This is a genomic window from Pseudomonas sp. E45-MNA-CIBAN-0222, assembly GCF_040310405.1.
Lineage (GTDB): Bacteria > Pseudomonadota > Gammaproteobacteria > Pseudomonadales > Pseudomonadaceae > Stutzerimonas > Stutzerimonas stutzeri_AC.
The window spans coordinates 172,683-403,368 of record NZ_JBEOPU010000001.1 but is presented as its reverse complement, the minus strand read 5'-3'; the positions used below and the strand labels follow the sequence as shown (position 1 = coordinate 403,368).

Annotated in this window: 202 protein-coding genes, 5 tRNA genes, 6 pseudogenes and 2 riboswitches (1 of these 215 running past the window's edge); of the genes and pseudogenes, 113 read left to right on the top strand and 100 right to left on the bottom strand. The window is 61.5% G+C overall.

Features of this window, described 5'->3' with window-relative positions; translation table 11 throughout:
- The 26 genes and pseudogenes from ltrA to AAEZ08_RS01675 form a co-directional block, all read left to right on the top strand.
- Positions 1-760 carry the 3' portion of a group II intron reverse transcriptase/maturase gene (ltrA, locus tag AAEZ08_RS01800; RefSeq protein ID WP_033955702.1) on the top strand. Its footprint begins 959 nt before the window's first position, so only the last 760 of its 1,719 coding nucleotides appear in the window; its start codon lies off the left edge, out of view; the stop codon is at positions 758-760.
- An 82-nt stretch (positions 761-842) separates the two neighbouring features.
- Positions 843-2,087: pseudogene (locus tag AAEZ08_RS01795) on the top strand (helicase-related protein); the annotation flags it as partial.
- A 112-nt stretch (positions 2,088-2,199) separates the two neighbouring features.
- Complete coding sequence (locus AAEZ08_RS01790; RefSeq protein WP_023093446.1) at positions 2,200-2,682, top strand: hypothetical protein; 483 nt, start codon at positions 2,200-2,202, stop codon at positions 2,680-2,682.
- A gap of 160 nt (positions 2,683-2,842) precedes the next feature.
- Entirely contained in the window at positions 2,843-3,442 is a 600-nt protein-coding gene (pilL2, locus tag AAEZ08_RS01785; RefSeq protein WP_023093445.1) for a PFGI-1 class ICE element type IV pilus protein PilL2, read from the top strand.
- Positions 3,439-4,080 carry a hypothetical protein gene (locus tag AAEZ08_RS01780; RefSeq protein WP_023093444.1) on the top strand — a complete coding sequence of 214 codons (642 nt, stop codon included), beginning with the start codon at positions 3,439-3,441 and terminating at the stop codon, positions 4,078-4,080. Before pilL2 ends, AAEZ08_RS01780 begins: the two co-directional genes overlap by 4 nt.
- 14 nt (positions 4,081-4,094) lie before the next feature.
- On the top strand, positions 4,095-4,820 hold the full coding sequence (locus tag AAEZ08_RS01775; protein WP_023093443.1) for a TIGR03759 family integrating conjugative element protein: 726 nt from the start codon (positions 4,095-4,097) through the stop codon (positions 4,818-4,820).
- Positions 4,802-5,407 carry a transglycosylase SLT domain-containing protein gene (locus AAEZ08_RS01770; protein ID WP_023093442.1) on the top strand — a complete coding sequence of 202 codons (606 nt, stop codon included), beginning with the start codon at positions 4,802-4,804 and terminating at the stop codon, positions 5,405-5,407. The genes AAEZ08_RS01775 and AAEZ08_RS01770 overlap by 19 nt, the downstream gene beginning before the upstream one ends.
- Positions 5,404-5,943 carry an integrating conjugative element protein gene (locus tag AAEZ08_RS01765; protein ID WP_023093441.1) on the top strand — a complete coding sequence of 180 codons (540 nt, stop codon included), beginning with the start codon at positions 5,404-5,406 and terminating at the stop codon, positions 5,941-5,943. Before AAEZ08_RS01770 ends, AAEZ08_RS01765 begins: the two co-directional genes overlap by 4 nt.
- Before the next feature lie 4 nt (positions 5,944-5,947).
- Positions 5,948-8,137: a type IV conjugative transfer system coupling protein TraD gene (traD, locus tag AAEZ08_RS01760; protein WP_023093440.1), complete on the top strand. Its 2,190-nt coding sequence runs from the start codon at positions 5,948-5,950 to the stop codon at positions 8,135-8,137.
- Entirely contained in the window at positions 8,134-8,883 is a 750-nt protein-coding gene (locus tag AAEZ08_RS01755) for a TIGR03747 family integrating conjugative element membrane protein (RefSeq protein WP_023093439.1), read from the top strand. The genes traD and AAEZ08_RS01755 overlap by 4 nt, the downstream gene beginning before the upstream one ends.
- Before the next feature lie 98 nt (positions 8,884-8,981).
- Complete coding sequence (locus AAEZ08_RS01750; protein WP_023093438.1) at positions 8,982-9,365, top strand: integrative conjugative element protein, RAQPRD family; 384 nt, start codon at positions 8,982-8,984, stop codon at positions 9,363-9,365.
- On the top strand, positions 9,362-9,595 hold the full coding sequence (locus AAEZ08_RS01745; protein WP_009459672.1) for a TIGR03758 family integrating conjugative element protein: 234 nt from the start codon (positions 9,362-9,364) through the stop codon (positions 9,593-9,595). Before AAEZ08_RS01750 ends, AAEZ08_RS01745 begins: the two co-directional genes overlap by 4 nt.
- Positions 9,596-9,611: 16 nt before the next feature.
- Positions 9,612-9,971, top strand: coding sequence for a TIGR03745 family integrating conjugative element membrane protein (locus AAEZ08_RS01740; protein ID WP_023093437.1), 360 nt, complete (start codon positions 9,612-9,614; stop codon positions 9,969-9,971).
- Positions 9,972-9,982: 11 nt separating this feature from the next.
- The gene (locus AAEZ08_RS01735) at positions 9,983-10,381 is read left to right on the top strand and encodes a TIGR03750 family conjugal transfer protein (RefSeq protein ID WP_023093436.1); all 399 of its coding nucleotides are present in this window, start codon (positions 9,983-9,985) and stop codon (positions 10,379-10,381) included.
- Positions 10,378-11,067: a PFL_4703 family integrating conjugative element protein gene (locus AAEZ08_RS01730; protein ID WP_023093435.1), complete on the top strand. Its 690-nt coding sequence runs from the start codon at positions 10,378-10,380 to the stop codon at positions 11,065-11,067. The genes AAEZ08_RS01735 and AAEZ08_RS01730 overlap by 4 nt, the downstream gene beginning before the upstream one ends.
- Positions 11,064-11,990, top strand: coding sequence for a TIGR03749 family integrating conjugative element protein (locus tag AAEZ08_RS01725; RefSeq protein WP_023093434.1), 927 nt, complete (start codon positions 11,064-11,066; stop codon positions 11,988-11,990). The genes AAEZ08_RS01730 and AAEZ08_RS01725 overlap by 4 nt, the downstream gene beginning before the upstream one ends.
- A complete protein-coding gene (locus tag AAEZ08_RS01720; RefSeq protein WP_023657222.1) occupies positions 11,980-13,410 on the top strand; it encodes a TIGR03752 family integrating conjugative element protein in 1,431 nt (476 codons plus the stop codon). The genes AAEZ08_RS01725 and AAEZ08_RS01720 overlap by 11 nt, the downstream gene beginning before the upstream one ends.
- The gene (locus AAEZ08_RS01715; protein WP_009459662.1) at positions 13,391-13,831 is read left to right on the top strand and encodes a TIGR03751 family conjugal transfer lipoprotein; all 441 of its coding nucleotides are present in this window, start codon (positions 13,391-13,393) and stop codon (positions 13,829-13,831) included. The genes AAEZ08_RS01720 and AAEZ08_RS01715 overlap by 20 nt, the downstream gene beginning before the upstream one ends.
- Positions 13,831-16,698 carry a conjugative transfer ATPase gene (locus tag AAEZ08_RS01710; RefSeq protein WP_023093432.1) on the top strand — a complete coding sequence of 956 codons (2,868 nt, stop codon included), beginning with the start codon at positions 13,831-13,833 and terminating at the stop codon, positions 16,696-16,698. The genes AAEZ08_RS01715 and AAEZ08_RS01710 overlap by 1 nt, the downstream gene beginning before the upstream one ends.
- A 13-nt stretch (positions 16,699-16,711) precedes the next feature.
- Positions 16,712-17,476, top strand: coding sequence for a DsbA family protein (locus tag AAEZ08_RS01705; protein WP_023093431.1), 765 nt, complete (start codon positions 16,712-16,714; stop codon positions 17,474-17,476).
- A 175-nt stretch (positions 17,477-17,651) separates the two neighbouring features.
- The gene (locus AAEZ08_RS01700; RefSeq protein ID WP_023093430.1) at positions 17,652-18,146 is read left to right on the top strand and encodes a JAB domain-containing protein; all 495 of its coding nucleotides are present in this window, start codon (positions 17,652-17,654) and stop codon (positions 18,144-18,146) included.
- Positions 18,147-18,308: 162 nt separating this feature from the next.
- Positions 18,309-18,755: a TIGR03757 family integrating conjugative element protein gene (locus AAEZ08_RS01695; RefSeq protein WP_023093429.1), complete on the top strand. Its 447-nt coding sequence runs from the start codon at positions 18,309-18,311 to the stop codon at positions 18,753-18,755.
- Positions 18,752-19,699 carry a TIGR03756 family integrating conjugative element protein gene (locus AAEZ08_RS01690; protein ID WP_023093428.1) on the top strand — a complete coding sequence of 316 codons (948 nt, stop codon included), beginning with the start codon at positions 18,752-18,754 and terminating at the stop codon, positions 19,697-19,699. Before AAEZ08_RS01695 ends, AAEZ08_RS01690 begins: the two co-directional genes overlap by 4 nt.
- 9 nt (positions 19,700-19,708) lie before the next feature.
- Positions 19,709-21,103, top strand: a complete 1,395-nt coding sequence (locus AAEZ08_RS01685; protein WP_023093427.1) for an integrating conjugative element protein — start codon at positions 19,709-19,711, stop codon at positions 21,101-21,103.
- Positions 21,100-21,456, top strand: a complete 357-nt coding sequence (locus AAEZ08_RS01680; protein WP_023093426.1) for a hypothetical protein — start codon at positions 21,100-21,102, stop codon at positions 21,454-21,456. The genes AAEZ08_RS01685 and AAEZ08_RS01680 overlap by 4 nt, the downstream gene beginning before the upstream one ends.
- Before the next feature lie 15 nt (positions 21,457-21,471).
- A complete protein-coding gene (locus tag AAEZ08_RS01675) occupies positions 21,472-22,992 on the top strand; it encodes a conjugal transfer protein TraG N-terminal domain-containing protein (protein ID WP_023093425.1) in 1,521 nt (506 codons plus the stop codon).
- Positions 22,993-23,003: 11 nt separating this feature from the next.
- On the opposite strand, the gene AAEZ08_RS01670 is transcribed toward AAEZ08_RS01675, so the two are convergent.
- From AAEZ08_RS01670 to AAEZ08_RS01660, 3 genes are all read right to left on the bottom strand, one after another.
- Entirely contained in the window at positions 23,004-23,369 is a 366-nt protein-coding gene (locus AAEZ08_RS01670; RefSeq protein WP_023093424.1) for a DUF3742 family protein, read from the bottom strand.
- A gap of 85 nt (positions 23,370-23,454) precedes the next feature.
- Positions 23,455-24,087 (bottom strand): RES family NAD+ phosphorylase, encoded by a 633-nt coding sequence (locus tag AAEZ08_RS01665; protein ID WP_023093423.1) that lies wholly within the window; start codon positions 24,085-24,087, stop codon positions 23,455-23,457.
- Positions 24,088-24,099: 12 nt separating this feature from the next.
- The gene (locus AAEZ08_RS01660) at positions 24,100-24,726 is read right to left on the bottom strand and encodes a hypothetical protein (RefSeq protein WP_023093422.1); all 627 of its coding nucleotides are present in this window, start codon (positions 24,724-24,726) and stop codon (positions 24,100-24,102) included.
- Between the two features lie 317 nt (positions 24,727-25,043).
- On the opposite strand from AAEZ08_RS01660, the gene mobH reads away from it, so the two are divergent.
- Positions 25,044-26,882, top strand: a complete 1,839-nt coding sequence (gene mobH / locus AAEZ08_RS01655; protein ID WP_023093421.1) for a MobH family relaxase — start codon at positions 25,044-25,046, stop codon at positions 26,880-26,882.
- Between the two features lie 80 nt (positions 26,883-26,962).
- Here the strand turns inward: mobH and AAEZ08_RS01650 are convergent, their stop codons facing one another.
- From AAEZ08_RS01650 to AAEZ08_RS01595, 12 genes are all read right to left on the bottom strand, one after another.
- Positions 26,963-29,614, bottom strand: coding sequence for an excinuclease ABC subunit UvrA (locus tag AAEZ08_RS01650; RefSeq protein WP_023093420.1), 2,652 nt, complete (start codon positions 29,612-29,614; stop codon positions 26,963-26,965).
- 25 nt (positions 29,615-29,639) lie between these two features.
- Positions 29,640-31,505, bottom strand: coding sequence for a Na+/H+ antiporter NhaA (gene nhaA, locus AAEZ08_RS01645; protein ID WP_023093419.1), 1,866 nt, complete (start codon positions 31,503-31,505; stop codon positions 29,640-29,642).
- A gap of 60 nt (positions 31,506-31,565) precedes the next feature.
- On the bottom strand, positions 31,566-32,879 hold the full coding sequence (locus tag AAEZ08_RS01640) for a replication-associated recombination protein A (protein WP_023093418.1): 1,314 nt from the start codon (positions 32,877-32,879) through the stop codon (positions 31,566-31,568).
- 51 nt (positions 32,880-32,930) lie between these two features.
- Positions 32,931-34,238 carry an NAD(P)/FAD-dependent oxidoreductase gene (locus AAEZ08_RS01635; protein ID WP_023093417.1) on the bottom strand — a complete coding sequence of 436 codons (1,308 nt, stop codon included), beginning with the start codon at positions 34,236-34,238 and terminating at the stop codon, positions 32,931-32,933.
- Between the two features lie 18 nt (positions 34,239-34,256).
- Positions 34,257-35,087, bottom strand: a complete 831-nt coding sequence (gene fghA / locus AAEZ08_RS01630) for an S-formylglutathione hydrolase (RefSeq protein WP_023093416.1) — start codon at positions 35,085-35,087, stop codon at positions 34,257-34,259.
- A gap of 58 nt (positions 35,088-35,145) precedes the next feature.
- Entirely contained in the window at positions 35,146-36,480 is a 1,335-nt protein-coding gene (locus AAEZ08_RS01625) for a DUF3422 family protein (RefSeq protein WP_023093415.1), read from the bottom strand.
- Between the two features lie 182 nt (positions 36,481-36,662).
- Positions 36,663-37,061, bottom strand: coding sequence for a VOC family protein (locus AAEZ08_RS01620; protein WP_023093414.1), 399 nt, complete (start codon positions 37,059-37,061; stop codon positions 36,663-36,665).
- 43 nt (positions 37,062-37,104) lie between these two features.
- A complete protein-coding gene (locus AAEZ08_RS01615) occupies positions 37,105-38,214 on the bottom strand; it encodes an S-(hydroxymethyl)glutathione dehydrogenase/class III alcohol dehydrogenase (protein ID WP_011871467.1) in 1,110 nt (369 codons plus the stop codon).
- A gap of 59 nt (positions 38,215-38,273) precedes the next feature.
- Entirely contained in the window at positions 38,274-38,549 is a 276-nt protein-coding gene (gene frmR / locus AAEZ08_RS01610) for a formaldehyde-responsive transcriptional repressor FrmR (RefSeq protein WP_023093413.1), read from the bottom strand.
- Between the two features lie 282 nt (positions 38,550-38,831).
- Positions 38,832-39,722 carry a carbon-nitrogen hydrolase family protein gene (locus tag AAEZ08_RS01605; protein WP_023093412.1) on the bottom strand — a complete coding sequence of 297 codons (891 nt, stop codon included), beginning with the start codon at positions 39,720-39,722 and terminating at the stop codon, positions 38,832-38,834.
- On the bottom strand, positions 39,719-40,327 hold the full coding sequence (locus AAEZ08_RS01600) for a GNAT family N-acetyltransferase (RefSeq protein WP_023093411.1): 609 nt from the start codon (positions 40,325-40,327) through the stop codon (positions 39,719-39,721). Before AAEZ08_RS01600 ends, AAEZ08_RS01605 begins: the two co-directional genes overlap by 4 nt.
- A 1-nt stretch (position 40,328) precedes the next feature.
- On the bottom strand, positions 40,329-40,736 hold the full coding sequence (locus AAEZ08_RS01595) for a ketosteroid isomerase-related protein (protein WP_017514126.1): 408 nt from the start codon (positions 40,734-40,736) through the stop codon (positions 40,329-40,331).
- Positions 40,737-40,890: 154 nt separating this feature from the next.
- On the opposite strand from AAEZ08_RS01595, the gene AAEZ08_RS01590 reads away from it, so the two are divergent.
- A complete protein-coding gene (locus AAEZ08_RS01590; RefSeq protein ID WP_023093410.1) occupies positions 40,891-41,796 on the top strand; it encodes a LysR family transcriptional regulator in 906 nt (301 codons plus the stop codon).
- 150 nt (positions 41,797-41,946) lie between these two features.
- On the opposite strand, the gene uvrB is transcribed toward AAEZ08_RS01590, so the two are convergent.
- Positions 41,947-43,923, bottom strand: a complete 1,977-nt coding sequence (uvrB, locus tag AAEZ08_RS01585; RefSeq protein ID WP_020924944.1) for an excinuclease ABC subunit UvrB — start codon at positions 43,921-43,923, stop codon at positions 41,947-41,949.
- A 493-nt stretch (positions 43,924-44,416) separates the two neighbouring features.
- Here uvrB and AAEZ08_RS01580 point away from each other — a divergent pair, with 493 nt between their 5' ends.
- Entirely contained in the window at positions 44,417-45,688 is a 1,272-nt protein-coding gene (locus tag AAEZ08_RS01580) for an IS4-like element ISPa45 family transposase (RefSeq protein ID WP_020924943.1), read from the top strand.
- A 257-nt stretch (positions 45,689-45,945) separates the two neighbouring features.
- Here the strand turns inward: AAEZ08_RS01580 and AAEZ08_RS01575 are convergent, their stop codons facing one another.
- The gene (locus AAEZ08_RS01575) at positions 45,946-46,377 is read right to left on the bottom strand and encodes a DUF488 domain-containing protein (RefSeq protein ID WP_023835768.1); all 432 of its coding nucleotides are present in this window, start codon (positions 46,375-46,377) and stop codon (positions 45,946-45,948) included.
- 484 nt (positions 46,378-46,861) lie between these two features.
- Between AAEZ08_RS01575 and AAEZ08_RS01570 the strand changes: the two genes are divergently transcribed.
- The 3 genes from AAEZ08_RS01570 to AAEZ08_RS01560 all read left to right on the top strand — a co-directional run bounded on the left by AAEZ08_RS01570 (position 46,862) and on the right by AAEZ08_RS01560 (position 50,858).
- Positions 46,862-47,803: a LysR family transcriptional regulator gene (locus AAEZ08_RS01570; RefSeq protein WP_060765353.1), complete on the top strand. Its 942-nt coding sequence runs from the start codon at positions 46,862-46,864 to the stop codon at positions 47,801-47,803.
- A 466-nt stretch (positions 47,804-48,269) separates the two neighbouring features.
- Positions 48,270-49,484 (top strand): glutathione-independent formaldehyde dehydrogenase, encoded by a 1,215-nt coding sequence (locus AAEZ08_RS01565; protein WP_023093406.1) that lies wholly within the window; start codon positions 48,270-48,272, stop codon positions 49,482-49,484.
- 483 nt (positions 49,485-49,967) lie between these two features.
- Positions 49,968-50,858, top strand: coding sequence for a LysR family transcriptional regulator (locus AAEZ08_RS01560; RefSeq protein WP_023103878.1), 891 nt, complete (start codon positions 49,968-49,970; stop codon positions 50,856-50,858).
- Positions 50,859-50,880: 22 nt separating this feature from the next.
- On the opposite strand, the gene AAEZ08_RS01555 is transcribed toward AAEZ08_RS01560, so the two are convergent.
- The gene (locus AAEZ08_RS01555) at positions 50,881-51,174 is read right to left on the bottom strand and encodes a helix-turn-helix domain-containing protein (protein ID WP_009459591.1); all 294 of its coding nucleotides are present in this window, start codon (positions 51,172-51,174) and stop codon (positions 50,881-50,883) included.
- Between AAEZ08_RS01555 and AAEZ08_RS01550 the strand changes: the two genes are divergently transcribed.
- Together AAEZ08_RS01550 and AAEZ08_RS01545 are read left to right on the top strand one after the other, a co-directional pair.
- Entirely contained in the window at positions 51,132-51,947 is an 816-nt protein-coding gene (locus AAEZ08_RS01550) for a substrate-binding domain-containing protein (protein WP_017514781.1), read from the top strand. The two genes, AAEZ08_RS01555 and AAEZ08_RS01550, sit on opposite strands and share 43 nt — an antisense overlap.
- A 118-nt stretch (positions 51,948-52,065) precedes the next feature.
- Positions 52,066-53,034, top strand: a complete 969-nt coding sequence (locus AAEZ08_RS01545; protein WP_020924940.1) for a Dyp-type peroxidase — start codon at positions 52,066-52,068, stop codon at positions 53,032-53,034.
- A gap of 37 nt (positions 53,035-53,071) precedes the next feature.
- On the opposite strand, the gene AAEZ08_RS01540 is transcribed toward AAEZ08_RS01545, so the two are convergent.
- The 5 genes from AAEZ08_RS01540 to gacA form a co-directional block, all read right to left on the bottom strand.
- On the bottom strand, positions 53,072-55,015 hold the full coding sequence (locus AAEZ08_RS01540; protein WP_009876631.1) for a tyrosine-type recombinase/integrase: 1,944 nt from the start codon (positions 55,013-55,015) through the stop codon (positions 53,072-53,074).
- A 226-nt stretch (positions 55,016-55,241) separates the two neighbouring features.
- A tRNA-Gly gene (locus tag AAEZ08_RS01535) sits at positions 55,242-55,317 on the bottom strand.
- A gap of 68 nt (positions 55,318-55,385) precedes the next feature.
- Positions 55,386-55,943: a CDP-diacylglycerol--glycerol-3-phosphate 3-phosphatidyltransferase gene (gene pgsA / locus AAEZ08_RS01530; RefSeq protein WP_003284952.1), complete on the bottom strand. Its 558-nt coding sequence runs from the start codon at positions 55,941-55,943 to the stop codon at positions 55,386-55,388.
- Positions 55,944-55,976: 33 nt separating this feature from the next.
- On the bottom strand, positions 55,977-57,800 hold the full coding sequence (uvrC, locus tag AAEZ08_RS01525; RefSeq protein WP_427701943.1) for an excinuclease ABC subunit UvrC: 1,824 nt from the start codon (positions 57,798-57,800) through the stop codon (positions 55,977-55,979).
- The gene (gene gacA / locus AAEZ08_RS01520; protein WP_003284948.1) at positions 57,800-58,444 is read right to left on the bottom strand and encodes a response regulator transcription factor GacA; all 645 of its coding nucleotides are present in this window, start codon (positions 58,442-58,444) and stop codon (positions 57,800-57,802) included. The genes uvrC and gacA overlap by 1 nt, the downstream gene beginning before the upstream one ends.
- Positions 58,445-58,651: 207 nt before the next feature.
- Between gacA and AAEZ08_RS01515 the strand changes: the two genes are divergently transcribed.
- On the top strand, positions 58,652-59,368 hold the full coding sequence (locus AAEZ08_RS01515; protein WP_058065883.1) for a hypothetical protein: 717 nt from the start codon (positions 58,652-58,654) through the stop codon (positions 59,366-59,368).
- An 18-nt stretch (positions 59,369-59,386) separates the two neighbouring features.
- Here AAEZ08_RS01515 and AAEZ08_RS01510 read toward each other — a convergent pair whose 3' ends face one another.
- From AAEZ08_RS01510 to exaC (AAEZ08_RS01445), 14 genes are all read right to left on the bottom strand, one after another.
- Positions 59,387-62,509 (bottom strand): efflux RND transporter permease subunit, encoded by a 3,123-nt coding sequence (locus AAEZ08_RS01510; RefSeq protein WP_500123596.1) that lies wholly within the window; start codon positions 62,507-62,509, stop codon positions 59,387-59,389.
- Positions 62,506-63,993: an efflux RND transporter periplasmic adaptor subunit gene (locus AAEZ08_RS01505; RefSeq protein ID WP_500123595.1), complete on the bottom strand. Its 1,488-nt coding sequence runs from the start codon at positions 63,991-63,993 to the stop codon at positions 62,506-62,508. Before AAEZ08_RS01505 ends, AAEZ08_RS01510 begins: the two co-directional genes overlap by 4 nt.
- The gene (locus tag AAEZ08_RS01500; protein WP_500123594.1) at positions 63,990-65,243 is read right to left on the bottom strand and encodes a TolC family protein; all 1,254 of its coding nucleotides are present in this window, start codon (positions 65,241-65,243) and stop codon (positions 63,990-63,992) included. Before AAEZ08_RS01500 ends, AAEZ08_RS01505 begins: the two co-directional genes overlap by 4 nt.
- Before the next feature lie 90 nt (positions 65,244-65,333).
- Positions 65,334-65,678, bottom strand: coding sequence for a hypothetical protein (locus tag AAEZ08_RS01495; RefSeq protein ID WP_500123593.1), 345 nt, complete (start codon positions 65,676-65,678; stop codon positions 65,334-65,336).
- Between the two features lie 50 nt (positions 65,679-65,728).
- Positions 65,729-67,429, bottom strand: coding sequence for a PAS domain-containing hybrid sensor histidine kinase/response regulator (locus AAEZ08_RS01490; RefSeq protein WP_427701938.1), 1,701 nt, complete (start codon positions 67,427-67,429; stop codon positions 65,729-65,731).
- On the bottom strand, positions 67,413-68,576 hold the full coding sequence (ercA, locus tag AAEZ08_RS01485) for an alcohol dehydrogenase-like regulatory protein ErcA (protein WP_500123592.1): 1,164 nt from the start codon (positions 68,574-68,576) through the stop codon (positions 67,413-67,415). Before ercA ends, AAEZ08_RS01490 begins: the two co-directional genes overlap by 17 nt.
- Positions 68,577-68,690: 114 nt before the next feature.
- Entirely contained in the window at positions 68,691-70,634 is a 1,944-nt protein-coding gene (locus tag AAEZ08_RS01480; RefSeq protein ID WP_500123591.1) for an alpha/beta hydrolase family protein, read from the bottom strand.
- A complete protein-coding gene (gene pqqE, locus AAEZ08_RS01475; RefSeq protein ID WP_500123590.1) occupies positions 70,631-71,785 on the bottom strand; it encodes a pyrroloquinoline quinone biosynthesis protein PqqE in 1,155 nt (384 codons plus the stop codon). The genes AAEZ08_RS01480 and pqqE (AAEZ08_RS01475) overlap by 4 nt, the downstream gene beginning before the upstream one ends.
- The gene (gene pqqD / locus AAEZ08_RS01470; RefSeq protein ID WP_036992061.1) at positions 71,757-72,035 is read right to left on the bottom strand and encodes a pyrroloquinoline quinone biosynthesis peptide chaperone PqqD; all 279 of its coding nucleotides are present in this window, start codon (positions 72,033-72,035) and stop codon (positions 71,757-71,759) included. Before pqqD (AAEZ08_RS01470) ends, pqqE (AAEZ08_RS01475) begins: the two co-directional genes overlap by 29 nt.
- A 92-nt stretch (positions 72,036-72,127) precedes the next feature.
- Positions 72,128-72,880: a pyrroloquinoline-quinone synthase PqqC gene (gene pqqC, locus AAEZ08_RS01465; RefSeq protein WP_003284933.1), complete on the bottom strand. Its 753-nt coding sequence runs from the start codon at positions 72,878-72,880 to the stop codon at positions 72,128-72,130.
- Between the two features lie 87 nt (positions 72,881-72,967).
- Entirely contained in the window at positions 72,968-73,879 is a 912-nt protein-coding gene (gene pqqB / locus AAEZ08_RS01460; protein ID WP_058065892.1) for a pyrroloquinoline quinone biosynthesis protein PqqB, read from the bottom strand.
- A 47-nt stretch (positions 73,880-73,926) separates the two neighbouring features.
- Entirely contained in the window at positions 73,927-73,998 is a 72-nt protein-coding gene (pqqA, locus tag AAEZ08_RS01455) for a pyrroloquinoline quinone precursor peptide PqqA (protein ID WP_003284930.1), read from the bottom strand.
- A 179-nt stretch (positions 73,999-74,177) separates the two neighbouring features.
- Positions 74,178-75,296 carry an oxidoreductase gene (locus AAEZ08_RS01450; RefSeq protein ID WP_003284928.1) on the bottom strand — a complete coding sequence of 373 codons (1,119 nt, stop codon included), beginning with the start codon at positions 75,294-75,296 and terminating at the stop codon, positions 74,178-74,180.
- Between the two features lie 242 nt (positions 75,297-75,538).
- A complete protein-coding gene (exaC, locus tag AAEZ08_RS01445) occupies positions 75,539-77,059 on the bottom strand; it encodes an acetaldehyde dehydrogenase ExaC (RefSeq protein WP_181066530.1) in 1,521 nt (506 codons plus the stop codon).
- A gap of 412 nt (positions 77,060-77,471) precedes the next feature.
- On the opposite strand from exaC (AAEZ08_RS01445), the gene pqqA (AAEZ08_RS01440) reads away from it, so the two are divergent.
- The 6 genes from pqqA (AAEZ08_RS01440) to AAEZ08_RS01415 all read left to right on the top strand — a co-directional run bounded on the left by pqqA (AAEZ08_RS01440) (position 77,472) and on the right by AAEZ08_RS01415 (position 81,510).
- The gene (gene pqqA, locus AAEZ08_RS01440) at positions 77,472-77,546 is read left to right on the top strand and encodes a pyrroloquinoline quinone precursor peptide PqqA (protein ID WP_003282509.1); all 75 of its coding nucleotides are present in this window, start codon (positions 77,472-77,474) and stop codon (positions 77,544-77,546) included.
- A gap of 56 nt (positions 77,547-77,602) precedes the next feature.
- Positions 77,603-77,899, top strand: a complete 297-nt coding sequence (gene pqqD, locus AAEZ08_RS01435) for a pyrroloquinoline quinone biosynthesis peptide chaperone PqqD (RefSeq protein WP_181066412.1) — start codon at positions 77,603-77,605, stop codon at positions 77,897-77,899.
- Positions 77,868-79,013, top strand: a complete 1,146-nt coding sequence (gene pqqE, locus AAEZ08_RS01430; protein ID WP_500123589.1) for a pyrroloquinoline quinone biosynthesis protein PqqE — start codon at positions 77,868-77,870, stop codon at positions 79,011-79,013. Before pqqD (AAEZ08_RS01435) ends, pqqE (AAEZ08_RS01430) begins: the two co-directional genes overlap by 32 nt.
- Before the next feature lie 81 nt (positions 79,014-79,094).
- The gene (locus AAEZ08_RS01425) at positions 79,095-79,592 is read left to right on the top strand and encodes a urate hydroxylase PuuD (protein WP_181066414.1); all 498 of its coding nucleotides are present in this window, start codon (positions 79,095-79,097) and stop codon (positions 79,590-79,592) included.
- Entirely contained in the window at positions 79,573-80,673 is a 1,101-nt protein-coding gene (gene serC, locus AAEZ08_RS01420) for a 3-phosphoserine/phosphohydroxythreonine transaminase (protein ID WP_058064492.1), read from the top strand. The genes AAEZ08_RS01425 and serC overlap by 20 nt, the downstream gene beginning before the upstream one ends.
- Before the next feature lie 183 nt (positions 80,674-80,856).
- The gene (locus AAEZ08_RS01415) at positions 80,857-81,510 is read left to right on the top strand and encodes a beta/alpha barrel domain-containing protein (protein ID WP_500123588.1); all 654 of its coding nucleotides are present in this window, start codon (positions 80,857-80,859) and stop codon (positions 81,508-81,510) included.
- Positions 81,511-81,612: 102 nt separating this feature from the next.
- On the opposite strand, the gene AAEZ08_RS01410 is transcribed toward AAEZ08_RS01415, so the two are convergent.
- The 15 genes from AAEZ08_RS01410 to nirK form a co-directional block, all read right to left on the bottom strand.
- Positions 81,613-83,469 carry a SurA N-terminal domain-containing protein gene (locus AAEZ08_RS01410; RefSeq protein ID WP_500123587.1) on the bottom strand — a complete coding sequence of 619 codons (1,857 nt, stop codon included), beginning with the start codon at positions 83,467-83,469 and terminating at the stop codon, positions 81,613-81,615.
- Positions 83,470-83,674: 205 nt separating this feature from the next.
- On the bottom strand, positions 83,675-83,947 hold the full coding sequence (hupB, locus tag AAEZ08_RS01405; RefSeq protein ID WP_003282502.1) for a nucleoid-associated protein HU-beta: 273 nt from the start codon (positions 83,945-83,947) through the stop codon (positions 83,675-83,677).
- Between the two features lie 130 nt (positions 83,948-84,077).
- Positions 84,078-86,474, bottom strand: a complete 2,397-nt coding sequence (lon, locus tag AAEZ08_RS01400; RefSeq protein WP_003282501.1) for an endopeptidase La — start codon at positions 86,472-86,474, stop codon at positions 84,078-84,080.
- Positions 86,475-86,606: 132 nt separating this feature from the next.
- Positions 86,607-87,887 (bottom strand): ATP-dependent Clp protease ATP-binding subunit ClpX, encoded by a 1,281-nt coding sequence (clpX, locus tag AAEZ08_RS01395; RefSeq protein WP_003282500.1) that lies wholly within the window; start codon positions 87,885-87,887, stop codon positions 86,607-86,609.
- 97 nt (positions 87,888-87,984) lie between these two features.
- Positions 87,985-88,623 (bottom strand): ATP-dependent Clp endopeptidase proteolytic subunit ClpP, encoded by a 639-nt coding sequence (clpP, locus tag AAEZ08_RS01390; protein ID WP_003282499.1) that lies wholly within the window; start codon positions 88,621-88,623, stop codon positions 87,985-87,987.
- A gap of 89 nt (positions 88,624-88,712) precedes the next feature.
- Entirely contained in the window at positions 88,713-90,023 is a 1,311-nt protein-coding gene (gene tig, locus AAEZ08_RS01385; RefSeq protein WP_103454742.1) for a trigger factor, read from the bottom strand.
- A 130-nt stretch (positions 90,024-90,153) separates the two neighbouring features.
- Entirely contained in the window at positions 90,154-93,231 is a 3,078-nt protein-coding gene (locus AAEZ08_RS01380) for an error-prone DNA polymerase (RefSeq protein ID WP_500123585.1), read from the bottom strand.
- A complete protein-coding gene (locus tag AAEZ08_RS01375) occupies positions 93,228-94,640 on the bottom strand; it encodes a Y-family DNA polymerase (protein WP_500123584.1) in 1,413 nt (470 codons plus the stop codon). Before AAEZ08_RS01375 ends, AAEZ08_RS01380 begins: the two co-directional genes overlap by 4 nt.
- 4 nt (positions 94,641-94,644) lie before the next feature.
- Entirely contained in the window at positions 94,645-95,262 is a 618-nt protein-coding gene (gene imuA / locus AAEZ08_RS01370; RefSeq protein WP_003282495.1) for a translesion DNA synthesis-associated protein ImuA, read from the bottom strand.
- Positions 95,263-95,418: 156 nt separating this feature from the next.
- Positions 95,419-97,440 carry a nitric oxide reductase activation protein NorD gene (locus tag AAEZ08_RS01365; protein ID WP_500123583.1) on the bottom strand — a complete coding sequence of 674 codons (2,022 nt, stop codon included), beginning with the start codon at positions 97,438-97,440 and terminating at the stop codon, positions 95,419-95,421.
- A 3-nt stretch (positions 97,441-97,443) separates the two neighbouring features.
- Entirely contained in the window at positions 97,444-98,259 is an 816-nt protein-coding gene (locus AAEZ08_RS01360) for a CbbQ/NirQ/NorQ/GpvN family protein (protein ID WP_058064499.1), read from the bottom strand.
- On the bottom strand, positions 98,256-99,623 hold the full coding sequence (locus AAEZ08_RS01355) for a cbb3-type cytochrome c oxidase subunit I (RefSeq protein ID WP_003282492.1): 1,368 nt from the start codon (positions 99,621-99,623) through the stop codon (positions 98,256-98,258). The genes AAEZ08_RS01360 and AAEZ08_RS01355 overlap by 4 nt, the downstream gene beginning before the upstream one ends.
- A 59-nt stretch (positions 99,624-99,682) precedes the next feature.
- Complete coding sequence (locus AAEZ08_RS01350) at positions 99,683-100,525, bottom strand: c-type cytochrome (protein WP_003282491.1); 843 nt, start codon at positions 100,523-100,525, stop codon at positions 99,683-99,685.
- Between the two features lie 9 nt (positions 100,526-100,534).
- Positions 100,535-100,660, bottom strand: coding sequence for a hypothetical protein (locus tag AAEZ08_RS01345; protein WP_015277086.1), 126 nt, complete (start codon positions 100,658-100,660; stop codon positions 100,535-100,537).
- A 43-nt stretch (positions 100,661-100,703) separates the two neighbouring features.
- Positions 100,704-101,903 (bottom strand): copper-containing nitrite reductase, encoded by a 1,200-nt coding sequence (gene nirK, locus AAEZ08_RS01340; RefSeq protein WP_500123582.1) that lies wholly within the window; start codon positions 101,901-101,903, stop codon positions 100,704-100,706.
- A gap of 818 nt (positions 101,904-102,721) precedes the next feature.
- Between nirK and AAEZ08_RS01335 the strand changes: the two genes are divergently transcribed.
- The 7 genes from AAEZ08_RS01335 to AAEZ08_RS01305 all read left to right on the top strand — a co-directional run bounded on the left by AAEZ08_RS01335 (position 102,722) and on the right by AAEZ08_RS01305 (position 111,179).
- The gene (locus AAEZ08_RS01335; RefSeq protein WP_102819858.1) at positions 102,722-103,171 is read left to right on the top strand and encodes a MarR family winged helix-turn-helix transcriptional regulator; all 450 of its coding nucleotides are present in this window, start codon (positions 102,722-102,724) and stop codon (positions 103,169-103,171) included.
- Positions 103,172-103,310: 139 nt separating this feature from the next.
- Complete coding sequence (locus AAEZ08_RS01330) at positions 103,311-103,736, top strand: organic hydroperoxide resistance protein (RefSeq protein WP_058064502.1); 426 nt, start codon at positions 103,311-103,313, stop codon at positions 103,734-103,736.
- A 450-nt stretch (positions 103,737-104,186) separates the two neighbouring features.
- Entirely contained in the window at positions 104,187-104,444 is a 258-nt protein-coding gene (locus AAEZ08_RS01325) for a type B 50S ribosomal protein L31 (protein ID WP_058064503.1), read from the top strand.
- Between the two features lie 76 nt (positions 104,445-104,520).
- Positions 104,521-106,482 (top strand): TonB-dependent receptor domain-containing protein, encoded by a 1,962-nt coding sequence (locus AAEZ08_RS01320; protein WP_500123581.1) that lies wholly within the window; start codon positions 104,521-104,523, stop codon positions 106,480-106,482.
- Position 106,483: 1 nt separating this feature from the next.
- Positions 106,484-110,386, top strand: a complete 3,903-nt coding sequence (gene cobN, locus AAEZ08_RS01315) for a cobaltochelatase subunit CobN (RefSeq protein WP_500123580.1) — start codon at positions 106,484-106,486, stop codon at positions 110,384-110,386.
- On the top strand, positions 110,383-110,859 hold the full coding sequence (locus AAEZ08_RS01310; protein ID WP_058064506.1) for a MotA/TolQ/ExbB proton channel family protein: 477 nt from the start codon (positions 110,383-110,385) through the stop codon (positions 110,857-110,859). The genes cobN and AAEZ08_RS01310 overlap by 4 nt, the downstream gene beginning before the upstream one ends.
- Positions 110,859-111,179 carry a DUF2149 domain-containing protein gene (locus AAEZ08_RS01305; protein ID WP_003284317.1) on the top strand — a complete coding sequence of 107 codons (321 nt, stop codon included), beginning with the start codon at positions 110,859-110,861 and terminating at the stop codon, positions 111,177-111,179. The genes AAEZ08_RS01310 and AAEZ08_RS01305 overlap by 1 nt, the downstream gene beginning before the upstream one ends.
- 212 nt (positions 111,180-111,391) lie before the next feature.
- On the opposite strand, the gene AAEZ08_RS01300 is transcribed toward AAEZ08_RS01305, so the two are convergent.
- The 3 genes from AAEZ08_RS01300 to AAEZ08_RS01290 all read right to left on the bottom strand — a co-directional run bounded on the left by AAEZ08_RS01300 (position 111,392) and on the right by AAEZ08_RS01290 (position 115,465).
- Positions 111,392-113,347, bottom strand: coding sequence for a TonB-dependent receptor domain-containing protein (locus tag AAEZ08_RS01300; RefSeq protein WP_500123579.1), 1,956 nt, complete (start codon positions 113,345-113,347; stop codon positions 111,392-111,394).
- Positions 113,348-113,432: 85 nt separating this feature from the next.
- Positions 113,433-114,773 (bottom strand): sensor histidine kinase, encoded by a 1,341-nt coding sequence (locus AAEZ08_RS01295; protein WP_058064508.1) that lies wholly within the window; start codon positions 114,771-114,773, stop codon positions 113,433-113,435.
- Positions 114,770-115,465 carry a response regulator transcription factor gene (locus tag AAEZ08_RS01290; protein ID WP_003284314.1) on the bottom strand — a complete coding sequence of 232 codons (696 nt, stop codon included), beginning with the start codon at positions 115,463-115,465 and terminating at the stop codon, positions 114,770-114,772. The genes AAEZ08_RS01295 and AAEZ08_RS01290 overlap by 4 nt, the downstream gene beginning before the upstream one ends.
- A 248-nt stretch (positions 115,466-115,713) precedes the next feature.
- Between AAEZ08_RS01290 and AAEZ08_RS01285 the strand changes: the two genes are divergently transcribed.
- From AAEZ08_RS01285 to AAEZ08_RS01260, 6 genes and pseudogenes are all read left to right on the top strand, one after another.
- On the top strand, positions 115,714-117,522 hold the full coding sequence (locus tag AAEZ08_RS01285; RefSeq protein WP_500123578.1) for an MHYT domain-containing protein: 1,809 nt from the start codon (positions 115,714-115,716) through the stop codon (positions 117,520-117,522).
- 42 nt (positions 117,523-117,564) lie between these two features.
- Positions 117,565-118,002, top strand: a complete 438-nt coding sequence (locus AAEZ08_RS01280; RefSeq protein WP_256054160.1) for a response regulator — start codon at positions 117,565-117,567, stop codon at positions 118,000-118,002.
- Between the two features lie 68 nt (positions 118,003-118,070).
- Positions 118,071-119,318, top strand: a pseudogene (locus AAEZ08_RS01275) (cache domain-containing protein); the annotation flags it as partial.
- A gap of 15 nt (positions 119,319-119,333) precedes the next feature.
- Positions 119,334-120,179, top strand: coding sequence for a methyl-accepting chemotaxis protein (locus tag AAEZ08_RS01270; protein WP_500123686.1), 846 nt, complete (start codon positions 119,334-119,336; stop codon positions 120,177-120,179).
- A 456-nt stretch (positions 120,180-120,635) separates the two neighbouring features.
- The gene (locus AAEZ08_RS01265; RefSeq protein ID WP_102819676.1) at positions 120,636-122,042 is read left to right on the top strand and encodes a hypothetical protein; all 1,407 of its coding nucleotides are present in this window, start codon (positions 120,636-120,638) and stop codon (positions 122,040-122,042) included.
- Positions 122,043-122,384: 342 nt separating this feature from the next.
- Positions 122,385-122,543: pseudogene (locus AAEZ08_RS01260) on the top strand (DUF736 domain-containing protein); the annotation flags it as partial.
- A 190-nt stretch (positions 122,544-122,733) separates the two neighbouring features.
- Here the strand turns inward: AAEZ08_RS01260 and AAEZ08_RS01255 are convergent.
- Complete coding sequence (locus AAEZ08_RS01255) at positions 122,734-123,336, bottom strand: hypothetical protein (protein ID WP_500123577.1); 603 nt, start codon at positions 123,334-123,336, stop codon at positions 122,734-122,736.
- Between the two features lie 380 nt (positions 123,337-123,716).
- Between AAEZ08_RS01255 and AAEZ08_RS01250 the strand changes: the two are divergent.
- Positions 123,717-124,458 (top strand): annotated as a pseudogene (locus AAEZ08_RS01250) (JAB domain-containing protein).
- 259 nt (positions 124,459-124,717) lie between these two features.
- Here the strand turns inward: AAEZ08_RS01250 and eutC are convergent.
- The 4 genes from eutC to exaC (AAEZ08_RS01230) all read right to left on the bottom strand — a co-directional run bounded on the left by eutC (position 124,718) and on the right by exaC (AAEZ08_RS01230) (position 129,995).
- Positions 124,718-125,527 (bottom strand): ethanolamine ammonia-lyase subunit EutC, encoded by an 810-nt coding sequence (eutC, locus tag AAEZ08_RS01245; protein WP_500123576.1) that lies wholly within the window; start codon positions 125,525-125,527, stop codon positions 124,718-124,720.
- 26 nt (positions 125,528-125,553) lie between these two features.
- Complete coding sequence (locus AAEZ08_RS01240; RefSeq protein WP_058064518.1) at positions 125,554-126,948, bottom strand: ethanolamine ammonia-lyase subunit EutB; 1,395 nt, start codon at positions 126,946-126,948, stop codon at positions 125,554-125,556.
- A gap of 107 nt (positions 126,949-127,055) precedes the next feature.
- Positions 127,056-128,339 carry an ethanolamine utilization protein EutH gene (gene eutH, locus AAEZ08_RS01235; RefSeq protein ID WP_003284298.1) on the bottom strand — a complete coding sequence of 428 codons (1,284 nt, stop codon included), beginning with the start codon at positions 128,337-128,339 and terminating at the stop codon, positions 127,056-127,058.
- Between the two features lie 135 nt (positions 128,340-128,474).
- The gene (gene exaC / locus AAEZ08_RS01230; RefSeq protein ID WP_102819658.1) at positions 128,475-129,995 is read right to left on the bottom strand and encodes an acetaldehyde dehydrogenase ExaC; all 1,521 of its coding nucleotides are present in this window, start codon (positions 129,993-129,995) and stop codon (positions 128,475-128,477) included.
- A 290-nt stretch (positions 129,996-130,285) separates the two neighbouring features.
- On the opposite strand from exaC (AAEZ08_RS01230), the gene qhpR reads away from it, so the two are divergent.
- Positions 130,286-131,374, top strand: coding sequence for an AraC-like transcriptional regulator QhpR (qhpR, locus tag AAEZ08_RS01225; protein WP_500123575.1), 1,089 nt, complete (start codon positions 130,286-130,288; stop codon positions 131,372-131,374).
- An 89-nt stretch (positions 131,375-131,463) separates the two neighbouring features.
- On the opposite strand, the gene AAEZ08_RS01220 is transcribed toward qhpR, so the two are convergent.
- Positions 131,464-131,895, bottom strand: a complete 432-nt coding sequence (locus AAEZ08_RS01220; protein WP_500123574.1) for a hypothetical protein — start codon at positions 131,893-131,895, stop codon at positions 131,464-131,466.
- Between the two features lie 107 nt (positions 131,896-132,002).
- Between AAEZ08_RS01220 and AAEZ08_RS01215 the strand changes: the two genes are divergently transcribed.
- Positions 132,003-132,176, top strand: a complete 174-nt coding sequence (locus tag AAEZ08_RS01215; RefSeq protein WP_157999789.1) for a hypothetical protein — start codon at positions 132,003-132,005, stop codon at positions 132,174-132,176.
- A 502-nt stretch (positions 132,177-132,678) separates the two neighbouring features.
- On the opposite strand, the gene AAEZ08_RS01210 is transcribed toward AAEZ08_RS01215, so the two are convergent.
- From AAEZ08_RS01210 to AAEZ08_RS01200, 3 genes are all read right to left on the bottom strand, one after another.
- Positions 132,679-132,763: transfer RNA gene (locus AAEZ08_RS01210), tRNA-Leu, on the bottom strand.
- Between the two features lie 51 nt (positions 132,764-132,814).
- Positions 132,815-132,890, bottom strand: a tRNA-His gene (locus tag AAEZ08_RS01205).
- A gap of 32 nt (positions 132,891-132,922) precedes the next feature.
- Positions 132,923-132,999 (bottom strand) — tRNA-Arg (locus AAEZ08_RS01200).
- Between the two features lie 276 nt (positions 133,000-133,275).
- Here AAEZ08_RS01200 and folD point away from each other — a divergent pair.
- Positions 133,276-134,130 carry a bifunctional methylenetetrahydrofolate dehydrogenase/methenyltetrahydrofolate cyclohydrolase FolD gene (folD, locus tag AAEZ08_RS01195; protein WP_003280799.1) on the top strand — a complete coding sequence of 285 codons (855 nt, stop codon included), beginning with the start codon at positions 133,276-133,278 and terminating at the stop codon, positions 134,128-134,130.
- Positions 134,131-134,182: 52 nt separating this feature from the next.
- On the opposite strand, the gene cysS is transcribed toward folD, so the two are convergent.
- Positions 134,183-135,568: a cysteine--tRNA ligase gene (cysS, locus tag AAEZ08_RS01190; RefSeq protein WP_003280798.1), complete on the bottom strand. Its 1,386-nt coding sequence runs from the start codon at positions 135,566-135,568 to the stop codon at positions 134,183-134,185.
- Positions 135,568-137,235 carry a glutamine--tRNA ligase/YqeY domain fusion protein gene (locus tag AAEZ08_RS01185; RefSeq protein ID WP_500123573.1) on the bottom strand — a complete coding sequence of 556 codons (1,668 nt, stop codon included), beginning with the start codon at positions 137,233-137,235 and terminating at the stop codon, positions 135,568-135,570. Before AAEZ08_RS01185 ends, cysS begins: the two co-directional genes overlap by 1 nt.
- A 191-nt stretch (positions 137,236-137,426) precedes the next feature.
- Here AAEZ08_RS01185 and AAEZ08_RS01180 point away from each other — a divergent pair, with 191 nt between their 5' ends.
- Complete coding sequence (locus AAEZ08_RS01180) at positions 137,427-137,921, top strand: peptidylprolyl isomerase (RefSeq protein ID WP_500123572.1); 495 nt, start codon at positions 137,427-137,429, stop codon at positions 137,919-137,921.
- A 6-nt stretch (positions 137,922-137,927) separates the two neighbouring features.
- Positions 137,928-138,650: a UDP-2,3-diacylglucosamine diphosphatase gene (lpxH, locus tag AAEZ08_RS01175; protein ID WP_500123571.1), complete on the top strand. Its 723-nt coding sequence runs from the start codon at positions 137,928-137,930 to the stop codon at positions 138,648-138,650.
- On the opposite strand, the gene AAEZ08_RS01170 is transcribed toward lpxH, so the two are convergent.
- The gene (locus AAEZ08_RS01170) at positions 138,647-139,252 is read right to left on the bottom strand and encodes a MiaE family protein (RefSeq protein ID WP_102819678.1); all 606 of its coding nucleotides are present in this window, start codon (positions 139,250-139,252) and stop codon (positions 138,647-138,649) included. The two genes, lpxH and AAEZ08_RS01170, sit on opposite strands and share 4 nt — an antisense overlap.
- A gap of 178 nt (positions 139,253-139,430) precedes the next feature.
- Here AAEZ08_RS01170 and uspL point away from each other — a divergent pair, with 178 nt between their 5' ends.
- On the top strand, positions 139,431-140,291 hold the full coding sequence (gene uspL / locus AAEZ08_RS01165; RefSeq protein ID WP_003284274.1) for a universal stress protein UspL: 861 nt from the start codon (positions 139,431-139,433) through the stop codon (positions 140,289-140,291).
- A 37-nt stretch (positions 140,292-140,328) separates the two neighbouring features.
- On the opposite strand, the gene AAEZ08_RS01160 is transcribed toward uspL, so the two are convergent.
- Positions 140,329-140,805 (bottom strand): DUF1289 domain-containing protein, encoded by a 477-nt coding sequence (locus tag AAEZ08_RS01160; protein ID WP_036991830.1) that lies wholly within the window; start codon positions 140,803-140,805, stop codon positions 140,329-140,331.
- 407 nt (positions 140,806-141,212) lie between these two features.
- Here AAEZ08_RS01160 and acnB point away from each other — a divergent pair, with 407 nt between their 5' ends.
- The gene (gene acnB / locus AAEZ08_RS01155; protein ID WP_058064569.1) at positions 141,213-143,822 is read left to right on the top strand and encodes a bifunctional aconitate hydratase 2/2-methylisocitrate dehydratase; all 2,610 of its coding nucleotides are present in this window, start codon (positions 141,213-141,215) and stop codon (positions 143,820-143,822) included.
- A 263-nt stretch (positions 143,823-144,085) separates the two neighbouring features.
- Here acnB and AAEZ08_RS01150 read toward each other — a convergent pair whose 3' ends face one another.
- The 7 genes from AAEZ08_RS01150 to ppsA form a co-directional block, all read right to left on the bottom strand.
- Positions 144,086-145,075: an OmpA family protein gene (locus AAEZ08_RS01150; protein ID WP_058064568.1), complete on the bottom strand. Its 990-nt coding sequence runs from the start codon at positions 145,073-145,075 to the stop codon at positions 144,086-144,088.
- A gap of 99 nt (positions 145,076-145,174) precedes the next feature.
- Positions 145,175-145,765 carry an RNA polymerase sigma factor SigX gene (gene sigX, locus AAEZ08_RS01145; protein ID WP_102819679.1) on the bottom strand — a complete coding sequence of 197 codons (591 nt, stop codon included), beginning with the start codon at positions 145,763-145,765 and terminating at the stop codon, positions 145,175-145,177.
- 84 nt (positions 145,766-145,849) lie between these two features.
- Positions 145,850-146,674, bottom strand: a complete 825-nt coding sequence (locus AAEZ08_RS01140) for a mechanosensitive ion channel family protein (RefSeq protein WP_003284595.1) — start codon at positions 146,672-146,674, stop codon at positions 145,850-145,852.
- 2 nt (positions 146,675-146,676) lie between these two features.
- Positions 146,677-146,919 carry a hypothetical protein gene (locus tag AAEZ08_RS01135; protein ID WP_003284594.1) on the bottom strand — a complete coding sequence of 81 codons (243 nt, stop codon included), beginning with the start codon at positions 146,917-146,919 and terminating at the stop codon, positions 146,677-146,679.
- Between the two features lie 56 nt (positions 146,920-146,975).
- Complete coding sequence (gene cmaX / locus AAEZ08_RS01130; RefSeq protein ID WP_500123570.1) at positions 146,976-147,971, bottom strand: divalent cation transporter CmaX; 996 nt, start codon at positions 147,969-147,971, stop codon at positions 146,976-146,978.
- A gap of 84 nt (positions 147,972-148,055) precedes the next feature.
- The gene (gene rraA / locus AAEZ08_RS01125; RefSeq protein ID WP_003284590.1) at positions 148,056-148,544 is read right to left on the bottom strand and encodes a ribonuclease E activity regulator RraA; all 489 of its coding nucleotides are present in this window, start codon (positions 148,542-148,544) and stop codon (positions 148,056-148,058) included.
- A 168-nt stretch (positions 148,545-148,712) separates the two neighbouring features.
- On the bottom strand, positions 148,713-151,082 hold the full coding sequence (ppsA, locus tag AAEZ08_RS01120; protein ID WP_003284588.1) for a phosphoenolpyruvate synthase: 2,370 nt from the start codon (positions 151,080-151,082) through the stop codon (positions 148,713-148,715).
- Between the two features lie 154 nt (positions 151,083-151,236).
- On the opposite strand from ppsA, the gene ppsR reads away from it, so the two are divergent.
- Entirely contained in the window at positions 151,237-152,055 is an 819-nt protein-coding gene (gene ppsR, locus AAEZ08_RS01115; RefSeq protein ID WP_003284586.1) for a posphoenolpyruvate synthetase regulatory kinase/phosphorylase PpsR, read from the top strand.
- A 92-nt stretch (positions 152,056-152,147) separates the two neighbouring features.
- Here the strand turns inward: ppsR and prpF are convergent, their stop codons facing one another.
- The 5 genes from prpF to AAEZ08_RS01090 all read right to left on the bottom strand — a co-directional run bounded on the left by prpF (position 152,148) and on the right by AAEZ08_RS01090 (position 158,965).
- Positions 152,148-153,335 (bottom strand): 2-methylaconitate cis-trans isomerase PrpF, encoded by a 1,188-nt coding sequence (gene prpF, locus AAEZ08_RS01110; protein WP_102819682.1) that lies wholly within the window; start codon positions 153,333-153,335, stop codon positions 152,148-152,150.
- A gap of 118 nt (positions 153,336-153,453) precedes the next feature.
- Positions 153,454-156,057 carry a Fe/S-dependent 2-methylisocitrate dehydratase AcnD gene (acnD, locus tag AAEZ08_RS01105; RefSeq protein ID WP_500123569.1) on the bottom strand — a complete coding sequence of 868 codons (2,604 nt, stop codon included), beginning with the start codon at positions 156,055-156,057 and terminating at the stop codon, positions 153,454-153,456.
- A 75-nt stretch (positions 156,058-156,132) separates the two neighbouring features.
- Positions 156,133-157,260, bottom strand: a complete 1,128-nt coding sequence (gene prpC, locus AAEZ08_RS01100) for a bifunctional 2-methylcitrate synthase/citrate synthase (RefSeq protein ID WP_500123568.1) — start codon at positions 157,258-157,260, stop codon at positions 156,133-156,135.
- A gap of 95 nt (positions 157,261-157,355) precedes the next feature.
- Positions 157,356-158,243: a methylisocitrate lyase gene (gene prpB / locus AAEZ08_RS01095; protein WP_003284581.1), complete on the bottom strand. Its 888-nt coding sequence runs from the start codon at positions 158,241-158,243 to the stop codon at positions 157,356-157,358.
- Positions 158,240-158,965: a GntR family transcriptional regulator gene (locus tag AAEZ08_RS01090; protein WP_181066438.1), complete on the bottom strand. Its 726-nt coding sequence runs from the start codon at positions 158,963-158,965 to the stop codon at positions 158,240-158,242. Before AAEZ08_RS01090 ends, prpB begins: the two co-directional genes overlap by 4 nt.
- A 274-nt stretch (positions 158,966-159,239) precedes the next feature.
- Between AAEZ08_RS01090 and rloA the strand changes: the two genes are divergently transcribed.
- Genes rloA through pabB form a run of 4 tightly spaced genes read left to right on the top strand, consistent with a single transcriptional unit; the run spans position 159,240 to position 163,731 of the window.
- On the top strand, positions 159,240-159,776 hold the full coding sequence (gene rloA / locus AAEZ08_RS01085; RefSeq protein ID WP_003284578.1) for a retropepsin-like aspartic peptidase RloA: 537 nt from the start codon (positions 159,240-159,242) through the stop codon (positions 159,774-159,776).
- A gap of 5 nt (positions 159,777-159,781) precedes the next feature.
- A complete protein-coding gene (gene rloB, locus AAEZ08_RS01080) occupies positions 159,782-161,308 on the top strand; it encodes an osmotic stress tolerance membrane protein RloB (RefSeq protein WP_058064562.1) in 1,527 nt (508 codons plus the stop codon).
- Positions 161,309-161,311: 3 nt separating this feature from the next.
- A complete protein-coding gene (locus AAEZ08_RS01075; protein ID WP_058064561.1) occupies positions 161,312-162,295 on the top strand; it encodes an alpha-L-glutamate ligase-like protein in 984 nt (327 codons plus the stop codon).
- 59 nt (positions 162,296-162,354) lie between these two features.
- Positions 162,355-163,731 carry an aminodeoxychorismate synthase component I gene (gene pabB, locus AAEZ08_RS01070; protein ID WP_500123567.1) on the top strand — a complete coding sequence of 459 codons (1,377 nt, stop codon included), beginning with the start codon at positions 162,355-162,357 and terminating at the stop codon, positions 163,729-163,731.
- Between the two features lie 133 nt (positions 163,732-163,864).
- On the opposite strand, the gene thrH is transcribed toward pabB, so the two are convergent.
- A complete protein-coding gene (gene thrH / locus AAEZ08_RS01065) occupies positions 163,865-164,482 on the bottom strand; it encodes a bifunctional phosphoserine phosphatase/homoserine phosphotransferase ThrH (protein ID WP_003284573.1) in 618 nt (205 codons plus the stop codon).
- A gap of 191 nt (positions 164,483-164,673) precedes the next feature.
- On the opposite strand from thrH, the gene AAEZ08_RS01060 reads away from it, so the two are divergent.
- The gene (locus tag AAEZ08_RS01060) at positions 164,674-165,408 is read left to right on the top strand and encodes a phosphoadenylyl-sulfate reductase (protein WP_181066440.1); all 735 of its coding nucleotides are present in this window, start codon (positions 164,674-164,676) and stop codon (positions 165,406-165,408) included.
- Positions 165,409-165,496: 88 nt separating this feature from the next.
- On the opposite strand, the gene cysB is transcribed toward AAEZ08_RS01060, so the two are convergent.
- Both cysB and AAEZ08_RS01050 read right to left on the bottom strand, forming a co-directional pair.
- A complete protein-coding gene (cysB, locus tag AAEZ08_RS01055) occupies positions 165,497-166,471 on the bottom strand; it encodes an HTH-type transcriptional regulator CysB (protein WP_003284571.1) in 975 nt (324 codons plus the stop codon).
- Between the two features lie 177 nt (positions 166,472-166,648).
- Positions 166,649-167,605: a putative 2-dehydropantoate 2-reductase gene (locus AAEZ08_RS01050; protein WP_003284570.1), complete on the bottom strand. Its 957-nt coding sequence runs from the start codon at positions 167,603-167,605 to the stop codon at positions 166,649-166,651.
- A 265-nt stretch (positions 167,606-167,870) separates the two neighbouring features.
- Between AAEZ08_RS01050 and AAEZ08_RS01045 the strand changes: the two genes are divergently transcribed.
- The gene (locus AAEZ08_RS01045) at positions 167,871-168,947 is read left to right on the top strand and encodes a 3-deoxy-7-phosphoheptulonate synthase (RefSeq protein WP_003284568.1); all 1,077 of its coding nucleotides are present in this window, start codon (positions 167,871-167,873) and stop codon (positions 168,945-168,947) included.
- A gap of 30 nt (positions 168,948-168,977) precedes the next feature.
- Here AAEZ08_RS01045 and AAEZ08_RS01040 read toward each other — a convergent pair whose 3' ends face one another.
- Positions 168,978-169,271, bottom strand: coding sequence for a GNAT family N-acetyltransferase (locus tag AAEZ08_RS01040; protein ID WP_003284567.1), 294 nt, complete (start codon positions 169,269-169,271; stop codon positions 168,978-168,980).
- A gap of 390 nt (positions 169,272-169,661) precedes the next feature.
- On the opposite strand from AAEZ08_RS01040, the gene AAEZ08_RS01035 reads away from it, so the two are divergent.
- Positions 169,662-169,916 (top strand): Lpp/OprI family alanine-zipper lipoprotein, encoded by a 255-nt coding sequence (locus tag AAEZ08_RS01035; RefSeq protein WP_003284566.1) that lies wholly within the window; start codon positions 169,662-169,664, stop codon positions 169,914-169,916.
- Between the two features lie 62 nt (positions 169,917-169,978).
- On the opposite strand, the gene AAEZ08_RS01030 is transcribed toward AAEZ08_RS01035, so the two are convergent.
- The 3 genes from AAEZ08_RS01030 to AAEZ08_RS01020 form a co-directional block, all read right to left on the bottom strand.
- Positions 169,979-170,944, bottom strand: a complete 966-nt coding sequence (locus AAEZ08_RS01030; protein WP_003284565.1) for a L,D-transpeptidase family protein — start codon at positions 170,942-170,944, stop codon at positions 169,979-169,981.
- Positions 170,945-171,011: 67 nt separating this feature from the next.
- Positions 171,012-171,293, bottom strand: coding sequence for a hypothetical protein (locus AAEZ08_RS01025; RefSeq protein ID WP_003284563.1), 282 nt, complete (start codon positions 171,291-171,293; stop codon positions 171,012-171,014).
- Between the two features lie 43 nt (positions 171,294-171,336).
- Positions 171,337-171,942 carry an arylesterase gene (locus tag AAEZ08_RS01020; protein ID WP_003284562.1) on the bottom strand — a complete coding sequence of 202 codons (606 nt, stop codon included), beginning with the start codon at positions 171,940-171,942 and terminating at the stop codon, positions 171,337-171,339.
- A gap of 11 nt (positions 171,943-171,953) precedes the next feature.
- Here AAEZ08_RS01020 and AAEZ08_RS01015 point away from each other — a divergent pair, with 11 nt between their 5' ends.
- From AAEZ08_RS01015 to AAEZ08_RS00995, 5 genes are all read left to right on the top strand, one after another.
- On the top strand, positions 171,954-172,640 hold the full coding sequence (locus tag AAEZ08_RS01015) for an ABC transporter ATP-binding protein (protein ID WP_003284560.1): 687 nt from the start codon (positions 171,954-171,956) through the stop codon (positions 172,638-172,640).
- Positions 172,637-175,141 carry an ABC transporter permease gene (locus tag AAEZ08_RS01010; RefSeq protein ID WP_003284559.1) on the top strand — a complete coding sequence of 835 codons (2,505 nt, stop codon included), beginning with the start codon at positions 172,637-172,639 and terminating at the stop codon, positions 175,139-175,141. The genes AAEZ08_RS01015 and AAEZ08_RS01010 overlap by 4 nt, the downstream gene beginning before the upstream one ends.
- Before the next feature lie 39 nt (positions 175,142-175,180).
- On the top strand, positions 175,181-175,678 hold the full coding sequence (greB, locus tag AAEZ08_RS01005; protein ID WP_003284558.1) for a transcription elongation factor GreB: 498 nt from the start codon (positions 175,181-175,183) through the stop codon (positions 175,676-175,678).
- Between the two features lie 309 nt (positions 175,679-175,987).
- Positions 175,988-176,923: a triacylglycerol lipase gene (locus AAEZ08_RS01000; RefSeq protein WP_102819689.1), complete on the top strand. Its 936-nt coding sequence runs from the start codon at positions 175,988-175,990 to the stop codon at positions 176,921-176,923.
- Positions 176,924-177,004: 81 nt separating this feature from the next.
- Positions 177,005-178,021: a lipase secretion chaperone gene (locus tag AAEZ08_RS00995; protein WP_003284556.1), complete on the top strand. Its 1,017-nt coding sequence runs from the start codon at positions 177,005-177,007 to the stop codon at positions 178,019-178,021.
- Positions 178,022-178,027: 6 nt separating this feature from the next.
- Here the strand turns inward: AAEZ08_RS00995 and AAEZ08_RS00990 are convergent, their stop codons facing one another.
- Positions 178,028-179,443, bottom strand: coding sequence for an MltF family protein (locus tag AAEZ08_RS00990; RefSeq protein WP_003284554.1), 1,416 nt, complete (start codon positions 179,441-179,443; stop codon positions 178,028-178,030).
- Positions 179,444-179,612: 169 nt separating this feature from the next.
- Between AAEZ08_RS00990 and AAEZ08_RS00985 the strand changes: the two genes are divergently transcribed.
- The 8 genes from AAEZ08_RS00985 (at position 179,613) to atzF (ending at position 191,887) form a co-directional block, all read left to right on the top strand.
- Positions 179,613-180,419 carry a TatD family hydrolase gene (locus AAEZ08_RS00985; protein ID WP_003284553.1) on the top strand — a complete coding sequence of 269 codons (807 nt, stop codon included), beginning with the start codon at positions 179,613-179,615 and terminating at the stop codon, positions 180,417-180,419.
- A gap of 106 nt (positions 180,420-180,525) precedes the next feature.
- Positions 180,526-181,995, top strand: coding sequence for a methyl-accepting chemotaxis protein (locus AAEZ08_RS00980; RefSeq protein WP_003284552.1), 1,470 nt, complete (start codon positions 180,526-180,528; stop codon positions 181,993-181,995).
- Between the two features lie 202 nt (positions 181,996-182,197).
- Positions 182,198-182,298: riboswitch (guanidine-I (ykkC/yxkD leader) on the top strand.
- Between the two features lie 167 nt (positions 182,299-182,465).
- The gene (locus tag AAEZ08_RS00975) at positions 182,466-183,281 is read left to right on the top strand and encodes an ABC transporter permease (RefSeq protein ID WP_003284550.1); all 816 of its coding nucleotides are present in this window, start codon (positions 182,466-182,468) and stop codon (positions 183,279-183,281) included.
- Positions 183,278-184,126 carry an ABC transporter ATP-binding protein gene (locus AAEZ08_RS00970; protein ID WP_003284549.1) on the top strand — a complete coding sequence of 283 codons (849 nt, stop codon included), beginning with the start codon at positions 183,278-183,280 and terminating at the stop codon, positions 184,124-184,126. Before AAEZ08_RS00975 ends, AAEZ08_RS00970 begins: the two co-directional genes overlap by 4 nt.
- Position 184,127: 1 nt before the next feature.
- Positions 184,128-184,856: an urea amidolyase associated protein UAAP1 gene (locus AAEZ08_RS00965; protein ID WP_500123566.1), complete on the top strand. Its 729-nt coding sequence runs from the start codon at positions 184,128-184,130 to the stop codon at positions 184,854-184,856.
- Between the two features lie 13 nt (positions 184,857-184,869).
- On the top strand, positions 184,870-185,505 hold the full coding sequence (locus tag AAEZ08_RS00960) for an urea amidolyase associated protein UAAP2 (RefSeq protein WP_313240189.1): 636 nt from the start codon (positions 184,870-184,872) through the stop codon (positions 185,503-185,505).
- A gap of 158 nt (positions 185,506-185,663) precedes the next feature.
- Positions 185,664-189,368, top strand: coding sequence for an urea carboxylase (gene uca, locus AAEZ08_RS00955; RefSeq protein WP_500123565.1), 3,705 nt, complete (start codon positions 185,664-185,666; stop codon positions 189,366-189,368).
- A 701-nt stretch (positions 189,369-190,069) separates the two neighbouring features.
- Positions 190,070-191,887 carry an allophanate hydrolase gene (gene atzF, locus AAEZ08_RS00950; protein ID WP_500123564.1) on the top strand — a complete coding sequence of 606 codons (1,818 nt, stop codon included), beginning with the start codon at positions 190,070-190,072 and terminating at the stop codon, positions 191,885-191,887.
- Between the two features lie 156 nt (positions 191,888-192,043).
- Here the strand turns inward: atzF and AAEZ08_RS00945 are convergent, their stop codons facing one another.
- Positions 192,044-193,372 carry a mechanosensitive ion channel family protein gene (locus AAEZ08_RS00945; RefSeq protein WP_500123563.1) on the bottom strand — a complete coding sequence of 443 codons (1,329 nt, stop codon included), beginning with the start codon at positions 193,370-193,372 and terminating at the stop codon, positions 192,044-192,046.
- Between the two features lie 103 nt (positions 193,373-193,475).
- Positions 193,476-193,562 carry a small membrane protein YohP gene (locus AAEZ08_RS00940; RefSeq protein WP_473243001.1) on the bottom strand — a complete coding sequence of 29 codons (87 nt, stop codon included), beginning with the start codon at positions 193,560-193,562 and terminating at the stop codon, positions 193,476-193,478.
- 341 nt (positions 193,563-193,903) lie between these two features.
- Positions 193,904-194,006: riboswitch (guanidine-I (ykkC/yxkD leader) on the top strand.
- 48 nt (positions 194,007-194,054) lie between these two features.
- Here AAEZ08_RS00940 and AAEZ08_RS00935 point away from each other — a divergent pair.
- The 10 genes from AAEZ08_RS00935 to AAEZ08_RS00890 are packed head-to-tail and all read left to right on the top strand — an operon-like array spanning position 194,055 to position 202,548.
- Positions 194,055-195,056 carry an ABC transporter substrate-binding protein gene (locus AAEZ08_RS00935; RefSeq protein ID WP_500123562.1) on the top strand — a complete coding sequence of 334 codons (1,002 nt, stop codon included), beginning with the start codon at positions 194,055-194,057 and terminating at the stop codon, positions 195,054-195,056.
- 44 nt (positions 195,057-195,100) lie between these two features.
- On the top strand, positions 195,101-196,123 hold the full coding sequence (locus AAEZ08_RS00930) for a fatty acid desaturase family protein (protein WP_500123561.1): 1,023 nt from the start codon (positions 195,101-195,103) through the stop codon (positions 196,121-196,123).
- Position 196,124: 1 nt separating this feature from the next.
- Positions 196,125-196,919, top strand: coding sequence for an SDR family NAD(P)-dependent oxidoreductase (locus tag AAEZ08_RS00925; protein WP_500123560.1), 795 nt, complete (start codon positions 196,125-196,127; stop codon positions 196,917-196,919).
- Entirely contained in the window at positions 196,919-197,674 is a 756-nt protein-coding gene (locus AAEZ08_RS00920) for an SDR family NAD(P)-dependent oxidoreductase (protein WP_500123559.1), read from the top strand. The genes AAEZ08_RS00925 and AAEZ08_RS00920 overlap by 1 nt, the downstream gene beginning before the upstream one ends.
- Complete coding sequence (locus tag AAEZ08_RS00915; protein WP_500123558.1) at positions 197,671-198,555, top strand: DMT family transporter; 885 nt, start codon at positions 197,671-197,673, stop codon at positions 198,553-198,555. The genes AAEZ08_RS00920 and AAEZ08_RS00915 overlap by 4 nt, the downstream gene beginning before the upstream one ends.
- Positions 198,552-199,313 (top strand): creatininase, encoded by a 762-nt coding sequence (locus AAEZ08_RS00910; protein ID WP_500123557.1) that lies wholly within the window; start codon positions 198,552-198,554, stop codon positions 199,311-199,313. The genes AAEZ08_RS00915 and AAEZ08_RS00910 overlap by 4 nt, the downstream gene beginning before the upstream one ends.
- On the top strand, positions 199,310-199,969 hold the full coding sequence (locus tag AAEZ08_RS00905; RefSeq protein WP_500123556.1) for a cysteine hydrolase family protein: 660 nt from the start codon (positions 199,310-199,312) through the stop codon (positions 199,967-199,969). The genes AAEZ08_RS00910 and AAEZ08_RS00905 overlap by 4 nt, the downstream gene beginning before the upstream one ends.
- 49 nt (positions 199,970-200,018) lie before the next feature.
- Entirely contained in the window at positions 200,019-200,828 is an 810-nt protein-coding gene (locus AAEZ08_RS00900; RefSeq protein WP_500123555.1) for a hypothetical protein, read from the top strand.
- On the top strand, positions 200,825-201,706 hold the full coding sequence (locus AAEZ08_RS00895) for an ABC transporter permease (protein ID WP_500123554.1): 882 nt from the start codon (positions 200,825-200,827) through the stop codon (positions 201,704-201,706). The genes AAEZ08_RS00900 and AAEZ08_RS00895 overlap by 4 nt, the downstream gene beginning before the upstream one ends.
- 2 nt (positions 201,707-201,708) lie before the next feature.
- A complete protein-coding gene (locus tag AAEZ08_RS00890; protein WP_014820355.1) occupies positions 201,709-202,548 on the top strand; it encodes an ABC transporter ATP-binding protein in 840 nt (279 codons plus the stop codon).
- Between the two features lie 3 nt (positions 202,549-202,551).
- Here the strand turns inward: AAEZ08_RS00890 and AAEZ08_RS00885 are convergent, their stop codons facing one another.
- On the bottom strand, positions 202,552-203,574 hold the full coding sequence (locus tag AAEZ08_RS00885; RefSeq protein ID WP_500123553.1) for an alpha/beta fold hydrolase: 1,023 nt from the start codon (positions 203,572-203,574) through the stop codon (positions 202,552-202,554).
- Between the two features lie 145 nt (positions 203,575-203,719).
- On the opposite strand from AAEZ08_RS00885, the gene glnT reads away from it, so the two are divergent.
- From glnT to AAEZ08_RS00870, 3 genes are all read left to right on the top strand, one after another.
- Positions 203,720-205,084 carry a type III glutamate--ammonia ligase gene (glnT, locus tag AAEZ08_RS00880; protein ID WP_003284502.1) on the top strand — a complete coding sequence of 455 codons (1,365 nt, stop codon included), beginning with the start codon at positions 203,720-203,722 and terminating at the stop codon, positions 205,082-205,084.
- Positions 205,085-205,099: 15 nt separating this feature from the next.
- Positions 205,100-206,164, top strand: a complete 1,065-nt coding sequence (locus AAEZ08_RS00875) for a putative urea ABC transporter substrate-binding protein (protein ID WP_500123552.1) — start codon at positions 205,100-205,102, stop codon at positions 206,162-206,164.
- A gap of 64 nt (positions 206,165-206,228) precedes the next feature.
- Positions 206,229-206,885, top strand: a complete 657-nt coding sequence (locus tag AAEZ08_RS00870; RefSeq protein ID WP_181066457.1) for a TetR family transcriptional regulator — start codon at positions 206,229-206,231, stop codon at positions 206,883-206,885.
- Here the strand turns inward: AAEZ08_RS00870 and AAEZ08_RS00865 are convergent.
- Positions 206,860-207,132, bottom strand: a complete 273-nt coding sequence (locus tag AAEZ08_RS00865) for a DUF1652 domain-containing protein (RefSeq protein ID WP_500123551.1) — start codon at positions 207,130-207,132, stop codon at positions 206,860-206,862. The two genes, AAEZ08_RS00870 and AAEZ08_RS00865, sit on opposite strands and share 26 nt — an antisense overlap.
- Before the next feature lie 332 nt (positions 207,133-207,464).
- Positions 207,465-207,554 (bottom strand) — tRNA-Ser (locus tag AAEZ08_RS00860).
- Between the two features lie 128 nt (positions 207,555-207,682).
- Between AAEZ08_RS00860 and AAEZ08_RS00855 the strand changes: the two genes are divergently transcribed.
- From AAEZ08_RS00855 to AAEZ08_RS00825, 7 genes are all read left to right on the top strand, one after another.
- Complete coding sequence (locus tag AAEZ08_RS00855) at positions 207,683-208,351, top strand: Bax inhibitor-1/YccA family protein (RefSeq protein WP_015277156.1); 669 nt, start codon at positions 207,683-207,685, stop codon at positions 208,349-208,351.
- A 90-nt stretch (positions 208,352-208,441) separates the two neighbouring features.
- Positions 208,442-208,834, top strand: a complete 393-nt coding sequence (gene tusD, locus AAEZ08_RS00850) for a sulfurtransferase complex subunit TusD (RefSeq protein WP_312442569.1) — start codon at positions 208,442-208,444, stop codon at positions 208,832-208,834.
- Positions 208,834-209,193: a sulfurtransferase complex subunit TusC gene (gene tusC, locus AAEZ08_RS00845; protein WP_482693079.1), complete on the top strand. Its 360-nt coding sequence runs from the start codon at positions 208,834-208,836 to the stop codon at positions 209,191-209,193. Before tusD ends, tusC begins: the two co-directional genes overlap by 1 nt.
- Positions 209,193-209,495, top strand: a complete 303-nt coding sequence (gene tusB / locus AAEZ08_RS00840; RefSeq protein ID WP_500123550.1) for a sulfurtransferase complex subunit TusB — start codon at positions 209,193-209,195, stop codon at positions 209,493-209,495. Before tusC ends, tusB begins: the two co-directional genes overlap by 1 nt.
- Positions 209,492-209,824 (top strand): TusE/DsrC/DsvC family sulfur relay protein, encoded by a 333-nt coding sequence (locus tag AAEZ08_RS00835; protein ID WP_500123549.1) that lies wholly within the window; start codon positions 209,492-209,494, stop codon positions 209,822-209,824. The genes tusB and AAEZ08_RS00835 overlap by 4 nt, the downstream gene beginning before the upstream one ends.
- Positions 209,821-210,804 carry a glycosyl transferase family protein gene (locus AAEZ08_RS00830; RefSeq protein ID WP_482693082.1) on the top strand — a complete coding sequence of 328 codons (984 nt, stop codon included), beginning with the start codon at positions 209,821-209,823 and terminating at the stop codon, positions 210,802-210,804. Before AAEZ08_RS00835 ends, AAEZ08_RS00830 begins: the two co-directional genes overlap by 4 nt.
- A gap of 84 nt (positions 210,805-210,888) precedes the next feature.
- A complete protein-coding gene (locus AAEZ08_RS00825) occupies positions 210,889-211,896 on the top strand; it encodes a glutathione S-transferase family protein (RefSeq protein ID WP_500123548.1) in 1,008 nt (335 codons plus the stop codon).
- Between the two features lie 115 nt (positions 211,897-212,011).
- Here the strand turns inward: AAEZ08_RS00825 and nahK are convergent, their stop codons facing one another.
- The 5 genes from nahK to AAEZ08_RS00800 form a co-directional block, all read right to left on the bottom strand.
- On the bottom strand, positions 212,012-214,651 hold the full coding sequence (nahK, locus tag AAEZ08_RS00820) for a hybrid sensor histidine kinase/response regulator NahK/ErcS' (RefSeq protein ID WP_500123547.1): 2,640 nt from the start codon (positions 214,649-214,651) through the stop codon (positions 212,012-212,014).
- A complete protein-coding gene (gene nosP / locus AAEZ08_RS00815; protein ID WP_500123546.1) occupies positions 214,581-215,744 on the bottom strand; it encodes a nitric oxide-sensing protein NosP in 1,164 nt (387 codons plus the stop codon). Before nosP ends, nahK begins: the two co-directional genes overlap by 71 nt.
- 327 nt (positions 215,745-216,071) lie before the next feature.
- On the bottom strand, positions 216,072-217,259 hold the full coding sequence (locus AAEZ08_RS00810) for a porin (protein ID WP_003284517.1): 1,188 nt from the start codon (positions 217,257-217,259) through the stop codon (positions 216,072-216,074).
- Positions 217,260-217,552: 293 nt separating this feature from the next.
- On the bottom strand, positions 217,553-220,084 hold the full coding sequence (pqqF, locus tag AAEZ08_RS00805) for a pyrroloquinoline quinone biosynthesis protein PqqF (RefSeq protein ID WP_500123545.1): 2,532 nt from the start codon (positions 220,082-220,084) through the stop codon (positions 217,553-217,555).
- Positions 220,085-220,122: 38 nt separating this feature from the next.
- The gene (locus AAEZ08_RS00800; RefSeq protein WP_003284519.1) at positions 220,123-221,070 is read right to left on the bottom strand and encodes a MerR family transcriptional regulator; all 948 of its coding nucleotides are present in this window, start codon (positions 221,068-221,070) and stop codon (positions 220,123-220,125) included.
- 93 nt (positions 221,071-221,163) lie between these two features.
- Between AAEZ08_RS00800 and AAEZ08_RS00795 the strand changes: the two genes are divergently transcribed.
- Positions 221,164-221,610, top strand: a complete 447-nt coding sequence (locus tag AAEZ08_RS00795) for a thiol-disulfide oxidoreductase DCC family protein (protein ID WP_500123544.1) — start codon at positions 221,164-221,166, stop codon at positions 221,608-221,610.
- Here the strand turns inward: AAEZ08_RS00795 and AAEZ08_RS00790 are convergent.
- Positions 221,607-221,921, bottom strand: coding sequence for a DUF6482 family protein (locus tag AAEZ08_RS00790; protein WP_500123543.1), 315 nt, complete (start codon positions 221,919-221,921; stop codon positions 221,607-221,609). The genes AAEZ08_RS00795 and AAEZ08_RS00790 overlap by 4 nt on opposite strands.
- Before the next feature lie 207 nt (positions 221,922-222,128).
- On the opposite strand from AAEZ08_RS00790, the gene folE reads away from it, so the two are divergent.
- From folE to AAEZ08_RS00745, 9 genes and pseudogenes are all read left to right on the top strand, one after another.
- Positions 222,129-222,686, top strand: a complete 558-nt coding sequence (gene folE, locus AAEZ08_RS00785; RefSeq protein ID WP_003284523.1) for a GTP cyclohydrolase I FolE — start codon at positions 222,129-222,131, stop codon at positions 222,684-222,686.
- Positions 222,686-223,057, top strand: a complete 372-nt coding sequence (gene folX / locus AAEZ08_RS00780; protein WP_003284525.1) for a dihydroneopterin triphosphate 2'-epimerase — start codon at positions 222,686-222,688, stop codon at positions 223,055-223,057. Before folE ends, folX begins: the two co-directional genes overlap by 1 nt.
- 10 nt (positions 223,058-223,067) lie before the next feature.
- Positions 223,068-223,586, top strand: coding sequence for a chalcone isomerase family protein (locus AAEZ08_RS00775; protein ID WP_500123542.1), 519 nt, complete (start codon positions 223,068-223,070; stop codon positions 223,584-223,586).
- A pseudogene (locus AAEZ08_RS00770) lies at positions 223,583-224,353 on the top strand (MFS transporter); the annotation flags it as partial. The gene AAEZ08_RS00775 and the pseudogene AAEZ08_RS00770, both read left to right, overlap by 4 nt.
- A 59-nt stretch (positions 224,354-224,412) precedes the next feature.
- Positions 224,413-225,224, top strand: a protein-coding gene (locus AAEZ08_RS00765) for an IS5 family transposase (protein WP_500123541.1) whose coding sequence is annotated in 2 segments (ribosomal slippage) — positions 224,413-224,755 and positions 224,755-225,224 — 813 coding nt in all. Because the reading frame shifts where the segments join, the coding sequence is not laid out codon by codon here.
- Positions 225,221-225,691 (top strand): annotated as a pseudogene (locus AAEZ08_RS00760) (MFS transporter); the annotation flags it as partial. The gene AAEZ08_RS00765 and the pseudogene AAEZ08_RS00760, both read left to right, overlap by 4 nt.
- Positions 225,688-226,215 carry a DUF3833 domain-containing protein gene (locus AAEZ08_RS00755; protein WP_003284529.1) on the top strand — a complete coding sequence of 176 codons (528 nt, stop codon included), beginning with the start codon at positions 225,688-225,690 and terminating at the stop codon, positions 226,213-226,215. The pseudogene AAEZ08_RS00760 and the gene AAEZ08_RS00755, both read left to right, overlap by 4 nt.
- Positions 226,216-226,292: 77 nt before the next feature.
- Positions 226,293-226,739: a PAS sensor domain-containing protein gene (locus tag AAEZ08_RS00750; protein ID WP_003284530.1), complete on the top strand. Its 447-nt coding sequence runs from the start codon at positions 226,293-226,295 to the stop codon at positions 226,737-226,739.
- Positions 226,740-226,917: 178 nt separating this feature from the next.
- Positions 226,918-229,575 (top strand): EAL domain-containing protein, encoded by a 2,658-nt coding sequence (locus tag AAEZ08_RS00745; RefSeq protein WP_500123540.1) that lies wholly within the window; start codon positions 226,918-226,920, stop codon positions 229,573-229,575.
- Positions 229,576-229,615: 40 nt separating this feature from the next.
- Here AAEZ08_RS00745 and hemH read toward each other — a convergent pair whose 3' ends face one another.
- Positions 229,616-230,641, bottom strand: a complete 1,026-nt coding sequence (gene hemH, locus AAEZ08_RS00740) for a ferrochelatase (protein ID WP_102819718.1) — start codon at positions 230,639-230,641, stop codon at positions 229,616-229,618.
- Between the last annotated feature and the right edge of the window lie 45 nt (positions 230,642-230,686).

Below are 230,686 nucleotides of genomic sequence, written 5' to 3'. Positions count from 1 at the left end.
GCACATCGACGAGGGCTTCGATTTCCTCGGGCAAAACGTGCGCAAGTACAACGGCAAGCTGTTGATCAAGCCGTCGAAAGCGAACGTGGCGACCTTTTTGGAGAAAGTGCGCTCGGCGGTCAAAGGCAATAAGGCGCTGGATCAGCCTCGGCTGATTCGGATGCTCAACCCAATGATCCAAGGCTGGGCGAATTATCACCAGCACGTCGTGTCCAAAGCGACGTTCGCGCGTGTCGATCATGAGATTTGGCGTGTGTTGTGGCAGTGGGCCGTTCGTCGGCATCCGCAGAAAAGCAGCGTCTGGATCAAGCAGCGCTACTTCCACTCCGTAGGCACCCGTAACTGGGTGTTTGCGGCGGCGACGGGTGAAAGGTTCCCTGATGGGAACCCCATCCTGTCGTCACTGCGGAAGGCAACGGATACGCCCATTCGGCGACACCGGCCAATCAAGTTGGAAGCCAATCCATTCGACCCGACGTGGGAGACGTACTTTGAGGAGCGTGTAAGCCTCAAGATGCAGAACTCACTGCGGGGCAGGAAGAAGCTCATCAACCTCTGGTTGGCACAGGATCGTCGTTGTCCGATCTGCCAAGAGTTGATCACGCAGGAGACGGGGTGGCATGTCCACCACATCATTCGGCGGGTCGATGGCGGAAAGGATGGGAACACCAATCTCATCATGGTGCATCCAAACTGTCATAACCAGATTCACGTCAATGGTCTCAAGGTGGTGAAGCCGGTCCGCGAAAGCGGGCTTTGAAAGGCTTGAGCCGTATGAGGGGAAACTCTCACGTACGGTTCTTAGGGGGGGATGGGCCAGCAATGGCCTGTCCCTACCCGACTACCTGCCGCAAGGCACGTTCGACCTGCTCATCGCCGACGAGGCGCACGAGTACAAGAACGGCGGCAGTGCCCAAGGCCAGGCCATGGGTGTGCTGGCAGCGAAGGCTCGCAAGACCTTGCTGCTGACTGGCACGCTGATGGGCGGCTACGGGGACGACCTGTTCTACCTGCTGTTCCGAGCCCTTCCGGGGCGGATGATCGAAGACGGCTACCGCCCGACCACGAGCGGCAGCATGACCTCGGCCGCGATGGCGTTCATGCGCGATCACGGGGTCTTGAAGGACATCTACTCCGAGAGCACCGGCACGGCGCACAAGACGGCCAAGGGCACCAAGGTATCGGTGCGCACGGTCAAGGCCCCGGGCTTCGGCCCCAAGGGCGTCTTGCGCTGCATCCTGCCGTTCACGATCTTCCTCAAGCTCAAGGACATCGGCGGCAACGTCCTGCCGCCGTATGACGAGGAGTTCCGAGAAGTCGCGATGGACACGGCGCAAGCCGCGGCCTACCGCGATCTGGCGGGTCGGCTGACCGCGGAGCTGAAACAGGCTCTTGCACGACGCGATACGACTTTGCTGGGTGTGGTGCTCAACGTGCTGCTGGCCTGGCCAGATTGCTGCTTCCGGTCGGAAACCGTGGTGCATCCGCGCACGCGCAACACCTTGGCGTTCGTCCCGGCTCAGTTCAACGAGTTCGAGTTGACGCCGAAAGAGCGCGAGCTGATCGACATCTGCAAAGAGGAGAAGGCGCAGGGGCGCAAGGTCCTGGCCTACACGGTCTATACCGGCACACGCGACACGACCAGCCGGTTGAAGGTGCTGCTAGAGCAAGAAGGTTTTCGGGTGGCGGTGCTGCGCGCAAGCGTGGATGCCAGCCGTCGCGAGGACTGGATCGCCGAGCAACTGGACCGTGGCATCGATGTGCTCATCACCAACCCCGAGCTGGTTAAAACGGGACTGGACCTGTTGGAGTTTCCGACGATCGTGTTCATGCAGTCGGGCTACAACGTGTACTCGCTGCAGCAGGCGGCACGCCGCTCCTGGCGCATCGGGCAGAAGCTGTCCGTGCGCGTGATCTACCTCGGCTACGCCGGTTCCTCGCAGATGACCTGCCTAGAGCTGATGGCCAAGAAGATCATGGTCTCGCAGTCCACCTCGGGCGACGTGCCCGAATCGGGGCTGGATGTGCTCAACCAGGACGGTGATTCCGTCGAGGTCGCACTGGCCCGGCAATTGGTCGCCGCCTGACCCCCACGCCATCGCCGGCCTAGTGCCGCCGGCTTTCTGTTGTTCCTACCTCGTAGCCATGCCCGTGTTCTTCGCGGGCATGGCTACGCATTTTCATTTCAAGGAGATTTCCATGAACACCAACACCCCTTCGATCGAACCCGCAGACGGCGGCGAGATCGAGATGCAAGTCGCTGTTGCCTGCGTCGATGTTTCCGGCACCCCCGACATGCCGGTCTTCAAGGTCAGAACCACCCAGGAGGAATACGATCAGGGTGCCCACTACTACAAAGCCAAGGATCTGGCCGAAGAAGCCCGGTACGAAGGGCCGTTCGTCTGCTTCGACGCTGCCGAATATGGCCCCATCCTGTCGGCCGCCCGCGAACTGGGCCTTGCCCCGCAGGTCGTCGTGGTCGATATGACCGACGGCCAGATCCACTCCATCCGCTGCGACACCGGCGAGATCAAGGTCGTCTGCTACGACACCAGCGACACCGACGAGTACTCGGCGGCGGTGGCGGACCGGCCGCTCGGCGAGAACGGCCAGCTCGTGCGCTGCTGGGCGCATGCCCAACTGGCACAGGTCGATCCCGGCTTGAAGCTGGCTCGGGATTGATTCGGCAGAGTCCGATCTGCGCTTTCACTGGCCCCTTCGGGGGCCTTTTTCTTTGGAGTGAGGCTGTCGGGAAATCGGGCGCTGCCTGGTTCGCATTGTTTGCTGCTGCTCGTGACCCGAGCGGCGATGGTGAGGGCTCGATGTTTCAGGACGACGCGCCATGTGCCCCTCTCCACCGTGGTTTCACCATCCCGAACGCCGCCTGCTGGCGGGATTTCTCGGCCTGCTTTGGTTGGTACTGGCTGGCGGCTGCGCGACAACGACTGCACCGCACGCACCCGATGCCTTCGAGGAAGTCTCGACCGCGCCCGAACCCGAAGCACCCGAGTACATCCCCGTTGTGCGCTACGGGCGCTACACGTTGGTCGAGCTGGCCCCCACGGCGGCGCAGCGCGACCTGCTGTTGCAGACCATCGATGTTTCGATGCCGGCGGATGCCCGCGTCACGGTCGGCGATGGGCTGCGGCATGTGCTCAAACGCAGCGGCTACAGCCTGTGTCAAACAGCACATGCCGTGATCGAGTTGTATGCACTGCCGCTGCCGGCGGCGCACCTGCATCTCGGTCCCATGACTTTGCGCGACGCGCTGCTCACCCTGGCTGGTCCGGCCTGGGAACTGCACGCGGATGACCGCGCACGACAGATTTGCTTCGAGCGGCCCGGCGACAGCGTGGCCATCGAACCAATGCCCGAACCGGCCGCCGCCGATGCGGTGCAGACCTTCCCACTGATGCCCTCCATTCCAGGCGGCCAGCCATGAACACTCCCCAATCTTCGCGGCGCCCGGCTGTCGCCGTGGTGATGCAAAGCCTGCTCTGGCTCTGGCTGCTCGGTCTCAGCGTCATCGTGGCCCTCGGCTACCAGGCGATGAGCGACCAGGCCGACGAGAAACGGCTCGACTCCCGTTTGCAACGCCTCGAAGCGCAGACGGTGGCCCTGGCTGAGACCATCGGAACCATCCAGCAGCGTCCGCCTGTCGCAACGGCGGCGGACCTCAAAGAAACCCGCCAAATCCTGGAAGCACGCGCTTCCCAGGTTGAGAAAACATTGAGCAGCTACGCAGCCGCCGACGACCTTCAGGCGCTGCGCGCGGAGATCGAGCAGATCAAGACGCGCCAGACCGCCGCGCGTGCAGCAACACCCACCCAGCCGCGCACATCGAGCAAGCCCGCCGCCAAGCCTGAACCGCCGCCACTGCCGTTCCGCATCGTCGGCGCCGAACTGCGCGCCGGCCAGCTCAGCGTGTCCGTCGTGCCGAGCAGTGGAAACTCTACGCCCGACCAGCTACAGGTGCTGCTGCCCGGTGATGCGGTCGGTCCATGGCGCTTGCAGGCAATCGATGGCAGCGCCGCGGTGTTCCAAGCCGGCGACCAGACCCGTCGCGTGGCGATTCCCTGATCGGAGCACACGACATGAAGCCGTCGATCATCCTTTCCGCACTCCTGCTGGCTTCAGTCCAGTGGCCCGCGTGGGCGCAGCAGCCAGCCACAGCTCCCGCCCGCAATGCGCAGAGCCAGGAGCGCCCGCTGGCCGCCCGCGTCCTGGACGACCGAGTAGCAAGCAACTGGGGCCTCCAACCCCAGGAATGGGCGCGCTACCGCGAGCTGATGGATGGGCCGCTGGGCATCTACTCGCCCAACCTGGACCCGCTGTCTGCCCTAGGCATCGAGGCACGCACCGACGAAGAACGGCGGCGCTATGCAGAGCTGCAGGTGCAAGTCGAGGCACGCCGCGTCGAGAAGCTGCTCGCCTACCAACGTGCCTACGACGAAGCCTGGCAGCGCCTGAACCCCGGCATGCAGCGCGTGAACCTGCCCGACGACGGGCCGGGCACCGGCACCGCGCGCGGCAGCGGTCGCATGGCGGTGTTCGTCAAGGACGGCTGCGCGGTCTGTGGGCAGCTCGTGCAGCGGCTGCAATCCTCGGGTGCCGAGTTCGACCTGTATATGGTGGGCAGCCGCCAGGACGACGCACGCATCCGCGACTGGGCCAAGCGCGCGCAGATCGACCCGGCACGCGTGCGCAGCGGCAGCATTACCCTCAACCACGACGGTGGCCGCTGGCTGTCGCTGGGCCTGCCCGGTGACTTGCCCGCGACTGTGCGCGAGGTGAACGGCCAATGGCAGCGCCAGCCGTAGCGGCCACCTCCGTCTCGCAGCTCTTGCGCGCACTGGTGCTCGCTACCGGCCTGTGCGCCTGCGCCGCCCATGCCCAGGAGATTCCGCCACCCGCCTACCAGCTCGCCGCCCAGCGGGCGGGCATCCCCTCGACCGTGCTCTACGCCGTGGCCTTGCAGGAGAGCGGAGTTCGACGCAACGGGCGCATCGTCCCGTGGCCGTGGTCCCTCAATGTCGCCGGCCAGTCGCGCCGCTTTGCCACGCGCGCCGATGCCTGCTCGGGCTTGCAACAGGCAATGCGCGCCACGCCTCACACGCGCATCGATGCAGGCCTGGGCCAGATCAACCTCGGCTACCACAAGCACCGCTTCACCAGCGCGTGTGACCTGCTGGACCCGTATCGCAACCTCGCCATCGCCGCTGAAATCCTGAACGAGCAGCACACGTCCGGCGAAGACTGGCTGCTCGCGATCGGCCGCTACCACCGTCCTGCGGGCGGCGAACCCGCCGCCCGCTACCGGCGCAGCGTGTCGCGCCATCTCGCGCGTGTGCAGGGCGCACGTCCAAACGCGGCGGTGCTCGCCGCGCGCCAGGAGACTTCCCCATGACGAAATCCCATCTGGCCCTGCGGGGCCTGCTTGTGCTGCTGGCAGGACTGCCGCTGGCATCGCGTGCCGGCGATCCGCTGATCGTGGTCGAAGATCGCGGTGGCACGTCGGCGCTGCCGTACTACGAGGCCCTCAACCTCCAGCCGCGCGCCGATGTCCCGGCCCGTCCCCCCATTCCGACGCCACAGGTTCCCGCCACACCCGCGGACGAGACAGCGATGCTGCCGGTGCGCAGCGCCAAGCTCACGCCCGGCACCGTCGCGCGGCGCGTGATCGAAGCGCCCGGCCTGCGGCCGTTCGTGGTCATCGGCGACGACGACGCCTCCCGGGCCTGGTTGCAGCGCCGCAGCGTTGCTTTGCGCGAACGCGGCGCGGTCGGCTTGGTGGTCAATGTCGAGACCGCGCAGGGCCTGGCACGGCTGCGTGCCCTGGTGCCGGGCGTGCCGCTTGCGCCCGTAGCCGGAGACGACCTGGCCGATCGCCTGGGCCTGCGGCACTACCCGGCGCTGATCACGGCCACCGGCATCGAGCAATGAAGCCATGTCGGGGAAACAGCCGGTCGAGGTTCTGCTACGCCCAGCGGTGGAGCTATACACCGTCGCAGCGTGTGCAGGCGCCGCGTTTCTGTCCCTGGTGGCCCCATGGTCGCTCGCGCTGAGCCCGGCCATGGGCGTCGGCAGCGCCTTGGCGTTCGGCGCCTATGGCGCGATCCGCTACCGCGATGCCCGCGTGATCCTGCGCTACCGGCGCAACATCCGCCGCCTGTCGCGCTACGTGATGACGAGCAAGGACGTGCCCGTCAGCCAGCAGCGGCTTTTCATCGGGCGCGGGTTCCTGTGGGAACAAAAACACACCCATAGGCTGATGCAGACGTACCGGCCGGAGTTCCGCCGATACGTCGAGCCGACGCCTGCCTACCGGCTGGCACGGCGACTGGAGGAGCGGCTGGAGTTCGCGCCGTTCCCGCTATCCCGGCTGTCCGCGCTCACGGGCTGGGATGTGCCTTTCAACCCGGTGCGTCCGCTGCCGCCTGTGGGCGGCCTGCCACGCCTGCACGGCATCGAACCGGACGAGGTGGACGTCAGCCTACCGCTCGGCGAGCGTGTCGGGCACTCGCTGGTGCTGGGCACCACGCGCGTGGGCAAGACGCGACTGGCCGAGTTGTTCGTGACCCAGGACATCCGCCGCAAGAGCGCTGCCGGCGAACACGAAGTCGTGATCGTCATCGACCCCAAAGGGGATGCGGACCTCTTGAAGCGCATGTATGTCGAGGCCAAGCGCGCGGGCCGTGAAGGCGAGTTTTACATCTTCCACTTGGGCTGGCCGGAGATTAGCGCCCGCTACAACGCGGTGGGCCGATTCGGTCGCATCTCGGAAGTCGCCACCCGTATCGCAGGGCAACTCTCCGGTGAAGGCAATAGCGCGGCCTTCAGGGAGTTCGCGTGGCGCTTCGTCAACATCATTGCCCGTGCCCTAGTGGAACTGGGACAGCGCCCGGACTACATGCTGATCCAGCGGCACGTCATCAACATCGACGCGCTGTTTATCGAGTACGCCCAGCACTACTTCGCCAAGACCGAGCCCAAGGCCTGGGAGGTGATCGTCCAGATCGAGGCCAAGCTCAACGAGAAGAACATTCCGCGCAACATGATCGGGCGCGAGAAGCGCGTGGTTGCGCTGGAGCAGTATCTCTCCCAGGCGCGCAACTACGACCCGGTGCTCGACGGACTGCGCTCGGCAGTTCGGTACGACAAGACCTACTTCGACAAGATCGTCGCGTCATTGCTGCCGTTGTTGGAAAAGCTCACGAGCGGCAAGATCGCGCAGCTCCTGGCACCGAACTATTCCGACCTGGCCGACCCGCGCCCGATCTTCGATTGGATGCAAGTCATCAGGAAGCGCGCCATCGTCTATGTGGGACTGGACGCGCTGTCCGACGCCGAGGTTGCCGCAGCGGTCGGGAACTCCATGTTCTCCGACCTGGTTTCGGTGGCGGGCCATATCTACAAGCACGGGATCGACGATGGCCTGCCGGACGCCTCTGCTGGCGCGCGCGTGCCGATCAACGTCCATGCGGACGAATTCAATGAACTCATGGGTGACGAATTCGTGCCGCTTATCAACAAAGGCGGCGGCGCCGGGCTGCAAGTCACCGCGTACACGCAGACCCTCTCGGACATCGAGGCCCGCATCGGCAACCGCGCGAAAGCTGGCCAGGTGATCGGCAACTTCAACAACCTGTTCATGCTGCGCGTGCGCGAGACGGCCACCGCCGAACTGCTGACGCGGCAGTTGCCGAAGGTCGAGGTCTATACCACTACCATCGTCTCAGGGGCAACCGACAGTTCGGACATCCGCGGCGCGACGGATTTCACGTCGAACACCCAGGACCGCATCAGCATGTCCAGCGTGCCGATGATCGAGCCATCGCACGTAGTCGGCCTGCCCAAAGGCCAGTGCTTCGCGCTGCTGCAGGGCGGCCAGCTTTGGAAGGTTCGCATGCCGCTGCCGATACCAGACCCGGATGAAGTGATGCCGGCGGACCTGCAACAACTGGCGGGGTACATGCGCCAGAGCTACAGCGAGGCTACGCAGTGGTGGGAGTTCACCAGTTCCCCGACCTTGCAGAATGCGGCCTTGCCCGATGACCTGCTGGATGATGCGGCTCCAGCCGAGTCTGCTGCGGTGGCCACCGCCACCGACCACAATGCCGACGAGGCCGCGCCATGAAGGACGCCGCATCGACCGCGCAGCGGGAGCAGAACCAGCGCCAGGGCCTGATCGTCGGCACCGTCACCTTGCCGTTTCGCTTGCTTGGAGTGCTGATCGGCTCGCTGCTGTTCTCGATCGTGGTGGAGTGCGTCGGCATGCACCTGTTCTGGAAGGACCAGGGCTGGCGCCATTCCCAGCAGATGTTGCAGTACGAGCTTGGACACCTGTCCAGCCACTTCACGCGCAGCGTGGTCGTGCAGGAGCCGGGGCGCACAGCGCACGAGTTGGTGGATACAGGCTACGAATGGGTGTTTGTTCGCTCCGGGCTGCTGGCGCGCATGAGCCAGACCGCCGAGCGCGTCCGCGCACCCAGCCACGAGCAGGCGCGCAACTTCCGCTACTACATCAGCCAAGTCTATGTCTGGGCCGAGAGCTACCTGATCGCCGCGGCCTTCACGACGCTGACCTTCCTAGTGCGCCTGCTGGTCCTGGTGCTCACGCTGCCGCTGATCTTCACGGCCGCTTTCGTCGGTCTGATTGATGGTCTGGTACGACGCGACGTGCGCAGGTTCGGCGCGGGCCGCGAATCCGGGTTCATCTACCACCGCGCGAAAGCCAGCCTTATGCCCCTGGCCGTGCTGCCGTGGATCACGTACCTGGCACTGCCGATCTCGGTGCATCCATTGCTGATCCTGTTGCCGAGCGCCGCCTTGCTGGGACTGGCCGTGAGCCTGACTGCGGGCAGCTTCAAGAAGTACCTCTAGCCGATCAATCCGGTCATCCGCAGGTTCCTATTGTTTGCGGCCTGAAACAGCCCTGATCTCCACGATCTAGCCATTGCTGATCACACAGGAATGGCGCGATGTTGGCTCCGATCTGGCTGCGCGCCGCGCATCGCGGCGTGCCCACTTTTCTCGTGACGGTCCTTGTGTTGGGCCAGTCCTCGATGGCGTTGGCCGAGTCCCCAGCGCAGCGTCAGGAGCTGGTCGCAGCGCTGCGCCAACTCGACGCGCTGGAGCACACGGTCACCGACAGCGCCGCGCATGCCCCCATCCAGCCGGGCGAGCGCTACCACTTCGACTACCCGAGGCTGCTGGCTGACCTGGCGCGCGTGCGCGCCGGCATCCAGGCCCATCTCACACCGTCGCGCGCCCAGCCGCGCGACCCGTCCGAATTGACCGGCGACTACCGCACGGAGCGGGTCGTCCCGCCATCACCGCCGACGACCGCGGAGGGCAAGCCATGAACGGCGCCCAGGTCTCGGCATTTCAAGCCAACAGCGGCATCGCACCTTCAGCGATGGCGACCGTCCTGGTCGGCGTCGTGTTCGCGGTCCTGCTCGTCTGGGGCGTTTGGGCCATGCGAACGGCCTACGTGGGGTGGTCCGAGAGCCGCCTCAACCAACGCCAGTTCCTCGGCGTCTGCATCCGATTCGTCGCGATGTACCTCGTCCTGACTTTCTTCCTCCTCTCCTGACCTGAAAGGCATGACCATGCACAACCGCATCCTCACTTCCCGTCTTGCCCAGCGCGCCGCCGTGGCCTTGGGCGCCGCTGCGCTGCCCGCGCTGTCGTTCGCGCAGGGTCTGCCGCAGTTGGAGAACCCGACCCGCGGCACGGGCAACGGCATCATGGAAACGATCCGTAACTACGGCTACGACATCATCATGCTCGTGGCCCTCCTGGTCGTGGCGTCGATGTTCATCGGCGTCTGCTACCACGCCTACGGGACCTACGCGGAAATCCACACCGGCCGCAAGACGTGGGGCCAGTTCGGCCTCACGGTCGCCATCGGCGCCGTCCTGCTCGTGATCGGCATCTGGCTGCTCACCGAAGCCACCGGCATCCTGTAAGCGAGGCTGGTATGTCCGAGCAGCAGCACGTCCGTGCGGATGGGACCGTGACGTTCCTTCCGCACCGGCTCAACCGCCATCCCGTTGTCGTGCGCGGCCTCACCGCCGACGAGCTGTGGATCTGCTGCGGCTTGTCCGGCGGCGCCGGCCTGCTGGTCGGCGCGCCGCTGTCGTGGGTGTTCCGCACGATCGCGCTAGCTCCCACGTTCGTCGTCCTGGGCGTGGCCTTGGGCGTGTTTATCGGCGGCGGCATTCTCCGCCGCCTCAAGCGCGGGCGTCCCGACACCTGGCTGTATCGGCAACTGCAATGGCGCATTGCGACACGTCATCCACTGATGGCGGGTTGGGTGGGCGGCCATGTGCTGATCTCACGTTCCGGCTTCTGGACCACCCGAAGGAGCGCGCGATGAGCCGCTTCAAGAACGAGATCACCCACCTGCAGGCGCACATCAAGACGCTTCGCCTGGGGACTGGTGCCCTGATCATCGTCGCCCTGGTCATGGGTGGCGGCTGGTGGAGCGCTCCGCGCGATCTGACCATCCACGTTCCGCCTGACCTGCGCTCCGGCAGTACCAGGAAGTGGTGGGAAGTGCCGCCCGAATCGGTCTATGCGTTCACGTTCTACGTGTTCCAGACGCTCAACCGCTGGCCGACGAATGGCGAAGAGGACTACGCGCGCAACCTCCACACGCTCTCGCCGTACCTCACCCCGTCCTGCCAGGCCTTCCTGCGCGCGGACTACGACTACCGCCGCAGCACGGGCGAGCTGCGCCAGCGCGTGCGCGGTATCTACGAAATCCCCGGCCGCGGCTACGGCGACGACCCCACGGCCCGCGTGCGCGTGGTTTCCGACCGCGACTGGGTAGTGACGCTGGACATCACCGCCGACGAGTACTACGGCGCCGAGCAAGTCAAGCGCGCTCTGGTGCGCTATCCCGTGAAGGTCACGCGGGTGGACGTCGATCCTGCCCGCAACCCGTTCGGCCTGGCGCTCGACTGCTATGAGGGCGCGCCCCAGCGCATCAGCACGCCGGAGCCGACGCGCCCGGCGTCTGGCGGCCTGTCTCCGCAAGCGCCTCAAGGAGAAATCCCATGAAGCATCCTGTACTCACGTTGCTGGGGCTGTTGGCAGTGGCCGCGGCTCCCGCTGTCCAGGCGGTGGAGATCCTGCGCTGGGAACGCATGCCGCTGGCGTTGCCGCTGAAGGTCGGCCAGGAGCGCGTCGTGTTTATCGACCGCAACGTCCGCGTGGGCGTGCCCGCGGGCGTCGGCGAGCGCCTGCGGGTGCAGAGCGCGGGCGGTGCGGTGTACCTGCGCGCCAGCGAGCCGATCGAACCCACGCGGCTGCAATTGCAGGACGCCGACACGGGCGCGCTGATCCTGCTGGACATTGCGGCGGAGCCAGCCAAGGACGGGGAAGCCGAGCTGGAACCAGTGCGCATCGTCGAGGGCAACAGCACCCCGGCGCGCTATGGCGATCAGCCCGGCGATGACAACGAAGCTCCGGCGCGCGCCCAGGACCAGGCCGGCGCGCGAGCGGCGCGACGCGAGACCCCGGTGCCGGTTGTCCTGACGCGCTTCGCCGCACAGAACCTCTACGCGCCGCTACGCACCGTGGAGCCGCTGCCGAGCGTCATGCGGGTGAACCTGCGCCGTGACCTCGACCTCGGCACGCTGATGCCGACGCTGCCCGTGCGCGCGGTCGCGCTCGCGTCGTGGCGTCTGGAAGACCAGTGGGTGACCGCCGTGCGCCTGACCAACAGCAGCAGCGGCTGGATCACCCTGGACCCGCGCGTGCTGCAAGGCGATTTCCTCACCGCCACCTTCCAACACGAGGCGCTTGGTCCCCGCGGGACGCCCGAGGACACGACCGTCCTGTACCTGGTGACGCGCGGGCGTGGCCTGGCGCAATCGCTGCTACCAGCGGTCAACCGCTTCGACCCGGCCGTGCATCTCCCACAACCGGAAGCCAGTTCCCAGGATGGCACCGACCGCAAGGAGGTCCGCCATGCGCAGTAATGGACTCCTGAAGTGGCTGATGATCCCGGTTGCCGTGCTGGTGCTGTTCGTCGCCATCCGGCTGTTCTCGGGTGGCAGCACTTCGGCACCACCGACCGCGGATGCCGGCGCCAAGCTCACTCCAGCGGAAATGAAGGCGCTGGGCATCGAGGGCGATACCCCGCGCGACACCGTGGCGACGCTCGTTGCTCAAGTGAAGCAGTTGCGCACCGAGCTTCAGACCGCGCTCTCGGACAACAAATCCCAGCGCGAAGAAAACCAGCGACTGCGCCAGCGCGAGAACTCCATTGACCAGCGCATCAATTCGGCCCTCGACTCCGAGCGCACTAACCTACGTCGCGACCAAGAGCAGGCAGCCAGCGCGCGCCAGCAGACCGAAGGGCTGCTTGCCGACCTGCAACGGCGCCTGGACAGTATCGGGGGACGTGGCGGCGGCCATGCCGACCTGCCGGTGGGTCTGGGGCTGCGTGACGGCGACGAGGCCGGCATGGAAGGCGGCGTGCGCTGGGTCGAACCCGACGATGCGAGGAAAGTCGAGGGGCGCAACAGCAGTCGTGGCACGGGTAGCGGCATGAGCTTCCCGACGAGCTTCGGCCCCGCACAGAGCACGTTGGAAACCACGGCGGAAACCGTGGCGAACGCAGGCGCACGCGCCGCAGGCGTGAAGAGCGCCAAGGCGGTCTATACCGTACCGACCAATTCGACGCTGATGGGGTCGGTGGCGATGACGGCGCTGATCGGCCGCGTGCCGATCGACGGAACCGTCAACGATCCGTACCCCTTCAAGGTGTTGGTCGGATCGGACAACCTGACCGCCAATGGCATCGACATTCCCGACGTGGCCGGTGCCGTGTTCAGCGGCACCGCATCGGGCGACTGGACGCTCTCGTGCGTGCGCGGCCAGGTACGCAGCATCACCTTCGTCTTCCACGACGGCACGATCCGCACCATCCCCGAAGACCGCGACGGCAACCAGCAGAACAACCAGCAGCAGAACTCTCAAAGTGGAGGCCTGGGCTGGATCAGCGACCCATACGGCATTCCCTGCGTCAGCGGGGAGCGTCGCAGCAACGCCCAGCAGTACCTTGGCTCGCAAGCCCTGATTACCGCCGCCGGTGCCGGCGTCGCCTCGCTGATCGACAGCGACAGCGGCCAGATGTCCTACGTCGGCGCCGACGGCTCCATCGGCAGCGTCGGCATCTCGGGCAATGAAGCCGTGGGCCGCATCCTGGCCGGTGGCGTGCGCGACATGGCCGACTGGGTGAACAAGCTATACGGCCAGGCCTTCGCCGCCGTCTATGTCCAGCCCGGCGCGAAGGTCGCCGTCCACCTCGAAAAGCCGCTTGCCATCGACTTCGATCCCGAAGGCCGCAAGGTCGATCACCGCGCAGGAGAAAGCCATGCTCTCGAACTTGAATAAGGGCCTGGCGCTGGCCCTCGCCGTCGCGGTGCTCGGCGGCTGTGCCACCAGCAAGGAAAAGCTGCTCCCGCACGGCGATAGCACGATGATGGACATCTGGCAGCAGAACGCCGGCGACGGCAGCGGTGGCGCCGGCCAGGTGGCGCGCAGGCAATTGCTCGATGCACGCCAGAGCCTGCGCCGGCCGCTGACCGAGGCCGACGTGGAGGCCGCACCCGCCGAACAGATGCGCTACACGCGCACGGCGCGAAACGAGGTCTATCGCCAGTTCCACCGCCTGCCGAACCCCGACCTTGTCATGTATGTGTACCCGCACCTGGCGGGTACCGACCCCGTGCCGGTTCCGGGCTACACGACAGTCTTCCCCCTGTACCAGCGCGTGCAGTACGCCATGCCGGGCGAGCGCGTGGAGGACTACTGATGCGCTGGAAACTCCCTTGGCCGAAGCTGGCTGCATCCGATGGTGGCAATGACGAGCAGCCGGACGGCTGGCAGCGCCACGTCGAGGCGTTGCGCCAGGCCGGCATCGCCGAACCCGGAGCGACGATCCAGGGCCGCAAGCCGGCGACCGTGGCGGACGAGCAGGCGCTGTACGACGTCGCGCAGTCGTTCGCGGAGCTGCTGCCGTGGGTGGAGTTCCTGCCGCCGTCGAAGTCCATGCTGCTGGAGGACGGGCAATCGGTCGCAGCCTTCTACGAGCTGGTCCCGCTGGGCACCGAAGGTCGGGAGCCTGGCTGGCTCGCGCATGCCCGCGACGCGCTCGAAAACGCGCTCCAGGATTCGTTCGATGAGCTGGACGAGAACCCCTGGGTGCTCCAGCTCTACGCCCAGGACGAACCCAGCTTCGACCAGTACATGCAGACCCTGCGCAACTACGTGCAGCCGCGCGCTCGCGGCACGGCCTTCACCGAGTTCTATCTTCGCTTCTTCGGCCACCACCTGCGCGCGGTGGCCAAGCCCGGCGGCCTGTTCGAGGACACGGTGGTCACGCGGTTGCGCTGGCGCGGCCAGACGCGGCGCGTGCGCATGGTGGTCTATCGCCGGGCCACCGGTCAGGCGAACCGCCGTGGCCAGACACCCGAGCAAATGCTGAACATCGTCTGCGATCGCCTTTGCGGCGGCCTGGCGAACGCCGGCATCCAAGCCCGGCGCATGGTCGCGGCCGATGTTCACGACTGGTTGCTGCGGTGGTTCAACCCACGCCCCACGATGCTCGGGCCAAGCGCTGAGGATCGAGAGCGCTTCTATGCGCTGGCCCGCTATCCCGACGAGGTGGAGGAAGGCGAGATCGAGCTGGCGAGTGGTCGGGATTTCAGCCAACGGCTGTTCTTCGGTCAGCCTCGCTCCGATGCCGGGCACGGCACCTGGTACTTCGACGGCATGCCGCACCGTGTGCTGGTCACCGACCGACTACGCATGCCGCCCGGTACGGGACACCTGACTGGCGAAACCCGCAAGGGGGATGCGATCAACACGCTTTTCGATCAGATGCCCGAAGACACCACGATGTGTCTGACCATGGTGGCGACGCCCCAGGACATCCTCGAATCGCACCTGAATCACCTGGCTAAGAAGGCTGTCGGCGAAACACTGGCATCGGAGCAGACGCTCAAGGATGTGCAGGAGGCGCGCTCGCTCATCGGCAGCGCGCACAAGCTCTACCGCGGCACGCTGGCCTTCTATCTGCGCGGACGCGACGAAGCCGAGCTTGACAGGCGCGGCCTGGACCTCGCCAACGTGATGCTCAACGCGGGGTTGCAGCCCGTGCGCGAGGACGATGAAGTCGCGCCGCTCAACAGCTACCTGCGCTGGCTACCGTGCTGCTACAACCCTGCGCAGGATCGGCGGAACTGGTTCACCCAACTGATGTTCGCCCAGCATGTGGCGAATCTCTCGCCGGCGTGGGGTCGCAGCCAGGGTACGGGCCATCCGGGCAACACGTTCTTCAACCGCGGTGGCGGGCCGATCACGTTTGATCCGCTGAACCGCTTGGACAGGCAGATGAACGCCCATCTGTTCCTATTCGGCCCCACCGGCTCGGGCAAGAGCGCAACGCTCAACAACCTCTTGAATCAGGTCACGGCCATCTACCGGCCGCGGCTGTTCATCGTGGAAGCCGGCAACAGCTTCGGTTTGTTCAGCGACTTCGCCAAGCGCCTGGGTCTGACCGTAAACCGAGTCAAGCTGGCTCCTGGCTCAGGCATCAGCCTGGCGCCGTTCGCCGACGCTCGCCGGCTGATCGAAACGCCCAGCAACGTGCAGACGCTTGATGCCGATGCACTGGATGAAGAATTGCCAGCCGATTCCTCGGTCATGGAGGAGGACGAGCAGCGCGACGTGCTGGGTGAACTGGAGATCACGGCACGGCTGATGATCACAGGCGGCGAGGACAAGGAAGAAGCTCGGATGACGCGGGCCGATCGCTCGCTGATCCGCCAGTGCATCCTCGATGCCGCCGAGCACTGCGTGGCCGAGAAACGCACGGTGCTCACGCGCGACGTGCGCAACGCGCTGCGCACGCGCGGCCAGGACCCGACGCTGCCCGAGATGCGGCGCGTGCGGCTGCTGGAGATGGCGGACGCGATGGACATGTTCTGCCAAGGCACGGACGGCGAGATGTTCGATCGCGATGGCACGCCGTGGCCCGAGGCCGACATCACGCTGGTGGATCTCGCGACCTATGCTCGGGAGGGCTACAACGCGCAGCTCTCCATCGCCTACATCAGCCTGATCAGCACGGTGAACAACATCGCCGAGCGCGACCAGTACCTGGGCCGTCCGATCATCAATGTGACCGACGAAGGCCACATCATCACGAAGAACCCGCTACTCGCGCCCTACGTCGTAAAAATTACAAAAATGTGGCGCAAGCTAGGGGCCTGGTTCTGGCTGGCTACACAAAATATCGACGATCTGCCGCGTGCCGCGGAGCCCATGCTCAACATGATTGAGTGGTGGATCTGCCTGTCGATGCCGCCCGATGAGGTCGAGAAGATCGCACGCTTCCGCGAACTCTCACCCGCGCAGAAAGCGCTGATGCTTTCTGCGCGCAAGGAGGCGGGGAAATTCACCGAGGGCGTCATCCTCTCCAAGAGCATGGAAGTGCTGTTCCGCGCCGTGCCGCCCAGCCTGTACTTGGCGTTGGCGCAGACCGAACCCGAAGAGAAGGCCGAGCGCTACCAGCTCATGCAGCACTACGGCTGCACCGAACTGGAAGCGGCCTTCAAGGTGGCCGAGAAGATCGACCAGGCGCGCGGCATCGAGTCGCCGGCCCTGGAACTGTCGTAAGACGGAGAACGCCATGGAACAGAAACGTCCTTCCATTCCGATGCAGGTCCAGGCGTTCCGCCGCCGCAACGGGCGGCCCCGCTGGCCCTGGGCATTGGCTGCTGTGCTGGTCGCGCTGCTGCTGATCTGGCTTGTGTCGAGGTCGCCCGGCGAATCCCCGCCGCAGCCGCCCACGCCGGTCAGCATGGCACCGGTGGCCGGGCCGCCCTGGCTAATGGGCAACCCCAAAGGCCGTTTCACGCTGACGCTCTATGCTGACCTGGAGTGCCCGTTCTGCCGGGAGTATTTCCCGCAGCTCAAGCGGTGGGTGGGCACCAACGCCGACGTGGCGCTGCAATGGCACCACCAGCCGCTGGCCGCGCACGAGCCGGCTGCGTCGGCCGAGGCACGTCTGGCCGAATGCGCAGCCGAATCTGGCGGGCATGCCGCGTTCTGGCAGGCGGTCGAATGGGTCTATGCCCACACGCGCAGCGACGGCCAGGGCTTGCCGGATGGCTTGCGCTACCCCGAATCGACGCCAGCCATCGAGCAGTGCATGTCAAGCGAAAGACCCAGTGCGGCTATCCGCGCCCAGGCTGCGGAAGCCACCAAGAGCGGCGTAACCGCCACTCCATCACTGCGCCTGCTCGATCGCCAGACGGGCCAGGCCATCCTGCTGCAGGGACCGATCGAGGGCGACGCCTTGTTGTCTGCCATGGACATGCTGGCGGCTGATGGTCCGACCGGCACACCCCCATCCGAAATGCCTGCCGACGTCGTCGGCGACATGCCCAGGTAGCCCCGGTCTTCATGGCTACGGCGCAGTCCGCTGCGCTGACCGCAACCCGTTCGCCTCGCATCCTGGTCGCGAACGATCACCGCTGCCGCGGTGATGGATGCACCTTGTTCGTTCCCCAGGAGGGCTTGCCCTCCCAGGGCGCGCGCCCTCCGATCTCACCGTCTGGAGGTTCGCCATGTCTTTCGTCGTCAACGACTCCTGCCTGGAGTCGCTTTCCGCCACCGCTGCCCAACACGAGGACTGGATCATCCAGCAAGCCATCGTGCTGCTGGAGAGGCGGGTTTTCAAAGCTGGACCGTGCCTCAGCCGACCGGCCGCTGTGCGGGACTACCTGCGCCTGAAACTGGTCGCTGAGCCCAACGAGATATTCGCCGCTGTGTTCCTGAACAGCATGAACCAGGTGCTGGCCTACGAGCCGCTGTTCAAGGGCACGATCAACGCGACTTCGGTCTATCCACGTGTCGTCGTACAGCGTGTGCTGGAGCTGAATGCCGCCGCGGTGGTCTTCGCCCACCAGCACCCCTCGGGCATCTCCGAACCGTCGAGCGCGGATCGCATGCTGACCCAGCAACTGCAGGCCGCGCTGGCGCTCATCGATGTGCGGGTACTGGACCACATCATCGTCGGCCAGGGTTCCCCGTTCTCCTTTGCGGAGTCCGGCCTGCTGTAACGGTCGCATTGCTTCATTGATCCTCGCGGAGGCTTCGGCCTCCGTTTTTTTATTGGCGCGGGACAAGCAGGTATGCGGGCAGCCCGCGATGCGCATTGTTTGTTGGGGTGGCATGAGGTTCGCGTTTGACTATGGCCCTGATCAACTTTCGGGGCACGCGACATGCCGGCATCCTTTTCCACGTTCGCGTCGGGCTGGCGAACCCTTGGCCTGGTTGTGGCGCTGCCGGCGTCCCTGGCCGTGTTCAGCCCCGTCATCTTCGCGGCCGACGTATTGGTCGTCACCGACAGCCACCACCCGGTCAAGACCATGGGCGGCGAGCGGCTGATCGAGCTGGACGAAGCCCGCCGGATTGAAGCGGAGCTTTCTGCTGAACTGCCCGCCGCCCCCGAACAGGCGGCGGCCACCGTCAAGCGTCGGCTGAACCAAGGCGGCGCCGACCTACAGCGCCGCATCGCTTCCGCATACCAAGGCGTCACCGACGCATGGAGCCTGGGCATCACCAGCATCCCGGCTGTCGTGGTGGATCAGCGCTACGTGGTCTATGGCGAGCCGGATGTGGCGCGCGCCGTCGCGCGCATTGAGCAGCGTCGGAGGGCCCAGCCATGAAGCGGCCATTCGACCTTATGCGCCGCATGCGGGCTGGCGTGGCTTCCTTGCTGCTGCTCAGCGCCACGGGTAGCTACGCCTTGAACACCACCGCCATCGTTGCCTCGGTGGCCTCGCCCGATTGCTTGGAGTACCGGGTGGTGGGTATCTGCTACTGGCTCTACTGCACCTGGGGAGGCTGCACGGTGCGCACCTCTGTCAAGGTGCGCCACTACATTCCCGATGCGGTCGTCTCCAGCTACAGCAACACGGGCGAGAACCCGTGGGTCGAAGTCCGGGCGATGAGTACGGCCAACCCGTCCGCCCAAGCGGGCGGCGATGGAACGACGAACGAGGATCACGAAAACAATCTCGCGAAATTCAAGAACGCCGACGTGATCGGCCATCCCGGCGTCGAGGTGTTCAACCAGTTTGTTTCGTCCTCGGGCTACTTCTGCGAGGGCGCGGGAACGGCATTCATGCCGTATCTGCTCAGCACCTTGGACACGCTTGCCTGGCGCTACAACGTGCCCGAGATGGCCTACCCGGAGGCATTGATTCCCGGCATGCGCGAGGTCGGCGCACGCACCACGATGAACCTTTGGGGCAACGTGTATCCCCGCGGCGGCTTCCTACACCAGACCGACGACCACAAATCGGGAGCCGTGGTGGCCCAGCGTGCGGGCGATGTCGTCACGCGCCGCGGGCAGTTGCACGTGTACCAGCCGCTGCTTGCCAATGCCCGCGATGGCTACTGGCCCGCCGGCGCGCTGATGGAGGGTGATGCCTCGACTGGCAAGTGGCAGGAACTCACGCCCGTCCTGTCCTCGTCCTGCACGGTTTTCCCACGCACCGGCTTCCTGACCCAGGCCCAGCAAGGCGACTACGCCTGGGCGCTGTGGCGGCCGTATGCCTGCTGCGAACGCCGTGGACAGGTGTTCCTTGGCAGCGTTGATTTCCTTTGAGGTGTCGCGATGAAGCGTTCCGAATCTATGCAGTTCTCCCCACCGGCTCGTGGCAAGAGGATCTGTTTGGCGCTTACCGGCGCGTTGGTTCTGGCAAGCGGCGTGGCCTGGGGCCAACTGGGCTACCAGACCAGCGGCAACGTCATCGGCGATGACGTCATGTATTCCATCGGCGGCGGCAGCGCCGTTTCGATGGGTCGCGCAGCCGGCATGCGCTCGCTCGGCGTGGGTGTCGGCTGGAACAGCAATCTGATCTGCGGCGACATGAGCATCCAGACCACGTTGAAGAATCAACTCAACGGTGTCACCAATGGCTTTCAGCAGATCATGTCCTCGGTGATCCAGAGTGCTACGAGTGCTGTGGCGTCCCTGCCGGCGTTGATCATCCAGCGGGCAGATCCAGGCCTCTACAACCTGCTCACCAACGGCGTTCTGCAAGCGCGGCTGGATTTCGACCGCTCGAAGCTGACGTGCCGCGCCATGGCCGAAAAGATGGCCGAAACGGCGGGCGGCCAACTCGGCTGGAGCCAGATGGCCGAAGGCATGGCGTTGCGTGATGCAGTGTCGAGCACGGATGCCGTCTCGGCCATCGAGCAGGCCGAGACGCGCCGTGGCAACGATGGCGTGCCCTGGGTCGGGGGAAGCAATGCCGGCGGCTCCGGTCAGCCCGCGATCAAGGTGGTCGGTGACGTCACCCGCGCGGGCTACAACCTGGTCAATGGCCGCGGGGTGACCGACACGTCGGCAATCGCTCCGGCCAGTTGCACGAGCCTGTCGTGCCAAACCTGGACCACGCCGCAGGCGGCCATCGAGTGGGCAACACGGGTGCTCGGCGAGAAGGAGCAGCGCACCTGCGACGCCTGCACCAAGACGGAGACGGTGCCCGGCGTCGGGCTGACGCCCCTGATCCAGGAGGAGTACGACGCCAAGCTGCAGGCGCTCCAAGACCTGGTATCCAAGGCGAAGAACACGACGCCCGAAAACCTGCGGGAGGCCGGCAGTGCGTCGCTGCCCATCACGCGCGGCGTGGTCGAGGCACTGCGCGACGAGCCGGATCAGCACCTCCTGTCGCAGCGCCTGGCGTCCGAGGTTGCGCTGGCGTCGGTGCTGGAGAAGGCGCTACTGCTGCAACGCACTCTGCTGACCGGCAAGAAGGAACCCAACGTGGCGGCCAACCAGCTCGCCGTGGAGGCGGTGAACCACGAGAGCGACACGCTCGATCGCGAGATTCGCAACCTCAAGACCGAGCTGGAGCTGCGCCGGGAGCTGGCGAACAACTCGCCCATGGCGATCATCCAGCGCCACGGCACGCGCGCGGCGGGCTCGCGTGGCATCTACGAAGGCGATCCAGTGCCTGACCGCCTCGATCAGTTGCAGAAGGGCAATCCGGGAGGCCGGCCATGAGCCTGATGCGTGCGACCTGGCTGCGCCCGCGCTGGCTGTTCAGCCGGCGCGCAGCGAAGGCGCTGCTGTGGACGGTGGTACTCGCGGCCGTCGCCGTGAGCGCCAACATCGTTGGCATCTACCTCGTCGGAAGCGTCGCGGGCTGGGAGCGTTGGCTGGCGGCAGCAGCGGGCTACTTCCTGGTCTGGCGGCTGTGCCTGTATGGCGCGACGGCCTACGGCTGGGTCTGGATGCGTCGCCGGCTGCTTGCGCGTGAGGACGACGCGCAAGCGCGGCGCCGCCTGGTGCGCAGCGAGATCGCCGGCGTCGTTGCCATCGTGGCGCTTGAAGCCAGCCTGTTGATGCAGGGTTGAGGGGAGGGCCGAGCCATGACGCTTTTCACGACCGACTACCTGGAGTACTACCTGACCCTGGTGTCCTGGATCGTCAACAACGGCATCTGGGCGGTACTGGTATCCAGCGGGGTATTCGCACTGCCCTTCGTGACGATCATCGTGCAGGAATGGCTCAAGGCCCGTGCGGAGGGTGCCGACGAAGGCAACAAGGGCGTGCTCTCGGCCGCACGCATCGAGAACCGGGTGTTCGTCGCCATCGTAGTGGTGATGTTCGCCGGCATCCCCTTCATCGACGTGGATCTCAACACCATTCAGTACGACAGCTCGCGCTCGGCCCAGTGCCAGGTCAACGTGCCGCAGCCCACGGATACCGGCTGGTCCCAGTCCTTCAGCACCATCAACAACCAGAGTGCCAAGGTGCCGGTCTGGTGGGCCTTCATGCACGCGCTCTCGCGCGCCGTCACCAGCGCCTCGGTGGCGGCAATTCCGTGCGGGACAGACCTACGACAGATGCGCATGGAGATCGACGCTACCCGCATCAACGACCCAGTTCTGGCTCAGGAAGTGGCCGATTTCACACACGACTGCTACGGACCTGCACGCGCTAAATTGTTCATGGCGCGGCCGGAGCTGGACGAAGCTCAAATGAACGACGTGACCTGGATCGGTTCGAGGTTTTTCACGGATACCGGCGGCTACTACGACAGCTACCGTTCCAGCACGGCGCGCGAGTCATGGCCCTATGACGACACCCGCGACGCAGGGCTTGCGCAGGTGGCCAGTGGCGGCGGTTACCCGACCTGCAGGCAGTGGTGGGCCGATGGCAGCAACGGCCTGCGGGCACGGCTGCTGAGCCAGGTGGACCCCAGCCTGTTGAATCGCTTGGCGGGCTGGGCCGGGTTCCTGAGCCGTACCGAGGTGGACGATTCGGTGGTCCGTACCATCGCGTCACCGCGACAGCAGAAGCTCAACCAGGGTTCGGTCTATACCGACTACGGCGGCCAGATCGACAAGACCCTGCCGAACATCGTGACGCGGGCCACGGGGGATGTAGGAATGGCGGTCGGGGCACTTGCCGCATTTCCCGCCATGGACGTGGTGCGCCAGGCGCTGCCCATGGTGCTTGCCTTGCTCAAGATGGCACTGGTCATCTGCATCCCGCTCGTACTGGTCGTCGGAACCTATGACCTGAAGACGGTCGTCACCGTCAGCGTCGTGCAGTTCGCGCTGTTCTTCACCGATTTCTGGTTCCAACTCGCACGCTGGATCGACAGCACCATCCTCGATGCGCTCTATGGGTGGGGCTTCGGCTGGAACCGGCCACACACTAACTTCGATCCACTGGTGGGGCTGAATAATGCCTTTGGCGACCTGCTCCTGATGTTCGTCATGGGCACGATGTTCCTGGTCTTGCCGGGCTTTTGGCTTGCGAGCCTTACCTGGGTTGGGATTCGGGCCGGGCACGTCATCCAGGGGCTTTCAGATGGCAGCAAGAGCGCCGGCCAAGCAGGCGGTAAGGGCGCTGGGGCCCTTACCGGAGGTAAGCTGAAGTAGCGCGGTGCCGATCAGTCGTCGGTGTACAACTCGTGCGACGTATCGTTGTACAGATTGGGATCGTAGCCGGGTGTCTTGCGCAGTTCGGTGAGGTCGGTGAACGGCCACTCGTCTTCTTCCGAGGTATTGGCAGCCGCCGCCCATCCCGCCACCACGACTCCCAGCAACACGAGTGCGAACCAGAAGGCGGCGTAGAGCAGCGCGCCCAGCACAGCCAGCTTGACCGCCCACAGCAGCACTGTGACACCAACCGAAGGCACCCCTGTGGCCACCAACCAATTCGATACCCGCCGTTCGCCACGCGCATAGGCACGCCATCCACGGCCAAAGGCGCGGCCGATACGTTCTGCGGTGCTGGTGCGGGTTGTGGTGTTCATGGTCGTCTCCTGCTACTGAGGAATGCCTATTCCAGTGTGCTCCACTTCATTCCGTTTCGGGCTTCCAATGTGTCTTCTCGCTGCTTCAGGACGCTTCGTCATCCGGTTCTATCGGGCCGGGGTCGGGTTCCACGCCGATGCGGTAGGTGGCAACGAAACGCGGCCAGTCCACATGGTCAACCAGATCGATGTCCTCGATGACGCTGACCTTCGTTTCCGCACGCTCGAACAGGGCGATGCTCTTGGCGGGATAGTTGTTGCGCGACGGATAGAGTACCCCGTCAAACAGAGGTTGGCCGTCGTCGCCGACCATCGCATGCACATGAGCGGACACCTGCTGCGTGTGCGTGTAGCCACGGCTGGCCAACTGCTCCAGGTTCAGGCCAAAGTAGCCCGCCATGACGCCTGGTGCCGTGAGATCGGCCAGAAGCACGTCGGCCATCACCCCTACGGCGCGCACCATCCTGCCCTGGACTTCTTTCAATGCGATCGAGCGCTTCGCGTCATCAAGCCACTGATGCTTGTGAAACACCGACTCCATCAGCGCCGTGGGCAGGTCGCGCCCCAGGTAGAGCACGCCGTAGGTTCGGGCAGGGTCGTCGTAGCGATTGGTGCTGCTGCGACCATAGTACAGCGGGCTGCCCCGATAGACGACGCGGCTCACATGCTGGAGCAGTTCACCGGCATCGATCAGGAACGAAGGCAGCTCGTGGCTCATGGCAGTCTCGCTTCAATGCACCTGAACGCCCAGCACGTTGAACACGGCCTCGGCCACGTCGTCGATCGTGCCATGCGTCACCGCATCCACCGGCGAGCGACCGCCCAAGCCTTCGAGCGGTTCGGACAGTGCGCGGTAGATCGTCCAGTGATCGATACCCTCGACCTCCTGAAGCACGGTTTGGGTCAACTGCTGTTTCACCGGGTCGAGCTGCCAGTCGGGCAGCTTCTGACCGCGTGGCCCCACGTTCAGCGCCAGCAGCCGACGCGCGAGGATGTCCTTGTAGATCTGCTGGCGCGACTTGTCCGCCAGCTTGGCGAACTCCGCGGGCGGCAGGTTGTGCGGCTGGTTGAAGGTTTCCAGCAGCACGGCACGGCCTCGCTGGACGTCGGTTTCATTCGGTGCCCAGCGCGTGTCGGCGCGCAGCGCGGCCGCCTTGCGTGCAAGGGCCTGCCCAACGGTCTCCCCCTGCAAGTTGGCGGGCAGTGTCACCGCTTCCACGCGCTCGTGGACGAACGCCTGCAACTCGGCCGCGAAAGCCGTGGCATCCCGGATTTCGACGGTATCCGCGAAGCGGCGTACATCTTCCACCGTGACGCGCGGCAGACGGTCGGCAATGAATTCAATGGCAGTGGGCATGGTCATCTCCCGAGTAGGTTTGAGACAGGCTTCACTCTAGTCGCCTTTGTCGCGTTTGTCAACTTTGACGCCTAGAGAGCAACGTACCCGGCGGAAGCAGCGCCTTCGCAGCATAGACCGAGGCCAGCGCCTGGTCGCCGTCCAATGCATTCGAGCGGGTTCCACATTGACGGTGGAGCCGCGGTCCAGGCCCCGCTATACCGAAACGGTTAAAGGCCAAAGGGTCGAAATGGCAAGGGAATGGGGTGCAAGGGGAAAGGCCCTACCTCGAAAAGGCCAAAAGGCCTCCCGGTCGGCCCGTCATTAGGACACCTCACATGCTCTCCCTGTTCCAGCGAAAACGGCCCCCGGTCGCTGCCGCACCGACGCCACCACCCGTCACCGACCTCCCGAAAGGGCTGCTGCGTCCTGAGTCGGCCGCATCGCTGCTGGCCACCCCACGCCGGCAGAAGCTGCTGGAGCACATCTGGCAGCGCACGTCGCTCTCACACCGGCAATTCGCCACCCTGTACCGCACGCCCCTGGAACGCTACGCCGAACTGGTCCAAGCCTTTCCGGCCTCCGAGGCGCATCACCATGCCTATCCGGGCGGCATGCTCGACCACGGCCTGGAGATCGTGGCCTACAGCCTGAAACTGCGGCAGTCCCATCTGCTGCCCATCGGTGCCAGTCCCGAAGACCAGGCGGCGCAGTCCGAAGCCTGGACCGCCGCCGTCGCCTATGCTGCGCTGCTCCACGATATTGGCAAGATCGCCGTCGATCTACACGTCGAACTGGCCGACGGCAGTACTTGGCATCCGTGGCATGGCCCGCTGCACCAGGCGTACCGATTTCGCTACCGTGACGACCGCGAATACCGCCTGCACAGCGCTGCAACAGGCTTGCTCTATCGCCAACTGCTCGACCGCCACGTCCTGGACTGGCTCAGCGACTATCCGGCTCTCTGGGCACCGCTGCTCTATGTGCTGGCCGGTCAGTACGAACATGCCGGTGTACTAGGGGAACTCGTCGTGCAAGCAGACCGGGCGTCGGTGGCCCAGGAGCTGGGCGGCGATCCGGCGCGCGCCATGGCCGCGCCCAAGCACGCACTGCAACGCAAGCTGCTGGACGGGTTGCGCTACCTGCTCAAGGAACAGTTGAAGCTGAACCAGCCGGAAGCCTCCGATGGCTGGCTCACCGAGGATGGTTTGTGGCTGGTGAGCAAGACGGTCTCGGACAAACTGCGCGCACACCTCCTGTCTCAGGGGATCGATGGCATTCCTGCGAACAACACCGCCGTGTTCAACGTACTGCAGGACCACGGCATGCTCCAGCCCACCTCGGACGGCAAAGCGGTCTGGCGCGCGACCGTCACCAGCACGACCGGCTGGTCCCATTCGTTCACCCTGTTGCGTCTCGCTCCCGCGCTGATCTGGGAGTCTGGCGAGCGACCAGCACCTTTCGCAGGCACGGTAGAGATCGACGCGACGCCCGCGGAAAACGACGCCAGCATGTCGGCTCCCGCGCCAACCGTCTCGGTGAACCCAGCGCAGGGAGGTCAAGAGCCTCCAATTTGGGAGGACGACAGCACCACCATCGTTTCACCGCCCGCGGCCCAGCCCGTGCCCGACGTCATGGAGGACTTGCTCGCGATGGTGGGCTTGGGTGAGTCGGCCGGCGTTGGTCAGGATGCCGAAGAGTTCCTCCACCCTCCCGCGCCAGCAACAGCCGCGACGTCCATTCCATCACCTGTACCCGCGCCTACGCCTGGGTCATCGGCAACGAAGCCATCCGCGGAACAGTTCATGGTTTGGCTGAAGCAGGGAATCACCTCACGACGGCTCATCATCAATGACGCGAAGGCGCTCGTGCATACGGTGAATGACACGGCCTACCTGGTCAGCCCGGGTGTGTTCCAACGCTATGCGCAGGAGCATCCCGAAGTGGCCGCGCTCGCCAAGCAGGAGAATCAACAGGATTGGCAGTGGGTGCAGAAGCGCTTCGAGAAGCTGCAGCTACATCGCAAGCACCCCAATGGCCTGAACATTTGGACCTGTGAGGTCACGGGCCCGAGGAAGTCCCGCCGACTGCATGGCTACCTCCTTGAAGATGGGTCCTTGGCATTCCCCGAAATACCGCCCAACAATCCCTATCTTGCTCTGACTCAGGAAGGATGACGCGATTCGGGCATTGATCGCCACCGTCGTTTGGCGACGATCAATACCCCGCGAAAGCTGGCAACATTTGGCGAACTGAGCTACTCGGCCCGCGCCAACTCCTGCGCAAGGAACGGAGCGGTTCGGCTGCCAGACGTTCGGGCCACCTGCTGAGGGGAGCCCGCCACCACGATGCTGCCGCCGGCAGCGCCTGCACCAGGCCCCACGTCGATCACCCAATCGGCCTGAGCCACCGCGCGCATATCGTGCTCGATCATCACCACGGTGTTGCCGGCATCGACCAGGCGCTGCAACTGCACCAGCAGCCGGTCGGCATCCGATGCATGCAGCCCGGTGGTTGGCTCGTCGAGCACGTACAGGCTTCGGCCGCGCTGGCTGCGCTGAAGCTCGGTCGCCAGCTTGATGCGCTGCGCCTCGCCACCGGAAAGTTCCGTGGCCGGTTGCCCCAGGCGCAGATAGCCCAATCCGATATCGCGCAGCAATTGCAGGGGCCGGGCCACGGCGTCTTCACCCGCAAAGAATTCGCTGGCTTCGTCCACGGTCATCTGCAGCACCTCGGCGATGTTGCGCCCGTTCCATCGCACCTTCAGCGTGGCCTCGTTGTAGCGTGCGCCATGGCACGTCGGACACGGGGCGTACACGCTGGGCATGAACAGCAACTCCACACTGACGAAGCCCTCGCCCTCGCAGGTCTCGCAACGCCCCTTAGCCACGTTGAACGAGAAGCGCCCGGCGTCATAGCGGCGGCGTCGCGCATCGGGCGTGGCGGCGAACAGCTTGCGCACGTGGTCGAACAGGCCGGTGTAGGTGGCCAGGTTGGACCGGGGCGTGCGCCCGATCGGCTTCTGGTCCACCTGCACCAGGCGCTGTATGGCGTCCACGTCGCCCGCCAGATGACCGCCAGTCGCTTCGATCACTGCCGGCCCTTCGCTGGTGGCGCTTTCGGCCGCGTCGTCCTCGGGCTCGTGGCCCAAGTGCAGTAGCACCAGCTCCGGCAGCGCCTGCGCGACGAGGCTGGACTTGCCCGAGCCGGAGATGCCGGTGACGGCCGTCAGCACGCCCAGCGGAATGCGTGCGTCCACGCCATGCAGGTTGTGACGATGAATGCCCTGAAGCTCCAGCCAGCCGGTCGCTTCGCGTGCCCGGCTTCCCGGCGCGGCGATTTCGTCGAACAGATAGCGGGCGGTGCGCGATTCGGCAATCTTGCGCAGGCCGTCCGGCTCGCCGCTGTAGAGCACGCGGCCGCCACGCTCCCCGGCATCCGGCCCCACATCCACCAGCCATTGCGCGCGGCGCATCAGGTCCAGGTCGTGCTCGACCACGAACACCGAGTTGCCGGCGTCACGCAGCCGGTCGAGCGCGTCGTACAGCGCCTGGCTGTCGGAGGGGTGCAACCCCGCCGAGGGCTCGTCGAGCACGTACACAACACCGAACAGCAGGGAACTCAATTGCGTGGCCAGCCGCAGGCGCTGCAACTCGCCGGCCGAAAGCGTCGGCGTGGCCCGGTCCAGCGTCAGGTAACCCAGGCCCAGCCCACGCAGTTGACGCAGGCGCGCCATCACACCGCCGGCCAGGCGCTGCGCGGCGAGGCGCTTTTCTTCCGACAGCGCGGAGGTGCGGCGCACGTCGGGCGATACCGCATGGACGGCACGGCCGGAGGCCGCGCGTTCGGCACGGTCGCGTCGGGTCGCTTCCTTGTCCGTAGCCTCCCCCGCTGCATGGGCGCGGAAATCGCCCTGGGCAATGGGTTCGAGCAAGGCAGCCAACTGGTCCAGCGGCATCTGCATGAACGCGCCGATGTCCACGCCGGCGAAAGTGACCGACAGCGCCTCGGGCTTGAGCCGCTTGCCGTGGCAGGTGGGGCACGGCTTGCCCTCCATGAACCGGGACACGCGCTTTCTCATCAGTGCGCTTTGGGTATTGGCAAAGGTGTGCAGCACATACCGCCGGGCGCCGGTGAAGGTGCCCATGTAGCTCGGCTCCATCTTGCGCTTGAGCGCGACGCGAGTTTCGGCGGGCGTGAAGCCGGCGTACACCGGCACTGTCGGTGTTTCCTCGGTGAACAGAATCCAGTCGCGATCCTTCTTCGGCAGGTCCTTCCACGGTCGGTCAACGTCGTAGCCCATGCTGACCAGGATGTCGCGCAGGTTCTGGCCTTGCCAGGCGGGGGGCCAGGAGGCGATCGCCCGCTCGCGGATGCTCAGGGAGGGATCGGGCACCATGATGGCCTCGGTCACCTCGTACACATGGCCCAGGCCGTGGCAGGTCGGGCACGCTCCCTGCGGCGTGTTGGGCGAAAAATCCTCGGCGTACAGCATCGGCTGGTTGGCTGGGTAGGCGCCGGCGCGCGAATACATCATCCGCACCAGGCTGGACAGGGTGGTCACACTGCCCACGGAGGAACGCGCGTTGCTGGAGCCCCGCTGCTGTTGCAACGCCACCGCCGGCGGCAGGCCGTCGATCGCATCGACGTCCGGCACGCCGGCCTGGTCGATCAGGCGCCGCGCATAGGGGGCCACCGACTCGAAGTAGCGCCGCTGCGCCTCGGCGTAGATGGTGCCGAAGGCCAGCGAGGACTTGCCGGAGCCGGAAACGCCGGAGAACACCACCAGCGCGTTACGCGGGATGGAAACGTCCACCTCTTTGAGGTTGTTCTCGCGCGCGCCGCGCACTTCCACCATGCCGCTGGCCGCAGCCGTACAAGAGGATTCACCGAAAGAATTGTTTGGCATGTTTTTATCCTGTAGTTCGTCCCGCTCAGGACGGGACTTCCTGAGTTCGGGGGCCGCGGCGACTGGCTTCGAGCGCCGCGGTGACAGTGCGGGCGTCGTAGCTGCCGCGCAGACGACGACCCTCGACGAAGAACGTCGGCGTGGCGTGCGCACCGCTGGCGACCGCACTGGCGAGGTCGCGCTCGACACGCTCGATCACCGCGGTGCTGTCGAGATCCGCGATGAACCGTTCGACGTCGAGCCCAAGCTCGGCGGCGTAGCCGATCAGATGCTCGCGCTCCAGCGCATGCTGACGGGTGAACACGAAGTCCAGCCACGGCCAGAACATCCCCTGGTTCGCCGCTGCCTCGGACGCCCGCGCGGCAATCGGCCCGTGCGGGTGGTGCGGCAGATGGCGCACCACATACCGCAGGTCGTCCCCGAAGTGGGCGCGCAGATCGTCCCACGAACCGGTGGCGTGCGCACAGTACGCGCACTCGAAGTCCACGTACTCGACGAGTGTGAGCTGGGCGTCCTCCGGCCCGCGGATGTGATCGATCTCCGGATCGACCGGTGGCTCAAGCACCATCGGCAGGTCAGCGGTCTTCTCACCCCACCGCTGGGCGGCGACCTTGAAGATCAGCCACCCGAGCAACGTGGCGAACACCATCGACACGAGCACGCCGACCGTCGCCTGGCGGCCCAGGTCGGAGGTCGTGCCGAACGCGAGCCCGATGATCAGCAGCGACACGGTGAACCCGATCCCGGACAGTGCCGCACCACCGAACACGCTCCCCACCCCGACGCCCTCGGGCAGCCGGCCCAGGCCGAGACGGACGGCGACGAGAGTGATGAGCCCGATGCCCAGGAGCTTGCCGAGCACGAGCCCTGCGATGACGCCCCACGTGACTGGCGAGCCGAAGGCCTCGGCGAGCAGCCCGCCACGCACGTCCACTCCGGCGTTCGCCAAGGCGAACACCGGCACGATCAGCAGCGCCGTCGGCAGCCGCAGGAACTCGTGCAATCGCTCGTTCACCGAGATACCCCGGGACAGCCCGCAGTCCACCGCGCGGGCCGATGCGGCACTCGGAGACTGCCAGAAGTCGCGGAACAGTTGTTTTGCCGCGACGACCTTGTGACGTTGCGTCGCGTAGGCGGGGATCAGCAGCCCCGCGGCCATCCCGGCGAGAGAGGCATGGATGCCGGAGTACACGGTTGCGAGCCACAGCACGATCACGATCAGCACATACGGCATTGCCCGCCACTGGCGGGTGCGCCCTAGCCACCACAACGCAACGAGACTGGCGAGGGCGATCAACAACGGGACGATCCGAATCTCCTCGCTATAGACGATGCCGATGATGGACACGGCGAGGAAGTCATCGACCACGGTCAGGGTGAGCAGGAACACGCGCAACTGACCGGATAGCCGCGGGCCGACGATCGCCAGGGTGCCCAGCATGAATGCCGTATCGGTGCCGACCACCGCCCCCCACCCGTGCAGGCCCTCACTTCCGGCCAGCCCCACGATCAGGACATACACCAGCGCGGGAAGCACGACACCTGCGACACCCGCGATCAGAGCGAGACGGGCACGGCTGCGGTCCCTGAGCGATCCGTGGGCAAACTCCTGACGCACCTCCAGGCCGATCAGGAAGAAGAAGACCACCATCAGGCCGTCGTTGACCCAGTGATGCAGATCCATGTGCAGGCCCAGCGGCCCGAAGTCAAACCCGACGTCCAGGTGCCACAACGCGAAATAGGCATCGGATAGCGGCGAGTTCGCCCACGCCAGCGCCACGACCGTGACGATCACCAGCAGCACCGCAGCACCAGACTCCGTGCGCAGATAGCGGGCAACGCGTCCCCGGCTGATATTCGCCGAGGATGCACCGAAAGAAGTGGCTGACATGTTCTTATCCTGTTCCTGTAGTTCGTGAAGTCGCGATGAGCCGGTTTCGGAGGCGACCGGTCAGGCGTCCGCCTCTGGCAGCGTCCCATCATCCAGCGAGCGCAGCCAAGTAAGCCTTTCTCCCAGCCTGCGCTCAACACCTCTGTCCGTTGGCTGATACCAGCCCGGCCGCGCCACGCCCTCGGGAAAGTAGCTTTGCCCAGCGGCATAGCCGTTGGGCTCGTCATGGGCGTAGCGGTAGCCTTCGTGATACCCCATCTGCTGCATCAGCTTCGTCGGCGCATTGCGAAGATGGAGAGGCACAGGCAGGGAGCCGCTGTTCTTGACGAAGGCCTTCGCCTTGTTCCAGGCGGCATAGGCAGCGTTCGACTTGGGGGCGGCAGCAAGGTAGGTCGCTGCGTGGGCAATCGGTATTTCGCCTTCGGGGGAACCCAGCCTCTCATAAGCCAGCGCGGCATTGAGCGCCAGTTGCAGCGCCTGCGGGTCGGCATTGCCGATGTCTTCGCTGGCCACTACCACCATGCGGCGGGTCACCTGGCTGACGTCGCCGCTACCGTCGAGGATGCGGGCCAGCCAATACAGGGCCGCATCAGGGTCGGAGCCCCGTAGCGACTTGTGGAAGGCTGAGAGCTGCCAGTAGAACTCGTCGCCGCCCTTGTCGAACCTGCGCAGCGATGGACTGGTGGACAGCCTGGCGAACTCGCCATCGACCACGGTCTTGCCAGCGCCCGACGCAGCATTCGTCACCTGCTCAAGCAGATTGAGGAAGCGCCTGCCATCGCCATCGGCAAAGCCCTTGAGCAGATCCAGCGCGTCCGCGTCCAACGTGACGCCCTGGAGATGCGGCAGTGCGCGTTCGTAGAGCTGGTTCAGTTCGTCGCCGGACAGCGGTTCGAGGGTATAGACCTGCGCGCGCGAGAGCAGAGCGGAATTGACCGCCAGCCCCGGATGCTCGGTCGTCCCCCCCACCAGGGTCAGGAGCCCCGACTCGACATGGGGCAGTAGGGCATCCTGCTGCGCCTTGTTGAAGCGGTGGATCTCATCGACGAAAAGCACCGTCGATCGACCATGGTTGTCCAGTTCTGCCTGGGCCTCGTCGATGGCTTGCCGGATGTCCTTCACCCCGGCAAGCACGGCCGAGATGGCGATGAATCGGCTGTCGGTCGCACTGGCGGCCAGGCGCCCCAAGGTGGTCTTGCCCACGCCTGGCGGCCCCCAGAGGATGAACGAGTGCAACTTGCCCGCCTCGAACGCGAGACGAAGCGGCTTGCCGGGGCCGAGCAAGTGCCGTTGCCCGACGAATTCATCCAGCGTCTTGGGCCGCAGGAGTTCGGCCAAGGGAGGCTTGGGCTTTGTCGTGAATAGATCGGTCAAGTTCCTCTCCCTGGCATTTCTAATAGTTGACGTTCCGATAAGGTGGGCACCTCAATCCAGAGAGCCGGATTTATCCAACGCCGTGGGCTCTTTGTCGCTAATCGCATGCATGATGATGCGAGAGCCGCGGTAGCCGATGCTATGGTTCCATACCCAGCTCAACGCGACGCTGAGACGATTTCGCGTACCGATCAGAAAGTAGATATGCGCGAGCTTCCAGATCCACCACGCAAAGGCTCCACGCAGCTTAACCCGCCCCATGTCAATTACGGCCAGGCTGCGGCCGATGGTGGCCAGGTTCCCCTGATGCCGGTATTTGAAAGGCCCGTCAGCGAGCTTGCCTTTCAAACGCCGTCCAATGAGGTTGGCGACGTACTTGCCTTGCTGTTTGGCGGCGGGGGCGATGCCCGGTACGGACTTCCCATCGGCCATGGTGCACGAGGCGGTATCGCCGATGGCGAAGACCTCCGGGCGGCCGGCCACCGTCAGGTCGGGACCAACGACCACTCGACCCGCACGATCAGACGCAGCACCCAGCCAGCGGGCCGCGGGAGACGCCTGGACCCCGGCGGCCCAGACGATGGTCTTGGCCGAAAGGGGCTTGCCGCCATACACCACGCCGTCGGCCGAGCATTCGGTGACCGGCGTACCCAGCACGACCTCGACCCCGAGCTTTTCGAGTGCTTGGCGCGTATAGGCCGACAGATCCTCTGGAAAGACGGACAACAGACGCGGGCCCGCCTCGATCAGTACAACCCGCGACGTGCTCGGGTCAATCGAGCGGAAGTCACGCGCCAGCGTGTCTCGCGCCAGCTCGGCGATGGTTCCGGCCAATTCAACCCCGGTGGGACCACCACCGATGATGACGAACGTCTGCAGCGCGGCACGCTGCTGAGGATCGCTCGTGCGCTCGGCCTCCTCGAAGGCCGCGAGAATTCGGCCTCGAATGGTCGTGGCATCTTCCAGCGTCTTCAACCCCGGCGCGAAAGCCCCCCATTCGTCGTGTCCGAAATAGGCATGGGTAGCACCTGTCGCGAGTACGAGCGTGTCGTAGGTTTGGCGCGAGCCATTGTTGAGAATGACCTGACGCGCGTCCTGGTCGATACCTTCCACTTCCGCCATCAAGGTGTTCACTTCCGGGCGATTGCGGAAGAGATAGCGAATAGGCCAGGCGATCTCGGATGTCGAAAGTGACGCCCCTGCAACCTGGTAAAGCAAGGGTTGGAACAGGTGATGATTGCGCCGATCGATGATCGTCACATCGACCTCGGCACCAGCAAGCTGGTTGGCAACCTCGATCCCGCCGAAGCCCGCTCCGATAATGACGACGTGATGTCGATTTTTGGAGGTCTTTGTCATGACCTGATCTCCTCTCTCTCAGCGTTTCAGCGCCGATGCGTGGTGTGCCATATGCTCGCCAATGAAACTGGCAATGAAGTAGTAGCTGTGGTCGTAGCCCGGGCGCAGATTCAACGTGAGCGGGTGTCCCGTCTCGTCGCAGGCTTTGCGCAGCAGATCGGGCTGAAGCTGACTCTCCAGGAACTCGTCGCCCAAGCCCTGATCCACCAGCAGCGGCAGACGCTCCTGCACGGTGCGAATCAGCTCCACGGTGTCGTACTGCTTCCACGCCTCCCGGTCGCTACCCAGATACGCCTCGAAGGCCTTGTGTCCCCAGGGAACCTGGGTGGGAGCGACGATGGGCGAGAAGGCCGAGACGCTGCGATAACGGCCCGGGTTTCGCAGGGCGATGACCAAAGCACCGTGTCCCCCCATGGAGTGGCCGCTGATGCTCCGCTCCGCTGTCACGGGAAAGTGGGCCTCGATCAGCGCCGGTAGTTCCTGCACGACGTAGTCATACATCCGATGATTCGCAGCCCAGGGTTCCTGTGTGGCGTTGACGTAGAAACCCGCCCCCTGTCCGAGGTCATAGGCGGGATCGTCGGCAACGCTTTCGCCGCGAGCGCTGCTATCGGGCGCGACGACGGCAATGCCATGTTCGGCTGCGTAGCGCTGGACGGCGGACTTGGTGATGAAGTTCTGCTCGGTGCAGGTGAGGCCTGAAAGCCAGTACAGCACCGGCACCTTGCCGTGCTGTGCCTGCGGAGGCAGATAGACGCCGACTTTCATCGTGCAACCGAGCGTCGTGGATTCATGCTGATAAACGTCCTGCCAACCATCAAAGCTGGCGTGATGTTCGATGCGTTCCATGGTGTTCTCCTATGTTCAAAGGAACGGCGCAGCTCTCGCGCGCCAGGACGGCAGCTCGTCAGGAAGATTTCTCTTCCGCTGCCGTGTCGCCGTGGGCGTGTCTGATCCTGCGCACGATCCACCAGATCGTCAGCATCACCGCAGGCACCAGAACCGCCATCACCGGCGCCACGCTGTCGTGAACCATCGGAATGCCCTTGAGCAAGTAGCCGAGAAGACTCACGACGTAATAAGAAATTGCCGCGACCGAGAGGCCTTCGACGGTTTGCTGAAGGCGCAATTGCATCTTGGCCCGGTTGTTCATCGAAGCCAGCAGATCGCGGTTCTGGCGTTCAAGCTCGACGTCGATCCAGGAACGCAGCAACGCGATGGCCCGGGTCAGCTTGTCGGAGAGCTTGGTCTGGCGCTCCTTTACGGATTGGCATGTCCGCATGGCGGGAGCGATGCGACGCTGCAGGAAATCCGCCCAGGTGCAGTACCCGGATACGGCCTCTTCCGCAAGCGCTGCCAGCCTTTCCTCGACGATCTCGTAGTAGGCACGGCTGGCGCCGAAGCGATAGAGATTCGCCGCAACGCCAGCTTCCAGCTCGGCAGCCAGGCCGGTCAATTCGGACAGCAGCACGTCGCTGTCGCGCCGTTCCACCAAGCTCGTACACATCTCGTCGGTGATCGCCGCAAGGCGCGACTCCATGCGTCGCAGTTCCGACGTCATCGATCGTGTCAACGGCAGGGACAGCAACGCCAAGGTGCGGTAAGTCTCGATCTCCAGCAGACGTTGAGCCAGCGCACCCGCCCGCGCCGGGGTCAAATCGCGGGCCAGGACGAGGATCTGCGTCAGGCCATCCGCATCCTGTCGGAAATCGGTCAGGATGGCGGCAGAGCCGTTCTCCACCAGCGAGTAGCACAGGCTGGCAGGATCGAAGCGATCGACCTCCTTCTCCGTTTCCGGCGTCCACGGAAGAAGTCTCAAACGGATGCCGGATACGACCGGGCCGGGAGGAACAAATCCATGCTTGAACGGATTTTCGCCGCACGGCTCTCCCGTCTCGGAATCTAGGGAAGCGCACCAGAGATACGTCGAGAACTCGGTGTGCTTTTCGCAGTGCAGGTCTCCTTCATCCCATGTCACACCGTGGAGCGGCGTAGCATGGTCGGGCTCGGCAACGCCGAAGCGATGAGACAACTCGCTCATCGCCATCTGATCCCTGGCCTGGTCGCCTTCGGTCATGAAAGCGAGCTGCAATATGCCGCGAGGGGCCTGAATCAAGAGATGCGGGCGCGCATGCACTTCCCCCACGGCGGCAGCACGATCGGTGTAGGCCGGCATGCCGTACACGGTGGCGGTCGGGGCAGGTTGTACGGTCGTCGTATTGATGTTGGCCGGCTCTTTCATAACGACCTCATTTCTTCTTGGTTGAAAAACACGCTTCAAAGCAAATGCCCGCAGCCATGCGTTTCGCACATGGCTGCGGGCCGATCTTCATGAGTAGGCACCGCTCTACACGGTCCGTCTAATAGGCTCGCCGTGTAGAGGCTTGTGCTGACCCTTTCAGAACGCCCTCAGCTTCCTAGCTTTCAGACGAAGGTGTACGAGCAGACCTTGTTGCCCGCCGGATCACGCAGGTAGGCCGCATAGGCACCCGGCAGGTGACCACGTGCGCCAGGCTGGCCCTCGTCGGTGCCGCCTGCGGCAAGGCCGGCGGCGTGGAAGGCATCCACTTCGGCGGGAGTGGCGGCAGCAAAGCCGATCGTCACGCCGTTGCTGGAAGGCGCTTCACCATTGCCCGGACGGGCGATGATGAAAGCCGGCTTTTCGCGACCGAAAAGCACCCATCCGTTGCCGAAAGGACCGAGGTTCTTGATGCCGAGAGCACCCAGAGCGGCGTCATAGAACGCGGCCGACTTCTGGACGTCGGCGGCGCCGATGAAGACGTGCGAGAAGATGCCGTCGCCGGAAATGACAGGATTGGACATGGTTAATTTCCTTGGTGGTTGGTTTTGAATGGAGAGTGGGCGATCAGTAGTGGATCACCGTGCGAATCGACTTGCCTTCATGCATCAGGTCGAAGGCGTGGTTGATCTCGTCGAGACCCATGGTGTGGGTGACGAACGGGGCGAGATCGATCTCGCCTTTCATTGCGTCTTCCACCATGCCCGGAAGTTGGGTACGCCCCTTGACCCCGCCGAAAGCAGAGCCCTTCCAGGTCCGGCCGGTGACCAACTGGAACGGACGGGTCGAGATTTCCTTGCCGGCACCGGCGACGCCGATGACGATCGACTGGCCCCAGCCACGGTGGGCAGCTTCCAGAGCCGAACGCATGACGTTGACGTTGCCGATGCACTCGAAGGTGTGATCGACACCCCAGCCGGTCATCTCGATCAGAACCTCGTGAATCGGCTTGTCGAAGTCCTTCGGGTTGAGGCATTCGGTCGCGCCGAAGGTACGAGCCAGCTCGAACTTCGCCGGATTGGTATCGATGGCGATGATGCGGCCCGCTTTGGCCTGGCGCGCACCCTGAATCGCAGCGAGACCGATGCCGCCGAGGCCGAAGATGGCCACCGAGTCGCCGGGCTGTACCTTGGCCGTGTTGTGCACGGCGCCGATGCCGGTGGTCACACCGCAGCCCAGCAGGCAGACGTGCTCGGGATTGGCGTCCGGGTTGATCTTGGCCAGCGAGACTTCGGCGACGACCGTGTATTCGCTGAAGGTCGAGCAACCCATGTAGTGGTAAAGCGGCTGACCGTTGTACGAGAAGCGAGTCGTACCATCGGGCATCAGCCCCTTACCCTGGGTTGCGCGAACCGCGACACACAGGTTGGTCTTGCCGGACTTGCAGAACAGGCACTCGCCGCACTCGGCGGTGTAGAGCGGAATGACGTGATCGCCAGGCTTCACGCTGGTCACACCTTCACCCACCTCCACGACGATACCCGCACCTTCATGACCCAGCACGACCGGGAAGAGACCTTCCGGATCGTCGCCCGACAGGGTGAAGGCGTCGGTATGGCAAACGCCGGTGTTCGTGATCTTGATGAGCACCTCGCCCTTGCGCGGCGGCTCGACGTCGATCTCGACGATTTCCAGCGGCTTTCCTGGCCCGAAGGCAACTGCTGCACGTGATTTCATGATGTCGCTTCCTTTACTAGCTAACTAAATTTGCCCTCACCGAGGGCACCCTGGTGCCTCTACCGCAGATAGGAGCGGACGATAGAGATGGTCTCGTCAATGGACTTGTTCTGCGAATCGCTCCTGATGTCACTACGGGGAAACTCTTCCCGCAGATAGCTCTCCAGAACGGTCGCCATCAATCCGTTGACTGCCCCACGAACGGCCGCAAGCTGCTGAAGAATTGCAGGGCATTCCGCACCTGCATCGAGCGCTTGCTCAAGAGTCGCGACCTGACCTTTGATGCGCCGGATGCGCGTCAGGGCTTGCTTCTTTTCTTCCGGGCTATGTGGCATCGAACACCTCTCAACTTGGGTACACCGCCGCATTATACAATACTCCCCCATAGTATATGCGGCCGAACTTCGCCACAAATTCTGTGCTCTTCGAGCACTCTTACAGGCTAGTACAGGTTTGTTCCCAAGAAGCGCAAAATATTCAAATCAATGAATATTTCTTGCATGTACCGACAGCATCGGGGCAAGTTCAAAACTGGTCAAACTGGAAAAATCTATGCGCAGATAGACATGATCTATCTAAGCCGACTCATCGAGCTGAAGCTATCAAGATGAGACCGGCTAGGCGACCTGACGACCCGAGTACCGAGCCTTCCGCAGTGCAGGCAACATCTGGCCGTCCCAGTCGCGATCGACGGCAACCTGGGCCTGTTCCTGGTTTCGTTCGAGCGCATCGACGTCAAGATCTGCGATTGCCCATGCCTGCGTGCCGCACGTCGTCGCGAGAATGCCGTCCTCAGGGAATCCGCGATCCATGGGTGCATAGATCGTGGCCTCGCCAGTATTCGTGTCCAGCGCCGGACTCCAGTCAGCAGCTCCGGTCGTCACGGCCTGCGCGATGAACATTCGGTTCTCCAGTGCCCGCGCCATGCAGCCCACACGGACCCGGGTTGCACCTGCTTGGGTGTCGGTACAGCTCGGAACCAGCAGCAGGCGCACTCCCGCCTCTCGCTGGGCTCGCACGGGCAATGGAAACTCACTGTCATAGCAAACAGCGATGCCGGCACGCACGCCTTTCAAATCGAACACCTTGAGTTCGTCGCCACCCTCGATGACGCCGGCGTCTTTCTCGAACCCCGTCAACTGCAATTTGTCTTGGTAGTCGCGTGTGCCGTCAGGCGCAAACCACCAAGCCCGGTTGCGGTAGCGGTCCAATCCAACCTGGGTCAAAAACGTACCGGCCTGAATGGTCATGCACAACTCGCGCGACAGGTCGGCATACAGTGCCAGCCACGCAGGCTGCAAGGCCTGCAGCGCGGCCAGAGAGGCGTTGAAATCATGGCGGATGCCAGGCTCGAACGTTGCAGCCAGTTCGAGGGATAGATACTCGGGCAACACGGCCAGTTCCGCCCCGCCACGGCGCGCCTCCTCCAGAGCCAGCCGCTGCCGCGCAGCAAATGCCTCGAAGTCCGCGGGCTGACCCACTGAGTATTTCGCAACTGCTACTTTCATTTCGCGTTCTCCAGGGAGTGCAGCCACATCGTGAGCGTCTGCTCGGTTTCGCTCGGCTCACCCACCTGCTTCCAGGGCAGCGTAACCTTCATGTCCGACTGCCGCACGTAGCCGCGACGGGTCCAGAAGGGGTCATTACTGCGGTAGTTGGAAGGACGCCGGAGATCGTCGTCTGCACGATCCACCGACGCGAACGATGCCCACTGCATGCCGCCCAACGAACGGGCATGCGCTTCGCGCTCGTCAAAGAAGCGATGGCCCAGGCCAAGGCCCCGGAAGGCCGGGAGCAGGACTGATTCGCCACAGTAAAACACTGCCTCCACCGGGATTCCTCGATCGGCGAACGGCACATGGAAGGCCGGCTCCGCATCGCCGAGCGGCAACCCCGTGGACGCACCCACGACCACATCATCAGCGAGCGCGAGTACCAGCAGGCTGTCTGCCGAACGGGCGTACATGGCGAGGTAGTGCTTCTCGTATTCGGTGTCGCCCTCGTATAGGTAAGGAAAGCTGCGGAAGACGCTCGCCCGCAGGCCTGCCACGGCATCGAACCATTCGGCAATGTCCGCGCCACGACGAACCAGCACCTGCACGTCGCTGGTCATTTCAGGCGTCCCCTCCAACCTGTGCGATCCAGTCGCCGAGGTTGTAGTAGTTGGTGACACGAGCGATCTTGCCATCGCGGATCTCGAAGAACGCGCCGCCCGGCAGCACGTAGCGCTGGCCCTGGGCTTCCGGCAGCCCGTCGTCCGTCACCTTGTATTCGCCATGCACCACGTACTCCGCGCCTGCACGCAGGCCGTCGGCGCTGACCATCACCACGATCCCGCGCAGTTGCTCGCCATAGCAGCGGTCCATGCGCTGCAGGAAGGCGCGGAAGGCTTCGCGACCGACCTCACGAGCGCCCTGGTTCAAGTCGTGCGCGACGTCATCGGTCAACATTGACAGCATGGCCTCGCGGTCGCCGCGGTTGAAGGCGTCGTAGTAGGCAGTGATGAGAGTCGCAGCGTTCATTCGCGTTCCTTGTTGGGTTGTTCGGAGCGGAGCATTCCGGGGTGTTGTCAGTCTGGGCAACCGCGCTCCCCTTGTATATGGAATTGTTGCGATTTTATAATTCCACAATCTGGAACAATTAACGAGCAGCGAAACCGGCCATGAGGCGTGCGTCATGAACAAGGAAATGGAACTACTGCGCATCTTTCGGGTGGCGGCCGAAAGCAGCAGTTTTCGCGATGCGGCCGTCCGGCTGGGGACTTCTCCGCAAGGTGTAACCCGTGCCATCCAGCAACTGGAGCAACACTACGGCGAGGTGTTGTTTCATCGAAGCACGCGCCAGGTGCGCATCACCGCCTTCGGCGAAGGGCTGCTAGACCAAGTGCGCCCCGCATTGGAGCGGTTCGAGGATCTGTGGCGACCGCCTGGCTCCGACCAGCAGGCCTCTCTGTCCGGTACGGTTCGCATCACCGCACCGCACAGCTTGGGCGCCAGAGCGGTGCTACCGGCACTGGAGCGCGTGGCCGCGCGTCATCCAGGCATCACGCTGGATGTGCGCCTGTCCGATCGCATCAGCAATACGGTTGACGAAGGGATTGACGTCGGGATCAGGGTCGGATTCATGCGCGATAGCCGCTTCGTCGCACGCAAGGCCGCCGACATGAGACTCCCCATCGTTGCCGCTCCGCGCCTGATCAAGAAAGTGGGCGTACCTGCAAACATCGATGCGCTAAGCAGCCTGCCAGTTACCGTGGCCTTGGATATCAATACCGGCCGTCCCTGGCCTTGGCACTTCAAGGCGGGACGCCAGTGGACACCTACCGCACCCACTCTCGTCGCCGACAATGCCGACATGGAAATGGGAGCGGCGCTGGCCGGGATCGCGTTCGCGCAACTGGCGGACTACATGGCCGCCCCCTACATTGCCAGCGGGAAGCTCGTGCGAGTGCTGGAGAACGAAGAACCTCCGGCATGGGGGTTGTACGTCTATCGGCCTCAGCGTGGCCCCATTCCGGGAAGGGTTCGAGCGGTATTTGATGAAATGCTGGTCGCCGTTGGATCGTTGCCAGCTTTGCGCTGACACGTCGCAAGACGCTGTAGGGCAAACACCTTGGAAAGCGGGGCACTGAGCCTCGGCGGCTCACCCCTCCGGTTGAATGATGAGCCGACCGTCTGCCCGCTTGCCCCAGGTGCAGATCGGTCGGCCATGCAACCCAATGCCGGCGAACGATTAGATGTAAATGAATTGCCGGTACAACCCATCCAACTGACGACGAATGTCTTCGACGCGCTGCTCGTCACCGGTATCGGTAAATTCGAGTAGCTGCTGTTCCTTGGCAGTGATCTGATCGCAAAGGTCGGACAAGTTCTCGCAGAAAGCCTCGGAATGAACGGTGGGCTCCTCCGTATTCGTCTCTTCCCCTGCTAGTTTTCGCACAGACGAGGCTGGAGAAATCCCATTTTCCTCGTTAAAGGCAATTTGAAGCTGCCTGCGCCTATTGGTCTCATCGATCGCCTGCTTCATCGCCGGCGTCACCGCGTCGGCGTACAAGATCGCCTTGCCGTTTTCATTCCGAGCGACTCGACCGATCATCTGAATGAGCGCATGGGCCGAACGCAAGAACCCTGCACGGTCTGCATCGAGAATGGCAACCAATGATGCCTCTGGAATATCCAGCCCTTCGCGCAAAAGACTAATCCCAATCAAAACATCGAACTCTCCTGCGCGCAGGCCATTGATGATCTCAACACGATCCTCCGCTTTTATGTCCGAATGCATGTAGCGCGCTCGAATCCCGTTGTCCGTCAAGAAATCCGTTAGCTCTTCTGCACTGACCTTCGTCAGCGTAGTCACAAGCACTCGATTCTTTCTCTTCACGCACTTCGATATTTCGGCAAGCAGGTCATCTATGTATCCATCCGCTTTCCGCACTTCAACCTTGGGGTCAAGCAGTCCCGTTGGCCTGATAACCTGTTCGACAACCCTGCCTTTCGACACCCTCAGCTCGTAGTCGCCCGGAGTAGCGGAAACAAAGATGGTCTGAGGCTTGACCTTCTCGAACTCGTCAAAGTTCAATGGCCGGTTGTTCTTCGATGAAGGCAAACGGAACCCGTAATCGATCAGCGTGTCCTTGCGCGCCTGATCCCCCCGGTACATTGCGGATATCTGTGGCACCATGACATGAGATTCATCGACGAACAGCAGCCCGTCTTTCGGCAAATAATCCAGCAACGTGATCGGAGGAGAAGCTGCGTCTCGGTCGCTGAAGTAGCAGGAATAATTCTCCATCCCCGAGCAATAGCCGACCTCGCGCATCATTTCCACGTCATGCGTGATCCGCTCGTACAGCCTGATTGCCTCGACCAAGCGATTATTCCTGTTCAGCTCGGCAACCCGCTCTTCCATATCAGCGAGTATCTTTTTGGATGCAGAATCTATTTTGTTCGTGGGCGGCGCGAAAAGCGTTTTTGGCGAAACCAAATAATGGTCTATCTCTCCCAACGTCTTGCCGGTAACAGGGTCCATCCATTGGACAGACGCAACAGTGTCATCCAACAGTTCCACCCGAACCGCCCTGTACTCGGAATCAGCGGGGAAAATGTCAATCACATCACCTTGGACGCGGAACGTTGCACGCTTGAGAGTGCGCTCCGTGCGATCATATTGCAGCAAAGCCAAGCGACGAATTAGCTCTCTCTGGTTTAGTTTGACCCCAGGGGACAGAGCGATCTGTAGCGCTCGGTATGCATCTGGATCACCCAGGCCGTAGATTGAAGACACCGAAGCGACGACGATCACGTCACGACGCTCAATCAAGGATTTGGTCGTGGACAGGCGCAGGCGCTCAAGGTGGTCATTGATGGCCGAGTCCTTTGGAATGAAACGATCGGTGCCCGGCATATAGATTTCGGGCTGAAAATAATCGTAGTAGGAAACGAAGTACTCGACCGCGTTCTCAGGAAAGAAGTGCTTCATTTCACCATAAAGCTGCGCGGTCAACGTCTTGTTAGGAGCCAAGATCAACGTAGGCCGCTTCAGACGATGAATCACATTGGCCATGGTGAAGGTCTTACCTGAGCCGGTGATACCTTTCAGCGTCTGGTGCGTCGCACCTTCTTCTATGTCCGACAGCAGGCGCGCTATCGCCTCTGGCTGGTCCCCCGCCGGCGTATAGTTGGAGTGCAGAATAAACATACCGGTTGACATTAGATATCTCCTAATTGAGCTACTTCAATTTGTCCTGATGTATCGGCTATTCCAGAAGACCTATAGCAGTACCAAACTGGGGTGTAAATGACGGCGATCCTGCCGCGCCCCACCTGGGCGTAGGCGTCGCCAACATGATAGCCCAGCACATGGGCGGGCTTCCCAGTGCATATCCGCCGATCGCCACGACGTCAGCCAGCGGCCCGTCTGCCAATGCACCTGGAGCCACTCGCCTCGTTGAGCGCTGACATCGAGCCGTGGCGGGCGAGGTTGCTCTGTACGCCCAATGTGTGGCGCCGGCTCCCGCCGATACGCGCCTTTGTCTCTCTCAGCCCTCCAGACGAGGCGTTGGAAACGTGGAGCTACGTCAATGTCATCAACTTAAGGAATTTTTCCTATAAATATCATATAATTAGCGCTAAATTCAGCGCATAGGAGAAACCCTTTTGGCCCCTCATTCCACACCGTTTGACACCGCCCAGCAAACCCTGGCTTGAAAATTGTACAAAAAATAACCAGTCAGCTCGATTGTCCCGACTTCATCGATACCCACCGCCAGCGCCCTCACGACTTTACCCGCCGACGCCAACTGACCTTCAAGAACCTCGTCCTGTTTTTGCTCAATCAGCCACGCACCGCCCTGCAAACCGAGCTCGATCAGTTCTATCGCGTGCTCAACCAGGCCTCGGCCGAGACCCAGGTGGTCACCGCGCAGGCCTTCAGCAAGGCGCGCGGCAAGCTCAAGCCCGAGGTCTTCGAGAGCCTCAACCAAACCCTTCAGCAACAGCTCGACAGCCTCGGGCTGCGCCAGACGTGGCGCGGGTTACGGGTACTCGCCGTGGACGGCTCGACCGTCCATTTACCGCTGGAGTCGGTCATGACGCGCTTTTTCGGCTGCCATAGCGAGTTTCCCGTTGCCCGTCTGTCCATGCTCTACGACGTCGCCGACGGCCAGACGCTACACAGCCTGATCGTGCCATCCGCAGTCGGCGAGCGCGATTGCGCCCATCTGCACCTCGAGCATCTGCCCGCTGACAGCCTGACGTTGTTTGATCGCGGCTACCCCGGACACTGGCTGTTTGCGCTGTTCGAGCAGCACCGGCGACATTTCCTGATGCGCCTGCCGTGTGGCTACAACGCGCAGGTCAAACAGTTTCTCCGCTCGGGGCAGACAGAAGACACGCAGTTCTTCTCTGCCAGTCATCCCGAGGCGCGCCTGTTCTGTACCGAGGCCGGCGTCGATCCCGCGGGCCGGGTCGAATTGCGCCTGATCCGGGTCGAGCTAGCCAGCGGTGAAAGCGAAGTGCTGCTGACCTCCCTGCTGGATCGACAGGCCTTCCCGGCCGAGGTGTTCGCGGATCTTTACCACCGCCGCTGGGGCATCGAAACGGACTACCGCCGCCTCAAGCAGACCCTCTGCCTCGACAACTTTAGCGGCCGTAGCGTGACGGCCGTGAAGCAGGACTTTCATGCCGGGCAACTGCTGAAAAACCTAGCGCTGCTGATGCAACATCTGCTGCAACCGGTCATCGAGCAGCGCCACAAAGGCCGCAAGCTGCGCTGGAAGGTCAACTTCACCCAAGGGGTGTCACGCCTCAAGAACACCCTGGTCGACCTGCTGGTACGCCCCGGTGTGCAGGGGCTGGCCAACGTGATGGAGTTGATGGCCAACAGCCTCAGCGCTGTGCGCCCGGGCCGCAGCTTCCCGCGCCAGCGTATGCGCCTGGCCAGTCGCGGCTGCGAGGGCTACAAACCGACGCGCTAAGAACAAGCAGCACCCGAACTGCACCGCAAAAAAGCTGGCCAGACAGCGGCCGGCACGCGCTCGCCCGGAAAACGAGAAATCCCGCCCGCCGAGGCGAACCGGCATCCATTAAGCTGGCGTCTGGGTCGCACATGCGCTGAACTGGGGAGCAAAACCAGTGAAGGCACTGCTGCAACCGCGCGTCCAAGCCCCGGGATTTCTTGCCCCGGCCAGGGCTGGGGGCTTAAGTTGATGACATTGGGAGCTACGTCGCCCCTCTAAAGATGCACGATCTCAACATTCGGCCATTTGCCTGCAAGGTACTCGGCCACTAGCCTCCGATGGCAGTGATGGGGCTTGTCTTCGCTGCAAAGCAGGCAACTGTTATCAATCTTTTCTTTATCGATTGACTCAATCTTTCGGGACGACATTAAATCCAGAAATTTACTGGCGTAGATATCCCAATCTCCCCCTTTTATTTTATATTCCTCGAACATGTCTTTGGTTGGAGCAAGTGCTGGTAGATGTTCATATTCCATCCCACACAACGCCTCGGAAAAATATCGAAGATCCTCGCGTTTAGCGAATCCGGCCAATTGCGAAACATTATTCAGGCGAACATCGACAAGGCGCTTGGCACCAGAAGCACTTAACTTGGTGAAGAAGGACCGCGCGGAGGTCTTAGTGAATCCAATCGTGAATATCTTCATCTGCCTTATTCCCCTCGTTCCTTCATCCATAAATGGCTGTTATTGAGCTACCGCCAGGCATGCCCGTCAATCGCAGCTAAGGAAACGCTGGGGGCATGGTGTACTAGCTGCGCCACAACGGCCATGGCAGGCTCCATTCTCTCGCCGCTTCAACGGCCACGACCCGAACAGCTCAAGAGCTTAGCACCGCCTTTTGCGGTTGCGTGCCTCACCACTCACGCTTACTCCCTTCCAGAACGCGCCAACTGCTAAGCTACATGAGGACGACTCGCCCACAGCGCAAAGCACCTGTGTTCGCGCTATTGGCTGTCCCGTGCGTTGTGGTGCTGACCGTCGATGACGAGTCGAACCTACTGTATGGACACTGCGCGCGGCAGCCTTTCATGCGTGCCAGCTACGTGCCCAAGGTTGGACGCGGATCGAAGCGTGCGCAGGGTTTTTCGTGAAAGTATAAAATCCAATCAACTTTATCAGAAGAAAATATATGATCGTAAGAAACTTTGAATACTTGCTTGCTTTGCACCGTGAAGGCCATTTTGGCAACGCGGCCAAAAGCTGCAATGTTTCTCAGCCGACACTCTCCGCGGGCATTAAGCAATTGGAGGAAGACATGGGTGTCGAGATCGTGCGTCATGGCCGACGCTATGACGGCCTCACTTCTGAAGGGATGCGCGTACTGTCTTGGGCTCAGCAGATGTATGACGTCTGCAAAGGGCTGGAGCGAGAACTCTCCGCACTACGGCGAGGTATAGAGGGGCAATTCCGGCTAGGGATACTCCCAGGAACTGCCGGTGTAGCGCCCACATTAAGCATCGCCCTTGCTGAAAAAACACCCTTACTTCAACAATCAGTTCTGGTTTCCGGCGCTTCTTCCCTGCTACAGGCGATTCGAGAAAACAATTTGGATATCGCACTCATGCATTTGGAGGATATCCCAGGGGAAGACTTCGATACTCACCTTCTGTACCGTGAACGCATTTTCCTTTTTCACGCCGCGAGAACACAGCAACCCCGAAGCACAACGTGGGACCATGTTCTCAATAGACAACTCTGCGTGCTGAACTCGGCAGTACCTGAACCCATTCAAGATAGGCTGATGCAATGTACCGCGCAGACTATTCGCACTGATTCAATTGACGTGCTATCGGCACACGTGGCGACAGGAAAATATTCGGCAGTTCTTCCGCAATCTCTCGCCGGCCAACTCGCGCACATTCCAAATCTCCACGCAATCGCAATCAATGGACCAATGTCGCACTCAAATGTCGGATTCGTTGCTGGGAAAAATGCGTTCGAGGCACCGTCATCGCGTGCATTGCTCGAAATGGTGCACACCCCCGAACTCGCCGCCACTCTTCAATCCGTTATATCGATCCATCGTCGGTTCCAGCCCAAAGCAGACTCATCTCAAAGCCCCCTGAAATAGCGAGTCTTGAAGAGCAACTCTGTATTGCTTCAACCAGGCGAAGATTGCAGGCATGCCGTGTGCGCCGCTAACAGGCGCCACGTGCTGAGCAACCCATCGAAGGCCACTAGGTCCAGGGGCAACTCGGGGGGCAGGAGTACCTGCTGCATGCGGCCTCCTCATGTCTCGCTGGGTCGAGCTGACTGTTCCTAGATCAAGCTAGGAGGCGCGATGTAGCGATGATCGTTGCCCTCTCCCGGCTAGGAGACGAGCACGGCTCGACGATCCCGCGTAGATAGATCGTGCCTATCTGCACATAGATTATTCCAGTTTGACCACTTCTGAGCTTGATCCGATGCTGTCAAGACCGCAGAAGGAGACGCGACCAACGGCTAGGCAATACCACGATCGTTCTTCTTGACAGCGGTAAATTTCGTTTCCCACTTCGATTTAGAAGATGGAAACATTAACGCACAGAGGTGACGAAATGACTCCGACCGGTAACCGAATCGTGACTTTCGAGAAGCCCTTGGAAATGAAGGTCAACACCTTCAAATTTCCAGAGCTGATAACCCCTCAAGGGAAAAGCGCACCCCATGGCGCTATCCTCAAAATAGTTACCACAAATATCTGTGGCAGCGACCTTCACATTTATCGCGGTTCGTTTGCTGTTCCCAAGGGAATGACCATGGGCCATGAAATGACCGGCGAAGTGATCGAAGTGGGATCAGACGTCGAAGTCGTGAAGAAGGGCGACATCGTTTCCGTTCCCTTCAATGTGGGGTGTGGGCGTTGCTACAACTGCAAGCATATGCGCTCCGATGTATGCGAGAACACCAACCCCGAAATCGACTGCGGAGCCTACGGGTTCAACCTCGGTGGCTGGACGGGGGGGCAAGGTGATTATCTCTTCGTACCGTATGCGGATTTCAATCTCCTTCGCTTCCCTGACAAGGATGCCGCCATGGAAAAAATCCGCGACCTGACCCTTCTCTCTGACGTATTACCCACAGCTTTCCATGGGTTCGCTGGCCCAGACTGGCCAGCCGCGCCGGCCTACGTCGTCGGCGAAAACATCCTGATCTTCGGTGCCGGGCCGGTCGGCAGAGCGGGTGCCGCCTGCGCCAGACTTCTGGGTGCAGGCGCCATCATCGTTGCCGATTACATTCAAGAGCGGCTGGACCTTCTCAAGCCACACGGCGTGGAAACCATCAACCTTTCCGACGGCGTGCCGATCGAGGAGCATCTCGAACGCATTACCGGGCACAGGGAGGTGGATCGCGTCATCGACTATGTTGGTGTGGACTGCCGCGGGTTTGGCGCGGAGGCTGACAAGATCGTGGAGAGCGCTGTTACCAACGCAATGCTCAAATATGTCCGCTTCGGCGGAATGACCAGTACGGTCGGTGTGTACTGCGCAAACCCGATCTCGAAAGACCCGAAAGCCAAGAAAGGCCATATGGATCTGGAATGGTCCAACGCCTGGATCAAGTCGCCGCGAATGTCGGCTGGTCAATCTCCGACGGCCAACTACAACCACGCGTTAATGCGGGCGATACTGAACGATCGCATGCCTTACCTTTCGCCGATGATGAACACTAAGTTCATCAAGCTCGAAGACGCGCCCGCCGCGTACAAAGAGTTCGACGCGGGTTCTGCATACAAGTACGTCATCGACCCGCATGGTTCAGTGCGGCATTAAGCATCCGGCGCGGGCTAAGCATCAGGATGTCTCACACTTTCTGGTGAGAGGCATTCTGGTCCCGCCAGTCTCCGGGCAGCAACTGGAGCCGGCGAATATTTTCGCCGGCATTTGCCGTCTGCCCCAGGGTACTTGCCTTGGCTCGGACCAGGAGCAGAGCCTCAGCAATCCGCAGGTGATGATCAACCGCAAGCGTGTTCAAGCGCTTGGTTCGCAATCGGCCAAGGGTCAGACGGGGACGATGCACGGCATCCATTGACGTGCGTGGCTGGAGATAGCCTTCGTCTGATCCTTATCACCCCACGGACTTGACAGGCTCGCCTGGTGTTGTGCCTGCCTCGGGCCATCGCACGGTCAACCCAGCCCTGGCTCATTCAGCCAGAAGTTTCCAATGATGTGGCCGAACTCGCCGCCGCCAGAATGGCAGTCACTTCTATAGGGAGATAGCACAGTGTTGGATAAGTCGGAACGGGAGGGTGGCCTATGGAGCTGCGCCATCTTCGCTGCTTCGTAGTTCTTGCTGAGGAGCTACATTTCACGCGGGCGGCTGAGCGCCTGCATATCGAACAACCACCGCTATCACGAGCCATCAAGGAACTTGAGGACGAGTTGGGCGTAGTGCTCTTCGACCGAAACCGACGAGGAACAGTTCTAACGGCGGCGGGCGCGGTCTTCTTGCAAGATGTTCGCCGTCTATTCACAGTGCTGGAACAGGCTCGTGAAAATGCCAAGGCTGTGGCATCGGGCTTGCGCGGTAGCCTGCGCATCGCTGTATCAGATGGGGCTATCGATCCACGGCTGTCGGCATTTCTGGCTCGTTGCCGCGCCGAGGAGCCGGAGATCGAAATACGCTTGTCAGAAGTGCCTCTGGCAGAGCAAGTGCGTGGCTTGCGTTCGGGCGACTTCATGATCGGGTTCGCGCACACGGGCGATGTCGGCGACGGTATCGCTGCCGAACCAATCTGGCACGACCCGCTGGTGATTGCGGTGCCAGCTCGTCACTCATTGCTCACCTACAAGGAGGTGCCACTTCAAGAACTTCAAGGCCATCCACTTGTCCTGTGCGACCCGCAGGTATGCGAGGGCTATTGCCGCGAACTCAAGCGGCTGCTCAACACGTTGGAGCACAAGCTGAATGTTGTCGAGGAAGTGTCCTCGCTGGACATGATGCTCACGTTGGTCGGCGCCGGCTACGGCATCGGCTTCATGACGGCGACCAAGATTCCCATCTCCCAACGGCCGGATGTGGTGATCCGCCCCTTGGCGATGGATTCTGCCGTGATCACCACCTACCTGCTTCGGCCCGACGGCGGCAATTTATCGGCTTCGGTGGAGCGATTTATCGTTCGCCTTCGCGACTCTTCGGACGGTTGACGGAGCCTGGCAGGCTAGACACTCAGGGATCAGTGTCGGCACGCAGATTGCGTTCGGTCGCCGTCATCAGGTCAGCCGCGCTTATTCCAAGTGCCGTAGAAATTTTCAGTATGAGCGGAAGCGTGGGCACGTGCTCACCACGCTCGATCTTACCCATGTGAGAACGCGAAATGCTTGCCCGAGATGCGAACTCGTCTTGCGCGACTCCTTGAGCGACGCGCGCAGCGCGCACGGCCTGTCCGAAGGCTAACGCCGACTCGGATTCATACGTCGATGTGCCAGAAGGACGGCCTGGCTGAATTGTTGATTTCTGCATTAGCAGAAGCGTCAAACAATCTGCCACAATTAACCACGTTAAAGATAACGACGTTAAACTTCACTCTTTCCTGCAACGCTGGTTTGCCTTTCTGGACAGATCGCTTATTGGGGGCCCTCATGCATGACGCCACCAGCCAGTTTTCCCATTTCAGGCTTGCTATCGCGCCCGGAGTGCCATCCTCTTGCCTCACAACGCTTCTTGCCCTACAGCGCGCGGAGGAACCAGAAGTCACCATCACGTTCTTTGAGACCTCAGCCGATGATCTGTTGACGGGCCTTGAGGAAGGCCGCTACGACGCTGGAATGACGCTTCGGAACGCTGGTGCTCCGGCCGTGAAAAGCCAACCGCTCTGGGTGGAGAACGTGGCTGTTGCAGTGCCGCTGGGGTCCCCCTTAGTTGCCCAGGCGAAGATCACGCTTGCCGAGCTTCTGGACTATCCGGTGTTTCGCTGGCCGGCGGAGGCTTGCCTACTGCTGGATCAGCGACTGTCCTTTCTTCCGTTGAGCCAGCAGAGCATTCAGCACGTGACTTCGTTCGAGATGATGGCGCTTTGGGTGACCGCTGGCTACGGAGTGGGGCTCTCCGCGCAATCGCGCATTGAGCGTGCCCATGCGTGGGGGATCACTATGCGACCGCTTTCAGACGGCCCCTACGAGATCGTGACATATCTGCAGCGGCCCCACGGACGAGCCAATGTTGTTTCTGAGCGGTTCGAGCACAGGGCAATGTTGGTTGCCAGGGACAGGGCGGCTTGCTCGAATACCCCATAGCCCGCTCTCGCCGAGGCTGCGTGCGGGTAATTGCAGCGGCACGCGCCTGTTAGCGCGCCAGTGATAGCGCTTCCATCTCTGGCAATATGATGAATTAACATGGTCTTTGGAGGCACGAATGGTTGGAAGTGGTTGGGATCGAGTACCAATTGACTCGCAAAGCATCGATGCGCCGCTGTCGCGCGCGGCGGTGTTTCTCACGTTGACAGTCGCCGAGGGCCACGAGGCCCTTCAGGCGGTCGCCGGCGTCTTGGACGGGCTGGACGACCTGATCAAAACGGTGGGCTTCCGCGATCTCAACGGCCGGCTGTCGTGCATCACTGCACTGGGATCGGCGCTATGGGACCGTTTCCAGACCGGGAAGCGCCCGAAGGAACTACGGCCCTTCGTGCCCATCGAGGGTGCCAAGCACACCGCGCCTGCCACGCCCGGCGACCTGTTCTTTCACATCCGTGCCGAACGCGAGGACCTCTGTTTTGAATTCGAGCGCCTGCTGCTGGACCAACTGGGCAGCAGCGTGACGGTGGCCGACGAGGTGGTCGGTTTTCGCTACTTCGACTCCCGCGACCTGCTTGGCTTTGTCGATGGCACGGCCAACCCGACCGGGCACGACATCGGCGCCTCGACGCTGGTCGGCAGTGAAGATCAGGCGTTCGCCGGCGGCAGCTACTTGGTGGTGCAGAAGTATCTGCACCAAATGCAGCCGTGGGCTCGGCTCGCCAAGGACGAGCAAGAGCGGATCATCGGCCGGGAGATCGTCAGCAATGTCGAATTGCCCGACGCGACGAGCGGCCAGAAATCGCACAAGACCCTCGCCACGATCGTGGACGACGACGGCACCGAGCACGACATCCTGCGCGACAACATGCCCTTCGGCCGCCCCGGCCAGGGCGAATATGGCACCTACTTCATCGGCTACTCCAGGCATCTGTGGGTGACGCAGAAGATGCTGGAGCGCATGTTCCTCGGCGATCCGCCAGGCATGCACGACCGCCTGCTCGATTTCTCGACGGCGCACACCGGCGCCGTGTTCTTCGCTCCCGCACCGCGCACGCTGAGCGAACTCGTGGAGGCGGTGCAAGCGTAATGCAGGGGCCGCAAGGCCCCTGCAAGGTTTGAGAGCCCTATGCTCCGTCTAGAACTACTGCGCTATCCACCAGCCGACGAACGCTTTGCCGCACATCCTCGGGGATGGGGTACGGGGCAATGGCCTCGGGCATATCCGCATAGTGCTGGTAGTCGCCCATGATGACCTGGATGATCGCCGGCACGTTGGTCGGCGTGACCGCATCAATGGCCGCGCGGTCCCCCAGGTCAGGGTGCGGCTGGGTCAGCATGCGGTACAGATCCCACGAATCCGCGTGCGGGCACTGGTTCATGAGCACCTGGGCCAGCTTGTGCTTGAGCGGCACCAGTTGCCAATCGGGAACACGCTGCCCCCGATTGCCCAAACTGATGGACAGCAACTTGCCCGCTTTCAGTTCGCGGTTGATCTGGTCCTTGGACTTTCCGGCCAGCTTGCCGAACAGCGGGACCGGCAAGCTGCTTGGAGACTCGTAGATGGTCAGCATTTCCTCGCGCTCGCGCTGGATCGCGGACACTTCCGGCTCTGGGGCATGCGTCGGAGGCGGCGGTACCTGAGACAGCCGCTGGAACGTGATGCCGCCGTTGCTCGGGGTTACGACAATAGGCGTGGCCACGACGGGCGGGACGCCGGGAGGAGTGGGCTCGGCCATCGCGAGGGTCGCATCCACCGCTTCCTCCACTTCTGCCATCGCCGGCACCCCGTCGATACGGATGGTCAGATGCGCGCTCGCGGCTTCCACTTCGCCCTGTTCGAGCAGGTCGAGCCGATCGGCCCAGTCCTGCATCATCCGACGGCGCGGCTCAACGTACTTGGCGTGGTTGTAGGACGAACTCACCTTGTTGGGGTCGGAATGGGAAAGCTGCGCGTCCACCCAAATCTTCGGGTAGCCAATCTCGTTGAGCGCCGTCGAGATAGTGCCGCGGATGCCGTGGCCGGTCAGGCGCCCCTCATAGCCCATGAGCTGCACGGCCTTGTTGAGGGTGTTCTCGCTGATGCGCTTCTTGAGTTCGCTGCGGTGTGACAGCAAGTACTTCTGCGCCGGCCGCATCACCCCCAGGAGATAGCGCACGATCTCGATGGCCTGCAGGGATAGCGGCACGATATAGGGGGGCACATCCTGCGGCCGCTTCCCTGCCTTGCGCATTTCATCCTGGAGCTGCTTGACGATCTGCGGTGGGATGATCCACAAGCCCCTGTCGAGGTCGAACTGTTCGGGTTCGGCCAATCGCAGTTCGCCGGTGCGCACCCCGGTCAGGAACAGCAGCCGGACGCCAAGCTGGGTCTGCCAGCCACGGGGGTTGTAGAGCCGGAGCTTCTGGAGGAACTCGGGCATCTCGGGCAGGTGCAGGTAGGGATTGTGGGCTACGGGGGGCTTGGGCTCTGCCACCACGTCCAGGTCGGCGGCCGGGTTGACTTCCAACCCCTCGGCAATGACCAGGGCATAGCGGAACAACTGGTTGAACCAGGTGCGGACCTTCTCGGCGGTGGTGAACGCCTTGCGTTTCTCGATCGCCGCCAAGACGCCCAGGAGTTGGGGGCGGCGAATGTCGTAGATCGACATTCTTCCCAGGGTGGGCAACACGTCCTTGTTGAAGATGCGCAGGATCTGCGACAGCGTGCTTTGACGGCCTTCCTTGAGTTCCTTGCGGCGATGCTCGACCCAGGCATCGAAGACGGTCTTGAAGGTGTATTCGCCCGCCAGCTTGGCCGCGTGCCGTTTCTGGTCGCGCTCGACCTGAGGATCGATCCCCCTGGCGAGCAGGGCCTGGGCCTTGTCTCGCTCGATCCGGGCCTCGCGCAGGCTGAGAGCAGGATAGCCGCCCAGGCACAGGCGCTTTTGCTTGCCCAGCCAGTAGTAGCGGAATTGCCATGACTTGCCGCCTGCGGCTGAGACCATCAGGCCCAGGCAGTCGTTGTCGGAGAGGGTGTAGCGTTTTCCGGTGGTCTTCGCCTGCCGGACGGTCAGATCAGAGAGCGCCATTTCGAGACTCCTAAGTAATGACTTAGGCCCTATGCTCGTCATGGTCCCCGCTCAGCCCCAGCAACTATCCGGTAGCCGACCCACCCGTATTCTTGTGCCTTATTTGGTCACTCAAAAACGGTAGCTGTGGGTGGATTTCCGTGGCACTCGCTGGAATGAAAAAAGGAGCCGAAGCTCCTTTTTTCAATGACCTACAGACCCCAGTAGAAGTCTGTGGATCAAAATTTGGAGCGGGAAACGAGACTCGAACTCGCGACCCCGACCTTGGCAAGGTCGTGCTCTACCAACTGAGCTATTCCCGCATGTCTTGGTGACGGGCGCCATTTTATACGATCGAATGCTGCCGTCAACCCTTTGATTAAAAAAGTTTTTATTTCTTTTCGGTAGGACTCAAGTGCGGCCAGGCGGCCATCAGGTAATTGATCATCGACCACAGCGTCAGACCCGCAGCGACGATCAACAGCGCATAGCCCATGCCGACCCAGACCGTCGGTTGTGGCGGGTTAGCCAGCAGCACCACCAGTGCGACCATCTGCGCGGCAGTCTTCCACTTGCCCAGATTCGACACTGCCACTTGCGCTCGGGCACCCAGCTCCGCCATCCACTCGCGCAATGCGGAAACCACGATTTCGCGACCGATGATGATGGCCGCCGGCAACGTCAGCCAGAGATTCCCATGCTCTTCAACCAGTAGCACCAACGCTACGGCCACCATCAGCTTGTCCGCAACTGGGTCGAGAAACGCACCGAATGGCGTGCTCTGCTCCAAGCGCCGCGCCAGGTAGCCATCGAGCCAGTCAGTCAGCGCTGCCACGGTGAATACCGCGCTTGCGGCCAGATAGCTCCAGTAAAAAGGGAGATAGAAAAGCAAAATGAAGATGGGTATCAGCAGCACGCGTAGAACGGTGAGCAGGTTCGGGATATTCATCGGTACCACTGATCGGCGGAATTCGGGGACAGTTTACTCACTGTGTAGAGCCGCATAAATCGACTCAGCGAGCTTTTTGCTGATGCCGGGAGCCTTGGCGATCTCGTCGAGGCTGGCTCTGCACAGTTCCTGAAGACCGCCAAAATGCGTAAGCAGTTCGCGCCGGCGCTTCGGGCCGATGCCTGGGACACCCTCCAGCGTCGATGTTCGCCGCGTTTTCCCGCGTCGGGCGCGGTGACCGGTAATGGCGAACCGGTGAGCCTCATCGCGTACTTGCTGGATGAGGTGCAGTGCCGGTGAGTCTGCCGGAAGCGTGAACTCGTGGGCCGCATCATTGAGGTAGAGCGTTTCAAGTCCTGGCTTGCGGGTCACGCCCTTGGCCACCCCGAGCAGGATCAATTCCGGCACGGCCAGCTCTTCGAGCACCTCGCGTGCCATGTTGAGCTGACCTTTGCCGCCATCGACCAGCAATATATCCGGTAGTTTGCCCTCCCCTTCGGCCGCCTTGCGAAAACGTCGGGACAGCGCCTGATGCATCGCCGCATAGTCATCACCTGCGGTGACGCCCTCGATGTTGTAGCGTCGGTAGTCGGATTTCAGCGGGCCCTCCGGGCCAAAGACAACGCAGGACGCCACTGTTGCCTCACCGCTGGAATGGCTGATATCGAAGCACTCCAGGCGCATTGGCGGCTCATCGAGGTCCAGCGCTTCAGCCAGTGCCTCGAAGCGTGCGGACAGATGCTGACGATTGGCCAGGCGTGCGGACATCGCCTGTTCGGCGTTGGTCAGCGCCAGCTGCTGCCAGCGAGCACGCGTACCACGCACGCGGTGAGTAATCGTCAGATCGAAGCTGCGCAATTCAGCGATGGCGTTGATCAACGTAGGGAAGTCTTCGTGCACAGCGTTTACGATCAACTCCCCCGGCAAATCGCGTTCGGTAGCGCCGAGGTAATATTGCTCAAGAAACGCCTGCAACACCTCGCTGACGCTTTCCTCTATCGCCACTTGCGGGAAGAAGTTCTTGCTCCCCAGCACGCGACCGCCCCGTACGGTGATCAGATGCACGCAGGCCCCGCCAGGGCTCACCACCGCCGCAACGATATCCACGTCACCGGTGCCGCCTTCCATGCTTTGTTGATCCTGAACCCGGCGCAGAATGGCCATTTGATCGCGGATTTCGGCGGCGCGCTCGAAGTCGAGGCTTGCCGCCGCTTTTTCCATATTGCGCGAGAGTTCTTCAGACAGTGCATTGCTGCGGCCTTCGAGGAACATCACCGAATGGCGTACATCTTCGGCGTACTCGACTGGGTCAACCAGCTTTACGCAAGGCGCCTTACAGCGCTTGATCTGGTACTGCAGGCAGGGCCGCGTGCGGTTGCGGTAGTAGCTGTCTTCGCATTGGCGCACGAAGAATGCCTTCTGCAGCAGGCTCAGGCTTTCGCGGATAGCGCCGGCGCTCGGATAGGGGCCGAAGTAGCGTCCGGGCTCCTTCTTCGCGCCACGATGAATGCTCAATCGTGGAAATTCACCGGCTGACAGGAATACATAGGGGTAGGACTTATCGTCTCGCAGCAGAATGTTGTAAGGCGGCCGCCATTGCTTGATCAGGGTCTGCTCTAGCAGCAGCGCTTCGGTCTCGTTCGCAGTGATCGTGGTTTCGACCTGGGCGATCTTGGCCACCAGGGCGGCGGTCTTCGGTGCCTGCCCCGTCTTGCGGAAATAGCTGGCCAGACGCTTCTTGAGATTCTTGGCCTTGCCGACGTAAAGCAGCTTGGCTTGTGCATCGAACATGCGATACACGCCTGGACGGCCGCTGCAGGCCGCCAGGAACGCAGATGAGTCGAAGGTTTCTGTCATTAGTTGACGGTGTCGACCATCCCGTGGCGAACCGCCAGCAGGGCAAGCTCGACATCACTGGTAATCGACAGCTTTTCAAAGATGCGGTAACGGTAGGTGTTGACCGTTTTCGGTGACAGACAGAGCTTGTCGGAGATGCTTTGTACTTTTTGGCAGTTGGCAATCATCAGCGCGATTTGGATTTCCCGCTCGGAGAGCAAGTCGAACGGTGATTCGCTGAGCTGCGGCTGGAAAGATTTAAGCGCCAGCTGCTGGGCGATCTGCGGGCTGATGTAACGCTGGCCGCCAAACACCATGCGAATGGCCTGAACCATTTCTTCCAGCGCAGCACCTTTGGTCAGGTAGCCGGCTGCACCGGCTTGCAGAAGGCGAGTCGGGAAAGGGTCTTCTTCACAGATGGTCACGGCAATGACCTTCAGGTCGGGATAGCTGCGCAGCAGTTTTCGGGTCGCCTCGAGGCCACCGATGCCGGGCATCTTCACGTCCATCAGGACGACGTCGGGCTTGAGCTCCCGAGCCTTGCGAATGGCGTCTTCGCCGGAGTCCGCCTGGCCTATCACCTGCAGTCCGGAGATATCCGCCAACATGCGGCTGATGCCTGTGCGAACCAGATCGTGGTCATCGACCACCAGCACCCTAATCAAGCAGACACCTCATTGACCGTACTAAAAGCTGGCTGGCTGCTCGCTTTTTCAGGAGCGAACTCTATCAAAAAAATCATCGACCTGGCCGATCAAGACGCGGCTAACTGATCGAGATCATGACTCCGACCCGCCAACCGACGAACTGCATGCTGAACGCCGACGGATGGCCAAAGTCACAGATTTGATGGCTATTCCCTCAGGTATCCCATGCTCACATTCATCGCCGCACTGCTGCTGACGGTCACGCACGTGCTGGCTGGAAGGCTGAGCGAGCTGCACCAGTTGCCGCGCAGCCGCTGGTTATCCGCGGCCGGTGGCGTTGCCGTCGCCTACGTATTCGTTCATCTGCTCCCTGAGCTGGCTCACGGGCAGAAGGTGATGGAGGATAGCGGGTTCCACCCGTTGCGCTACCTGGAACACCACGCTTATCTGCTGGCGTTGATCGGGCTGGCCTCCTTCTATGGGTTGGAGCGGCTGATCAAGCAGCACCGCAGTGAGCGGTCTGACGGTGAACCCTCCCACGCCAGCGTGTTCTGGCTGCACATTGGTGCATTCGCGGGCTACAACGCTCTGATTGGCTATATCCTCGCCAACCGCGACCCAGGCCAGGAGCTGGAATTGATCTGGTACACCGTGGCCATGTCGCTGCACTTCATGGTCAATGACGTGGCTCTTCAGCACGACCATCAGCGTCTGTTCGCTCAACGCGGTCGCTGGATACTGGCAGGCTCTACGCTGGTCGGCTGGGCGTTCGGCGCAATCATCGAGCTGTCCGAGCTAGGCGTATCAGCAGTCACTGCGTTCATCGCCGGAGCAATCATCCTCAACGTACTCAAGGAAGAGCTGCCGTCGGAACGTAACAGCCGCTTTGGTGCATTCCTGCTCGGGTCGCTCGGCTACTCGTTCCTTCTATTGTTGATGTAGCCGGCGCGACCCCATGGCTCATTCCTTTGGCCTGCGCATCAATCGATAAGCTGCCGGGATCACGAACAGCGACAGCAGCGGCGCGCTCAGCATACCGCCGACCATCGGTGCGGCTATGCGGCTCATCACCTCGCTGCCAGTACCTGCGCCCAGCAGGATCGGCAATAGACCGGCGACAATCACAGCAACAGTCATCGCCTTGGGGCGTACCCGTTGCACGGCGCCTTCGCGGATAGCGTCGCACAGCGCTGCTTCGTCACTCAGCCCGTCACGCTGCTGCTCGGTCCAGGCGTTCTTCAAATAGAGCAACATGATTACGCCGAACTCCGCAGCGACACCTGCCAGCGCAATAAAGCCGACACCGGTTGCCACCGACAGGTTGTAGCCCATCAGATAGAGAAACCAGACGCCGCCAGTAAGCGCGAACGGCAGTGTCAGCATGATCAGTACGGCTTCGTCCAATCGGCTGAAAGTCAGATAGAGCAGGACGAAAATGATCAGCAGCGTGGCAGGTACCACCAGCTTGAGTCGCTCGTTGGCACGTTCGAGAAATTCGAATTGGCCCGAATACGCCAGGCTCATCCCCGCCAGCAATGTGACATCGGCACTGACCGCCTTGCGCAGATCAGCCACCACAGAGGCGATATCGCGGCCGCGCACGTCGACATAGACCCAGCCGGCCAGCCGCGCATTCTCGCTGCGCAGCATCGGCGGGCCGTCGCTGACGCGCACCCGCGCGACGCTGCCCAGAGTAATCTGGCTACCCTGTGGCGTGAGGATCGGCAGCCGTTCCAGCGCCTGTGGCGTATCGCGCCATTCGCGTGGGTAACGCACGCTGATGGGGTAACGTGCCAGACCCTCGACGGTTTCACCTATGGTTTCGCCGCCGATGGCGCTGGAGACGATCGACTGGACATCGGCAATGTTCAGCCCATAGCGTGCGGCATCCTGACGATTGATATCGATATCGATATAACGTCCGCCGACGAGGCGCTCGGCCAGCGCCGAGCTAACGCCGGGAACCTTTTTCGCGACGGCCTCGACCTGCTGGCTGATGCGGTCGATCTCCTCCAGATTGGCGCCGGCTATTTTCACTCCGATCGGGCTCTTGATGCCCGTGGCCAGCATGTCGATGCGATTGCGGATCGGCGGAATCCAGATATTGGTCAGCCCCGGGACCTGCACAGCCCGGTCCAGCTCGTCGACCAGTTTTTCCGGCGTCATGCCGGCGCGCCATTGCTCACGCGGCTTGAAGCGAATGGTGGTTTCGAACATTTCCAGCGGCGCTGGATCGGTAGCCGACTCGGCACGCCCGGCTTTGCCAAATACTGTTTCGACTTCTGGAACCGTGCGGATCATGCGATCGGTTTGCTGCAATAGCTGAGCCGCTTTCTGCGCAGACAGCCCCGGCAGTGCCGATGGCATATAGAGCAGATCGCCCTCATCCATCGGCGGCAGGAACTCGCCGCCCAGACGCGACATCGGCCACAGCGTGGTAGCCAGGATCAAAACGGCTACGGCAATGGTTGATTTCGGGTGATCCAGCACTGCATTAAGCGCAGGGCGATAGACCCGTATCAACCCGCGGTTGAGCGGATTGCGCGCCTCGTCCGGCAGCTTGCCCCGAATCCAGTAGCCCATCAGCACCGGTACCAGGGTCACTGAAAGCCCGGCAGCGGCGGCCATGGCATAGGTCTTGGTAAAGGCCAGCGGGCCGAACAGGCGACCTTCCTGCGCTTCGAGGGTGAACACCGGAATGAACGACAGCGTGATGATCAGCAGGCAGAAGAACAGGGCTGGTCCCACCTCCTCCGCCGCGCTGGTCATGACTTGCCAGTGCTCTTCACCCTCCAGTGCCTTGCCGGGGTTGGCGTGGCGCCAGGCCTCAGCCTTCTTGTGGGCGTTCTCGATCATCACCACCGCGGCGTCGACCATTGCACCGATGGCGATGGCAATACCGCCGAGCGACATGATGTTGGCGTTGATGCCTTGGTAACGCATAACGACGAAGGCGATGAGTATGCCGATGGGCAGCGAAACGATCGCCACCAGGGAGGACCGCAGGTGCCAGAGGAAGATGCCGCACACCAGCGCGACGACGACGAATTCCTCCAGCAGCTTGAAGCTGAGGTTCTCCACCGCCCGGTCGATCAGCTCACTGCGATCGTAGGTGGTGACGATCTCGACACCCTCAGGCAGGCTGCTTTTCAGCTCCTCGAGTTTGGCGTGCACGGCGGCCAGGGTTTCCCGCGCGTTCTTGCCACTGCGCAGGATTACGACCCCGCCGACCGTCTCCCCTTCACCGTCGAGTTCAGCAATGCCCCGGCGCATTTCCGGGCCGAGCTGAATATGTGCCACATCGCCCAGCGTGACTGGTACGCCCCTGGCGCTGAGCTGCAGTGGAATCTGACGAAAGTCACCGAGCGTCTGCAGGTAGCCGGACGCGCGAACCATGTACTCGGTTTCGGCCAGTTCGAGTACCGCGCCGCCGGTCTCCTGGTTGGCCATGCCAATGGCCTCGATGACCTGCGCCTGGGTGACGGCAAGGCTGGCCATCTTCAGTGGATCGAGCACGACCTGGTACTGCTTGACCATGCCACCGATGGTTGCCACCTCGGCCACGTTCGGCAGCGTGATCAGTTCGTACTTGAGGAACCAGTCCTGCAGGCTGCGCAGTTGCGCGAGGTCGTGCGTGCCGGTGCGGTCGACCAGCGCGTACTGGTAGATCCAGCCGACGCCGGTGGCATCCGGCCCAAGGGATGGCTTGGCACCGGCCGGCAGCCGGCTTTGCACCTGGCTCAGGTACTCCAGCACTCGCGAGCGCGCCCAGTACAGATCGGTGCCGTCCTCGAACAGTACGTAGACGAAGCTATCGCCGAAGAACGAATAGCCGCGCACCGTCTTTGCCCCAGGCACCGAGAGCATGGTGGTGGTCAGCGGGTAGGTCACCTGATTTTCGACGATCTGTGGCGCCTGTCCCGGGTAGGGAGTACGGATGATCACCTGTACGTCGGACAGATCCGGTAGTGCGTCTATCGGCGTAGTGCGCACCGCCCAGATGCCCACGGCAGTCATCAGCAATGTCGCCAGCAATACCAGAAAGCGGTTGAGAACAGACCAGCGAATCAGGGCGGCGATCATGGCTGCTTCTCCTGAACCTTGATTTGTTCTATCAACAGTCCCTCATCGGTTTCCCGTACGGCAAAGCGAACCCGATCTTCGGGCTGGATACCCTGTAGTAACGCTGCATTGGCCACCGCAAAACTCATGGTCATGCCGGGCATCCCGAGCGTATGGAAAGGACCGTGGGCGATCTTCACGCGGAACTCGCTCAGCGCGAGGACACGACCTTCGGACTCATGCAGCGCTGGGGTCGCCTGAACGTGGTCGTGGCTGTGCGCCGTATCGCTGGTGGCAGGTGCCGCGACGATGCCACGCAGGTTGGCTTCCGAATCCAGCAGGAATTGCCCGGACGCGACCACCTGCTGGCCTTCCTCCAGGCCACGAAGAACTGCGGTCTGGCTGTCGTTCTCGCGCCCCGTTTCGACTTCGACCGGGCGATAACGTCCGCCGGGCTCAGCCAGCATGACCAGGGTACGGCGGCCGGTGCGAATCACGGCCTCGCTGGGAATCAGCAGAACCGGCGTATTGTCGCCATCGGTCAAGCTGGCCTGAGCCGTCAATCCTGGGCGCAGCAGTCCGTTCGGGTTGGGCAGCTGGACGCGTACACGCAGAGTGCGGCTTGTGGCGTTGGCTTCCGGTAGTACCGCGGTGATTTCACCCTCGACGAGCTGCCCCGGCAGCGCCGGCAACCGTGCGGTGGTTCGCTGGCCAACACGGATACCCTGGCTTTGCGCCTCTGGCACCGCCACTTCCAGCCAGACGCTGTCCAGGCCGTTGATGCGCGCCAACGGCGCACCGGCCGCAAGCGTCATACCTTCGCGCACGTCCAGCTCCTGCAGTACGCCGGCGATAGGTGTGGAAATGGTGACAGATGCATTGGCCTTGCCACCGCGCTCGAGCTGGCTGATGGTCGCTGCTGGCATGCCAGTCAGACGTAAACGCTGTCGTGCAGCCTCCAGAAGTGCCGGCTCGCCGATGCGTTTTAGGGCTAGGTATTCCTCCTGGGCCGCCGTCCACTCGGGAATCAGCAAGTCAGCCAGCGGTGCGCCTTTGTTCAGCAGGTCCCCTGGAGCATGCCGATACACGCGTTCGACGAAGCCCCCGGCCCGCGCCTGGACCACCGCTACATCACGCGCGTTGTACTCAAGCACGCCGACCGCTTCAACCTGGTTTGCCAGCCGCCCCAGGCTGACGCTCGCCAGGCGAACGCCGAGATTCTGCGTGACACCTGCATCGATACTGATGGCAGCGACGTCGCCGTCTTCATTGGCATAGCGTGGCACCAGGTCCATATCCATGAATGGCGACTTGCCCGGTTTATCGAAACGATGCTGCGGCACCATCGGGTCGTACCAGTACAGGACCTCAGCTTCGCGCTCGACCGTTTTTGCCGTGTGATCGTCGGCGCTGTGGCCGCCTGTGCTGGCCAGCCAGTAGCCACTACCTGCCCCGATCAGCGCTGTTATGCCGAGAGTGATGCTTGCAAGAATGATCCGGCTCATTTGGCGTCTCCGTATGCGAGGTGCAGGCGTGCGGCGGCGGTGGCTACCAGACCTTCAAGGTCAATGTGTTTAAGGCGGGTTTCGATCAGCTCGTTACGCGCCGTCAGCACTGCATCCAGTTCGCCAGTCCCCGCGCGATAACCGGCCATGGCCAATTCCACTTTTTCCTGGCCAAGTGGCAGCAGTACTTTGGCGTTTCGCTTGTGCGCCCGCTGCAGACGGTCCAGCTCGGCCAGCTCGACGTCCAATAGCTCTACGAACTCACGAGCGATGGCTTCACGCTCGGCTTCCAATTGGTCGAGTTCGGCATAGCGAGCCGCGATCCGAGGGTTCTGGCGCGAACGCTGAAACACCGGTAGATCGAAGCTGAACTGCAGGTTGACCATGTCGCCGTACTCGCGGCCGCGCTTGAGGTAGCTGACCTCCCAACTCCAGTCGACCTGCTTCTCGGCGGTTGCTTCACGGATGCGGGCTTGCGCCTCCCGAGCCATCGGCGCATAGGCGGTCAGTTGCGGGTGCTTGGCCACCCGCTGCGCCAGATGCTCACGAGCGATTGCCCAGCTGGGCAGATCGCCAAGCAGGGGTTGATTACCCTCATTGCCGACCCAGCGCACCAGCGCCGCACGAGCTTGGCGACGTTGCTGCTCCAGCTCGTCCTGGCGCTCAGCCAGCAGCGCTGCCTGCTGTTTCGCTGAGACGCTCTCGGTCAATTGGCCACGTCCGCCAGCGATGCGTGCCCGCACCGCTTCGGCGAGCAGGCGGTTCTCTTCAAACAGTTCATCGAATAGTCGGATTTTGCGCTCCACGGCGTGCGTGGCTATCCACGCTTGTGCAGTCGCCAGGTGGACCTTGAGGGCTTCCACCTCTTGCGAGGCACCTGCGCGGTCCACGGCTGCCCGGGCCACGTCGGTGCGCGCCTTACGCTTGTCGCGATTCGGCATTTCCTGCATCACGCCGACCATGCGCATCGTCATGCCGTCGTCGTTGAGGCTCCAACGTTCGGCTCCCTCGATGGGCAGGTTCTGCAGGCCCAGCAGCAATTTGGGGTCAGGTAGTTGGCCAGCGGCGACGGCCTCGCTGCGTGCCGCTTGCAGCCGGGACGCCTCGGCACGTAGCGAAGGCGCCTGCTGCTGCGCAAGGCTCAGGGCATCGTCGAACGTCAGGCCCGCGGCAGCGTTGGGCAAACCGAACACGGTGAAGAGCGCCAAGGCAAAGAGCGGCCGGCACATGTCTATAAGTCGGGAGAGCATGATGAGATTCCTCGGTTTCCTGCATGCCGCAACGGCATGCCTACAGCGCCTCAACGCATGAACGTGGGGCGAGTCAGGTCAGCGATGGAATCAGTTACGCGGGGGCCGCCAGACATCGGCGTTTGAGCGGATGGGATAGAACTCAGGGTAGTGCACTGAGAGTGGCGCCAGCGCAGCGATCAAACCGGGTTTGGCCAGAGCAGCCTGCAACAGGCTACCGGTCTTGCATTGGTGGCCGCTTTCGCAAAGCGGGTTGTCCTCATGCGAGTGGGCGTCATCGTCCTCAACGACCGGCAGATGTCCGATGTGCTCGGACGTTTGCGTCGCGCTCTGCATCTGGCACGGCTCTGCGCTCAGCTCTAGCGCCGCCATCCCGGTCACGGGGAGCGCCAGACTGATCAGCAGAACGAGTAAAAGACGCAGATAGGCTTTCATGGCAAGCAGTCTAGCGAGCATGGTGCGCGTAAAACTTGATCGAAATCGTGTCAGCCCGCACCTGACCCACCCGCCCCGCCATTCTCCCCGAGCAGATGACTGAGGACCGAACGCATCTTGCCGGGCTTGACCGGCTTGTTCAGCACCGGCACGCCGCAGCCCTGCAGTTGCTGGCGGCATTGGTCGCTGCGATCGGCGGTGATCATCACCACCGGCAGCGCCTGGTTGAAGCGTGCTCGCACCGCGAGCACGACGTCCCAGCCGGTCAGCCCGTGATCCAGATGGTAATCGGCGAGGATCGCGTCCGGCGCAACTCCATCCAGCGCCGTCATTGCGCTTTGCTCATCGATGGCAGTCACCACCGTGCAGCCCCACTGTTCGAGCAAGGCAGCCATACTGAGCAGGATGCTCTCCTCGTTGTCGATCACCAGCAGGCGCCGCCCAGGCAGCGGATCGCCCAGTTGCGGCACGATCGCTGGAGCCGCAACCCGCTCGCGGGGCATCGCTTCGGCCAGCGGTACATCGATGCTGAACACCGAACCCCGCCCCGGCTTAGAGCGTACCAGCACCTGGTAGCCGAGCATGCTGGCAATACGGTCGACAATGGCCAGCCCCAGCCCTACCCCACTGCGTTTCGCGGATCGGCCGATCCCGAGCTGATTGAATTCGAGAAAGATCGAACCCAGCTCCTCCTCAGGAATGCCCCGACCGGTGTCCCAGACCTCGATACGCAGCGCCCCGGCGCGCATGCGCGCACCCACCAGTACAGAGCCCTGATCGGTATAACGGCAGGCATTGCTGAGGAAATTTCGCAGGATTCGCGTCAACAGGCGGAAATCGGTCTTGATGGCGACTCGCGGAATGTAGTGCTTCAACTGCAACCCCGCGGCTGCAGCGACCGACTGGAACTCCGACACCAGCGGCAGCAGCACATCGTCCAGCGAATAGATATCGATGTCCGGTTTGATCGCGGCCTGATCGAGCTTGGAAATATCGAGCAGATCGGTCAGCAGGTCTTCGGCACCTTCCAGGGCCTGGTGGGCCCGTTCGACCAGATGCAGCTCGTTCTGCGGCAGTTGTCGTTCGCGCAAGGTCGAGATCAGCAGCCGTGCGGCATTGAGCGGCTGCAGCAGGTCGTGGCTGGCCGCGGCGAGGTACTTGTCTTTGCTCAGGTTAGCTGCCTCGGCAGCGTCGCGGGCTTGGCGCAGTTCACAGGTGCGCTCGGCGACGCGTTGCTCGAGTTCTTCGTTGAGCTGCAACAGGCGCAACTGCGCCAGTTTGCGCTCGGTCACGTCAGCGACGAAGCCCTCCACCAGGCCATCTTCGTCCGGCTTGAGCAGCAGGTTCATGATCACGTAGATGGCGCTGCCGTCCTTGCGGCGCAGGCGCGTCTCGTAGCCGAACAAGCCATGCTGCTGGCTCAAGGTATGGCGGATCTGCCGCAGCTCCTCCTCGCCGCCGATGAACAGATGATGGGACAGATCGGTCAGCGCCCATAGCGCCTCTTCCGGGGTTTCGTAATTGAGCATGCGCGCCAAGGCGGGATTGGCGGCTCGAATGCCTTCATGGAGGCTGGCCTGAAAAATGCCGTGCACGGCGTGCTCGAACAGCCATTTGTAGCGATTACGCTCGCCCTCCAGTTCTTCCAGGCGTGCCACCAGTTCCGGATAGTGACTTTTGCGCGCGGAATGACTGCCAAAACCGAGCAGTTGCGTCAGGGCCTGATGCTGGTCATCAGAGGGCTTCGGCATAGACGACCTCGACGTCCCGCTGCGTCGACGAGCGTGGATTGGTCAGGATGCAGGGGTCCTGCATCGCATGTTGCGAGAGGAAAGGTATATCGGAAAGGTTAACGCCGTGCAGGCTCAGCGTTTCGCGGAAACCGATCTGCTGTTTGAGGTCGATTAGGTGCTGCATCAGCCGCTCGCGCACTTGCCGGTGGTTCAATCCGCGTGGGTCGACCCCCAGAGTCTCCGCAACCTTGCGATACCGTTCCGGGGCCGCGTCGTAGTTGAATGCCACCACATGTTCGACCAGCACGGCGTTGCAGACACCATGGGGCAGGTCGAGGTAGCCGCCGAGGCTGTGGGACATGGCATGCACCGCGCCGAGAATCGCGTTGGAGAAGGCTAGCCCTGCCTGCATGCTGCCGAGCATGATCTGTTCGCGCAGGGCGATATCGGCCGGATTGGCGATCATCTGTACGAGATTGCCATTGATCAGCCGCATGGCTTCCAGGGCATGGGGGTCGGTCAGCGGGCCGTGGCCAGTCGAAACGAAGGCCTCGATGGCATGCACCAGCGCATCGATGCCCGTACAGGCGGAAAGGAATGGGTCCATGCTCAGGGTGGTTTCCGGATCGATCAGCGAGACATCCGGCACGGCTGCCTTGCTGACGATGGAGAACTTCATCCGCTCTTGCTGATTGGAAATGATCACGAACTGCGAGACATCCGCCGAGGTGCCGGCGGTAGTCGGAATCAGAATCAGCGGCGGGCTGGGCACGCGAAGGGTGTCTACTCCTTCGAATTCATAAATATGCCGCCCGTGAGCAGCGACGATGCCGATGCCCTTGGCGCAATCCATCGGACTGCCACCACCGACTGCGACGATCACGTTGCAGCCTTCGCTGCGATACAGCTCGGCGCCGAGCATCACCTCTTCGCAGCGAGGATTTGGGGAAACGCCAGTGAATAGGCAGTGCTCAATATTCTGCCGATCAAGGCTTGCCCGCACGTCCGCCACCCAGCCAGCCTTGACGACGCCTGGGTCGGACACCACCAGCACCTTTCGCGCACCAAAGTTGGCGGCGCAGGTGCCGACACTATGGCGGCAGCCCGCCCCAAAGATGATTTCCGGGGAGACGAATTTGCGCTGGAGGCTGATATTCGGGCTCATGACTGCGGCCTTTTTTATTTTTTGTAACAACGGGCGCAAGCCTACTGCATTGCTCGGGTAAAGCAATGCGCCTAATGCTAATGGATGGCGCGTTTTCGGGCGTGGCGGGACGGCTCATAGCAACCGTAGGTAAAAACCCAACTCATGCTTCAACGCGTCTGCGAGATTGGCTGCTTGACGAAAGCCATGGCGCTCTTCGGGATACAGCCGGTATTCCACCTCGACGCCACGACCGCGCAAAGCCGCGACCATCGACTCGGTCTGTTCGGGCAGGACGACGGCGTCGTGCCAGCCCTGGAAGAAGATCACTGGCGCATCTATTTGCTCGGCGTTATGCAATGGCGCACGCTCTTGGAAGCGCCCTGGCACTCGCTGGGGATCGCCAATCAGCCAGTCCAGGTAGTCCCCCTCGAACTTGTGCGTAACCCGGCGCAGTGCCAGTGGGTCGCTGACGCCGTACAAACTGGCGCCACCCCGGAACAGATTGGTAGCTGCCAGCGCACTAAGCGCGGTGTAGCCACCCGCACTGGAGCCTCGAACGAACAACCGCTGCGGGTCAACCACCCCCTGCTCCACCAGCGCTCGCGCGGCTTGGCAGGCGTCTTCCACATCAATCAGGCCCCATTGCTCATGCAGGCGCTGGCGGTAGGCACGACCGAAGCCGCTGCTGCCGCGGTAATTCACGTCTGCCACGGCGAAACCGCGCTGGGTCCAGTACTGAATGCGCGGATCGAACACCGGATAGCTCGCCGAAGTCGGCCCGCCATGGACGAATACCACCAGCGGCGGCAAGGCCCCCGGCTCGCCGTGGTAGTCCGCATTGGCGGGAGGATAAAAGAAAGCATGAGCGACCTCGCCATCGCCGGTCGGATAGCGCATGGGCCGTGGGCGCGACAATTGATCGACCGCCAGCGGCTGCGCTCCGCCGGCGAGAATCTGCACCGTTCCACTGGCCCTTTCGATGGCAAGCACAGCTGGTACTCGCTCCGGGGAGCCAGCGATACAGAACACATGAGACTGATTGACGGCCAATTGGCGGCAGCGAGTGAAATCCGCTGCCAATTGGCGCCGGCTGCCATCGGCACCGTGCTCGAACAGCCAGCCATAGCCATCGACCATATGCGTCAACAACAGGCCGCCACCAGCCAGCGGCAGGTAGCTGGTGGTACCCAGCTGCCAGGGGGCCGGGGCGCAGTCGAAGTCCTGTGCCGCGTCCGCCTCACCGGATGTGGTCAGCAGATGGAGAATCAGTTGGCCGTCTGCCTCATACCAGGGCTGCCAGAAGCCCAGACGGTCGCTGAGGCAATACAGCCGGCCATCGACGGCGAAGCGTGGTTGCTGCAAGGACTCGCCACCCTCCGCGCCGGCCAAACACCGTCTGCGGCCCCAACGCCCTTCGGGCAGCCGCTCAGCCACGCACAGACGCGTCGTGGTCCAGGGCTGCTCCGGTCGATCCCATTCGATCCAGGCCATCCGCGTGCCGTCCGGACTGAGCACCGCAGAGGCATAGAAGTCGCCTCCCTCGGCAATAACCCGACGTGCGCCGTCGACCAGGGAGATACTCACCAGACGATGCACCACGCCAACGGCCTCTCGGGATTCCTCCAGCGTCAGGATCGCATCGCTGACGGGGTCATGCTGCAGATCGCCATATCGGCAGTCAGGCTCTGCGGTCAGGGCTACTGGCTGTGTTGCCGAATCGACATCAGCGGTCAGCTGCAGGTAGATCTGCTGATCCGCCTCGTTAACGAAGGCAAGGCCCTGTCCGGTCAGACAGAACGCACCGCCGCCGTATTCATAGACGCGACTGCGTACCGAAAACCCGTCCGGGGTCACGCAGCGTGCGCTGCCGGCCTGCCAGAACCACAGCGTGCAGCGCCCTTGAACGGGGTCGTACTCGATCCAGAACAGCCCGCCGTGCCCGGCACGCAGCTCAGCGTAGTCCTGACTCGCAGCCGCGGCTGCATCCGCGCTCCACTCGCTGGGCCAGAAGCCGTAAGGCAGACGCTCAGTGCCGGAGCCGGGATTAGCGGATGCGTTCTCGATCGGCGATTTCATACCTTCAGAATCAGTTTGGAGGCCTTCTCGTTGCGGTGCTGCAGCTGATCGAGCCCCAGCGCGCCGTGATCCGCCTGATCGCGAGCCGCAAGGATCTTGCCGTGGTGTGCTGACTTGCTGCACACGGGGTCAGCGTTGGCAGCGTCGCCAGTGAGCATGAAGGCCTGGCAGCGGCAGCCGCCGAAGTCCCGCTCCTTCTCGTCGCAGCTGCGACACGGCTCCGGCATCCAGTCATAGCCGCGGAATTTGTTGAAGCCGAAGGAATGACGCCAGATGTGCTCGATGCTGTGCTCGCGCACGTTGGGAAACTCCACCGGCAGCTGCCGCGCACTATGGCAAGGCAGCGCCGTACCGTCTGGGGTGATGTCGAGGAACAGGTTGCCCCAACCGTTCATGCAGGCCTTCGGGCGCTCCTCGTAGTAATCGGGCGTGACGAAGATCAGTTTGCACGGGTGGTTTTCAGCGGCAAGCTTGTCGCGCCACTCGTTGGTGATGCGCTCGGCACGTATCAGCTGCTCCTTGCTCGGTAGCAGTCCGGCGCGATTAAGTTCAGCCCAGCCGTAGAACTGGCAGGTCGCGAGTTCTACGAAATCGGCTTCGAGCTCGATGCACAGACGAATGATCTGGTCGATGTTATCGATGTTGTGCCGATGGGTGACGAAGTTGAGCACCATCGGGTAGCCGTGCTTCTTAACTGCGCGAGCCATTTCCAGCTTGTGTGCAAAAGCCTTCTTCGAGCCGGCGAGCAGGTTGTTCACTTCTTCGTCGGCGGCCTGGAAGCTGATCTGGATATGGTCCAGCCCGGCCTCAGCGAAGCTGGCGATCTTATCTTCAGTCAGGCCGATGCCCGACGTGATCAGGTTGGTGTAATAGCCGAGTCCTCGCGCCGCCTCGATCAGCTCCGCAAGGTCCTGACGTACCAGCGGTTCGCCACCGGAGAAGCCCAGCTGGGCCGCGCCCATCTCGCGTGCCTGGCGGAACACCTCGATCCACTCGGCGGTAGTCAGCTCTTCATGGCTGCGGGCGAAATCCAGCGGATTGGAGCAATACGGGCATTGCAACGGGCAACGATAAGTCAGCTCCGCCAGCAGCCAGAGCGGCGGGCCGGGCTCGTAGCCGGGTTTAGCGAAGCTCGATCCAGAACCGTTCAACGGCAACCTCCAGGAACGCGACGATATCTTCTTGAATCCCTTCAGCCTCGGGATAGCGAGCCTGCAGATCGGCAACGATGGCACCGACGCTACGCGTCCCGTCGACTTCGGTCAGCACCGCCGCAGCGCTCTCGTTGAGCTTGATCATGCCTTCCGGATAGAGCAGCACATGGCAGTTCTGCGCGGGTTCCCATTGAAAGCGGTAGCCACGTCGAAAGACGGGAATCTGGGTTAGTTGGATGTCGCTCATGGTCAATGTCTCGCCAAAGGCAGGCTGGCAGCCTGGCCGAATCATTTTGCTCGCTGGCGGCGGGCTGAAGCCCAACCTACAAGAGCCTGTGATTAGAAGCTGATTCCCTTGTGCCAGATACGTTCGCGGGTCACGGTATGGTACGGCGGGCGATCCAGCTCGTAGGCCATGCTCATGGCGTCCAGCATGCTCCACAACACGTCGAGCTTGAACTGGAGGATCTCCAGCATGCGCTCCTGCGCCTCGCGGGTGCGGTAGTGATCCAGGGTGATACGCAGGCCGTGTTCGACATCACGACGCGCTTCCTTCAGGCGCTTGCGGAAGTAGTCATAACCCGATGCATCAATCCACGGATAATGCTGCGGCCAGCTGTCCAGACGCGACTGGTGGATGGTCGGGGCGAAGAGTTCGGTCAGCGAGCTGCTGGCGGCTTCCTGCCAACTGGCGCGACGAGCGAAGTTGACGTAGGCATCCACGGCGAAACGCACCCCAGGCAGCACCAGTTCCTGCGACAGCACTTGTTCGCGCTCCAGCCCGACGGCCTCGGCCAGCCGTAGCCAGGCTTCAATGCCGCCCTCTTCGCCCGGGGCTCCATCATGGTCGATGATGCGCTGAATCCACTCCCGGCGCGTGTCGCGGTCCGGACAGTTGGCCATGATCGCCGCGTCCTTCACCGGAATGCACACCTGATAATAGAAGCGATTGGCGACCCAGCCCTGAATCTGCTCGCGCGTCGCCTGCCCTGCGTACATGGCCCGGTGAAACGGGTGATGGATATGGTAGTACTCGCCCTTGGCGCGCAGCGCTTGTTCGAATTCCGCGGGGCTCATGGCTGGCAGGATCATGGCAGTGTCTTTCCTTTTCTAAACATTCCGATGTACGTGACTCGACCCGCGATGCGACTTCAGTCGCATCGCGTTCACTGGGCCACGTTATAGCTCGATGTTCATGCCGTCGAAGGCAACTTCGATTCCGTGTTCACCGAGGATTTCGCGCTCGACGGAATCCTCATCGAGGATCGGGTTGGTGTTGTTGATGTGGATGAGAATCTTGCGGACGGCGGGCATGCCATCGAGCACCTCGATCATGCCGCCTGGACCGCTCTGCTGCAGGTGCCCCATTTCGCTGCCGAGCTTGGTGCCGACCTCGCGCACGAGCATCTCGTCGTCGCGCCAGAGTGTTCCGTCGACCAGCAGGCAATCGGCCTTGCGCATGATGTCGAGCAGCTCGTTACTGACCTTGCCCAGCCCAGGTGCATAGAACAACGTGCCGCCGGTTTTGCGATCTTCGATCAGCAAACCGATGTTGTCGCCGGGGTGCGGGTCATTGCGGTGCGGCGAATACGGCGGCGCTGAGCTGCGCAGCGGGATCGGCGTGATATGCAGGTTCGGGCAGCAGGGAATCGTGAAGCTGCCGGTCAGCCCGATGGCGTTCCACTTCAGCCCACCGTTCCAGTGCTTGAGCATGTTGAACAGCGGGAAACCGGTAGTCAGGTCCTGATGGACCATTTCTGTGCACCAGACTTCGTGTGGGCAGCCTTCGCGCAAGGTCAGCAAGCCAGTGGTGTGGTCGATCTGGCTGTCCAGTAGCACGATCGCGCCGATCGCGGTATCACGCGGTGCTCGAGCTGGCTGCAGGGTTGGAAAGGATTCCAGCTGCGCGCGGATGTCCGGCGAAGCATTGCACAGAATCCAGTCAACACCGTTGTCGCTTATGGCGATTGAGGACTGGGTACGGGCCTTGGCATTGAGTGTCCCGGCGCGCAGGCCCGCACAATTGGCGCAGTTGCAGTTCCACTGCGGAAAGCCTCCGCCCGCGGCGGAACCGAGAATACGGATGAACATGGACAGCCCCTAAAAGCGAAGCCCCGGCCTGAGCCGGGGCTGATTCATCAGCGGTTAGCGAAGTACATGGTGACTTCGAAACCAATACGCATGTCGGTGAAGGCGGGTTTAGTCCACATAGGTCGGTCCTCTTTTTATGGTGCCGGAAGATTCCGACAGCCCAATTAAGCCCCTTATTCTGCCTAAAACAGAATGGTACTTTGGAAGGAGACAGCGACATGCGTTGGTAGTGCCGTAAGCCCTGAGAACGCAAGTCGCTGCAGCTCGGTATCAGCTAGCGCCTGCCAGCCCCGAGGTGTCAACTCGCATGCAGCGCGGGCCGACCATTGGCGTTGCGCCACGCCAACTCGTTGGTGATCGTCGCCATCGGTGCGAACATCGCGCTGTCGAAATCACTTAGTGGCAAGCCCTGCTGGATCCGCAGTGGCCAGTCGTTGTTGGCCAGCGCAGCCTTGCCAACGGCCACCAGGTCCATATCTCCGCGAGCAAGCAGCTCGTCGGCCTGATCACCGCTCACGATGCCGCCGTTGCCGATCACAGGAAGCGAGACGCTGCTCTTGGCAATCGCTGCAAAGCTCGGCCCGTCGCTGAAAGCCGGTGCAGCAGCCTCGGGTTCGGTGACGTGCAGATAATCGAGGCCGGCTTCTGCGAGGGCAGCGAAACGGGTTTGCGCCTCTTCTACCCCACCCTCCCACTTCAGCCTGCTGTCGCTCACCATGCTTTGGGACAGGCGTATACCCACCAGGAAATCGTTGCCGACTTCCGCCCGTACCGCGCTGATGACAGCCAGCGGCATGCGCAAGCGATCCAGGAAATCGCCACCCCAGTGATCGTCGCGCTGGTTGAACTCGGCGCTGATGAACTCGTGCAACAGGTAACCATTGGCGCCGTGCAGCTCGACGCCATCGAAGCCGGCCGCTCGCGCATGGCGAGCAGCTAGTGCAAAGCCCGCGATAGCTTCCTGGATGTCGTCCTCGCCCATTTGTGCGGGAGTCGCATAGGGCCCTTCGCCACCGTAGAACGTCAGCTGAGATCCGTTAGGCTGCACTGCCGAGGGCGCGACATGCCGGGCATGGTGGATGTTGCCTTGGGTCTGCGCGCCACCGTGCATGAGCTGGGCGATAAAAGCGGCCCCGCCTTCGTGTACGGCCTCGACTGGCAGACGCCAGCTATCTCGATGAGCTTCTGTGGCCAGACCCGGCTGGTTGAAGTAGCCCTGGCTGTAGGCCGTATCGGTATAAATGCCCTCACTGATGATCAGGCCAAAGCCGCCCTTGGCGAACGATGCGTAGTAATCGCGCATCAGCTCGTTGGCCGTGCCCTCGGCTTCGGCGCTGACCCGGGTCATGGGCGCGACGACCGCACGATTGCGCAGGCTCAGGTGTTTCAGCGAATAGGGCTCGAGCAGTTGCGACATGGTGATCTCCTCATCTTTGCAGCACTGGGGACATGCTGATGTGAGGGGTTTGTGCGGGCGGGAGTTCGATGCCAGCGATGGCTGGTCTTGCATGGCCATAAAAAAACGCGGCCGAAGCCGCGTTGCGATAGGAATCTTGTGCTCGATTCAAAGGGGATTATTGCAGAAGCGGCACAGGATCCTGCACTTGACGTGCGTAGCAAAATAACCGGCGCGTTGGAGCTAACGCACCGGGGCCCTCATCAGAAGAATCCGAGCGGATTGATGTCGTAGCTGATCAGCAGGTTCTTGGTCTGCTGATAGTGGTCGAGCATCATCTTGTGGGTTTCGCGGCCGACGCCGGACTTCTTGTAGCCACCGAAGGCGGCGTGCGCCGGGTACAGGTGGTAGCAGTTGGTCCACACGCGACCGGCCTTGATGCCACGGCCCATGCGGTAGGCGCGGTTGATGTCGCGCGTCCAGACGCCGGCACCCAGGCCGAACTCGGTGTCGTTGGCGATCGCCAGGGCTTCGGCTTCGTCCTTGAAGGTCGCCACACCGACCACCGGGCCGAAGATTTCTTCCTGGAACACGCGCATCTTGTTGTGACCCTTGATCAGGGTCGGCTGCACGTAGTAACCGGAGGCCAGACCGCCTTCGAGCTTCTCGGCGGCACCGCCGGTGAGGATCTGTGCGCCTTCCTGCTGAGCGACTTCCATGTAGGAGAGGATCTTGTCGAACTGCTGCTCGGAGGCCTGCGCGCCAACCATGGTGTCGGTATCCAGCGGGTTGCCACGCTTGATCGCCTTGATCTTCTTCATCACCACTTCCATGAAGGGCTCGAAGATCGATTCCTGAATCAGCGCACGCGACGGGCAGGTGCAGACTTCGCCCTGGTTGAAGAAGGCCAGTACCAGACCTTCAGCGGCTTTCTCGATGAACGCAGGCTCTGCATTCATGATGTCTTCGAAGAAGATGTTCGGGCTCTTGCCACCCAACTCCACGGTGCTCGGAATGATGTTCTCGGCGGCGCAGCGCATGATGTGCGAGCCGACCGGGGTCGAACCGGTGAAGGCGATCTTGGCGATGCGGGTGCTGGTGGCCAGCGCCTGACCAGCTTCGCGACCGAAGCCCTGGACGATGTTCAGTACGCCCGGCGGCAGCAGGTCACCGACGACTTCGATGAATACCATGATCGACAGCGGGGTCTGCTCGGCCGGCTTGAGCACGATGCAGTTACCGGCAGCCAGGGCCGGAGCCAGTTTCCAGGCGGCCATCAGCAGCGGGAAGTTCCACGGGATGATCTGCCCAACAACGCCCAGCGGCTCATGGAAGTGATAGGCCGCGGTGTGCTCGTTGATCTCGGCGGCGCTGCCTTCCTGGGCGCGGATGCAACCCGCGAAGTAGCGGAAGTGATCTGCAGCCAGCGGAACGTCGGCGTTTAGGGTTTCACGAACGGCCTTGCCGTTGTCCCAGGTTTCGGCAACCGCGAGCTTTTCCAGGTTGGCTTCGATGCGGTCGGCGATCTTCAGCAGAATCAGTGCGCGGTCCTGCACCGAGGTCTTGCCCCAGGCATCGGCGGCGGCATGTGCAGCATCCAGAGCCCTTTCCACGTCTTCAGCACCCGAGCGCGGGAACTCGGCGATCACTTCACCGTTAACCGGCGAGGTGTTGACGAAGTACTCGCCTTTGACCGGCGGTACGAATTCGCCACCGATGTAATTGCCGTAGCGCGGCTTGAAGGAAACGACGGAGCCTGCGGTACCGGGCTGAGCGTAGATCATGATGGGCCTCTCTTTCTTCTGCTTGTCGGAGCCTGCGCCGGAAAGTGCGCAGGACATGGACCGATCTTAGGCAGCAGGGTCTTCGCTCCGGTATGCACCCATGGCAGCGGAGGACTCCTCATTTGGTAGTAGATGGCAAGGCGCGGAGGCAGAGCTGATGGCGGTTTGCGATCGGTGCAGGTGCCAGGCCAGAGCGGGAAAAAGCCGAGCAGGATGGACCTTGAATCGCGCAGCAAAAATGACGCTGAACAAGGCCGGCGACCTACAGCGCAAACTTCCCCGAAGCGCAAGAAAAGCGCGACCAAAAGCCCGCAAAACCGACCCCAAAGTCCTATTAGTCCACCCGACAAAGCGCCTTAGCTTCGGGGTGCGACATCGCTTTTCCTGACAACAACCATTGAGGAGATACGCCATGCAGTGGATCGATCCGGACTTCTGCGACCTGCGTCTGGGCTTCGAAGTCACCGCGTACGTCTACGTACGCTGAGCCCCTGGCCGGCGTGATTGCATATGTCGTCACGCCGGTCTAGCGAGGAAATAAACATGTCGACAACAACAAAAACGCTGCCTGCCACCTGCTTCGAGATCCGCCCACCCTTTCTTTTTCGCTGGGAGGACTCGCAACAAGCGCACGTGCTGCTCTACCCCGAGGGCATCGTCAAGCTGAACGCCACCGGTGGGGAGATCCTGCAACGCTGCGACGGCAAGACCAGCGTCGCTGAGCTGATCGACCAGCTCGCGCGTAGCTACAACGCATCCAACATCGACGCCATTCGCAGCGGCATTCTGAATTTCCTGGAGGTATCCCATGGCAAGGGCTGGATCCGAGCTAAGGCTTGATGGCAACGGCAACCCGGTCTGGCTGCTACTGGAACTGACCTACCAGTGCCCGTTGCAGTGCGTGTTCTGCAGTAATCCACGCAACTTTTCCGATTACCGCCAGGATGAGCTGAGCACCGCCGAGTGGATCGACGTGATGGCCCAGGCCCGTGCCATGGGTGCGATGCAGATCGGCTTTTCCGGCGGCGAGCCCACCCTGCGCAAGGACCTCGAAACGCTGGTCACCGAGGCTGATCGCATGGGCTACTACACCAACCTGATCACGTCCGGTATAGGACTGACCGAGGGACGCCTGCGTGCGCTGAAAGATGCGGGACTGCGCCATATCCAACTCGGTTTTCAGTCCACCGACCGTGACGTGGCACGTCAGCTGGCCGGCGTCGATGCCTGGGAGCGGAAGCTCGGCATGGCGCGGCTGATCAAGTCAATGGACTTCCCCATGGTGCTCAACGTACCGATCACCCGGCAGAACATCGCTCAGGTGCCGGACATCATCGAGTTCGCCGTGGAGCTGGGCGTCGAGTACCTCGAACTGGCGAACGTGCAGTACTACAACTGGGCGCTGCTCAACCGCGATGCGCTGATGCCGACGCACGCCGAGCTGCAGCGCGCCGAGGGCCAAGTGCATGCCGCGCGCGAACGCTTCGGTGAGCGGCTGACCATCTTTTTCGTCATCCCGGACTACTTCGAAGGCCGCCCGAAGGCCTGCATGAATGGTTGGGGCGCCATTCACGTGACCGTCGCGCCCAACGGCAACGTGCTGCCCTGCTCGCAAGCCAGCAACTTCAAGCACATCACCTTTCCCAACGTGCGCCAGCAACGCCTGGAGCAGATCTGGCACGACTCGCCGGTATTCAACCTCTACCGCGGCCACACCTGGATGCCCGAGCCCTGCCGCAGTTGTGACGAGAAAGAGAAGGATTTTGGCGGCTGCCGCTGCCAGGCGCTGCTGCTGACCGGCAACGGAGCCAACACCGATCCGGCCTGCAGTAAATCCCCACATCACCAGCTCATTCGTCAGGCCGTTGAACTGGCGCAGGATGCCACGCGCCCGCAAGGCACGCTGATCGCCCGACAGGCCAGTCAGGGGGTGGAACTTGAAATTGCCCCATGACTCATTCGGCGGCACCGTCAGCGCAGGTCTCGCGCTAACGCTTGGTTGTTACCTGGTACTGCGTTACTGGTTGGTGGGCGCATGACGATGCTCGATCTGCTGGCCCGCTACGCGCATCTGCTGTTCGCGCTGGTTTGGGTTGGGCACAACTACGCCAACTTCATTCAGAACCCGCGCTTCGTCCCGCTGCAGAACGGCATCGATACGGCCACGCTAAATCGCGACCTCAAGGTACGGATAAAGCGTGAACACGGCATCTTTCGCTACGCCTCCGTGGTGGTCTGGGTATCTGGCATGTTCATGCTCTGGCAGCGTGGCTGGCTGGTCGATGCCCTGCTGCTGCAAGGTCCGTTGGCAGTGATCGGACTTGGCGCATGGATTGGCACCCTCATGCTGCTCAACCTCTGGCTGGTACTTTGGCCTCATCAGAAAAAGCTACTCGGCTTTGTTCCGGCAACGCTGGAGGAGCGGGTCCGTTGCTCACGGATAACCTTCCTCTCGTCGCGTAGCAACACCATCCTCTCTTTTCCCCTCTTGTTCCTGATGGCGGCCGGCGCTCATGGCCTGCACCTCTTCTGAGCGACACACAAACTACAACTTCGCCGCTGGCCCCGCGATGTTGCCGGCAGAGGTTCTCGGGCAAATCCGCGAAGATTTGCCTGACTGGTGTGGTTCGGGTTTTTCCATACTGGAGCAGCCATTCACCAGCGCATCCTTCAAGCGGCTGATGGCCGAGACTGAAGAGCTCCTTCGCGCGCTGCTGGCGATTCCGTGCAGCTACCAAGTGCTCTTCATGCAGGGCGGTGCATCTGCACAGTTCGGCCTGCTGCCCCTCAACCTGCTACAGCCTGGTCAACGTGCCGATTACCTGGAAAGCGGATACTGGGCACGCAAGGCTATTGGCGAGGCGCGTCGGCACTGCGCTGTCAATATCATCGCCAGCGGTGCAGCACAGGATTTCACCGCCCTGCCCCCGACCGTTCAATGGCAGCTTGATCCTCAGGCTGGCTACTGCCATGTCACCAGCAACGAGACGGGTAACGGGCTGCAGCTACATGAATTTCCCGAATTGAAAGTGCCGCTGGTGGCGGACATGACCTCCGACTTTCTTACCCGGCCGCTTCCGCTCGAGCGCTTTGGTCTGATCTACGCCAGCGCGCAGAAGAATCTCGGCGTGGCCGGGCTGTGCCTGGTGATCATCCGCAACGATCTTCTGCGAGCGCCTCCACCCGGCCTGCCAGCCGCGTTCAGTTATGCAATGCAGGCCGAGCAGCAGAGCCGCTTCAACACTCCGCCAACCTTCGCCCTCTATGTGACCGGGCTGATGCTGCGCTGGATACGACGCAACGGCGGCGTTCCGGCGATGGCTGCTGCAGCTCAGCAAAGAAGTCGCCTTTTGTACGGCTGCGTTGACCACAGCGACTTCTACCAATGTCCGCAATTCCCCGCAGACCGATCATCAATCAATGTCTGTTTCCAACTCACCGAGCCCGGCCTGACTGACACCTTTCTGACCCTGGCCGAGCGTAACGGCCTGGCCAACCTGCGCGGCCACGCTGCGATCGGCGGTATACGAGCAAGCCTGTACAACCCCATGCCTCTGAACGGAGTGGCGCGCCTGGTGGAATTCATGACTGATTTCGAGCGTAAGCATGGATAGCAGACGCACCCTGCACGCGTTACGCCGCTCATTGGCACAGCAGCTGTCACTAACTCTGGCCGATGTCGCCTGTCGTCTGCCGCGGACCGTGCCGAGCCGCCCCCTTACCGTGATGGGCCTGAGCTTTCCGTCCCACTAGGTATCGCCGCCGGCTACGATCGCAACGGGCGTCTCGCGCGGCGGGTGGCTGCGCTGGGATTCGGCTTCAACGAGATCGGTAGCCTGACCGCGGATGGATTAGCGCAACTGGAGCCGATATCTCGCGGCGAGGCACGCCTCGGAATAAACCTGACCCTGGATGCGCGACGATCAGCAGCGGATACCTGCGCCATGCTGCGCAAAGCCTGGCCCCATGCGGACTATCTGGTACTGAACCTGATCGGCCCGGCCAGCGCACCGCTGCTCTCTCATGCCGTGCGGCTGCGCAACCTCCTCGCTGCCCTACGTGAGGAACATCGACAGCTGAATCTGGAGGGCAAACGCCAGGTACCGCTGATAGCGAAGCTACGCTGCCTGCCAAAGCAGGTTCCCTTTTTGCTAGCCAGCATGTTGCTTGACCTCAAGTTCGACGGGCTGTTAGCTGCACATGATCCAGGACCACCAGCGACGCGCGAGCGCTACCGCGCCTGGCAGGACTCGAAACAACAGGCACTAGCTTGTGAACAGATCGAGAGCTTGCGGCGCTTTTGCGGCCAGGGCATGGCATTGATCTCTGTTGGTGGCATCCAGACGGCGAACCATTTGCAAGCGCGTATGGATGCCGGCGCCGAACTGGTGCAGGTTCACACAGCGCTGCTGCACCAGGGGCCGTGGCTGGCACGTCACCTGCTCCGCTGAGCGACAACTCTGTGGCAGAAACGACAACGCCCCGGACCAGCCGGGGCGTTGTCAAAGTGATCAACCGAGACAACCGGCCGATCATCGCTCATAAAGTCGCGATCAGAACCTTTCGATTTTCGCCGCGGCCTGCTGCTTTTGACGATAAGCCGCGAAGTCCTGCTGACCAATGCGCGAAGCCAGGAAACGCCGGTAGTTCAGCTTCTCTTCATCGGACAGTGCGGTTTCCGGCTCATTAACGCCATTTAGCCGAACCACGACGTAGTCGCCATTGCCCAAAGCCACCCCAGTGTAGTTCGGCTTGTCCTGTTGTTGCGGACGCGGCATGCGGAACACGGCCTGCAGCAGCGCAGGCGCAACACCTTCCTGGCTACGCGCTGCTGCTTCTACGGGCTGCCACTGACCATCGGGCTGCTTTCCGTCGCGCAGTTCAGCCAGTAGCTGCTCACCTTGGGTACGCGCCGTTTCGGCCGCCAGACTGCGCTGAAGCTGCACGACGATATCGTCACGCACGTCTGCGAGCGGGATTGCAGCAGGTTTCAGGTGCTCTTTGACACGCAGCGCGATGGAGGTCTCGGGGTCGAGTTCAATGACGCTACTGTTGGCCCCGTCCACCAGCACCTCATCACTGAAGGCTGCCTGGATGACCTGACGATTGGCAGCGATACCCTCACCGCCCTCTCTACCGAACGCGTTGGTAGTTTGCACCATCAGGCCAAGTTCCTGAGCGGGTTGCGTCAGATCGGATGCTTCGAATGCCGCATCTTCCAGCTGCTTGCTGATTTCGACGAAACGCTGCTCGACCTGCTGCGCTTTGAGCTCGCGCACCAGTTCAGGCTTCATGCTTTCGAAAGATGGAACCTCGGGCGACTGTACGCCGAGCAGCTTGATGATGTGCCAGCCAAATTCCGACTGGACCGGGGCCGAGACTTCTCCTTCGTTCAGCGCATACAGAGCATCTTCGAACGCAGGGTCATAGACGCCAGTGCCAGCAAAACCCAAATCGCCGCCTTCGTTGGCAGAGCCTGGATCTTGCGAAACCTCTTTGGCTATAGCAGCAAAGTCCTCGCCACCCTTCACTCGAGCAGCGATTTCTTCAATCTTCGCTTTAGCCTCTTCGTCGCTCAGCTCGCCGCCGGTTTCGATAAGGATGTGCGCAGCACGGCGCTGCTCGTCCAGATTGGCGATCTGCTGCTGATACAGGTCCTGCAGCTCCTCGTCGGACGCTTCGACCTGATCGAAGAACGACTCTTTCTTCAGCTCGACGTATTCGACGATGACCTGCTCGGGTGTGCGGAAACGGTCAGCGTTGGTCTCGTAATACTCTTCGATTTGCTCGTCACTGACTTCGATCGTCTCGTGCTGGGCGGGAATGGTGAGGGTTTCGAAATCGCGAGTCTGCATCTCGAGCCGAGCAAAGTTCTCGACCTGTTGATCGGTCACGAAACCGGTCCCGGAAATGCCGGCGCGCAGCTGACCGATCAGCATCTCCTGCTCAAGCAGCTGACGGAACTGAAGGCGGGAATAGCCCATTTGTTGGATGACCTGATCGAAACGGGCGGCACTGAAGGCGCCATCGACCTGGAATTCGGGGGTTTGCAGGATCAGTTGATCGAGCGCTTCGCGCGAGAAGGCGAAATCAGCGCTCTTGGCGCCTTGCAGCAGCAGCATACGATCGATCAGTGAGCCGAGCGCGGAATCACGCAGCAAGCGATCATCGAGCAGCGAGGCATCGAAGTCCTGGCCGAGCTGTTGGGCCAGCTGGCGGCGCTGCATGTTCATCGCCTGGTCAAGGTCGTAGCGGGAAATTTCCTCGCCGTTGACCTTTGCCGCAGTCTGGCTATTGCTGGCGGCGTTGAAAATGGCATCGAAGCCAGTCAGTGCCAGCAGCACCACAATGATGCCGATGATCGTTTTGGCTATCCAGCCTTGTGAATTGTCCCTGATGTTTTGAAGCATGCGACCCCCAGGAGTCTGCGGCGCGATGGGATGCGCAACACGGGTGGAAACCAGATAAAAGAAAGGCGCATCCAGGGATGCGCCTTCTCGGAGCTTTTGGAGCGGTTGGGCTTATTCCCCCAAGCCAGACTGCAGCAGGCCAGGCCTGCTCAACAACCGCCCCGAGCCAGAGCAGCGCAAGCTGACTGGCCGGGTAGAAAAACGCTTAGTTGACAGCGTCTTTCAGAGCCTTGCCAGCTTTGAAACCCGGGATCTTGGCAGCGGCGATATTGATCGGCTTGCCAGTCTGCGGGTTGCGACCAGTGCGCGCAGCGCGCTCCTTGACAGCGAAAGTACCGAAACCAACCAGTACCACGGAGTCACCAGCCTTCAGGGCACCGGTGACAGATTCGATCACTGCATCCAGCGCGCGGCCAGCAACAGCTTTTGGGATATCAGCAGATGCAGCGATAGCATCGATCAGTTCCGACTTGTTCACTCTAAGTCCCCTTATTTCTGTTGAGTCGTATCTTTAATTTTCGGGTGTAAGCAAAGCGGTGCTAGATGGCTATGACACAAGAGGCCGATTAAACAAGGGCACCTGAAGTGTGTCAATGTGGCCTTCCAGACTAATGCGTGCTGATTCGCTCCTTGGAATCAGGCTCGCGCTTGTCGTCCTTTGCAACAATCTCGGGAGCCGCATCGGGCAAGGGCTCCGGCGCGTATTGCAGCGCAATTTGCAGGACTTCGTCAATCCACTTCACCGGTTTAATCTGCAGGTCTTGCTTAATATTTTCAGGAATCTCTTTCAGATCACGCTGATTTTCTTCCGGAATGATCACCGTCTTGATCCCGCCACGGTGTGCAGCAAGTAATTTTTCCTTCAGTCCACCAATAGCAAGCACTTGCCCGCGCAAGGTTATTTCACCGGTCATTGCGACATCTGCGCGCACGGGTATTTGAGTGAGCGCAGAAACGAGCGATGTGCACATGCCAATACCCGCACTCGGACCATCTTTCGGCGTCGCGCCTTCAGGTACGTGGATGTGAATATCCTGCTTCTCGTGGAAATCGGCGGCTAATCCCAGGCTTGTGGCGCGGCTACGAACCACTGTAAGCGCTGCAGTGATCGATTCGCCCATTACCTCACCCAGGGAGCCAGTCTTGGTCAGACGCCCCTTGCCGGGCACCACAGCAGCCTCGATGGTCAACAGTTCACCGCCGACCTGAGTCCAAGCCAGCCCAGTGACCTGACCCACTTGATCCTGCTGCTCGGCAAGACCATAGCGGAACTTGCGAACGCCCAGGAAGTGTTCGAGAGAGTCTGCATCCACGTTCACGTGGAAGCGCTTATCCGAAGCGTGCTCCTTGACCACCTTGCGGCAGACCTTGGCCAGCTGGCGCTCCAGGCTACGCACTCCGGCTTCGCGGGTGTAGTAGCGGATGATGTCCCTGATCGCAGACTCCTGAAAGGCCAACTCGTCTTTCTTCAGGCCATTGGCCTGGATCTGCTTGGGTGCCAGATAGCGCGTCGCGATGTTGATCTTCTCGTCCTCGGTATAGCCGGGGAGCCGAATGACCTCCATGCGGTCTAGCAGGGGCGCCGGGATGTTCATCGAGTTGGCAGTGCAGAGGAACATCACATCGGAAAGGTCGTAATCGACCTCAAGATAGTGGTCGTTGAAGTTATGGTTCTGCTCTGGGTCCAGGACCTCGAGCAGCGCCGAAGCCGGATCCCCACGCATGTCGCTGCCCATCTTATCGATCTCGTCGAGCAGGAACAGCGGGTTGCGCACCCCAACCTTGGTCATTTTCTGGATCAAGCGGCCTGGCATGGAGCCGATGTACGTACGGCGATGCCCGCGGATCTCGGCTTCGTCACGCACACCACCAAGGGCCATGCGCACGAACTTGCGGTTGGTCGAACGCGCAATGGATTCGGCCAGAGAGGTCTTGCCGACACCGGGCGGGCCAACCAGACAGAGTACCGGGCCCTTGAGCTTCTTCACCCGCTTCTGCACGGCGAGATACTCGAGAATACGGTCTTTCACTTCTTCCAGGCCGTAGTGATCGGCATCGAGCACTTCCTCGGCCTTGGTCAGGTCCAGGCGAACCTTGCTGGCAGCCTTCCAGGGCACGTTTACCAACCAATCGATATAGGTACGTACCACTGTGGCTTCGGCGGACATCGGCGACATCTGCTTGAGCTTGTTGAGCTCGGCTTGAGCTTTGGTATAGGCGTCTTTGCTCAGCCCAGCATTCTCGATGCGCTTCTTCAGATCATCGATTTCGTTATGGCCTTCGTCGATATCGCCGAGCTCTTTCTGAATGGCCTTCATTTGCTCATTCAGGTAGTACTCGCGCTGGCTGCGCTCCATCTGCTTCTTCACACGGCCGCGGATGCGCTTTTCCACTTGTAACAGATCGATTTCGGCATCCAGCAACGCCAACACGTGCTCGACTCGGGCCGGCAGGTCAGTGATCTCAAGAATCTGCTGCTTTTGCTCGATCTTCAGCGCCATGTGCGCCGCCATGGTATCCACCAGGCGGGCCGGCTCATCAATGCTGCTCAGAGAGGACAAAACCTCTGCAGGGACCTTCTTGCCCAGCTGAACGTACTGTTCGAACTGGCTGAGCAGGCTACGGGTGAACACTTCCGACTCGCGTGCATCGACTTCGGCTTCGTCGATCAGCGAAACCTCAGCGCGGCAATGATCGTCAACCTCGACAAAGCGCTCGATCACGCCCCGCTGCTCTCCCTCGACCAGCACCTTCACGGTGCCGTCTGGAAGCTTGAGCAACTGCAGTACGGTGGCCACGGTGCCGACGCGGTACAGCGCGTCCTCAGCGGGATCGTCATCGGCAGGATTCTTCTGCGCCAATAGCAGGATCTGCTTATCGCCGGACATGGCGGACTCGAGCGCTTCGATGGATTTTTCACGGCCAACGAAAAGCGGTATCACCATGTGGGGATAAACCACCACATCGCGCAGCGGCAAAAGGGGCAATTCGATGGTTGTCTTCATAAATTCAGCTCTACGACGGCCATACGGCGGTAAACGGACGGGCAATACCCTTGCAGCAAAGATGAGGGCACGCACCGCAAAAAACAAGGAGGCAGACCAAATGCAAAGGGGCCCGCAGGCCCCTTTGTTCGATCACGCGTCAGGCGCAGCCTTGGCTGGCGGTTCAGCGTTCTCGTAAATCAGCAGCGGCTGAGATGTGCCTTCGATCACGCTTTCATCAATGACCACCTTGCTGACATCCTTCTGCGAAGGAATCTCATACATGGTGTCCAGCAACACACCCTCGAGGATCGAACGCAGCCCACGTGCCCCGGTCTTGCGTTCAAGCGCACGAGAAGCAACTGCCTTCAAGGCATCCGAACGGAATTCCAGATCCACGCCTTCGAGTTCGAACAACTTGGCATATTGCTTGGTCAGCGCATTCTTGGGCTCGGTGAGAATCTGGATCAGTGCCGCCTCATCGAGCTCGTCGAGTGTGGCGATCACCGGCAGGCGACCGACGAACTCGGGAATGAGGCCGAATTTGACCAGGTCATCCGGCTCAACGGCGCGCAGAGCCTCGCCAATCTTCTTGCCCGGATCTTTGCTGCGCACCTCAGCGTTGAAGCCGATGCCGCCTTGCGTAGAGCGACCCTGAATGACTTTTTCCAGCCCAGCGAAAGCTCCACCACAAATAAACAGGATGTTGCGCGTATCGACCTGCAGAAACTCCTGCTGTGGATGCTTGCGACCACCCTGCGGCGGAACAGATGCCACAGTACCTTCAATCAGCTTCAGCAAGGCTTGTTGCACACCTTCGCCGGACACATCACGAGTGATCGATGGGTTATCCGATTTACGCGAGATCTTGTCGATTTCGTCGATGTAAACGATACCCATCTGGGCCTTCTCTACATCGTAATCGCACTTCTGCAGCAACTTCTGGATGATGTTCTCTACGTCCTCACCCACATAACCCGCCTCAGTGAGGGTGGTTGCATCAGCGATGGTGAAGGGAACATTGAGCAGACGGGCCAGCGTTTCGGCCAGCAGCGTCTTACCCGAGCCGGTAGGGCCGATCAGCAGAATGTTGCTCTTGCCCAGCTCGACTTCTTCTTTCTTGTCGCGCTGGTTCAGGCGTTTGTAATGGTTGTAAACGGCTACTGCCAGGATTTTCTTCGCGCGTTCCTGACCAATGACGTACTGGTCGAGAATGCCGCTGATCTCCTTTGGCGCAGGCAGTTTGTGCGCGTTGCTCTCGGCCTGAGCTTCCTGCACCTCCTCGCGGATGATGTCATTGCACAGGTCGACGCACTCGTCGCAGATGAAAACGGAGGGCCCGGCGATCAACTTGCGTACTTCATGCTGGCTTTTGCCGCAAAAAGAGCAATAGAGCAGTTTGCCGGAGTCCTCGCCGTTGCGGGTGTCAGTCATTCGATCGATCCAATCGGGAAGGCTTGAAACACAAGATGAAGGCAATCGTGGGCTTTTTCAAGCCCACGGAGCAGCCGCATATCGCTGGCTGTAGAGATTAAACCGCCATTTGACGCTGAGTCAGAACCTGATCGATCAGCCCGTACTTGACGGCGTCTTCTCCACTCATGAAGTTGTCGCGGTCGGTATCGCGGGCAATCACATCCATCGGCTGACCGGTATGGTGAGCCAGCACCTTGTTCAGACGCTCACGGATGGTGAGGATTTCACGCGCGTGAATCTCGATATCCGAAGCCTGACCCTGAAAGCCACCAAGCGGCTGGTGAATCATCATGCGTGAATGCGGCAGGCAATAACGCTTGCCAGCGGTGCCGCCAGTCAACAACAAAGCTCCCATGGAGCAGGCCTGGCCGATACAGATGGTCGACACGTCAGGCTTGATGAACTGCATGGTGTCGTAGATCGACATGCCGGCAGTTACCGAGCCACCCGGGGAGTTGATGTACAGATGAATGTCCTTCTCAGGGTTTTCGGCCTCGAGGAACAGCATCTGCGCGACAATCAGGTTGGCCATGTAGTCTTCGACCTGGCCGACCATGAAGATCACCCGCTCCTTCAGGAGACGGGAATAGATGTCATAGGCGCGCTCACCGCGTGCGGATTGCTCGATCACCATCGGGACCAGGCCGCCGGCGGCCTGAATGTCCGGAACTTGCATAAAAGGATTGCGGGACATGTTCCAACGATACTCCCTATGTCATGCCTTAAAAGACATAAGCCAGCACGAGGCTGGCTTATGTTTGTGCACTCGAATATGTGAAGAAATCAGGCAGCTTGCGGGGCTTCCGCAGGCTTGACAGCTTCTTCGTAGGAGACCGACTTGTCGGTCACCTTAGCCTGCTGCAGGACAGTATCTACAACTTGCTCTTCGAGCACAACCGAACGCACTTCGTTCAACTGCTCGTCATTTTTGTAGTACCAGGAAACTACCTGCTCCGGTTCCTGATAGGCAGAAGCCATCTCTTCGATCAGCTCGCGAACGCGAGCTTCATCGGGCTTCAGCTCTTTCTGCTTGACCACTTCAGCCACGATCAGGCCTAGAACGACGCGACGCTTGGCCTGCTCCTGGAAGAGGTCAGCCGGCAGCTGGTCAGGCTTGATGTTGCCGCCGAACTGCTGAACGGCCTGGACGCGCAGACGGTTCACTTCGTTGTCGATCAGCGCCTTGGGTACTTCGATAGGATTGCCAGCTACCAGACCTTCCATGACCTGGTTCTTCACCTTGGTCTTGATGGCCTGGCGCAGCTCGCGCTCCATGTTCTTTTTGACTTCGGCGCGGAAGCCTTCTACGCCGCCTTCCTGCACGCCGAACTGAGCGAAAAACTCGTCATTGAGCTCTGGCAGCTGCGGAGCGGCAATGCTGTTCACGGTAACGGTGAACTCGGCGGTTTTACCTGCCAGATCGAGGTTCTGGTAATCCTCGGGGAAAGTCGGGTTGATCACGCGCTCTTCACCGGCTTTGGCACCGACCAGGGCGTCTTCGAAACCAGGGATCATGCGACCCGAGCCCAGAACGAGCTGAGTGCCCTTGGCCGAGCCACCAGCGAAGGCCTCGCCGTCGATCTTGCCGACGAAATCGATGTTCAGCTGGTCGCCGTCTTCGGCAGCACGCTCGACGTTCTCGAAGCGAGTATTCTGCTTGCGCAGGATTTCCAGCATGTTGTCGACGTCGCTATCGGCCACTTCAGCCTGCAGGCGCTCGATCTCGATGGCTTCAAGGCCAGCGACCTCAAACTCTGGGAATACTTCGAATGTGGCGACGTACTCGAGGTCCTTGCCTTTTTCGAACACTTTCGGCTCGACAGACGGAGCGCCGGCCGGGTTCAGCTTCTCGGCAACGATGGCTTCATAAAAGGTCGACTGAATCAGGTCGCCCAGGGCTTCCTGGCGAGCCGCTTCTTCGTAACGCTGACGGATTACGCTCATCGGCACCTTGCCGGGGCGGAATCCAGGAATCTTGGCACGGCTGGCGGTCTGTTGCAGACGCTTGTTGACTTCGGTCTCGATGCGCTCGACCGGCACGCCGATGGTCATGCGGCGCTCAAGAGCGGAGGTGCTTTCAACAGAAACTTGCATGGATTTTCCTCGTTGCACAGACATAAGCCGGGCGTTCCGGCCCCAGAATGGGCAAGCATTCTAGTGGCTCGGTTGACATAAGTCACCCCGCCTGTCACACCGATCACGAAGCGCTTGTTGCCTAGGATGATCAGTGGAAGTCACGGCTGCGCACATCCAACCCACTTAATAGCGCAGTCAAGTCGGTCAGCCGTCCTGCTATCAGATGCCTGACACCATCCTGACTTTCCAGCTTGCCCTCCACCTGCAACAGTTGCGAACCGATAAGCGCTCGGCGCTGCCGCTCTGCCAGGTGGTGCCACACCACGACGTTGACCATGCCGAATTCGTCTTCCAGTGTCACGAAGATCACGCCACTGGCTGTTTGTGGCTTTTGCCTTCCGGTCACCAGCCCCGCCAGCCGTATCTGACGCCCGCTCGCCACGCCGATCAGGTCCTTGGACGCCAGGCAGCGCCTGGCCCGTAACGCCGTACGCAGCAGTTTCAAAGGATGCGGACCGAGAGTGGTTCCAAGCAGCTCATAATCGCTCTGCATATCTTCAGCCACGCTGGGCAGCGGCAGCGTCACTGCAGAATCCTGTGCCACCAGCCCGGCGAACAGTGGCATCTGCTCCTCGACACCAGCAATGGCCCAACGGGCTCTGTGGCGGTGCCCAACAAGGCCTCGTAGCGCGCCGGCATCGGCAAGCAGCTCCCGCGAACGCTGATCCAGCGCTGCGCGCCGACAAACATCTTCTATATCGACAAACGCCGCCTGCCGCCGGGTTAGTACCAGGCGTTGCGCGACCTCTTCGTTAAAACCACGCACCAGGCACAAGCCCAGCCGGATGGCTGCGTCGCCCTGCCCGCTACTTTCCAATGAGCACTCCCAGTCGCTGAAACGAATATCGACCGGGCGGATTTCAATGCCATGGCGCCGCGCATCCTGAAGGATCTGATCGGGGCTATAGAAACCCATCGGCCAGCTGTTGATCAGGGCGCAGGCAAAAGCCGCAGGTTCATGACATTTCAGCCAGCTGCTGGCGTAGGTCAGCAGGGCGAAGCTGGCAGCGTGGGATTCGGGAAAACCATAACTGCCGAAGCCTTTGATCTGTTCGAACAGGCGTGCGGCGAATTCAGCCTGGTAACCATTGGCGAGCATGCGCTCGGTCAGCCGCTGCCGGTGCGGCTCGAGCCCTCCATGACGCTTCCATGCCGCCATGGAGCGACGCAACTGATCGGCTTCGCCGGGTGTGTAATCGGCCGCGACGATGGCCAGCTCCATGACCTGTTCCTGAAACAGCGGAACACCCAGCGTTCGTTCGAGCACGGTACGAAGTTTTTCGGACGCATAGGTTTCCGGCTCCTCACCGTTACGCCGACGCAAATAGGGATGCACCATATCGCCCTGAATCGGTCCTGGCCGCACGATGGCCACCTGAATGACCAGGTCATAAAAGGTCTGCGGCCGCAGCCTGGGCAGCATGGCCATCTGCGCACGGGACTCGATCTGGAACACGCCGACGGTATCGGCGCGCGAGATCATGGCGTAGGTCGCCGGGTCCTCCTGTGGCAGGCTCGCCAGCGTCCAGCGCTGGCCTCGATATCGCTCGATCAGATCGAAGCAGCGGCGCAACGCGCTGAGCATGCCCAGCGCCAGAACGTCGACCTTGAGCAGCCCCATCAGGTCCAGATCATCCTTGTCCCACTGAATGATGGTGCGTTCAGCCATCGCGGCATTTTCTATCGGTACCAGCGTCTGCAGCGGCCGCTCGGAAATGACGAAACCGCCGGGATGCTGCGACAGATGACGGGGAAATCCCACCAGCTGGCTGGTCAGCACCAGCACCCGACGCAGTAACGGATTGTCCGGGTCGAAGCCCGCCTCGAGAAGGCGCTCAGGCGCTGGCGGCGCGCTGCTGTAGTGACCGCAGCAATCAGCCAGCGCACTGACCTGATCTGGCGGCAGACCCAGCGCCTTGGCCACATCACGCACCGCCCCGGCGCCGCGATAGCTGCTAACCACGGCGGTCAATGCCGCCCGCTCGCGGCCATAACGGCGAAAGATGTACTGAATGACTTCCTCGCGTCGCTCATGCTCGAAGTCGACATCTATATCCGGCGGCTCGTTACGCTCCTTCGATAGAAAACGGGCGAACAGCATGTGCTGCTGTGACGGATCCAGCTCGGTGATGCCAAGTGCATAACAGACGGTGGAATTGGCGGCAGAACCGCGTCCCTGACAGAGAATGCTGCGTTCGCGAGCAAAGCGGACGATGTCATGCACGGTCAGGAAATAGCTTTCGTAACCCAGCTCGGCGATCAACTGGAGTTCGCTTTCGATCCGCTCACGGGCGACCGCAGGAGTGCCTTCGGGCCAGCGCGAAAGCGCCCCCTGTTCCGTCAGATGGCGCAGCCATTGGGTAGCTGTCTGACCAGGCGGTACCAGTTCGTGGGGGTACTCATAGCGCAGCTCGCCAAGATCGAACCGGCAGCGCTCGGCAATCCTCAGCGTTTCATCGAGCAGCGCGGCTGGGTATAGCTCGGTCAGTTGATCCCGCGAGCGAAGGTGACGCTCACCATTGGGAAAAAGTCGCTGCCCGGTCTCGGCAACGCTGCAGTGATGACGAATGGCTGTCAGACAATCCTGCAGCGCACGCCGTCCGCGGGCATGCATATGGACATCGCCGGCAGCCACCAAGGCGATGCCGAAGGATTCAGCCAAAGCCCGACAATGTGCGAGACGCCGTGCGTCATCACTACCGTAGTGCAATTCGACCGCCAGCCAGAGGCGATCACCAAAGCGCTTACTGAGCCAACGACCATGGGCTTCGTTGTCATCGAGCTTGGGCAGCCAGAGTGCTAGAAGCCCCTGCGCCGACTGGTCGATATCCTCGCGCAGCAAGCGGTACTGCCCTTTCTGCGCACGCCGGCGTGCCAGAGTGATGATGCGGCAAAGATTCTGGTAGCCCTGAATGCTCTCCACCAACAGCACCAGCTTGGGGCCATCCTCGACCTTCATCTCGCTGCCGACGATCAAGGGCACACCTGACTCCTTGGCGGCCTGCCACGCACGCACGATCCCTGCCAGGGAGCATTCATCCGTAATGGCCAGCGCCTTGTAGCCATGCTGGCGAGCACGTTCGAACAACTCAAGTGCGCTTGACGCACCGCGCTGAAAGCTGAAGTTAGACAGGCAATGCAGCTCCGCGTAATCGGGCAGATTCATGCGAACCAACCCTGCAGCATCAGAGGGCCCGCCTCCCCGAACGCTCGATAGGCCCAGCCCTGCTGTCCAGAGCGGGTTTCGATCAGGAAGTAGTCACGTCGGATATCGTCCGCGTCCCACCAGCCGGACTCGATTCGCTCTGGACCGCCCAGAATCCGCACCTCATTCTCTTTCAGCTGCTTCGCCTGTGGGAGCAACCATCCGGGGCGCTGAGCAACGGATGCATGACTGCCCGAGCCATTCTCGGTAGCCAGCCGCCAGGCATGTTCTGGACGATGATCGTCCCGCGCATGCAACGCTAGAACCGCCTCCTCACCGAGGCGAGCCCGCAAACGCTCCCGCAGCTGCTGCCAGACCAGGCTACGTTGTGGGCGATCATCGAACAGCTCGCGGCGCTCAGGCACGAACACCGGTAAATCCTCAGCCACCAGTCGTAGCGCCTGCGTCGCACTCGGTAGCTGCAGGCGCTCCAGCCGCGCGCGTGCCAGCTCGAAAAGCCGCTCACTCTCGCGCTCCGGGCTCAGCAAACCCACATCGAGCCGGCTGTCCGCGGCTGAACGGTGCTCCATGTGCAACACGAAGCGCTCTACACCACAATCGCGACCGTGGAGAAAGGCAGCCAGATCCGCGCACAAGCGCCGCAGCGGAAACAACAGCGCCTGATTTGACTCGACATCGAAATTGAACTCCAGACGCTGCTCGAAACGCTCAGGCGGGAGGAAATAATCCAGCGCTATAGGTTGTTGCCCCAGCAGGCGGTCAAGTTGCAACAGCACTTCTGCAGTAAACCGTTTAGCCAGCCCCGCACGAGGCAGCGCTAACAACTGGCGCAGCGTGCGTATCCCCATGCGTTGACAGCTCCGGGCAGCGTCGCGCGGTAGACCGAGGCGCTCCAGCGAAAGCGGCATGAGCGTCTCGAGCAGGCTCTGTTCATCTACCACCAGGCCATCGTGAACATTTGCCAACACCCGTGCCGCAACGGGATTTGGTGCCACCACGATGCGGTGACGAAAGCCGAGATCGGTAAGCTCCTGACGCAATCTGGCCTCGAACCGCGGCCAGGGACCGAAGAGTGCAAGGCTGGACTCCACCTCCAGCAGCAAGGCGCGTGGATAGAACAGACTGACATGCGAGCTGAAGCGATAGGCCCAGGCCGCCAGCAAGCGCTCCGAACGCTCTATTTCGCGAGAGTCGTACTCAACCCGGATGAAGTCTCGCACCAGAGCCTGTGCCGCAGTCAGCGTCATGCCCGGACGTAGCCCACGCTGGCGTGCCGGCACGTTGACTGCTTGCAATAGCCTTCGTTGCGCGCCGCCGGTGATCATGGCCAGCGGTGCATCACCAATTTCTTGCGCGCGCAGCACCCCGTCGAGCGCCAGTTGCGGCAGAACAATGCAAGCCCAGCGCATCGCGTCAGGCCCCTTCGGCCAGAGCAAACGAGGTCTGAGGCACGACACCACCCCTGCATTTGAGTAGCCGCAGCCATCCAGGCGGCGTATCCAGCACAAGACGCAATGCCGCCGGCGACGGATTGACTGCTTCACTGACATCACGAAGAGCAAAACCCAAACTGTCTCCGCTTTCGGCCGCCACCTGCAGGCGGCGCATGCCGCGGTCGTCCGCACGCTGTGGCCAGCACAAGACGGCCGCACAGCATCCGGAACGCAGACATTGCTCCGCCGCCCACAACACTTCCTTGCCGGTCGCCTGGATGATCACCATATGCTGCAAGTCGACACCGGCTGCCAGCCATGCTGCCGGGTAAGGAATGAAAGGCGGCGCCACCAGCACGACGCGCTGGCCGGCAGCAGTAAGGCGGGCAATGGTTGGCCACAGCAAACGTAGCTCCCCTGCCCCGGCTGCGGGCATCAGGATCTCGGTCAGTGCAGCTTGCGGCCAGCCGCCCGAAGGCAGACGCCTGTCCAGTTGAGCATGGCCTGTCGGCTGCGCCCCGGCGGCGGGCGCAACTGGCTGGCCGCGCCATATGCGACGCTGATCGAGCAGGACCTCAAGCGCTGCGACCGTTCCCATCAGGCGAACCTCGATACCAGCGTTCGCCTAGGGAATGCCTTAAGAACGAAAGAAATGAATGCACTGCACACGGAGTTCACCTCATGAATACTGTCTATTTATACAGTATTCAAGTGGGCGATACCATGTCACTCATCGAGCGGTTCCAAAGAGCCGCTAGCCTTGCACCAGCCGCTTCATCCAGTCGAGCAGTACCGTGGGAAGCAGGTCCGGACGCGGCAACAGCGCATAGCGGGTCGCGCCGAATATCCGCGGCAGGTAGGCGCTGGCCTGCCGGTCGATGGTCAGACAGAACGGCGATATGCCTTGCAGCGCAGCTTCCAGAACCGCCTGGCGAGTGTCCTCGACTCCGTATCGGCCTTCGTAGTCATCGTTGTCGCTGGGCTTGCCATCGGACAACACCAGCAGCAGCCGACGGGCCGCCGGTTGGCGCATGAGGCTGGCACTCGCATGACGGATAGCCGCACCGCAGCGGGTGTAATGCTCCGGCTCCAGGGAGGCGATGCGTAGCGCCACCTCCTGGCCATAAGCCTCCTCGAAGGTCTTGATATCGCGGACCACCACCGCTTCCCTGCCCTGCCCTGAAAATGCCTGGATCGCGTAGGGCGCACCCAGGCTTTGCAGCGCGATGCTCACCAGCAACAGGGCTTCGCGCTCGACATCTATCACGCGTCGCCCCTGGGAAATCCAGCTGTCCGTCGACCCGCTGACATCGATGAGCAGCAGGATGGCCAGGTTCCGCTCCGCGCAACGTTGCGTGCGGTACAGACGGTCGGTCAGCCCGCTACCCGCCCGCAGATTCGCTAGCGCATCGACATAGGCATCCAGATCCAGCTCGTCTCCATCGACCTGACCGCGCAACCAGGCCCGATGGGTGCGCAGCAATTCGAAACGGCGACGAATCCCCTCCAGCAATCCTCGATGGGACTCGAGCGTTTCCGCTACCCAGGCTGGATTACCCGGCGGAGCTGCGCGTACCTGAACGAGGGCGTTCTGCTCGCGGTAATGCTGCGTGCGGTAGTCCCATTCCGGATAGGCAATCCCTCGTTGCGCAGCCGAAATGTCGGGCGCAAGCACGGTAGCCGAAGCGTCAGGAGGATCATCAGCCAGCAGCACCTCTTTGGGTCGCCCAGGCGAAGCCACCAGGCGCGCCTGAGGAAGATCGCCGAGCATTTCACCGAACAGCTCGGCATCCGCATCGTCCCGATCGATGGGCCGCTGCAAGCCCATCGGGTCTTCCGCATGGGGATGGGGCTCGTCCAACTGGATCATCAGTGGTCCGCTTTCCTCCGATTCATCCTCATCGGGGCGCGCCTGACGAATATCGGGTCGCCGTTCGAGCCGCACGCTCTGCGGCGCCGGCTGAGTGGGGTCGAGTGAAGCCTGGGCAGCGACCGTATGCTGCTGATGGCGCATCGCAGGAGCCAGCAACGTTCCGGTCCACCAGTCCGCGAACAGCGGCTCCTGGCCGATGCGTCCTCCAGAAGCAGGTTCCAACGCCCATTCGGCCACCAATCGAGTCGCCCACTCGCATGAGGTTTCTGGCGTAGGCGATTGCGGAAAACCATCCGCTTCGCCCACCAACAGCGCTCGCACGCGAGCCTCCAAAGGCCGCCGTGCCGAACCGAATGCACTCAGCGGTGGACGACGCGCGAGTGCGCAGGCCCGCAATGCCTGCGCCGAGTCGGCAAGCCCTGGCATTTCCTCTAACAACTCGCGCTCGGCCGCATGGGCTTCCAGCAGGTGGTACAGCGCACCAGCCAGTGGCGGCAGACTGCGCCATTGGGGCAGTGCACAGCCCCGGCGAATACGCATGGCCTGCTGCAAGGCCATCACTTTGTAGAGAGTCGATGCAAGTGTGCGATCAGGGATATCCAGCGTGCGCGGCAACCAGATACTCGCACCATCGGTTGCCGGCACTGCCGCGAGTCGCTGCGGCCTGGGACTTCGGCCGAACCAGTCTGCCAGCAAGGTCGGTCGTGCCGGCGGCTGGGCGATACGCAGCCGATAGCTGTTGCCGAATACTGCCGCCAGTAGCAACTCCAGGCGCTCAGCCACTTCGCTAAGGGGCAGACTTGCCGGTGCGTCCGGCGCTGGGCTGTAGCGGCGCCAAAGGCGTTGGGCGAAGACCGTCGCATGCCGCGCAGCGTCGGTAAGAACTTCTTCGGCTTCGGCCATGGTCTAGATGAATGTTCCGTCGACCAGATCGCGCATCGCCCCGACCAGCGCTTCGTCGTCCGAAAGGGGCGAGACGATTGCCGCCAGGCAAGCTTCCCGAACTGCTATGCCATCGGCGCAAAGTGCGCCTGCGGCGATCAGCAGGCGGGTGCTGGGCACCTCGGCCAAGCCACGGTCACGCAGCGCTCGCAGCCTGCGCGCCAGCGTGACCAGGGCGCGCGCGGTCGGTGCATCGACACCACTTTCGCGCTGGACGATCCTCGCCTCCTCCTCTTCGCCCGGGAAATCCAGATCCATAGCCACGAAACGCTGACGCGTGCTTGGCTTGAGGTCCTTGAGCATGCGCTGGTAGCCCGGGTTGTAGGAGATCACCAACTGAAAGCCTGGTGATGCCATCAGCAACTCACCGGTCTTGTCGATCGGTAACAGGCGCCGGTGATCGGTCAAGGCGTGCAGGACGACCACGGTGTCCTGCCGCGCCTCGACAACTTCATCTAGATAGCAGATGGCCCCCTCACGTACAGCTCGGGTCAGAGGGCCGTCCTGCCAGACAGTGCCGTCATGGCGAATGAGGAAGCGCCCGATCAGATCGCTGGCAGACAGATCATCGTGGCAGGCCACCGTGATCAGCGGCCGCCCCAGCTTCCAGGCCATATGCTCGACGAAGCGGGTCTTACCGCAGCCGGTCGGCCCTTTGAGCATGACCGCCAGACCGCGCGCATGGCAGCGCTCGAACATCGCGACCTCATTACCGCTCGCTACGTAGAACGGCGCCTCCTCACTTGCCTGCGCCAATGGCGGATATTCGGGCACCGTCACGTCGGGCGCACCTCCGTCTCTGCCAGCACAGGCTCCGTATCGTTCAGGACGAAGCGTGGCGTGTAGCGGAAGAAGTCGTAGATGAACAGCGCAACGCCCACCGTGAACAGCGAGGCGGTGGCGATGAGCATCACGAAATGGATCTGGATCTTGAGCTGCGCATCCAGATAGCCCATGCCCATGATCCGCTCCAGATAGACCTGTGCAATGCCGGCCGTGGCGAACGACAGCGTCATACCGAACATGCCGGTGATCTGCAGCCAGAACGCCCAGTAGCCCAGCGCAGTGCCCTGCTCCCGGCGCCCGGCAGTCAGCGATGGCAAGGCATAAGTGATCATCGCCATGACAATCATCGCGTAGGCCCCATAGAACGCCGCATGGCCGTGCATGGCAGTGATCAAGGTGCCGTGGGTCCATTTGTTGACGCTCGGCCAGGTGTGCGCCAGGCCCAGCAGCCCGGCGCCGAACAGGGAGAACAGCGCGCTACCGATCGTCCAGTGCAGCGCCAGTGTATTCGGGTGCGCCAGCCCCGAGCGCCGCATGGCGCCGTAGGCATAGGCGGCCATGCCGACGAGTGCGAGCGGCTCCAGCGCGCTGAAGAACCCGCCGATCGGCAGCCAGTAGGTCGGTACGCCGACCCAGTAATAGTGGTGTGCCGTGCCGAGGATGCCGGCAATAAACACCAGGCCGACAATCACATACAGCCACTTCTCCATGACTTCCCGATCCGCACCGGACAAGCGGATCAGCAGGTAGGCCAGGAAGCCGCCCATGATCATCATCCATACGCCTTCAACCCAGAGGTGAATCGTCCACCAGCGATAGAAGATTGAAACCGTGTAATTCTCGTAGTGCAGCAATGCCGGCAGATACAAAAGCGCAGCACTGACGAAGCCGATCATCAGCACCGCCTCGGTCGTGGTGAAGCGCCCCGATTTTCGGATCGTCATGCCGATGTTATAGAGGAAGATCAGCATGCAGATGACGATGACGATCTTGTGCGGCAGCGGCTGTTCGAGCAGCTTGTTGCCGGTGCCATAGCGGAACAGGTAGCCGATGATTGCCGTAACACCCATCAGCGTCCAAAGCACCAACTGCACATAGGCCAGCTTGGTGCTGTGCAGCTCAGCGCGGGACTCCTCAGGAATCATCCAGTAGGTCGCGCCCATGAAGCCGGTCAGCACCCATACGATCAGCAGGTTGGTGTGGATCACCTTGGTCACGTCGAACGGCAGGATGTACAGCAGCGGGTCCGGCCCGATGTATTTGGTCGCCGACAGCAGGCCGAACACCAGCTGCAGGCCGAACAGCACCATCGCGACGGCGAAGTACCAGTAGGCGACCGATTGGGACTGATAGCGCATCGTAGTTTCCCCTTAAAGCGAACGTGGGTCGGGCCGAATTAGGCTTGGCCGTACGCGTGTCACTTGAGTGTTTCGAGATAGGCCGTCAGCTGATCGATCTGCTCGTCCGTCAGGCTCTTGTCATAACCCGTTGGCATGAATGACGTGCCGTCGGCTGAGTACATAGCGCCGGGAATGATGTGCGCACTAGGGTCCACGATGGACTCGCGAATATAGCCGCGAGCATCGCTGGCCTGGCCCTGGTAGTCGGGAGATGCCACGATCTCCGCCGCACGGGTGGCAAGCCCTGCCAGCGTCGGTCCTGCCATGTTGGCCCCGGGCGCGATGGAATGGCAGGCATTGCAGGCGGGTACCGCCGCTCGGAAAACCTGCTCACCCAGTGCTCGCTCGTCATCGTCGGCATCCACCGGGCGCGCGCCCGCCGGCAGGTCGTCACGCTGCCCACCACCAGTGTCGGCACCCGGAACGAAGCTACCGGTGACCAGGATCGGTCGAGGTGGCCAGCCCTGGTTATCTACTTTGCTCACCCAGTCGAGAAAAGCGATCAGATCGCTGATTTCATCTTCGGCCAGATCCTGCTTGGGCATCAGGCGACGATGGATCTTCTCGTCATAGAACTTCGATGGATCGCGCATATAAGCCTTGAGATAAGGCTCACCGCGGTGCTGGGTGATCTTGGTCAGATCAGGCGCGTAGTAGGCCCCCTCACCGAACAGCGTGTGGCAGTTGATGCAGTTGTACTTATGCCAGACATCCATCCCGTGTTTGACCTCCGCGGTGATGTTCTCGGCATTGGTCAGTTTTGGAAACTGCCGGTGACTGTCCACTGTCAGCCCGATGAACACGAGCGTGGCCACACCGGTTGCGGCAATCGCGAAGAGCCTCGCTTGGCGGTTGTTCATGGCGTGCCCTCAGACATTGATGCCTGTCCAGTGAATGAGCGTCATCGTGAACGCGTAGAGCATTGCGCCAAACATCAGCGCGAGTACGACAACACTCAGAATCTTCAATGGGCCATATAACTTTCGAGCCTGCATGCCTTCTCCTTTGCAGCATCAGCTGCAGTATGGGAAACCGCTCTCAGTGCCCGGAATGCGGGTCAATCGGTTCGGGGCTGGAAAAGATCGAAGCGTCCGCATCGCCCTTCACCGTCAACACACCCATCAGGCCTTTCTCTGCGCGCGACAAGGCGTGGTCCACCAGGATGTACTTGCCTGGGTAGTCCGCGACGAACTCGACCATGGTGGCGCCGCCGGCCGGCACGAGGGTCGTCTGCACATCCGTCAGTGGCGGGCTGGTGAGCGACCCCTGATCGAAGACCTTGTCGAAGATTTCACCAATCACATGGAAGCTGGAAATCAGGTTCGGGCCGCCGACACCAAAGAAGATGCGTACTCTGTCACCGGTGTTGACTTCCATCTTATGGATACTGGTGAGAGCGTCCTTCGAACCATTGAACATCAGATGTTGCGGCGTCTCGCGCAGTAGCATGTCCAGCGAGAACTCATGCAGCCCGCGGGCTCCTCTCGGGTTTGCCGTGTACAGCTCGCCCTGCATCACATAGAACTCGTGGTCGACCTTCGGTAGCCCGCCCTCGGGCTCGACCAGAATCAACCCATACATGCCGTTGCTGATGTGCTGCGCAACCATCGGTGTGGCGCAGTGATAGACGTAGAGGCCTGGCTGTAACGCCTTGAAGGTGAACGAACGGGTCTGCCCAGGCGCAACCTGAGTGACCGCGGCGCCGCCACCGGGTCCGGTCACCGCATGCAGATCGATGGAATGAATATGCGCACTGTCAGGCTCGTTGCTGAGATTCAACGTGACGGTATCGCCCTCGCGAATGCGCACCATCGGCCCGGGCACCGTGCCGTCGAAGGTCCAGAACTTGTAGGTGCTGCCATCGCTCAACCGCCCCTCCTCCTCGGTGGTCCGCAAGTCGAGGGTGATGCTCTTCGGTTCGCGACTGCCGACCGGCTCACCGACCTGTGTCGGGTCCTTGGAAAGGTCCTTGCCCTGTTCGACGACCGTCTCTGGGCCATCTCCAACGATGAACTTCCCGAACATACCGGCGGCCTTGTGCCCTGGAAGCGTGCAGTAATACTCGAAGGTTCCACTTTTGGTAGCGCGAAACACGATTGCAGTCGCGGAACCCTTCCCGGAAATCTCACCGGAGCCGGCATCGAATTCCGGCACCGCTATGTCATGAACCGCGCCGTCGCCGTTTATCAAGTTGATTTGCACCACGGCGCCTTCGGGAACCCGTAGTTCGGGGTTCACTTGCCCACGAGTAGGGCCGGATTCACTAACGTAAACGAGCTTTCCGTCAGCAATATCCGTCCTCAATGTAATCGTGACGTCGGGTCGATAACTTACATCGCTACTGGATTTCGTCTGCGCCCAAAGGGCAGTAGGTAAAACAAGCAACGCGAGCAATAAGGCTATTGATAAATGACGCATGCCTGGCCTCTTGAGCAACGAGTTAATCTCGATCGGCAGTCTAGCCACAGAAATAAGTCACGTCAGATTGAGAATTCGCCACCCATTTCAATCTATAAAAATATATTGAGAAATAGCGCAAAATAAGTGATTAAGAATTAATCCCCCGATAGGTGGAAATGTTTTGAATCAATGCCGTAGGCTTGTATTGATGGGCTTTCACGAACATAGGATTAATACTTTCGTGAAAAATGAAGTCACGAAGACCAAGAAAAGTGCCGACAGACGGTATGCTTGGGGTTCCACTTGCGGCGCTGTAAGCGACGAAATTAAAGGTTATAGAATCGCTAAAATTACAGCGCAGCACTTTTGTAGAAAACCGGATCGAGATCGGTTTTTATTTCGTGCTGAGAACACCATCACACCGAAAAAATGTCATAAGCTCCAACTAATCTGTTGAATGCAATTTTGCAAAGAAAAATAACCAAGGCTCACTGATTTCGGTTCTGCCTTTATGCATTCGTTTTTTCAACGGAATAGATGGCTCTGCAAGAATGTACGGATGCATCATCGCTACCGTCGTCAGCAGTGCATTACATTTGCGCCCCAAGAGTTTGGGCGATAACGTTACGGCTCACCTCGCTCTGACCTCTTCGATCATGACCAAGCTCCGCTCCTGCCCGGCACTGCAGCTGGACAATCAACTTTGCTTCGCATTGCATTCAACCTCGCTGCTGATGACCAAGGTCTACAAACCCATGCTCCAGCGAATTGGGCTGACCTATCCGCAATACTTGGCCATGCTGGTGCTTTGGGAAGAGGACGGCATCACCGTTGGTGACATCAGTGCGCGTCTGTTGACTGACCCAGGTTCACTGACACCGCTACTGAAACGGCTTGAGGCTGAAGGTTTTATCACCCGGACCCGACGCACCGACGACGAGCGCGTAGTCGAATTACGACTGACCGAGAAGGGTCGCGCTTTGCAGGCAGAAGCCGAGTGCTTTCCCACGAATATCCTTGGTGCAAGCGGTCAGTCCCCTGAAACCATCGCTGCGCTGAAGGACCAGATTGTCGCGCTGCGCAGCGCGCTGCAAAAGCTGGTCTGACGTCCGCTCGTCGCTGCCCCTATTCGAGTATCCCAAACCGCCCCGAAAATACCTTGCGCGCCAACTAAATCAAGCATACCTTCTTCAGCTAATTACTTTGCGCGCAAAGTATTATCACAAGGCATCCACGGAGAAGACCATGCAATCCATCCAAGCTCTCTATACCGCTACCGTAACCACCACTGGAGGTCGCGACGGCCGAGCCTTATCGTCTGACGGTGCATTGGATGTCAACCTCAGCACTCCTCGCGAGCTGGGTGGCCAAGGCGGCGAAGCGACCAACCCGGAGCAGCTGTTTGCGGCCGGGTACTCGGCTTGCTTCATCGGGGCAATGAAGTTCATCGCGGGCCAACAGAAACAGGCGCTGCCGGCTGAGACCGCCGTTACCGCCAATGTCGGTATTGGCCAGATCCCCGGGGGCTTCGGCCTGGAAGTCGAGCTGCAGATCAGCCTGCCTGGGCTTGACCGTAATCTGGCTCAAAGCCTGATCGACGCGGCGCATCAGGTTTGCCCCTACTCCAATGCAACGCGCGGGAATATCGACGTGCGGCTGGTGTTGAAGTGACCGTATAGCGAAAACCAGCGAACAGGCGCCCAGATAAGCCTGAAGGAATTACCTAGGCGCCCCCTGTTTCAAATGGGATAACCGGAATGTCATCGCGGTGCTTCTGGTGAGATTGCAGGGCTCATCCAGAACCGCGCCCCACTCCGCAATTACCTACATCCGCAATATGTAACCTGACCTGACCTGACCTGACCTGACGCATGCGTCTGCTGACTGCCAATCTGTCGAGCAGTGAGCATCACGAGCAGAACGTCTGATCGCTCATCGCGATATCGCATTCAGTCACCCACCACTACACCCGACATGCGTATGGGTTTGCGGCAAGGCTACCTTTCCGATACCTACCCTGCTTCACCCAGCTAAGCACCAGTGGGGTCTCGCTCGCCTCATTGTCGTTATGTTATAACGTGTTTCTGATATCGACATTGTACTTCCTGAAAGGACGGACTCATGAAACCAGGTATCCATCCCGACTACCGCCCAGTGCTGTTTCACGACACCGCGGCGGACGTCTTTTTTCTGATCGGTTCGACCGCCGACACCAATCGCACCCAGCAGCACACGGACGGCAATACCTACCCGTATATCGCGCTCGATGTTTCCAGTGCGTCGCACCCGATCTACACGGGCAAACAGCGCAAAACCACCACCGAAGGCCGCATTGCCGGCTTCAACAAGCGCTTCGCCGGTTTCGCGAAAAAGAACTGATGCACCCTCGGATGCAAAGTCGCCCTGCCGGTGCGGCTTGCATCGCTACACCCAATCAGCCAAGGAAGATGATTAGATGTCCCGCCGTTTCAGCACTCCTGATCTTTGCTCCCCAGCTCGACTTTTCTCCGTGCTGGCTTGCCTGCCTTTGGCAGCGCTGGGCGCCGACAACGCGCTGCATCTGGAGCCCACCGTCGTCACTGCAACCTCTACGGTGCGTCAGCTGAACGATGCGCCGGCGAGCGTTACCGTCATCACTCACGACGAATTGACCCTACGCCCGGTTCAAGATCTGGAGGATGCCCTGCGTGGCACGCCAGGTTTGCAATTCACCGGCATCGGCATGACTCGCCGCGGTGTGAGCATTCGCGGCATGGGGAGCGAGCACACGTTGGTGCTGGTGAATGGACAGCGCATCAATACCGCCGGCGGCGCCGTCGCCCATGCCGATTTCGATCTAGGCTGGGTTCCGGTGGAGGCCATCGAGCGAATCGAGGTGATACGCGGGCCGATGTCCTCGCTCTACGGTTCCGAGGCGCTTGGTGGTGTGGTCAACGTCATTACCCGTCGCAGCACGGACGCCTGGCATGGTGCGGCACAGCTCAATGGTGGCGTGCGCGAGGATGATCGGGGCGGCCAGACGCACCAGCTGGGTGTGTATACCGGCGGCCCGCTGATACCTGATGTGCTGGGCCTGTCACTGAGCGGCGAGACGCGGCGACGGCAGGAAACGCCCCTACATCGTGATGCAGCCCTGTCGGAAATCGAAGGCCGTGATGCCCATAGCGGCAGCGTCTCTCTGAGCTGGACGCCAGACGCCGCTCAGCGAATCGACCTAACCTACGCCAACGGGCTGGAAGATCGCTGGCGCAATACGCGCCGTGCAGGTGCTAGGCCTGTCGACTACGAGTCCAGCGATCGCATCGAGCGCGAACGATTCTCCATCGCCCATAGTGGTGATTGGTCGTGGGGCGCCAGCTCGCTTCGCGCCTATCGCAACACCCTGGAGCGTAACAACCGTTTTACCAACGATGTCATTCCCACTTCGCCGCGCCAGGAACTCACCGACGATATCGTCGACGGCAGCCTGAGTATGCCGGTGGCCGACATGCACCTGGTGACGCTCGGTGGCGAATGGCGCAACGAGCAACTGGAGGACGGAGGATTCGCTACCGGCGATGCGAGCATCATTCATCGCGCGTTGTTTCTGCAGGACGAAATCGAGTTCGATCCTTCCTGGTCGCTGGTACTGGGGAATCGTTTTGACCGCCACGAGGAATATGGCTGGCACAACAGCCCGCGCGCCTACCTCGTCCATCACGTCAACGATGAACTGACGATCAAGGGTGGCGGCGGCCGCGGCTTCAAGGCGCCATCGCTCAAGCAGCTGTCGCCAGGCTATTCGGCCGTTGGCGGCGGCGGAATGTTCACTATTTTCGGGAATCCAGACCTCGAACCCGAAACGAACACCACCTATGAGCTCAGCGCAGACTACCAGGCGAACGGCTGGTCGCTGAATGCTGGGCTGTTCCAGAACAACGTTCGCGGCCTGATCCAGACCGTGTGCGTGGCGATCTGTGGCCAACGTGGCCGCGAGATACGCAACTACGATAACGTCGACAAGGCGCGTATTCGCGGCCTCGAGCTGGGTGGCGGCCTGGATCTACCAGCCAACCTGCGCTGGGATCTGAACTACACCTATCTGGACGCCATCGACCGTAGCGGCGACCGCAGGCTGGGTGATCGCGCTCGGCATCTGGCCAACACTCGAATGCAATGGACACCGAACGCCCGCTTTACCGGGCAACTGCGTGGCGAATACGTAGGCAGCCAGCTGACCTACTCCAGCAATACCGCCTATGCAGTGCCGGCCTACAGCCTGTGGCACCTGGAACTGACCCAGCGCATCACCGAAAATCTCAGCATTCGAGGCGGCATCGAAAACCTCACTGACGAAGACTTCAGCGATGTGTCCGACAATTTCGGCTTCGCCGAACCCGGCCGGACTTACCACGTCGGCGTGAATCTGAGTTTCTGATATGCACTGCCTGATCCAAACCAGCCTGCTCATCCTGGCGCTGGCCGGCTGGGGTGCGCTTGCCTTTGCCGAGCCAGCGCAGTCGGGGGCGCTTCGGGTACAGGTCGTGACAACCGACTTCGTGCTGCAAGGCAAGCTCGATCGGCTTGCCAGCTGGGCGAACGAATCGGGCGTTACGCTGAGTAGTACGCGGGTATCCTCTGCCGCCTTCGCTAAGGGGCTGGACGAAACTGCTGCCCTACTGATCCTGGATACGCCTAGGCCCGCCGACCTAAGCGCCGTTCAGCAGGCTCTCGGCGACCGACTCAGCGCGAATACTACACCGTGGATACGCGTAGGCGGTGGCGCCCCCGCGTCCGGTAACTTGCCCGCCGCCGAGGCGAGGCTGCTGATCGGATACTACGAAAACGGCGGCGAGCAAAACCTGCGAAACCTGTTCGCTTACCTTCGCGCCCGGCACGACGGAGCTGAAAATGAATCCATTGCGCCCCCGACCGAGCTCGCCAGCACGGGTTTCCACCATCCTGATGCACCTGGCCCATTCGAAGTTCTGGACGATTATCTAGCCTGGGGCGCCGAACGCTGGGCGCCCCAGGCACCGCGGGTAGCGTTCGCGATCCATCGCGGTGCGCTGGTCGACGGCCAACTTCAGCTGATCGATGAGCTCATCCGCCGTAGCGAGGCCCGTGGTCAGGCACCGTTGGCATTCTGGGTGGATGACAAAGACCCACAAGCGCTTAGCAAGGTTCTCGTGCCGGCTCGCAGTGAGATATTGGTCAACCTGCAGCACATGCAGAACGGTACAGCTCGACAGGCGGAATTCCTGGCGCTAGGCATCCCCGTGTTATCGACTCTCACCTGGCGCGAGGGGGACCGGGCACATTGGCGAGCCTCCAGTAGCGGGGTAACGCCACGTACCGCCGCGACGATGCTGACCGTACCGGAAAGCTGGGGCATGACCGATCCACTGGTGATCGCCGCTATCGAGAATGGCGAGCCTACGCCGATCCCGGAGCAGCTCGAGGCCCTACTCGGCAAGGTCGCCAGCCTGTCTCGTCTTCGCCGGCTGACTCCAGCCGAAAAGCATCTGGCCGTGATGTTCTGGAACCACCCCGACGGTGCAAAGAACATTTCCGCATCAAACCTGAACGTGCCGCGCAGCTTGGCGCGGCTCTCCTTGGCATTGCGCCAAACCGGTTATGACGTGCTGCCCAGCGATGAAAACGAGCTGATCGAAACCGCGCAGCGCTTGCTCGGCGGTTACTACCGCCCAGAAACACTGGATACATTGCTAGCTGACGGCATCGCCTTGACGTTGTCGTTGGACCAATACCAACGCTGGCTGGCAACCCTACCCGAACATGACCGCCACGCGCTGAACGAGCGCTGGGGTGATCCCGCGGCACATTGGGCATTGCGCGAGATCGATGGAGCACTGCACTTCGTGATTCCGGCCGCGCGCCTCGGTAAGTTATTGCTGCTACCGCAACCGCCGCGGGCCGGCCGCCCGGGCGAGGCTTATCACGACAGCAAGATCCCACCGGACCACCTCTATCTGGCGGCTTATCAGGCGCTGCGAGTCGGCTTCAAGGCCGACGCACTGATCCACTTTGGCACTCACGGGACCCAGGAGTGGTTGCCCGGCAAGGATAAAGGGCTGGCGGCCGGCGACTACCCCTTCCTGGCGCTAGGCGACCTGCGAGTGTTCTACCCCTATATTCAGGACAATATCGGCGAGGCGATTCAGGCACGTCGTCGCGGTCGTGCGGTGATCATCAGTCACCAAACGCCGCCTTTCGCCCCAGCCGGTCTTTACGACGAGCTGCGAGAGCTGCACGCACTGATTCACGAATACCAGCAACTCGATCAGGGCGCGGTACGCGACGCCACTGTCGAGCGTATCCGGCAGCTAGCGCTGCAAAGTCGAATGCTCGATGATCTGGGCTGGAACGAAGAGCGAACGCACACCGAGCCAGACGGCTTCCTTCAGGCGCTGCACGATAGATTGCACGACATGGCCGAGGCGAATGTGCCACTGGGCCTACACACCTTTGGCGAAGCGGCGTCGCCAGAGCACCGCCTGGCCACAGTGCTACAGCAGCTGGGACCGCCGTTTCTGCAGGCGCTGAAGCTGAGCGAAGATGAACCGCTGGCCGAAGACTTCACAGGTCTGCAAAAGAGTCTGCCCTACCGCACCCTGCAACGCTTTCTTCGGAATGGCGAACAAGCTGGTTCGATCAATGACCCAGGTCTGCGCGAACAAATCGTGCGAGCAATCGATCTGGACGCCAATCTGGCCGAGACGGGTGAAATCGAAGCACTGCTGGCCGGCCTGGCCGGCGGCTTCATTGCCCCCGGCCCCGGCGGCGACCCGGTACGCAACCCAGACGTACCAAGCGGGCGCAACCTGTACGCGTTTGAAGCAGACAAACTACCGACCCGTACAGCATACGAGGCCGGCGGCAAGGCATTGGAGCAGCTGCTTGCGAGCTACCGGAAGGAACACGAAGGCGAGACGCCGCAAAAGCTTGCCTTCAGTCTGTGGTCGTCGGAAGCCATGCGCCATCTCGGCGTCCTCGAAAGTCAGATCCTGTATGCCCTGGGAGTACGGCCGGTCTGGGACACCGGGGGACGCGTGCGTGCGCTGCAGATTATTCCGGCAGCGGAACTTGGCAGGCCGCGCATCGATGTCGTCGTACAGGTCACCAGCGTTTATCGCGACCAGTTCGATGGTTTCATGCGCTTGCTCGCCGATGTGGTTGAACAGCTCGCGGCGCTCGACGAGCCTGGCAACGTACTGGCCAGCAATAGCAGAGCCCTGGCCCAACGGCTAAGCGACCAGGGCGTCGATGCCGATAGCGCAGAACAACTGTCTCAGCTACGGCTGTTTGGCAATGAGCCTGGCGATTACGGTACCGGCGTATCTCAACTCACCCTTGACTCGACCCGATGGGAAGATGAGGCGCAGCTCGCCGACCAATTCCTCTCACGACTGCAATATGGCTATGGCACCAGGAGCTGGGGAGAAAAGATTGACGGTCAGAACCTGTTCGCTGAGCAACTCAAGGGTGTCCAGGCGGCAGTGATGGCCCGATCCAGCGAGCTGAATGGCGTGCTTTCTACGGATCATCCATTCGAGTTTCTCGGCGGGCTGTCTCTGGCGATCCGTCATCTCGACGGCACCAGCCCATCGCTCTATATCTCTGATCTACGCAAAAGCGAACCGCGGACTACTGGGGCGGCGAGTTATCTCGCCCGAGAGCTGCGCAGTCGCTACCTGAACCCGCAATGGATCACGGCCATGCAACAAGAGGGCTACGCCGGCACGCTGGAGGTGCTGAACGTGGCCAACAACCTATGGGGTTGGCAGGCAGCTGACCGCAGCCTGGTTCGTGCCGATCAGTGGCAGGCCCTGCACGACACCTTCGTCACCGACAGACACGAGCTCGGCCTGAGCCAATGGTTCGAGGAACACAACTCCACCGCCCAGGCGCAGCTCATCGAACGCATGGTCGAGGCGATCCGCAAAGGCTACTGGGACGCGTCCGAGGACACCCGCCGCGAGCTGACCGAGCGTTGGCAGGTGTTGACCCGCGATCACGGCGCCGACACAGGCGAGGCGATCACCCGTGAATTCATCGAACAGATGGCCGTCGGGTATGGGCTGGCTCTCGATGTGTCACAACCTTCGCCGGCCACACCCGCTTCTGACGCCACCATGGCAGGCGAAACCGTACGCGGGCAGGTCATGCAGGAAGTCGCCGAACAACCGACCGAAGCGCCCAACCCATGGCGAATCGCCCTTGGTATTGCCGCCCTGCTCGTCTGCCTGCTGCTTGGCGCAATGCGTCAAGCGTTCGCTAACCGACGTCTGGCCATCACTCTGACCGAACGAATCCAATGAACGCTCTTGAAACCAGTCTCTACGAACTCACCCGCATCTTCTTGGTGCCCGTTTTGCTGCTGATCCTCGCTGCGCTGGCGTACGCCTTTGTTGCACTGGGCAGCTTTGCCATGGAGGCCTTGCAACGCCGAAGCGGTCGATACCGATCGGTACTCGCAGCGCAACAGGCACTGCATGGCGGCACCAGTGATGACCTCGAACTATGGATCATGCAACGCCTGGAATGGCTGCGCGTGACCTCGCGCAGCGCACCGATGCTGGGCCTTGTCGCCACCATGATCCCCATGGGACCTGCCCTGCTCGCCCTCACCGAAAGCGATGCCAAGGGAATCGGCGATAACCTTGTAGTAGCCTTTTCCGCCGTGATTCTCGCGCTCGTTGCCTCCAGCATCAGCTTCTACGTGCTTACCGTGCGGCGACGCTGGCTATTGCAGGAGTTACGCGCCATCGAGCGCGCCGTGGAGCAGCACTGATGCGTTTTCTTGACCATGAAGACGACGATGATCCGCTGCTTTCGGTGGTGAATCTGATCGATCTGTTTCTGGTGGTAATCGGCATTCTGCTTATCGTCATCGTGCAAAACCCGCTCAACCCATTCAGCCAGGACAAGGTCATGGTGATTGAGAACCCCGGCGAAGCGAACATGCGCATGCTGATCAAGGACGGGCAGGAACTGACTCAGTACGAATCCAGCGGGGAAATCGGCGAAGGCCAGGGAGCCAAAGCCGGCATCACCTACCGACTGAACGACGGAAGAATGATCTATGTACCCGAAGCAGCGAGCCTGCCCTGACGCATCCCTGACGAGCTCTTTCGCTTCGCTGTGAGATCGGCAGGGGCACATCCGCGGGATAACCCAGAAGTGGCCGGCGTGTCGGCCTGAATGACCGGTGGCGCCTGTGCCGAGAGCGCTTCAACTGCAGCCCGCGAGGCACCCGCTAGCCCCGCGAGCTGCCGGAACACGCGCAATCGTCGTCATCCGACCGCACGCCTTCACGCATACATTCAGATCCGCAACGCGACACCAAGGCGCAGCTCGCGGCCAGGCTCGTAACTGCCACGCACACCTTCATAGCCCGGGATGTGTTCGAAATCCTCGTTATTGGCGTGGTCCAGGTACTGTTTGTCGAGAATGTTCTTCAGTGTCAGGTTCAACACCAGCCGATCATTGGGTAGCGCAGACCACTGGGCATAGAGATCGTGTACGCCGTAGCCAGGCTTATCCAGCGAACCGACGCCAGTGCGCAGCGAGTCCACGGACGTCACGAAACGGCCCTGCCAACCGAAACTCAGCGCATCATTGGCCCGGTAGTCAGCAAAGCCTATCCATGTGTCGCCAAGCGTCGTGCCCAGACCGTTGTGCTCGTAGACATTCAGATCATCGCCATCGAGCTCGATGTCGTTATGGTGGTAGCTCAGTCCAATGCTCAGTTGCTGCCAGTGATAAGCGCTTTGCAGCAACACGCCCTGGCTTCTGAGCGTGCCGCCGTTCACGTAGAGATTGGGCCGGCCGCTGGGGTCATAGATCACGTCGCGGATACGGGTGTCGTAGAGCTTGCCCGATAGCTCAAGCCCGCCTTCGCGGAACTCGAGCCCTACTTCGTTGGTGCGAGCTTTTTCGGCATCAAGATCAGGGTCGTTGCCAGCAGCATCGAGCTTGAACGCATCGCGTACCTGTACGCCACGCAGTGCTTGGGCATGACCTGCGAGCAGCGCGAGTTGCGGCGTCAGTTGATAGCGCAGATTCACGTTCGGGCTGAAACCGGCGTCGGAGAAATCCTGTCCGTCCCGATCATCAAGACGGTAACGGTCATAGCGAACACCCATGCCGAGCAGCAGCTTCTCGGTAACCTGATAACTATCCTGGAGGTAGAAGCCGAGTACGCTGCCCTTTTCCTCGTCCAGATTGCGGTCGCCAGCGGGCCCGAGGCTGGTCTCATCATCGCGATAGTCGACGCCATAGGCCAGGCGATGAGCGCCAAACTCACTCGTATTGCGTACATCCAGCCCTTCACTCGTGGTGTCGCCGAAATACAGCCCCCAGCGGCCATCCTGCTGCAGTTCGGTGGAGGTGTGATAGGTCGTGACTTCGAGATCGATCAGCTCATCGTTCAGCGGATTCCAGCCGTAGTTCAAGGTCCAGGTTTCGCGCTCCGTCTCCAGCGGAAAAAGCGGATTGAAGCCGCTAGGAATCCACTGCGGACGCTGACTGCGCTCGCCTTCATCGGTGCGTTTTTCATAGGACAACCGCAGCGTCTGCTCATCGCTCAGACGCCCGACCAGTTTGGTGAAACCCAACTGCTGCCGCGCCCCCGTGCCGAACACATCACGGCCCTTGCCATCCTGGTAATCGTTTTGATCTTGGTAGGTTGCCACTGCCAGTGCCGACCAGTCGTCGTTGAGCCGCCCGAACAAGCTGGTGCTGCTCTTGAAGCCCTCGGCATTGCTGAAATAGCCGCCTTTTACCAGCGCACCGGCCCGCTCACCCTCGCGTAACAGGTCCTCCGGATCCTTGGTGACGAAGCGAATCGAGCCGCCCAAGGCACCGGGACCCGATGTCGCGTCGCCCGTGCCGGCTCTTACTTCGGCACGTTTGAGCAGCTCCGGTTCGATACCGATACGCCCGGTGTGGTGAAAGGTCTGCCCCGGCTGGCTGGCACCGTCGATGGTGATGTTGAGCAACGTATCCTCAAAACCGCGCAGATAGAGCTTTTGAGCCACGCCAGGGCCGCCGCCAACAGTGACCTCCGGGCTGGACTCGAACACATCTTGCAGGTCGGCCGCCTGGTAATGCTGGAGCTGCTCGGTTTCGACGCTGTCATCTTGCACGTGGCGCGCCGTAACCTCGGTGCCACTTAACTCCAGAGGTTCAGAGGGCTGAGCCAGACAAGGCACGGCAGTCAGAAGCGCGGCGAACGATAGTGTCCCGAGTACCGCGCGCGGGCATGGACAATGTTGCATGGAAGACCCCTGGCAATTAATGCGAACGTTTCGTATTCAGCATTCTCGCCGGAGGGGTGCTGCAGCAGTATCACTTTTACAACTGTTACGCAGCGCTTCCCTCTCGGGGCAGCCAGATCCCCATACACAAGCCACCTTCTTCGTCATTGCGCGCAGACAGCCGCCCGCCAATCGCGCTCACCTGTCGCTGAGCCAGTGCCAACCCCAAGCCGTAACCGGCTCTATCTTCACTCAGGCGCTCGAAGGGCAGGAAGATGCGCTCGAGCCACTCCTCCGGCACCCCAGGGCCCTGATCGATGATTTCCAGACGATAGGCCTGGGGCTCTGTTCGCAACTGAATGCGCACGCTTGCGCCGGGCGGCGTGTGATCGAGCGCATTGCGCACGATATTCTCGATAGCCTGGCCAAGCGCGCGGTGGCAGCTGCCGACCAGTTCGGCCTCCGTAGGAAGCTGCGTGTCGATGTGACGATCCGGGAATTCGAAACGGGCGTCGTCGAGAATGCTATCCAGCAGATCGATCAGATCCAGGGTCTCGTCACGCAGCCTGGGGCGCTCCGTTTCGAGCCAGCTCAGCGTTAGCGAATCCTCGACCAGACATCGCATCGCCGAGCAGTCCTGACGTATACGCGGCAACAACGTAGCCGAGTCTGCACCTTGCTCGGCAAGGCTGACGGCCATCTCGATACGGGCCAGTGGCGTACGCAACTCATGAGACATCTCTGCCAGGCGCTGACGCTGATCAATGATCAACCCCCCGATTCGCTCGGCCATCGCATCGAAAGTCTCGGCCAGCCCTGCCAGCTCGTCACGGCGCGAGCCCAACAACACCCCTGCTCGAGCGTCATAGTCTCCCTCGCTGAAGCGACGGGTCGCTTGTTCCAGGCGATTGAGCGGCTGCATAAGATGGCGATAGAGCAACAGGCAACCAATCACCAGCAGCACCAGTGGCAATACCAGCTCCAACAGCAGGCGTGCGGGATACCAATAATGGCCGGGGCGCATGCGTTGCGGAAGCTGGATCAGAAAGCGTCGCTGCCCATCGGCGAATGGGACGTCCATGATCGGGTTGTCCTGGAAATAAAGGTGGATCTTCCACGAGGGGTCTCGCCCCAAACTGAATTCACTGAGAAACCGCTCGGACAGCTCACTGCCTGCCAGCGCATGTAGGTGTGGCTCGACAATCGCGGCCCAGGTCTGCTCCTGCTGTTGCAAGGAGCGCAGCCAATCCTGCAACGCCTGAGCATCGCCCAATTGATAAAGCGCTTCTGCCTGCTGCGCGTACTGGCGCAGCGTGTGCTGATGTTCGGCGTCGATGAAACTCATCTGCTCTTGAGCCTGACCGCTCAGCCGTGCGATGACCCAGAACAGCGCTACGCTGCCCAGCGCCACACCCATGCACAGCTTCCAGAACAAACGCCTGTTCATTGAAAGCTGTAACCGCGGCCATGAAGCGTTTGTAAACGATCGGCAGCCAGGCCAGCCTCTTCCAGCCGGCGCCGGATCCGACTGACATGCATATCGAGGCTGCGGTCGTAGCCGCTGTATTCACGCTCCAGCACCACCCGATAGAGGTAGGGTTTACTCAGGACTTCTCCGCGCTGGAGCATGAATTGCCAGAGCAGCCGGAACTGTAGCGGCGTCAACGCCAGATCATGCTCGCCAACCCAAGCCCGTAAACCGTGGCGATCAAGGATCAGCGAATCAACCTGCAAGGAAGGCGGCGGCGCCACACGATGATCAGCGCTGCGAGTACGTCGTAAGATTGCATCGATGCGTAGCTGCAGCTCGGTCAGGTTGAAAGGCTTGGCCAGGTAGTCGTCCGCACCATGCCGCAGGCCGCGAATACGCTCTTCTTCCGCGCCGCAGGCAGTTAGCATGATCACTGGCGTTTGCTGCTGTTCCCGCAGCCGGCGCAATACTGACAGTCCATTCATGTCGGGCAACATGACATCCAACAGCACTAGGTCCGGTGCGCTCGCCAGTGCCATTGCCAGCCCACTTTCACCCAACAAACTGGATCGCACTGCATATCCTTGCAAGCTCAACAACTCAGCCAGCTGAGTGTTCAGGACCTGATCGTCTTCGATGACCAGCACATCCGCCAGATACCCGCCCATCACCACTCCTTGTCAGTGTAGATTGATCGCTTTAGTGATAATAATTCTCATCAAGTTTAAGCGAAAAAAAGGGGGGCGGCGAAAATGGATATGGGGCCCACCAATGGCCAAAACCTACTCACGATGAAAAACTGCGCCTCAAGCGAAGCCTCAGCCGGTTTCCGTACTGCGCCATTGGTCGAGTTTCATGAATCAACCAGCGCTCTCTGCAAGACTAAACAACGTCGACGTTTTGCCAGCGGACGCCTATGCATACCACCTACAACATCGCACTGGTCAGCCTCTCCATCCTGATCGCCATTGCCGGATCTTTCACCGCCCTGGACCTTGCCAGCCGTAACCGGGTCGCCCAAGGCTGGGCGCGGCATGGATGGCTCGCAGCGGCAGCCGCCTGCATGGGGGGCAGCATATGGGCGATGCATTTCATCGGCATGCTGGCGTTCGGGATGCCCGGGGTGGAGATTCAGTACGACCTCGGTTTGACGGTCTGGTCGTTTGTAGTACCCATGGTGGTGACCGCAGTCAGTTTTTTTGCCGTAGGCATCAGAGGTTCAAACGGAGCAACCCTGGCCGTAGGTGGCCTGTTAATGGGGCTCGGTATTGGCGCGATGCACTGCATGGGTATGGCCGCCATGACCCTTCACGCCGATTTGAGCTATGACTGGACCTGGGTCGCGGTTTCATTTGCTATCGCGATCGGCGCCTCCACGGTTGCCCTGTGGTTATCGACCAAGGGCGCACGGCCGCTGCTGCAAGGGGTATCGGCTGTAGCGATGGGCTTTGCCATCGCCGGTATGCATTACGCTGCGATGGTCGGTGCACACTTCACCCCCATGGATGTCGAGATGCCTGCGCCGACCGGCGGTGGCCTCGATCTTGTGACCCTCGCTTCGGCCGTATCCGGCTCGACTTTCATCGTCCTGTTCTTCGGCCTGGCCGCCTCAATGCACGACCGACGTCGTGCAATCCTCAGCGAGCGTGAGGCGTCGGCATTGCGCTTGAGCGAGGAGCGCTTCAGGGAGCTATATAGTAAAACCCCCCTTCCCTTGCACTCCCTGGACCGTGACGGGCGCTTGGAGTCGGTAAGCGACGCCTGGCTCGCCCTTGTCGGGTATCGCCGGGACGATGTGATTGGGCGTCAGCTGATCAGTTTCATGACGGAAACATCGGCCAGGCAGATGCTCGAACAGGATTGGCCAACGCTGCTCGAAACGGGCGAGTGCCTCAACGCCGAGTATCGCCTGGTCGCCAGGGCCGGCGTCTTTGTTGATGTACTCGCTTCGACCCGCATCGAAGCCACCACGGGAGGCTCACTCATTCTTGGCGGCCTGGTGAATGTTACCGAACGCCGTCAGGCAGAGGCTGCACTGCGTCAGGCGCAGAAGATGGAGGCCGTCGGCAAGCTGACCGGAGGCATCGCACATGACTTCAATAACCTGCTGGCCGTGGTGGGCGGCAATCTTGAGCTGCTACGCAAAAGGGTTCCGAGTGGCGAGGTGCGCATCGACAGCCTGATCGAGAACGCGCTGCAGGCCACACAGCGCGGTGCAGGTCTGGTTCAGAGATTGCTCACCTTCGCCCGTAAGCAGGAACTTCGACCCAGTTCGGTCTACCTCCCGGACCTGGTGATGGGTATGCGCGAACTGCTGCAGCGTTCGGTCGAGGCGAACATAACGGTGGACATGCGCTTCCCGCTCAACTTGCCAACCGCTTTCGTCGACGCAAACCAGCTCGAAATGGTGTTGACCAATCTGGTAGTCAATGCGCGCGATGCGATGCCCAGCGGCGGCACCATTTGCGTCGAAGGTCAGTGTCGATCGGCGGCCGCGGACGACGGACATGAACCGCGCGACTATGTCGTGCTAACCGTTCGCGACGACGGCTGCGGAATGCCAGCGGAGATTCTCTCGCGTGCCACCGACCCATTCTTCACCACCAAGGCACCAGGCAAAGGCACTGGCCTAGGCCTTTCCATGGCCCACGGGCTGGCGGAGCAATCGGGCGGGCGCCTGGAGATCCAGAGCAGTCCGGGCAGAGGCACGACCATCGAGCTATGACTGCCGCAGGGTGCTGCACAGCAGACCAAGCACGACGAGTCAGTGACAATCGAGCTACCAGGCACGCTGATGCCACGTGCGCAATCAAAGGTGTCGCTGGCGGTACTCGTGGTGGATGACGATCTGCTGGTGCTAGAAAACACATCGGCGCTACTCGAGGATCTCGGTTATCACGTCACTGCAGTCGACAATGGCGAGGCCGCGCTTAGCCTTCTGCGCCGACAAGGCAACTTCGACATTCTGGTGACCGACCACATGATGCCAGGCATGACTGGCGCTCAGCTGGCCGAAACCATCCAGACGGAACGTCCGGGATTGCCGGTTCTTCTGGTGAGCGGCTATGCAGACCTGGCCGAGGGCAACCGCCGGCTCCACACCCTGGCCAAGCCCTTTACCCAAACCACATTGGTCCACGCCATGAACCAGGCCATGGACCGCCCAGATTCAGCTGTGGTTGTAGAGCTTTATCCTTCACATTGACGTGTTACGTCGCATGGAACGCGGCGCTCGTCGATGAGGCGTCAGAGACGCCGTTCGGCGTTGCCGGTATGCCCCACACGTTCAGCGGGGTGATGCAGCGACGCTCCATTAGTCACTTGGGTCTCAACCGACAGCGTATTCATCGCCGAAGCGGTCGGCTGTCTAAAGGCTCACTAGATATGTTCGCTCTCAACACCATAAAAGCACGTTACACCATCACCTTCATCGGCTTCGTACTGCTGGTCATGCTGCTCACGATACTTGGCATCAAGCGCTTCGTTGCCCCACAGCTCATGGCTGCAGGTGAATCCATCGTGCTGTCGCAGGTCAGTGAAATTGGAGAGCAGATTGGGATGGAACTGGCGCGGGTCGAGGCCCAGGCCCGCAGCATTACGCAGACCATTCCCATGCTGGAAAGCGATGAGATTGACCGGGTTCTTCCAGGTCTGGTCGATCAATACGGTGACGTGAAGGTGTTCGGCGGCGGAATCTGGCCATTGTCAGGGGCCCGAACGCCGGGGCGTGCAAAGCACAGTACCTTCTTTCATCGAGATCAGTCGGGGAAGCTGGTCGTCAATACGCACTGGAACTCTGCCGAATCCCTGAACTATTTCGAACAACCTTGGCACAGAGAGGGCATGCAGGCTCCGCGCGGGAAATGCGTATGGGCCGCGGCTTACAAAGACGACGCAAGTGCGGAACCACGCACCAACTGCGCCATGACCATATACAAGGACGGTTCGGCTTGGGGTGTCTCGACAATCGACCTGACACTTGGCTTTTTCAATCGACTGGTTGCCGAGAAGCAGGAAGAGATCCAGGGCGAAGTGATGATTGTCGAGGCGGACGGCAAAATCCTCAGCAACCAGCCGCAGCTGAGCGGCAACATGGTGCTGCGCAACGTGTCGGAGCTTTCCAGCCAATCGCCCTTTATCGCTACTGTTCAACAAGCATTGCTTGGCAAGCCGCAACAGCTGCAGCGCCGGGACTACATAAGCAAATCCGGTGAGGACTTCAGCTTCTTCCTGACGCCTATCTCGGGCACACCATGGCTGCTCGCAGCTGCGCTACCTACAGCGCAGCTCGAGGCGCGAAGCGACGCAATGCTCAAGACGCTCGCTTCGCTACAGATTCCGATGGTCATGATTCTGCTGGCGCTGATGATCTTTGCTCTCAATCAGTTGATGAAGCGGCTCGGAGTGCTGCGCGCCAACATCGATGCTTTGTCCGCAGGCGATGCCGACCTGACCAAGCGAATCGACATCAAAGGTGAAGACGAAGTCGATCAGGTCGCACGTTCGGTAAACGGGTTCATCGTCTATCTGCAAAAGATGATGATCGATGTAAGTGACGCCACTACCCAGATCCATAGTGAAATTGGCCAGCTCAAACAGCTGTCGCGCACAACCAATGAGGCTCTGGCTCGACATGCGTCAGAGACGGATCAGGCCGTCACCGCGATCAACGAAATGAGCTCTACCGCCGAGTCCGTGGCGCATAGTGCCAGCGAAACGGCCACATTCACCCAAACCGCCAATCACAACGCTGCATCCTCCAAACGAGTGGTTGACGATGCTTCAAACAGTGTTCGGGCACTGGTAGGCGAAGTTGAGAGTGCGACCGCCAAGGTGCAGGCTATGGAGGCCGACGCCCAACGCATCAATGATGTTCTAGGGGTAATTGGTGATATCGCCGGCCAGACCAACCTGCTTGCGCTTAACGCGGCGATTGAAGCGGCGCGCGCAGGCGAGCAAGGACGTGGTTTCGCGGTGGTCGCCGACGAGGTCAGGGCCTTGGCAGCCCGAACCCAACAGAGCACCTCGGAAATCAACGAAACGCTGCAGCGGTTGCAGCAGGGTGTGGGTTCGGCGGTCCAGGCCATGGAACAAACCAAAGTCAGCTGTCAGGCAACCGCAGACAAGACAGCTCAAGTGACTGTCGGGCTAGACGAGATGACCAGCTCGGTCGTTCATATCAACGACTTGAGTACGCAGATCGCCACCGCCGCAGAGGAGCAAAGCGCAGTGGCTGAGGAGATCAACCGAAACATGGTTGCCGTGCGGCATGTCGTCGACGAACTGGTGGAAAGTGGAGTGAGCGTGGACCGAAGTACCGAATCGCTGCTCAACACAAACGGGCGCCTTACCGCCGTGGTAAATCGATTCAAGGTTCGCTGAGACAGCCATCGCCTGACAATGCTCTTCGGGGCATTGTCACGTTCACCGAGGCTGCCCGGTTGAGCGCTAACAGAAAAGCGAGCGTCGATCACTCGGCTGCTCCACTCCTCAGGGCATGCTCGTAAAACCTGCCGAATGCCCACCGCTCCTGCCTATGTTTACGCTATTGAACCCGTAAGCTCGGGTTTCGATTGGGCTTAGACGCCAGCACTCTTGTGCTCCACCGTAACCATTGCTCGAAATGCCTGCTCGGTAACTGACACCAGCAACTGCCTACGCGCTCTTCCGCGATCATGCGAGACGTTTGGCGGGTTGCTGCGCGACGTCTTAGTACGAGCAGCGTGCCCGACCAAGATGGCGTAACGCTCGCACCTGAAGCCAACGCGCCGTCCCGTCTGGGCCCGTAGCGAACAAAGCTTGGTATCCTGAGCGCGTCCAACTGTCATCGGGGGTTCCGTGTTTTCACTCAAGCGCAAGGGCGATTTCCGCCTGCAGCTGACCCGCACACTGAAGCAGCCTGGACGGCACAAGATCGAGCTATATCTGTTCACCCCGCACGAGAGCAATCTGTCGGCCTGGACCCTGTCGGAGGAGCACTTCTTCTTTACTACCCTGAAACACAGTTTCGGGTTGCTCGGTATGCCATCGAAGGACCGCATCAGTAAGGCAGACCAATCTTTTGTGCTGCTTTCACCGCATTACGAAATCATGTACGGCTCCTGGTTCTTTCAATACCAGGCCTCAATGGAGCGGTTGCGCCAGCAAATGCTTGCTTCCGACGCTGTTGCAGAGCCAATTGCGCGTGCGCTGCGACTCAGCCAGAACTTTGCACAGCGCTTGCGTAAATCCAGCCCGAAGCAGAGCAACCAGCAGCGCTACTTCCGCCAGATGGACATCTACTTCTCTTGGCACGCTGAACAGTTTCTGCTGGAAAGCATGACCCTTGAGGGTTTTGCCGTCCTTGATGAAGAGCTCAAGCAGGCGGTGGCCGAATTTCTGCGCCAGGAATTCAGATACCGTAAGGAACTCGAGTACACGAGCGATTTCCACGGCACCCCGACACGCATATGGAACCGCATGGCGCTGTATCACCGGCTGTTGGAGTACCCGGTGCTGCTGCGTTCGAAGATCACGGAACTGGGGGCCGGCACCCACAAGCTGGTCAAGGCGGCATCAACGATGCTGATCATGTCGCTCTTCACCTACTTCCTGTTCAACGCGCGGGACGCCAGCGAGAAGCTATCCCTCGCCCTTCTGTTGGTAATCGCGCTGGTTTACGCCGTCCGTGACCTGCTACGCGACGACATGATTACCGCCATTACACGCAGGCTGCGCAAGGGTAAGCCGCGCTGGAAGATTCGCCTGCTCATGCCTTACACCCGAAAGCTGCTCGCCCAGCAGTGGGTCTGGCTAGACTATCGCAAGCTGCCCGATCTGCCGCCCTTGGTCCGGGAACACTCCGGTAAGTGGGCCACCAATGAGGAACGGCAGATCATCTGCTATCGCGCGCTGCTCAATCTGGACAAAGCTGCGCTGGAACACGACGAGATCCGGGAGCGGCTCACGCTGGATTGCGAACAGCTGTGTGCGATGATCCAGGCCAATCACAACAAGCTGTTTGTCCGGACGGACGACGGAGATAGCCCTGACTCGGTTCAGGCCCACCCCATCGAGAAGCAGCACGACTACAACTTGCTGCTGTTGCATACCAAGCCCGGTGAGCATTTTCCATCAGCCCAGCGCTGGCGCTTGAGGCTCGGCACCAACGGCATCGTGCAATGCGAAAACAAGAAGCCGCACTGGCCAGAACCACCGCAAGCGCGGCGCTCTATATGGCACCGTCTGACTCACCCGTGGCGATGAGAGCGGACCTGCGCAAGGGCTACCCGGGTTCCAGGACACCTCCGTTGACTCAGCTCATTAACGCGAAATCGGCGGCGAGCACCTATCACGGTCGCCCTGTGCCGTACCGGAATTGGGCATTGCGACGGCCACTGCAAGCGACGCTTTAACCTATAGCGCTCCCGCGGGTAGCAGGATCATCGATCGTGGTGGAGCATATCGAGCAAGGCCACTTCGGATACGGCCCATTCGATCCGCCACCATCCGCCGGGTAGCCAATCCCGCGCACCGCCGCGGCTGGATGCGCAAGCAATGTCGCGACCTGCATCAAGTGCGCGTGATCGAACGGCCGTCTTGAGCATCGAGATCGGGGCCGCCTGGAAGAAGCTCAGCCAGAACGATCGCCCCTACCTGTCGGTCACGCTCGATGATCCGGCTTTCCCCGCCACCGTATACGCACGACTGCTGGAGGAATCCGAAGGCTCTCACGTACTGATGTGGAGCCGAAGCAAGACCGAATGACGGCAAGGCGCCCTGGCAATCCAGGGCGCTTTTTTGTGAGCCAGTTCCGCATGCGCTGGGCCATGTGCGCTACGGTTTGCGCGGGGTGTAACGACCCGCACTGCTTGCTCTCCACAAACTAGTGAGGAGCATTGGGCGCCCGAAGGGGCGCTTTTTTTTGTCCGCGTTTTGGACGACTCAATCACGGCCTCTAATAAGAACAACTTTCAGAGCCGCCGAGGCGGGTTCCGCGCAAGCACATGTGGCGTGTACTGCGCAGAACTAACGGCGGGAAGGCACATTGCCCATCCGGCCCATCGATCGAGATCATCAACGAATCGAGCGTCTCACGGCTACGAGGAACGTCCACATAACAGCAGGCTTCCGATTTCTTGCACGACGACACCTGTGCATCGGGCAACGCCATCCCATTCGCTTCGATCGAAATGCGAGGTTCTTTTCCATTCCAGCAGCCCGCAGACAAGTCTGGACCACGAACGAAAATGCTCGTCTTGGCGGAGTTGCCAACCGAATCGCCTGGCAGAATCGGAATGAGGAAGAGCGAATGAGTTGACCCTTCGGCGCTCTTCTGGATTTCCACGGTCACTGCCGAACTGCAGGTTTGCTGCGCCCAGATCAAATACGGCGACTCGATCGTACTGCCGTAAAGCGTTACTGGCTTGTCTATCCTCACCCACTCCCCGCTCCCAACCGCCACCCAATGCCGTCCGGCGCGGTAGTCGAGGCATCCTCCCAATGAAACGGTCATGAGCATCATCAGTATGCCCAGCCATATCGTCTCACCCGTTTTCATTCCCGCGGCCTCCGTTCCGTCAGTTTCTGAGAATGCAACACCCAATATCCCAGGCGAAATAACCCCTACGCTGATAACACGCTTCCGCGCGCCAGGCTGGCTTATTCTTAAGTCCGGATCACGAGCGGCCAATCGAGGCCCGGCATTGGACGATGATAGGCGCAAAGCCTGCGCTCGCAGCTTGCATCGCTGCCTGTCATATCGTGCCAGAGAGTTAATGGGGCGGACTTGCTGTTTTCCTTCACCTTGTCACGGCGTGCTCGCGTCAAGGGCTTCACCCGCGTCGCGTTTTCGCGGCTGGCGCCGGCTTCGCCCCCTGACTGCTTGCGCTCTGCCGGGTCGGTTCCGGACAATCTCGCCCGAGCAACCGGAGCACCGACATGTCGAACGTCACTTCTTCCGCCGAATCCATTCTGCTGATTCGAGACTATGCGGGCCGTTATGTACCGGTAACCTCTGAACAGATTCTCTTGGCCGCGCGGCGGGCCATTGATCTGAAAATGAAGAGAGGCGCTGCATTCACGTCGCCAGAGACCGTCAAGACCTTCCTGCAGACCAAGGTCGCAGGTTTCGAACATGAGATGTTCGCTGCCCTATTCCTGGACAACCAGCATCGGCTGATCGAGTACGTCAACTGTTCGCGGCACGATCGACGCGGCCTCGGTGTACCCCCGCGAAGTAGTGAAGGAGGCCCTGCGCCTCAACGCAGCGGCAGTGTTCTTCTCCCACAACCATCCGAGTGGACACCCCGAGCCGAGTGAAGCGGACAAGGCACTGACCAGACGCCTCAAGCAGGCGCTCGAACTCGTCGACGTGCGCACCCTCGACCACGTGATCGTAGCTGGCCATGCATCGGCTTCACTCACTGAATACGGGCTCGTCCAATTAAAAAGGGGGCGCAAGCCCCCTCCCTTTCCAGCCATCTCCAAGGCGCCAGCCATGTCCCCGCTGCTGGTCTTGAATCCTGAAGATCACGGGGTATCCGGCCCCACCCATCGGACCAAACAATTTCCCCGCCGGCCGTCTTCCACGCGAAGCAAACTGTTCGGTGTTGCAGCCCTTCTCGGCGTTACGGCTGCACGCAGTGCGGCCCGCCTCTACCGCCTCCAGGATCACGACTAGGGCTCGATAGGCGCGGCCCTCAAACGCCATGACCAGCAGCGGCTACTTCACCAGCCTCAACGACTGATTCACCAATACCTCTACATACTTTAACTAGCTTGTACTCAGCGATGCGCGCAAGGATCAGAACGGGGATTTCACGCCGCACTGCGTGCGGCAGTTGGAAGCGTGACCCGCAGCGACCGACACGACGGGAATTCTGCGGGCTGGGTAACAGGTGGAACGGGAAAGTCGGGACAATGGCAAGCAGCGAATTCGGTCATGTCCGGTCTGGCAGCAGAAAATTACCCGGCCCTTGCTCATCCAGCGTAGGCACCTGGGCTTCGTCCTTGAGATCGACGCCCGAGAGTTGCCGCCGGCAGGCTTCGCGCATCAGGTACATCAGACGGAAGGCGGCCATGCCGTAGCTCAGACCCTCCAGACGGACATTGGAGATGCAGTTGCGGTAGGCATCGTTGAGGCCAACGCGTGGGGCCCAAGTGAAGTACAGACCGAGGCTGTCCGGCGAGCTGAGCCCGGGCCGTTCGCCGATCAGAATCACCGTCATCTTCGCCCCCAGCCGCTCGCCCACTTCGTCGGCCACCGCCACGCGGCCCTGCTCAACGAGGGTGATCGGCGCCAGCGACCAGCCTTCGGCGGTTACCTGTTCGAGCAGGCGCGTTAAAAAAGGCAGGCTGTGGCGGCTGACGGCGAGCGATGACAAACCATCGGCGATGACGATGGCCAGGTCATGACCGCCCCCGTGCTCCTTGACCTGATCATCCAGCAGCGCAGCGGACGCGTCATCCAAACGCCGGCCCAGATCAGGCCGCTGCAGGTAAGTGTGGCGGTCACTGGCAGCACTGTGCAGCAGCAGCGTGCCATGACCCCGGGCGTGCAGTTCTTCACGCAGGGCTGCGTGGTCGAATGGCAGGTGCACAGCGTCTCGTGCCTGGGCATGAGCGAACTGGAAATCGAGCTGGGCGCCGGTCGGCAGGCTGGTGCCGGCCCGGCCCAGCGCGATGCGCGCGGGGGTCAACTGGCGCAACTGTTGCCACGGGTTCTCTGTGGCAGGGGTGTCATCGGTCATACGTACCTCTGCATGAATGAGCGAAATCAGGAAAGTTGTGCCAAGGCCTGGCGGAAGGCGGATGGCAGCTCGTTACCCAGGCGCAGTTGGCCGTCGCGCTGCTGGAAGATGCCCATGTGCGCCAGCCATTGCTCGAATTCCGGTGCCGCGCGCAGACCGAGCACCTTGCGCGCGTAGAGCGCGTCGTGAAAGGAGGTGGTCTGGTAGTTGAGCATCACGTCGTCCGACCCAGGAATGCCCATGATGAAGTTGATGCCGGCAGCGCCGAGCAGCGTCAGCAGCATGTCCATGTCGTCCTGGTCGGCTTCGGCGTGGTTGGTGTAGCAGATGTCGCAGCCCATTGGCACGCCGAGCAGCTTGCCGCAGAAGTGGTCCTCCAGGCCGGCACGGATGATCTGCTTGCCGTTGTAGAGGTACTCCGGGCCGATGAAGCCAACCACGGTGTTGACCAGGAAGGGATTGAAATGACGGGCCACCGCATAGGCCCGGGCCTCGCAGGTCTGCTGGTCGACATCGTGATGGGCGTTTGCCGACAGCGCGCTCCCCTGCCCCGTCTCGAAATACATCAGGTTGTTGCCGAGCGTGCCGCGCTTGAGGCTCAGGCCGGCCTCGTAACCTTCCTGGAGTACCTTGAGGCTGATACCGAAGCTGGCGTTTGCCGCCTCGGTGCCAGCGATGGACTGGAACACCAAGTCCAGCGGCGCGCCGCGTTCAATGGCCGCGATGGAGCTCGTAACGTGGGTCAGCACGCAGGACTGGGTGGGAATCTCGTAGCGCTGGATGACGGCATCGAGCATCTCCAGCAGGGTGCAGATCGAGCCCATGCTGTCGGTGGCCGGGTTGATGCCGATCATCGCATCACCGTTGCCGTAGAGCAGGCCATCGAGCGTGCTGGCGGCGATGCCGGCGGGATCATCGGTGGGATGGTTGGGTTGCAAGCGGGTGGACATATGGCCGCGTAGGCCCATCGTGTTGCGGAACCGGGTGACGACGCGAATTTTCTGCGCAACCAATATCAAGTCCTGGACACGCATGATCTTCGACACCGCCGCCGCCATTTCTGGCGTCAGGCCGGGGGCCAGAGCACGCAGGCTGGCCTCGTCGGCATGATCGCCCAGCAGCCAGTCGCGCAGGCCGCCTACGGTCAGGTGGCTGACCGGGGCGAAGGCGTTGGCGTCATGGCTGTCGATGATCAGTCGGGTGACTTCGTCGCGCTCATAGGGAATCACCGCTTCGAGTAGAAACTGCTTGAGCGGCACATCGGCGAGGGTCATCTGCGCTGCCGCTCGTTCGGCGTCGCTGGTAGCAGCGACGCCCGCCAGGCAGTCGCCAGAACGCAGCGGACTGGCCTTGGCCAGCACCTCGCGCAAGCTGTCGAAACGCCAGGTCTGGCCACCGATACTGTGGGAATAGGTTGCCATGGTCGGGCTCCTGTTTTCAGGGTGAACGGCGACCCGGCCGGCACGCTGCCGATGAGGGCGTTAAGCCTCTTGCGGCAGCAGTGACCCGCTTTAGGGGTCGCCGGGGTTCAGGCGTGGGCGGCTGCTTTCGGGATCGGCAGGGAGCCGTCGTGTAGCGATGAGCCCGGATATTCATCCGCATCGATGATGCCGGCGGCGCGATCCTGCTGCTCCAGCTGCAGCGCCTTGGGCACCGACAGCCAGTAGGCAAGCCCCACGGCAGTGAAGCCGGCAAGGATCTTGCCGATCAGCACCGGCAGGATGATGGTCGGCTGGAAGTTGGCGGTGAACGACAGGTGATCGCCCAACAGGAAGGCAGCGCACACACCGAAGGCGATGTTGATCACCTTGTCCTTCGGCGGCATGAAGCGCACCAGACGAAACATCGCGAGAATATTGGCGATGGTCGCCAGCATGCCGGCGCTGCCAACGGCGCTCAGGCCTACCTTGCCGCCGAGTGCTTCCAGCGGCCTACCGAGGTACTTGCGCAGCAGGTAGACCATTGGAAAGGCGCCGGCCAGCATGATCCCGATGTAACCGGCCGTTTCCAGCGCGCGGGTCTGATCCTCGGCGTCGGCGATGATCGGGTGGAAGCCCCAGCCCCCGAAGATCACGGTGAAGAAGCCCGTGAAGTACTCGACGATGGAGAACACCAGCACCAGTTTGATCATGGCATCAAGGCCGCGTCCGAAGGCGATAAAGCCCTTGATCATCAGGTCCGGCAGAAAACGCAGACCGGCTGCCAGTGCCACCACGAAGACAATGATCGGCAACAGGTTGGCGAAGATGCCACCAAGGCTCATTGCCAGCTGATAAGTGGCCTCACCGTTGGTGGCGACCACCTCGCGCACCGAGGGGTTGCTCAGCATCAGTACGACGCTGGCGACCAGCACACCGACAGGGATACTGAGTATGCCCGACATGATGCCCAGCGCCATGTACTTGTGGTCGCGCTTGTCCAGCATGGCCAGTCCCATGGGGATCGAGAAGACGATGGTCGCGCCACCCATGAAGCCGGTGATCAGCGCCATGATCAGCGCTTCCTTGCTTTCAGTGAGCGCGGCGGCAAGGTGGTAGCCGCCCATGTCCGAGGCGATGATCATCGTCGCTGCCAGCGCCGGGTCAGCGTTCAGCGCATCGAAGAACGGCCCGAACACGCTTTCGATCAATACCGTCAGGTAAGGGATGGAGGCCATGATCCCGGCTGCCGGGACGAAGATGTGCCCCGTGGCATGGATACCCTCCATGAACTCGCGGCCGAGGCCTTTTTCGCTGTCTCGAATGGCTGCGAAGGCCCCAAGAACCGCGCAGAACATTATGACGTAGAGGACGTAATTGCCAATCTGATCCATTGCTTTGCCCTTTTGTTATGTTTGTCCAGGCGCCAGAGACCCATCCTCCGCGGCAGCTCGCTACCACTGGAGAAGGAATCACGGAGTTTCATGCGCCGGGGCTGAACGCACACAGGCCAGCCCCGGTGTTCTGCTTTAGAAGAATCCGAGCGGATTGATGTCGTAGCTGATCAGCAGGTTCTTGGTCTGCTGGTAGTGGTCGAGCATCATCTTGTGGGTTTCGCGGCCGACGCCGGATTTCTTGTAGCCACCGAAGGCGGCGTGCGCCGGGTACAGGTGGTAGCAGTTGGTCCACACGCGACCGGCCTTGATGCCACGGCCCATGCGATAGGCGCGGTTGATATCGCGCGTCCAGACGCCGGCACCCAGGCCGAACTCGGTGTCGTTGGCGATGGCCAAGGCTTCGGCTTCGTCCTTGAAGGTCGCCACACCGACCACGGGTCCGAAGATTTCTTCCTGGAACACGCGCATCTTGTTGTGACCCTTGATTAGGGTCGGCTGCACGTAGTAACCGGAGGCCAGGCCGCCTTCGAGCTTCTCGGCGGCACCGCCGGTGAGGATCTGTGCGCCTTCCTGCTGAGCGACTTCCATGTACGACAGAATTTTATCGAATTGCTGCTCTGAGGCCTGGGCGCCGACCATGGTGTCGGTATCGAGCGGGTTGCCACGCTTGATCGCCTTGATCTTCTTCATCACCACTTCCATGAAGGGCTCGAAGATCGATTCCTGAATCAGTGCACGCGACGGGCAGGTGCAGACCTCACCCTGGTTGAAGAAGGCCAGCACCAGGCCTTCGGCGGCTTTCTCGATGAACGCAGGTTCAGCATTCATGATGTCTTCGAAGAAGATGTTCGGGCTCTTGCCACCCAACTCCACGGTGCTCGGAATGATGTTCTCGGCGGCGCAGCGCATGATGTGCGAGCCGACCGGGGTCGAGCCAGTAAAGGCGATCTTGGCGATGCGGGTGCTGGTGGCCAGCGCCTGACCAGCTTCGCGACCGAAGCCCTGGACGATGTTCAGTACGCCCGGCGGCAGGAGGTCACCGACGACTTCGATGAATACCATGATCGACAGCGGGGTCTGCTCGGCCGGCTTGAGCACGATGCAGTTACCGGCAGCCAGGGCCGGAGCCAGTTTCCAGGCGGCCATCAGCAGCGGGAAGTTCCACGGGATGATCTGCCCAACAACGCCCAGCGGCTCATGGAAGTGATAGGCCGCGGTGTGCTCGTTGATCTCTGCAGCGCTGCCTTCCTGGGCGCGGATGCAGCCAGCAAAGTAGCGGAAGTGATCTGCAGCCAGCGGAACGTCGGCGTTCAGGGTTTCACGAACGGCCTTGCCGTTGTCCCAGGTTTCGGCGACAGCGAGCTTTTCCAGGTTGGCCTCGATGCGGTCGGCGATCTTCAGCAGAATCAGTGCGCGGTCCTGCACCGAGGTCTTGCCCCAGGCATCGGCGGCGGCATGTGCAGCATCCAGAGCCCTTTCCACATCTTCAGCACCCGAGCGCGGGAACTCGGCGATCACTTCACCGTTAACCGGCGAGGTGTTGACGAAGTACTCGCCTTTGACCGGCGGTACGAATTCGCCACCGATGTAATTGCCGTAGCGCGGCTTGAACGATACGACGGCGCCTGCGGTACCGGGTTGGGCGTAGATCATGGGAATCCTCCGAACGAACTCTTGTAATAATTAGTGCACTGGCCGAATCTCGACACGGCTCACGTTGATCATGAGTCAGTTTCATGAGCGCGACTTGACCCCAGGCGGAGCTCTGCTGTCGTCGACGGTCAACTTCGTGGCGTAATGTCGCAGGGCTCAGACGCCTGCTTTGTTTTGATGCGCGTTTTGGCGTGATGCTCTTGGGACACGTTTGCGCGGCTGTCCAGTGCCCGCACGAAGCGCACGGGGCTTGGCTTCAGATCGCGAAAATACGGTTGGTGGAGACTTCGATGAGTTCCTTATTCGAGCAGACAGATGCGCCAGCCGGACTGGCGCTTGTCACCAGCGGGCAAAGGCATGTCGGCGTGCTGGCCGCAGCCGCCAGTGGCCTGTGCGGCTTTATCGAGAAGCAAGGCGGAGACCCCGAGCGGGTCCTTGGAGTGTCGGGCATTGATGCGCAATTGCTGCAGCATCCGACGCTAAGCCTGGCGCTGCCCAACTACTGCCAAGTACTGGAAGAGGCGGTGCGCCAATCGGGCTGCGACAACTTCGGTCTGTACTATGGCCAGCAGTTCAAGCCGCAGGCTTTGGGGTTATTGGGCTATATCGGGCTATGTTCGGCAACCGTCGAGCAGGCGCTGATCAACTTCGCCCGCGCCTTCCCACTGCACCAGCGCAACAGCCTGATCCGCCTGGTCGATGAGGGGGACTGCTATCGCTTCGACTATCAGGTCCGTCACGGCGCCATCCTCTGGCGGCGACAGGATGCAGAGCTAACGCTGGGCATGGCCCGCAACCTGATCCGTCACGTGCTCGGCAACCAATGGGCGCCACGGGCGGTGCACTTCGAACACCCGCGCCCTGCGGATTGGCACGAGCACAGCAAGGTCTTCGATGCGCCGGTCTACTTCGAGCAACCGTACAACTCGCTGCTGATCCCCAAGGTCGGCCTGAACCGTGCCATGCCGGACAGCGATCCGATGCTGCTGATGGTCATGCAGGATTCCCTGCGCCAGCTCAGCCTGGCGGGCCGCGATGAGCCTGACGTCGTCGATGATGCACGCGCACATATTCGCCAGCGCCTGGTGCTGGGCGAGCCGGGGTTGGAGGATATCGCCGAGCAGATCGGCATGACCAGTTGGTCGCTACAGCGCCGATTACGCGAGCAGGGACTGACTTTCTCTGCGCTGGTGGACAAACAGCGCCAGGAACTGGCGACCTACTATATGCGCCAGCAGCAGCTGCCCATATCGGAGCTAGCCCCCTTGCTGGGCTATTCGGAAACCAGTGCCTTTTCCCGTGCGTTCCGCCGATGGTTCGGCGTAAGCCCCCGCCAGTGGCGCCAGCACAGCGACCTGGTCAATACCAGGCAGCACTAACTATGTGTGGTTTTTGAATCGGAGTACAAGAATGATACATCCATCGTCGATAAGGGTCGTGCAGGGGGGGGGCGGTCCAGCGTAAGCCTCTAAAGCGGGGTCTCCCGGTCCACATAAAACCAGACCTCCCCATCTTTTCCGAGCTCGACGTGCCCGTCCAGGGCCAGCGGAAGCCAGCCCTTTGCGCCCCTGTTCGGCTTCGCGTCGGGGTCGACTGCCACCGGTACGAGCGCACGCGGCATGCGCTCACCTGCCAGAAGCATGTCGACGTGCCCTTGCCAGCGGGTATGCCCAGGCCTGGGGTTCTGAACTGCCTCCGTCAGGTTGTAATGCTCGCCATTCGTGCGTAACGGGTAGCGGGCATAAGCACCTCCAGCATCCCGTTGCCATTGATGGTCCCACGCATCGAATGCGATTGCGTGACCCAGGTCATGTGACCAGGCCGAGCGCGACGCATGTGTGTGCAAGGCAAGTCTTTCAAGAACATGCTTTCGCCGCCAAAGCGCGTTGTCCTTCTTCATCGCATTGCCCTCCAGGGCTGCGGCATAGGGGCCGGGCGGAATGAGCGCGACGTACTCCGTCGCACCGCTACGCGACTCTAGCCCTAATGGATCGCCGCAGCTAAACCATGTCGCAGTCGAACGCCGTTTCACCTATCACGCTGGCGCACGAAACCCTAGCGGTCGTTGTGCGCTGGATGTATGCGCTGCTGCTGGACATGGGCGGCTGTGCCGAGTTCGTTACCGGCGAGGGATTCAGGGACAATGACATTGCGGAGTGCCTCGGAGTGCTTGCGCTCTGAGGAAGAGGACGGCCAGCCTGTCATGCGCCGCCGCGCTCGCAGAAACGGCGACGAGGCAAATACAAGCTTATAGGCGCGCCTTACTCCAGCTTCGCGAAGAACGCCGGACTCATCTAAAGCGGTTTCCCGAACTGGTGGCAACCCTGCGGTTCCTGCGCATACCGACCTTTCCTGGCCCAGCTAAGACGCTCTACGCGCCCACTGATTTCAGAGGCGATTTCGAAAATGGGTAATTCTGGTCAGGCGCTTCAGAAATGCGGCTCAAGCCCGCGGTTTTACTGGGCTTGCTTGCTTACCTTAAGAGGTACTTCGTCCAAAAGGAGAATACCAAAATTACCCAACTTCGCTGGGTCAAGATAAAACGCGGTGAGTAGCGGCGGGAGGCGGCGCTCAGTGCCGCACGCTTGTTATCACTGGGAACACGCTGGGAACAAATACACCCACTTTTGCCTTGGCCCAGATACGCGAAAGCCCCGGAATCCGGGGCTTTCAGCGTGTTACATGGTGCGGACGGAGAGACTCGAACTCTCACACCTTGCGGCGCCAGAACCTAAATCTGGTGTGTCTACCAATTTCACCACGTCCGCAAACAGGGCTTAAACGAAAACGCCAGGCAGCGCCTGGCGTTCTCTGGAATATGGGGTGGACGAAGGGGATCGAACCCTCGACACCAGGAGCCACAATCCTGTGCTCTACCAACTGAGCTACGCCCACCATATTGCATTTGCTTGTGCCAGAGCCCGAAATGGCGCACCCGGCAGGACTCGAACCTGCGACCATCCGCTTAGAAGGCGGATGCTCTATCCAACTGAGCTACGGGCGCTTTATCTGCATTCTGTTCGGAGCGCAGACTTTAAAGCTCCGGCTCTAGAAGAAGTCACCTTCTTCGAAAGCCATCTTACCCAGCAGCAGGCTGTGCTCGACAAGCGGGGCGAATGTTATAGAGGCTCCAAACACTCGTCAACAGCAATTTCAAAAAAAATTTCAGTTAGATAAAGGAGTTACAGGTGCCGGTAGCCGCTTCGCCTTTGCCACATCGCCGCGACATGCGAGAATACGCGCCCTTTCCAAGTCCTCTCCTAATGGTTAACCAAGCGTCATGACCGCAAAACTGATCGACGGTAAAACGATTGCTGCCAACATTCGCCAACAGATCTCCGGTCGTGTTGCCGAACGTCGCGCCCAAGGGCTCCGCGCACCCGGCCTCGCCGTGATTCTGGTGGGCAGCGACCCAGCCTCCCAAGTTTACGTAGCGCACAAGCGCAAGGATTGTGAGGAGGTAGGCTTCAACTCCGTGGCCCATGACCTTCCGAGCGATACCCGTCAGGAGGATTTGCTGGCGCTGATCGATCAGCTCAACGACGACGCTTCCATCGACGGCATTCTCGTTCAGCTGCCACTGCCCAAGCATCTTGATGCGTCGCAGCTGCTAGAACGCATCCGCCCGGACAAGGACGTGGACGGTTTCCATCCCTACAACGTCGGCCGTCTCGTTCAGCGCATGCCTCTGCTGCGCCCATGCACGCCGAAGGGGATCATCACGCTGCTGGAGAGCACCGGCGTGGATCTGCATGGTCTAGATGCGGTCGTCGTGGGCGCATCCAACATTGTCGGTCGTCCGATGGCGCTGGAGCTGCTCTTGGCTGGGTGCACCACCACCGTGACCCATCGCTTCACCCGCAATCTCGAAGAGCACGTCCGTCGTGCCGATCTGGTGGTGGTGGCAACGGGCATCACCGGCTTGGTGAAGGGCGAGTGGATCAAGCCTGGCGCGATCGTCATCGACGTAGGCATCAATCGCCAGGCCGACGGCCGCCTGCTGGGTGATGTGGAGTTCGGGCCAGCCAGCAAACGCGCTGCCTGGATTACTCCGGTCCCGGGTGGCGTAGGTCCCATGACTCGCGCCTGCCTGCTGGAAAACACCCTGCACGCTGCCGAGCATCTACACAACTAACCCCGGACACTGAAACAAAAACGGCACCTTTCGGTGCCGTTTTTTTGCCTCTTTATTCAGCCAGCCGCCAGGTCGTTCCGCCTTTGCCATCCTCCAGCACCACCCCCATCGCGGTGAGCTGTTCACGGATACGATCGGATTCGGCCCAGTTCTTTTCAGCTCGAGCCGTGAGGCGCGCAGCGATCAACGCCTCGACCTCGGTGGCATCGACCTTGCCCGCCCCACCAGCCTGCAGGAAGGCTTCAGGCTCAAGCTGCAGCACGCCCAATACACCAGCCAATTCCTTGAGGCGCGCAGCCAGCGCCGCAGCTGCGGCCAGATCAGACTCACGCAGACGGTTCACCTCACGGATCATCTCGAACAGCACCGCGCAGGCTTCCGGCGAGTTGAAGTCGTCGTCCATCGCCACGCCGAAGCGCGCGATGAACTCGTCGCCGCCGCCCGGCGTCGCCTCAGGCAGGCCCTTGAGGCCGTTGTAGAAGCGCTCCAGGGCGCCCTTGGCTTCGCGCAAGCTGTCTTCGGAGTAGTTGATTGGGCTGCGATAGTGGCTGGAAACCAGCAGATAGCGCACCACCTCAGGATGGTACTTTTCCAGCACTTCCCGAATGGTGAAGAAGTTGCCCAGGCTCTTGGACATCTTCTCGCCATCGACGCGCACAGCGCCGGCGTGCATCCAGGCATTGGCGTACTGCTTGCCGGTAGCCGCTTCGCTCTGCGCGATCTCGTTCTCGTGGTGCGGGAACACCAGATCCGGACCACCGCCATGAATGTCGAAGGTCTCGCCTAGGCAGCAGGTCGACATCACCGAGCATTCGATATGCCAGCCCGGACGACCGGCACCCCAGGGCGAATCCCAGCTCGGTTCACCTGGCTTGGCGCCCTTCCACAGCACGAAATCCAGTGGATCTTCCTTGGCCTCATCGACCTCGATGCGCGCGCCGATCTTAAGGTCCTCGATCTTGCGCCGCGACAGCTTGCCGTAACCGACGAACTTGCCGACCCGGTAATAGACATCACCATTGCCCGGCGCATAGGCGAAGCCCTTGTCGATGAGCGTCTGGATCATCGTATGCATGCCGGCGATATGGTCAGTCGCACGTGGCTCGATATCCGGACGCAGTACGTTGAGGCGAGTTTCGTCCTCGTGCATGGCGGCGATCATTCTCTCGACCAGCGCCTGGAACGGCTCGCCGTTTTCGCTGGCACGGCGGATGATCTTGTCGTCGATGTCGGTGATGTTACGCACGTAGGTCACGTCGTAGCCGCGGTGGCGCAGCCAACGGGTGACCACGTCGAACGCGACCATCACCCGTGCATGACCGATGTGGCAGAAGTCATAGACCGTCATGCCACAGACGTACATACGCACCTTGTTGCCTTCCAGCGGGTGGAAGGCTTCCTTGGTCTTGCTCAGGGTGTTGTAGATCGACAACGCCATCATTGGCCCCAGGAGTCACGCAACGTGACGGTGCGGTTGAACACGGGCGCGCCGGGCCTGCTGTCCTTCATGTCGGCGCAGAAATAGCCTTCGCGCTCAAACTGTAACCGTTCTTCAGGCTCGGCACTGGCCAGCGACGGCTCGGCACGGCAACCCTTGAGCACCACCAGCGACTCCGGATTGATGTTGTCGAGGAAGCTACCGCCCTCCTCGTCCTTTTCCGGATTGGCCGAACGAAACAGCCGATCGTACAAACGCACTTCGCACTCGACGCTCTCGGCTGCTGGCACCCAGTGGATCACGCCCTTGACCTTGCGCCCCTCCGGATTCTTGCCGAGAGTGTTCTCGTCATAGGAGCAGCGCAGCTCGATGATATTGCCCTGATCATCCTTCACGGCTTCATCGGCACGGATCACGTAGCTGCCGCGCAGGCGGACTTCGCCACCCGGAATCAACCGCTTGAACCCAGCCGGCGGGACTTCCTCGAAGTCGCCGGCGTCGATGTAGATTTCCCGGCTGAATGGCAGCATCCGCACACCCATGTCCTGCTTGGGATGGCGAGGCAGCTCGAGGTTTTCGACCTGGTCTTCCGGGTAGTTGGTAATCACCACCTTGAGAGGCTTGAGCACGCACATTGCACGGGCTGCATTGGCATCAAGATCTTCGCGGATGGCGAACTCCAGCATGCCGATGTCGACGACGCCCCCCGCGCGATTCACGCCGATCATGTCGCAGAAATTACGGATCGACGCCGGGGTGTAACCGCGACGACGAAAGCCCGAAAGCGTCGACATGCGTGGATCGTCCCAGCCACTCACATGCTTCTCATCGACCAGCTGCTTGAGCTTGCGCTTGCTGGTGATGGTGTAGTTCAGATTGAGGCGCGCGAATTCGTACTGACGCGGCTGCGCTGGCACCGGCAGGTTGGCCAGGAACCACTCGTACAACGGACGGTGATCCTCGAACTCCAGTGTGCAGATCGAATGCGTGATGCCCTCAATGGCATCCGACTGCCCGTGAGTGAAATCGTAGCTGGGGTAGATGCACCACTTGTCGCCGGTCTGATGGTGGTGAGCATGACGAATGCGATAGAGGATCGGATCGCGCAGGTTCATGTTGGGCGAAGCCATGTCGATCTTCGCCCGCAGTGCACGGGCACCATCCGGGAATTCGCCGGCTTTCATGCGCGCGAACAGATCGAGGTTTTCTTCGACGGAGCGCTCGCGGAACGGGCTGTTCTTGCCCGGTTCGGTCAGGCTGCCGCGGTACTCACGCGCTTGATCGGGAGTCAGATCACAAACGTAAGCCTTGCCTGCCTTGATCAGGTGAATCGCCCACTCGTGCAGCTGATCGAAATAATTGGAGGCATAGCGCTCCTCGCCCGCCCACTGGAACCCCAGCCACTCGACGTCGCTCTTGATCGCGTCGATGTATTCCTGATCTTCCTTGGCCGGGTTGGTGTCATCGAAGCGCAGGTTGCACTCACCACCGAACTCCTTCGCCAGGCCGAAATTCAGGCAGATCGATTTAGCGTGGCCGATATGCAGGTAGCCATTGGGCTCGGGCGGGAAGCGGGTGACGATCTTGGCGTGCTTGCCGGAGTCCAGGTCGGCCTGGACGATCGGGCGGAGAAAGTTGCTAGCGGCGGGAGTCTCGGGCTTGCTCATGATGTCCTTAACGATCAGCGAGTGCGGCTCAGGGTAGGCCGGCCAAATCAAAGCGCTTATCATAGCGGACCCGTCAACCCCCTGACAGAGCAATGCGCCCCGGCGGCACGGCTATCGGTGGTTGGCGACACTCGGTAACGACGACCTTGCAGCGGCCTGTCCCGCACCATCAATAACGGAACCTCATCCCGATGATCAAACTGCACACCAACTACGGCGTCATCACCGTCAACCTGTTCGAAGACAAGGCTCCGGAAACCACTGCCAACTTCAAGGAATACGTGAAGAGCGGCCACTACGACGGCACCATTTTCCATCGCGTGATCAGCAACTTCATGATCCAGGGCGGCGGCTTCGAGTCCGGCATGAAGCAGAAGCCCACCCGCGCGCCAATCAAGAACGAGGCCAACAACGGCCTTTCGAACAAAATCGGCACCCTGGCGATGGCCCGCACGATGGAGCCGCACTCTGCCTCTGCGCAGTTCTTCATCAACGTGAAGGACAACGATTTCCTCGACCACAGCGCGCCCACCGTGCAGGGTTGGGGTTACACCGTATTCGGTGAAGTGACCGAGGGCATGAACGTCGTCGAGAAGATCAAGGCGGTGGCGACCACCATGAAGTCCGGTCATCAAGACGTTCCAGTTGAAGACGTAGTGATCGAGAAGGCTGAGATCGTCGAGTAAAGCCGAGTGATCCTGCTGATCTCGGATCTGCATCTGGAAGAGGAACGCCCGGACATTACCCGGGCGTTTCTGCATTTCCTCGCCACACGCGCCCGTCAGGCCGAAGCGCTGTACATCCTCGGCGATTTCTTCGAAGTCTGGATCGGTGATGATGCGATGACGCCCTTCCAGCGTTCGATCGCCGACGCATTGCGAGCATTGAGCGAGGGCGGCACGCGTATTTATCTGATGCACGGCAATCGCGACTTCATGCTGGGCAAGGGCTTCTGCCGCGCGGCGGGCTGTACGCTGCTACGCGACCCTAGCGTGGTCGAACTCCGTGGCGAACGCGTGCTATTGATGCATGGCGACAGTCTATGCACCCGTGATGAAGGCTATATGCGTCTGCGCCGCGTACTGCGCAATCCGCTCAGCCTGCTCATCCTGCGCAACCTGCCGCTGTCCACCCGCAAAAAACTGGCGCGCAAGCTGCGCAGCGAGAGTCGCACGCAAACACGCATGAAAGCCGCGGACATCATTGATGTCACCCCGGAACTGATCCCTCGCGTGCTCGCCGAGCATGGGGTGCGGACACTGATCCATGGGCACACCCATCGCCCCGCGACACATCAACTGGAAGTCGACGGCCACCCGGGGCGGCGTATCGTGCTCGGCGACTGGGACCAGCAAGGCTGGGCTTTACAGGTCGATGAGAACGGCTTTCAACAGGCCCCGTTCGATCTGAACTAAGCCGCCAGCGGCACGCCGCTGTGAAAGCGAAACTCGGCGTCAGGGCTTTCGATCAGCTCGCGCTCGCGTTCACGCACCCGGATGATCGTCGCATCCACATCCGCTGCTTCGCCGTACTGATACGCCAGCTTCAGGTAATCCTGAAAATGCCGCGCCTCGGACTTGAGCAGCCCGTGGTAGAACTTGCCCAGCTCCTCATCCAGATGCGGAACCAGCATGGCGAAACGCTCGCAGGAGCGCGCCTCGATAAAGGCACCGATCACCAACGTATCGGTCAGGCGGTACGGCTCATGATTGCGCACAAGCTCGCGCAATCCGGCCGCATAGCGTGACGAGCCGACGTTGCGCAGCGTTATTTCGCGCCGACGAATAATGGCAAGCACCTGCTCGAAATGGCGCAGCTCTTCCCGCGCCAGACGCGACATCTTGTTTTGCAGATCGGGCCTGTCGATGTAGCGGAACATCAGCTGGAAGGCTGCTCCTGCCGCTTTCTTCTCACAGTTGCCATGGTCGATCAGCATCACATCCTGATTCTGCAGTGCAGCATCCACCCAAGCTGCGGGCGTGGCGCAACCGAGAAATTCATTCAGATCAGGAAGCATGTCGAACCTTGCATATTCAGGAACAAAATAACCGGGCGGTCACATGGCACCGCCCGACGCCGGGCGGGCATTATTACGAATGCCGCGCGGAGCAGCCAGCCTTGCTTGATATACATCACGGTTGGCATCGCAGGCTTGTCTATAGTTGACCAACTCGCATCAGGAAATGGAGCCGATCATGCAAGCCATTCGCTGCATCCTCGTGGTAATTGATCCAAACCAGCCACAAGCGCTGGCGTTGAAACGGGCACGACTGATTTCTACCGTCAGCCAATCCCGCCTGCATCTGCTGGTTTGCGACACCAAGCGCGATCACAGCGCCCATCTGGCAACACTGCGCGAACAGCTGGAGAGCGACGGCCACCAGGTCACCACGCAGCAGGCGTGGCATGAAAGCGTGCATCAGACCATCATCACCGTGCAGCAGGCAGAAGGCTGCGGCCTGGTGGCCAAGCAACACGTGCCGGACAATCCCTTGAAGCGCGCCCTGCTCACCCCTGAGGATTGGAAGCTGCTGCGCTACTGCCCGTGCCCGGTATTGATGGTGAAAACAGACAACCCTTGGACCGGCGGCAACATTCTTGCGGCAGTAGACGTAGGCAACTCCGACCTTGAGCACCGCACCCTGCATGCAACTATCGTCAATCATGGCTTTGAAATCGCCAGCTTGGCCGATGGCAAGCTGCACGTAATCAGCGCACACCCGTCTGCAATGCTCTCCGCGGCCGATCCGGCTTTCCAGCTGAAGGAAACCATCGAGGCGAGATACCGCGACGCGTGCAAGCAGTTCCAGGAGGAATTTCATATCCCGGACGCTCAACTGCACGTCGAGGAAGGCCCCGCCGATGCGCTAATCCCTAGGGTTTGCCATCAGCTGAAAGCTGTCGTGACCGTCATTGGCACCGTGGCACGCACCGGCTTCTCCGGGGCATTGATGGGTAACACCGCCGAGGTGGTACTCGACACGCTGGAAAGCGACGTACTGGTCCTGAAGCCCAACGACATCATCGACCACCTCGAGGACCTGGTTCGTCACTGAGCCTGCGGTACGAAAGCCTCGGACGAGGCTTTCGCCGTCAAACTCTGAGATCCAGACCTTCCAGCAGGAAGTGTGGCGCGATGTAGCGCTGATAGTGCGCCTCGGATAACAGGAAGAACTCCCGGTCGATGGCGTCGCGCAAATCTGGCAGCGGCCAGTCACGAAACTCCGGCAACAACACGACCCCATATGCATCGAGCTGCTGAATGACCCGAGCGCCACGGGCAATCAGCTGATAGGCCCAGCAGTAATGCGACTGCTCCACTACGAAACGGATTTGCCGCGTCTCCAGCTGTTGGCGCAGGAGTTGCGCATCGAACACTTCGAGCTTGGCAGCCATCACTTGCGCCAGAAGAATCTCCAGCCGGCGCCATACTGCTCGCTTTTCCTGTTCGTCATAGGCGTTCCAATTAACGACCTCATGATGAAAGCGCTTACATCCACGGCAGACGACATCGCCGTATACCGTCGAGCAAAGGCCAATGCAGGGAGTCTTGATGCGCTGAGTAGACATGAGCGGAGCAGATTGGAGAGCGGTCGGGCATCTTAGACTTTTGTCCTACCAGGGTCACCCATGTTTGCCGCTCGAATAGGCTGCACCCGACCGCAGGCCGCGGCCTGCCTGCTTTTGGAGCACGCTATTGCGTACCCCTCATAAGCGTGAGGCATCAGCCGCTGTGGGCGCTCGACTTAACTTTGCGGGCCATTTCCAGTAGACTCGGCCCGCCGTTTTTGGCGCCACATTCCATACGAAGCTGTTTTCAAAGCGTCACGAGCACAGTTGACCCGGCTGCATGCCGGATGCGCAGAACTGCCTGTACCCTGCCCATCCGGCTTCGCCCGCCCGGCGTAAAACTTTGAAAACAGCTTCCGGATGCGCGTCCCGAAACACCCGTGGGACCAATGATGAGGGTAAAAACTGTGCTTGAAGCCTATCGCAAACACGTAGAAGAGCGTGCCGCCCAGGGCGTCGTGCCCCAGCCGCTGAACGCCGAGCAAACCGCAGGCCTGGTTGAGCTGCTGAAGAATCCGCCAGCCGGCGAAGAAGAATTCCTCGTTGACCTGATCACCAACCGCGTCCCCGCTGGCGTCGACGAAGCCGCCTACGTCAAGGCCGGCTTCCTGTCCGCCCTGGCCAAAGGTGAAACCTCCTCGCCATTGCTGAGCAAGCAGCGCGCTGTCGAACTGCTGGGCACCATGCAGGGCGGCTACAACATCGCCACTATGGTTGAGCTGCTGGATAATGCCGAATTGGCCGCTGTTGCAGCCGAGCAACTGAAGCACACCCTGCTGATGTTCGACGCTTTCCACGACGTGGCCGAAAAAGCCAAGGCCGGCAACGAGCACGCCAAAGGCGTCATGCAATCCTGGGCCGAAGGCGAGTGGTTCACCAACCGTCCAGCTGTTGCCGAGAAGGTCTCCCTCTCCGTATTTAAGGTAACCGGCGAAACCAATACCGACGACCTGTCGCCCGCTCCCGATGCCTGGTCGCGTCCCGACATCCCACTGCATGCATTGGCCATGCTGAAAATGGCCCGAGACGGCATCAACCCGGACGTGCCGGGCTCCGTCGGTCCGATCAAGCAGATGGAAGAACTGAAAGCCAAGGGCTTCCCGGTTGCTTACGTCGGTGACGTGGTTGGTACTGGCTCATCGCGCAAATCCGCTACCAACTCCGTGCTGTGGTTCTTCGGTGACGACATTCCGAACGTCCCGAACAAGCGTGCTGGCGGCTTCTGTTTCGGCACCAAGATCGCTCCGATCTTCTACAACACGATGGAAGATGCTGGCGCCCTGCCGATCGAGTTCGATTGCAGCAACCTGGGCATGGGCGACGTGATCGACGTTTACCCCTACGCTGGCAAGGTTTGCAAGCACGGTACTGATGAAGTCATCACTACTTTTGAACTGAAGACCGAAGTGCTGCTGGACGAAGTCCGCGCTGGCGGCCGTATTCCGCTGATCATCGGCCGTGGCCTGACCGAGAAGGCACGCGCTGAACTGGGCTTGGCTCCGTCTACCCTGTTCAAGAAGCCGGAAGCACCGACCGATAGCGGCAAGGGCTTTACCCTTGCACAGAAAATGGTTGGTCGCGCCTGCGGTCTGCCGGAAGGCAAAGGCGTCCGTCCGGGCACCTACTGCGAGCCGAAGATGACCACCGTCGGTTCTCAGGACACCACTGGCCCGATGACCCGCGACGAACTGAAAGACCTGGCTTGCCTGGGCTTCTCGGCTGACCTGGTCATGCAGTCGTTCTGCCACACCGCCGCCTACCCGAAGCCGATCGACGTCAATACCCACCACACCCTGCCGGACTTCATCATGAACCGCAGTGGCGTTTCCCTGCGCCCAGGTGACGGCATTATCCACAGCTGGCTGAACCGCATGCTGCTGCCCGATACCGTTGGTACCGGCGGTGACTCTCACACCCGCTTCCCGATCGGCATCTCGTTCCCGGCCGGCTCTGGTCTGGTCGCATTTGCTGCTGCCACCGGCGTTATGCCGCTGGACATGCCGGAATCGGTGCTGGTGCGCTTCAAAGGCCAGATGCAACCGGGTATTACCCTGCGCGACCTGGTTCATGCCATCCCCTACTACGCCATTCAGCAAGGTCTGCTGACTGTCGAGAAGAAAGGCAAGAAGAACATCTTCTCCGGCCGCATCCTCGAGATCGAAGGCCTCAACCAGCTGACCGTCGAGCAAGCGTTCGAACTGTCCGACGCCTCCGCCGAGCGTTCAGCTGCCGGTTGCACCATCAAGCTGCCGGAAGACTCGATTGCCGAGTACCTCCGCTCCAACATCACCATGCTGCGCTGGATGATCAGCGAGGGCTATGGCGATGCGCGCACTCTGGAGCGTCGTGCTCAAGCGATGGAAGCCTGGATCGCTGATCCGAAGCTGCTCGAAGCCGACAAGGACGCCGAATACGCTGCCGTGATCGAGATCGACCTGTCCGAAGTCAAAGAGCCCGTGCTCTGCGCTCCAAACGATCCGGATGATGCTCGCCTGCTGTCCACCGTAGCTGGCGAGAAGATCGACGAGGTCTTCATCGGCTCCTGCATGACCAACATTGGTCACTTCCGCGCTGCCGGCAAGTTGCTGGACAAGGTCAAGGGCGGCATCCCGACTCGCCTGTGGCTGGCTCCGCCTACCAAGATGGATGCCCACCAGCTGACCGAAGAAGGCTACTACGGCATCTACGGCAAGGCTGGCGCGCGCATGGAAATGCCGGGTTGCTCGCTGTGCATGGGTAACCAGGCTCGCGTGCAAACCGGTTCCACCGTGGTCTCTACCTCCACTCGTAACTTCCCGAACCGTCTGGGTGATGCCACCAACGTATACCTGGCTTCGGCCGAGCTGGCGGCAGTAGCGTCCATCACCGGCAAACTGCCGACCGTCGAGGAGTATATGGAGTACGCGAAGAACATCGACAGCATGGCTGCCGACATCTATCGCTACCTGTCTTTCGATCAGATCGCTGAATTCCGCGACGCTGCGGAGAAGGCAAAGATCAAGGTCGTCGAAGTCTGATGACGCGGTAAGGCAATCAGAAAACCCCGCTTCGGCGGGGTTTTTTATGCGCGACTTTCCTTCGACCTTGCCTTTAACCTGTTGCCAGCGCGACCGCTAATAGCCAAGCACCGCCACGCGTGCTATCGGCCGGACAGCCTTTCATTACAGCACCGCAGCAGCAAGCCATCATCGCGCTGAAGGACAGCCACACACCTATTACTTTTCTGCGGACAAAGAAAAGCCCGGGCTAGCCGGGCTCTTCTCGGTGTAGCTAACTCAGATTACTGAACCTGAGCTTCTACTTCGGCTTCAACGCGACGGTTGATCTGACGACCTTCCTCGGTAGCGTTATCGGCAACCGGACGGGACTCACCGTAACCTACGGAGTTCACGCGACCACCTTCAACACCGTACTCGTTGACCAGAACGTTGCGGACTGCTTCGGCACGACGCTCGGACAGACGCTGGTTATACTGATCGGTACCGACGGAGTCAGTGTGACCTTCAACGGTAGTGTTGGTCTGCGGGTACTGCTGCATGAAGTCAGCGAGGTTTTTGATGTCGCTGTAGCTTTCTTCACGAACGCGGGATTTGTCGAAGTCGAACTTGACATCCAGCTCAACACGCACCAGCTCCGGGGCGGGTTCCGGCTCAGTGTCGACGATCGGAGCCGGGGCCGGCTCTGGAGTCGGCTCGACTGCCGCAACCTGACGAGCACCGCCGCCGAAGTTCAGACCAACGCCGACGCCAGCCATCCACTCGCCTTCGTCTGCATCAATGTTGTACATGCCATCAACGCTAGCCTTGGCGAAGAAGTTCTCGGTGAAGTAGTACTTCAGACCGGTACCAACGTTTGCGAAGGTGCTGCGATCACGGCCGCCACGGTCAGCCTGGCCGATGCTCTGGTGAGCTACGCCAGCGGAAACGTAAGGACGCAGACCCACACCCGGAGCACCGAAGTGGTAGGCAGCATCAAGGGAAGTCAGGCTGCCCTTGATTTTCTTGTGGCCGCCACCATCAACCGGATCCTTGGAGGTCAGGTCGTGATATTCGCCATAGGAGAGACCCAACGAAACGTCGTCGGTCAGGAAGTAGCTGACGCCAGCGCCGTAGAGCTCGCCGTCACGCTGAACATCACGCGAGCTATCGGTGAAGTAATGCTTACCGAACGCTTCCACCTCTACGGCACCCTGTCCTTGGGCCAGCGCGCTAAAAGAAGTGGCGGCAACCATCGAACCGATAACGACGCCTAAGGTGTTTTTAAGTTTCATCCGTAAATCCCCATCTGGTGGTTGGAATCAGAACAATCTAAGGAAACCGGCTGTCTGTATGCCCAAGCTGTTCGCAAGGTATAAGACAAGTTTCCTAGATTAAGTTTCAGTTTGATCGGAAAAATTTTCCCGCAGCTTATCCAGTGCCCGCTTGTAGCGCATCTTCGTAGCGCTCAAACCCATGTGCATGATATCTGCGATTTCTTGGAACTCAAGTTCAGCAACAAAACGCAACACCAGTATCTCCCGATCGATCGGATTCACATGCACGAGCCACCGGTCGAGCCCAGTCTTCTCCTCGATTCTCGGCGCCTTCTCGTCGGATGCCTCTTCAAGCGGGTCGAGGCTGAGTGCGTCAAGCAAACGCCGCTTACGGCGCTCTTTGCGATATTGAGTAATACATTCGTTATAAGTGATGCTGTATAGCCAGGTTTTGAATTTAGATTTGCCTTCAAAGTTCTTTAAGCCATAAAGAACCTTGAGCATGACCTCCTGACATACATCATCGGCGTCTCGCTCGTTTCCCAAATAGCGTGAGCATACGTTGAACAGTGTACGCTGATATCGACGCATGAGTTCTTCATAAGCGCGCGTTATATGAAATAGCTCGACATGGGCGTGCTGCACCAGCTCTTCATCGGTGAGCTGGCGAGGGTCGTAGCGCGAAATGGACGATGAGGTTTTAGTCAAGACGCTTCGAGCCGGCAGTCAAAATCACGGCCGCCATTTATGGAAACCGGAAAAAAGGCGTCGTACTTTACCAGAAACGCGCGCTTAACGGCTGCCAACGCGCTGCTCGAGCAGCACTTTGTTGGCCACCGAAGTCAGCTCTCCGTCATCGGTAAGCAGCAGTGTTTTGACTGTTCCGATCTCCTCGATCTGCCCTTCGACATCCTCCAGCCGCACTCGCTGCCCTACTTCGTAAAGCTCTCGAACATAAATCCCTGCCAGGATTTGTGCCACAAGCTCACGGCTGCCGAGACCGAAGGCCAGCGCCACGGCCAGACCAACAGTAATGAGCACGATGGCAATGACGTAGTTGAGTAGCTCGGTCTTGACCTCAAGCTGACCAATTGCGACGGAGATGCTGATGATGATCACCAGCCCCTGCGCCATGCGCGCAAGACCGTTGGCGTAGTCGAGTCCAACCCCTTCTGCCGCGCCGCGAACGAGGCCACTTAGCAACTGAGCCAGCAAGACACCGGCCAGCAGAATCAGCGCGGCGCCAAAGACCTTGGGCACATAAAGCGCCAACATATCGAGCGTTGCAGACACTCGCTCCAGCCCCAGCGATTCAGCGGCCGATACCAGAAATATCAGTAGAACGAACCAGTAGACGACCTTACCAATCAGCGCGGAGACGGGAATGCGTATTCCAGCCCGGCTCAACAACTTGGTCAGACCGGTGCCCGCCATCAGGCGATCCAGACCCACTTTGGCCAACACTTTGGACAGCAACGTATCGAGTAACTTGGCCACAATAAAACCGAGCAGAACGACGACCAATGCGCCGAACAATCTCGGAATGAAGGCCGCGACAGAAGCCCAGAGCGAGCTCATCGCCGAAAGAAGACTTTGGGTCCAGGGATTGAATTCCATGATCAATCAGCCTTATCGAACGAACGAATGGGATCTTCGCGGCGAGAGACCGGGGCGAGGTGCCGCGAACCGCTGTTTATGGCAATCATCAATGCTTCCAGCCAGTGCCCAATCAGGGAGAACAGGTCGCCAGCGCCCACTTGGCGGTTGGCAGTCTTGAGAACGCGACCCAGACAAGCGTCATCGTCATGGACAGAGGGCTTGTTGAGCAGGTCGCGCAGGGATTCTTCAAAGGGATCGCGCATGCAAACCTCGCTAAAGTATGTCGGCTAGACGGTCTATGCCCCGGTGTAAGTCACATTCAGAGCCAACGCATACGGCGCAGAATCCACCACTGCAGCAACGCAATACCGCCGATCAGCAAGCAAGCCACGACAAAACCGTAAGGGAATTCGGAGCCAGGGATACCTCCGACGTTTATTCCAAGCAGCCCTGTCAGGAAACTCAGCGGCAGAAAAAAGCCGGTGATGATAGCAAGTAGATACATCGTACGATTCATCCGCTCGTTGAGCCTGCGGTGCTCCGACTCAAGTACCAGATTGACTCGTTCTCGAACCATGTCGAGCTCTTCCAGATAGCGGATCAGCCGGTTGCTGAGCTCATTCCAGTACTCTGTGTCGTCGTCCGCGAACCAGCTCAACCGATTGCGGGTCAGCTGCCCGTACAGCTCGCGTTGAGGCTGCAGAAAGCGTCGCAGACTCGCTGCCTGTCGCCGCAGGGATAGCAACAAGTGGTGCTCGGGGGCATACCGCTCATTCGCATCGATCTCCTCCTCTTCCGCATCAATGCGCTCGGCCAGTTGCGTGACAAAATCATCGACACGATCAGTCATGGCTTCGGCTAGAAACAACAGGAGCTCAGAAGCAGATTTAGGCCCCCTGCCTTCCAACAGCTGATGGATCACTACTTCCGTGGAGCGTAATGGCCTGAGCCGCAGAGAGATAACTCGCTGTCGATCAGCGAATACGCGCACGGACACCATATCCTCTGGCTCGGCCTCAGGATTCAGGTTTACCCCGCGAAGAAACAGCAGCAGCTCTTCCTGTGGCAAGGCCAGCATGCGCGGCCGCGTATTTTCTTCGAGCAACACATCACAAGCGAAAGCACTCAGGCCACTTTGTGTTCGCAGCCAATCCTGTGCGTGCGGCTGGCTACGATCCCAGTGCAGCCAAAGGCTTTCGTCACCAGCAAGCCGCAAGCTCGTCAGGCCGCCATAGCTGATTTGCCGGGCTCCACCGCTGCCGTCAAGGACGAAAGCGTGGATAAGGCCACGCTGCTCGCTTTCAGTTTCCTGCATCAATCTGTTCCGTCGTAGCCCATAAAAAGCCCGGCATGGCCGGGCTCAGAAGAATGACAAGGCATCCGTCAATTGCAGCCTGCATCACTCCGGCATGCTGAGAGGCTCGGGAGAGACAATGATGCCGTTGTTATCGGCATACACATATTCACCAGGACGGAACGTCACGCCACAAAACGTGACTGGAACATTGAGATCACCGATGCCGCGCTTGTCGGTTTTCATCGGATGACTGGCTAGTGCCTGAACGCCAAGGTCTGTCTGCGCAAGGACATCGACATCTCGCACACAACCATAGATGACCAGGCCTTCCCAGCCGTTGCGTGCCGCTTTCTCTGCAAGCATGTCGCCCAGCAACGCGCGACGTAGCGAACCGCCACCATCGACCACCAACACCTTGCCGGTTCCATCGACATCGACCTGGTCCTTGACCAGTGAATTATCTTCAAAGCACTTGATAGTCACGATCTCTCCACCGAAGGAGTCGCGGCCACCGAAGTTGCTGAACAACGGTTCGACAACCTGCACCAGGTCCGGGTAGGCATCGCACAGATCAGGCGTGACGTATTGCATGGGAAGCTCCTTCTGCTTGGAAATTACGGGCGAACGTCCAGTCTTAAAGCCATTGGCGCGACATCTTAGCCGCTACGCGTAAACCACGAAAACGGGATTGCCGAGCCGACGATGATTAAGCACCAACGAAAACGGGGCTTGCGCCCCGTTTTGCCACAGCCTGAACCGTCAGATCTCGCGGTCAGCCAGGAAGAACCAGGTATCGAGAACCGAGTCCGGGTTCAGGGACACGCTTTCAATGCCCTGCTCCATCAGCCACTTGGCCAGATCCGGGTGATCCGATGGGCCTTGCCCGCAGATGCCAATGTATTTGCCGGCCTTGTTGCATGCTTGGATGGCATTAGCCAGCAACTTCTTCACCGCCGGATTACGCTCGTCGAACAAGTGGGCGATGATACCGGAGTCACGGTCCAGGCCTAGCGTCAGCTGGGTCATGTCATTCGAGCCGATGGAGAAACCATCGAAGAATTCCAAGAACTCATCGGCCAACAGGGCGTTGGACGGCAGCTCGCACATCATGATGATGCGCAGACCATTCTCGCCGCGCTTGAGACCGAATTGGCCAAGAATGTCGATGACCTGCGACGCCTCGCCCAGGGTGCGGACGAATGGCACCATAAGTTCGACGTTCGTAAGGCCCATCACATCGCGTACCTTGCGCATCGCACGGCACTCGAGCTCGAAGCAGTCACGGAAGGAATCGCTGATGTAGCGCGATGCACCGCGGAAGCCCAGCATCGGGTTCTCTTCTTCCGGCTCGTACAGCTTGCCACCGATCAGATTGGCGTATTCGTTGGACTTGAAGTCCGACAGGCGCACGATGACCTTTTTCGGCCAGAAGGCAGCGGCCAGGGTACTGACGCCCTCAACCAGCTTCTCGACATAGAAGTTGACCGGATCGTCATAACCGGCAATGCGCTTCTCGACGCTGCTCTTCACATCGGCGGGCAGGCCGTCGAAGTTCAATAGCGCCTTGGGGTGCACGCCGATCATGCGGTTGATGATGAATTCGAGGCGGGCCAGCCCGACACCCTCGTTCGGCAGGTGCGCAAAGTCGAAGGCGCGGTCCGGGTTGCCGACGTTCATCATGATCTTGAACGGCAGCTCCGGCATGGCGTCGATGGAGTTCTGGCGGATATCGAAGCCCAGCTCACCATCGAAGATCAGGCCGGTATCGCCTTCAGCACAGGAAACGGTCACACGCTGGCCGTCCTTCAACAGATCGGTGGCATTACCACAGCCTACGACCGCCGGGATTCCCAGTTCACGGGCGATGATCGCCGCATGACAGGTACGCCCGCCACGGTTGGTGACGATGGCGCTGGCACGCTTCATCACCGGTTCCCAATCCGGGTCGGTCATGTCGGAAACCAGCACGTCGCCCGGCTGGACCTTGTCCATCTCGCTGACGTCATGGATGACCTTGACGGGGCCGGCGCCAATACGCTGACCGATGGCACGGCCTTCGACGAGGACAGTACCCTTCTCCTTCAGGAGGTAGCGCTCCATCACGTTGGCGCTGCTGCGGCTTTTTACGGTTTCCGGACGCGCCTGAACGATATACAGCTTATTGTCATCGCCATCTTTGGCCCACTCGATGTCCATCGGACGGCCGTAGTGCTTCTCGATGGTCATGGCTTGTCTGGCCAGATTGCTCACTTCTTCGTCGGTTAGACAGAAGCGCACGCGGTCTGCCTGGTCGACGTCGACGGTCTTGACCGACTTACCGGCGCTTGCTTCCGCGCCGTAGATCATCTTGATCGCCTTGCTTCCCAGATTACGACGCAGGATGGCGGGACGACCGGCCTCCAGCGTTTGCTTGTGGACATAGAACTCGTCCGGATTCACTGCACCCTGCACAACAGTCTCACCCAGACCATACGCACCGGTGATGAACACCACGTCGCGGAAGCCGGATTCAGTGTCCAGAGTGAACATGACACCGGCAGTGCCAGTTTCGGAGCGGACCATGCGCTGCACGCCAGCAGAGAGCGCGACCAGCTTGTGGTCGAAGCCTTGGTGCACGCGGTAGGCGATTGCGCGATCGTTGAACAGAGAAGCGAATACTTCCTTGGTAGCGCGGATTACATTGTCCACGCCGCGAATGTTCAGGAAGGTTTCTTGCTGACCGGCGAAAGATGCGTCCGGCAGATCTTCAGCGGTGGCCGAGGAACGAACCGCAACGGCCATATTGTCATTGCCACCGGACATTTCCGCGAACGCAGTGCGAATGTCCGCATCCAGTTTTGGCGGGAATTGAGCATCCATGACCCAGCCGCGAATCTGCGAGCCGGCTTTGGCGAGGGCATTGACGTCATCCACGTCCAGCGCATCGAGAAGCGCATGGATCTGCTCATTGAGACCGCTGAGCTCCATGAAATCACGATAGGCCTGTGCCGTAGTGGCGAAACCGCCAGGCACCGATACACCCGCGCCTGCGAGGTTGCTGATCATCTCGCCGAGGGAGGCGTTCTTGCCCCCTACACGCTCAACGTCATGATTGCCGAGCTTATCGAGGGAAACTACGTACTCTACCAAGGTGATCTCTCCACATTAGTGTTGGAAACTCAACCGGAGCCTGGCCGTACTACTGTGGCCCGACCCTGCAAAATAAGTAACAATGCCCGCCAACCGGGCTCGGCGAAGGGCCTACTATAGCTGGGAACCGTTCTCGACTTAAGGCCCAAGGCACATGAAACGAACTGCATTCTTCATTTCTGACGGCACAGGCATCACCGCGGAAACTCTGGGCCATAGTCTTCTGGCACAGTTCGAGAACATCACCTTCACGAAACTAACCCGCCCGTACATAGACACTGCGGAAAAAGCGCGGGCCATGGTACAGCAAATCAATAATGCCGCGGAAAAGGACGGGGGGCGGCCGATCATCTTCGACACCCTGGTGAACCAGGAAATCCGTGACATTCTGGCCGAATCCAATGGCTTCATGATCGACATCTTCTCTTCCTTCCTTGCTCCGCTGGAACATGAGCTGATGTCACGTTCCTCGTATTCCGTTGGTAAATCACACTCTATCAGCCATAACTCCAACTACATGGAGCGTATCGAGGCGGTCAACTTCGCCCTCGATAACGACGATGGCGCCCGTACCCGCTACTACGACAAGGCTGACCTTATCCTCGTTGGCGTTTCCCGCTGCGGTAAAACACCGACCTGCTTGTATATGGCGATGCAGTACGGCATTCGCGCTGCCAATTACCCGCTGACCGAAGATGATATGGAGCGCTTGCAGCTTCCCAGCGTTCTCAAGGAGTACAAGGACAAGCTATTCGGCCTCACTATCGACCCCGATCGCCTGGCGGCCATTCGTCACGAGCGAAAACCCAACAGCCGCTACGCCAGCTTCGCCCAGTGCGAGTTCGAAGTCCGCGAGGTGGAAAGCCTGTTCCGCCGCGAGAACATCAACTACATCAACTCTACGCATTTCTCCGTCGAGGAGATCTCCGCCAAGATCCTGGTGGAAAAAGGCGTCGAACGTCGACTCAAATAACTGCCGCTTCGCTAGACAACAAAAAGTCCGCTTGGTGCGGACTTTTTGCGTTTTTCAGCCGGAAGAATTCGCTTTGCGGCAGATGAAGCACGTTAGAACACGTCGCCCGGCACACGTACCCAGCCTTCCATCAGCACGCGCGCGCTGCGACTCATGATCGCTTTGGTAACGGTCCATTGGCCGTCGATCTGCTTCGCCTCGGCACCGACTCGCAGCGTGCCGGACGGATGCCCAAAGCGCACAGCCTGGCGCGCGCCACCACCGGCGGCCAAATTGACCAACGTACCGGGTACTGCCGCCGCGGTGCCGATGGCCACCGCACAGGTGCCCATCATGGCGTGGTGCAGCTTGCCCATGGACAGCGCCCGGACTAGCAAATCGACCTCACCTGCCTCAATGTTCTTGCCGGAAGACGCACGGTAGCTTTTCGGCTGGGAAACGAACGCAACCTTCGGCGTGTGCTGACGGGTCAGCGCCTCTTCAGCGTTCTTGATCAAACCCATGCGCAGCGCCCCGGCTACGCGGATCGCCTCCAGCCGCGCCAGCGCCTCGGGATTGCCGTTGATGTCCTCACGCAGCTCAGTGCCCTGGTAGCCGATATCCTCGGCATTGACGAACACAGTTGGAATTCCCGCACTGATCATGGTCGCCTTGAGCGTACCGATGCCTGGGACCTCCAGCTCATCGACCAGGTTGCCGGTTGGGAACATCGAACCGCCCTCCTCGCCGTCATCCGACGGATCGAGGAACTCCAGCACGATCTCGGCAGCCGGAAAGGTCACGCCGTCCAGCTCGAAATCGCCGGTTTCCTGCACTTGGCCGTCGGTGACCGGTACGTGGGCGATGATGGTTTTACCGATGTTGGCCTGCCAGATCCGCACTACACAGGTACCGTTCTGCGGAATACGCTCGGCATCCACCAGGCCTGCATGCAGCGCAAAGGCACCGGCACCAGTCGAAAGGTTGCCGCAGTTACCGCTCCAGTCGACGAAGGGCTTGTCGATGGAAACTTGGCCATAGAGGTATTCGACGTCGTGATCCGGCCGACTGCTCTTCGAAAGGATGACGCATTTGCTGGTACTGGACGTGGCGCCACCCATGCCGTCGATATGCGCGGAATACGGGTCGGGGCTGCCGATCACGCGCATGAACAGCTTGTCGCGTGCCGCGCCTGGCACCTGGCAGCTTTCCGGCAGGTCCTGCAACCGGAAGAACACCCCCTTGCTGGTGCCGCCGCGCATATAGGTCGCGGGAATTCTGACCTGTGATACATGAGCCATGGGAATCTCGCCCTCATGAAGCCACTGCTGCCTGGTGGCCGCAGCGCAGAAGAAAGATGCAAGCGCCGCCCCGCTTCGATACATGAGCCTGTATCGAAGCAGAGCGAGCGATTGGTAGTTACGCCTGTCCGAGGAAGTCCTTGGCGAAACGCTGCAGCACGCCGCCGGCCTGGTAGACGCTGACTTCGGCCGCAGTGTCGAGACGGCAGGTGACCGGCACGCGAGTTTCTTCACCGCTCTTGTGGTGAATGACCAGGGTCAGATCGCAGCGCGGCGACAGCTCGCCTTCAATGTCGAAGGTTTCGGTGCCATCCAGACCAAGGGTCAGGCGGGTGGTGCCCGGCTTGAACTCGACCGGCAGTACGCCCATGCCGACCAGGTTAGTGCGGTGGATACGCTCGAAGCCTTCGGCGACGATCACCTCCACACCGGCCAGGCGCACGCCCTTGGCTGCCCAGTCACGCGATGATCCCTGGCCGTAGTCGGCACCTGCCACGATGATCAGGTTCTGCTTGCGCGTCATGTAGGTTTCGATCGCTTCCCACATACGCATAACCTGGCCTTCCGGCTCGACGCGTGCCAAGGACCCCTTCTGCACCTTGCCATCGACGACAGCCATCTCGTTGACCAGCTGCGGGTTGGCAAAGGTCGCGCGCTGGGCGGTCAGGTGATCGCCGCGGTGGGTAGCGTAGGAATTGAAGTCTTCCTCCGGCAGGCCCATCTTCGCCAGGTACTCGCCGGCTGCCGAGTCCAGCAGGATGGCGTTGGATGGGGACAGGTGATCGGTGGTGATGTTGTCGGGCAGGATCGCCAACGGACGCATGCCTTTCAGTGTGCGCTCGCCAGCCAACGCGCCTTCCCAGTACGGCGGACGGCGGATATAAGTGGATGTCGGCCGCCAGTCGTACAGCGGGCTTTCGGCCTCCTCAATGGTGCCCAGATCGAACATCGGGATGTAAATCTGCTTGAACTGCTCCGGCTTCACCGAAGCGGCCACGATAGCGTCAATTTCTTCGTCGGATGGCCATAGATCTTTCAACGTAACCGGGTTGCCATGCTGGTCGGTGCCCAACACGTCCTGCTCGATATCGAAGCGCACGGTACCGGCGATAGCGTAAGCAACCACCAGCGGCGGCGAGGCCAAGAATGCTTGTTTAGCGTACGGATGGATCCGCCCATCAAAGTTACGATTGCCGGACAACACTGCCGTGGCGTACAGGTCTCGCTCGATGATTTCTTTCTGGATCACCGGGTCCAGCGCGCCGGACATGCCATTACAGGTGGTGCAGGCGTAGGCAACGATGCCAAAACCGAGCTTCTCAAGTTCGCTAAGCAACCCAGCTTCTTCCAGATACAGCTTGGCGACCTTGGAACCCGGCGCGAACGACGTCTTGACCCAAGGCTTGCGCACCAGACCAAGATCATTGGCCTTCTTCGCCAGCAAACCGGCGGCGACCACGTTGCGTGGGTTCGAGGTGTTGGTGCAGCTGGTGATGGCCGCAATGATGACTGCGCCGTCCGGCAGCAGCCCTTCAGCCTCCTCGACACGTCCGGCCGCCAACTTGCCTTCGTCGGCGATGCCGCGCTCGTGCAGCGCCGAAGTCGGCAGGCGCTTGTGCGGGTTGGACGGGCCAGCCATGTTACGCACCACGCTGGACAGGTCGAATTCGAGCACGCGTTCGTATTCGGCGCCTTCCAGGGCCGTCGCCCAAAGGCCCGTTTCCTTGGCGTACTGCTCGACGAGCGCAACCTGCTCCGGCTCGCGACCGGTCAGCTTGAGGTAATCAATGGTCTGCTGATCGATGTAGAACATCGAAGCGGTAGCGCCGTATTCCGGGCACATGTTGGAGATGGTCGCGCGATCACCAATGGTCAGGCTGTCGGCGCCTTCGCCGAAGAACTCGACCCAGGCTCCGACCACACGCTCCTTACGCAAGAACTCGGTCAGCGCCAGCACGATATCGGTGGCGGTGATACCGGGCTGACGTTTGCCGGTCAGACGTACGCCGACGATGTCGGGCAGGCGCATCATCGACGGCAGACCGAGCATCACGGTTTCAGCTTCCAGGCCGCCGACGCCGATGGCGATGACACCCAGCGCATCAACGTGTGGCGTGTGCGAGTCGGTACCGACACAGGTATCCGGGAAGGCCACACCGCCGCGGGCCTGGATCACCGGCGACATTTTCTCCAGATTGATCTGGTGCATGATGCCGTTGCCGGCCGGGATCACGTCGACGTTCTTGAACGCGGTCTTGGTCCACTCGATGAAGTGGAAGCGGTCCTCGTTGCGGCGCTCCTCAACGGCGCGGTTCTTCTCGAACGCATCGGGATCGAAGCCTGCAAATTCAACCGCCAGGGAGTGGTCGACGATCAGCTGAGTCGGAACAACCGGGTTGACCTTCGCCGGGTCGCCGCCCTGCTCCGCTATCGCATCGCGCAGACCGGCGAGGTCGACCAGCGCGGTCTGGCCGAGGATGTCGTGGCAGACCACGCGCGCCGGATACCAGGGGAAGTCCAGATCGCGCTTGCGCTCGATGATCTGCTTCAGCGAATCGGTCAACGCTTCGGGCTCACAGCGACGCACCAGTTGTTCGGCCAGGACGCGGGAGGTATAGGGCAGCTTGTCGTAGGCACCCGGCTGGATGGCTTCGATCGCCTCACGGGTGTCGAAGTAGTCAAGCCCAGTGCCTGGCAGAGGTTTGCGGTGTTCTGTATTCATGCCGGAAGAACTCAATCCAATAATGTTCTGTGGGGCGAGGTTCGGGGAGCCCGGCGACGAGCTCCCCTGCTCCGATCAGCGCTGGGCGATCGGGGCAACCTTGCGCTGCTCCGGACCGATGTACTCGGCACTCGGCCGAATGATCCGGTTGTTGCTGCGTTGTTCGAACACATGGGACGCCCAGCCGGTAACGCGCGAGCAGACGAAGATCGGCGTGAACAGCTTGGTGGGGATGCCCATGAAGTGATAGGCGGAGGCGTGGTAGAAATCGGCGTTCGGGAAGAGCTTCTTCTGCTCCCACATGGTTTCGTCGACAGCCACCGAGACCGGATAGAGCACGGTATCGCCCACTTCGTCAGCGAGCTTCTTGGCCCAGACCTTGATGACCTCGTTGCGCGGGTCGGAAACGCTATAGATCGCGTGGCCGAAGCCCATGATCTTGTCCTTGCGCTCGAGCATGCCGAGGATCGCTTCGCGTGCTTCTTCCGGACTCTTCCACTGTTCGATCATGTCCATCGCTGCTTCGTTGGCGCCGCCATGCAGCGGGCCGCGCAGCGAACCGATGGCACCGGTCACACAGGAATAGAGATCGGACAGCGTCGAAGCGCAGACACGGGCGGTGAAGGTCGAGGCGTTGAACTCGTGCTCGGCGTAGAGGATCAGCGAGACGTTCATGACCTTGACGTGCAGGTCGCTCGGCTTCTTGTCGTGCAGCAGCGCGAGGAAATGACCGCCCAGGGTCTCTTCGTCGCTGGTGCAGTTGATGCGCACACCGTCGTGAGTGAAGCGATACCAGTAGCACATGATCGCCGGGAAAGCGGCCATCAGGCGCTCGGCCACGTCGCGCTGCTGGTCGAAGCTGAGCTCCGGCTCCAGCGTGCCGAGAACGGATGAACCGGTGCGCATGACATCCATCGGATGAGCGCTTGCCGGAATGCGCTCCAATACTTCCTTAAGTGCCTGCGGCAGGTCGCGCATGGTCTTCAGACGACTCTTGTAATCGGCCAGCTGCTGGGTGTTCGGCAGCTCACCGTAGAACAGCAGGTAGGCCACTTCCTCGAAATCACACTCGGCCGCCAGGTCGCGCACGTCGTAACCGCGATACGTCAACCCGGCACCGGTCTTGCCCACGGTACACAGGGCGGTCTGTCCGGCGATCTGTCCGCGCAGGCCCGCGCCGCTCAAAACTTTTGCTTCAGCCATTGCTATCTCCTTCTTGGATTTGTTCTGGATACTGCAAATCACGTTGAAAAATGGATCGCAAAGACCCCGTTGGCAAACCCAGCGGGGTCCTCTCGTCAGCTCTTCTTCTGGGCGAACAGCGCGTCGAGGTGCTGCTCGAACGTGTGATAGTTGATGCGATCGTAGAGCTCCATACGGGTTTGCATGGTGTCGATTACGTTCTTCTGTGTGCCGTCACGGCGCAGCGCGGTGTAGACGTTTTCCGCCGCCTTGTTCATGGCTCGGAACGCCGACAGTGGGTAGAGCACCAGGGAGACGTCGACGCTGGCCAGCTCTTCGGTGGTGTACAACGGCGTGGCGCCGAATTCGGTAATGTTGGCCAGGATCGGCGCCTTCACCCGGTCGGCGAAGGTCTTGTACATCGCCAGCTCGGTGATGGCCTCGGGGAAAATCATGTCCGCCCCCGCCTCGATGCAGGCCGCAGCACGATCCAGCGCGGAGTTCAGACCTTCCACCGCCAGCGCATCGGTACGCGCCATGATCACGAAACTGTCGTCAGTACGTGCATCGACGGCGGCCTTGATGCGGTCGACCATCTCCTGCTGGGAGACAATTTCCTTGTTCGGCCGATGGCCGCAACGCTTGGCGCCGACCTGATCCTCGATATGAATCGCCGCCGCGCCGAACTTGATCATCGACTTGACGGTACGCGCCACGTTGAACGCCGAGGAGCCGAAGCCGGTGTCGACATCAACCAGCAGCGGCAGATCGCAGACATCGGTGATGCGACGCACGTCGGTCAGAACATCGTCCAGCCCGGTGATGCCAAGATCCGGCAAGCCCAGCGAGCCGGCCGCGACGCCGCCGCCGGACAGATAGATGGCCTTGAAGCCGGCACGCTTGGCCAACAGCGCATGGTTGGCGTTGATCGCGCCGACTACCTGCAGCGGGTGCTCACTGGCCACGGCGTCACGGAAACGCTGACCGGCAGAAGGAAGAGTCATGCATTACCCCTTTCATGTGGTGTTTGCTCAAGAACGCCCTTGAAATGGCGTTCCACATTTCGTTTTGAAGCGGCGATGTGGCGGCGCATCAGCAGCTCCGCCAACTCGCCATCGCGTTCGGCGATGGCGTCGAGAATTCGATGGTGTTCGGCGAAGGCCTGATGCGGCCGGTTTGGCGTGGTGGAGAACTGGATGCGATACATGCGCACCAGCTGATAGAGCTCGTCGCACAGGAGCTTGGCCAGCGTGCGGTTGCCGCTGCCCTGGATAATCCGGTAATGGAAGTCGAAGTCACCTTCCTGCTGGTAGTAGCCGACGCCGGCCTGGAAAGCTTCATCGCGCTCATGGGTGCTGAGTACCCGGCGCAGATCATCAATCTCGTCATCGGTCATGCGCTCGGCCGCAAGGCGGCAGGCCATGCCTTCCAGGGATTCTCGAATTTCGTAGAGTTCGATCAGCTCGGCATGACTGAGTGACACCACCCGGGCGCCAACATGCGGCACGCGAACCAGCAGCTTCTGTCCTTCCAATCGGTGGATCGCCTCGCGCAGCGGCCCGCGGCTGATGCCATAGGTACGCGCCAGCTCCGGCTCTGAGATCTTGCTACCCGGAGCAATTTCGCCTTTGACGATGGCAGCCTGGATAAGGCGAAACACGTGCTCGGCCAGCGTGCCACTGTCGAGCTGTTGCGCAGATGGATGAAGCTCAAGAGTATCCAGCATGATTGTCGACAATTCAGGTGACGATGTCGCGAAATTACGCCCCGAATGGCGAGCAGTCAACAGAACCACCGAACAGATTGTCGACACCTTTACTAAAGTCGTACGGCAATAAGCCTCCTGCCGATGTCTCCGACAGCAGCAAGAGTGCCCGCTGTAGCGTCCTGAAATCAGCATGCTAGAATGCGAGCCTTTCGCGCCATGGGCGTTCTTCAGCAGCGCCCCTCAGCGTCACATGTCCAGCTATCCCCACCCCTTCCTCAAGACCACAGGTTCCATGAGAGTTAAAGCCCACTTCCTGCTGCTCTGTGTATTGCTCCTGCCCACAATTGGCGCGGCCTCCAACAAAACGATCTACGGGCTTAACGAGAACGTCGGCCTGCCCGACTTCAATCTCGAGGTAGAGGCGAAGCTCGATACCGGCGCACAAACCGCCTCACTCAGCGCCCGAGACATCACCCGCTTCAAGCGCAAGGGCGAGTCGTGGGTGCGGTTTTACCTGGCAGTGGATAGCGCACACGCGCACCCGATCGAGCGGCCGCTGGCACGTATCAGCAAAATCAAACGAAGGGCCGGCGATTTCGATCCCGAAGAGGAAAAAACCTATACGGCGCGCCCAGTTATCGAGCTCGATCTGTGCATGGGCAAGGCTAAACGCACGATAGAAGTGAACCTCACGGACCGTACCGCTTTCCAATACCCACTTTTGATAGGTTCCGACGCGCTTACCCGCTTCGGCGCCCTGGTCGATCCAAGTCGCACCTTTATTGCCGGCAAACCCGGTTGCCTCAACGAATCTGACGCTGACGAGTAATACCCATGCGCGCTCTCACTCTGCATCTGAAAGTCCTGATCTTCCTGCTCGTCGCTCTGGGAATTTCGATCACCGCCTACCAGATCTTCATACTGGGCATTCCGGTTACCGAAGACGAAACCGATGACCTGTGGAATATCGACGCCAAGGTCGAATTTCAGGCCAGCCCTCGCGAGCCGGTAAAGCTGCAGATGTACGTGCCGCCGCTGAACCAGGAGTTCGTCAGCCTCAACGAGAGCTTCATCTCCAATAACTACGGCGTCAGCATCAATCGGGCCGACGGCAACCGACGCGTTACCTGGTCCGCACGCCGTGCGAGCGGGAACCAGACACTGTATTACCGCCTTGTGCTCACCAAGCGCTATAGCGGAGAGCAGACCAAGGCGACCGGCCCGATCTTCCGCGACAGCATTCCAGTAGAGGGGCCAGAGAAGATCGCTGCCGAGGCGCTGCTCTCACCCATACGCCAACACTCGGCCGACGTAGAAACCTTCATCAGTGAAGCCATCAAGCGCGTCAACAACCCGAATGACGACAACGTCAAGCTGCTGCTTGGTGGCGATGCATCCATTGCGAACAAAGCGCGCGTTATCGAACTGCTGTTGTCCATCGCTCACGTACCGATGGAACGCGTGCACACCATTCGCCTGAACGCCGATCAGGCGCAATCACCCGAACTCTGGCTGCGCAGCTTTAACGGTGACAAGTGGCTGTTCTTCAACCCAGGAACCGGTGAACAAGGGCTGCCGGATGACCGCCTGGTTTGGTGGACCGGTGACGAGCCGCTGATCAATCTCGAAGGCGGACGCAATCCGCAGGTGACCTTCACGCTCAACAACAGTGAGATGAACGCCATTCGCCTGGCCAAGCTGACCGACGAAAACACCGACGCAGATTTCCTCGAGTACTCGCTTTATGGCCTACCGCTGCAGACGCAGCAGACTTACCAGATCATGATCATGATCCCGATCGGGGTACTGGTGATCCTGATCCTGCGCAACCTCGGCGGCCTGCAAACGCTCGGCACCTTTACCCCGGTATTGATTGCACTGGCCTTCCGCGAAACGCAGATCGGCTTCGGCATCATCCTGTTCACGCTGATCACGGCGCTGGGTCTGTCGCTGCGTTCCTACCTGGAGCACCTGAAACTACAAATGTTGCCGCGACTGTCGGTGGTGCTGACATTCGTTGTGGTACTGATCGCCGTTATCAGCCTGCTCAGTCACAAACTGGGCCTTGAACGTGGCCTGTCGGTATCGCTGTTCCCGATGGTGATTCTGACCATGACCATCGAGCGCCTGTCGATCACCTGGGAAGAGCGCGGCGGTGGTCACGCCTTCAAGGTGGCGGTCGGTACCCTGATCGCCGCAAGCCTGGCATTCATGCTGATGAACATTCGGGAGTTGACGTACTTCATCTTCACCTTCCCGGCAGTGCTGATGATCATGGTGGGCTTCATGCTGGCGATGGGTCGCTACCGCGGCTACCGCCTGACCGAGCTGTTCCGCTTCAAAGCCTTTCTGAAGGATTGAGCCATGTTTGGTCTGATCAAGACGTGGAAGGCCCTGGAAGCCAAGGGAATCATGGGCATCAACCGCCGTAACGCGGACTACGTGCTCAAGTACAACAAGCGCAACCTGTATCCGATCGTCGATGACAAAATCATCACCAAGGAACGGGCCATTGCAGCCGGTATTCATGTGCCGGAGATGTACGGCGTCATCGAGACCGAAAAGGACATCGACAAGCTCAAGGACATCGTCAGGGATCACACCGATTTCGTCGTCAAGCCGGCCCAGGGCGCCGGTGGCGACGGCATCCTGGTGATCGCCGATCGTTTTGAGGGCCGTTACAAGACCGTGTCCGGCAAGATCCTGACGCACGAGGAAATCGAGCACCAGATATCCAACATCCTCACCGGCCTCTACTCCCTGGGCGGTCACCGTGACCGCGCCTTGATCGAATACCGCGTGACACCTGACCCGATCTTCAAGAGCATCAGCTATGAAGGCGTGCCGGACATCCGCATCATCGTGCTCATGGGCTACCCGGTCATGGCCATGTTGCGCCTGCCCACCCGGCAATCCGGCGGCAAGGCAAACCTGCACCAGGGCGCCATCGGCGTCGGTGTGGATCTGGCCACCGGTATCACGCTGCGCGGCACCTGGCTGAACAACAAGATCAGCAAGCATCCAGACACCACTAACGCGGTGGACGGCGTGCAGCTGCCAAACTGGGACGGTTTCATGAAGCTCGGCGCTGCCTGCTACGAGCTTTGCGGGCTGGGCTATATCGGCGTGGACATGGTGCTCGATCAGGATAAGGGGCCGCTCATTCTCGAACTGAATGCGCGCCCGGGCTTGAACATCCAGATCGCCAACGACTGTGGACTGACGCACCGTGCGCATGCCGTTGAGAATCGGCTGGCAGAGCTCAAAGAGAAAGGTATTCAAGAGACGCCGGAGGAGCGAGTGAAGTTCTCCCAAGAACTGTTCGGCCACGTCCCTCCCCACGCCTGACTGACGCAAACAGGACAGTCCGCGTATCTTCGCGGACTGCCCTCTCATTGATCTCACCCATGTCCATCTGCACGCTGCACCCCCTGCCCTATCAGGCCGACCCCGCCCACTGGTTCGCACGCATTCGCCACGCCCCTAGCGCGGTGCTGCTCGACTCCGGCAAGCCAAAGGCTGATCGTGGCCGCTTCGACATACTCAGTGCGTGGCCGCTGGATGTGCTCGAGCCGCGCGACGATGAGTCAGGACGTGATTTCTTCCAGCGCTTGCGCCACGCATTACGCGGCCTGGGGCCGGCAGAACTGCCCGACAACTGCGAGCTGCCGTTTGCCGGCGGCCTGATAGGCCTGCTGAGCTACGACTTCGGGACGCGCCTCGAGACGCTGCCGCAGCGCGCAGCTGACGACAGCGGATTGCCCTTGGCACGCTTCGGTCTTTATGGCTGGGCGCTGATCAGCGATCATCAGACGCGGACCAGTCAGTTAGTGTTTCATCCAGCAACGGCGTCATCCGAGCAGAAACGACTGATCGCGCTGTTCGATTCAGCGCCCACAGCTGAAAGCGCTCCATTCAGGCTACACAACCGTTTCGCAGCCGACCTGTCCGTCCACAGCTATCGGAACGGCATCGAGCGCATCCAGACCTACATCCAGGCCGGTGACTGCTATCAGGTCAATTTCACCCAGCGTTTTCGTGCCGGCTGCTCAGGTGACCCATGGAGCGCCTATCGCGCGCTGCGAGAAGCTTGCCCGACGCCGTACGCCGGCTTCGTCGCGCTGGAAGACGGCGCCATTGCAAGCCTCTCGCCGGAGCGCTTCCTGCGCCTGCAGCAGGGGAACGTGGAAACCCGCCCGATCAAAGGCACCCGCCCTCGCGGCGCGGACGAGCGCAGCGATGCTGCGCAAGCGCAAGCGCTGCTCGCCAGCGACAAGGATCGCGCGGAGAATCTGATGATCGTCGACCTGCTGCGCAACGACCTCGGCCGTAGCTGTCGCATCGGTAGCGTACGCGTGCCGCAGCTGTTCGCCTTGGAAAGCTATCCCAACGTGCATCATCTGGTGAGCTGCGTGACCGGCGAACTTGCCGATGACCACGATGCGTTCGATCTGCTGGCCGGCAGCTTTCCCGGCGGCTCGATCACTGGAGCACCAAAGATCCGCGCGATGCAGATCATCGACGAGCTGGAACCAACGCGCCGCTCAATCTATTGCGGATCGTTGCTGTACGTCGATGTCAGGGGGGAAATGGACAGCTCCATCGCCATTCGCACACTGCTCATCCGCGAGGGGCAAGCCAGCTGCTGGGGTGGTGGAGGCATCGTCGCCGACTCCGACTGGCAGGCGGAGTACCAGGAATCGATCGACAAGGTGAGCGTTCTGATGAGAACGCTGGAAGCGTCTATATGCTGCAAGCCAGCCAGTGGCACGCACAAGCATTAGCCAAGCTTTTTGAAACCTGCCGCCTGATATTGCTCCGTGTTACCAACCAACGAGCAGCAGGGCCAGGAGGTGGCGGGCCAAAGCCCTCCCTGCCTGTCTTCCCTGCCGCTTTTGGCTGCAGCTTGTCGCTGCGTCAGAGCGCCAGCTTGCGGTTCGATGCCTTGAGGAATTCCTGCTTCAGCTCGTCGAAGGTGTGCACTGCCGGGAACTGCGGGAACTCGGCGATGACGTTGTCCGGAGCATGGAACAGGATGCCGGCATGGGCTTCGCTGAGCATGGTGGTGTCGTTATACGAATCACCCGCGGCGATGACGCGGTAGTAGAGGCTTTTCAGCGCAATGACCGACTGACGCTTGGGGTCTTTCTGGCGCAGCTGATAGTCCACCACACGATCCGTTTCGTCGGTGATCAGGCGATGGCAAAGCAGCGTCGGGAAGCCCAACTGACGCATCAGCGGCTGCGAGAACTCGTAAAAGGTGTCGGAGAGGATTACCACCTGGAAGCGCTCGCGCAGCCAGTCGACAAACTCCGGGGCGCCTTCCAGCGGCTTCAGGGTCGCGATCACCTTCTGGATGTCGGCGAGCTTCAGCCCGTGTTCATCGAGGATGCGCAGACGCTGCTTCATCAGCACGTCGTAGTCGGGAATGTCCCGCGTGGTCGCCCGGAGCGATTCGATTCCGGTGGCCTCGGCAAAGGCGATCCAGATTTCCGGAACCAGCACACCTTCCAGGTCGAGACAGGCTATTTCCACGGGCCACTCCTCAATGCAGAAAATTGAAGGCGGCACTCTAACGGCAGCACGCAGCCGAAGCAATGCAAGGCTTATACCCGAAGTAGTTGATCTGCGTGCGTAAACGTTATTTAGCGGCATAAACGCCTTTTGCTACCATCCGCCGCCTCAGAGCGCCAAAGCGCCGATGTAATCTTTAAGGAAGCCGCCTGATGAGCCCATCTATCGACGTCGCAGCGTTGGCTGCCGCCTACGCCGAGAAGTCTCCGCAAGACATTTTAAAGCTCGCCTTCGACCTATTCGGTGATGATCTGTGGATTTCCTTCAGCGGCGCGGAAGACGTAGTGCTACTGGACATGGCCTGGAAGCTGAACAAGAACGTCAAGGTGTTCACCCTTGATACCGGGCGACTGCATAGCGAGACCTACCGTTTCATCGAGCAGGTTCGTGACCATTACAGCATCTCCATTGACATCATGACGCCGGATCCCGCATTGCTACAGCCGCTGGTCAACGAGAAAGGACTGTTCAGCTTCTACCGGGATGGTCACGGTGAGTGCTGTGGGATTCGCAAGATCGAGCCGCTGCGACGCAAGCTGGCCAACGTTCGCGCCTGGGCTACCGGCCAGCGACGCGACCAGAGCCCTGGCACTCGCGGCCAGGTTTCGGTACTGGAGGTAGATACCGCGTTTTCCACGCCTGACAACACCCTGTACAAATTCAACCCATTGGCGCAGATGACCAGTGAGGAAGTCTGGGGTTATATCCGCATGCTCGAGATCCCCTACAACAGCCTGCACGAGCGTGGCTTCATCAGCATTGGCTGCGAGCCGTGCACCCGACCTGTACTACCCAACCAGCATGAACGCGAAGGCCGCTGGTGGTGGGAAGAGGCGACTCATAAAGAGTGTGGGTTGCACGCCGGGAATCTGATCGCGAAGAACTGACACAGCCTGAATCTGAGGCAGCGACGCAACGTCAGATCAAGCAGCATCAAGTGCGGCAGGTCGGCTAGTGCCGAGCTGCCATCACCGATCAGTAGGTTGGCAACTCCATCCCGTCGAATAGCTCATCCAGCTCCACCTTGTTGCGACAGTGCACAGCCCGTTCCAGCATGTCCCGATCCAGATGCGGGGCAAACTGCTGAATGAAATCGCACATAAAGCCGCGCAGGAAGGTGCCACGGCGGAAACCGATTTTGGTCACGCTAGACTCGAATAGCTCGCTTGCATCCAGCACCACCAGATCCGAATCCAGTTTGGCATCGACGGCCATACGCGCAACGATCCCAACCCCTAGTCCGAGCCGCACATAGGTTTTGATCACGTCGGCATCGGCGGCCGTGAACACAACCTTGGGCGAAAGCCCGCGGTGACCGAACGCCTCGTCGAGCTTGGAACGACCGGTGAAACCGAATACGTAAGTCACTATAGGATGCTCGGCAAGCGCCTCCAGAGTTAGCTTGTCCAGCTTCGCTAAAGGATGCCCCTGGGGGACGATCACGCAGCGATTCCAGCGATAGCAGGGCATCATTACCAGATCACCGAACAGCTCGAGCCCCTCGGTAGCAATGGCAAAATCGACGGTGCCGTCGGCGGCCATCTCTGCAATCTGCATGGGCGTGCCCTGGTGCATATGCAGCGACACGTCGGGGTACTGCTTGATGAAGCTGCTGATCACCTGGGGCAGCGCATAGCGTGCCTGGGTGTGCGTGGTGGCGATGCTCAGCGTTCCTTTTTTCTCGTTGGAGAACTCCTGGGCGATCTGCTTGATGCTCTCGCACTTGCGCAGGATTTCCCCCGCCGTGGTGATGATGCGCTCCCCCGCCGGGGTCACCCGCGTAAGATGCTTGCCGCTACGCGCGAAGACCTCTACGCCGAGTTCATCCTCAAGCAGACGAATCTGTTTGCTGATGCCAGGCTGGGAGGTGAACAGGCTCTGGGCGGTCGCCGAAACATTGAGGTCATGGTGCGCCACTTCCCAGATGTAACGCAGTTGTTGAAGCTTCATAGAGTTCCCTCAAAGGCAAAGGCACCGCTGCGCCTGCCGCAACACTTATAACCAAATGAACGGTGCATTGGCGGATGATAGATCTTCCGCTCGAGTTTTGCAGTGCAACCTTTGGTCGGAGGGTCGCAACTGCCGATTGAGCTTAGCAGCGCGGCGAACAGCGGGCGCAGCGTTTGCTCAGCCGGCAGCACGCTGCTCGAGAAAACGCAGCATGTGGTAGAGCATTTCCGTGCGAGGCATCGCGGCGCCCACTTGTGCCGCGGCGGCGAGCGGTGCGGCGTAGATAGCCTGAAGCTCCATCGGCCGAGACTGGAAGCGGTCGTGATACATACTCGGCAGGTAATCGGGCATGCGCGCCGTGCCCATCAGTAGTTTTTCCGGAAAATCCTCGGGCAGTGTATGTCCTGACTCGTGCGCCACCACGCACACTTCCTGCATGATTGCCTTGATCTGCGCGCGCGCGTCCTCGTTGCCGAGCAGCGCTGCAGTGCCGGCGTTCAGCAAGGCTGAAAGGCCATTGAAAGGCACATTCCACACCAGCTTCATCCATCGCGCCTGCGCCAAGCTTGGCATCGGCGACGAGTCGACGCCTGCCTGCCGGAACATCTCGACCATTGCGTTCAGCAGCGCGAGTTGCGCCTGTTCGTCAGCGCTAGCCGGCCCGGAGTGATAACCGAGATTTACCCCGCCAAGTGCCTGATGCTCGACTACGCCGGGCGCTGACCGATGAGCGCAAATCGCACACAGCCCGCCCAGTAGATGCACGCTTTCAGGCAACAGCGGCCTGAAAACATCTTCCACCCCCAATCCGTTCTGCAACACCACGACCTTACAGTCAGGAGCCGCCAGCTGCGCGATGATCGGCGCCAGTTCCGCATTGCTTGTGCTTTTTGTACCTACCAGCAGCCAATCGCATTGCGGCATCTGTCCCGCATCGCGGTAGACCTGGGGCCGCTCCAACACCAACAACCCGTGAACGGCGCTATTGACCCGCAACCCCCTTTCACGAACGGCGCTGTATTCGCTGCGCAGCAGAAAATGTACATCGTAGCCGGCGCGCGCCAGCATAAGACCGTAGAAACCACCGATGGCACCAGTGCCGACGATGCCGATACGTGGGCTCGCTGCAGACATAAGCACTCCAGAATTAGAAGGATGGCCGCGTCCACCGCGCCAACCAGTTGAAAAACCAAACGATAGCAGCACGACGCCTAGCGTCCCAGCAGCGCACCCTGCAGGCCAACGGCTGTCCGCGCGGAACGCCGCAATAGGCCATCAATCTCGTTGTCGATTTCGCCCTTTAGCGCTAAGGTTCCGTTTCCCCGCTGCGCCCTCACGCTATGTTCCGCCGCACCGGGATGGCTGGCGGACGGCTCCCGTGATCCCTGACGAGTAACAAATGGCTGATTTACCAATCGACGACCTTAACGTTGCCTCCAACGTGACTCTGATCACGCCGGAGCAACTGAAGCGTGAAATCCCGCTGACCGCCTCCGCCCTGCAGACCGTATCCCACGGGCGGCAGGTCGTACGTGACATTCTCGACGGCAAGGATCACCGCCTGTTCATAGTGATTGGACCCTGCTCCATTCACGATCTGAAGGCCGCCCACGAGTACGCCGAGCGGCTGAAGGTGCTGGCGGAAAAGGTTTCGGACAGCCTGTTCCTGGTCATGAGGGTGTATTTCGAGAAGCCACGCACCACCGTCGGCTGGAAAGGTCTGATCAACGATCCGTACATGGACGACTCGTTCAAGATCCAGGACGGCCTGCACATCGGCCGCAAGCTGCTGCTCGATCTCGCCGAGATGGGCCTGCCCACCGCGACCGAAGCACTCGATCCGATTTCCCCGCAATACCTGCAGGACCTGATCAGCTGGTCGGCCATCGGCGCCCGTACTACCGAGTCCCAGACACACCGTGAGATGGCCTCGGGCTTGTCCTCGGCGGTCGGCTTCAAGAACGGCACCGACGGCAGCCTGACAGTGGCCATCAATGCCCTGCAATCGGTTTCCAGCCCGCACCGTTTCCTCGGTATCAACCAGTCCGGCGGCGTTTCCATCGTCACCACCAAGGGCAACAACTATGGCCACGTCGTGCTCCGCGGCGGCAACGGCAAGCCTAACTACGACTCGGTCAGCGTCGCGGTGTGCGAGCAGGAACTGAGCAAGGCCGGTATCCGCCCCAACGTCATGATCGACTGCAGCCACGCTAACTCCAACAAGGACCCAGCCCTGCAGCCGCTGGTAATGGATAACGTCGCCAATCAGATCCTGGAAGGTAACAACTCCATTGTCGGACTTATGGTGGAAAGCCACCTCGGTTGGGGCAACCAGTCGATCCCGAAAGATCTGTGCGACCTCAAGTACGGCGTATCGATCACCGATGCCTGTATTGATTGGGAAACCACAGAGAAAGCAGTGATGAGCATGCACGACAAGCTCAAGGATGTGCTGCCCAGACGACAGCGCAACTGAAGCCAAAAACGCCGGTCTCCCGGCGTTTTTTTATGGATTGGGTTCGACCCGGTCCGACAGCGGTCGATTGCGTTCGATATAGCGCTCGACGTATGAACACGAAGGGATGACCTGATAGCCCTCGCGCTCGGCATAATCGAGGGCGTGTTGCGCAAGCACCGCCGCGATGCCGCGCCCGCGCAACGCATCCGGGACGAAGGTGCGATATATATCCAAGGTCTGCTTGCCCAGGTCCATATACACCAGATAGGCGCAATGGCCATCGATCTTGGCCTCGAAGCGATGGCCAGCCAGGTCGTGGTGGACCTGCACCATATCGCTCATATCGACTCCTTAGCAGGATTGTCCTGTCTTCTTGTTATCGCTTGGTCACGGCAATCGCTTTCAGCCGCCACCGAACATGCTTTGGATTGTCTTTCTACCCGTTTCCATCCGGTTCGACCAGTCTCCCGTTGAGCATTATTTGCGCACCCTACAACAGGAACTTTCGGCCAATCGGAGAATCTGGCAACTAAGCGCCTATGTAAACGACATCCATTGGATGTTTTTCATCCAACTTGTCGACATGAGCACTGAACTGAACGCAGTACCGGAAAAAAAAGCAGGAGCGCTACCATCGGCTCCGTTTACTTAAGCTAAGTTATAGGTAGTATGTGCGCGCAAACTTTCCATAACGGAAGTTGCTTTATGGATTTCCACCTTAAGGGGAACAAGATGAACAACGTTCTGAAATTCTCTGCTCTGGCTCTGGCCGCAGTTCTGGCTACCGGTTGCAGCAACAGCATGACTAAAGAAAGCGAAGCTCGCCTGACCGCGACTGAAGACGCCGCTGCCCGCGCCCAGGCTCGCGCTGACGAAGCGTACAGCAAGGCCGACGAAGCTATGGCCGCCGCTCAGAAGGCTCAGCAGACTGCTGACGAAGCCAACGAGCGTGCTCTGCGTATGCTGGAACGCGCAAGCCGCAAGTAAGCTTGTAGCAATAAAAAAAGCCGACCTTTCAGGTCGGCTTTTTTATGCGCTCAGAACACTCGTCAGAACAACTGTTCCTCTTGCGCAACTACCTCAGTCCTCTGCTCGGCAATCTGAATCGGCAGTCCATCCTCTCCAGCGATGATCTCGCGCACCATCTCCCAGTCCAGATGTAGCTTGCCGGCAGCCTCGTCGCGCTTGAGAAGCGTATTGATGACGACGGCGTGCTTGTCCATCAGGGTCAGCGCTTGCTGATCACCCTCTACCAGCGGCGCGTGCGCCTCAAGATAGACCTTGCCGTCGCTGATCCCGAACTTGTAAGGCTCGTCGACGATACGCACAGGCGTACCCACCTTGACCATCTTCGACAGCTCGAGCACGTTGTGATTGAGCATGCGGAAACAGCCGTGGCTGACGCGCATGCCAATACCGAATTTCTTGTTCGAACCATGGATCAGGTATCCCGGCAGCGCCAGGGTCATCTTGTATGGCCCGAGCGGGTTATCCGGGCCCGGCGGTACCACCCTGGGCAACGGGTCACCGTCAGCTGCGTGCTCATCACGAATCGACTGAGGCGGATACCAGGCAGGGTTGCTGGTCATGGCAGAAATACGGGTATTGCCAACGGGTGATCCCCAGCCTTCACGGCCGATGCCGAGCGGGAAGGTATGCACGACGTTCTTGCCTTCCGGGTAGTAGTACAGACGGTACTCGGCAATATTGATCACGATTCCTTCACGAGGACCTGGCGGCAGGATGAAACGGGTTGGCAGAATGATGTCGGTGCCCTCGCCGGGTAGCCAGGGGTCGACGCCAGGGTTGGCAGCCACCAGCTCAAGGTAACCCAGGTCATAGGTCTCACCAATGGCGGCGAAGGTGTCTTCATATTTGGCCTTGATGACCTGAATCTGACCGACGATGTCATCACCCTCAGGCGGCAGCGGCAGCTCGAGCGCCGCACTGGTGCCTGCCGAAAGCAAAGCAGCGAATGACAAACAGGAGGCGACTGCAAACGCGCGCGAGAGCATTCAGAAATCCTTGAAGATTTGGATTATGGAAATGGAGCGATTGTACTTGAACCGAGCGAAACTTGAGCTACCAGGCAGCAGTGGCGGACGGAAGGCCCTTGCGTCGTGCTTCCAGCAGTTGCCGGCAGTTGGGGCACAGCTGCCGATCCTTGAGCATCGCGCGCTCCAGTTCCCTCCAGCGGGGCTGCGCCGGCAACAAACCACCGCATAGCGTACGGTCGGCATTGCCGCTCAGCTCAAGCTGCCGTGACGCCAGATGCAGTCGATTTTCGCGGCAGGCGAACATGTCGTACTGTTCGTCTGGCACGATGATTCGATAAGCGTAAAGGGTCCTGGCTGAGCGCGACATCTGAGGCTCCAATCGAGGGCGCGACAGTAGCTGCGCGCACGCCTCAAAGCAAGGGTTTGAGCTCCGGCCAGACTGTCTTGAGCAGTAGATACTGCGCCTCGGCAGTCGGGTGAATACCATCGGCCTGCATCATGCCCGCGACACCGCCAACACCCTCGAGCAGGAATGGCACATAGGCGACGGTTTTCTCGGCAGCGAGCGAGTCGAACGCATCAGCGAAAGCGCGGGTGTAACGCTGCCCGAGATTGGGTGGCATGCGCATGCCCAGTAACAACACTTGCGCACCTGCATTACGGCTGCGATCAATCATCTCGGCAAGATTCTGTTTCAATTGCCCCGGAGCCTGGCCGCGCAAGCCATCGTTGCCACCGAGCTCCAGAATGACCACCTCAGGCGTGTGCTCAGCAAGCAGTGGCTCGAGCCGCGCGAGCCCGCCAGCCGTGGTGTCGCCGCTGATCGAGGCATTCACTACCCGCCATGATTCATCCTCTTCGACCAGGCGCTCCTGTAGCAGATGCACCCAGCCCTGGCTTGTTTCCAGCCCGAAAGCGGCGCTGATACTATCCCCGACCACCAGAACGGTTCCGGCCAGGGCTCCCTGAGTCCAGCACAGCAGCGCCAGAGCCCCGCATTTCAGCCAACTTCGCATCGGATCCCCTCATGAGCGGCAACATTCTCGACGCCCGGAACCTTAACAAAGTGGTACCCAGCGCGGAAGGCGAGCTGAGCATCCTGGCCGACCTCTCCCTGCAACTGGCTAAGGGCGACAGCCTTGCCATCGTTGGCACTTCGGGCTCTGGAAAGTCAACGCTGCTCGGCCTGCTGGCCGGGCTCGATCTGCCGAGCTCGGGCGAAGTGCACCTCGCCGGCCATGCGCTGGCCGCGCTCGACGAAGATCAGCGAGCGCGCGTGCGTGCTGAACACGTCGGTTTCGTCTTTCAGTCGTTCCAGCTACTGGACAGCCTGAACGCGCTGGAGAACGTCATGTTGCCGCTTGAGCTGGATGGCCGTCGTGATGCCCGTGAACGTGCCACCGAACTGCTCGGCCGCGTCGGCCTGGGCGAGCGCCTGCATCACTATCCGCGTCAGCTCTCGGGGGGTGAGCAGCAACGTGTCGCCCTCGCCCGCGCGTTCGCCGCGGAACCTGACGTGCTGTTTGCCGATGAACCCACCGGCAATCTCGACACCCACACCGGCGCCCATGTCACGGAACTACTTTTCGAGCTCAATCGTGAACGCGGAACCACCCTGGTGCTGGTAACCCACGATGAGCGCCTGGCCAAACGGTGCCATCGCATGATTCGCCTCGAAGCTGGCCGACAGATCGCTGCCGAGTCAGCCGAATGATGCGCATGCCCAAGGCTCGGCTGCTTGCCCTGGCTTTCCGACAATTAATGCGTGACGCCCGCGCTGGCGAGCTTCGTGTGCTGTTTTTCGCGCTGGTGGTGGCTGTGGCTGCCAGCACTGCGATCGGCTACTTCGGCGCCCGTTTGAACGACGCGATGCTGCTGAGGGCCAGCGAGTTTCTGGGTGCCGACCTGGTACTCAACGGCAGCGCACCAGCTGCGCCTGAGCAGATCCAGGCGGGCACGGCGCTGGGCCTGGATCATGCTCAGGTCGTTGAGTTTTCCAGCGTCATCGCGACCGAACAGGACTTGCAACTCGCCAGCGTCAAGGCTGCGAGCAGCAGCTATCCACTGCGAGGCACCCTGCGCAGCGCAGCTCAGCCCTATGAGGCCGAGCAGCCAGGGACGGGGCCGGCACCCGGAGAAGCCTGGGCCGAAGCGCGACTGTTCGCGGCCCTGGACCTGGCAATCGGTGACGACATCGAAGTCGGCAACAAGCTGCTGCGTCTTACCCGCGTGCTCACTTACGAGCCGGACCGGGTCGGTGACTTCTACAGCCTGACTCCACGCGTCCTGATGCACCTCGATGACCTGGAAGCGACCGGCGTCGTGCAGCCGGGAAGCCGTGTTCGCTATCGCGAGCTATGGCGCGGCGATAGCACCGCACTGGCGACCTATCAACAGTCTGTTGAGGCAGCGCTACAAGCACATCAGCGCATCGAAACGGCCAACGACAGTAATCGCCAAATCGGCGGCGCGCTTGGCCGCGCCGAGCGCTACCTGAACCTCGCCAGTCTTGCCGCGATTCTGCTGGCCGGGGTGGCAGTTGCCCTCTCCGCCGCCCGGTTCGCCACGCGCCGCTTCGACTCCAGTGCATTGCTGCGCTGCCTGGGCCTTTCCCGACATGACGCCCTGCTGCTCTACGCGCTGCAACTGGGCATGCTCGGTTTACTTGCCAGTTTTACTGGAGCGCTGCTCGGCTGGGCTGCGCAACACGGGCTGTTCTTCCTTTTGCGCGATTTACTCGCGCAGGAAATACCACCCGGGGGCATCTGGCCTGCAGCTGCCGGTATCGCGACCGGGCTGGTGGCATTGGCTGGCTTTGCCCTGCCGCCGCTGGCGGGCCTGGGGCGCGTGCCGCCGCTGCGCGTGCTGCGCCGCGACATGCTGCCTGTCCCCCCAAGCGCCTGGCTGGTCTATGGCACCGCGATCTTTGCTCTCGGGCTGATCATGTGGCGGCTGAGCCTTGATCTGAAGATCACGCTGGCACTGCTCGGCGGCGGCCTGCTCGCCACATTGCTGCTTGGTGGTCTGCTTCTGTTGGGCCTGAAGGCCATGCGGCGCCTGCTGGCAGGCGCGTCGTTGAGCTGGCGCCTCGGCCTCGGCCAGTTACTGCGGCATCCATTGGCCGCCGCCGGACAGGCACTTGCCTTCGGCCTGATCCTGCTGGCCATGGCGCTGATTGCGCTGCTGCGTGGCGAGTTGCTCGATACCTGGCAGGAGCAGCTGCCGGATAACGCACCCAACCACTTCGTTCTGAATGTCCTGCCAGCGGAAAAGGACGCTTTTGCCGAACGTATCGCGGCCCTTTCCAGTCACGCCGCACCGCTGTATCCGGTCGTTCCGGGTCGATTGATTTCCATCAACGACGAACCCGTACGCCAACTGGTGAGCAAGGAGTCCCAGGGTGAGCGCGCCATTCGCCGCGATCTCAGCTTGACCTGGGCGGCCGATCTTCCGAAGGACAATCATCTGGTCTCCGGACAGTGGTGGACCACTGGTGAGGCGAACGACGTCCCTGGCGTGTCGGTAGAAGTCGAGCTTGCCGAAAGCTTGCAATTGAAGCTCGGTGATCGCCTGTCGTTCACCATCGGCGGCCTGACCCGTGAAGCCAACGTCACCAGCCTGCGCGAAGTCAATTGGGACAGCTTCCAGCCCAATTTCTACATGATTTTCGAGCCGGACACGCTACAGGGAATGCCCGCCACCTACATGACCAGCTTCCATCTGCCACCCGGCAAGGAGCGAGAGCTGGTAGAGCTGGCCCGCGCATTCCCCTCGGTCACACTCCTGCAAGTAGAAGCGCTATTGGCGCAGCTGCGCAGCATCCTTGCGCAGGTATCGCTGGCGGTGGAGTACGTGTTGCTCTTCGTGCTGGCCGCCGGCTTGGCGGTCCTGTTCGCCGGGCTGCAGGCCACGCTGGACGAACGCATCCGCCAGGGTGCGTTGTTGCGGGCCCTAGGTGCAGAGCGACGGTTACTCCTTCGTGCGCGCCGGGCAGAGTTCGGCTTGCTCGGCGCGGCTAGCGGTCTGCTGGCTGCGCTCGGCTGCGAACTGGTCAGCGCCCTGCTCTATCACTACGCATTCGATCTGCGCTGGCAGCCGCACCCGTGGCTGCTGGTGCTGCCATTGATCGGGGCGCTGCTGGTCGGTGGCGCAGGCCTAATCGGCACACGCAGAGCGCTCAACGTAAGCCCGCTGACCGTACTGCGCGAGAACTGAAGCAGTACAATCGGCGCTTTTCAGCAAGGTCGCAAATCCATGAGCCGTTACCGCCCACCACGCCCGGCCGGCACGCCCTTGATCACCCCCGAGGGCGAAGCCCGGCTACGCGCCGAGCTTCACGAACTCTGGCATGTCATACGTCCGCAGGTGACTCAATCGGTAAGTGAGGCAGCGGCACAAGGCGATCGCTCGGAGAATGCCGAGTACACCTATGGCAAGAAGATGCTGCGAGAAATCGACAGCCGCGTGCGTTTCCTCACCAAGCGTTTGGAAAAGCTCAAGGTGGTTGGCGAACGCCCTAGCGATCCGAACAAGGTGTATTTCGGCGCCTGGGTGACGCTGGAAGATGAAGACGGAGAAGAGTCCCGCTATCGGATCGTCGGTCCTGACGAGCTGGATCTTCGGCAGGGGCTGATCAGCATCGACTCGCCGCTGGCCCGTGCACTGGTAGGTAAGGCGCTGGACGCCGAAGTGCAAGTGCAGACCCCCACCGGCATGAAGCTCTGGTACGTGGTGGCTATTGAATATCCATGACCGCAAGGTCATAAGATGAATGCTCGGTCAAAAACTTCGCCGATAACGCTGTATTTTTATGAGCATCTTCGGCGAACTAACGCAAATAGCACTTTCTCACCCATTTTCCGTTTCGCTTGGTAACAGTTGCAACGGCGAGCATAGATAGCACTGCAATATCATCCCCTCCGCGACTCCCCATCTAGAGCGCACGCGCCTCATATTGGGAGGTTCTGGCACGAATGCTGCGCCTGACCTCGCGCAGTACGCGCCATGCGCGGTGAACGGCAAGGGACTGCCCAGCCCGATTCACATTCGAAGAGTGCGTCCATGAACAAGAACAAAACCTTGCTCGCCCTCTGCATCGGAGGCGCATTGGCGCTTACCGGTCAGGCATACGCTGCAACCGGCAGCGGCTACACCGCAACGAAATACCCGATCGTGCTCGCCCACGGCATGCTTGGCTTCGACAGCCTGCTGGGTATCGACTACTGGTACGGCATTCCCAGCGCGCTGCGCCGCGACGGTGCGCAGGTCTACGTTACGGAGGTCAGTCAACTCAATACCTCCGAACTGCGCGGTGAGGAGCTGTTGGCGCAGGTCGAGGAGATTGTCGCGATCAGCGGCAAGCCCAAAGTCAATCTGGTTGGGCACAGCCATGGTGGACCCACCGTGCGCTATGTGGCCGGCATTCGACCGGACCTGATCGCCTCGGTGACCAGCGTCGGCGCACCGCACAAGGGTTCGGACGTAGCCGACCTGATACGCAATATCCCCGAGGGCTCATCCGGCGAAGCCATCGTCGCGGGCCTGGTGAATGCCATGGGTACTTTCATCAACTTCCTGTCCGGCAGTTCCAGCACCGCTCCGCAGGACTCTCTGGGTACGCTGGAGTCGCTCAATAGCGAAGGCGCTGCGCGTTTCAACGCCAAGTTCCCGCAGGGCATCCCTACCAGTGAATGCGGCGAAGGCGCCTACAAGGTCAATGGCGTGCACTACTACTCCTGGAGTGGCACCAGCCCACTGACCAACCCGCTGGATATCAGCGACGCCATGATGGGGGCGGGCTCACTGGCGTTCAGTGGACCGAACGATGGCTTGGTCGGGCGGTGCAGCTCGCACCTTGGCATGGTGATCCGCGATAACTACCGGATGAATCACCTGGACGAAGTCAATCAATTCATGGGGCTTACCAGCCTGTTCGAAACCGACCCGGTCAGCATCTATCGCCAGCATGCCAACCGCCTGAAGAACGCCGGACTCTAGCGAAGCAACCGAGCCAAGGTTTCACAGCTTCCATGAACCTGGTCGGGATCATGATCCCGACCACCTTCACAAGGCATCTCCATGAATCGATACATCGTTCTGCTGGCGCTGGTCGCCGCGCTAAGCCTGACCATCATGCTAGGCAGATCAGCGTCCAGCCCACCCCCCACTACCACTCAATCGACCTCCGCCTCGACGACCACGGCCTCATTACCGCCTGCCTTATACCAGCGGAAAACCACAGCGGCGCAGCCCCAAACAAAGCTCCCTTCCTCGTTCAAAGGCACGCAGATCGACGGCCAATTCCGCCTGGACAATGCCGGCAACCTCATCGTCGGTGCAGAAACCCGCCAGATATTCGATTACTTTCTCGCAGCCATCGGTGAAGAGCCGCTCAAAAGCAGCATCGAACGATTGCGCCGCCACATTGGCGCCGAGCTATCGGAGCCAGCCCGAAGCCAAGCCATTACCGTTCTAAACCAGTACCTCAACTACAAGCGACAACTCCTTGATTTGGAGGCATCTTACGCGCGAGCTCCAAACCTTCCGGCGATACGTCAGCGCTTGGCTGCAGTACAGGCATTGCGCGCGCGCGTACTTGATCCTGCCGTACACCAAGCCTTCTTCGCGCTAGACGAAGCTTATGATCGCTTCAACCTGGAGCGCCTGGTCATTCGGTCCAACCCTGCACTGGACAGTGATGCCAAGGGCCGAGCCATCGACCAGCTGCGCGCCGGTTTGCCCAGCGAATTGCAGGACCTGCTCGTGCCGCAACTACAGACCGAACTGCGCGAGCAAAGCGCCGCATTGCTGGCAAGCGGTGCAAGCGCCCAGCAAGTCCGGCAGCTACGCCAGCAGCTGGTGGGCTCTGCGGCAGCTGAACGCCTGGAGGCGCTGGATCAACAGCGCCAGCAATGGCAACAGCGAGTCGCCAGATACAAGGAGGAACGGCAGCGCATTGAGGTCACTCGCGGCCTGGATGATGTCGAGCGCCGTAGCGCTATCGAGCGCTTGGAGGCTGAGCATTTCAACGACAGCGAACGCTTGCGGCTCGTCGCTGCGAATCAGCAGCAGGAGTTGCGTGCTGCGGCACGCTGAGACTGATCAGTTGGCCGCCGTCTTGCGGTCAGCTTCCAGCAAATAGCGCTCGCGCTGGTAGGCCAGGTAGTACTTATTGACGCTATTGACGTAGGCCACGACGCCCATACCAACGGTTTCCATGGCGATACGCTCGACCTGGAAAAACCACTGATCCGGATTGAGGCCGCGCCTACGGGCCTCGGCGCGCATGCTCTGCACCCGCTGGGGGCCGAGGTTGTAGGCGGCGAGGATGAACGCCATACGCTCGCGCTCGTTCAGGCGCGGACTGGCGAAGTGGTTACGGCGGATGTTCGCCAAGTACTTGGCACTGGCCTGCACGTTATTGTCGAGCTGCTGGATATTGCTCACGCCCATCGCACGGGCAGTCGCCGGCGTAACCTGCATCAACCCGGTCGCACCTCCAGCACCCCGGGCTGCCGGATTCAGCGTGGATTCCTTGAATGCCAGTGCGGCAAGGTTCAGCCAGTCCAGTTCGATCTGTTCGGCATACCGCTGCAGCGTTGGACGAACCTTCTCCAAACGCTGACGCCCGACGCGGTCGAGGGGGTATTGCACCTTGTACAGACGCCGATAGACACGCTCGAAAGCGGCGTCCTGGTTATCCGGCAGATCGAAGCCCTTGAGAAAGCGGTCGGCGCTGGCGCGCAGCATGCTGGCATCCTTGCGCACGAACCAGTGCATGCTGGCCTTGTCGCCCAAACTAAGGTGCTGATCGATACGCAGCTTCGGCATGACCTTGGCCCAACGTTTGGCAATGGGCTGTTCGACAACAGTGGCCGGATAGACCCCCGCCTGCACCATTTCCAGCACATCCTCGACAGCCAGCGTGGGGTCGACCCACTCGACGACGATGGGCGCCAGCTTGCGCTCCATCAACTGTTTGTTCAGGCGCGCCAGCGCCGGCCCTGCGGCGCTACCAGGCGGCAACGCAAGACTGCGCCCGGAAAGCTGCTCCAGCCGCTGGTAGCGCGGGCCGCCCTGCCGCCCGACCAACACCAGTGATACGTCGCTAACCACCGGCCGACTACGGCTGACATCCTTCATTCCCGCCAGCGGTAGCAATTCCCCTGGCGCAACCAGATCACCCTCGCCGCGCTGCAGCGCCGCGAGCAACTGATCCTTGGCTTTGGGAATGATTTTGAGGGTAATGGACCGTCCGGATGCGGCGTCGCGGTTCAGGTGCTGCTCGAAGGCGCGCAGACGCGCGTACTCCACGCCGATTGCCTCGCCCTTCACTTCGCCGGAGCTATTGCGGCTCTGGTTGACCAGCACCCGCAATACGCCACTGCGGCGAATCTCGGCCAGATCACGTACCGTGTCAGTCGACTGCCAGGCCTCGGGGCCCGCTACGCGAGCGCTCGCCATGACCGGTGATAACACCAGCAGCAGGCAGAACAGAAGTGACAGCAATCGTGACATCAAGGATGCACCGGTCTGAAGACGCAGGAACGCTAACGCGGTGTCCCTGCCCGCGAGGGTGGCAAAGGTTCTCACAGGTCGGAAAATTCCGCCAGCTCGTGCTCTACAAGTGCTTTAGATATATCCTCTATCCATATGATTTACATTGAATTTACATCATGAGGTTGCAATGCAACTTATCGACATCGGGGTCAATCTGACTCATCCGACATTCGCTTCCGACCCATCCGCGGTTGTCGAGCGCGCCAAAGCGGCTGGCGTCATGCAGATGGTGCTAACTGGAACTAGCTTGGCGGAAAGTGAAGCTGCACTCATGCTCTGTCGCCAACTGGACGAGTCCCGCCTGCATCTATTCAGTACCGCAGGTGTGCATCCGCATGATGCGAGCCAGTGGACGACCGATAGCCTCAGTCAGCTGCGCGGCCTGCTGGGCGAGCCCGAGACGCGTGCAGTCGGCGAGTGCGGATTGGATTTCAACCGCGATTTCTCGCCGCGGCCGCAGCAAGAGCGCGCACTGGAGGAACAGTTACAGCTCGCCGTCGAATTGCAGCTGCCAGTCTTCCTTCACGAGCGCGACGCCAGCGAACGGCTAGTCGCGATTCTGCGTCCGTTCCGTGACCAGTTGAGCGCCGCAGTGGTGCACTGCTTCACCGGCGAGAAACCAGCGCTATACGCCTATCTCGACCTAGATCTACACATTGGCATTACCGGCTGGATCTGCGACGAGCGTCGCGGCACGCACCTGCATCCGCTTATGAAGGACATTCCCGAGGGTCGGCTGATGCTGGAAAGCGACGCCCCCTACCTGTTACCACGCAGCCTGCGACCAAAGCCCAAAAGCGGACAGAACCAACCGGCTTATCTGCCAGAGGTGCTGCGCGAGGTGGCGCTGCATCGTGGCGAAAGCGAAGTACAACTCGCTGAGCACACGACTCGCTGCGCCCGCGCATTCTTCGGCTTGCCCGACCTCGACTGATTCACATTTTTTGCTCAAGGTCTGCCTGCCGCGGCCGTTAATTGTTCAGTCGCGCCGCACGTGTTAAGCCACGCACCGGCAACCTCCTATATGAAGAAGAGCAGTCATGGCCGTTTGGATTCGCGATCTGTCGCTCAAGTACAAATTCTGGGCGCTCAACATGGTGACTTTCGTCATCGCGTTGTTGTTGGTGCTATATGCCGTGCAGCTGGAGCAAGGCGCGCGCAGCGCCGATGCCCAGTCAGCTGCGCAGGCTCGCGCTTCACTGTTGGCAGCCTGGCCCGGCTCCGCTGCCCTGCCGCAGAGCCAGGACGTAGCTGTGTTTCAGACGGGCCAGCGAATTCAGGTCGAGGGCCAGTCGGTTGCAGATAGTGGCTGGACTGCCCTCGCCCATGACCGGATCTTCGGCAATAACCCAGTGGTCGGTGCGCAGACCATTACCCGAACCGATGGCCAGAAACTGGCGGTACTGGCTCGAGCCCCCAGCGTCATTCAGGTGCTGAGCGAGCATTTCTTCAGCTATGCGATGGCGGTCGCCGTGCTGATGCTCGGTCTGCTCGGCGCATCGCAACTGCTTATCCGCTTCTTGCTCAGCCACCTGAACACGCTCAAGGACGTCATGCTGCATGTAGAGCGCAGTGGCGACCTGCAGGCCCGCGTTCCACTGGATAGCCGTGACGAAGTTGGCCAGATGGCCAGTGCGTTCAACGCGATGCAGGCCGGCTATCAGCGTGTTGTCAGCACCGTCGCCCAAGCGGCCGCGCGTCTCGACGAAGGCACGAGCAGGCTTGCCCAGAGCATGAACGACGTGCACCAAGGCATGCGCGGCCAACAGGGCGAAACCGACCAGGCGGCCACGGCGATCAATGAGATGAGCGCCACGGTGCATCAGATTGCCGAGCATGCGCGCGAAACACGGGATCAGTCGCAGAACGCCGATCGCCTCGCTGGCGACGGCCATCGCGTGGTCGGGCGTGTCGAGAAATCCATCTCCAGCCTTTCTCTCGGCGTCCAGCAGACCGGCGAGATGATCGGTCAGCTCGCCGCCGACAGCCAGAAGATCAACAGCGTGGTCAATGTGATCCACAGCATTGCAGAGCAGACCAATCTGCTTGCACTCAACGCTGCTATCGAAGCTGCCCGTGCCGGTGAGCAAGGTCGCGGTTTTGCCGTGGTCGCCGATGAAGTGCGCAACCTTGCCAAACGCGTGCAGGACTCCACCGACGAAATCACCCAGATGATCTCCGGCCTGCAGGCCATGACTCGCGATGCCGTTGAGTTCATGCAAGAGAGTTCGCTCAAGGCCGACGATTGCGTGCGTGAGGCGCACGAGGCGGCCCAGGCACTGGAAGCCATCGCTGGCGCAGTCGCACAGATGCGCGAAAGCAACACGCAGATCGCCGTTGCCGCCGAGCAACAGAGCCAGGTCGCCGAAGAGCTCAACCGCTCGGTTACCGGCATCCGCGACGTCACGGAACGCACCGTGGAGCAGACCGTAAGCTCAGCCAGCACCAGTGCCGAGCTGGCCACGCTGTCCACCGATCTGAGCCGAGCCATCGGTCAACTCAAGCTCTAGACTCCTGCCAATGCGGCGTTGCGCTCGTGCAACGCCCTTCGCGCTCGAAAAGCATGCACTGCCTCGACCGCAGCCCCAAAACAGGGCAACCCCCCAACCCCAACCTTCCCCAGGACGCCTAAAGCGCGCGATTCCTGTGCATTGGCATCGCTCTTGCTTTACATCCTGTGCGAAGAAAGCTGCTGCATCTGCAAGACAATTTGAAATAGCCGACTAGGGTTCCGACTCGTCAAAAACGAGTGGCTGGTCCGAGAGTTGGCGACCTCCAGTGAGGTTACACGGCGGGATAAAAGCCCGGGAGACAGCGTGATCGCACGCAGCTCCTGCGCTATTCCCAATACTGGAGGGTTTGCCATGTGCCCGCTCGAAACGGCTTCGCCGTTCTCCGCCCTGCCTTGCGCCAGGGCCTCCGCCGCACCCGAACCTCACAGTATTCCAGCCGTTGACGCCGTCACGCGGGGTATCTGCCCATGCGTCTGATCAATCGCATACCCGGACGCAGCGGCTGGTGGGCACTGGCGATCCTGCCGTTCGCTCTGTTGCTGGCGCTGTACCTGACCAACTCGGCCCAACGCCTGGATCTCAACCCCAACGACAAGCTGCTGCCCAGCTTCAGCCAGATGAGCGCAGCCGTAGAGCGCCTGGCCTTCACCCCCGATAAACGCTCGGGCGACTTCCTGTTCTGGCAGGACACCTCCTCCAGCCTCAAGCGACTCGGCATCGGCCTGGCCATCGCGTCCGTCGCTGGCCTATGCCTGGGTATCGCCGCCGGCACCCTGCCGCTGTTCAGCGCCCCGCTCTCGCCCTTGCTCACGGTGCTGTCGATGGTGCCGCCACTGGCGATCCTCCCGATCCTGTTCATCGTCTTCGGCCTGGGCGAGCTGTCCAAGGTGATGCTGATCGTCATCGGCATCACGCCGATCCTGGCGCGCGACCTGGAACAGCGCGCACGGGAAATCCCCCGTGAGCTGCTGATCAAGGCGCAAACCTTGGGCGCCAACACCTGGACCCTGATCCTGCGTCTGGTCCTGCCGCAGCTGCTGCCGCGCCTGCTGATCAGCCTGCGCCTGGTACTCGGCTCGGCCTGGCTGTTCCTCATCGCCGCCGAAGCAATCGCCTCCACCGATGGTCTGGGTTACCGCATCTTTCTCGTGCGTCGCTACATGGCTATGGACGTGATCCTGCCCTATGTCGCCTGGATCACCCTGCTGGCCTGGGCCATGGATTACCTGCTGCGGCGCCTGACCCAGCTACTGTTCCCCTGGTATGAAGGAGCCAAGGCATGAGCGAGAACAACGCCATGGCGCCCGTGGCTCGTGCAGGCGGCAACCCCGGTTCCTTCATTCAGGTGAAGAACGTCTGGCAGCAGTACGGCGATCAGGTCGTGCTGGAGCGCCTGAACTTGAATATCGCCGAAGGTGAGTTCTGCACCCTGGTCGGTGCGTCCGGTTGCGGAAAATCCACCTTTTTGCGGCTGCTGCTTGGCCAGGAAGCGCCTAGTCGCGGCGAGATCCTGCTCGATGGCCAGCCGCTGGCAAACGAGCCGGATGCCAGCCGCGGTGTGGTCTTTCAGCACTATTCGGTATTTCCGCACCTGACCGTACTGGACAACGTCGCCCTCGGCCTGGAACTGCCGCGCGCCCCGTTGCTGGGCCGTCTGCTTGGTCACCGCAAGCGCGATGCCCGCGAGCAGGCCGCGCAGATGCTGCACAAGGTCGGCCTTGGTCACGCGCTGGACAAGTACCCGGCGCAGCTGTCCGGCGGCATGCAACAGCGCCTGGCCATCGCTCAGGCGCTGATCATGAAGCCCCGCGTGCTGTTACTGGACGAGCCGTTCGGCGCACTCGACCCCGGCATCCGCAAGGACATGCATGCGCTGCTGCTGGAGCTGTGGCGGGAAACCCGGCTGACGGTGTTCATGGTCACCCATGACCTCTCGGAAGGCTTCACCCTCGGCAGCCGCATCCTGGTCTTCGACAAGCCGCGCATCGATCCCCACGCCCCGGGTGCCTATGGCGCGCGGGTGACCTACGACATTCCCTTGCACGAGGGCCGCCATGCTCCCGGCGCGTCCGCTGGCCTGCCGGCCACCCTCAGCGAGAAATTCCGCACTGCCTATCAAGGAGCCTGACATGAGCGCTTCACTCGCGATCCGCCCCACGCTGTACGAGGAAACCGTTCCCGGCGGCGGCCACACCTCCTTCGTCCTCAAGCGTGGCCAGCTGCTGCGCCTGACCGATCTGGAAGGCGGCGCCAACGTCAGCTTGATGCTGCTCAACGCCCAGGAGAAGAGCGAACGGCTGAACCTGCCCGACACCCTCAAGTGCCAGCACACCGCCAAGCTCACCGCCGGTCATTGCCTCTACTCGGACATGGGCCGCGTACTCGCTGCCATCACCGCCGACACCTGCGGCTGGCACGACAGCTTTGGCGGCGTGCTGAACGCCGATGAAGTCGCCGAGAAGTACGGCCAGGGTCGCTATCAGGAACTGCGCAACGGCTTCTTCCGCAACGGCACCGACAACCTGCTGGTGGAAATGGGCAAGTGGAACCTCAACCTGCAAGACCTGCTCATGGTGCTCAATCTGTTCAGTCGGGTGGACGTCACCGCCGACGGCACCTTCGCCTTCCACCAAGGCAACTCCAACGCCGGCGATTACCTGGAGCTGTACGCGCCGATGGACACCCTGGTGATCCTCACCGCCCTGCAACATCCGCTGGATCCCAATCCGCTGTACGCACCCAAACCGGTGCAGCTGAGCTGGCACAAGGTCGAGAGCGACGGCATCAGCGTGCTCTGCCGGACTTCGCGCCCGGAGAACGGCCGGGGCTTCCACAACACCGAACGACTCTACATCTGAAGAGGTTGCCGACATGACCATCGTAGAAAGCAGCCTGCATCCCGAAACCGCCAGCTTCCGGCACCTGATTCCGGCCGGCGAGCCGTACCTGTTCGAAGTGAAGGCCGGACAGACCCTGCGCTTGCTGGATGTCGAGGGCAATCAAGCCATCGACACGTTGTTCTTCAGCGCGAAGAACCCGCGCGAACGCTTCGACCCGCAGCGCACCCTGCGCCGGCAGAACAAGGTCTATCTCACCGCCGGCACGGTGTTGTATTCCAACCTCGGCAACCCCTTGCTGACCATCGTCGCCGACACCTGCGGTCGCCACGACACCCTCGGCGGCGCCTGCGCCCAGGAGAGCAACGTGGTGCGCTACGCGCTGGACAAGCGCTACATGCACAGCTGTCGCGACAACTTCCTGCGCGCGAGCCTCAACGACGGCCGCCTGACCAAGCGCGACATTGGCGCCAACATCAACTTTTTCATGAACGTTCCGGTGACGCCCGAGGGCGGGCTGACCTTCGAGGACGGCCTTTCCGCACCGGGCAAGTACGTGGAGATCAAGGCCGAGCAGGACGTGATCGTGCTGATCTCCAACTGCCCGCAGCTGAACAACCCCTGCAACGGCTGGAACCCGACGCCCGCCGAGGTGCTGGTGTGGGACTGATGGCGCTGTTACGACGCCACCTGCTGCCGCTGCTGCAGGCGCGCGCCGGGCAGCGCCCCGAGCTGCAGGGAACGAAGAAACCCTCCCCAACCACGGACGGCCGTGGCACTGATGAATAAAGGCGGGACGGCCCGCCAGCCCTTCGAGGGTTACTGACCATGTTCGACAAACTGCTGATCGCCAACCGCGGCGCCATTGCCTGCCGCATCCTGCGTACGCTGCGCGCCTTGGATGTGAAAGGCGTGGCCGTCTACTCCGAGGCCGACGCCGCCAGCCTGCATATCCAGCAGGCCGACGAAGCCCACAGCCTGGGCGAAGGCCCGGCAGCGCAGACCTATCTGGTGGTGGAGAAGATTCTCCGCATCGCCCGCGAAACCGGCGCGAAAGCCATTCACCCCGGCTACGGCTTTCTCTCCGAGAACGCCGCCTTTGCCGAATCCTGTGTGGCCGCCGGAATCGCCTTTGTCGGCCCGACGCCAGAACAGCTGCGGGTGTTTGGCCTCAAGCACACCGCCCGCGCCCTGGCCAAACAACGCGGCGTACCGATGCTGGAGGGCACCGAGCTGCTCGACAGCCTTTCCGATGCCCTCGGCGCAGCCGAGCAGGTCGGCTACCCGGTGATGCTGAAAAGCACCGCAGGCGGTGGCGGTATCGGCATGCGCGTGTGCCGCTCGGCGGCGGAGCTCGCCGAGGCCTTCGACGCGGTCAAGCGCCTGGGGCAGAACAACTTCAGCGATTCGGGCGTATTCATCGAGAAGTACATCGAGCGCGCCCGCCATCTGGAAGTGCAGGTGTTCGGCGATGGTGCCGGCGACGTCATCGCCCTCGGCGTGCGCGACTGCTCGGTGCAGCGACGCAACCAGAAGGTGCTGGAGGAAACTCCGGCACCGAACCTGCCGGCCGGCATGGCCGAGGCACTGTGCGAAGCGGCTATCACGCTGGCCAAGGCGGTCAGCTATCGCAGCGCCGGCACCGTCGAGTTCGTCTACGACGCCGAAGCCCAGCGCTTCTACTTCCTGGAGGTGAACACCCGCCTGCAGGTCGAGCACGGCGTCACCGAGCAGGTCTGGGGCGTCGATCTGGTGCGCTGGATGATCGAGCTGGCCGCCGGCGACCTGCCGCCGCTGGCGGAGCTGGCCAAGACGCTGAAGCCCAGCGGCCACTCGATCCAGGCGCGCGTCTACGCCGAAGACCCGGGCCGGGATTTCCAGCCGAGCCCGGGCCTGCTCACCGCCGTTAATTTCCCGGAAGCGGAAAGCCGGCAACTGCGCATCGACACCTGGGTCGAGGCTGGCTGCGAGATCCCGCCGTATTTCGACCCGATGATCGCCAAGATCATCACCTGGGCGCCGAGCCGCGAGGACGCCCGCGTTGCGCTGAACGCCGCCCTCGGCGACACCCTGCTCTACGGTGTGGAAACCAACCGCGGTTACTTGCGCCAGATCCTTGCCTTCACCCCGTTCGCCAGCGGCAACCCCTGGACCCGCTGTCTGGAGGGCCTCAGCTACAAGGCCGATACCTTCGAGGTCATCAGCGCCGGCACCCAGACCACCGTGCAGGACTTCCCCGGTCGCCTCGGCTACTGGGCGGTGGGCGTGCCGCCGTCCGGCCCAATGGACAGCCGCGCGCTGCGCCTGGGCAATGCCCTTCTGGGCAACCCCGAGGACGCCGCCGGGCTGGAAATCACCATGAGCGGACCGATTCTGCGCTTTAACACCGATGCGGTGGTGACGGTCACCGGTGCCGAGATTCCGCTCAGGCTCGATGACGTCGCGCAGCCGATGTGCACTGCCATTCTGGTCAAGGCCGGCAGCACCCTGACCATCGGCACCATCGCCGGCGCCGGTGCCCGCTCCTACCTGGCCGTGCGCGGCGGGGTGCAGGTGCCGGAGTATCTGGGCAGCAAGAGCACCTTTACCCTCGGCCAGTTCGGCGGTCACGGCGGCCGCGCCCTGCGTGCCGGCGACGTGCTGCACCTGGCGCCGCTGAGCGACTCGTCTGCCGGCGCCACGCTGGCAGACGAGCTGTGCAGCGCCTTGCCGGCGGTGCGCGAGCTGCGGGTGATCTACGGCCCGCACGGCGCGCCGGAGTATTTCACCGAAAGCTATATCGCGCGTTTCTTCGCCACCGACTGGGAAGTGCACTTCAACTCCAGCCGCACCGGCGTGCGTCTGATCGGCCCGAAGCCCGAGTGGGTGCGCGAGAGCGGCGGCGAGGCCGGCCTGCACCCGTCGAACATCCACGACAACCCCTACGCCATCGGTGCGGTGGACTTCACCGGCGACATGCCGGTGATCCTCGGCCCGGACGGCCCGAGCCTGGGGGGGTTTGTCTGTCCGGTGACCATTATCGAGGCGGACCAGTGGCAGCTCGGGCAGCTTAAGGCAGGGGATAAAGTGCGCTTTGTCCCGGTGGATATCGCCACAGCGCGGGAGCTGGCAAGAGCCCGGCGCGAAGAGTGCGCGCTTGTCTCCCCTCTCCCTCCGAGAGAGGGGCCGGGGCGGCCCGCGATCGGGGTGATGGCTGTTTCAACCGACAGCAAAAGCCCCTCACCCCAGCCCTCTCCCGGGGGGAGAGGGAGCATTTACGCGCAGTCTGCGGAATATGCGCTCACCTCCCCCATCGTCCTCGACCTCGGCCAGGACGACACCCGTCTGGTCGCCCGACTCTCCGGCGACACCCATCTGCTGCTAGAAATCGGCGCACCGGAACTGGACCTGGTGCTGCGCTTCCGCGGCCACGCCTTGATGCAGGCCCTCGAAGCCGAGAACCTCGACGGCGTCATCGACCTCACGCCCGGTATCCGCTCCCTGCAGGTCCACTACCAGCCGGAAACCCTGCCGCTGACCGCGCTGCTGGAGACGGTTGCCGGCCTGTGGGACGCAGTGTGCGCCGCGCAGGATCTGAAGGTGCCGTCTCGCATCGTCCACTTACCGCTTTCCTGGGACGACCCGGCTTGCCAGTTGGCGATCGAGAAGTACATGACCACGGTGCGCAAGGATGCGCCCTGGTGCCCGAGCAACCTGGAGTTCATCCGCCGCATCAACGACCTGCCCAACCTCGACGAGGTGTACCGCACGGTGTTCGAGGCCAGCTATCTGGTGATGGGCCTGGGCGACGTCTACCTCGGCGCGCCGGTGGCCACCCCGCTGGACCCGCGCCACCGTCTGGTTACTACCAAATACAACCCGGCGCGTACCTGGACAGCGGAGAATTCGGTGGGTATCGGCGGCGCGTACATGTGCATCTACGGCATGGAAGGCCCGGGCGGCTACCAGTTCGTCGGCCGCACCCTGCAGATGTGGAACCGCTACCGCGCGGTCGAGGCCTTCGGCGGCCAGCCGTGGCTGCTGCGCTTCTTTGACCAGATCCGCTTCTTCCCGGTCTCGGCCGAGGATCTGCAGAAGATCCGCCGCGATTTCCCGCTGGGCCGCTACCCACTGAGGATCGAGGAGACCGAGCTGCGCCTGTCGGACTACCAGGGCTTTCTCGCCGCCGAGGCCGACAGCATCGACACCTTCCGCCGCCAGCAGCGCGGCGCCTTCGACGCCGAACGCCAGCGCTGGATCGAATCGGGGCTGGCGCATTTCGAGAGCGAGGAAGTAGCGGCCGATCTCGGCGAGGACGCCCCGCTCGGTTGCGGCCAGCACGGCATCGAGAGCCATATCGCCGGCAACCTCTGGCAGGTGTCGGTGGCCGAGGGCACGCGCGTGGCTGCCGGCGACGTGCTGGTGATCCTTGAGAGCATGAAGATGGAAATTCCGCTGATCGCTCCGGTCGCCGGGGTGGTGAAGGACATCCGTGTGCAACCCGGCTCTCCGGTGCGCGCCGGCCAACGGGTGGTGGTGATCGAGGAGGTTTGAGAACTGTGGTCTTTGCCGACCATTTCCCCCTCACCCTAGCCCTCTCCCTCAGGGAGAGGGGACCGGTTCGGCGCGGGCTCGGGGGGGCTGACATCGACGCAGCTCGCGCATTGCCATGAACCACACACCGAACTCCCGGCGCCTGCGATACGAAATCAATGTCAGACCACAGACCAACAGCAACACCGAATCAACCCCCTCGCCCCTTTGGGGAGAGGGCTGGGGTGAGGGGAAAGAGGCCCAACCAAGTTCCTCCGCCACGACATACCACAGGCTCCGCACTGACAGCACTAAAGCAACACCGGATCAACCCCCTCGCCCCTTGGGGGAGAGGGCCGGGGAGAGGGGAAGAAACCCAACCAGATGCCTCGCCACGACACACATCAAAGGCTCCGGACTAACAGCACTAAAGCAACGCCAGACCACAAAGACCGCCAGCAACACCGGATCAACCCCCTCGCCCCCTTGGGGGAGAGGGCTGGGGTGAGGGAAAGAAACCCAACCAGATGCCTCGCCACGACGTACCAAAGGCGCCGGACTAACAGCACCAAAGCAACGCCAGACCACAAAGACCGCCAGCAACACCGGATCAACCCCCTCGCCCCTTTGGGGAGAGGGCTGGGGTGAGGGGAAAGGGCCGCCAGCCTGACCTGAATCCCGACCGCCCGAACAGACCAGGCCCGCCATAGAGGAAGCCAACCATGACGACCCATTTCGATCTGCGCCTCGACACGCTGCGCAATGCCTATGAAGCCGGCACCACGACCCCGCGCCAGCTGATCCTGCAACTACACGCCACGGCCGCTGAACTGAACGGGGAATTCAACGCCTTTATCCACCTGCTAAGCGTCGAAGAGCTCGAACCCTACCTGACCGCACTGGAGAACAAGACGCCAGACAAGCTGCCGCTCTACGGCATCCCGTTCGCCATCAAGGACAACATCGACCTGGCCGGCATACCCACGACTGCTGCGTGCCCGGCGTTCGCCTACACCCCTGAAACCAGCGCCACCATCGTCGAACAGTTGATTGCGCTGGGAGCAATACCACTCGGCAAGACCAACCTCGACCAATTCGCCACCGGGCTCAACGGCACCCGCTCGCCCTATGGCGAGTGCCGCAACAGCGTGCGCCCCGACTACCCCTCCGGTGGCTCCAGCGCCGGCTCATCTCTGGCCGTGGCGCTGGGCCTGTGCACTTTTGCCCTGGGCACCGACACCGCAGGCTCCGGCCGCGTGCCGGCGGCGCTGAACAATCTGGTGGGCCTCAAGGCCAGCAAAGGGCTAATCTCCACCGCCGGCGTTGTCCCGGCCTGTCGCACGCTGGACTGCGTGACCTTCTTCACCGCCACAGCGGCCGAAGCCAGCCAGCTGCTGGCGCTCACCGCCAAGCTCGATCCGCATGACGAATACAGCCGCGCCAACCCGCTGTGGAACGACGGCACGGCATTTGGCCAGGTGAAACCCTTTCGCTTCGGTGTGCCGAAGCAACTCGAATTCCTCGGCTGCCCGGAAAGTCCGGCGCTGTTCGCCGCCACCATTGAGCAGCTAAAAGCCATCGGTGGCGAGCCGGTGGAAATGGACTTTTCGCCCTTCCTAGAAGCCGCGCGCCTGCTCTACGAAGGCCCCTGGGTCGCCGAACGCTATAGCGTGGCCGGCGCGCTGATCGAGCAGCAACCCGACGCCGTCCTGCCGGTGATAAAGGCGGTACTGGAAAAGGCACCGGTCACCACCGCCGTGCAACTGTTCGAAGCGCAATACCGCCTGCAGCAGCTGAAGGCCATCTGCGACCGGATCATGGCCGAGGTCGATTGCGTACTGACGCCCGCGTACCCGCGCCCGGTGACGCTCGCCGAGCTTCACGCCGAACCGGTCAAGCGCAACTCGGACCTGGGCTACTACACCAACTTCATGAACATGCTGGATTACGCCGCCGTGGCTGCACCTGCCGGCGTTATGGAGAACGAGCTGCCCTGGGGCGTGACGCTGTTCGGCCGCGTGTTCACCGACCAATACCTGCTGAGCCTGGCAGACGCACTGCAACGCAAGACCGGCCTGGCCCTGGTGGGCAGCAATGCGATCACAACACCTGCCCCGCAGAATCCGGCGCGCAGCGACCGATCAAGAGTAGTCGTCTGCGGTGCGCACCTCGATGGCCTGCCGCTGAACTGGCAACTTCGCCAGCGCGGCGGTCGGCTGCTGGAGGCAACCACCAGCAGCGCGGCGTACAAGCTCTATGCGCTGGCCGGCGGCCCGATATTACGCCCGGGGATGGTGCGCGTCGCCGAGGGTGGCGCGGCGATTGCCGTGGAAGTCTGGGACATCCCCAGCAGCGAGCTGGGCTCTTTCCTGACCGGCATCCCCGCGCCACTGGGCCTGGGCAAAGTGGAGCTAGAAGACGGGCGCTGGGAAACCGGCTTTATCTGCGACGGCTATGGGTTGGCCGATGCCGAGGACATCACTCGTTTCGGCGGCTGGAAGGCTTGGTTGGCGCAACGCAGCCAAGCGGAGCAGCCTTGAAAGCATCTGCCCGCCACCTGATCAGCTCGTAGGGTGGGCTTCAGCCCACCACCTTGGCCGGGAACCGGGTGACGGGCCTGCACTCAGCAGCCGTCCCCCGTCGTCGCAGCCTCCCACCGCAGCATCTTGGGCACACGCAAAAACTGCCTCGGAGTTCTATAAACCGCCACTGCTCGACTCTCCCTCGCCTCGTGGCATTGGCGGTACGCCGTCTAGCGTCAATCGGCCTTCTCGCAACACCACCTGCTGAACTCCCGACCCAGGCAGTGCAATGCCCGCGGCGCGCAAGGCCTCTATTAGATTGGCGCGCACCCGTGATGCGGTAAGCATGAAATCGGATCGGCGCGAGTCGCACCAGAACTGCACCTGGAAGGCGAGCTCGCTCTGGCCCATCTCGCGTATCGCCACTGAAGGCGGCGGCTCGGCGATAACGCCCTCCGCGCGTTGAGTGGCCTCTTTGAGCACGTCCAGCACGCGCTGCAAGTCGACGTTATAGCCCAAGTAGCAAATCACCTGACCGCGGCGTACTGGCGCCGCGGTGTTATTGGTGACGCGGGAGGTAAACGTCTCGGCGTTGGGCACCAATACCCTGCGGCCGTCATAGGTGCGGATTTGAGTAGCACGCAGTTCGATGCGCTCCACACTGCCCTCGGTGTCGCCGATGATGATCTGGTCGCCGAGCTGGAACGGCCGCAAGGTGAGGATCAGCAGGCCGCTGACAAAGTTGGAAAGGATGTCCTTGAGTGCGAAGCCGAGCGCCAGACTGGTCAGCCCAAGGCCCGTAACCAACGTGCCCGGTTCCAGCCCGAAGGCGTTGGCCGCCACGATCAGGCCGAGTAACCACACCGTGTAGTAGCTGACCTGCTTGATCAGATTTTCCACTGTGCGGTCGTGGATCAGCCGATGGGAGATAATCCGGATCAACGCTCGCACGCCAGCAGCCAGAGCCCAAAACACACCGATGACAAGAAGCGCCGCCAGCGCACGAGGCACGATGCTGATAGCTGCTTCAAGAAGCCGGGCGAAAGCCGTATCGATGCTGGCGCGCACATCGGTGACGAAGCGGTCGCGCTCGGACGTACGCCGGGTGCTGGCCTGCTCCAGCGCCGCTTCGAGCACAGTGGCCCACTCCACGGTCTGCGCTTCCAGGGTGCGGCCGTTGGCTTCGGCATCCTCCTCGGTGACCTGCATAAGCGTGCGCCCCGCCATTGTGATTTGGCGCGCGTCGGCATTCTCGCCAACGGGCACTACGCGCGCCTTGGTAATCCCTAGTGGCGTTTCCAGCACTGCCAGCAATTGACGTTCGATTTGCCGCGCTCGCAGGCGCGCATCCAGTTCCTCAGTGCCGCCCAGGCGGAACAGCGCACGACCATCAAGGTGCACGGTAGCCAAGCCATCATCCACCTGCGCCGTAACTGCCGACGGGGTGAGCAGGGTTGCGACGGTCAATAGCAGCGTTAGAACGGCGAGCGACAGGGCTTTCATGGGCAGCGGGCGGGCCGAGGCAGACGTGGCTGATTAAGCACAGCAGAACCGCAGCCCCGAGCCGGCCGGCTTACGGACTGCGGCTCAGAGCGAGCGTGGATGCTTAGAAGATCAGCGCAAAGAGACCGAAGACGACGATCAGGCCGATCAGAAAAATGATACCGATGGTGCTGCCAAGAAATTTCAGCATTGCGGTGGCTCCCTGTTTCTCATGGATTCATTTATTCCGACTGACCTGGCCCGGCATCGTTCAAGGTTTTCGCCGGCCAGCATCCGCGGCGCTGGGGCAGATCCACTGTCGATACTCGATCATGCACGGTGCAGCACCATTCGGGAGCGTCGTTTCGGAAATTGACCTGCATCCGAGCACGTCCGCCCACTCAACAAAGAGCCCCGTGCTGCACCGCACGCCCCGTTTCATGCGGGTTTTCCAAGCTTGCACGGCATCTGGCACGCAACCTGCTCTATCCACAGTGAACGGGATGAGTCGCCACCGGCACTCATGACGCTTGGCACAATCACAGGAGCAACTTCAAGGAGAACTAGGGTTCCGGCTCACAGGGAGTGGGCGCTGGTCCGAGAGTTCTCCGGTCCCAGGGACGGGACTACACGGAGGGATAAAAGCCCGGGAGACGCGATGTCATCCCGTGCCTGTCATTCCAATGTGTAGGGAAATCACGCCATGTCCACACTGCGCTCGCTGAACAAGACCCTCCTCGCCGCCGGCCTGGCCGTCGCGACGTTGTTTTCACCGCTGGCCAGCCAGGCCGCCGAGAAGCTGAAGATCGGCACTGTGGTCTGGGCCGGCTATGGCCCCTTCTACGTCGCCGACAAGCTCGACCTGTTCAAGCCCCACGGCCTCGACGTGGAGCTGCAGTTCTTCAACGACCCGGCGCTGATTCCCACCGCCATGCTCAGCCGCGCGCTGGACGGCGGCATGCTCACCTACGACCAGGTAGTGGCCTCGGTCGCCAAGGGCCTCGAGCATCGCGTGGTGATGCCCATCGACTTCTCCAACGGCGGTGACGCCATCGTCGCCGATGCCTCGATCCAGTCCATCGCCGACTTCAAAGGCAAGAAGGTCGGCTTCAATCCGCTGTCGCCGTCGGACTTCCTGCTGGCCTATGCGCTGCAGCAGAACGGCATGAGCGACAAGGACATCGACGCCGTCAACATGACCCCTGAAGGCATTCCCGGCGCCATGGCCTCGGGCAACCTGCCGATTGGTGTGACCTATGAGCCCAACGTCTCGCAGATTCTCTCCATGGGCGGTGGTGACAAGTTCAAGGTGGTCTATTCGTCCAAGGACGCCCCCGGCCTGATCACCGACGTGCTGGTCTTCGACGAAACGGTGATCGCCAAGAAGCCCGCCGCCATCAAGGCGATGATCCAGGGCTATCTCGACGGCCTGGCCTACATGCAGGCGCACCCCGAGGAGTCGGCGAAGATCATCGGCGACGTGCTCGGCGTCAGCGCCGAAGAAGCCGTCGAGCAAATGGCCGGCGCCTACAACATCCCCCTTGCGGAGATGGGCAAGAGCTTCACCCCAGGCGACGACACCCACTCCTTCCATGGCAGCGGCGCGATCATCGCCAAGCTGCTCAAGGACAACGGGCAGATTCCGACCATCCCGGACTTCAGCAAGACCTACGACGCCCGGTTCACCGAAGCGCTCGCCCAGTAAGCCGATGCCGGGCGGGCCGTTGCCCGCCTGTGCTGGAGAAAACCATGACTGCCAAACCTCTGTACCGTTACGCCGATGGCCGCCTGCCCAACACGCTGGCGATCCTCTATACCGCGCTCGCCTACGGCGGCGGCCTGGCTCTGCTGTTCGCCGGTAACGGCTGGCTGAACGCGCTGGGCACGCTGCTGCTGGCCCACGGCATGATCATCGCCGCCTACCTGATCCACGAATTCGCCCACGGCGCCATCTTCAGCGTGCCCAAGCACAACGAATGGGCCGGCAATGTCTGCAGCTGGCTGTGCGGCAGCTGCTACGCCGAGTTCCAGGACCTGCGCAAGAAGCACATGCGCCACCACGTCGACCGCGCCGACGTGATCACCTTCGACAGCAAGGCCTTCCTCAAGGCACGCCCGCTGTGGTTCCAGAAGCTGGTGCTGGCGCTGGAATGGGCCTACGTGCCGGCGGTGGAGCTGATCATGCATTTCTACGTGATCGCCCTGCCCTTCATCACCAACAACGACAAGCACCGCGCCCGGCGCGGCAAGGTCGCCGCTGTGCTGGCCGTTCGCACACTGCTCTTCGCCGGGCTCGCGGTGCTGTCGCTGAAGGCCGTGCTGCTCTACGCCGTAGCCTGGATGATCATGCTCAGCGTGCTGCGTTTCGCCGATGCCTATCAGCACACCTACGAGGCCTTCGCCGTGCTTGAAGATGGCGGCAAGCTGCCGGAGGACAAGCGCCGCGACCGCAGCTACGAGCAGCAGAACACCTACAGCAACGTAGTCTCGGAACGCTGGCCGGCGCTGAACCTGCTGCTGCTCAACTTTTCCTTCCACAACGCCCACCACGAGAAGCCGGTGGCGCCCTGGTATCGCCTGCCCAAGCTGCACGCCGAGCTGTACGGCAGCACCTACAACCAGGTCATCCCGATGCGCAACCTGCTCGGCAGCTTCCACCGCTACCGCGTACGCCGCGTGCTGGACGATGACTACGGTGTGGTCAGCGAGGGGCCGCACAAGGCCGACAACTTCTACGGCGCCGTGGGCGTCTCCTTCCTGACGGCGGTGTGACATGCACAAGGCACTGGATTACCGCGGCCGCTGCGTGGTCATCACCGGCGCCGCCGGGGGCATCGGCCGGGGACTGGCGCAGAGCTTCGCCGCTGCCGGCGCCACCCTGGAACTGCTCGACCGTGACGCCGACGCCCTCGCCCGGCTTGCCGACGAACTCGCTGACGAGACGCCGCTGCACCGCACCGCACTGGACCTCGGTGATCGCCAGGCGGTGCAGCAGTACGCCGATGACCTCGCCTGCCGCGGCCTCAATGCCGATGTGCTGGTCAACAACGCCGGCGTCGAATACGCCACGCCGCTGGATGAGTGCAGCTTCGAGGCCGATCAGCGCTGGTCGACCCTGCTGGAGAACAACGTCGGCTCCATGCAACGCCTGACCCGTGCGTTGCTGCCACGCCTGCGTGCCGGCGCCAGCGTGATCAACCAGGCCTCGATCTGGGGTCTGAAAGGAGTGCCGGGCTTTTCCGCCTATGTCGCCAGCAAGCACGCGGTGGTCGGCCTGACCCGCTCGCTGGCCTGGGAGCTGGGCCCGCGGCGCATCCGGGTGAACGCGGTGTGCCCAGGCTGGATCGCCACCGATGCGGCCATGCGCTCGCTGCAGGTGATGGCCGACGCCAACGGCCGCAGCGGCAGCGGCAGCGCCGAACTGGCGACGATCCTCGCCAACCAGGCCATCCCGGAGCTGCTGACGCCTGCGGATCTGGGCGGTACCTTCCTGTTTCTCGGCTCGCCACTGGCCGCCGCCCTGACCGGCCAGGCGCTGTCGGTCAGCCACGGCGAGGTGATGCACTGATGGCTGCCATCTTTACTGGCCAGACCGCCCTGGTCACCGGCGCGGCGACCGGTATCGGCCGCGCCACCGCGCTTGCACTGGCAGCCGAGGGCGCGCGGGTCTGGATCAACCATCGCGACCAACACCAGCTGGCGGAACGAGTGGTCGAGCAGATCACCGCCAACGGCGGCGACGCCTGCGCGATCCAGGCGGATGTCAGCGACCCTGCCGCGGTCGCGGCAATGTTCGAGGCCATCGAGGCGCACGGGCCACTGGATCTGCTGGTCAACAACGCCGGGGTGATCCTGGAAAAGCCCTTTCTCGAGACCAGCGAGGCGGACTGGGCACGGGTGCTGGGCGTCGACCTCGCCGGCGTCTATCGCTGCTGCCGTCATGCACTGGCGCGGATGCAGCCGCGGCGCAGCGGCGCCATCGTCAATGTCGCCTCGGACCTCGGCTTTCTCGGCCGCGAGCAGTACACCGCCTACTGCACGGCCAAGGCCGGGGTGATCGGCCTGACCCGCTCGTTGGCGCGCGAATTCGCCGCCGATGGCATTCGCGTCAATGGCGTCGCACCCGGCCCCATCGCCACGGCGATGGTCAGCCCGGAGCACATGAGCGACGAGTGGATGGCCAAGGAACTGGCGATCCCCATGGCGCGCCTGGGTACGCCGGAGGAAGTCGCGGCGGCCATCGTCTTTCTGCTTTCGCCGCAGGCGAGCTATTTCACCGGACAGCTGCTCGGGCCCAACGGCGGCTCCTGGATGGGCGCATGAACAGCCTGATGCCACAGGGCATGCTGATCGGCGGCGCCATCATGTGGGGGCTGGGCTGGCTGCCGCTGCAGTTCTTCGCGGCCCGCGGCCTGGCCGGCATGCCGCTGGTGCTGCTGACCTATTCGCTACTCAGCCTGCTGGCGCTGCCAGTGCTCTGGCAGCAGCGCCGGCAGTGGGCGAGCCAGTATCGCCAGGTGCTCACCATGGGCCTGTGCGGTGGCTGGGCCACCGCCGCCCTGGTTACCGCCCTGGCCGACGGCAACGTGGTGCGGGTGATGCTGCTGTTCTACCTGGCGCCGGTGTGGGCGATGGTCGGCGGCTGGCTGCTGCTCGGCGAACGCCTCAGCGGCACACGGCTGTTCGCCCTGGGGCTGGCGATGCTCGGCATCGGCCTGACCCTCGGCGTCACGAGCGAAGCGCTGGACGCACCCGGCGCGAACGACTGGCTGGCACTTTCCGCCGGCCTCGCCTTCAGCCTCAACAACCTCGCCACTCGCGCCGCCGACCGGGTGCCGCTGGCGAGCAAGGCGCTGGTCAGTTTCGTCGGCAGCGCGCTGCTCGGTGGGCTGTTCTGCCTGCTGCTGCGCCAGCCACTTCCGCCCCTGGATCTGACCCTGAGCTGGCAGATCACCCTGCTCGCCCTCGGCTGGCTGGTCAGCATGGCCGCTGTGCAGTACGGCCTGACTCATCTGGAAGCCGGCCGCGCCGCAGTGCTGGTGGTGTTCGAGCTGATCGCCGCGGTGCTGTCGTCCGCCTGGTTCGGCGCCCACGCCATCGGCCCGAACGAATGGCTCGGTGCCGCCCTGATCACCACCGCCGCGCTGATCGCCGGCTGGCCGGAACGTCCCATTTCAATCGCGACAAGGAGCGCCTGCGCATGACCGTGCACATGGATCAACTGAGCTGGGTCGATTACGAACGTCGCGTGCGCGAAGGCGCCGTGGTCTTTCTGCCCTGCGGTGCCACCGAGCAGCATGGCCCGCACCTGCCGCTGGGCACCGACGCGCTGCTGGCCAGCGCGATCAGTGCCGACGTCGCGGCACGAGTCGGCGGGCTGGTCGCACCGGCGTTGTCATACGGCTACAAGTCGCAACCGAAATGCGGCGGCGGCCAGCACTTCTGCGGCACCACCAGCCTGGATGGCGCGACCTTGAGCGCCCTGGTGCGCGACGCCGTGCGTGAGTTCCATCGCCACGGCGTGCGCCGCCTGGTGCTGGTGCTCGGCCATTACGAGAACCAGTGGTTCGTCGCCGAGGGCATCCAGCTGGCGCTGCGCGACCTCGGGCCGGGCGCCGCGCTGGAGGTGATGCGCCTGGAGCACTGGGACTTCTGCCGTGAGCAGACCCTGACCGATGTCTTCCCGGAAGGCTTCCCCGGTTTCGCGCTGGAGCATGCCGCGGTGATCGAGACCTCGCTGATGCTACATTTCCATCCGCAACTAGTCGCGCTGGAGAAGATTCCCGACGACGCCCCGGCCGACTTTCCGCCCTACAACATGTACCCCACCCGTACCGAATGGGTGCCGCCCTCCGGGGTGCTGTCCTCGGCCAAGGGCTCCAGCGCGGCGAAAGGCCAGCGGCTGGCCCACGACATCGTCGAAGGCATAGCCGCCGCGGTGTGCAAGGAGTTCGCCCTGTGAGCCTGACGACGAACCCGCTGCTCCCCGAGCATACGGCGCTGCTGGTGATCGACATGCAGCGCGACTTCTGCGCCCTGGGCGGCTACGCCGACCAGGCCGGCATGGACGTCAGCCGCTTGCGTGCACCGATCCCGGCGATCCAGGCACTACTGGATCGCACACGCAGCCTGGGCATGCTGGTCGTGCACACCCGTGAAGGCCATCGTCCGGATCTCTCCGACCTGCCCGCCCCCAAACGCCGCCGTGCCGAAGCGACCGGCGCCCCCATCGGCAGCCCCGGCCCCCTTGGCCGCCTGCTGGTGCGCGGCGAATTCGGCCATGACCTGATCGACGAACTGCAACCACGCGCTGGCGAGCCGGTGATCGACAAACCTGGCTACAGCGCTTTCGCCCATACCGATCTCGAACTGATCCTGCGCCGCCGCGGCATCGAGCGGCTGATCCTGACCGGCGTGACTACCGAGGTCTGCGTGTCTTCGACGCTGCGCCAGGCCATCGACCTTGGCTTCGACTGCCTGACCGTCAGCGATGCCTGCGCCTCGTCCGACCCGCAACTGCATGCGGCTGCGCTGGCGATGATCGAGGTGGAAGGCGGCCTGTTCGGCAGCGTGATCGACAGCCATCGGCTGCTGAGCCTGCTGGAGGGATCACCGTGACCCATCAGCCTGATCGCGTCCGAAGCACGCCATTTGCGGAGCATTACCCATGAAAACCGTTCCCGATGCCTATCTCGGCGTCTGGCGCCGCCGCCTGCTGACCACGACGGCCGGCCTGCGCGACCAAACCAGTGAGGTCTACTGGCTGCAGACAGCCAGCCTGCACGCCGATATCCGCCTGCAACGGCCACAAACACTGCCGCTGGCCGCATCACTGGAAACCTGCAGCCATGCCCAGCAGCTGGCGCTGAGCGAACAGGCCGGCTTCGCCGGCATCACCGAGGTCAATGGCGATATCTGCCAGTGGCATCGGCTGATCGACTTCCAGCCACCGGGCGGGCCTGCGGATATCGGCCTGATGCGCTTCGAGACCCCGGAGCGGCTGCTGGAAGACGGGCTGGACGGCAGCTACCACGAAATCTGGCAGCGCCTGCCCGAATCCGATGGCGTCAACTGGGGCCTTTGGTTGAGGGCGGCAAAACAGCCGGCCCGCCAGGCCTGCCTGCTGGTGGCGGGCGATTACTTCCTGTTCGCCGCCGAGCGACCGATTCTGTTGCCGACCAGCGCAGGCCATCTGCGTGACCAGCTTGCCGCCGTCGGCCCCGCGCTGCGGCCACAGTTGCTGGCCTGCGAGCTGTCCTTCGGCCGCCATCGCAACGGCGCCACGCCCTGGCAGATCACCCATTCAACGCTGCCCGGCCGCGTCGGCGACGCCCTGCTGTCGAGCTACTGGAACTTCGCCGACCCCGCCAGTCTGCCCGCCGCGGACCTGGCCGCGCTCGGCCGTTATCCGGCGGCCGGTGGCTGGCAACGCGTCGAACTGGATGTGCCCACCGCTATGCAGGAGGTTCCCGCATGACCGCACAGCTCAGCATTCCCAGCACGGCCACCGTCGCGCAGCAGACGCAACCGCCAGTGCCCGCTGCACAGGCCGCAGAGCAGGTGGTGCGCAAAGGCAGTTTCTGGCGCATTCGCGGCGAGCTCTCGCGGCGCAGCGCCTGGCTGCTCACCGGCGCCGGGCTGAGCCTGCCCTTCGTCGTCTGGTGGCTGTGGACCGCCCTTGGTCTGGCCGACCCGATGTTCATGCCCAGCCCCGGCGCAGTGCTCGAGCGCATCGGCCGCTGGTGGACCAGCGAGGGTCTGCTGGGAGACATCGGCATCAGCGTCTGGCGTGTCATGGCCGGCTTCGGCGCCTCGGCACTGATCGCCCTGCCGCTGGGGCTGTACATCGGCACGTACCGGCCGGTGCAGGCCTTTCTCGAACCGCTCACCGACTTCATCCGTTATATGCCGGCCGTGGCCTTCATTCCGCTGGTGATGCTCTGGGTCGGCATCGACGAAGGTTCCAAGGTGCTGATCATCTTCATCGGCACCTTTTTCCAGATGGTGCTGATGGTCGCCGAGGATGTGCGCCGCGTACCCATGGCGCAGATCGAGGCGGCGCAGACCATGGGCGCCAACCGCAGCGAGATCGTCAAGCTGGTGATCCTGCCTTCGGCCAAGCCGGCGCTGCTCGACACCCTGCGCATCACCTGTGGCTGGGCCTGGACCTACCTGGTGGTAGCCGAACTGGTCGCGGCCAACTCCGGCCTCGGCTACGCCATCCTCAAGGCGCAGCGTTACATGCACACCGACAAGATCTTCGCGGGCATCCTGCTCATCGGTCTCATCGGCCTGATCACCGATCAGGCCTTCCGCTGGTTGCACCGCCGCGCCTTTCCCTGGATGAGGAAATGACCATGTCCGATGCCAAGATTCGTGTACGCCAGGTCGGCAAGACCTTCGTCAGCGAGCGCCGTGAGGTGCAGGCGCTGCAGTCGATCGACCTGGACATCCAGCCCAACGAGTTCGTCACCTTCGTCGGCGCCTCGGGCTGCGGCAAGTCCACCCTGCTGCGCATCATCGCCGGCCTGGAGACGCTGAGTCGCGGCGAGATCCTGCTCGACGGCAGGCCCATCGACGGCCCCGGCGTCGACCGCGCCATGGTCTTCCAGCACTACAGCCTCTACCCCTGGCTGACGGTGATGCAGAACATCAAGTTCTGCCGCCAGCTCAAGGTGATCGGCGATACCGTGCGCCACGATGGAGACGTGGAGTCCGCCGCCGGCCGCGCCGATGCCCTGCTCAACCTGATGGGTCTGACGCGCTTCGCCGATGCCTACCCCAGCCAGCTCTCCGGCGGCATGCAGCAACGCGTTGCCATTGCCCGCGCCCTGCTGCCCAAACCCGCGACACTGCTGATGGACGAGCCGTTCGGCGCGCTGGATGCGCAAACCCGCGAAGTCATGCACGACCTGATCCGTCACGTGCACCGGCTGGAGAAAAGCACCATCCTGTTCGTCACCCACGATGTCGAAGAAGCCATCTATCTGGGCAGCCGCATCGTGCTGATGGCGCCCCGCCCCGGGCGCATCGATTCCATCTACGAGGTGCCGCTGCCGGCCCAGCGCCACCAGGACATGAAGCTCGCGCCGGAATTCACTGAGCTCAAGCGCGAGATCCTCGCCCGCATCCGCGAAACCTCCGGCATGCAGACCGACCTCGAGCAACTGGCCAAACTCAGCGCCGTGGCCGGCTGAAGGCTAGCGGCCAAGCAGTTCGGCCATTGCCGCGAACACCTGGCGCATGGCCGCCGCGCTGCGGCCCGGCCCACCGGCACAATGGCCCCAGTCCGATTCGAGCACCCGCAGCTCGGCACCCGGAATCAGCGCGGCCTCGTGGCGGGCATCCTCGACGGTGAAATACAGATCGCTGCTGCCGGGCATCAGGATGGTCCGCGCACGGATGCGCCCCAGCGCTTCGGCCAGCGAGCCGGCAGCGAAACTGCGGGCGGGGTCGGCCGATTGCCAGGTATGCAGCACGCAGAGCAGGTCGTTGGCGTCCTGCTCCAGATGATCCTGCTCCCAGTAGTCGAGCAGCGCCTCAAGGCTCTCGAAACCCAGCTCGCGCCACAGCTCATGACGATAGAACGCCTGCGAATAGGCCCAGCCGGCATAGGCACGGCCGAACGCCCGCAGCCCGCGTTCCGGCGGCATGCTGTAGCGCCCTCCCAGCCAGGCGGCGTCGGCACACAGCGCCGCCTTCACCCCTTCGAGAAACACCCGGTTATGTGGCCAGCAGCGTGCCGTACAGCAGAACGGCAGGATGGCACGCATCCGCTCCGGATAGGCCATTGCCCAGAACAGTGTCTGCATGCCGCCCATGGACCAGCCGCTGACCAGGGCGAGCTGCCAGTCGTCGCCATACAACCGATCGAGCAACGCCTTCTGCGCCCTCACGTTGTCCAGCAGACCGACCCGCGGGAAGTCCGCTGCGCCCTGACCGGGCGCAGCGTTGCTCGGCGAAGTCGACCAGCCTGCACCGAACAGGTTTGTCAGCACCACGCAGTAATCGCCGCCTGCCAGTGGCCCCTCCGCACCAAGCAGGGGCAGGCTGCCCCAATGTGTGCCGCCGTAGTAGCTCGGAATCAGCACCAGGTTGTCCCGCGCGCGGTTCGGCGTACCGATTACCTGATAGCAGATGCGTGCATTACGCAATCGCTCGCCACTTTCCAGGCGCATTTCGCCCAGCGCGAAAAATTTCTTTTCCCTTTTTATTTCAATCATCTGCGTGACTCCTGCAGTGGCGCATAGGGCGCCAGGCGGCACCAGCGTCGGCCCGTTTCTATACACGCTGGCATGTATATTGGATGAAGGAATCGTGCCAGCGGTGCCAAGCGCCGCCACTCATGACTCCAAGGAGCGCAAGCAGATGACCAGCTTTCCCCTCTCCTCCGTCGAGGAGCTGAAACAGCGGCTGCAGGACAAGGGCGTGAAGTACGCCATGGCCAGCTACGTCGACATGCACGGCGTGATCAAAGGCAAGTTCGTCCCGCTCGACCATCTGGGGCAGATGCTTCGCGGTTCCGAGCTATACACCGGCGCGGCACTTGACGGCGTGCCGCAGCAGATCAGCGATAACGAAGTGGCGGCGATGCCCGATCCGGCCAGCGCCACCCAGTGCAGCTGGAATCGCAGCCTGGCCTGGTTCGCCAGCGACCTTTATCTAGACGGCAAGCCCTTCGACGCCTGCTCGCGCGGCATCCTCAAGCGCCAGACCGATGCTGCGGCCGAGATGGGCTACAGCTTCAATCTGGGCATCGAGACCGAGTTCTTCCTCTACAAGGACACCCCGGACGGCGGCTTCGCCCCGCTCAGCGATCGCGATACCGCGGCCAAGCCCTGCTACGACCCGCGTCTGTTGATGGACAATCTGCCGGTGATCGATGAGCTGGTGGAAGCCATGAACGAGATGGGCTGGGGCGTGTACTCGTTCGACCATGAAGACGCCAACGGCCAGTTCGAAACCGACTTCAAGTACGCCGACGCGCTGACCATGGCCGACCGCTTCGTGTTCTTCCGCATGATGGCCAACGAGATCGCTCGTAAGCACGGCGCCTTCGCCACCTTCATGCCCAAGCCGTCCGCGCAGCGCACCGGCAGCGGTGCGCACTACAACATGTCCCTGGCGGACCTGGCCTCGGGCAAGAACCTGTTCGAAGTGGATGGCGAAGATCCGCACGGCTGCGGCGTCACCCCGCTCGCCTATCACTTCATCGCCGGCGTGCTTAAACACGCCAAGGCCATCTGCGCGGTCATCGCGCCTACGGTAAACAGTTACAAGCGGCTGATCCGCAAAGGCGCCATGTCCGGCTCGACCTGGGCGCCGGTGTTCGTCTGCTACGGCAACAACAACCGCACCAACATGCTGCGCATTCCGTCCCAGGGCGCGCGGGTCGAATGCCGCGCCGCGGATATCGGCTGCAACCCCTACCTCGGCGCCGCAATGATCCTCGCCGCAGGCCTCGAGGGCATCCGCGACAAGCTCGAACCGGGCCAGCCACACCGCGAGAACATGTACGACTACAGCGAAAAGGACGTCGCGGACATGGGTATCGAAACCCTGCCGCGCACCCTCAGCGAAGCCATCGACGCGTTCGAGGCCGATCCGCTGTCCCGTCAGGTCTTCGGCGATGCGATGTACGAAGCCTTCGTCGACTTCAAGCGCGACGAGTGGAACGCCTACCACACCCATGTTTCCGACTGGGAAATCCAGCGCTATCTGAAATTCTTCTGAACAGGGAGTCTCACCATGCAAGGCACCATGAAAAAGCTGTTCTGCGCAGGGGCCATCGCCCTGGCCGCCCTTTCTCCGCTGGCCCAGGCGGAGGAGAAAAAAACCTTTAACCTGGCCTGGACCATCTACGTCGGCTGGATGCCGTGGAAGTACGCCGACGAGTCCGGAATCATGAAGAAGTGGGCCGACAAGTACGGGATCGAGGTAAACATCAGCCAGATCAACGACTATGTCGAGTCCATCAACCAGTACAGCGCCGGCCAGTTCGACGGCGTGGTCGCCACCAGCATGGATGCGCTGTCGATCCCGGCGGCTGGTGGCGTCGACACCACCGCGCTGATCGTCGGCAGCTACTCCAACGGCAACGACGGCCTGGTGATGAAGGGCACCAGCGATCTCAAGCAGATCAAGGGCCAGCAGGTGCACCTGGTGGAACTGTCGGTGTCGCACTACATCCTGGCCAAGGCGCTGGACAGCGTGGGCCTGTCGGAGAAGGACGTGCAGGTGGTCAACACCTCGGATGCGGACATCGTTGCCGCATTCAGCACCGCCGATGTTCGTAACGTGGCGACCTGGAGCCCGCTGCTGCAGGAAGTCGCCGCTGCACCGGACGCGCATCAGGTGTTCGACTCCGCCAGCGTGCCGGGCCACGTCAAGGACTTACTGATCGTCAATAGCGAGACGCTGGCCGACAACCCCGCCTTCGGCAAGGCGGTCACCGGCGCCTGGTACGAGGTGATGGCGATCATGGCCAGCGACACACCGGAAGGCGCCGAGCTACGTGCCCAGCTGGGCACGGCGTCCGGCACCGACCAGGCCGGCTACGAGGCGCAACTCAGAGGCACGCATATGTTCTACCAGCCAGCCGAAGCGGTCGCCTTCATCTCAGGCGCTCAGGCCCATGAAGCCGTGGACAGCGTGCGCACATTCTCCTTCGACCACGGCCTGCTGGGTGATGGTGCGGATTCAGTGGACTTTGTCGGTATCACCATGCCGACCGGCGCGCTCGGTGACCAGGGCAACCTGAAACTGCGCTTCGACACCACCTACATGCAGATGGCCGCCGACGGCGTCCTGTGAGGGCTTGCCACGCAGTGGGCCTTGCCGGCACGCTGCGTGGCCGCCGCGCATTTCGAGGAGCCTTATGCGCCGTACCAAAGAAGACGCCGAGCAGACTCGCCTCAAGGTCATCGCCGCAGCACTCGAGCTGTTCAGCCGCAACGGCTACTCGAACACCACGCTGGCGATGATCGCCGAGGCCGCGGGCTTCAGTCGCGGCCCTATCTACTGGCATTTCAAGAGCAAGGACGAGCTTTACCAGGCCGTACTGACCATTTCCCAAGAGCCGTTGGAGCGATTGATAGCGCGCAGCCGGAAACTCGCCAAGGAACCAGCTGCCGCCCTCGAGCATTTCGTCAACGAGTGGTTCCGCCTGCTACTGGACGACCGCTGGTATCGCCAGTCTTTCGAGATCCTGCTGAACAAGACCGAACTCACAGCGCAGATGGCCAGCACGCTCAAGCGTGAGCGCAAGCTGACCCGCGACATGGTCCAATTGCTCGAGGAGCTGATCGAGCAAGGGCAGCACATGCAGGTTATTCAGCACTGCCAGCCGCCCCGCGCGCTAGCGTTGCTGCTCTACTCAAGTTTGATGGGCATCACCCACACCTGGCTGCTGTCACCGAAGCTGTTCTCACTCAGGGAGCAGGCGCCCTTTATGGCGAGCAATCTGTTGGCACTGGTGACGGCAGTGCATATCGACACTGCCCAGCAGACTAGCCGAGCAACCGAGGGCGTTTGAGGTTGCTTAGCAGGGAGGATCTGAGGGCGGCGGCATCCAGATCGATGGTGCTGATCAGGCCGGCGATCTCGGCGCGGGAAAGGGATACACGGCACGGCAGGCCGGTGAGCAGCAGCGATTCGCCGGTCGCCTCATCGATGAGCATTACGCGTACGGTGGACGGCGAGTCCATGCGGGCGCTGAATACCAGCGGCTCGAAGTCCTGCTGAATCAGTGCGAAGGCTTCCGGTTGCCTGAAACGTTTCATGGCGACAACTCCATTTGTCAGGCGGCGCATTCTAGCAGCCGGCTGGCGCATCGCCACCTCGGCAACTGCCAACTCTGCCACAGGCTGGAGCGATCTCATCGAGCAACCATCAACGAACGGCCAGGCGGGACAACGCACCAAAATTGCGCCCGTTTGGGTTTGCTTGCGGCGTGCGTGGCAGTTGCGCTGAAGTGACTACGAAGGCGTCGCTTTCGGGGAGGTCGCCTGCGCTCGCATGAGCGTGATGGGACCAAACTGGGACCAACAACGCCCCTTTTCGGAACCCCAGAAACACTGAAGGCCCCGGAATACGGGGCCTTCAGGTTTTCAGATGGCGGAAGCGCAGAGATTCGAACTCTGGGAAGGGTCTCCCCTTCGGCGGTTTTCAAGACCGCTGCCTTCAACCACTCGGCCACACTTCCGGATAAAGCGGGCGCAATAGTACCGGATAGAAATACACTGTCAAACACTGATGCTAGGCATTCAACGTGCCTCTGCTATGATCCGGGACAAATCGTCTCAGGCTTGAATTCATCCAAGGAGTGTCGCCATGCACGAACACGAATACGCGCTTAGCCACACGCAGGTCGAACAGCGCGAGGTCAGCAAGGTCCTGCGTAACACCTACGGACTACTGGCCATGACCCTCGCGTTCAGCGGCCTGGTTGCCTATATGGCCATGCAGGCAAACGCGGCCTACCCGAATATCTTCGTGGTGCTGATCGGCTTTTACGGGCTGTTCTTCCTCACTGCCAAGCTGCGCAACTCGGCATGGGGTCTGGTTTCCACCTTCGCCCTGACCGGGTTCATGGGCTACACCCTGGGCCCGATCCTCAACATGTATCTGGGTCTAGCCAACGGCGGTGAGCTGATCAGCTCGGCGTTGTCGATGACTGCCCTGGTGTTCTTCGGACTGTCGGCCTACGTGCTGATCACTCGCAAGGACATGAGCTTCCTCAGTGGCTTCATCACCGCGGGCTTCTTCGTGTTGATCGGCGCCATGCTGGCGGGCTTCTTCTTCCAGATCACCGGGCTGCAACTGGCGATTAGCGCAGGTTTCGTGCTGTTCTCCTCGGCCTGCATCCTGTTCCAGACCAGCGCCATCATCCACGGCGGCGAGCGCAACTACATCATGGCCACCATTGGCCTGTTCGTTTCGCTATACAACCTGTTCATCAGCCTGCTACAGCTGCTGGGCATCTTCGGTGGCGACGACTGATCGCTCCCCAGCTTGAACAAGCCCGCTTCGGCGGGCTTTTTCATGCCTGCAGCTGGCGTATCATGTCGGCTGTTCTGCCATGGTGCCCCGATGAAATTCGTAATCGCCCTGTTTGCTCCGCCCCATTCACCCGCTGCCCGCCGCGCGTTGCGCTTTGCCGAAGCCGTGCTCGCTGGCGGGCATGAAATCGTCCGGCTGTTCCTCTATCAGGATGGCGTGCACAGTGCTTCAGCGAATGTCGTGGCGGCACAGGACGAACTGGACGTGGCGGCTGAATGGAGCCGTTTCGTCAGCGCCAACCAGCTGGACGGCGTGGTCTGCATCGCCGCCGGCCTGCGTCGCGGCGTACTGGATGCCGGCGAAGCGCAGCGCTACCAGCGTCCGGCAGCGAACCTTGCCGCTGGCTGGGAGCTGTCGGGGCTGGGCCAGCTGCATGAAGCCGCGCAACAAGCGGATCGGCTCGTCTGCTTCGGAGGCCAATGATGGCGCGTTCCATGCTAATCATTAGCCGTCAGGCGCCCTGGGCCGGCCCGTCGGCCCGCGAGGCACTGGATATCGTGTTGGCCGGCGGCGCTTTCGAGCTGCCGCTCGGGCTGCTGTTTCTCGACGACGGCGTATTCCAGCTTACGAAGGCGCAGCAGGCCGCATCGCTCGAGCAGAAAGATCTAAGCGCGAATCTGCAGGCGCTGCCGCTGTTCGGCATCGACAGTCTGTTCGTCGCTCGCCGCAGCCTGGCCGAGCGCAACCTGGATGAATCCTCTCTGGCGCTGCCAGTCGAAATCCTCGACGACACCGACCTGAGCACCCTGATCAACCGCTATGACCATGTGATCACGATCTGATGGCCACTTTGCATGTGCTTTCCCATTCGCCCTTCAGCGACGGCCGCTTCAGCAGCTGTCTGCCGCTGCTAGGTGACACCGACGCCCTGCTGCTGACCGGCGACGCAACCTACGCCCTGACGGCCGGAACCAAACCCGCGACCGAGCTGGAGCAACTGTCTGAGCAGGTCGCGCTGTTCGCACTTGAAGAAGACGTGCAGGCCCGGGCACTCGGCATGCTGCCGTCGCGCGTGCAACTGCTGGACTATGCGGGCTTTGTCGAACTGACCTGCCGCTACCTGCGGGTCAACAGCTGGCTATGAACCTGTTAGTCGAAGGGCGCGAGATCGCGCTGGACAAGGACGGCTTTCTGGTCGATCTGGCTGACTGGAACGAACCCGTTGCAGAAGCGCTGGCAGACCGTGAAGACTTGGCACTGGAAGCCGATCACTGGGAAATCCTGTGGCTGCTGCGCGAGTTCTATGCAGAATTTCAGCTGTCGCCGGCCACGCGCCCGCTGATCAAGTACACCGCGCTCAAGCTCGGCGCGGAGAAAGGCAACAGCATGCACCTCAACCGCCTGTTCAAAGGCCCCCCCGCCAAACTGGCCGCCAAGCTGGCCGGGCTGCCGAAACCGAGCAATTGTCTATGAACATCGAAACCCCAGCAGAACATCCTTTCGCCGCCTTCGTGCGCATTCTCGGCAAAGGTAAGCGTGGCGCCCGCGACCTGACACGCGAAGAAGCCCGCGAGGCCATGGGCATGCTGCTCGACGGCAAGGTCGAGGACGCTCAGCTGGGTGCTTTCCTCATGTTGCTGCGCCATAAGGAAGAAAGTGCCGAAGAGCTGGCAGGCTTCACCGAGGCCGTACGCGAGCGCGTGCAGGCACCGGCTATCGCGGTCGACCTCGACTGGCCAAGCTATGCCGGCAAGAAACGCCACCTGCCCTGGTATCTGCTGGCCGCCAAATGCCTGGCGAACAACGGCGTGCGCATCCTCCTTCATGGCGGCGGTGCGCACACCGCCGGACGCATCTATAGCGAACAGCAACTGGAGCTACTGGGCATCCGTCACTGCAACAGTTGGGAGCAAGTAGGCGCTGCGCTGGACCAGAGCAATCTCGCGTTCATCCCGCTGGGCGCCTGGATGCCCGTGCTGCAGCGCATGATCGACATGCGCAACCTGCTTGGCCTGCGCTCCCCAGTGCATTCGCTGGCACGCCTGCTCAACCCATTGGGCGCGCGCTGCGGGTTGCAGAGCATCTTCCACCCCGGTTATCAGGACACTCATCGCCAGGCCAGCACATTGCTCGGTGACCACGCCATCGTCATCAAGGGCGAAGGCGGCGAAATCGAGATGAACCCGGACAACATCTCGCACCTCTACGGCACCACTGGCGGCACACCGTGGGATGAGGAATGGCCGGCGCTGTCCGAGCGACGTCACGTGAAGCCCGCGCAGCTCGACCCACAGCAGCTGCTTGCCGTCTGGGCTGGAGAGCAACAAGACGCGTACGGCGAACTCGCAGTGATCGCCACCATGGCCCTTGCCCTGCGAGGGCTTGGCGCGACTCGAGACGCGGCTTTCGAGCAAGCGCAAAGCTACTGGCAGGCCCGCCACTCATCGATTTAAGCGATAGGATTAACCCGCCATTCGGTCACATTGATCGAACGATGCTTCCTAGACTGCCCTCCTATGCCGTAACAGGAGGACAAAATGGGATTACTTATCGATGGCCAGTGGCATGACCGCTGGTATTCAAGCCGAGATGGCAGGTTCGAACGCGAACACTCCAAGCGTCACAACTGGATCACCCGGGATGGCTCGCCGGGGCCCGGCGGCAAAACCGGCTTTCCAGCCGAGGCCGGCCGTTACCACCTGTACGTTGCGCTAGCGTGCCCTTGGGCTCACCGCACACTGATCTACCGCAAGCTCAAAGGTTTGGAGACCCTGATCGACGTGTCTGTGGTCAGCTGGCTAATGGCGGAGAACGGCTGGACCTTCGACAAGGCAACCGGCTCCAGCGGGGACGCGCTGGACGGCCTTGAATATCTGCATCAACGCTACACCCGCGATGACTCGGGCTACTCTGGGCGCGTGACGGTTCCTATCCTGTGGGATCGGGAACGCCACTGCATCGTTAACAATGAGTCCGCCGAGATCATCCGCATTTTCAACGGTGCGTTCGACGATCTCACCGGATCGCAGCTGGATTTCTATCCTGAACCATTACGTGGCGAAATCGATGCGCTAAACGCGCGGATCTATCCGGCGATCAACAACGGGGTCTACCGAGCAGGTTTCGCCACGACCCAGGAGGCCTACGAAGAGGCCTTCGACGAGTTGTTCCGTGAGCTCGACTGGCTGGAGCGACGCCTGGGCAAGCAGCGCTACCTGACAGGGGAGTACCTGACAGAGGCCGACTGGCGCCTGTTCACCACAGCCATTCGCTTCGACGCGGTTTACCACGGCCACTTCAAGTGCAACCTGCGCCGCATCGAGGACTATCCGAACCTGTCGAACTGGCTACGCGAGCTCTACCAGTGGCCGGGAATTGCCGAAACGGTGGATTTCACACACATCAAGAACCACTACTACGCCAGCCATCGACAGATCAACGGAAATGGCATCGTGCCGAAAGGTCCGCTTCTTGGACTGGATCGACCACATGATCGCGATCGCCTGCGAGGCAGCGGCATCTGGGTGAGATCGGAGCACAGCTAGCCTGAAACCCATACCATCGCCCGGATGTCGTGCTTCTACAAAACCCCAGGTCCTGTGGGAAGCGCGCCCGCGGCGATGCGGTCACATCCGACGGCTGCCGGGGCCAGCGGATCAGTCATCCAGCTGTACCATGCTCGAGCATATGGCACATGGCAGTCTTCAGCTTCATCGGCCGCACCGGCTTGTGCATCAGCATATGGCCCAGCTCGCGGACCTGCTGCTTGAGTTCGTTGCTGTAGTTGGCGGTGATCATCAGCGCCGGTAGCGGGCTGGCGCGGCGCGCATTGACGGTGGCCACGACATCGATGCCGGTGTGGCCATTGTCCAGGTGGTAGTCGGCGATCATCAGGTCGGCCTCGGCATGGAAGTTGTCCACCTGCCGCGCCAGGTCCTCCTCGGACAGTGCGGTGATCACCTTGCAGCCCCAGCCTTCCAGCAGCGTGCGCATGCCGGCACAGATCGCCGTGTCGTTATCCAGAACCCACACCCGAGCGCCCTGCAGTCGCTGTAGCACCAGCTCCGTGGTGCTTGGCTCAGGCCGCGCCTTGGGTGCGCGCTTGGCCAGCGGTACGTCGATAGCGAAGCAGGAACCGCGGCCCGGATGCGAGCTGACCCGGATGCGGTGGCCCAACATACGGGCGATTTTCTCGACGATGGCCAGGCCTAGGCCGAGGCCGCGGTCCTGGTTGGGGCGCACGCCCTCCCCACGTTTGAATTCGTGGAAGATCTCCTCGAGCTTGTCCGAGGCGATGCCGACGCCGGTGTCCCACACCTCGATGGACAGGCTCTGCCGATGGCGGCGACAGCCCAGCAGCACGCGCCCCTGCGGCGTATAGCGGATGGCGTTGGTCAGCAGGTTGCGCAGGATGCGCGCCAGCAGCTGGATATCGCTGCGCACCAGCGCCGAGCAAGGAATGAAGTCCAGCTGCAGCTGCTCGGCCCCGGCGATCTGGCGAAACTCCATGGCGAGGTTTTCCAGCAGCTCACTGACAGCGAACGGAGCAATATCCGGCTTGATCACACCGGCATCCAGCTTGGAAATGTCGACCAGCGTGCCGAGCAGGTTTTCCACATCTTCCAGCGAATTGCTGATGTTGCGGATCAGCCCGCCGTTGGGCGCTCCCGGTTGCTCAAGCAAGGCGCTGGTGAACAGCCGCGCGGCGTTGAGCGGCTGCAGCAGGTCATGACTGACCGCGGCAAGGAATTTGGTCTTCGACAGGTTGGCTACTTCCGCCTCGCGCTTGGCTTCACGCAGGCGCGCCTCGACATGGCTGCGCTCGTCAATCTCGCGCAGCAGCTGGTCGTTGAGGCTGGTCAGCTCGGCGGTGCGCTCACGCACCCGCTGTTCGAGATTCTGATAGGCCTGATGCAGCGCCTCGGCGGTGCGCCGGCGATCGGTGATGTCCTGAATCAGCACGAAGATGCCAGCCACTTCGCCATTGGCCTGCCGGTTCGGCACATAGGAGCGCAGCATGTAGCGCTGCTGGCCGGCATGGTTGCGCTCGGCCATCTCGAAGCTGACGCTTTCGCCGGAGAGTGCCCGGTCGATGTACGGCTCCAGCTGCCGCCAGTGCTCGCCGCTGTGGACCTCGCGCAGCGACTGGCCGAGCATGCCGTCGCTGGGCCAGCGATACCATTCCTCGTAGACCTTGTTGGTGAACTCGTAGGTGAGATCGGCCGAGACATAGGCGATCAACGCCGGCACATGGTCGGTGATCAGGCGGATCCAGCGCTCGCTCTCGCGCAGCGCCTCGGCATGGCGGTAGCGCTCGGTGATGTCGGTGAAGGTATTGACGAAGCCACCGGTTGGCAGCGCATGGGTGCGGATTTCCAGCACGCGCCCATCGAACAGCCGCTGCTCCAGTTCGCGAATCGGCCGGCCGCGGGCGTCACGGCTGTTGGGCGTGAGCAGGGTCAGCTCGCTGTCGGCCATGACTTCCTCGAACGGCCGGTGCGCTTCGATCGGCGCCAACCCGCAGAGTTCGAGGAATCGCCGGTTCCACAACTCCAGAGCGCCTTCGGCGCTGACCATGGCCACCCCCTGGGACAGGTTGTCCACGGCGCGCTGCAACAGCCGCGACTTCTGCGCCAGGGCCTGCTCGCGGCGCATGGTTTCGCTGACTTTCACCTCGGTGATGTCGGTGTAGAGAATCACCAGCCCGCCTTCGCGGGTCGGGCGCTCACTGACCTGCACCCAGCGCCCGTTGTTCAGGCGATACACTGTTGGCTCGTCGCCCTTGCCGCGGTGTTCCTCGACGATCAGCCCGGTGCTTTCCGCCAGCCGGCGCACCTCCGCCAGCCGGGTGCCGGCGTTGATGCGCGCGCGCGTGCGTGTCCATAGCGACTTGAAACGACGGTTGAACAGGACGATGCGCTGATCGCGGTCGAACAGCACGAAGGCATCGGAAATGCTTTCGATGGCGTCGACCAGGTGCTGGTGCGCGGTTTCCGCGCGCAGCCGCGCATCGCTGAGCAGCTGGTTGCTGCCCTTGAGTTCGGCCATCGCCTGATTCAGGGCGTCGGTACGCTCGCGGACCTGCTCGGCCAGTTCCACCGAATGTTGGAAAGCCGCATAGGAGGCATCCCGCCCGGCGCCACTGGATTCGACGCGCTCGATCAGCGCAGCGTTGATGCGCTTGAGCTTGAGGTTTTCCCGCTCGAGTTCGGCCTGTCGCGCCAGCAGCTCAGCGACCTGCCCGGCCTCCGGGTCGGCCAATGGCGACACCGGTGAAGGTCTGGTTGATGTGCATGCCATTGAACTGCTCTCCGTAGGTGTTGAAGCCGATCACCTGCTGGCGTCGGAGAAAAGCCGAAGTCTGTTCGCCGGTGTCGTTGCCCTCGATTTCCAGCCGGCGCAGAAAGCAGTCGCAACCAATGGTCAACAGCGGCGGCCCGAGGCGCTGTTCCAGCCGCTCGAACAGGGCTTCCAGATTCGGCATCAGCGGGCCGGGTTCCATGGCGGTGAGCACGATGCCGTTCTCCACCGCGCAATAGAAGGTCAGGCTCATGTCCTCATTGACCTTCTGGATCGAGCGCACGTAGTAGTGCTCGTTGATCCGCACCGCCAGCGGGTGGGCCGCGAACAGACGGTGATCGAGATCGCTTACTGGCACACCGATCAGCCGTGCGTATTCCTCGGCGGCCGGCTCGGCGTTCAGTTCGTAAACCCGCCGGCTGTTGCTGTCGGCGCGGGTCACCACCAGTTTGTCTTCGAGTGGCAGGATGTGATGGGTGGTGAACACCTCGAAATCCAGCCAGGTATTGATCAGCACCACGATCGCCGCACCACTGTAGAACCGGCCGTCGTAGTAGACGTAGGTATCGCTGAGGTGATTGTCGTCGCCGGCCGAACCACCGAAGTGCGGAATGCTGCCGAACGCCGCGCTAAGCGCAGACAACACGATCTCCTCACGGCTGGACAGCCCGTCGAGCAGCGTCAGCGCAAAGCTGTGGTCCTTGATCGGTGCCAGCGAGTTGCTGCGGCAGTCGCTACCCAGGCGTTCGACCAACTGCTGTGCCTCGATCAGGCTGAAGCGATCCATCTCGTCGATCAGCTCGCAGGCGATGGAGAAGCTTCGATGGTCGAAGCCGACTGCCGTCACGCAGCTACGCCCATAGCCTTGGGAGGTGATCTCGCCCGCCGAAGTGCAACCGACCAGACGCACGCCACCGAAGTATTGGCGCAGCGCATCGCCCAGTGCCGGCAAGTCATATTCCGCTGAACAGAAGAACAGCACGAAGCCCAGATGCGGGTGCATCAGTTGGCGCGCCAGGTCCTGCGCCACCGTTTCGGGTAGCCGCGCCTCGGACATCGCCGTGCGGATCACTTCGCCTTGTTCATCGGTCACGCACGATACCCCGCACCACCTGAATCGGATGTCCCCATTCTTGGGCAGGGCATATGGGACGAAAATGCTACTTGAGTACCGGTAAAGGCCTGCCTAGGTAGCATCGCGACGAAACAACGCAGGTTGCCAACAGTTCCGCTGCCGAGAGCGGTGATGTCGAATTGAGCAGATGTCGAAAAGGCTGGCCCTCACGGGTACCAGCCTTTCAGGTGCAGCGGTTGTCGTTGCACTCAGGGCGTGGGGACGATCAACGTACGCACCACTGCATCGCAACGGATGGCACGACCTACGGTTCGACTGCCATCCGCGCCCTTCCGTCGCTGTTGCTTAGAAGCTGAGCGCCGCACCCACTGCGAAGGTGCGGGTTTCTTCATCCAGCGCCGGGCTATCCTTGCCTTCGATCTCGAACTGGTTCAGCTCGGCAACCAGCGTCAGGTTGTCGTTGATGCTGTGAAACAGAGCGATGCCGCGGGTCTCGTAGTCAGCCGCACTGCCCAGACCGTTGCCGTCATCCTTCGTTTTGCCGTAGGACAGGGCTACGCGGTTCTTGCCGAAGCGGTAGGAACCCTGCAGCAGGTAGCCGTCGCTGTCCACCTCACGCAGCAGTGCTTCGCCGGCGTTGTTGGTGAAGAACGGGTTGATGCCCTCGGCCTGGAAGCCCGAGGCGGTCAGCGACAGGCTGCCCATTTTGGCCTGCACGCCGTAACCCAGGCCCTTGGAATCGACTTTGTCGATGCTGCTGTCGGTGTTGTCCGAGCTCTGCTGCATGCCGTTGATCCAAGTGTAGAACTGCGTGCCGCCCATCTCGAACTCGTAGGTGATCTCGGTTTCGAAACGCGGCGCTTCCTGGTACGCCTTGTCCAGAGTGGACGAGGTGTCCTCGGTGGTATCCACCGGGTCCATGATGCCTGCGGCGATGCGCAGACCATTCATCTTCGGCGAGCGATAGGTGATCTGCGAAGTCGGGAACGGGTATGGATAGCCGGTACCAATATTGCCGAAGGAGACGCCGCCGCCATCGACCAGGCCCAGGGTATCGCTGACCTGACCGTAACCGCTGAGCATTTCGTCGAGCAGGATGTTGGAGCGACCGAACAGGCCGAAATCCTTACCGAAAAGCACTTCGCCCCACTGCTCACTCGCTGCGGTCGCGTAGAACTGACGCACGTCGATGCCGGTTTCGGTGCCGTTGGTATCGCTGTCGTTGATCGTTACCCAGAAGGATGAGCGGCCACCGAGTTTGAGGTCGCCGACCTGCTTGCCGAAGTTGAAGCCGATCCAGTTGGGCAGAAAGCCCATCTTCACCCGCGACTGCTTGCGGTCGAACTGCTCACCATCCCGATCGATGTCGCTGTGGACGTAGAAGGTGTTGAAGTAACCATCTACGGCGAAGGTGGTGTCCCCTTCATCGTAAAGCATGATTTCGGCAAGTGCCGATTGGCTTACGGTCATGGCGACGGCACTGGCAAGGGCCAGTGGTAGCAGGGTTGATACGGCTTTCTTGTTCTTGTGCATGGCGCTCTCCGCGGTAATGACGACAAGCAGTCGTGACGGGAGCGATTATCGAAAGGCCATCAGGGCACACATACGCTTCGATGGCGGCGAAAGGCTAGTACTTTCGCCGCGGGGGTCGATCTGCGCGCAAAGCATGTCATCCGCTGACGTCATAGATGTGGGCTTAGGTACTACATCCAAAGCAGCGCGCGCCTAATCCGGCGCAGACAAAAGCCCAATCTTTCTATTGCTCGTAGTGGAAGGCGGGACGACCGGCCGGACAGGGCTACCCTCGGACAACGGGGCGGGTTCGGTCAGCGCTGCCGCCAGCGCGCGTCCGGTGCGTCTGCATTGGCCACGACACACCAACCGCCGATGGCGCTGCGCAGTGCATGTAGCTGATCACGCATATCCTGAACCTGGAGGACAGCCATGGCGGCGTTCACAGCGGCGGGATGGCTGTTGTCGCCGCCAGCCAAGCGAGCTTGCCAGATACGCTCGGCATGCCGCCGCAAGTCCGCGCTCTGTTCTGACAGCGACGCGCTGTCGAGGGACGCCGCGGTGGCCTGCGCAGCCAGGTTGCCAGCGAAGGCTTCAAGGAAGGCTTCGATATGGCCAAGAATTTCGGGGGCCGAAGCGCTGGGGGATTGCACGGCGAACACGATACCGGGCCGCTCGCCGAACTGGCGAAAGCCGCAAAACACCGCGTAGCCCAGTTGCAGCTCGCTGCGCAGGCGGCGGAAGAACGCGCCCTCCATGAGCCGTGAAAGCTGTCGCCAAGCCGCCTCCGTGGCCGCCATACGATCCGGCAGAGGGCAAAACAGGACCAGCGCAGTTTCTTCACCCGGCTCGCCAAAGCGAGACCACTGGTAGCGCGGCACGCCTGCGGCCTGCTCACTGCTGATGAGGTCCGGCATGCCGGGCACAGCATCGAGAACATCCTGCAACGGTCCACTCAGATGAACTGGGAATCCAACCACCAATGCATCCCAGTGTGACCGGAGCCAGAGCAGATCGAGTCCGGCCTGATGCAGAGGAAGGCCATCAACGGACGTCATCGGCTCCAGCAGAGCAGGAATTCGGCGTAGCAGCTGCCGTATCAGTATCTCGTCGGCACACGGGGTTTCAGCTTTGCTGAGCAAGCGCGAACCTTCATCGAACGCACTGGCTGGTGGCGCCTTCAGTACCCTGAGCAAGTCCCGAAGAATGATCGGTGCCGCCTCGGCATGGCCGACCAGGGACAGACACCAACTGCGCCCGTGGTCTTCGAAACGCACCTCGACCCCCGCCTGTGCGGCGGCATGGGTATGTGGTCGCAATGCAGCGTTCAGCACGTGCCCCAGGCCGGCCGCCGGCTGCCCACTGGACAGGCGCCACCTGACATACAGTGCACCCTGCCCACTCGCACCGTCGCCGTGCTCGAGCCAGCACAGCGATGGCGACAGCACCGGCGCCGTCCGCGGCTGCACTCGCTCACTCAACCAGGGATTGCGTTCGGGGAGCTGCCATTGCCACGCTCTGGGATCTGGAATCGGCAGCTGTTGCGAAGCCACCTGCAGCGCAAATCCCGCGCCTTTCGTAGCGACGCGCGCGTGACCGTCACCGTCGCTGCCATCGACGGTAAGGATGATCGGCTCACAGCCGTGCAACGCTGCGCCCAGCGTCCTGAACGCATGCTGTACATCTGTGGCGTTGGTAGACGGCGACCAGGCTCCCGGATCGATCCAATAGCGCAACAGCGCCAATGGCTCCTTGCCCAGCAGCTCGCGCTGGCGAATATGCACGTATTCGCTCCACAGCTCGGACCAGGGCGCCTGCGATGTCATGAAGTGCAGCCAGCCACGCGCTGCCGCAACGAGCTGACCGCGATCCGCCATGCCCTGCTCTGTCAGCTGAAATTCGAGTACGACCACGCCCTGCCCCGCGTGCCAGTAGGGCGTCCGCAGCACCAGCGCATCGCACCAGCGCGCCTCGCGCATTGCCGCGAAGAAACTGCCATTGGCCTGGGAGGCCAAGCATGACCGCAGGACATCCAGCGCCACGGCGACGCCTTCGGGCAGGTCGTCCAGAGCGAATGCCATGGCCAGGCAGGGCTTTGCAGCGTCAACCTTCAGATGCAACGCGGCGCCGTCATCAGCGCGCAACGGCGGCACCGGCCTTGCTACCAAAGATGCAGCCGGCAACTGGCACTCGACGCAACTCAACACCTCAATCAGTTGCTCAAGACTGCAGGGAGCGGCAACCAGCAGCTCCATCTGCTCGGCGTGGTAGAAGCGACTGTGATAGCCCTGCAGCGCCTGCTGGAACGCCCGCAGCTCTACCGGCAGCGTGTCGCGATTGCCCGCGTGAAAGGCAGAAAACGGATGCGGGGTGGTCAGCGCCGTACCAATAGCGGCGTCGCACAGGGTTTCCCGATCCCGCCCACGCGCCAGGAATTCGGCCTGCAATACCTCGCGCTCGCGAAGCTGCGCAGCCGGATCGAGCAAAGGCCGAGCAAGCATATCGAGCAGGCGCTTCAACGCTTCGTCAAAGGCCGCAGGCGAAACCTGAAAGAAAAAATCGGTGTGGCGCTCGCGGGTCGATGCATTCAGTAGCCCGGCACAGCCCTGCACGAACGGCATCAGACTTTGCGACGGCCCGTAGGCATGGCTGCCTAGAAACAGCAGATGCTCGAGAAAATGCGCGAGCCCCGGATATTGACTCGGCGCGTCGTGCGCACCGGCATGCACGCGCACCAGCGCTGCCGCCTGGCTGCCAGTCGGCAACTGGATAAAGCCCACCTGCAGACCATTGGAAAGCACGTGGCGCAACGGTAGCAAGGTAGAAGGAACGCTGTCTGGCGTCATGGATTACTCTCCTCTAGCCCGACAGTCACGCGCATCGCTCAAGTATCCAGCTGGCCGGCGAGAAATTGCCGCAAACGGCGCTGCATCAGCTTGCCGGAACTACCCAGGCAGGCGATCGGCGTACCCGCCAGCGCTTCACGACCCAGTTCGGCGGCCTCACCGGCCACCGCCAGCGGGCAATCGAGCCCTAGCGATAGCTTGTTGAGCTGGCGTAGTTGCGCCTCGCCGTGGGGAACGTTGGAGAACAGGACCAGGCCCTGCGGTTTCATCTTGTCGCAGACCAGCGCGAGCTCCTCCAGCGGCTGCCCGATCGGCAGCACGCTGACGGCCAGGCTGTCGCCGCTCAACATCAGCCCTGCTACCAGCAGCTCCAGTTCGCGGCACTGCCCTGGCATCGCGGCGAGCAGTACGCGCTCGCCAGCCGGCATGCGAGCCAGCTGCAACCGCTGGAGCACCCGGGCACGGAGAAAGGCATCGAGAAAGAGCCACTCGCTGGTGCCGCCGAACTCATCCTGACGCAGCAGAAGCTCCTGCCAAACCGGCAACAGAACATCCTGAAAAACCACGGCCAGCGGATAGGTGGAGAAGACCTGGCCATAAAGCTGCTCCAGGCGCACCTCGTCGAAACTATTCACGGCTTCGCGCAGCTGCGCTTGCCACTCACCCCACTCCCCACTGACAACTATTGCGGGCTCCTCAGCTTCGCGGGTTGCCGCGCTGCGCGCCAGAATGCTGCCGACCTTGCTTACCGCCACGCCACGCTCGGTCCAGGAAAGGATGCTGCGCACCGCTTCCACATCTGCCATCGAGTACAGCCGATGGCCACTGTCCGTGCGTGTCGGCCGGATCAGTCCGTAGCGGCGTTCCCACGCGCGCAAAGTCACCGGGTTGACACCAGTAAGGCGGGAAACCTCGCGGATAGGAAATAGCTCCTGCTGCTCGAACGCATTCGAGGCCAGGTTCGAAGCGCCGGAAGAATCGGTCATGGGGCGGCTCGCTGGAAGAGAATGCCGAGATTGTAACCCAGCGTTTCGCAGCATACCCTCTACAAACGTTGTACAAACCCGAGGTGCGATGAAATGACGCCCGATCTGCCGTTGACGCTCTATGTCGATCGCGCCTGCCCGCTCTGCGCCCGTGAAGTCCGCTGGCTAGAAAAAAAGGCCGATCCTGCACGGCTGCTACTAGTCGATATCAGCGCTGCAGACTTCAACTCCGACGGCCTCGACCGAGACGTAACGCAACTGCGCAGGCGCTTACATGCGCGTAGCGCCAGCGGAGTCTGGTTGACTGGCGTGGACGCTACCTACTGGAGCTGGCGTCTCGCGGGCCACGGCGTTTGGGCCACCCCGCTCGTCTGGCGGCCACTGCGCCCGCTGCTACTGCTCGGCTACCAGCTGTTCGCCGTGCTACGCCCCCATCTGGATTGGCTGCCGCATCCCGACGGTGCGAATCGTTGTGCCACCCAGTGCAACGTCCCGCAGAAGCCGTCGAACGCTGACGGCACAACCGAAGATCACCGTTAGTTCTGTGCGAGCAGCGGCATGCGCAGGCCGAGCCCGAACTCCACAGCTGCCGGGCGCCCGATCATCTCGTCATGGCTGACCGGCTGCCGCCAGTAGACCTCGCGCACACCGCACGCCCGAAGCTCCCGCTTCAAGCTGCCCTGGTCGCACCAGACGTTACGCTGGCCTACGGCGAACTGCCGCCGGCGACCGCTGCGCTCGACCACCCAGGCGCTGTATCCACAGCAGCGCAAACCATGCAGCTCGACCCGCTCTATTCGGCCGAGACATAGCGCAATACGTAGCCTCAACCTCGATACGCTCAGTTTCATATTCGGATACCTGTACAGATTCGCTTGTCCGCATAGCCAGGCAATTGCTCTCTGCCTGCCAAACTGCGGGTTCCAGCGAAGCAGCTTTCGTTTCAGTAGAATATTCCTGTACATTTATCTGTACAACAACGAATATTCGTATAGCTTTATTGCATCCAGTACCCGCTGTGCATCCACAACAGCGCCCGCCTTACGAAAGGAACCGTCATGAACGATCTGCCTGGTCATTACCGCGAAATATTGTCCGGGGTGGGTGAAAACCCCGAGCGCGAAGGTCTGCGCGATACGCCGCAACGCGCGGCAAAGGCGATGCAATACCTGTGCGGCGGTTACAACCGCAGCCTGGAAGAGATCGTCAACGGCGCGCTGTTCGCCTCGGACAACGACGAGATGGTCATCGTCAAGGACATCGAGCTGTACTCTCTGTGCGAGCACCACATGCTGCCCTTCATCGGCAAGGCCCATGTGGCATACATCCCCACCGGGCGCGTACTGGGCTTGTCGAAGATCGCGCGGATCGTCGACATGTTCGCCCGCCGGCTGCAGATCCAGGAAAACCTGACCCGCCAGATCGCCGAGGCCATTCAGGAAGTCACCGGCGCCGCTGGTGTTGCGGTGGTGATCGAAGCCAAGCACATGTGCATGATGATGCGCGGCGTAGAGAAGCAGAACTCGGTGATGAACACCTCGGTGATGCTCGGCGCCTTCCGCAGCTCCTGCAACACACGGATGGAATTCCTCCAGCTGATCGGGAGGAGCCAGTGATGTCGCGTCTGGAGCCTGGAATGGCACGCATCCGGGTGAAGGATCTGCGCCTGCGCACCTACATCGGCATCAATGAGGACGAGATACTCAACCGTCAGGATGTGCTGATCAACCTGAATATCCTCTACCCGGCGGTCGAGGCGGTGCGCGACAACGACATCGAGCAGGCGCTCAACTACCGCACCATCACCAAGGCGATCATTCGTCATGTCGAGCACAACCGCTTCGCCCTGCTCGAGCGCATGACCCAGGAAATCCTCGACCTGGTGATGGCACATCCCGCGGTGAGCTACGCCGAGGTGGAAGTCGACAAGCCGCATGCGCTGCGCTTTGCCGATTCGGTCTCGATCACCCTCGCTGGCAGTCGCTGAGCACGGGGTCGTGAATATCCGCCGCATTGTGCTCGCCAGCCTGCTGTCGCTGATCCCGCTGATCGCAGCGGCGAGCTGGTGCGAAGCCGTGCCACAGGCGCGACTGATCGGTGAAGGCCAGTTGCGCTTCTTCGGTTTGCGCATCTATGACGCGCGCCTTTGGAGCGAAGCCGCGCCTCTGCAAGCCCGGACACCGTTTGCGCTGGAACTGACCTATCACCGCTCCATCAGCCGCAACGACCTGGTGCGCACCAGCCTGGAAGAGATTCAGCGACTGTCCGGTGAATCGCTTGATGTCGAACAGCTGCGTCGCTGGCGCGCAGACATGCAGCAGGCCTTCGTCGATGTAAAGGCGGGTGACCGAATCACCGGCGTCTTCTTGCCCGGGCGCGGTTGCCGCTTCTACGTGAATGATCGCCTGCAGCATGAGGTCGCCGACGCTGCGTTCGCCGACGCGTTCTTCGCCATCTGGCTCGACCCGCGCAGCCGCGACCAGAAGCTGCGCTGCAACCTGCTGGGCCAGCGATGAAAAGCCGGGCACTGGCGGCCTATGGAATGCTCGGCCTGCCGCTGGCGATGGCCATGCTACCGATCTATGTGCTGGTGCCGAATTTCTATGCGGCCGATCTCGGCCTCGGTCTGACGCTGACCGGCGCGGTGCTGTTTCTCGCCCGTCTGCTGGACACCGTGCAAGACCCCTGGCTTGGCCGCCTTATCGATCGTCGCTCACCACGCGGCTGGACCATTCTGCTCGGCGGCGCGGCTGTGTTGCTGAGCCTGGCGATGGCGGCACTGCTGATCCCACCCGGCAACTTCGGCAGCTTCGGCCTAGCCGCTTGGCTCGGCGCGTTGCTGGCGCTCACCTATACCTTGCACAGCCTGATCAACATTACCTATCTGGCCTGGGGCGCGCGCCTCTCCGACCAGCCGGATACCCGCACCCGAGTCGCTGCCTGGCGCGAAGGTGCCGGGCTGTTCGGCGTGGTGCTCGCCAGCGTGCTGCCTACCGTGCTGGCGACGCAATATGGCATGGCCGCGGCACTGGCAACCTTCGCCGCCACCTTCGCCGTGCTGCTGTTTCTCGGCACGGCGACCTTGTTGTTCGGCGCCCCACGCCCCCATCGCGCCGTGCGCACGCAAGCCAGCAGCTGGCGACTGCCGCTGCGCAATCGTGCGTTCCAGCGGCTGGCGGGCGTCTACTTCATCAATGCCGTGGCCGTGGCGATTCCGGCCACCCTGGCGCTGTTCTTCATCGCCGACCGTCTGCAACTGGCGCAACTGACCGGCCTTTTCCTAGGTTCTGTACGAAAAGTCTGAGGAGATAGAATCGGTGCCATGACAGGCTGGAGATCCGCATGGCAAAGCGTTACGAGCTCCCTGATGCGGCTTGGGAGCTGATCAAGGATCTGGTTTCCCCCGAACAGAAGATGGGACGACCTCGCAGTGATGACCGATTGATGCTCAATGGCATCCTCTGGGTCTTGTGCTCAGGTGCAGCCTGGCGTGACATGCCGGAGCGCTTCGGCCCGTGGTCGACGGTCTACCAGCGTTTTCGCGACTGGCGCGACGATGGCACATTCGATCAAGTGCTTGAGCGTTTGCACATCCGGCTGAACCAGGAAGGCCTGATTGATCTGGATACCTGGATGATCGACTCAACAGCGGTGCGAGCAACCCGAGCTTCTTCTGGAGCCGGGAAAAAGGGGGGCCAGAAGAGCCGGTAGACCATGCGTTGGGACGTAGCCGAGGCGGCCTGACCACCAAGATCCACATGGTCTGCGACGCCAACGGCATATCGAATGCCCAGGTACTTCTCGATCAGGTACGCATCCCCGGCAAGCAAGGTCGGCCCCGCAAGCGCTGCCGCTGGTTGCTGGCAGACAAGGGTTACGATGCCGAGCAGCTGCGTCAGTACTGCGACCGTTACCGAATGCAGCCTGTGATTCCACTGCGAACCATGAAACGTAAGCCCAAGCCAGGATTACCAAGGCTGTTCGATCGCCCGAAATACCGGCAGCGCAACATCATCGAGCGCATGTTCGGCTGGCTAAAGGAGAGCCGCAGGATCGGCACTCGTTACGACAAGCTGGCAAGAAGTTTTGCCGCGATGGTCACGCTGGCTTGCACGCTGCGGTGTTTGCGTCAGTACTTTTCGTACAGAACCTAGCGTTGTACTTCATCAGCGGCGCATTGGGTCTGCCACTCTGGACCCGTCTGGCTGATCGTCTCGGCAAACGGCGCAGCTGGCGGATCGGCATGCTCACCGCCTGCGCGGCCTTTATCTGGGCGGTGCTGCTGGAGCCGGGCTCGGCCTGGGCCTATGCCGGCGTTTGCGTGATGTCCGGTCTCGCCCTCGGGGCCGATCTGGCCCTGCCTCCGGCGCTGCTGGCCGACATCATCCCAGTCGAGGAGCGCGACTCGACCGCCGCCTACTTCGGCCTGTGGAGCTTTCTCGCCAAGCTGGCGCTGGCACTCGCCGGTCTGGCTTTGCCATTGCTGGCGTTGAGCGACTACCAACCAGGCACCGCGGCCGGCTGGAACCTTGCGCTGGTCTACGCCGGCCTGCCCTGCTTGCTGAAGCTGCTGGCGGCGCGGCTGCTCACATCCCTGCCCTGCGGAGAACCGAAACCATGAAAAAGGTACTGATCCTGGCTTGCTGCCTGCTGTTGCTCAGCTGCACCGCCGTCGACGTCGAACATTACCGAGACGAGGAGCCGCAGCTGGATCTGCGCAAGTATTTCGTCGGCACGGTTGATGCCTGGGGCATGTTCCAGAAGCGCTCCGGCGAGGTCGTCAAGCGCTTCCATGTCGAGATCGAAGGCAGCCTCGATGGCGATAAGTTGATCCTCGACGAACACTTCCGCTACAGCGACGGCACTACCCAGCAGCGCGTCTGGACGCTGACCGAGAAAAGCCCGGGGCACTGGCGCGGCACGGCTGCAGACGTGGTCGGCGAGGCCGTTGGCGAAGTGGCCGGCAATGCCCTGCGCTGGCGCTACGTGCTCAGCCTGCCGGTGGATGACAAGGTCTACGACGTACACCTGGACGACTGGATGTACCTGATCGACGAGAACACCCTGGCCAACCGTTCGTTCATGAGCAAGTTCGGCGTGGAGGTGGGACAGGTCACCCTGTTCTTCCGCAAACGCAACGAATGAGCTGATGGCACTTGCAAGGCACCGAGCGGGCCAAGTTGTTCTAGAATGCGCGGCATGCCCCTTCAGGATGTCGTGACATGATCAATGCCAAGCTGTTGCAACTGGTTATCGAAGCCTCCAACGACGGGATCGTGGTCGCCGAGCAGGAAGGCGACGACAACATCCTGATCTACGCCAACCCAGCGTTCGAGCGGCTGACCGGCTATGCGGTCGACGACATCCTCTACCGCGACTGCCGCTTCCTGCAGGGCGAGGACCGCGACCAGCCGGCCCTGCAGGCCATTCGCGAGGCGGTGAAGAACAACCAGCCGTGCCGCCAGATCATCCGCAACTACCGCAAGGACGGCACACCGTTCTGGAACGAGCTTTCCATTACGCCGGTATTCAACGAAGGTGACCAGCTGACCTACTTCATCGGCATCCAGAAGAACGTCACTGCCGAGGTCGATGCGCTGCAACGTGTCGAAGCGCTGGAAGCGGAAATCCGCGAACTCAAGGCAAAGTTGAGCCAGCAGCAGAATTGAATGCAGCACGGCCAACACCTGGTTGGCCGCAGCTCAAGGCGCACCGCTGCAAGTGCGCCTCTACTTCCAGCCCCAAAAAACAAGACCTAAGTGTCGTAACTTGAGCGCGGCAGATGTGGGATACTGGCACCTTGCCACTTAAATCCTGTCGTGGGCGCTTCACGCCATAGGATCTGTCTTGACGATCAATGCTGTCGTAGAAAACGCGGTCATGCTGCTCGCGTTATGTTGGCTGCTGGCTTTCACCACACGTAGTTGGAACCGGAGCGGTCAGCTCTCTGCAAAATTGCTCGCTGGACTCTGGTTCGGCAGCGCCTGCATTTTCGGCATGCTGAACACCAGCATCGGCCAGACCGGAATCATTCTCGACGCCCGCACCGTTGTCCTCAGCATGGCTGGGTTGTTTGGCGGCCCTATAGTGGCTGGAACCGCCGGCGTGCTGGCTGGCGGCTACCGTATCTGGATCGGCGGACCAGGTCTCGTCCCCGGACTTGCCAACATCCTCCTGCCGATCCTGCTAGGCATCGGCTACCGATGCGCCTACCGCCAGCGGTGGCTACGTATCGGCTTCTGGCAGCTGCTCGCCTTCGGTCTGCTGCTACACCTCGGCGTGTTGGGCCTCGTCGCGTTGCTGCTACCCAGTCCACTTGGCGCCTCCGCAATGGCGGAGATCGCCTTACCGGTATTGCTCGCACTGCCGCTGGCAACTGCCACCCTAGGCGTGATGCTCAATGACCTACTGGAACGCGATCGTTTCGAACAGGCGCTGCGCTTCAGCGAAGCACGGCTGCGGGCCATTACCAAGGCGATTCCCGACCTGCTCATGGTTATCGACGAAGATGGCCGCTATCTGGAGATCCTCTGCGCTGAACGCAGCCTGCTCTACGATGATGCGAGCAAGCTGCTTGGCCGTCGTCTGCATGACGTGATGGCCGAAGCGGAAGAGCGTCGCTTTCTCGACTTCATCCAACGAACCCTGAACAGCGACATGCCACAGCTGATCGAATACAGCATGGCTACCCTGGGCGGGCCAAAGGTGTTCGAAGGTCGAGCTTTACCCTTGGAGCTACCGGAAGGACAAAAGCGTGCGGTGGTCTGGCTGAGTCGCGATATCACCGACAGAGTGAATACCGAACTGGAGCGCAGGATTGCCGCCATCGCGTTCGAATCGCAGCAAGGCATGCTGATCACTGATGCGCAGAACCGCATCCTGCGGGTGAACCGTGCCTTCACGCGCATCAGTGGGTACAGCGCCGAGGAAGCTATCGGCCAAACCACCGCCCTGCTCGCTTCAGGAAAACACAGCGCAGAGTTCTACCGCTCGATGTGGTCCAGTATCGAATCCAGAGGTGTCTGGGAGGGTGAAATCTGGAACCGCCGCAAGAGCGGGCAGATATTCCCTGAATGGCTGTCCATCAGTGCAGTACGCAACGTGCGAGATGAAATTACCCACTATGTCGCGGCTTTTACCGACATTACTGATCGCAAGGCAGCCGAAGAACACATCCACAACCTGGCGTTCTATGACCCCCTGACCGGCCTGCCGAACCGGCGTCTATTGCTCGATCGCCTGCACCAGGCGATGGCTGCGAGCCGACGCAGCAGCCAGCTGGGCGCCTTGATGTTCATCGATCTGGACAACTTCAAGAACATCAACGACCTGCACGGCCACCAGACCGGCGACCAGGTGTTGCGCGTCGCCGCCGAGCGGCTGCACGGCGATGTGCGGGCCAGCGACACGGTCGCGCGTTTTGGTGGTGATGAGTTCGTGGTGATGCTGGAGAGTCTCGGGGACGATCCATTACAGGCCGCAGCCCAGGCCGAGCATATCGGCATGAAACTGCTCGGCTCACTGGATCGACCGTACCAGCTGAACGACGTCAGCCTGTACAGCAGTGCAAGCATCGGCGTGGTGCTGTTCGGCGCGGACGCCAGCAGCAGCGACGAGTTGATGAAGCGCGCCGATATGTCGATGTACGAGGCGAAGATCTCCGGCAAGAACGCTCTGCGCTTCTTCGATCCACGCATGCAACAAGCTGTGCAAGAACGCCTACGCCTGGAAGACGAGATACGCCAGGGGCTGATAAACGGCGAGTTCGTACTGCATTTCCAGCCGCAGCTCGAACATACCGAAGGCATTGTCGGCGCCGAAGCACTGGTGCGCTGGCAGCATCCACAGCGCGGCCTGCTAATCCCGGCTGCCTTCATCAGACAGGCTGAACACGCCGGCCTTATCCACGCCCTCGATCAGCAGGTTCTGACCCAGGCGTGCGCACAGCTCGCGCAATGGGCAAAAGTGGCGGCATTCGCTGAACTGACCCTTTCGGTCAACCTCAGCGCACACCTGCTGTATCAGGACAATTTCGTGGAGAAGCTGCTTGAACTGCTGGAGCAAAGCGGCGCCAACCCGGCCCGACTCAAGCTGGAGCTCACCGAAACGCTTCTGCTGGACAACATGTCTGAAGCCATCAGCCGCATGACCCGACTGAAGGACCGCGGCATCCGCTTTTCCATCGACGATTTCGGCACCGGCTATTCGTCGATGAGCTACCTGCAGCAATTGCCGCTGGATCAGCTGAAGATCGATCAGACCTTCGTTCGCCGGCTGCCGGAGGACACCAGCAGCCTGACCATCGTGCGTTCGATCTGCGCGCTGGCCAGCGGATTGGGTCTGGAAGTTATCGCCGAAGGCGTCGAATGCGAACCGCAGAGGGTGATGCTGCTCGCCAATGGCTGCTACCACTTTCAGGGCTACCTGTTCGGCAAGCCGCTATCCGTGGAGGCCTTCGAGCAGCTGATTCATGCCGCAGGGACCGACGAAGGCACGCAGGGATAGGACTGGGAAGAGCCGCCGCGGCACCTCCCAGCCGTTATTGCTACAGCGCCAGTGGCGCGCGACTGCACAGCTTCACCAACGCCTGCACCCAGTCCTCGTGAGTGTTTAGACACGGCACCAGCACCAGCTCTTCGCCACCGGCCTCGACGAACTGCTCGCGCCCGCGGTCGCCAATCTCCTCGAGGGTTTCAATGCAGTCGGCGACAAAGGCCGGGCACATTACCAGCAACTTCTTCACCCCACGCTCGGCGAGCTCGTCCAAGCGCGCCTCGGTATAGGGCTCGATCCACTTGGCTCGCCCCAGACGCGACTGGAAAGAAACCGACCACTGATCGTCGCGCAACCCCGCCTTCGCGGCGAATCCGGCAGCGGTACGCATGCACTGCGCGCGATAACAGCTGGCGAGCACGGCGCCCTCAGCCCGCTGACAGCAGTCGTCACTCTTCAGGCAATGCGAACCTGTCGGATCGACCTTGTGCAGGTGGCGCTCGGGTAATCCGTGAAAACTCAGCAGCAGGTGATCGAAATCCTGCTCAAGATGCGGCCTGGCACTGGCTGCCAGCGCTTCGAGATATTCCGGCTGATCGTAGAACGGCTGAAGAATCGACAGCTGCAGGCTCAGTCCGCGCTCACGGATGACCCGGCGCGCCTCTTCGATGACGGTCGTGGTGGTGCTGTCAGCAAACTGCGGATACAACGGAGCCAGCGTCACCTGGTTGATGCCCTGTCCGGCCAGGCGGGTCAGTGTGGTTTCGATGGACGGCTCACCATAACGCATCGCCAGTTCGACCGGCCCTTGCGTCCAGTGCGGCTTTACAGCCTCCTGCAAACGGCGACTGAGCACGACCAGCGGCGAGCCTTCCGGCCACCAGATCGAGGCATAGGCATGCGCAGATTGTTCGGGACGCTTGATCAGAATCAGCGAGACGAGCAGGCGCCGCAACGGCCATGGTAGATCGATCACATAGGGATCCATCAGGAACTGGTTGAGGTAGCGGCGTACATCAGCGACTTCCGTGGAGGCCGGCGAACCCAGATTGACCAACAACAACGCCTGCTCTGTCATGCAAAACTTTCCTGACTACTGTTTAAGGTTGACGCCTCGCTGCAA

Bases quoted from the DNA above. Each gene is read 5' to 3' on its own strand.
- AAEZ08_RS01790 (WP_023093446.1), top strand. From the start codon at position 2,200: ATGAACACCAACACCCCTTCGATCGAACCCGCAGACGGCGGCGAGATC.
- pilL2 (WP_023093445.1), top strand. From the start codon at position 2,843: ATGTGCCCCTCTCCACCGTGGTTTCACCATCCCGAACGCCGCCTGCTG.
- AAEZ08_RS01780 (WP_023093444.1), top strand. From the start codon at position 3,439: ATGAACACTCCCCAATCTTCGCGGCGCCCGGCTGTCGCCGTGGTGATG.
- AAEZ08_RS01775 (WP_023093443.1), top strand. From the start codon at position 4,095: ATGAAGCCGTCGATCATCCTTTCCGCACTCCTGCTGGCTTCAGTCCAG.
- AAEZ08_RS01770 (WP_023093442.1), top strand. From the start codon at position 4,802: ATGGCAGCGCCAGCCGTAGCGGCCACCTCCGTCTCGCAGCTCTTGCGC.
- AAEZ08_RS01765 (WP_023093441.1), top strand. From the start codon at position 5,404: ATGACGAAATCCCATCTGGCCCTGCGGGGCCTGCTTGTGCTGCTGGCA.
- traD (WP_023093440.1), top strand. From the start codon at position 5,948: ATGTCGGGGAAACAGCCGGTCGAGGTTCTGCTACGCCCAGCGGTGGAG.
- AAEZ08_RS01755 (WP_023093439.1), top strand. From the start codon at position 8,134: ATGAAGGACGCCGCATCGACCGCGCAGCGGGAGCAGAACCAGCGCCAG.
- AAEZ08_RS01750 (WP_023093438.1), top strand. From the start codon at position 8,982: ATGTTGGCTCCGATCTGGCTGCGCGCCGCGCATCGCGGCGTGCCCACT.
- AAEZ08_RS01745 (WP_009459672.1), top strand. From the start codon at position 9,362: ATGAACGGCGCCCAGGTCTCGGCATTTCAAGCCAACAGCGGCATCGCA.
- AAEZ08_RS01740 (WP_023093437.1), top strand. From the start codon at position 9,612: ATGCACAACCGCATCCTCACTTCCCGTCTTGCCCAGCGCGCCGCCGTG.
- AAEZ08_RS01735 (WP_023093436.1), top strand. From the start codon at position 9,983: ATGTCCGAGCAGCAGCACGTCCGTGCGGATGGGACCGTGACGTTCCTT.
- AAEZ08_RS01730 (WP_023093435.1), top strand. From the start codon at position 10,378: ATGAGCCGCTTCAAGAACGAGATCACCCACCTGCAGGCGCACATCAAG.
- AAEZ08_RS01725 (WP_023093434.1), top strand. From the start codon at position 11,064: ATGAAGCATCCTGTACTCACGTTGCTGGGGCTGTTGGCAGTGGCCGCG.
- AAEZ08_RS01720 (WP_023657222.1), top strand. From the start codon at position 11,980: ATGCGCAGTAATGGACTCCTGAAGTGGCTGATGATCCCGGTTGCCGTG.
- AAEZ08_RS01715 (WP_009459662.1), top strand. From the start codon at position 13,391: ATGCTCTCGAACTTGAATAAGGGCCTGGCGCTGGCCCTCGCCGTCGCG.
- AAEZ08_RS01710 (WP_023093432.1), top strand. From the start codon at position 13,831: ATGCGCTGGAAACTCCCTTGGCCGAAGCTGGCTGCATCCGATGGTGGC.
- AAEZ08_RS01705 (WP_023093431.1), top strand. From the start codon at position 16,712: ATGGAACAGAAACGTCCTTCCATTCCGATGCAGGTCCAGGCGTTCCGC.
- AAEZ08_RS01700 (WP_023093430.1), top strand. From the start codon at position 17,652: ATGTCTTTCGTCGTCAACGACTCCTGCCTGGAGTCGCTTTCCGCCACC.
- AAEZ08_RS01695 (WP_023093429.1), top strand. From the start codon at position 18,309: ATGCCGGCATCCTTTTCCACGTTCGCGTCGGGCTGGCGAACCCTTGGC.
- AAEZ08_RS01690 (WP_023093428.1), top strand. From the start codon at position 18,752: ATGAAGCGGCCATTCGACCTTATGCGCCGCATGCGGGCTGGCGTGGCT.
- AAEZ08_RS01685 (WP_023093427.1), top strand. From the start codon at position 19,709: ATGAAGCGTTCCGAATCTATGCAGTTCTCCCCACCGGCTCGTGGCAAG.
- AAEZ08_RS01680 (WP_023093426.1), top strand. From the start codon at position 21,100: ATGAGCCTGATGCGTGCGACCTGGCTGCGCCCGCGCTGGCTGTTCAGC.
- AAEZ08_RS01675 (WP_023093425.1), top strand. From the start codon at position 21,472: ATGACGCTTTTCACGACCGACTACCTGGAGTACTACCTGACCCTGGTG.
- AAEZ08_RS01670 (WP_023093424.1), bottom strand. From the start codon at position 23,369: ATGAACACCACAACCCGCACCAGCACCGCAGAACGTATCGGCCGCGCC.
- AAEZ08_RS01665 (WP_023093423.1), bottom strand. From the start codon at position 24,087: ATGAGCCACGAGCTGCCTTCGTTCCTGATCGATGCCGGTGAACTGCTC.
- AAEZ08_RS01660 (WP_023093422.1), bottom strand. From the start codon at position 24,726: ATGCCCACTGCCATTGAATTCATTGCCGACCGTCTGCCGCGCGTCACG.
- mobH (WP_023093421.1), top strand. From the start codon at position 25,044: ATGCTCTCCCTGTTCCAGCGAAAACGGCCCCCGGTCGCTGCCGCACCG.
- AAEZ08_RS01650 (WP_023093420.1), bottom strand. From the start codon at position 29,614: ATGCCAAACAATTCTTTCGGTGAATCCTCTTGTACGGCTGCGGCCAGC.
- nhaA (WP_023093419.1), bottom strand. From the start codon at position 31,505: ATGTCAGCCACTTCTTTCGGTGCATCCTCGGCGAATATCAGCCGGGGA.
- AAEZ08_RS01635 (WP_023093417.1), bottom strand. From the start codon at position 34,238: ATGACAAAGACCTCCAAAAATCGACATCACGTCGTCATTATCGGAGCG.
- fghA (WP_023093416.1), bottom strand. From the start codon at position 35,087: ATGGAACGCATCGAACATCACGCCAGCTTTGATGGTTGGCAGGACGTT.
- AAEZ08_RS01625 (WP_023093415.1), bottom strand. From the start codon at position 36,480: ATGAAAGAGCCGGCCAACATCAATACGACGACCGTACAACCTGCCCCG.
- AAEZ08_RS01620 (WP_023093414.1), bottom strand. From the start codon at position 37,061: ATGTCCAATCCTGTCATTTCCGGCGACGGCATCTTCTCGCACGTCTTC.
- AAEZ08_RS01615 (WP_011871467.1), bottom strand. From the start codon at position 38,214: ATGAAATCACGTGCAGCAGTTGCCTTCGGGCCAGGAAAGCCGCTGGAA.
- frmR (WP_023093413.1), bottom strand. From the start codon at position 38,549: ATGCCACATAGCCCGGAAGAAAAGAAGCAAGCCCTGACGCGCATCCGG.
- AAEZ08_RS01605 (WP_023093412.1), bottom strand. From the start codon at position 39,722: ATGAAAGTAGCAGTTGCGAAATACTCAGTGGGTCAGCCCGCGGACTTC.
- AAEZ08_RS01600 (WP_023093411.1), bottom strand. From the start codon at position 40,327: ATGACCAGCGACGTGCAGGTGCTGGTTCGTCGTGGCGCGGACATTGCC.
- AAEZ08_RS01595 (WP_017514126.1), bottom strand. From the start codon at position 40,736: ATGAACGCTGCGACTCTCATCACTGCCTACTACGACGCCTTCAACCGC.
- AAEZ08_RS01590 (WP_023093410.1), top strand. From the start codon at position 40,891: ATGAACAAGGAAATGGAACTACTGCGCATCTTTCGGGTGGCGGCCGAA.
- uvrB (WP_020924944.1), bottom strand. From the start codon at position 43,923: ATGTCAACCGGTATGTTTATTCTGCACTCCAACTATACGCCGGCGGGG.
- AAEZ08_RS01575 (WP_023835768.1), bottom strand. From the start codon at position 46,377: ATGAAGATATTCACGATTGGATTCACTAAGACCTCCGCGCGGTCCTTC.
- AAEZ08_RS01570 (WP_060765353.1), top strand. From the start codon at position 46,862: ATGATCGTAAGAAACTTTGAATACTTGCTTGCTTTGCACCGTGAAGGC.
- AAEZ08_RS01565 (WP_023093406.1), top strand. From the start codon at position 48,270: ATGACTCCGACCGGTAACCGAATCGTGACTTTCGAGAAGCCCTTGGAA.
- AAEZ08_RS01560 (WP_023103878.1), top strand. From the start codon at position 49,968: ATGGAGCTGCGCCATCTTCGCTGCTTCGTAGTTCTTGCTGAGGAGCTA.
- AAEZ08_RS01550 (WP_017514781.1), top strand. From the start codon at position 51,132: ATGTGCCAGAAGGACGGCCTGGCTGAATTGTTGATTTCTGCATTAGCA.
- AAEZ08_RS01555 (WP_009459591.1), bottom strand. From the start codon at position 51,174: ATGCAGAAATCAACAATTCAGCCAGGCCGTCCTTCTGGCACATCGACG.
- AAEZ08_RS01545 (WP_020924940.1), top strand. From the start codon at position 52,066: ATGGTTGGAAGTGGTTGGGATCGAGTACCAATTGACTCGCAAAGCATC.
- AAEZ08_RS01540 (WP_009876631.1), bottom strand. From the start codon at position 55,015: ATGGCGCTCTCTGATCTGACCGTCCGGCAGGCGAAGACCACCGGAAAA.
- pgsA (WP_003284952.1), bottom strand. From the start codon at position 55,943: ATGAATATCCCGAACCTGCTCACCGTTCTACGCGTGCTGCTGATACCC.
- uvrC (WP_427701943.1), bottom strand. From the start codon at position 57,800: ATGACAGAAACCTTCGACTCATCTGCGTTCCTGGCGGCCTGCAGCGGC.
- AAEZ08_RS01515 (WP_058065883.1), top strand. From the start codon at position 58,652: ATGCTCACATTCATCGCCGCACTGCTGCTGACGGTCACGCACGTGCTG.
- AAEZ08_RS01510 (WP_500123596.1), bottom strand. From the start codon at position 62,509: ATGATCGCCGCCCTGATTCGCTGGTCTGTTCTCAACCGCTTTCTGGTA.
- AAEZ08_RS01505 (WP_500123595.1), bottom strand. From the start codon at position 63,993: ATGAGCCGGATCATTCTTGCAAGCATCACTCTCGGCATAACAGCGCTG.
- AAEZ08_RS01500 (WP_500123594.1), bottom strand. From the start codon at position 65,243: ATGCTCTCCCGACTTATAGACATGTGCCGGCCGCTCTTTGCCTTGGCG.
- AAEZ08_RS01495 (WP_500123593.1), bottom strand. From the start codon at position 65,678: ATGAAAGCCTATCTGCGTCTTTTACTCGTTCTGCTGATCAGTCTGGCG.
- AAEZ08_RS01490 (WP_427701938.1), bottom strand. From the start codon at position 67,429: ATGCCGAAGCCCTCTGATGACCAGCATCAGGCCCTGACGCAACTGCTC.
- ercA (WP_500123592.1), bottom strand. From the start codon at position 68,576: ATGAGCCCGAATATCAGCCTCCAGCGCAAATTCGTCTCCCCGGAAATC.
- AAEZ08_RS01480 (WP_500123591.1), bottom strand. From the start codon at position 70,634: ATGAAATCGCCGATCGAGAACGCATCCGCTAATCCCGGCTCCGGCACT.
- pqqD (WP_036992061.1), bottom strand. From the start codon at position 72,035: ATGAGCGACATCCAACTAACCCAGATTCCCGTCTTTCGACGTGGCTAC.
- pqqC (WP_003284933.1), bottom strand. From the start codon at position 72,880: ATGATCCTGCCAGCCATGAGCCCCGCGGAATTCGAACAAGCGCTGCGC.
- pqqB (WP_058065892.1), bottom strand. From the start codon at position 73,879: ATGTTCATCCGTATTCTCGGTTCCGCCGCGGGCGGAGGCTTTCCGCAG.
- AAEZ08_RS01450 (WP_003284928.1), bottom strand. From the start codon at position 75,296: ATGTCGCAACTGCTCGAGCCCTATTCGCTGAAACACCTGAGCCTGCGC.
- exaC (WP_181066530.1), bottom strand. From the start codon at position 77,059: ATGATCTACGCTCAGCCCGGTACCGCAGGCTCCGTCGTTTCCTTCAAG.
- pqqD (WP_181066412.1), top strand. From the start codon at position 77,603: ATGTCGACAACAACAAAAACGCTGCCTGCCACCTGCTTCGAGATCCGC.
- pqqE (WP_500123589.1), top strand. From the start codon at position 77,868: ATGGCAAGGGCTGGATCCGAGCTAAGGCTTGATGGCAACGGCAACCCG.
- AAEZ08_RS01425 (WP_181066414.1), top strand. From the start codon at position 79,095: ATGACGATGCTCGATCTGCTGGCCCGCTACGCGCATCTGCTGTTCGCG.
- serC (WP_058064492.1), top strand. From the start codon at position 79,573: ATGGCCTGCACCTCTTCTGAGCGACACACAAACTACAACTTCGCCGCT.
- AAEZ08_RS01410 (WP_500123587.1), bottom strand. From the start codon at position 83,469: ATGCTTCAAAACATCAGGGACAATTCACAAGGCTGGATAGCCAAAACG.
- lon (WP_003282501.1), bottom strand. From the start codon at position 86,474: ATGAAGACAACCATCGAATTGCCCCTTTTGCCGCTGCGCGATGTGGTG.
- clpX (WP_003282500.1), bottom strand. From the start codon at position 87,887: ATGACTGACACCCGCAACGGCGAGGACTCCGGCAAACTGCTCTATTGC.
- clpP (WP_003282499.1), bottom strand. From the start codon at position 88,623: ATGTCCCGCAATCCTTTTATGCAAGTTCCGGACATTCAGGCCGCCGGC.
- tig (WP_103454742.1), bottom strand. From the start codon at position 90,023: ATGCAAGTTTCTGTTGAAAGCACCTCCGCTCTTGAGCGCCGCATGACC.
- AAEZ08_RS01380 (WP_500123585.1), bottom strand. From the start codon at position 93,231: ATGAATCTGCCCGATTACGCGGAGCTGCATTGCCTGTCTAACTTCAGC.
- AAEZ08_RS01375 (WP_500123584.1), bottom strand. From the start codon at position 94,640: ATGCGCTGGGCTTGCATTGTTCTGCCGCAACTGGCGCTCGACGGGGTG.
- imuA (WP_003282495.1), bottom strand. From the start codon at position 95,262: ATGGGAACGGTCGCAGCGCTTGAGGTCCTGCTCGATCAGCGTCGCATA.
- AAEZ08_RS01365 (WP_500123583.1), bottom strand. From the start codon at position 97,440: ATGGCCGAAGCCGAAGAAGTTCTTACCGACGCTGCGCGGCATGCGACG.
- AAEZ08_RS01355 (WP_003282492.1), bottom strand. From the start codon at position 99,623: ATGCGCTATCAGTCCCAATCGGTCGCCTACTGGTACTTCGCCGTCGCG.
- AAEZ08_RS01350 (WP_003282491.1), bottom strand. From the start codon at position 100,525: ATGAACAACCGCCAAGCGAGGCTCTTCGCGATTGCCGCAACCGGTGTG.
- AAEZ08_RS01345 (WP_015277086.1), bottom strand. From the start codon at position 100,660: ATGCAGGCTCGAAAGTTATATGGCCCATTGAAGATTCTGAGTGTTGTC.
- AAEZ08_RS01335 (WP_102819858.1), top strand. From the start codon at position 102,722: ATGACCAAGCTCCGCTCCTGCCCGGCACTGCAGCTGGACAATCAACTT.
- AAEZ08_RS01330 (WP_058064502.1), top strand. From the start codon at position 103,311: ATGCAATCCATCCAAGCTCTCTATACCGCTACCGTAACCACCACTGGA.
- AAEZ08_RS01325 (WP_058064503.1), top strand. From the start codon at position 104,187: ATGAAACCAGGTATCCATCCCGACTACCGCCCAGTGCTGTTTCACGAC.
- AAEZ08_RS01320 (WP_500123581.1), top strand. From the start codon at position 104,521: ATGTCCCGCCGTTTCAGCACTCCTGATCTTTGCTCCCCAGCTCGACTT.
- cobN (WP_500123580.1), top strand. From the start codon at position 106,484: ATGCACTGCCTGATCCAAACCAGCCTGCTCATCCTGGCGCTGGCCGGC.
- AAEZ08_RS01310 (WP_058064506.1), top strand. From the start codon at position 110,383: ATGAACGCTCTTGAAACCAGTCTCTACGAACTCACCCGCATCTTCTTG.
- AAEZ08_RS01305 (WP_003284317.1), top strand. From the start codon at position 110,859: ATGCGTTTTCTTGACCATGAAGACGACGATGATCCGCTGCTTTCGGTG.
- AAEZ08_RS01300 (WP_500123579.1), bottom strand. From the start codon at position 113,347: ATGCAACATTGTCCATGCCCGCGCGCGGTACTCGGGACACTATCGTTC.
- AAEZ08_RS01295 (WP_058064508.1), bottom strand. From the start codon at position 114,773: ATGAACAGGCGTTTGTTCTGGAAGCTGTGCATGGGTGTGGCGCTGGGC.
- AAEZ08_RS01290 (WP_003284314.1), bottom strand. From the start codon at position 115,465: ATGGGCGGGTATCTGGCGGATGTGCTGGTCATCGAAGACGATCAGGTC.
- AAEZ08_RS01285 (WP_500123578.1), top strand. From the start codon at position 115,714: ATGCATACCACCTACAACATCGCACTGGTCAGCCTCTCCATCCTGATC.
- AAEZ08_RS01270 (WP_500123686.1), top strand. From the start codon at position 119,334: ATGATGATCGATGTAAGTGACGCCACTACCCAGATCCATAGTGAAATT.
- AAEZ08_RS01255 (WP_500123577.1), bottom strand. From the start codon at position 123,336: ATGAAAACGGGTGAGACGATATGGCTGGGCATACTGATGATGCTCATG.
- eutC (WP_500123576.1), bottom strand. From the start codon at position 125,527: ATGACCGATGACACCCCTGCCACAGAGAACCCGTGGCAACAGTTGCGC.
- AAEZ08_RS01240 (WP_058064518.1), bottom strand. From the start codon at position 126,948: ATGGCAACCTATTCCCACAGTATCGGTGGCCAGACCTGGCGTTTCGAC.
- eutH (WP_003284298.1), bottom strand. From the start codon at position 128,339: ATGGATCAGATTGGCAATTACGTCCTCTACGTCATAATGTTCTGCGCG.
- exaC (WP_102819658.1), bottom strand. From the start codon at position 129,995: ATGATCTACGCCCAACCCGGTACCGCAGGCGCCGTCGTATCGTTCAAG.
- qhpR (WP_500123575.1), top strand. From the start codon at position 130,286: ATGAGTTCCTTATTCGAGCAGACAGATGCGCCAGCCGGACTGGCGCTT.
- AAEZ08_RS01220 (WP_500123574.1), bottom strand. From the start codon at position 131,895: ATGAAGAAGGACAACGCGCTTTGGCGGCGAAAGCATGTTCTTGAAAGA.
- AAEZ08_RS01215 (WP_157999789.1), top strand. From the start codon at position 132,003: ATGTCGCAGTCGAACGCCGTTTCACCTATCACGCTGGCGCACGAAACC.
- folD (WP_003280799.1), top strand. From the start codon at position 133,276: ATGACCGCAAAACTGATCGACGGTAAAACGATTGCTGCCAACATTCGC.
- cysS (WP_003280798.1), bottom strand. From the start codon at position 135,568: ATGGCGTTGTCGATCTACAACACCCTGAGCAAGACCAAGGAAGCCTTC.
- AAEZ08_RS01185 (WP_500123573.1), bottom strand. From the start codon at position 137,235: ATGAGCAAGCCCGAGACTCCCGCCGCTAGCAACTTTCTCCGCCCGATC.
- AAEZ08_RS01180 (WP_500123572.1), top strand. From the start codon at position 137,427: ATGATCAAACTGCACACCAACTACGGCGTCATCACCGTCAACCTGTTC.
- AAEZ08_RS01170 (WP_102819678.1), bottom strand. From the start codon at position 139,252: ATGCTTCCTGATCTGAATGAATTTCTCGGTTGCGCCACGCCCGCAGCT.
- uspL (WP_003284274.1), top strand. From the start codon at position 139,431: ATGCAAGCCATTCGCTGCATCCTCGTGGTAATTGATCCAAACCAGCCA.
- AAEZ08_RS01160 (WP_036991830.1), bottom strand. From the start codon at position 140,805: ATGTCTACTCAGCGCATCAAGACTCCCTGCATTGGCCTTTGCTCGACG.
- AAEZ08_RS01150 (WP_058064568.1), bottom strand. From the start codon at position 145,075: ATGAAACTTAAAAACACCTTAGGCGTCGTTATCGGTTCGATGGTTGCC.
- AAEZ08_RS01140 (WP_003284595.1), bottom strand. From the start codon at position 146,674: ATGGAATTCAATCCCTGGACCCAAAGTCTTCTTTCGGCGATGAGCTCG.
- AAEZ08_RS01135 (WP_003284594.1), bottom strand. From the start codon at position 146,919: ATGCGCGATCCCTTTGAAGAATCCCTGCGCGACCTGCTCAACAAGCCC.
- cmaX (WP_500123570.1), bottom strand. From the start codon at position 147,971: ATGCAGGAAACTGAAAGCGAGCAGCGTGGCCTTATCCACGCTTTCGTC.
- rraA (WP_003284590.1), bottom strand. From the start codon at position 148,544: ATGCAATACGTCACGCCTGATCTGTGCGATGCCTACCCGGACCTGGTG.
- ppsR (WP_003284586.1), top strand. From the start codon at position 151,237: ATGAAACGAACTGCATTCTTCATTTCTGACGGCACAGGCATCACCGCG.
- prpF (WP_102819682.1), bottom strand. From the start codon at position 153,335: ATGGCTCATGTATCACAGGTCAGAATTCCCGCGACCTATATGCGCGGC.
- acnD (WP_500123569.1), bottom strand. From the start codon at position 156,057: ATGAATACAGAACACCGCAAACCTCTGCCAGGCACTGGGCTTGACTAC.
- prpC (WP_500123568.1), bottom strand. From the start codon at position 157,260: ATGGCTGAAGCAAAAGTTTTGAGCGGCGCGGGCCTGCGCGGACAGATC.
- prpB (WP_003284581.1), bottom strand. From the start codon at position 158,243: ATGACTCTTCCTTCTGCCGGTCAGCGTTTCCGTGACGCCGTGGCCAGT.
- AAEZ08_RS01090 (WP_181066438.1), bottom strand. From the start codon at position 158,965: ATGCTGGATACTCTTGAGCTTCATCCATCTGCGCAACAGCTCGACAGT.
- rloA (WP_003284578.1), top strand. From the start codon at position 159,240: ATGAGAGTTAAAGCCCACTTCCTGCTGCTCTGTGTATTGCTCCTGCCC.
- rloB (WP_058064562.1), top strand. From the start codon at position 159,782: ATGCGCGCTCTCACTCTGCATCTGAAAGTCCTGATCTTCCTGCTCGTC.
- AAEZ08_RS01075 (WP_058064561.1), top strand. From the start codon at position 161,312: ATGTTTGGTCTGATCAAGACGTGGAAGGCCCTGGAAGCCAAGGGAATC.
- pabB (WP_500123567.1), top strand. From the start codon at position 162,355: ATGTCCATCTGCACGCTGCACCCCCTGCCCTATCAGGCCGACCCCGCC.
- AAEZ08_RS01060 (WP_181066440.1), top strand. From the start codon at position 164,674: ATGAGCCCATCTATCGACGTCGCAGCGTTGGCTGCCGCCTACGCCGAG.
- cysB (WP_003284571.1), bottom strand. From the start codon at position 166,471: ATGAAGCTTCAACAACTGCGTTACATCTGGGAAGTGGCGCACCATGAC.
- AAEZ08_RS01050 (WP_003284570.1), bottom strand. From the start codon at position 167,605: ATGTCTGCAGCGAGCCCACGTATCGGCATCGTCGGCACTGGTGCCATC.
- AAEZ08_RS01045 (WP_003284568.1), top strand. From the start codon at position 167,871: ATGGCTGATTTACCAATCGACGACCTTAACGTTGCCTCCAACGTGACT.
- AAEZ08_RS01040 (WP_003284567.1), bottom strand. From the start codon at position 169,271: ATGAGCGATATGGTGCAGGTCCACCACGACCTGGCTGGCCATCGCTTC.
- AAEZ08_RS01035 (WP_003284566.1), top strand. From the start codon at position 169,662: ATGAACAACGTTCTGAAATTCTCTGCTCTGGCTCTGGCCGCAGTTCTG.
- AAEZ08_RS01030 (WP_003284565.1), bottom strand. From the start codon at position 170,944: ATGCTCTCGCGCGCGTTTGCAGTCGCCTCCTGTTTGTCATTCGCTGCT.
- AAEZ08_RS01025 (WP_003284563.1), bottom strand. From the start codon at position 171,293: ATGTCGCGCTCAGCCAGGACCCTTTACGCTTATCGAATCATCGTGCCA.
- AAEZ08_RS01020 (WP_003284562.1), bottom strand. From the start codon at position 171,942: ATGCGAAGTTGGCTGAAATGCGGGGCTCTGGCGCTGCTGTGCTGGACT.
- AAEZ08_RS01015 (WP_003284560.1), top strand. From the start codon at position 171,954: ATGAGCGGCAACATTCTCGACGCCCGGAACCTTAACAAAGTGGTACCC.
- AAEZ08_RS01010 (WP_003284559.1), top strand. From the start codon at position 172,637: ATGATGCGCATGCCCAAGGCTCGGCTGCTTGCCCTGGCTTTCCGACAA.
- greB (WP_003284558.1), top strand. From the start codon at position 175,181: ATGAGCCGTTACCGCCCACCACGCCCGGCCGGCACGCCCTTGATCACC.
- AAEZ08_RS01000 (WP_102819689.1), top strand. From the start codon at position 175,988: ATGAACAAGAACAAAACCTTGCTCGCCCTCTGCATCGGAGGCGCATTG.
- AAEZ08_RS00995 (WP_003284556.1), top strand. From the start codon at position 177,005: ATGAATCGATACATCGTTCTGCTGGCGCTGGTCGCCGCGCTAAGCCTG.
- AAEZ08_RS00990 (WP_003284554.1), bottom strand. From the start codon at position 179,443: ATGTCACGATTGCTGTCACTTCTGTTCTGCCTGCTGCTGGTGTTATCA.
- AAEZ08_RS00985 (WP_003284553.1), top strand. From the start codon at position 179,613: ATGCAACTTATCGACATCGGGGTCAATCTGACTCATCCGACATTCGCT.
- AAEZ08_RS00980 (WP_003284552.1), top strand. From the start codon at position 180,526: ATGGCCGTTTGGATTCGCGATCTGTCGCTCAAGTACAAATTCTGGGCG.
- AAEZ08_RS00975 (WP_003284550.1), top strand. From the start codon at position 182,466: ATGCGTCTGATCAATCGCATACCCGGACGCAGCGGCTGGTGGGCACTG.
- AAEZ08_RS00970 (WP_003284549.1), top strand. From the start codon at position 183,278: ATGAGCGAGAACAACGCCATGGCGCCCGTGGCTCGTGCAGGCGGCAAC.
- AAEZ08_RS00965 (WP_500123566.1), top strand. From the start codon at position 184,128: ATGAGCGCTTCACTCGCGATCCGCCCCACGCTGTACGAGGAAACCGTT.
- AAEZ08_RS00960 (WP_313240189.1), top strand. From the start codon at position 184,870: ATGACCATCGTAGAAAGCAGCCTGCATCCCGAAACCGCCAGCTTCCGG.
- uca (WP_500123565.1), top strand. From the start codon at position 185,664: ATGTTCGACAAACTGCTGATCGCCAACCGCGGCGCCATTGCCTGCCGC.
- atzF (WP_500123564.1), top strand. From the start codon at position 190,070: ATGACGACCCATTTCGATCTGCGCCTCGACACGCTGCGCAATGCCTAT.
- AAEZ08_RS00945 (WP_500123563.1), bottom strand. From the start codon at position 193,372: ATGAAAGCCCTGTCGCTCGCCGTTCTAACGCTGCTATTGACCGTCGCA.
- AAEZ08_RS00940 (WP_473243001.1), bottom strand. From the start codon at position 193,562: ATGCTGAAATTTCTTGGCAGCACCATCGGTATCATTTTTCTGATCGGC.
- AAEZ08_RS00935 (WP_500123562.1), top strand. From the start codon at position 194,055: ATGTCCACACTGCGCTCGCTGAACAAGACCCTCCTCGCCGCCGGCCTG.
- AAEZ08_RS00930 (WP_500123561.1), top strand. From the start codon at position 195,101: ATGACTGCCAAACCTCTGTACCGTTACGCCGATGGCCGCCTGCCCAAC.
- AAEZ08_RS00925 (WP_500123560.1), top strand. From the start codon at position 196,125: ATGCACAAGGCACTGGATTACCGCGGCCGCTGCGTGGTCATCACCGGC.
- AAEZ08_RS00920 (WP_500123559.1), top strand. From the start codon at position 196,919: ATGGCTGCCATCTTTACTGGCCAGACCGCCCTGGTCACCGGCGCGGCG.
- AAEZ08_RS00915 (WP_500123558.1), top strand. From the start codon at position 197,671: ATGAACAGCCTGATGCCACAGGGCATGCTGATCGGCGGCGCCATCATG.
- AAEZ08_RS00910 (WP_500123557.1), top strand. From the start codon at position 198,552: ATGACCGTGCACATGGATCAACTGAGCTGGGTCGATTACGAACGTCGC.
- AAEZ08_RS00900 (WP_500123555.1), top strand. From the start codon at position 200,019: ATGAAAACCGTTCCCGATGCCTATCTCGGCGTCTGGCGCCGCCGCCTG.
- AAEZ08_RS00895 (WP_500123554.1), top strand. From the start codon at position 200,825: ATGACCGCACAGCTCAGCATTCCCAGCACGGCCACCGTCGCGCAGCAG.
- AAEZ08_RS00890 (WP_014820355.1), top strand. From the start codon at position 201,709: ATGTCCGATGCCAAGATTCGTGTACGCCAGGTCGGCAAGACCTTCGTC.
- AAEZ08_RS00885 (WP_500123553.1), bottom strand. From the start codon at position 203,574: ATGATTGAAATAAAAAGGGAAAAGAAATTTTTCGCGCTGGGCGAAATG.
- glnT (WP_003284502.1), top strand. From the start codon at position 203,720: ATGACCAGCTTTCCCCTCTCCTCCGTCGAGGAGCTGAAACAGCGGCTG.
- AAEZ08_RS00875 (WP_500123552.1), top strand. From the start codon at position 205,100: ATGCAAGGCACCATGAAAAAGCTGTTCTGCGCAGGGGCCATCGCCCTG.
- AAEZ08_RS00870 (WP_181066457.1), top strand. From the start codon at position 206,229: ATGCGCCGTACCAAAGAAGACGCCGAGCAGACTCGCCTCAAGGTCATC.
- AAEZ08_RS00865 (WP_500123551.1), bottom strand. From the start codon at position 207,132: ATGAAACGTTTCAGGCAACCGGAAGCCTTCGCACTGATTCAGCAGGAC.
- AAEZ08_RS00855 (WP_015277156.1), top strand. From the start codon at position 207,683: ATGCACGAACACGAATACGCGCTTAGCCACACGCAGGTCGAACAGCGC.
- tusD (WP_312442569.1), top strand. From the start codon at position 208,442: ATGAAATTCGTAATCGCCCTGTTTGCTCCGCCCCATTCACCCGCTGCC.
- tusC (WP_482693079.1), top strand. From the start codon at position 208,834: ATGGCGCGTTCCATGCTAATCATTAGCCGTCAGGCGCCCTGGGCCGGC.
- tusB (WP_500123550.1), top strand. From the start codon at position 209,193: ATGGCCACTTTGCATGTGCTTTCCCATTCGCCCTTCAGCGACGGCCGC.
- AAEZ08_RS00835 (WP_500123549.1), top strand. From the start codon at position 209,492: ATGAACCTGTTAGTCGAAGGGCGCGAGATCGCGCTGGACAAGGACGGC.
- AAEZ08_RS00830 (WP_482693082.1), top strand. From the start codon at position 209,821: ATGAACATCGAAACCCCAGCAGAACATCCTTTCGCCGCCTTCGTGCGC.
- AAEZ08_RS00825 (WP_500123548.1), top strand. From the start codon at position 210,889: ATGGGATTACTTATCGATGGCCAGTGGCATGACCGCTGGTATTCAAGC.
- nahK (WP_500123547.1), bottom strand. From the start codon at position 214,651: ATGGCATGCACATCAACCAGACCTTCACCGGTGTCGCCATTGGCCGAC.
- AAEZ08_RS00810 (WP_003284517.1), bottom strand. From the start codon at position 217,259: ATGCACAAGAACAAGAAAGCCGTATCAACCCTGCTACCACTGGCCCTT.
- pqqF (WP_500123545.1), bottom strand. From the start codon at position 220,084: ATGACGCCAGACAGCGTTCCTTCTACCTTGCTACCGTTGCGCCACGTG.
- AAEZ08_RS00800 (WP_003284519.1), bottom strand. From the start codon at position 221,070: ATGACCGATTCTTCCGGCGCTTCGAACCTGGCCTCGAATGCGTTCGAG.
- AAEZ08_RS00795 (WP_500123544.1), top strand. From the start codon at position 221,164: ATGACGCCCGATCTGCCGTTGACGCTCTATGTCGATCGCGCCTGCCCG.
- AAEZ08_RS00790 (WP_500123543.1), bottom strand. From the start codon at position 221,921: ATGAAACTGAGCGTATCGAGGTTGAGGCTACGTATTGCGCTATGTCTC.
- folE (WP_003284523.1), top strand. From the start codon at position 222,129: ATGAACGATCTGCCTGGTCATTACCGCGAAATATTGTCCGGGGTGGGT.
- folX (WP_003284525.1), top strand. From the start codon at position 222,686: ATGTCGCGTCTGGAGCCTGGAATGGCACGCATCCGGGTGAAGGATCTG.
- AAEZ08_RS00755 (WP_003284529.1), top strand. From the start codon at position 225,688: ATGAAAAAGGTACTGATCCTGGCTTGCTGCCTGCTGTTGCTCAGCTGC.
- AAEZ08_RS00750 (WP_003284530.1), top strand. From the start codon at position 226,293: ATGATCAATGCCAAGCTGTTGCAACTGGTTATCGAAGCCTCCAACGAC.
- hemH (WP_102819718.1), bottom strand. From the start codon at position 230,641: ATGACAGAGCAGGCGTTGTTGTTGGTCAATCTGGGTTCGCCGGCCTCC.